Source organism: Pseudomonas sp. R-28-1W-6 (assembly GCF_009799925.1).
In the GTDB taxonomy this organism is placed as follows: Bacteria; Pseudomonadota; Gammaproteobacteria; order Pseudomonadales; family Pseudomonadaceae; genus Aquipseudomonas.
The window spans coordinates 1-184,796 of record NZ_WELK01000006.1 but is presented as its reverse complement, the minus strand read 5'-3'; the positions used below and the strand labels follow the sequence as shown (position 1 = coordinate 184,796).

General features: G+C 66.3%; 179 protein-coding genes, 3 pseudogenes and 4 riboswitches. Of the genes and pseudogenes, 72 read left to right on the top strand and 110 right to left on the bottom strand.

Annotation, left to right across the window (positions count from 1 at the left end):
* The coding region (locus tag F3I62_RS13785) for an Ig-like domain-containing protein (RefSeq protein ID WP_256667766.1) at positions 1 to 1,035 on the top strand (1,035 nt) is incomplete at its 5' end.
* A 55-nt stretch (positions 1,036 to 1,090) separates the two neighbouring features.
* Positions 1,091 to 2,578, top strand: coding sequence for a TolC family protein (locus F3I62_RS13780; RefSeq protein WP_160490211.1), 1,488 nt, complete (start codon positions 1,091 to 1,093; stop codon positions 2,576 to 2,578).
* 68 nt (positions 2,579 to 2,646) lie between these two features.
* On the opposite strand, the gene F3I62_RS13775 is transcribed toward F3I62_RS13780, so the two are convergent.
* From F3I62_RS13775 to F3I62_RS13750, 6 genes are all read right to left on the bottom strand, one after another.
* On the bottom strand, positions 2,647 to 3,147 hold the full coding sequence (locus tag F3I62_RS13775) for a hypothetical protein (RefSeq protein ID WP_160490210.1): 501 nt from the start codon (positions 3,145 to 3,147) through the stop codon (positions 2,647 to 2,649).
* 107 nt (positions 3,148 to 3,254) lie between these two features.
* Positions 3,255 to 5,033, bottom strand: a complete 1,779-nt coding sequence (locus F3I62_RS13770; RefSeq protein ID WP_160490209.1) for an ABC transporter ATP-binding protein — start codon at positions 5,031 to 5,033, stop codon at positions 3,255 to 3,257.
* The gene (locus F3I62_RS13765) at positions 5,026 to 5,625 is read right to left on the bottom strand and encodes a DsbA family protein (protein WP_372240134.1); all 600 of its coding nucleotides are present in this window, start codon (positions 5,623 to 5,625) and stop codon (positions 5,026 to 5,028) included. The genes F3I62_RS13770 and F3I62_RS13765 overlap by 8 nt, the downstream gene beginning before the upstream one ends.
* Positions 5,626 to 5,671: 46 nt before the next feature.
* The gene (locus tag F3I62_RS13760; RefSeq protein ID WP_160490208.1) at positions 5,672 to 6,607 is read right to left on the bottom strand and encodes a rhodanese-related sulfurtransferase; all 936 of its coding nucleotides are present in this window, start codon (positions 6,605 to 6,607) and stop codon (positions 5,672 to 5,674) included.
* A gap of 148 nt (positions 6,608 to 6,755) precedes the next feature.
* On the bottom strand, positions 6,756 to 7,061 hold the full coding sequence (locus F3I62_RS13755) for a BolA family transcriptional regulator (RefSeq protein WP_160490207.1): 306 nt from the start codon (positions 7,059 to 7,061) through the stop codon (positions 6,756 to 6,758).
* Between the two features lie 10 nt (positions 7,062 to 7,071).
* Complete coding sequence (locus tag F3I62_RS13750; RefSeq protein ID WP_160490206.1) at positions 7,072 to 7,575, bottom strand: DUF2059 domain-containing protein; 504 nt, start codon at positions 7,573 to 7,575, stop codon at positions 7,072 to 7,074.
* A 224-nt stretch (positions 7,576 to 7,799) separates the two neighbouring features.
* On the opposite strand from F3I62_RS13750, the gene F3I62_RS13745 reads away from it, so the two are divergent.
* The 3 genes from F3I62_RS13745 (at position 7,800) to F3I62_RS13735 (ending at position 10,887) form a co-directional block, all read left to right on the top strand.
* Entirely contained in the window at positions 7,800 to 8,801 is a 1,002-nt protein-coding gene (locus tag F3I62_RS13745; protein WP_160490205.1) for a DUF2804 domain-containing protein, read from the top strand.
* Between the two features lie 78 nt (positions 8,802 to 8,879).
* Positions 8,880 to 10,274 (top strand): class II fumarate hydratase, encoded by a 1,395-nt coding sequence (locus F3I62_RS13740; protein ID WP_160490204.1) that lies wholly within the window; start codon positions 8,880 to 8,882, stop codon positions 10,272 to 10,274.
* Complete coding sequence (locus tag F3I62_RS13735) at positions 10,267 to 10,887, top strand: NAD(P)H-dependent oxidoreductase (protein ID WP_160490203.1); 621 nt, start codon at positions 10,267 to 10,269, stop codon at positions 10,885 to 10,887. The genes F3I62_RS13740 and F3I62_RS13735 overlap by 8 nt, the downstream gene beginning before the upstream one ends.
* A 52-nt stretch (positions 10,888 to 10,939) precedes the next feature.
* Here F3I62_RS13735 and F3I62_RS13730 read toward each other — a convergent pair whose 3' ends face one another.
* Positions 10,940 to 11,902 carry a DMT family transporter gene (locus tag F3I62_RS13730; protein WP_160490202.1) on the bottom strand — a complete coding sequence of 321 codons (963 nt, stop codon included), beginning with the start codon at positions 11,900 to 11,902 and terminating at the stop codon, positions 10,940 to 10,942.
* Between the two features lie 269 nt (positions 11,903 to 12,171).
* On the opposite strand from F3I62_RS13730, the gene F3I62_RS13725 reads away from it, so the two are divergent.
* Positions 12,172 to 12,381, top strand: coding sequence for a DUF6316 family protein (locus F3I62_RS13725; protein WP_160490201.1), 210 nt, complete (start codon positions 12,172 to 12,174; stop codon positions 12,379 to 12,381).
* 49 nt (positions 12,382 to 12,430) lie between these two features.
* On the opposite strand, the gene pap is transcribed toward F3I62_RS13725, so the two are convergent.
* A complete protein-coding gene (gene pap, locus F3I62_RS13720) occupies positions 12,431 to 13,918 on the bottom strand; it encodes a polyphosphate:AMP phosphotransferase (protein WP_160490200.1) in 1,488 nt (495 codons plus the stop codon).
* A gap of 131 nt (positions 13,919 to 14,049) precedes the next feature.
* Between pap and mnmC the strand changes: the two genes are divergently transcribed.
* The 8 genes from mnmC (at position 14,050) to F3I62_RS13680 (ending at position 22,162) form a co-directional block, all read left to right on the top strand.
* Positions 14,050 to 16,011, top strand: coding sequence for a bifunctional tRNA (5-methylaminomethyl-2-thiouridine)(34)-methyltransferase MnmD/FAD-dependent 5-carboxymethylaminomethyl-2-thiouridine(34) oxidoreductase MnmC (gene mnmC / locus F3I62_RS13715; protein WP_160490199.1), 1,962 nt, complete (start codon positions 14,050 to 14,052; stop codon positions 16,009 to 16,011).
* 79 nt (positions 16,012 to 16,090) lie between these two features.
* Entirely contained in the window at positions 16,091 to 16,651 is a 561-nt protein-coding gene (locus F3I62_RS13710) for a DUF3365 domain-containing protein (RefSeq protein WP_160490198.1), read from the top strand.
* Positions 16,648 to 16,917, top strand: a complete 270-nt coding sequence (locus F3I62_RS13705) for a metal-sensing transcriptional repressor (RefSeq protein ID WP_160490197.1) — start codon at positions 16,648 to 16,650, stop codon at positions 16,915 to 16,917. Before F3I62_RS13710 ends, F3I62_RS13705 begins: the two co-directional genes overlap by 4 nt.
* Positions 16,918 to 16,936: 19 nt before the next feature.
* A complete protein-coding gene (locus F3I62_RS13700; RefSeq protein WP_160490196.1) occupies positions 16,937 to 17,482 on the top strand; it encodes a rhodanese-like domain-containing protein in 546 nt (181 codons plus the stop codon).
* Complete coding sequence (locus tag F3I62_RS13695; RefSeq protein WP_160490195.1) at positions 17,482 to 18,237, top strand: sulfite exporter TauE/SafE family protein; 756 nt, start codon at positions 17,482 to 17,484, stop codon at positions 18,235 to 18,237. Before F3I62_RS13700 ends, F3I62_RS13695 begins: the two co-directional genes overlap by 1 nt.
* Before the next feature lies 1 nt (position 18,238).
* Positions 18,239 to 18,931, top strand: a complete 693-nt coding sequence (locus F3I62_RS13690; RefSeq protein WP_160490194.1) for an MBL fold metallo-hydrolase — start codon at positions 18,239 to 18,241, stop codon at positions 18,929 to 18,931.
* 108 nt (positions 18,932 to 19,039) lie between these two features.
* Complete coding sequence (locus F3I62_RS13685) at positions 19,040 to 21,793, top strand: hybrid sensor histidine kinase/response regulator (RefSeq protein WP_160490193.1); 2,754 nt, start codon at positions 19,040 to 19,042, stop codon at positions 21,791 to 21,793.
* A 132-nt stretch (positions 21,794 to 21,925) separates the two neighbouring features.
* Complete coding sequence (locus tag F3I62_RS13680) at positions 21,926 to 22,162, top strand: YheU family protein (protein ID WP_160079186.1); 237 nt, start codon at positions 21,926 to 21,928, stop codon at positions 22,160 to 22,162.
* Positions 22,163 to 22,304: 142 nt separating this feature from the next.
* Here the strand turns inward: F3I62_RS13680 and F3I62_RS13675 are convergent, their stop codons facing one another.
* The 3 genes from F3I62_RS13675 to F3I62_RS13665 all read right to left on the bottom strand — a co-directional run bounded on the left by F3I62_RS13675 (position 22,305) and on the right by F3I62_RS13665 (position 24,516).
* Complete coding sequence (locus F3I62_RS13675) at positions 22,305 to 22,637, bottom strand: YnfA family protein (RefSeq protein WP_160490192.1); 333 nt, start codon at positions 22,635 to 22,637, stop codon at positions 22,305 to 22,307.
* A gap of 46 nt (positions 22,638 to 22,683) precedes the next feature.
* The gene (locus tag F3I62_RS13670; RefSeq protein ID WP_160490191.1) at positions 22,684 to 23,112 is read right to left on the bottom strand and encodes a hypothetical protein; all 429 of its coding nucleotides are present in this window, start codon (positions 23,110 to 23,112) and stop codon (positions 22,684 to 22,686) included.
* A 231-nt stretch (positions 23,113 to 23,343) separates the two neighbouring features.
* Positions 23,344 to 24,516 carry an MFS transporter gene (locus F3I62_RS13665; protein ID WP_160490190.1) on the bottom strand — a complete coding sequence of 391 codons (1,173 nt, stop codon included), beginning with the start codon at positions 24,514 to 24,516 and terminating at the stop codon, positions 23,344 to 23,346.
* Between the two features lie 233 nt (positions 24,517 to 24,749).
* On the opposite strand from F3I62_RS13665, the gene F3I62_RS13660 reads away from it, so the two are divergent.
* Both F3I62_RS13660 and F3I62_RS13655 read left to right on the top strand, forming a co-directional pair.
* A complete protein-coding gene (locus tag F3I62_RS13660) occupies positions 24,750 to 26,327 on the top strand; it encodes a GGDEF domain-containing protein (RefSeq protein WP_160490189.1) in 1,578 nt (525 codons plus the stop codon).
* Between the two features lie 268 nt (positions 26,328 to 26,595).
* On the top strand, positions 26,596 to 28,647 hold the full coding sequence (locus F3I62_RS13655; protein ID WP_372240132.1) for a hypothetical protein: 2,052 nt from the start codon (positions 26,596 to 26,598) through the stop codon (positions 28,645 to 28,647).
* A 75-nt stretch (positions 28,648 to 28,722) separates the two neighbouring features.
* On the opposite strand, the gene F3I62_RS13650 is transcribed toward F3I62_RS13655, so the two are convergent.
* The 21 genes from F3I62_RS13650 to F3I62_RS13550 form a co-directional block, all read right to left on the bottom strand.
* Positions 28,723 to 29,949 (bottom strand): O-antigen ligase, encoded by a 1,227-nt coding sequence (locus F3I62_RS13650; protein WP_160490187.1) that lies wholly within the window; start codon positions 29,947 to 29,949, stop codon positions 28,723 to 28,725.
* Positions 29,950 to 30,031: 82 nt separating this feature from the next.
* Positions 30,032 to 31,417, bottom strand: a complete 1,386-nt coding sequence (locus tag F3I62_RS13645; RefSeq protein WP_178122516.1) for an undecaprenyl-phosphate glucose phosphotransferase — start codon at positions 31,415 to 31,417, stop codon at positions 30,032 to 30,034.
* A 134-nt stretch (positions 31,418 to 31,551) separates the two neighbouring features.
* Positions 31,552 to 32,436, bottom strand: coding sequence for a dTDP-4-dehydrorhamnose reductase (gene rfbD, locus F3I62_RS13640; RefSeq protein WP_160490186.1), 885 nt, complete (start codon positions 32,434 to 32,436; stop codon positions 31,552 to 31,554).
* 1 nt (position 32,437) lies between these two features.
* A complete protein-coding gene (gene rfbC, locus F3I62_RS13635; RefSeq protein WP_160490185.1) occupies positions 32,438 to 32,980 on the bottom strand; it encodes a dTDP-4-dehydrorhamnose 3,5-epimerase in 543 nt (180 codons plus the stop codon).
* A complete protein-coding gene (gene rfbA / locus F3I62_RS13630) occupies positions 32,977 to 33,855 on the bottom strand; it encodes a glucose-1-phosphate thymidylyltransferase RfbA (RefSeq protein WP_160490184.1) in 879 nt (292 codons plus the stop codon). Before rfbA ends, rfbC begins: the two co-directional genes overlap by 4 nt.
* The gene (rfbB, locus tag F3I62_RS13625; RefSeq protein WP_160490183.1) at positions 33,852 to 34,943 is read right to left on the bottom strand and encodes a dTDP-glucose 4,6-dehydratase; all 1,092 of its coding nucleotides are present in this window, start codon (positions 34,941 to 34,943) and stop codon (positions 33,852 to 33,854) included. Before rfbB ends, rfbA begins: the two co-directional genes overlap by 4 nt.
* 39 nt (positions 34,944 to 34,982) lie before the next feature.
* Positions 34,983 to 36,074, bottom strand: a complete 1,092-nt coding sequence (locus F3I62_RS13620) for an acyltransferase (RefSeq protein ID WP_160490182.1) — start codon at positions 36,072 to 36,074, stop codon at positions 34,983 to 34,985.
* Positions 36,075 to 36,153: 79 nt separating this feature from the next.
* Positions 36,154 to 37,563: a mannose-1-phosphate guanylyltransferase/mannose-6-phosphate isomerase gene (locus F3I62_RS13615; RefSeq protein WP_160490181.1), complete on the bottom strand. Its 1,410-nt coding sequence runs from the start codon at positions 37,561 to 37,563 to the stop codon at positions 36,154 to 36,156.
* 203 nt (positions 37,564 to 37,766) lie between these two features.
* The gene (locus F3I62_RS13610) at positions 37,767 to 38,321 is read right to left on the bottom strand and encodes an acyltransferase (protein ID WP_160490180.1); all 555 of its coding nucleotides are present in this window, start codon (positions 38,319 to 38,321) and stop codon (positions 37,767 to 37,769) included.
* A gap of 14 nt (positions 38,322 to 38,335) precedes the next feature.
* Positions 38,336 to 39,253 (bottom strand): glycosyltransferase family 52, encoded by a 918-nt coding sequence (locus F3I62_RS13605; RefSeq protein WP_160490179.1) that lies wholly within the window; start codon positions 39,251 to 39,253, stop codon positions 38,336 to 38,338.
* A 74-nt stretch (positions 39,254 to 39,327) separates the two neighbouring features.
* Entirely contained in the window at positions 39,328 to 40,623 is a 1,296-nt protein-coding gene (locus F3I62_RS13600; protein WP_160490178.1) for a hypothetical protein, read from the bottom strand.
* Between the two features lie 161 nt (positions 40,624 to 40,784).
* The gene (locus F3I62_RS13595) at positions 40,785 to 41,963 is read right to left on the bottom strand and encodes a hypothetical protein (RefSeq protein WP_160490177.1); all 1,179 of its coding nucleotides are present in this window, start codon (positions 41,961 to 41,963) and stop codon (positions 40,785 to 40,787) included.
* A gap of 21 nt (positions 41,964 to 41,984) precedes the next feature.
* A complete protein-coding gene (locus F3I62_RS13590; protein ID WP_160490176.1) occupies positions 41,985 to 44,231 on the bottom strand; it encodes an N-acetylneuraminate synthase family protein in 2,247 nt (748 codons plus the stop codon).
* Between the two features lies 1 nt (position 44,232).
* Positions 44,233 to 44,928, bottom strand: a complete 696-nt coding sequence (locus F3I62_RS13585) for a cytidylyltransferase domain-containing protein (RefSeq protein WP_160490175.1) — start codon at positions 44,926 to 44,928, stop codon at positions 44,233 to 44,235.
* Entirely contained in the window at positions 44,925 to 45,950 is a 1,026-nt protein-coding gene (locus F3I62_RS13580) for a glycosyltransferase family 9 protein (RefSeq protein ID WP_160490174.1), read from the bottom strand. The genes F3I62_RS13585 and F3I62_RS13580 overlap by 4 nt, the downstream gene beginning before the upstream one ends.
* Positions 45,950 to 47,083 (bottom strand): NAD-dependent epimerase/dehydratase family protein, encoded by a 1,134-nt coding sequence (locus F3I62_RS13575; RefSeq protein ID WP_160490173.1) that lies wholly within the window; start codon positions 47,081 to 47,083, stop codon positions 45,950 to 45,952. Before F3I62_RS13575 ends, F3I62_RS13580 begins: the two co-directional genes overlap by 1 nt.
* 505 nt (positions 47,084 to 47,588) lie before the next feature.
* Positions 47,589 to 48,872, bottom strand: a complete 1,284-nt coding sequence (locus tag F3I62_RS13570; protein ID WP_372240131.1) for a Wzz/FepE/Etk N-terminal domain-containing protein — start codon at positions 48,870 to 48,872, stop codon at positions 47,589 to 47,591.
* A gap of 521 nt (positions 48,873 to 49,393) precedes the next feature.
* Positions 49,394 to 50,182, bottom strand: coding sequence for a hydroxypyruvate isomerase family protein (locus F3I62_RS13565; protein ID WP_160490171.1), 789 nt, complete (start codon positions 50,180 to 50,182; stop codon positions 49,394 to 49,396).
* Positions 50,179 to 51,069, bottom strand: coding sequence for an NAD(P)-dependent oxidoreductase (locus F3I62_RS13560; RefSeq protein ID WP_160490170.1), 891 nt, complete (start codon positions 51,067 to 51,069; stop codon positions 50,179 to 50,181). Before F3I62_RS13560 ends, F3I62_RS13565 begins: the two co-directional genes overlap by 4 nt.
* Before the next feature lie 221 nt (positions 51,070 to 51,290).
* Entirely contained in the window at positions 51,291 to 51,650 is a 360-nt protein-coding gene (locus F3I62_RS13555; protein ID WP_160490169.1) for a DUF5064 family protein, read from the bottom strand.
* 66 nt (positions 51,651 to 51,716) lie between these two features.
* Positions 51,717 to 52,034: a DUF2288 domain-containing protein gene (locus F3I62_RS13550; RefSeq protein ID WP_160490168.1), complete on the bottom strand. Its 318-nt coding sequence runs from the start codon at positions 52,032 to 52,034 to the stop codon at positions 51,717 to 51,719.
* A gap of 323 nt (positions 52,035 to 52,357) precedes the next feature.
* On the opposite strand from F3I62_RS13550, the gene F3I62_RS13545 reads away from it, so the two are divergent.
* The 7 genes from F3I62_RS13545 to F3I62_RS13515 all read left to right on the top strand — a co-directional run bounded on the left by F3I62_RS13545 (position 52,358) and on the right by F3I62_RS13515 (position 59,169).
* Positions 52,358 to 53,479 carry a branched-chain amino acid ABC transporter substrate-binding protein gene (locus F3I62_RS13545; protein ID WP_160490167.1) on the top strand — a complete coding sequence of 374 codons (1,122 nt, stop codon included), beginning with the start codon at positions 52,358 to 52,360 and terminating at the stop codon, positions 53,477 to 53,479.
* Positions 53,480 to 53,596: 117 nt separating this feature from the next.
* Positions 53,597 to 54,520 carry a high-affinity branched-chain amino acid ABC transporter permease LivH gene (livH, locus tag F3I62_RS13540; RefSeq protein ID WP_160490166.1) on the top strand — a complete coding sequence of 308 codons (924 nt, stop codon included), beginning with the start codon at positions 53,597 to 53,599 and terminating at the stop codon, positions 54,518 to 54,520.
* Entirely contained in the window at positions 54,517 to 55,776 is a 1,260-nt protein-coding gene (locus F3I62_RS13535) for a high-affinity branched-chain amino acid ABC transporter permease LivM (RefSeq protein WP_218572862.1), read from the top strand. Before livH ends, F3I62_RS13535 begins: the two co-directional genes overlap by 4 nt.
* Positions 55,773 to 56,540, top strand: a complete 768-nt coding sequence (gene livG / locus F3I62_RS13530; protein WP_160490165.1) for a high-affinity branched-chain amino acid ABC transporter ATP-binding protein LivG — start codon at positions 55,773 to 55,775, stop codon at positions 56,538 to 56,540. The genes F3I62_RS13535 and livG overlap by 4 nt, the downstream gene beginning before the upstream one ends.
* A 2-nt stretch (positions 56,541 to 56,542) precedes the next feature.
* Positions 56,543 to 57,244, top strand: coding sequence for an ABC transporter ATP-binding protein (locus F3I62_RS13525; RefSeq protein WP_160490164.1), 702 nt, complete (start codon positions 56,543 to 56,545; stop codon positions 57,242 to 57,244).
* Positions 57,245 to 57,595: 351 nt separating this feature from the next.
* Complete coding sequence (gene sstT / locus F3I62_RS13520; protein ID WP_160490163.1) at positions 57,596 to 58,816, top strand: serine/threonine transporter SstT; 1,221 nt, start codon at positions 57,596 to 57,598, stop codon at positions 58,814 to 58,816.
* Positions 58,817 to 59,028: 212 nt separating this feature from the next.
* The gene (locus F3I62_RS13515; protein WP_160490162.1) at positions 59,029 to 59,169 is read left to right on the top strand and encodes a hypothetical protein; all 141 of its coding nucleotides are present in this window, start codon (positions 59,029 to 59,031) and stop codon (positions 59,167 to 59,169) included.
* Positions 59,170 to 59,209: 40 nt separating this feature from the next.
* Here the strand turns inward: F3I62_RS13515 and F3I62_RS13510 are convergent, their stop codons facing one another.
* The 10 genes from F3I62_RS13510 to F3I62_RS13465 form a co-directional block, all read right to left on the bottom strand.
* Entirely contained in the window at positions 59,210 to 59,611 is a 402-nt protein-coding gene (locus F3I62_RS13510; protein WP_160490161.1) for a DUF488 domain-containing protein, read from the bottom strand.
* 16 nt (positions 59,612 to 59,627) lie between these two features.
* Positions 59,628 to 59,951, bottom strand: a complete 324-nt coding sequence (locus F3I62_RS13505) for a DUF5629 family protein (RefSeq protein WP_160490160.1) — start codon at positions 59,949 to 59,951, stop codon at positions 59,628 to 59,630.
* 148 nt (positions 59,952 to 60,099) lie between these two features.
* On the bottom strand, positions 60,100 to 61,470 hold the full coding sequence (locus F3I62_RS13500) for an ATP-binding protein (protein WP_160490159.1): 1,371 nt from the start codon (positions 61,468 to 61,470) through the stop codon (positions 60,100 to 60,102).
* Positions 61,467 to 62,129: a response regulator gene (locus tag F3I62_RS13495; protein WP_160490158.1), complete on the bottom strand. Its 663-nt coding sequence runs from the start codon at positions 62,127 to 62,129 to the stop codon at positions 61,467 to 61,469. Before F3I62_RS13495 ends, F3I62_RS13500 begins: the two co-directional genes overlap by 4 nt.
* 25 nt (positions 62,130 to 62,154) lie before the next feature.
* Entirely contained in the window at positions 62,155 to 62,799 is a 645-nt protein-coding gene (locus tag F3I62_RS13490) for a hypothetical protein (RefSeq protein WP_160490157.1), read from the bottom strand.
* Entirely contained in the window at positions 62,796 to 63,605 is an 810-nt protein-coding gene (locus tag F3I62_RS13485; protein ID WP_160490156.1) for an SDR family oxidoreductase, read from the bottom strand. The genes F3I62_RS13490 and F3I62_RS13485 overlap by 4 nt, the downstream gene beginning before the upstream one ends.
* Positions 63,592 to 64,266, bottom strand: a complete 675-nt coding sequence (locus tag F3I62_RS13480) for a TenA family transcriptional regulator (RefSeq protein ID WP_160490155.1) — start codon at positions 64,264 to 64,266, stop codon at positions 63,592 to 63,594. Before F3I62_RS13480 ends, F3I62_RS13485 begins: the two co-directional genes overlap by 14 nt.
* A gap of 10 nt (positions 64,267 to 64,276) precedes the next feature.
* Complete coding sequence (locus tag F3I62_RS13475) at positions 64,277 to 65,758, bottom strand: AMP-binding protein (protein WP_160490154.1); 1,482 nt, start codon at positions 65,756 to 65,758, stop codon at positions 64,277 to 64,279.
* Entirely contained in the window at positions 65,748 to 66,425 is a 678-nt protein-coding gene (locus tag F3I62_RS13470) for a thermostable hemolysin (RefSeq protein WP_160490153.1), read from the bottom strand. Before F3I62_RS13470 ends, F3I62_RS13475 begins: the two co-directional genes overlap by 11 nt.
* Positions 66,426 to 66,658: 233 nt before the next feature.
* Positions 66,659 to 67,321 (bottom strand): YceH family protein, encoded by a 663-nt coding sequence (locus tag F3I62_RS13465; RefSeq protein WP_160490152.1) that lies wholly within the window; start codon positions 67,319 to 67,321, stop codon positions 66,659 to 66,661.
* A gap of 130 nt (positions 67,322 to 67,451) precedes the next feature.
* On the opposite strand from F3I62_RS13465, the gene F3I62_RS13460 reads away from it, so the two are divergent.
* Both F3I62_RS13460 and gap read left to right on the top strand, forming a co-directional pair.
* Complete coding sequence (locus tag F3I62_RS13460; RefSeq protein WP_160490151.1) at positions 67,452 to 68,120, top strand: COG3650 family protein; 669 nt, start codon at positions 67,452 to 67,454, stop codon at positions 68,118 to 68,120.
* A 159-nt stretch (positions 68,121 to 68,279) separates the two neighbouring features.
* Positions 68,280 to 69,281 carry a type I glyceraldehyde-3-phosphate dehydrogenase gene (gap, locus tag F3I62_RS13455; RefSeq protein ID WP_160490150.1) on the top strand — a complete coding sequence of 334 codons (1,002 nt, stop codon included), beginning with the start codon at positions 68,280 to 68,282 and terminating at the stop codon, positions 69,279 to 69,281.
* 30 nt (positions 69,282 to 69,311) lie between these two features.
* Here the strand turns inward: gap and F3I62_RS13450 are convergent, their stop codons facing one another.
* Entirely contained in the window at positions 69,312 to 70,220 is a 909-nt protein-coding gene (locus tag F3I62_RS13450) for a DMT family transporter (protein ID WP_160490149.1), read from the bottom strand.
* A 205-nt stretch (positions 70,221 to 70,425) separates the two neighbouring features.
* On the opposite strand from F3I62_RS13450, the gene nhaA reads away from it, so the two are divergent.
* The gene (gene nhaA, locus F3I62_RS13445; RefSeq protein WP_160490148.1) at positions 70,426 to 71,601 is read left to right on the top strand and encodes a Na+/H+ antiporter NhaA; all 1,176 of its coding nucleotides are present in this window, start codon (positions 70,426 to 70,428) and stop codon (positions 71,599 to 71,601) included.
* Positions 71,602 to 71,747: 146 nt separating this feature from the next.
* On the opposite strand, the gene F3I62_RS13440 is transcribed toward nhaA, so the two are convergent.
* Positions 71,748 to 72,212: a glycine zipper 2TM domain-containing protein gene (locus tag F3I62_RS13440; RefSeq protein ID WP_160490147.1), complete on the bottom strand. Its 465-nt coding sequence runs from the start codon at positions 72,210 to 72,212 to the stop codon at positions 71,748 to 71,750.
* A gap of 164 nt (positions 72,213 to 72,376) precedes the next feature.
* Here F3I62_RS13440 and F3I62_RS13435 point away from each other — a divergent pair, with 164 nt between their 5' ends.
* A complete protein-coding gene (locus F3I62_RS13435) occupies positions 72,377 to 72,613 on the top strand; it encodes a hypothetical protein (protein WP_160490146.1) in 237 nt (78 codons plus the stop codon).
* Between the two features lie 83 nt (positions 72,614 to 72,696).
* On the opposite strand, the gene pdxH is transcribed toward F3I62_RS13435, so the two are convergent.
* From pdxH to dinG, 10 genes and pseudogenes are all read right to left on the bottom strand, one after another.
* Positions 72,697 to 73,344 carry a pyridoxamine 5'-phosphate oxidase gene (pdxH, locus tag F3I62_RS13430; protein WP_160490145.1) on the bottom strand — a complete coding sequence of 216 codons (648 nt, stop codon included), beginning with the start codon at positions 73,342 to 73,344 and terminating at the stop codon, positions 72,697 to 72,699.
* 55 nt (positions 73,345 to 73,399) lie between these two features.
* Positions 73,400 to 74,077, bottom strand: a pseudogene (locus F3I62_RS13425) (OmpA family protein); the annotation flags it as partial.
* Between the two features lie 23 nt (positions 74,078 to 74,100).
* A complete protein-coding gene (locus F3I62_RS13420) occupies positions 74,101 to 75,246 on the bottom strand; it encodes a serine hydrolase domain-containing protein (RefSeq protein ID WP_160490143.1) in 1,146 nt (381 codons plus the stop codon).
* A 103-nt stretch (positions 75,247 to 75,349) separates the two neighbouring features.
* Positions 75,350 to 77,632, bottom strand: coding sequence for a beta-agarase (locus F3I62_RS13415; protein ID WP_160490142.1), 2,283 nt, complete (start codon positions 77,630 to 77,632; stop codon positions 75,350 to 75,352).
* A gap of 81 nt (positions 77,633 to 77,713) precedes the next feature.
* Positions 77,714 to 78,832: a glycosyltransferase family 1 protein gene (locus tag F3I62_RS13410; RefSeq protein WP_160490141.1), complete on the bottom strand. Its 1,119-nt coding sequence runs from the start codon at positions 78,830 to 78,832 to the stop codon at positions 77,714 to 77,716.
* Entirely contained in the window at positions 78,832 to 79,545 is a 714-nt protein-coding gene (locus F3I62_RS13405; protein WP_160490140.1) for a hypothetical protein, read from the bottom strand. Before F3I62_RS13405 ends, F3I62_RS13410 begins: the two co-directional genes overlap by 1 nt.
* Positions 79,542 to 80,537 (bottom strand): hypothetical protein, encoded by a 996-nt coding sequence (locus F3I62_RS13400; protein WP_160490139.1) that lies wholly within the window; start codon positions 80,535 to 80,537, stop codon positions 79,542 to 79,544. Before F3I62_RS13400 ends, F3I62_RS13405 begins: the two co-directional genes overlap by 4 nt.
* A 28-nt stretch (positions 80,538 to 80,565) precedes the next feature.
* Positions 80,566 to 81,588, bottom strand: a complete 1,023-nt coding sequence (locus F3I62_RS13395; protein ID WP_160490138.1) for a glycosyltransferase family 2 protein — start codon at positions 81,586 to 81,588, stop codon at positions 80,566 to 80,568.
* Between the two features lie 105 nt (positions 81,589 to 81,693).
* Positions 81,694 to 82,530: an SDR family NAD(P)-dependent oxidoreductase gene (locus F3I62_RS13390; RefSeq protein WP_160490137.1), complete on the bottom strand. Its 837-nt coding sequence runs from the start codon at positions 82,528 to 82,530 to the stop codon at positions 81,694 to 81,696.
* A 24-nt stretch (positions 82,531 to 82,554) separates the two neighbouring features.
* Positions 82,555 to 84,699 carry an ATP-dependent DNA helicase DinG gene (gene dinG, locus F3I62_RS13385; RefSeq protein WP_160490136.1) on the bottom strand — a complete coding sequence of 715 codons (2,145 nt, stop codon included), beginning with the start codon at positions 84,697 to 84,699 and terminating at the stop codon, positions 82,555 to 82,557.
* Between the two features lie 93 nt (positions 84,700 to 84,792).
* Between dinG and F3I62_RS13380 the strand changes: the two genes are divergently transcribed.
* Entirely contained in the window at positions 84,793 to 85,257 is a 465-nt protein-coding gene (locus F3I62_RS13380; RefSeq protein ID WP_160490135.1) for a CopD family protein, read from the top strand.
* Between the two features lie 149 nt (positions 85,258 to 85,406).
* Here F3I62_RS13380 and F3I62_RS13375 read toward each other — a convergent pair whose 3' ends face one another.
* Together F3I62_RS13375 and F3I62_RS20320 are read right to left on the bottom strand one after the other, a co-directional pair.
* Entirely contained in the window at positions 85,407 to 86,141 is a 735-nt protein-coding gene (locus F3I62_RS13375) for an OmpA family protein (protein WP_160490134.1), read from the bottom strand.
* Positions 86,142 to 86,263: 122 nt separating this feature from the next.
* Positions 86,264 to 86,617 (bottom strand): annotated as a pseudogene (locus F3I62_RS20320) (OmpA family protein); the annotation flags it as partial.
* Between the two features lie 432 nt (positions 86,618 to 87,049).
* Between F3I62_RS20320 and F3I62_RS13365 the strand changes: the two are divergent.
* Together F3I62_RS13365 and F3I62_RS13360 are read left to right on the top strand one after the other, a co-directional pair.
* Positions 87,050 to 87,547 carry a DUF6231 family protein gene (locus F3I62_RS13365; RefSeq protein ID WP_160490132.1) on the top strand — a complete coding sequence of 166 codons (498 nt, stop codon included), beginning with the start codon at positions 87,050 to 87,052 and terminating at the stop codon, positions 87,545 to 87,547.
* A 4-nt stretch (positions 87,548 to 87,551) separates the two neighbouring features.
* The gene (locus F3I62_RS13360) at positions 87,552 to 88,019 is read left to right on the top strand and encodes a YchJ family protein (RefSeq protein WP_160490131.1); all 468 of its coding nucleotides are present in this window, start codon (positions 87,552 to 87,554) and stop codon (positions 88,017 to 88,019) included.
* Positions 88,020 to 88,052: 33 nt separating this feature from the next.
* Here F3I62_RS13360 and F3I62_RS13355 read toward each other — a convergent pair whose 3' ends face one another.
* Complete coding sequence (locus tag F3I62_RS13355; protein ID WP_160490130.1) at positions 88,053 to 88,601, bottom strand: hypothetical protein; 549 nt, start codon at positions 88,599 to 88,601, stop codon at positions 88,053 to 88,055.
* A gap of 112 nt (positions 88,602 to 88,713) precedes the next feature.
* On the opposite strand from F3I62_RS13355, the gene F3I62_RS13350 reads away from it, so the two are divergent.
* From F3I62_RS13350 to F3I62_RS13325, 6 genes are all read left to right on the top strand, one after another.
* On the top strand, positions 88,714 to 89,211 hold the full coding sequence (locus F3I62_RS13350) for an LEA type 2 family protein (protein ID WP_160490129.1): 498 nt from the start codon (positions 88,714 to 88,716) through the stop codon (positions 89,209 to 89,211).
* A 7-nt stretch (positions 89,212 to 89,218) separates the two neighbouring features.
* On the top strand, positions 89,219 to 89,419 hold the full coding sequence (locus F3I62_RS13345) for an SEC-C metal-binding domain-containing protein (RefSeq protein ID WP_160490128.1): 201 nt from the start codon (positions 89,219 to 89,221) through the stop codon (positions 89,417 to 89,419).
* Positions 89,420 to 89,781: 362 nt separating this feature from the next.
* Positions 89,782 to 92,319, top strand: a complete 2,538-nt coding sequence (locus F3I62_RS13340; RefSeq protein WP_160490127.1) for a penicillin acylase family protein — start codon at positions 89,782 to 89,784, stop codon at positions 92,317 to 92,319.
* Between the two features lie 410 nt (positions 92,320 to 92,729).
* Positions 92,730 to 93,407 carry a polysaccharide lyase family 7 protein gene (locus F3I62_RS13335; protein ID WP_160490126.1) on the top strand — a complete coding sequence of 226 codons (678 nt, stop codon included), beginning with the start codon at positions 92,730 to 92,732 and terminating at the stop codon, positions 93,405 to 93,407.
* A 369-nt stretch (positions 93,408 to 93,776) separates the two neighbouring features.
* A complete protein-coding gene (locus F3I62_RS13330; protein WP_160490125.1) occupies positions 93,777 to 94,256 on the top strand; it encodes a hypothetical protein in 480 nt (159 codons plus the stop codon).
* Between the two features lie 138 nt (positions 94,257 to 94,394).
* Positions 94,395 to 95,678, top strand: coding sequence for an OmpP1/FadL family transporter (locus F3I62_RS13325; protein ID WP_160490124.1), 1,284 nt, complete (start codon positions 94,395 to 94,397; stop codon positions 95,676 to 95,678).
* Between the two features lie 59 nt (positions 95,679 to 95,737).
* Here the strand turns inward: F3I62_RS13325 and F3I62_RS13320 are convergent, their stop codons facing one another.
* From F3I62_RS13320 to F3I62_RS13240, 18 genes are all read right to left on the bottom strand, one after another.
* Entirely contained in the window at positions 95,738 to 96,289 is a 552-nt protein-coding gene (locus F3I62_RS13320; protein ID WP_160490123.1) for a glutathione peroxidase, read from the bottom strand.
* 63 nt (positions 96,290 to 96,352) lie between these two features.
* Entirely contained in the window at positions 96,353 to 96,475 is a 123-nt protein-coding gene (locus tag F3I62_RS20315) for a hypothetical protein (protein ID WP_256667760.1), read from the bottom strand.
* Positions 96,472 to 97,680 (bottom strand): MFS transporter, encoded by a 1,209-nt coding sequence (locus tag F3I62_RS13315; RefSeq protein WP_160490122.1) that lies wholly within the window; start codon positions 97,678 to 97,680, stop codon positions 96,472 to 96,474. The genes F3I62_RS20315 and F3I62_RS13315 overlap by 4 nt, the downstream gene beginning before the upstream one ends.
* 240 nt (positions 97,681 to 97,920) lie before the next feature.
* The gene (locus tag F3I62_RS13310) at positions 97,921 to 98,655 is read right to left on the bottom strand and encodes an adenosylcobinamide-GDP ribazoletransferase (protein WP_160490121.1); all 735 of its coding nucleotides are present in this window, start codon (positions 98,653 to 98,655) and stop codon (positions 97,921 to 97,923) included.
* A gap of 2 nt (positions 98,656 to 98,657) precedes the next feature.
* A complete protein-coding gene (gene cobC, locus F3I62_RS13305; protein WP_160490120.1) occupies positions 98,658 to 99,230 on the bottom strand; it encodes an alpha-ribazole phosphatase family protein in 573 nt (190 codons plus the stop codon).
* Complete coding sequence (gene cobT / locus F3I62_RS13300; RefSeq protein WP_160490119.1) at positions 99,230 to 100,279, bottom strand: nicotinate-nucleotide--dimethylbenzimidazole phosphoribosyltransferase; 1,050 nt, start codon at positions 100,277 to 100,279, stop codon at positions 99,230 to 99,232. The genes cobC and cobT overlap by 1 nt, the downstream gene beginning before the upstream one ends.
* Positions 100,276 to 100,797, bottom strand: a complete 522-nt coding sequence (cobU, locus tag F3I62_RS13295) for a bifunctional adenosylcobinamide kinase/adenosylcobinamide-phosphate guanylyltransferase (protein WP_160490118.1) — start codon at positions 100,795 to 100,797, stop codon at positions 100,276 to 100,278. Before cobU ends, cobT begins: the two co-directional genes overlap by 4 nt.
* A 33-nt stretch (positions 100,798 to 100,830) precedes the next feature.
* Positions 100,831 to 102,282, bottom strand: coding sequence for a cobyric acid synthase (locus tag F3I62_RS13290; RefSeq protein WP_160490117.1), 1,452 nt, complete (start codon positions 102,280 to 102,282; stop codon positions 100,831 to 100,833).
* The gene (cobD, locus tag F3I62_RS13285; RefSeq protein WP_160490116.1) at positions 102,279 to 103,262 is read right to left on the bottom strand and encodes a threonine-phosphate decarboxylase CobD; all 984 of its coding nucleotides are present in this window, start codon (positions 103,260 to 103,262) and stop codon (positions 102,279 to 102,281) included. The genes F3I62_RS13290 and cobD overlap by 4 nt, the downstream gene beginning before the upstream one ends.
* Positions 103,255 to 104,163, bottom strand: a complete 909-nt coding sequence (gene cbiB, locus F3I62_RS13280) for an adenosylcobinamide-phosphate synthase CbiB (protein WP_160490115.1) — start codon at positions 104,161 to 104,163, stop codon at positions 103,255 to 103,257. Before cbiB ends, cobD begins: the two co-directional genes overlap by 8 nt.
* A complete protein-coding gene (bluB, locus tag F3I62_RS13275) occupies positions 104,160 to 104,810 on the bottom strand; it encodes a 5,6-dimethylbenzimidazole synthase (protein ID WP_160490114.1) in 651 nt (216 codons plus the stop codon). Before bluB ends, cbiB begins: the two co-directional genes overlap by 4 nt.
* Positions 104,807 to 106,099 carry a cobyrinate a,c-diamide synthase gene (locus tag F3I62_RS13270; protein ID WP_160490113.1) on the bottom strand — a complete coding sequence of 431 codons (1,293 nt, stop codon included), beginning with the start codon at positions 106,097 to 106,099 and terminating at the stop codon, positions 104,807 to 104,809. The genes bluB and F3I62_RS13270 overlap by 4 nt, the downstream gene beginning before the upstream one ends.
* The gene (cobO, locus tag F3I62_RS13265; RefSeq protein WP_160490112.1) at positions 106,096 to 106,707 is read right to left on the bottom strand and encodes a cob(I)yrinic acid a,c-diamide adenosyltransferase; all 612 of its coding nucleotides are present in this window, start codon (positions 106,705 to 106,707) and stop codon (positions 106,096 to 106,098) included. The genes F3I62_RS13270 and cobO overlap by 4 nt, the downstream gene beginning before the upstream one ends.
* 147 nt (positions 106,708 to 106,854) lie before the next feature.
* A riboswitch (cobalamin riboswitch) is annotated at positions 106,855 to 107,075 on the bottom strand.
* Between the two features lie 22 nt (positions 107,076 to 107,097).
* Positions 107,098 to 107,760, bottom strand: coding sequence for an O-methyltransferase (locus F3I62_RS13260; protein WP_160490111.1), 663 nt, complete (start codon positions 107,758 to 107,760; stop codon positions 107,098 to 107,100).
* Positions 107,757 to 108,278 carry a C40 family peptidase gene (locus tag F3I62_RS13255; protein ID WP_160490110.1) on the bottom strand — a complete coding sequence of 174 codons (522 nt, stop codon included), beginning with the start codon at positions 108,276 to 108,278 and terminating at the stop codon, positions 107,757 to 107,759. Before F3I62_RS13255 ends, F3I62_RS13260 begins: the two co-directional genes overlap by 4 nt.
* Positions 108,279 to 108,355: 77 nt before the next feature.
* Positions 108,356 to 108,961: a C40 family peptidase gene (locus F3I62_RS13250; RefSeq protein ID WP_160490109.1), complete on the bottom strand. Its 606-nt coding sequence runs from the start codon at positions 108,959 to 108,961 to the stop codon at positions 108,356 to 108,358.
* A 69-nt stretch (positions 108,962 to 109,030) separates the two neighbouring features.
* Complete coding sequence (locus F3I62_RS13245; protein ID WP_160490108.1) at positions 109,031 to 109,798, bottom strand: NAD-dependent deacylase; 768 nt, start codon at positions 109,796 to 109,798, stop codon at positions 109,031 to 109,033.
* Between the two features lie 97 nt (positions 109,799 to 109,895).
* On the bottom strand, positions 109,896 to 110,567 hold the full coding sequence (locus F3I62_RS13240) for a DNA-3-methyladenine glycosylase I (RefSeq protein WP_160490107.1): 672 nt from the start codon (positions 110,565 to 110,567) through the stop codon (positions 109,896 to 109,898).
* A 160-nt stretch (positions 110,568 to 110,727) separates the two neighbouring features.
* Between F3I62_RS13240 and F3I62_RS13235 the strand changes: the two genes are divergently transcribed.
* The gene (locus F3I62_RS13235; protein WP_160490106.1) at positions 110,728 to 111,069 is read left to right on the top strand and encodes a hypothetical protein; all 342 of its coding nucleotides are present in this window, start codon (positions 110,728 to 110,730) and stop codon (positions 111,067 to 111,069) included.
* A gap of 178 nt (positions 111,070 to 111,247) precedes the next feature.
* Here the strand turns inward: F3I62_RS13235 and cobM are convergent, their stop codons facing one another.
* The 4 genes from cobM to F3I62_RS13215 all read right to left on the bottom strand — a co-directional run bounded on the left by cobM (position 111,248) and on the right by F3I62_RS13215 (position 113,394).
* Positions 111,248 to 111,994 carry a precorrin-4 C(11)-methyltransferase gene (gene cobM, locus F3I62_RS13230; protein ID WP_160490105.1) on the bottom strand — a complete coding sequence of 249 codons (747 nt, stop codon included), beginning with the start codon at positions 111,992 to 111,994 and terminating at the stop codon, positions 111,248 to 111,250.
* Between the two features lie 13 nt (positions 111,995 to 112,007).
* Positions 112,008 to 112,406 (bottom strand): cobalamin biosynthesis protein, encoded by a 399-nt coding sequence (locus tag F3I62_RS13225; protein ID WP_256667759.1) that lies wholly within the window; start codon positions 112,404 to 112,406, stop codon positions 112,008 to 112,010.
* Positions 112,399 to 113,133: a CbtA family protein gene (locus F3I62_RS13220; RefSeq protein WP_160490103.1), complete on the bottom strand. Its 735-nt coding sequence runs from the start codon at positions 113,131 to 113,133 to the stop codon at positions 112,399 to 112,401. The genes F3I62_RS13225 and F3I62_RS13220 overlap by 8 nt, the downstream gene beginning before the upstream one ends.
* 75 nt (positions 113,134 to 113,208) lie before the next feature.
* Positions 113,209 to 113,394 carry a CbtB domain-containing protein gene (locus tag F3I62_RS13215; RefSeq protein WP_160490102.1) on the bottom strand — a complete coding sequence of 62 codons (186 nt, stop codon included), beginning with the start codon at positions 113,392 to 113,394 and terminating at the stop codon, positions 113,209 to 113,211.
* A gap of 98 nt (positions 113,395 to 113,492) precedes the next feature.
* Positions 113,493 to 113,712: riboswitch (cobalamin riboswitch) on the bottom strand.
* A 60-nt stretch (positions 113,713 to 113,772) separates the two neighbouring features.
* A riboswitch (cobalamin riboswitch) is annotated at positions 113,773 to 113,967 on the top strand.
* 99 nt (positions 113,968 to 114,066) lie between these two features.
* Here F3I62_RS13215 and cobW point away from each other — a divergent pair.
* Together cobW and cobN are read left to right on the top strand one after the other, a co-directional pair.
* Positions 114,067 to 115,116, top strand: a complete 1,050-nt coding sequence (gene cobW / locus F3I62_RS13210) for a cobalamin biosynthesis protein CobW (RefSeq protein ID WP_160490101.1) — start codon at positions 114,067 to 114,069, stop codon at positions 115,114 to 115,116.
* Positions 115,117 to 115,213: 97 nt separating this feature from the next.
* Complete coding sequence (gene cobN / locus F3I62_RS13205) at positions 115,214 to 118,948, top strand: cobaltochelatase subunit CobN (protein ID WP_160490100.1); 3,735 nt, start codon at positions 115,214 to 115,216, stop codon at positions 118,946 to 118,948.
* A 5-nt stretch (positions 118,949 to 118,953) separates the two neighbouring features.
* Here cobN and F3I62_RS13200 read toward each other — a convergent pair whose 3' ends face one another.
* On the bottom strand, positions 118,954 to 120,039 hold the full coding sequence (locus F3I62_RS13200; protein ID WP_160490099.1) for a 3-deoxy-7-phosphoheptulonate synthase: 1,086 nt from the start codon (positions 120,037 to 120,039) through the stop codon (positions 118,954 to 118,956).
* A gap of 321 nt (positions 120,040 to 120,360) precedes the next feature.
* Entirely contained in the window at positions 120,361 to 120,495 is a 135-nt protein-coding gene (locus tag F3I62_RS20310) for a hypothetical protein (protein WP_256667758.1), read from the bottom strand.
* 76 nt (positions 120,496 to 120,571) lie between these two features.
* Here F3I62_RS20310 and F3I62_RS13195 point away from each other — a divergent pair, with 76 nt between their 5' ends.
* The 4 genes from F3I62_RS13195 (at position 120,572) to F3I62_RS13180 (ending at position 123,969) form a co-directional block, all read left to right on the top strand.
* Entirely contained in the window at positions 120,572 to 121,582 is a 1,011-nt protein-coding gene (locus tag F3I62_RS13195) for an ATP-binding protein (protein WP_160490098.1), read from the top strand.
* 20 nt (positions 121,583 to 121,602) lie between these two features.
* Positions 121,603 to 122,274 carry a VWA domain-containing protein gene (locus tag F3I62_RS13190; RefSeq protein ID WP_160490215.1) on the top strand — a complete coding sequence of 224 codons (672 nt, stop codon included), beginning with the start codon at positions 121,603 to 121,605 and terminating at the stop codon, positions 122,272 to 122,274.
* The gene (gene cobF / locus F3I62_RS13185) at positions 122,271 to 123,038 is read left to right on the top strand and encodes a precorrin-6A synthase (deacetylating) (protein ID WP_160490097.1); all 768 of its coding nucleotides are present in this window, start codon (positions 122,271 to 122,273) and stop codon (positions 123,036 to 123,038) included. Before F3I62_RS13190 ends, cobF begins: the two co-directional genes overlap by 4 nt.
* Positions 123,039 to 123,270: 232 nt before the next feature.
* Entirely contained in the window at positions 123,271 to 123,969 is a 699-nt protein-coding gene (locus tag F3I62_RS13180) for an ion channel (protein WP_160490096.1), read from the top strand.
* Positions 123,970 to 124,309: 340 nt separating this feature from the next.
* Here the strand turns inward: F3I62_RS13180 and F3I62_RS13175 are convergent, their stop codons facing one another.
* The 5 genes from F3I62_RS13175 to cobG all read right to left on the bottom strand — a co-directional run bounded on the left by F3I62_RS13175 (position 124,310) and on the right by cobG (position 130,767).
* Positions 124,310 to 126,019 carry an amidase gene (locus tag F3I62_RS13175; RefSeq protein WP_160490095.1) on the bottom strand — a complete coding sequence of 570 codons (1,710 nt, stop codon included), beginning with the start codon at positions 126,017 to 126,019 and terminating at the stop codon, positions 124,310 to 124,312.
* Positions 126,020 to 126,295: 276 nt separating this feature from the next.
* Positions 126,296 to 127,954: a precorrin-3B C(17)-methyltransferase gene (gene cobJ / locus F3I62_RS13170; RefSeq protein WP_160490094.1), complete on the bottom strand. Its 1,659-nt coding sequence runs from the start codon at positions 127,952 to 127,954 to the stop codon at positions 126,296 to 126,298.
* Between the two features lie 94 nt (positions 127,955 to 128,048).
* On the bottom strand, positions 128,049 to 128,816 hold the full coding sequence (locus F3I62_RS13165; RefSeq protein WP_160490214.1) for a precorrin-2 C(20)-methyltransferase: 768 nt from the start codon (positions 128,814 to 128,816) through the stop codon (positions 128,049 to 128,051).
* An 8-nt stretch (positions 128,817 to 128,824) separates the two neighbouring features.
* The gene (locus F3I62_RS13160; protein WP_160490093.1) at positions 128,825 to 129,451 is read right to left on the bottom strand and encodes a precorrin-8X methylmutase; all 627 of its coding nucleotides are present in this window, start codon (positions 129,449 to 129,451) and stop codon (positions 128,825 to 128,827) included.
* On the bottom strand, positions 129,448 to 130,767 hold the full coding sequence (gene cobG, locus F3I62_RS13155) for a precorrin-3B synthase (RefSeq protein ID WP_372240130.1): 1,320 nt from the start codon (positions 130,765 to 130,767) through the stop codon (positions 129,448 to 129,450). The genes F3I62_RS13160 and cobG overlap by 4 nt, the downstream gene beginning before the upstream one ends.
* Before the next feature lie 93 nt (positions 130,768 to 130,860).
* A riboswitch (cobalamin riboswitch) is annotated at positions 130,861 to 131,056 on the bottom strand.
* Between the two features lie 62 nt (positions 131,057 to 131,118).
* Here cobG and cbiE point away from each other — a divergent pair.
* The 3 genes from cbiE to F3I62_RS13140 are packed head-to-tail and all read left to right on the top strand — an operon-like array spanning position 131,119 to position 133,768.
* A complete protein-coding gene (gene cbiE, locus F3I62_RS13150) occupies positions 131,119 to 132,321 on the top strand; it encodes a precorrin-6y C5,15-methyltransferase (decarboxylating) subunit CbiE (RefSeq protein WP_160490092.1) in 1,203 nt (400 codons plus the stop codon).
* Positions 132,318 to 133,055 (top strand): cobalt-precorrin-6A reductase, encoded by a 738-nt coding sequence (locus F3I62_RS13145; RefSeq protein ID WP_160490091.1) that lies wholly within the window; start codon positions 132,318 to 132,320, stop codon positions 133,053 to 133,055. The genes cbiE and F3I62_RS13145 overlap by 4 nt, the downstream gene beginning before the upstream one ends.
* Entirely contained in the window at positions 133,052 to 133,768 is a 717-nt protein-coding gene (locus F3I62_RS13140) for a ferredoxin (protein ID WP_160490090.1), read from the top strand. The genes F3I62_RS13145 and F3I62_RS13140 overlap by 4 nt, the downstream gene beginning before the upstream one ends.
* 74 nt (positions 133,769 to 133,842) lie before the next feature.
* On the opposite strand, the gene ttcA is transcribed toward F3I62_RS13140, so the two are convergent.
* Positions 133,843 to 134,670 carry a tRNA 2-thiocytidine(32) synthetase TtcA gene (ttcA, locus tag F3I62_RS13135; RefSeq protein WP_160490089.1) on the bottom strand — a complete coding sequence of 276 codons (828 nt, stop codon included), beginning with the start codon at positions 134,668 to 134,670 and terminating at the stop codon, positions 133,843 to 133,845.
* Between the two features lie 84 nt (positions 134,671 to 134,754).
* On the opposite strand from ttcA, the gene F3I62_RS13130 reads away from it, so the two are divergent.
* From F3I62_RS13130 to F3I62_RS13120, 3 genes are all read left to right on the top strand, one after another.
* Positions 134,755 to 135,348, top strand: coding sequence for a DNA-J related domain-containing protein (locus tag F3I62_RS13130; RefSeq protein WP_160490088.1), 594 nt, complete (start codon positions 134,755 to 134,757; stop codon positions 135,346 to 135,348).
* Positions 135,349 to 135,514: 166 nt separating this feature from the next.
* The gene (locus tag F3I62_RS13125) at positions 135,515 to 136,114 is read left to right on the top strand and encodes a Yip1 family protein (RefSeq protein ID WP_160490087.1); all 600 of its coding nucleotides are present in this window, start codon (positions 135,515 to 135,517) and stop codon (positions 136,112 to 136,114) included.
* A gap of 96 nt (positions 136,115 to 136,210) precedes the next feature.
* Positions 136,211 to 136,705, top strand: a complete 495-nt coding sequence (locus F3I62_RS13120; protein ID WP_160490086.1) for a SprT family zinc-dependent metalloprotease — start codon at positions 136,211 to 136,213, stop codon at positions 136,703 to 136,705.
* Positions 136,706 to 136,709: 4 nt separating this feature from the next.
* On the opposite strand, the gene F3I62_RS13115 is transcribed toward F3I62_RS13120, so the two are convergent.
* From F3I62_RS13115 to F3I62_RS13105, 3 genes are all read right to left on the bottom strand, one after another.
* Complete coding sequence (locus F3I62_RS13115; protein WP_160490085.1) at positions 136,710 to 137,891, bottom strand: CaiB/BaiF CoA-transferase family protein; 1,182 nt, start codon at positions 137,889 to 137,891, stop codon at positions 136,710 to 136,712.
* A gap of 42 nt (positions 137,892 to 137,933) precedes the next feature.
* Positions 137,934 to 139,574: an AMP-binding protein gene (locus tag F3I62_RS13110; RefSeq protein WP_160490084.1), complete on the bottom strand. Its 1,641-nt coding sequence runs from the start codon at positions 139,572 to 139,574 to the stop codon at positions 137,934 to 137,936.
* 434 nt (positions 139,575 to 140,008) lie between these two features.
* On the bottom strand, positions 140,009 to 140,926 hold the full coding sequence (locus F3I62_RS13105; protein WP_160490083.1) for a LysR family transcriptional regulator: 918 nt from the start codon (positions 140,924 to 140,926) through the stop codon (positions 140,009 to 140,011).
* A gap of 106 nt (positions 140,927 to 141,032) precedes the next feature.
* Here F3I62_RS13105 and F3I62_RS13100 point away from each other — a divergent pair, with 106 nt between their 5' ends.
* The 3 genes from F3I62_RS13100 (at position 141,033) to F3I62_RS13090 (ending at position 144,730) form a co-directional block, all read left to right on the top strand.
* A complete protein-coding gene (locus F3I62_RS13100; RefSeq protein ID WP_160490082.1) occupies positions 141,033 to 142,799 on the top strand; it encodes an amidohydrolase in 1,767 nt (588 codons plus the stop codon).
* A gap of 100 nt (positions 142,800 to 142,899) precedes the next feature.
* A complete protein-coding gene (locus tag F3I62_RS13095) occupies positions 142,900 to 143,646 on the top strand; it encodes a TorF family putative porin (RefSeq protein WP_160490081.1) in 747 nt (248 codons plus the stop codon).
* Positions 143,647 to 143,824: 178 nt separating this feature from the next.
* Positions 143,825 to 144,730, top strand: a complete 906-nt coding sequence (locus F3I62_RS13090) for a DMT family transporter (RefSeq protein WP_160490080.1) — start codon at positions 143,825 to 143,827, stop codon at positions 144,728 to 144,730.
* 53 nt (positions 144,731 to 144,783) lie between these two features.
* On the opposite strand, the gene cysK is transcribed toward F3I62_RS13090, so the two are convergent.
* A complete protein-coding gene (gene cysK / locus F3I62_RS13085) occupies positions 144,784 to 145,758 on the bottom strand; it encodes a cysteine synthase A (protein WP_160490079.1) in 975 nt (324 codons plus the stop codon).
* Positions 145,759 to 146,042: 284 nt separating this feature from the next.
* Here cysK and F3I62_RS13080 point away from each other — a divergent pair, with 284 nt between their 5' ends.
* Positions 146,043 to 146,888, top strand: coding sequence for a MoxR family ATPase (locus F3I62_RS13080; protein WP_160490078.1), 846 nt, complete (start codon positions 146,043 to 146,045; stop codon positions 146,886 to 146,888).
* 140 nt (positions 146,889 to 147,028) lie between these two features.
* The gene (locus F3I62_RS13075) at positions 147,029 to 148,207 is read left to right on the top strand and encodes a VWA domain-containing protein (protein ID WP_160490077.1); all 1,179 of its coding nucleotides are present in this window, start codon (positions 147,029 to 147,031) and stop codon (positions 148,205 to 148,207) included.
* A 50-nt stretch (positions 148,208 to 148,257) separates the two neighbouring features.
* Here F3I62_RS13075 and F3I62_RS13070 read toward each other — a convergent pair whose 3' ends face one another.
* The 7 genes from F3I62_RS13070 to F3I62_RS13040 all read right to left on the bottom strand — a co-directional run bounded on the left by F3I62_RS13070 (position 148,258) and on the right by F3I62_RS13040 (position 154,450).
* Positions 148,258 to 149,166, bottom strand: coding sequence for a DUF2950 domain-containing protein (locus F3I62_RS13070; protein WP_160490076.1), 909 nt, complete (start codon positions 149,164 to 149,166; stop codon positions 148,258 to 148,260).
* 13 nt (positions 149,167 to 149,179) lie between these two features.
* Positions 149,180 to 150,715, bottom strand: a complete 1,536-nt coding sequence (locus F3I62_RS13065; RefSeq protein ID WP_160490075.1) for a DUF3300 domain-containing protein — start codon at positions 150,713 to 150,715, stop codon at positions 149,180 to 149,182.
* 257 nt (positions 150,716 to 150,972) lie between these two features.
* Positions 150,973 to 152,031 carry a DUF2167 domain-containing protein gene (locus F3I62_RS13060; protein WP_160490074.1) on the bottom strand — a complete coding sequence of 353 codons (1,059 nt, stop codon included), beginning with the start codon at positions 152,029 to 152,031 and terminating at the stop codon, positions 150,973 to 150,975.
* A 110-nt stretch (positions 152,032 to 152,141) separates the two neighbouring features.
* Positions 152,142 to 152,675 (bottom strand): DUF2937 family protein, encoded by a 534-nt coding sequence (locus F3I62_RS13055; protein WP_160490073.1) that lies wholly within the window; start codon positions 152,673 to 152,675, stop codon positions 152,142 to 152,144.
* 4 nt (positions 152,676 to 152,679) lie between these two features.
* Positions 152,680 to 153,459 carry a class II glutamine amidotransferase gene (locus F3I62_RS13050; protein ID WP_160490072.1) on the bottom strand — a complete coding sequence of 260 codons (780 nt, stop codon included), beginning with the start codon at positions 153,457 to 153,459 and terminating at the stop codon, positions 152,680 to 152,682.
* Between the two features lie 3 nt (positions 153,460 to 153,462).
* Entirely contained in the window at positions 153,463 to 153,909 is a 447-nt protein-coding gene (locus tag F3I62_RS13045) for an HIT family protein (protein ID WP_160490071.1), read from the bottom strand.
* A gap of 61 nt (positions 153,910 to 153,970) precedes the next feature.
* Positions 153,971 to 154,450 (bottom strand): MFS transporter, encoded by a 480-nt coding sequence (locus tag F3I62_RS13040; protein ID WP_160490070.1) that lies wholly within the window; start codon positions 154,448 to 154,450, stop codon positions 153,971 to 153,973.
* 135 nt (positions 154,451 to 154,585) lie between these two features.
* Between F3I62_RS13040 and F3I62_RS13035 the strand changes: the two genes are divergently transcribed.
* Complete coding sequence (locus tag F3I62_RS13035; RefSeq protein ID WP_372240129.1) at positions 154,586 to 156,649, top strand: S9 family peptidase; 2,064 nt, start codon at positions 154,586 to 154,588, stop codon at positions 156,647 to 156,649.
* Between the two features lie 3 nt (positions 156,650 to 156,652).
* Here F3I62_RS13035 and F3I62_RS13030 read toward each other — a convergent pair whose 3' ends face one another.
* Entirely contained in the window at positions 156,653 to 156,943 is a 291-nt protein-coding gene (locus F3I62_RS13030; RefSeq protein WP_160490068.1) for a hypothetical protein, read from the bottom strand.
* 122 nt (positions 156,944 to 157,065) lie between these two features.
* Here F3I62_RS13030 and F3I62_RS13025 point away from each other — a divergent pair.
* A pseudogene (locus F3I62_RS13025) lies at positions 157,066 to 157,365 on the top strand (YajD family HNH nuclease); the annotation flags it as partial.
* Between the two features lie 60 nt (positions 157,366 to 157,425).
* Positions 157,426 to 157,896, top strand: a complete 471-nt coding sequence (locus F3I62_RS13020; RefSeq protein WP_160078847.1) for an RNA methyltransferase — start codon at positions 157,426 to 157,428, stop codon at positions 157,894 to 157,896.
* 108 nt (positions 157,897 to 158,004) lie between these two features.
* On the opposite strand, the gene F3I62_RS13015 is transcribed toward F3I62_RS13020, so the two are convergent.
* The 5 genes from F3I62_RS13015 to rnd all read right to left on the bottom strand — a co-directional run bounded on the left by F3I62_RS13015 (position 158,005) and on the right by rnd (position 162,155).
* Positions 158,005 to 159,228 (bottom strand): hypothetical protein, encoded by a 1,224-nt coding sequence (locus F3I62_RS13015; RefSeq protein ID WP_160490066.1) that lies wholly within the window; start codon positions 159,226 to 159,228, stop codon positions 158,005 to 158,007.
* A 58-nt stretch (positions 159,229 to 159,286) separates the two neighbouring features.
* Positions 159,287 to 159,736 (bottom strand): YcgN family cysteine cluster protein, encoded by a 450-nt coding sequence (locus F3I62_RS13010; RefSeq protein ID WP_160490065.1) that lies wholly within the window; start codon positions 159,734 to 159,736, stop codon positions 159,287 to 159,289.
* A gap of 76 nt (positions 159,737 to 159,812) precedes the next feature.
* The gene (locus F3I62_RS13005; protein ID WP_160490064.1) at positions 159,813 to 160,742 is read right to left on the bottom strand and encodes a D-2-hydroxyacid dehydrogenase; all 930 of its coding nucleotides are present in this window, start codon (positions 160,740 to 160,742) and stop codon (positions 159,813 to 159,815) included.
* A complete protein-coding gene (locus F3I62_RS13000) occupies positions 160,742 to 161,035 on the bottom strand; it encodes a YcgL domain-containing protein (RefSeq protein WP_160490063.1) in 294 nt (97 codons plus the stop codon). The genes F3I62_RS13005 and F3I62_RS13000 overlap by 1 nt, the downstream gene beginning before the upstream one ends.
* Position 161,036: 1 nt before the next feature.
* Positions 161,037 to 162,155 (bottom strand): ribonuclease D, encoded by a 1,119-nt coding sequence (rnd, locus tag F3I62_RS12995; protein ID WP_160490062.1) that lies wholly within the window; start codon positions 162,153 to 162,155, stop codon positions 161,037 to 161,039.
* A gap of 172 nt (positions 162,156 to 162,327) precedes the next feature.
* On the opposite strand from rnd, the gene F3I62_RS12990 reads away from it, so the two are divergent.
* Together F3I62_RS12990 and F3I62_RS12985 are read left to right on the top strand one after the other, a co-directional pair.
* On the top strand, positions 162,328 to 163,389 hold the full coding sequence (locus F3I62_RS12990; RefSeq protein ID WP_160490061.1) for an SMP-30/gluconolactonase/LRE family protein: 1,062 nt from the start codon (positions 162,328 to 162,330) through the stop codon (positions 163,387 to 163,389).
* Positions 163,390 to 163,464: 75 nt separating this feature from the next.
* Positions 163,465 to 164,319, top strand: coding sequence for a sulfurtransferase (locus F3I62_RS12985; RefSeq protein WP_160490060.1), 855 nt, complete (start codon positions 163,465 to 163,467; stop codon positions 164,317 to 164,319).
* 62 nt (positions 164,320 to 164,381) lie between these two features.
* Here the strand turns inward: F3I62_RS12985 and F3I62_RS12980 are convergent, their stop codons facing one another.
* Positions 164,382 to 165,131 (bottom strand): AraC family transcriptional regulator, encoded by a 750-nt coding sequence (locus F3I62_RS12980; RefSeq protein WP_160490059.1) that lies wholly within the window; start codon positions 165,129 to 165,131, stop codon positions 164,382 to 164,384.
* Here F3I62_RS12980 and F3I62_RS12975 point away from each other — a divergent pair.
* From F3I62_RS12975 to cmoB, 8 genes are all read left to right on the top strand, one after another.
* Entirely contained in the window at positions 165,130 to 166,374 is a 1,245-nt protein-coding gene (locus tag F3I62_RS12975) for a methyl-accepting chemotaxis protein (protein WP_372240128.1), read from the top strand. The genes F3I62_RS12980 and F3I62_RS12975 overlap by 2 nt on opposite strands.
* Positions 166,371 to 167,069: a hypothetical protein gene (locus tag F3I62_RS12970; RefSeq protein WP_256667757.1), complete on the top strand. Its 699-nt coding sequence runs from the start codon at positions 166,371 to 166,373 to the stop codon at positions 167,067 to 167,069. The genes F3I62_RS12975 and F3I62_RS12970 overlap by 4 nt, the downstream gene beginning before the upstream one ends.
* Positions 167,070 to 167,137: 68 nt before the next feature.
* On the top strand, positions 167,138 to 169,525 hold the full coding sequence (gene lon / locus F3I62_RS12965; protein ID WP_160490057.1) for an endopeptidase La: 2,388 nt from the start codon (positions 167,138 to 167,140) through the stop codon (positions 169,523 to 169,525).
* Between the two features lie 99 nt (positions 169,526 to 169,624).
* On the top strand, positions 169,625 to 170,026 hold the full coding sequence (locus F3I62_RS12960) for a protease inhibitor I42 family protein (protein ID WP_160490056.1): 402 nt from the start codon (positions 169,625 to 169,627) through the stop codon (positions 170,024 to 170,026).
* 113 nt (positions 170,027 to 170,139) lie between these two features.
* Positions 170,140 to 170,829, top strand: coding sequence for a lysoplasmalogenase (locus F3I62_RS12955; RefSeq protein ID WP_160490055.1), 690 nt, complete (start codon positions 170,140 to 170,142; stop codon positions 170,827 to 170,829).
* 351 nt (positions 170,830 to 171,180) lie between these two features.
* The gene (locus F3I62_RS12950) at positions 171,181 to 171,726 is read left to right on the top strand and encodes a hypothetical protein (RefSeq protein ID WP_372240127.1); all 546 of its coding nucleotides are present in this window, start codon (positions 171,181 to 171,183) and stop codon (positions 171,724 to 171,726) included.
* Between the two features lie 68 nt (positions 171,727 to 171,794).
* Positions 171,795 to 172,538 (top strand): carboxy-S-adenosyl-L-methionine synthase CmoA, encoded by a 744-nt coding sequence (cmoA, locus tag F3I62_RS12945; RefSeq protein ID WP_160490053.1) that lies wholly within the window; start codon positions 171,795 to 171,797, stop codon positions 172,536 to 172,538.
* Positions 172,535 to 173,503 carry a tRNA 5-methoxyuridine(34)/uridine 5-oxyacetic acid(34) synthase CmoB gene (gene cmoB / locus F3I62_RS12940; RefSeq protein WP_160490052.1) on the top strand — a complete coding sequence of 323 codons (969 nt, stop codon included), beginning with the start codon at positions 172,535 to 172,537 and terminating at the stop codon, positions 173,501 to 173,503. Before cmoA ends, cmoB begins: the two co-directional genes overlap by 4 nt.
* Positions 173,504 to 173,589: 86 nt before the next feature.
* On the opposite strand, the gene F3I62_RS12935 is transcribed toward cmoB, so the two are convergent.
* Complete coding sequence (locus F3I62_RS12935) at positions 173,590 to 174,426, bottom strand: S1 RNA-binding domain-containing protein (protein WP_160490051.1); 837 nt, start codon at positions 174,424 to 174,426, stop codon at positions 173,590 to 173,592.
* A 241-nt stretch (positions 174,427 to 174,667) separates the two neighbouring features.
* Between F3I62_RS12935 and F3I62_RS12930 the strand changes: the two genes are divergently transcribed.
* Positions 174,668 to 176,869 carry an LTA synthase family protein gene (locus F3I62_RS12930; RefSeq protein ID WP_160490050.1) on the top strand — a complete coding sequence of 734 codons (2,202 nt, stop codon included), beginning with the start codon at positions 174,668 to 174,670 and terminating at the stop codon, positions 176,867 to 176,869.
* 72 nt (positions 176,870 to 176,941) lie between these two features.
* Here F3I62_RS12930 and F3I62_RS12925 read toward each other — a convergent pair whose 3' ends face one another.
* On the bottom strand, positions 176,942 to 178,087 hold the full coding sequence (locus F3I62_RS12925; RefSeq protein ID WP_160490049.1) for a PQQ-dependent sugar dehydrogenase: 1,146 nt from the start codon (positions 178,085 to 178,087) through the stop codon (positions 176,942 to 176,944).
* A 101-nt stretch (positions 178,088 to 178,188) separates the two neighbouring features.
* On the opposite strand from F3I62_RS12925, the gene F3I62_RS12920 reads away from it, so the two are divergent.
* On the top strand, positions 178,189 to 178,911 hold the full coding sequence (locus F3I62_RS12920) for an rRNA pseudouridine synthase (protein ID WP_160490048.1): 723 nt from the start codon (positions 178,189 to 178,191) through the stop codon (positions 178,909 to 178,911).
* A gap of 153 nt (positions 178,912 to 179,064) precedes the next feature.
* Here the strand turns inward: F3I62_RS12920 and F3I62_RS12915 are convergent, their stop codons facing one another.
* Positions 179,065 to 179,760 carry an ABC transporter substrate-binding protein gene (locus tag F3I62_RS12915; protein WP_160490047.1) on the bottom strand — a complete coding sequence of 232 codons (696 nt, stop codon included), beginning with the start codon at positions 179,758 to 179,760 and terminating at the stop codon, positions 179,065 to 179,067.
* Positions 179,761 to 179,938: 178 nt separating this feature from the next.
* Between F3I62_RS12915 and F3I62_RS12910 the strand changes: the two genes are divergently transcribed.
* Entirely contained in the window at positions 179,939 to 180,916 is a 978-nt protein-coding gene (locus F3I62_RS12910; RefSeq protein WP_160490046.1) for a zinc-dependent alcohol dehydrogenase family protein, read from the top strand.
* A 49-nt stretch (positions 180,917 to 180,965) separates the two neighbouring features.
* Here F3I62_RS12910 and F3I62_RS12905 read toward each other — a convergent pair whose 3' ends face one another.
* Positions 180,966 to 182,303 carry a DEAD/DEAH box helicase gene (locus F3I62_RS12905; RefSeq protein ID WP_160490045.1) on the bottom strand — a complete coding sequence of 446 codons (1,338 nt, stop codon included), beginning with the start codon at positions 182,301 to 182,303 and terminating at the stop codon, positions 180,966 to 180,968.
* A gap of 246 nt (positions 182,304 to 182,549) precedes the next feature.
* Between F3I62_RS12905 and F3I62_RS12900 the strand changes: the two genes are divergently transcribed.
* Positions 182,550 to 183,203, top strand: coding sequence for a 7-cyano-7-deazaguanine/7-aminomethyl-7-deazaguanine transporter (locus tag F3I62_RS12900; protein WP_160490044.1), 654 nt, complete (start codon positions 182,550 to 182,552; stop codon positions 183,201 to 183,203).
* Positions 183,204 to 183,342: 139 nt separating this feature from the next.
* Positions 183,343 to 183,750, top strand: a complete 408-nt coding sequence (locus F3I62_RS12895) for an anti-virulence regulator CigR family protein (protein ID WP_160490043.1) — start codon at positions 183,343 to 183,345, stop codon at positions 183,748 to 183,750.
* Between the two features lie 58 nt (positions 183,751 to 183,808).
* Here F3I62_RS12895 and rarD read toward each other — a convergent pair whose 3' ends face one another.
* Positions 183,809 to 184,705: an EamA family transporter RarD gene (gene rarD, locus F3I62_RS12890; protein WP_160490042.1), complete on the bottom strand. Its 897-nt coding sequence runs from the start codon at positions 184,703 to 184,705 to the stop codon at positions 183,809 to 183,811.
* Positions 184,706 to 184,796 lie beyond the last annotated feature (91 nt).

Here is a 184,796-nt window from a genome sequence, read left to right as displayed (position 1 = left end):
TCCAACCTGAGCAGCAGCGACGGCGGCATCACCTGGACCGCCACGCTAACCCCGACGGCCGAAATCACCGACGCGACCAACCTGATCACCCTCGACAACAGTGGCCTGGCCGATTTGGCCGGCAATACCGGCACGGGCAGCACCACTTCCAGCAACTATGCCATCGACACGACCCGCCCCACGGCAACCATCGTGGTGGCCGACAGCACACTGGCTATCGGCGAGACGACCAGCGTCACCATTACCTTCAGTGAAGCGGTTTCCGGCTTCGACCTGGCCGATCTGAGCGTGACCAACGGCAGCCTGTCCAACCTGAGCAGCAGCGACGGCGGCATCACCTGGACCGCCACGCTAACCCCGAGGGCCGAAATCACCGACCCGACCAACCTGATCACCCTCGACAACAGCGGCCTGGCCGATCTGGCCGGCAATTCCGGCACGGGCAGTACCACCTCCAACAACTACGCCATCGACACGGCGCCAGTGCTGGTCATCGACAATGGCGACCCGGAGTTCCGGGCCTATCCGCCCGCGGTGGTCGTTGATGCACCAACCACGCCACTGCAACCGCTCGTTCCACCCGCGCCATTGCCGATCATCTCGCCCCTGCTGCCGCCTCCACTGTTCGAGGTGCCGACCCTGGGCAGTGGCATTCCTACGCTGGGCAACATCTTCATCAACCATGGCGCCCTGGCACCCAGCTTCATCGCCCAGGTCTTCGCCAGTAGCTCCAGCGATGTCGGCGGCGATGGTTCGGGAAGCGGCTTCCTCGGCTTTGGCGGCGGCGATGCCGGGGTGTTCGGCTCCAGCAGCCTGTCCAACGTCTTCGGCGAGGATGCCATGCAGGAGTCCGAGCAACTGGAGGTCTTCGACGGCAAGAAATGGGGCTCCGGCGGCGCTACCGGGGGTGGCCGGACTATGGGGGTGCCGACACTGGGCCAACAGTTGCATGAGCTGCATGAAAACGAACAACGTCCGCTACGTGAACTGGCCCAGGCATTGGGTCAATTCGACGCTGCTGGGTCACGAGTCTGAATACAACTACAAGTTCGAATGAAGGATTGAGCCGTGACAAGGGGGCGGCCCAAGGATGAATAAGAGCCAGAAACTGTTCGGGGTCAGCCTGCTTGCGCTGGCCATCAGCGGCTGCGCAGTCACCAGCCAACCGATCGAGCGCAGCGCCAGCGAAACCCGCGCACAACAAGACCTGCAGAGCATGTTCAAGGATCAGGAGCCGCTAAGCGGCCCGCTGACCCTGCATGACGCCATGGCCCGCGCCGTCAGGTACAACCTCGAGGGGCGCCTGAAGGTGATGGAGGAAGCCCTGGCCCAGCGCCAGGTGGACCTCGCCACGTTCGACATGCTGCCGCGCATGGCGCTGTCTGCCGGTTATGCCGGTCGTGACAACGTCAGCGCCTCCAGCAGCGAAAGCGTTAAAACCGGCACCCAGTCCCTCGAGCCGTCCACCTCCCAGGACCGCAACCGGCGTGTGGCAGACCTGACCATGGTGTGGAACGTGCTGGACTTCGGCGTCAGCTACATCAGCGCCAAGCAGCAGGGTGACCAGCGCCTGATCGTGCAGGAACGCCGGCGCAAGGTGATCCACACCATCATCCAGGACGTGCGTTCGGCCTACTGGCGCGCCGTCGCCGCCGAGCGTCTGCTCAAGCAGATCGACAGCCTGATGGCCCGCGTCGACCAGGCCCGCGGCAACAGCCAGCGCCTCAGCGAGCAGCGCATCGGCGACCCGATCCAGGCCCTCAGTTACCAGCGCGCGCTGATCGAGGCCACGCGCCAGCTGGAAGACCAGCGCCGCGCCCTGTCCCTGGCCAAGACCGAACTGGCGACCCTGATCAACCTGCCCATGGGCAGCGACCTGACCCTGGCCGCCAGCGAGGACTACCCGGTGCCGGAACTCAAGGTAGACCTGGCCCTGCTCGAACAGGAAGCCCTGGCCAATCGCCCGGAACTGCGCGAGCAGGACTATCAGGCCCGCATCAGCGCGGCAGAAACCCGCAAGGCCATGTTGCGCCTGCTGCCGGGCCTGGAGTTTGCCGCCGGCGGGCACTACGACAGCAACAGTTTCCTGGTCAACCAAGGCTGGGCCGACTATGGCGTGAAGGTCACCTGGAACCTGTTCAACGTGCTCTCCGCCCCTGCCGCCATCGATGTGGCCAAGGCCGGCGAATCCGTCGCCCAGGCCCGCCGCCAGGCGATGTCGATGGCAGTTTTGGCGCAACTCTACGTGGCCAATGCCAACTTCAACGAGGCGCAGCGCCAATTCCACACCAGCCAGGAACTGGCCGGCCTGGACAGCCAGATCGCCGAGCAATTGCGCAATCGCTACCAGGCCCAGGGAATTGGCGAACTGGAACTGATCCAGGGTGAACTCAATGCCCTGCAAGCCGATCTGCGTCGCGACCTGGCCTATGCCGAACTGCGCAACAGCTACGGTCAGCTGTTCGCCAGCGTCGGCCTGGACCCGCTGCCCGAGCAACTACCCTCCACCCAGCTCTCGGCCATCTCGGAGGCTCTGGCGAGCAGCGAGCAGCGCTGGGAACAGGGCCAGCTGCACTAAGCCCAGCGCCTAGCAGGCCGGCCCATGCCGGCCTGTGGCGCATGGGTCCGTGGCGGAGTCAGAGGCCGTCAATCCAGATCGCCATCGTCGTCATCGTCGATATGATCGACATCATCACCGATGTCATCGTCATGCTTGCTGCTCGACTCGAAGGCCCTGTCCAATCCCAGCGCTGCGGCAATGGCAGCCGGTGTAGTGGCGACCACCGACATCGCCTTGGCCAGCCCGGTGGTTTCAGTGGAACGGGCCGCCGCCGAAGTCGCCGCCCCATGCCCCTGTCCTTTCCCCTGCCCCAGACCATTGCCTGCGCCGACGCCGTGACCGTGACCGACACCCGTCGCGCCATGGCCGGCACCGATACCACCTTGCCCGCCGCCACCCGGACCCCCACCGTGGCCACCACCATGACCGCCACCGTGGCCGCCACCATGACCACCACCATTCCCGCCGCCATTGCCGCCGCCTCGCGCATAAGCCGAGTCGATCAGTGGATTGACTTGCGCCGGCATGCCCGCCGACAACAGCACGGCGCAGGCCGACAAGGCCAAGACCCGCTTAAGCTTCGTCATGATCGCCTCTCCTCGAGTTCGTTCATAACCCCCAAGCTGTCAGTGTATTAGCCGCATCGGCATGCTGCGCCACTGGCCGATGAACGCGTATCTACGGCCCTGTCCAGCTAGTGCTGCAGGTGCCCGTAAAGCTTGGCGTACAGCCCGCCCTCGGCAATCAGCTGCTGGTGATCGCCGTCTTCGGCGATCCGCCCGCCATCGAACACCAGTACGCGGTCGGCCTGTTTCACCGCGCTCAGGCGGTGGGCGATGATCAGCGTGGTGCGGCCATTGAGGAAGCTGGCCAGGGCCTGGTGCAGGGCATATTCGGTGGCCGCATCCAGGGCGGAGGTGGCTTCGTCGAGGATCACCACCTTGGGATCGGCCAGCACCATGCGCGCCACGGCCAGGCGCTGACGCTGGCCGCCGGACAGGCGTACGCCGGAACGCCCGACGATGCTATCGAGGCCATCCGGCAATGCACGGATGCTGCCTGCCAACTGGGCGATTTCCAGCGCCTGCCAGCAGGCCTGGTCCGCGCGCTCGCGGCCCATGCACAGGTTGGCCCGCACCGTGTCGTTGAACAGCGCCGGATGCTGCAGCACCACCGCCACATGCTCGCGCACCCGCTCCAGGCCGATCTCCTCCAGGCTGGCGCCGCCGTAGCGGATGCTCCCGGCCTGGGCCGAGTACAGGCCGAGCAGCAGTTGCACCAGGGTGCTCTTGCCGCCCCCGGAAGCGCCGACTATGGCCACCTTCTCGCCGGGCGCGATGGACAGGTCGAGGTCCTCCAGCACCGGCTCGTCACGGTAGGCGAACCTCAGCCCGCGCACCTCGATGCCCACCGTCTCGCGCCCCGCGAACGGATCGCTGTGGCCCGGGTACTGCGGCTCGTCGGCCCGGGCCAGCAGCTCGTTGATCCGCTGCAGCGCGCCGCCGGCGGCATAGTAGGCGTACTGCAGGCTGAGCAGCTGCTCGACCGGGCCGATCATGAACCACAGGTAGCTGAACACGGCGAGCATCTGGCCGATCGATAGGTCGGAGAACAGCACCGTCAGCATCGCCGCGGCACGGAACAGGTCGATGCCGAACTGGAACAGCAGGCCGCTGCTGCGGCTGGCCGCGTCGCTCTTCCACTGCGAGGCCACCGCGTAGTCACGTACCTCGCGGGCACGCAGGCCGAGACGACCGAGGAAGAAGCCCTGGCGATTGCCGGCACGCACTTCCTGGATGGCTTCGAGGGTCTCGGTCAGGGCCTGGGTGAAACGCGAGGTGCTGTCGTTCTCCAGCTTCTTCAGGTGCTTGACCTGCTTGCCCAGCTGCACCGTGGCGTAGATCACCAGCGGGTTGAACAGCAGGATCAGCAGCGCCAGCTGCCAGTGCATCCACAGCAGGATGGCCGAGGTGCCTGCCAGGGTCAGCAGGGCCACCAGCACCCGCGACAGGGTTTCGCCGATGAACTTGTCGAGGGTATCCAGATCGGTGACCAGATGCGCACTGACCGTGCCGCCGCCGAGGTTCTCGTACTCGCTGAGGGCGATGCGCTTGAGCCGCTCGATCAGGCGGATACGCAGGCGGTAGATCACATCCTTGGACAGCCGCGCGAACAGGCGCGCCTGCAGCACGTTGCTGGCCAGCGCGCCCAGGCGCAGCAGCAGGGTCAGCACCAGCATCAGGCCGATGTAACCGGCTGCGCCCTCCCAGGCCGCGGGCAGGAAACGGTCCATGACCCGCAGCGCGGCCGTGCCATCGCCAAGCAGCACTTCATCCACCAGCAGCGGCAGCAGCAGCGGGATCGGCACACTGCACAGGGTGGCGAAGACGGCGACCAGGTTGGCCAGCAGCAACGCCTTGCGATGACGCAAGGCCAGCTGGCGGATCTCCGCCCAGCTCAGCCGGTCAGCCACGCTGCCCCCGCGCCAGCCAGCGCTCGAGCATCGGCGCCAGTACCTCAAGGGGCTGGTAGCCGTTGGTCAGCAGGGCCAGCTGGCCGTCACGCTCGGCCAGCAGGGTGGGGAAGCCGGCGATGCCGAGGTCCTGAGCCCAGGCAGAATCGGCGGCGGTGGCCGCGTACATCTGCTCGCTGTCGAATAGCTCGGCGAACTCGATGCGCGGGATGCCGGCCTCTTCGGCCAGCGCCACCAGCACCTGGGCGCGGGTGACATCGCGGCCTGCGCCGTAGAAGGCCTGCTGGATCAGGCGGGCCAGCGGCGCCACGCTCTGCTCGTCGACGCTGCGCGCGGTGACCAGCGCCCGGCAGGCCGGCTCGGTGTTGTAGACCAGGCCGTCGGGCAGCGCGGCAGCGAAGTCGAACAATTGCCCGGTGCGCGCATTCACCGCCTGCCAGTGGGCGAGGATACGCACCCTGCCCGCCGCATCCAGCGCCGCGCGCTCCTGGCGCAAACCACCCATGACGAAATGCAGCGGCACGCCCGCCGCGCCGGCCTGCTGCGCCAACGCCTCGACCACCGGGGCGAAGCCCCAGCACCAGGAGCACATGGGGTCCATCACATAGAGCAGGCGGGGTGGGCGCACAGGCTGATCCTTACTGGTCGACGGCCTTGTAGTTGTAACCGATGGGGTGCGGCAGGTTGCGCGCCTTGGCGATCTCGATCTGCTTCTGCCGTTCGCGGGCGCTGGTGCGGGTCTTCTCCGACAGGCTATCCCAGCAGTGCGGGCAGCTGATGCCGGGAGCATAGTGCTCGGACTGGCGATCCTCGACGGAGATCGGATTGCGGCAGGCATGGCACTGGTCGTAGTCGCCTTCGCTCAAATCGTGGCGCACGGTGACCCGGTTGTCGAATACGAAGCAGTCGCCGCGCCACTTGGTCGCATCCTGCGGCACTTGCTCGAGGTATTTGAGGATGCCGCCCTTGAGGTGATAGACCTCCTCGAAGCCCTCGCCGAGCATGTAGCTGGAGGCCTTCTCGCAGCGGATGCCGCCGGTGCAGAACATCGCCACCTTCTTGTGCTTGCTCGGATCGAAGTGGGCCTTGATGTACTCGGGGAACTCGCGGAACGACTTGGTCTTGGGGTCGATGGCGCCCTCGAAGGTGCCGATGGCCACCTCGTAGTCGTTGCGGGTGTCGATCAGCAGCACCTCGGGGTCGCTGATCAGGGCATTCCAGTCCTGCGGCTCGACGTAAGTGCCGACCTTGCTGTTGGGGTCCACGCCCGGCACGCCGAGGGTGACGATTTCCTTCTTCAGCTTGACCTTGGTGCGGTAGAACGGCTGCTCATCGCAGTAGGATTCTTTATGGTCGATATCGGCCAGGCGGGCGTCCTGGCGGAACCAGGCGAGCAGGCCGTCGATGCCTTCGCGGCTGCCGGACACGGTGCCGTTGATGCCTTCTTCGGCCAACAGCAGGGTGCCTTTGATGGCGTTGTCGAGCAGGGTTTGCAGCAGGGGTTCGCGCAGCGCCTCGTAGTCCGGCAGGGACACGAACTTGTACAGCGCCGCCACGACGATCTTGGCAGTCATCAGGAACAATCTCTCCAGTGGTCGCCCGCGCAAAGGGCGGACCGGGGGTGGTTAAACGACAGCGCCGGCTGAGGCCGGCGCGGGGGCAATCTTAACGCAATGGCGGCAGGCGGCGCACCCGGGCTGGATCGACGGTGCGCGCGGCCTTTCAGTAGTCGTGCTGGCTGCCGCCCTTGCAGGTCGGCGAATCCGGCGCCCCGCCCTGCTCCGCCCACTCCTGCACGGTGTAGGTGTGCAGCGCCAGGGCATGAAACTGCGGCATCAGTTCGCCGAGGCTGGCATACACCTTCTGGTGGCGCTTGACCGCATTCAGGCCGGCAAACAGGTCGCTGACCACCACCGCCTTGTAGTGGGTTTCCTGGCCCCGGCTGTGCATGTGGCTTTCATCCAGAACATCGAGGTAATTCGGCTGCAGGGCTTCTAGGGCCTGCTGGATCTTCTCGCGCATGCTCATGTCCGGCTCCTCAGGGCTTGGCTTTGGGTTTCTGCAGTTCGGCAGACATCTCGGTGAGCAGCTTGTTCACCTCCGGTACGGCCGGCTGCAGACGCGCCTGGGAGATCTGTACCGACTGCGCCGCCAGCGTCGGCATCTTCTCCAGCACCTTGCGCCCCAGCGGGCTCTGGTAGAAGGCCATCAGCTCCTTCAGCTCGGTTTCGCTGAAGTTGCTGGTGTACAGGCGCACCATGTCGGGCTCCAGCTTGTCCCAGCCGATGGCGCGGTCGAGCGCCGCGTTGGCCTTGGCCTGGTAGCCTTCGAGCACCGCGCGCTGGCTTTGCGGCGCCTGCGCCTCGGCAAAGCGCTGGGCGAACATCTGCTGCACCTGGGCATACACCGGCATGGTGAGCTTGTCGGCACGGGTCAGTTCGAGAAAACGTTCGGCCTGGGCCGCGTGGCTGGCCGCATCGGCAAACACCGGGCCGCTGGCGACCAGCAGCAGAGCGGAACAAAGAAAGCGCAGACGGCTCATGGCAATTCCTGACCAGGTAAGGGAAAAAGTTCGCGGCGCACATTCTGCGCCCAGCACCGGCGCCGCTCAAGCCGGGGCCTGACGGAAGGACCGCTCGGCGGTTGTCAAATGGCCAGTACTTGCCCATCCTGACGGCATGCGGGCATGCTGCGCGCCATTCGAGCGGTAGCCCTCCTGTCAGTCACCGGAACAGCCCGGTAACGCTTCACACACGGACGTGTCTGATGAACAGCTTCACCTTTCCCACCCTGCAGCCATTGTGCGATGCCCGCGGTCAGCTGAACCCGCAGGCCGTTGGCTGGTCGCCGCGTCCGGCCGTGCACTGCGCCATTCCCGGGCATTTCGGCCGGCGCAAGCGCTGGAACCACTGGTGCATCACCACCCCGCAGTGGATGCTGGCCCTGACCTTCGCCGACCTCGACTACCTGAGCTACGGCGCCGCCCACTTCCTCGACCTCGACAGCGGCATATTGGCCAGCCGCAAGCACCTGCGCCCGCTCGGTCGCGGCTGCGACCTGCCCGACACCCCCCTGGAAAGCCACGAGTTCCGCCACAGCCGCCTGCACCTGCGGGCCGACGACCGCGGCTCCTCGGTGCGCCTGACCGTGGTCGCCGCGGACATCGGCGGCCAGCCGCTGCAGGTGGCCCTGGAAATCCAGCGCCCCAGCCACCTGGAGTCGGTCAACCTGGTCTGCCCCATGGGCGAGCGGACCTTTCACGCCTCCTGCCGCCAGCTCGGCCTGCCGGTGACCGGCCACCTGCAACTGGGCGAGCGCCACTACAGCTGCCTGCCGGGGCAGAGCTTCGCCTCGCTGGACTTCGCCCGCGGCGTCTGGCCCCTGAGCAGCCACTGGACCCGCGCCGCCTTCGCCGCCCCCGGCGGCATCGCCGGCAACTTCGGCAGCGGCTGGTGCGACGCCAGCGGCCTGTCGGAGAACGCCCTGTGGTTCGGTGGCGAACTGCTGCACCTCGAGGAGCCGGTGCGGATCGAGCAGAACCCCCAGGGCGCGCTGGAGCCCTGGCGCCTGAGCAGCGCCAGCGGGCAGGTCGAGCTGACCTTCAGCCCGCGCCAACAGCACCAGGCCTACCCGCAGATCGGCCCGTTCTATGCCGATACCCGCCAGTGGTTCGGCCGCTTCGATGGCCTGCTGCGCGACCCGCAGGGCAAGAAGGTGCCGGTGAACGGCGCCTACGGCTGGGTCGGCGCCACCCATGCGCGCTGGTAATAGCGCCGATAGAGACAGGCGGGAACCCCTGCGGCGCGGCGCGGCCTAAACTGCGCCAAGCCCACCAGGAGAAAACCCATGAGCCGCATCGAAACCGACAGCATCGGCGCCATCGAAGTCCCCACCGAGGCTTACTGGGGCGCCCAGACCCAGCGCTCGCTGCTCAACTTCGCCATCGGCGAGCAGCGCATGCCGCTGGCCGTGGTGCATGCCCTGGCCCTGATCAAGAAGGCCGCCGCCCGGGTCAACCAGCGCAACGGCGAGCTCGCCGCGGACATCGCCCAGCTGATCGAGCAGGCCGCCGACGAAGTGCTGGCCGGCCAGCATGACCAGCAGTTCCCCCTGGTGGTCTGGCAGACCGGCAGCGGCACGCAGAGCAACATGAACGTCAACGAAGTGCTCGCCGGGCGCGCCAACGAGCTGGCCGGCCAGGGCCGCGGCGGCAAGAGCCCGGTGCACCCCAACGACCACGTCAACCGCGCGCAGAGTTCCAACGACAGCTTCCCCACCGCCATGCACATCGCCGCCGTGCAGGCCGTGCAGCACGACCTGCTGCCGGCCATCGCCGAACTGTCCGGCGGCCTGGCCGCGCAGGCGGCGCGGCACATGGATCTGGTCAAGACCGGGCGCACCCACCTGATGGATGCCACGCCGATCACCTTCGGCCAGGAACTGTCGGCCTTCGTCGCCCAGCTCGACTACGCCGAGCGGGCCATACGCGCCTGCCTGCCGGCCGTCTGCGAGCTGGCCCAGGGCGGCACCGCGGTGGGCACCGGGCTCAACGCCCCGCACGGCTTTGCCGAGGCCATGGCCGCCGAGCTGGCCAGCCTCAGCGGCCTGCCCCTGGTCAGCGCACCGAACAAGTTCGCCGCCCTGGCCGGGCACGAGCCGCTGGTCAGCCTGTCCGGCGCCCTGAAGACCCTGGCCGTGGCGCTGATGAAGATCGCCAACGACCTGCGCCTGCTCGGCTCCGGGCCGCGCGCCGGCTTCGCCGAGGTGCGCCTGCCGGCCAACGAGCCGGGCAGCTCGATCATGCCCGGCAAGGTCAACCCGACCCAGTGCGAGGCGCTGTCGATGCTCGCCTGCCAGGTGCTGGGCAACGACGTCAGCGTCGCCTTCGCCGCCAGCCAGGGCCACCTGCAGCTCAACGTGTTCAAGCCGGTGATCATCCACAACCTGCTGCAGTCGATCCGCCTGCTGGCCGATGGCTGCCGCAACTTCAACCAGCACTGCATCGCCGGCCTGCAGCCGGACGCCGCACAGATGGCCGCGCACCTGGAACGCGGGCTGATGCTGGTCACCGCGCTGAACCCGCACATCGGCTACGACAAGGCCGCCGAGATCGCCAAGAAGGCCTACGCCGAAGGCCTCAGCCTGCGCGAAGCGGCCCTGCAGCTGGGCCATCTGAACAACGAACAATTCGACGCCTGGGTACGCCCGCAAGACATGCTGGAGTCTGGTCAACATGGTTGAAGAAGGGAAAAGCGGCGCCACCCCACTGGAAGGCGACGGCAAGCGGATCCTGCTGATCCTCGGCACGCCCAAGTCCGACAGCCTCTGCCACGCCCTGGCCGAGGCCTACAGCAGCGGCGCGCGCGGCGAAGGCCATGTGGTGCGCCAGCTCCGGCTGGGCGAACTGCAGTTCGACCCGATCCTGCGCGACGGCTACAGCCAGGGCCAGACCCTGGAGCCCGACCTGCTCGAAGCCCAGCGGCAGATCCACTGGGCCGAGCACCTGGTGTTCGTCTACCCGGTCTGGTGGGGCGGCGTGCCGGCCCTGCTCAAGGGGTTCTTCGACCGGGTGTTCCTGCCCGGCTTCGCCTTCAAGTACCGCAACCGCTCGCAGCTGTGGGACAAGCTGCTCAGCGGGCGCACCGCCGACCTGCTGGTGACCCTGGACACCCCGCCCTGGTACTTCCGCTGGATCTACGGCGCGCCGGCGCACCGGCAGATGACCCGCACCATCCTCGGCTTCAGCGGCATCAAAACCCGCCGCCTGGCCGAATTCGCCCCGGTGCGCCCCTCCTCCGAGGAACAGCGTCAGGACTGGCTGCGCCGCGCCGAACGCCTGGGCGTGCGCGCCTGAACCCGCGGGCGGTCCACTCACCCGGGTGCGCACGGCGCACCCTGCACAGACCTTAGAGTTGCGTCAGCTGGCGGGCCTTGCGCGCCCGCCAGCCGGCCAGCAGCGAAGGCCCCAGTGCGGTCAGGGCCGAGCCCAGCACCACCAGCAGCGCGCCGCCGTAGGCCAGCCAGTTGATCTGCTCCGGCTGCACGTGCGCGGGCCACAGGCTGGCCGACACGGCGACGGCGGCGAAGGTCACCAGCGGGGTGATCGACAGGGTCGCGCTGACCCGCGAAGCCTCCCAGTGCGCCAGCGCCTCGGCGAAGGCGCCGTAGGCCACCAGGGTGTTCAGGCAGCAGGCCAGCAGCAGCCAGCCCTGCACCGGGCTGAGCTGCAACGCCTGCAGCGGCCGCGCCCAAGGCGTGAGCAGCAGGGCGCAGGCCAGGTAGATCACCATCATCACCTGCAGCGAGTTCCACACGGTCAGCAACTGCTTCTGCGCCAGGCCGTAGAAGGTCCAGAGGAAGGCCGCCAGCAGCACGATCAGCACGCCGCTGGTGTAGGCCGTCAGCGAGGTCAGCAGCTCGTGCAAGCGCTGGTTGAAGAACAGGCCGAAGCCCAGCAGCAGGATGCCCAGGCCGATGCCCTGGGCCCGGCTGAACGACTCGCGGAAGACGAACAGGCTGGCGATCAGAAACAGGATCGGCGCCATCTGGATCACCAGCTGGGTGGTACCCGGGCTGAGCAGGTTGAGACCGACCAGGTAGAGCACGTAGTTGGCCACCATCCCGGCAATCGCCAGCAGCAGCAACCAGCCCCCCTTGCGCCCGAGCGCGGCAAAGCGCGGCAGGCGCCGGCTCAGCGTCAGCCAGACGAGCAGCAGCAGGCCGGCGCCGAGCAGGCGAAACCAGGTAACGGTGATCGGGTCGAGTACCCGCAGCACTTCCTTCAGCTTGATCGGCAGGATGCCCCACAGCAGCGCGGTGGTCAGGGCGAGAAGCAGGCCGTAGAGCCAACGGCCGGAGGAAACGTGCATGACAGCCTCGACAGGAACGCGGTCTCCCAGCGGGAGCGCAGCAGGGGCTCATTCTAGGCGCAGAACGGCGCTGCACACAGACACAGTTGACCGGGTGGTCAGCCCGTAACTGTGCCACCCCGGCACGTCGCCGGCGTAGACCAGGCCTGGAAAAGCGCAGGCCGGCGCGGCGTACTCGGGCGAAACTCGACCGCCTGTCGCGCAGCATGGCCCGCCGGTCTGCAAACGCTAGACTGAAAACAGCTTATCCTCTTGCAGGAGACTCCATCATGTTCGGTCAGCGCCATGTCGATCCCGCGCCTGGTACGCACTACCGCAGCGAGCGGCTCAGCGCCGTCAACGGCCAGTATTTCTTCTCCACCCGCGAAGGCACCCTGGAAGGTCCGTACTTCACCCGGGTCGATGCCGAACGCGAGATCACCCACTACATCCGCCGCATCCAGCAGGGCAGTGACGTCATCGAAAGCCGGGTGAACTGAGCGCCCTCTTCCGCCCGTGCAGCGCCAGCCGCACGGAGCATCCCCGACCTCAATCCTTGGCAAAGGCCTTTTCCAGCGCCTCGTTGATCGTGCGCAGCACCTTGACCCGGGCAAAGCGCTTGTCGTTGGCCTCGACCAGGGTCCAGGGCGCGATGGCGGTGCTGGTGCGATCGACCATGTCGCCCACCGCGTCGCAGTAGTCCTGCCACTTGTCGCGATTGCGCCAGTCTTCCTCGGTGATCTTGAAGCGCTTGAAGGCGATCTGCTCGCGCTCCTTGAAGCGCTGGAACTGGGTGTCCTGGTCGATGGCCAGCCAGAACTTGACCAGTACCACGCCGGCGTCGCTGAGCTGCTCCTCGAAGTCGTTGATCTCGCTGTAGGCGCGCAGCCAGTCGCTCGGTTCGCAGAAACCCTCGACCCGCTCCACCAGCACCCGGCCATACCAGGAGCGGTCGAACACGGTGAAATTGCCGCGCGCCGGGATATGCCGCCAGAAGCGCCAGAGGTAGGGCTGCGCGCGCTCCTCCTCGGTGGGCGCGGCCACCGGCACGATGCGGTACTGGCGCGGGTCGAGCGCCGCCGCCACGCGGCGAATGGCGCCACCCTTGCCGGCCGCATCGTTGCCCTCGAACACCGCCACCAGGGCGTGCCGGCGCATGCGCTTGTCGCGCATCAGGCCGGCCAGGCGGGCCTGCTCGGCCGCCAGCTGCTCCTGGTAGTCGTCCTTGTCCAGGCTCTGGCTCATGTCCAGGCTGTTGAGCAGGGCGAGGTTGTCCAGGCTGGCCGCCAGCGGGGCCACATGGGGCTGCGGCGGGCGCCGCTTCTTCACCTTGAGCGCCGCCTGCAGGCCGTCGAGGAGAATGCGTCCGACCATCAGGCTGCGGTAATGCTCGTCGGCCCCCTCGACCACGTACCAGGGCGCAAAGTCGCGGCTGCTGCGGCGCAGCACGCGCTCGCCGAACCGCACGAAACGGTCGTAGGTTTCCGACTGCTGCCAGTCCAGCGGGCTGATGCGCCAGCTGTGCAGCGGGTCATCCCGCAGCGTCTTGAGGCGGGTCTTCATCTGCTTCTTGGACAGGTGGAACCAGAACTTGAAGATCAGCGCACCTTCGTCGCAGAGCATCTGCTCCAGGCTCAGGGCGCTGTCGATGGCCTGGTCCAGCACGGCGGTCTTGATGCGCCCGTGCACCCGCCCCTGGAGCATCTGGCTGTACCAATTGCCGAAGAAGATGCCGATCCGCCCCTTGGGCGGCAGCTGCCGCCAGAAGCGCCAGGCCGGCGGCCGCGCCAGCTCCTCGTCGGTCTGCCGGTCGAAGGTGCTGACCTGGATCAGGCGCGGGTCCATCCACTCGTTGAGCAGCTTGACCGTCTCGCCCTTGCCCGCGCCTTCCACCCCGTTGATCAGGATGATCACCGGGAAGCGCCCCTGCTGCTTCAGCTCGTACTGCGCCTCCAGCAGCGCCTCGCGCAGTATCGGCACTTCCCTGTTGTAGGTTTCCTCGTCGATGGCATGGCCCAGCTCGGCGGATTCGAACATCTGCAGCTCCTTGGTCTGACCCGCTCAGCCTAGCGGATTCGGCAGCGCCAAGCCTACGCCGACAGCCGCGAACCTGCCTACAGTTCCGGCTACAATGCGCGCCTTGCTCCAGGCTGCCAGCACCTTTCGCCATGACCGCTATCCACCACGCCCAGCTCGACTGGACGGAACAGGGCCAGCCCCTGTCGCGCCAGTTCGACGATGTCTACTTTGCCCGCGAAGACGGCCTCGGCGAGACCCGCCACGTGTTCCTCGGCAACACCCAGCTGGCCGAGCGCTGCGCCGCCCTGCCCGCCGGTGGACGCCTGGTCATCGGCGAGACCGGCTTCGGCACCGGCACCAACTTCCTCTGCGCCTGGCAACTGTTCGAACAGTGCGCGCCGGCCGACGCCCAACTGCACTTCGTCAGCGTGGAAAAATACCCGCTGCGCCGCGCCGACCTGCAGCGCGCCCTGGCCCTGTGGCCGGAACTGGCGCCCTGGGCGGCGCAACTGCTGGAACAGTACGTGGCCATCCATGCCGGCTTCCAGCGCCTGGTCCTGGCCGGCGGCCGGGTGATCCTCACCCTGCTGATCGGCGACGCCCTGGAGCTGCTGCCGCAACTGGATGCGCGCATCGACGTGTGGTTCCTCGACGGCTTCGCCCCGGCCAAGAACCCGGAGATGTGGAGCCAGGCACTGTTCGACCAGCTCGCCCGCCTGTCCGTCCCCGGCACCCGCCTGGGCACCTTCGCCAGCACCGGCTTCGTGCGCCGCGGCCTGGCCGCCGCCGGCTTCGCCATGCGCCGCGTGCCCGGCCATGGCACCAAGTGGGAGAACCTGCGCGGCGACTATGCCGGCCCCGCTCCGGCGCCGGCCAAGCCCTGGTTCGCCCGCCCGGCAACGCCCCCCGCGCAGCGCCGGGCGCTGGTGATCGGCGCCGGCCTGGCCGGTTGCGCCACGGCAGCCAGCCTGGCCGCCCGCGGCTGGCAGGTGAGCCTGCTGGAGCGCCACGACGCGGTCGCCCAGGAAGCCTCCGGCAACCCGCAGGGCGTGCTCTACCTGAAGCTCTCGGCCCACGGCACCGCCCTGTCGCAGCTGGTGCTCAGCGGCTTCGGCCACACCCGGCGCCTGCTCGAACGCCTGCCGCGGCCACAGGACTGGGACGCCTGCGGCGTGCTGCAACTGGCCTTCGACGCCCAGGAAGGCGAGCGCCAGGCGCACCTGGCGGCGGCCTTCCCCGCCGACCTGCTGCAAGCCCTGAGCCGGGAGCAGGCCGAGGCCCGCGCCGGCATCGCCCTGCCCGCCGGCGGCCTGTTCTACCCGGACGCCGGCTGGGTACACCCGCCGGCCCTGTGCCGCCTGCTGGCCAGCCAGCCGAACATCCAGCTGCTGCTGCACAGCGAGGCGCTGCAGCTGGAGCGGGTCGACGGGTGCTGGCAGGCCCGCGACGGCGAGCGTCTGCTGGCCGAAGCGCCGGTCGCGGTGCTGGCCGGCGCCGCCGAGGTGAAGCGCTTCGCCGCCGCCAGCGCCCTGCCGCTCAAACGCATCCGCGGGCAGATCAGCCGCCTGCCGCAGACCGAGAGCAGCAGCAAACTGGCCTGCGTGGTCTGTGCCGAGGGCTATGTGGCCCCGCCGCGGGCGGGCGAGCACACCCTCGGCGCCAGCTTCGACTTCCACAGCGACGACCTGGCGCCGACCAGCGCCGAACATGCCGGCAACCTCGAACTGCTGCGGGAAATCTCCGGCGACCTGTGCCAACGCCTGCAGGTCGACCGGCTCGACCCGGCGCAGCTGCAGGGCCGCGCCGCCTTCCGCTGCACCAGCCCGGACTACCTGCCGATCGTCGGCCCGCTGGCCGACCGCCAGGCCTTCGCCAGCGCCTATGCGGTACTCGGCAAGGATGCCCGCCAGGTGCCGGATACCCCCTGCCCCTGGCTGGACGGCCTCTATGTCAACAGCGGCCACGGCTCACGCGGACTGATCAGCGCGCCGCTGTGTGGCGAGCTGCTGGCCGCCTGGCTGAACGACGAGCCGCTGCCGCTGCCGCGCAGCGTGGCCGAGGCCTGCCACCCCAACCGCTTCCAGCTGCGCCAGCTGATCCGCGGCCGATAGGGCCGATAACCGGTCCTTGCCTTCGTTCGCCTTCGCCAACATACTCCATGGGGTATACAAAACCCAGGGAGTGCCATCCATGCGCCTGTTGCTTATCTGTGCCGCCCTGCCCGCGCTGGGCTGGGCCGCCGCACCGCTCGACAGCGACCGCCTGGCCGCCGAAGCCGCCAGCCTGATCCCGCCGTTCCAGCAGCAGCTGCTGCAGACCGTGCAGCAGGCCGTCGCCAGCGGCGGCCCGACGGCGGCGGTCGAGGCCTGCCAGGCACTCGCCCCCGGCATCGCCGCGCAGCACAGCCAGAGCCCGTGGCGCATCGGCCGCACGGCCCTGCGCCTGCGCAACCCGGCCAACCAGGCGGATGCCTGGGAACGCCAGGTGCTGGAAGACTTCGCCCGGCGCAGCCAGGCCGGCGAGCCGCTGGCGCAGATGCGCCAGGCGGCCGTGGTCGCTGGCGAATTCCGCTACATGCAGGCCATCGCCACCGGCGAACCCTGCCTGGCCTGCCACGGCAGCCAGATCAAGGCGCCCGTGGCGGCACTGCTCGACCAGCGTTATCCCCAGGACCAGGCCCGCGGCTTCCAGCTGGGCGAACTGCGCGGCGCCTTCACCCTGCGCCGGCCAATCAGCGAGGTACAACCATGACCACGGAAATCCGTGCGCCCCACCAGGACGCCATGCTCAAGCGCCTGGCCCGCGTCGAAGGGCAGGTCCGCGGCATCCAGGCGATGATCCGCCGCGGCGAGGAGTGCGAGGCCATCGCCCAGCAGTTCGCCGCCGCGCGCAAGGCCCTGGATAAGGCCTATCAGGAAATGCTCGCCTGCCTGCTCGAGGAAGCCGTACTCGACCCGGCGCGCGACGATGCCGAAACCCTGGCGCGCGTGCGCGCCATCTTCACCAAATACACTTGATACCCCCCGGGAGTACCCTATGAACCAGTCTTTCTGCCTGATCGACGCCCCGCGCTTCGCCGCCGCCCAACACCAGGGCCGGGTGCGTTTTCTTATCGACGTGCGCAGCCCGGCGGAATTCCGCGCCCAGCATGTGGCCGGCGCACGCAATGTGCCGCTCGACCAGCTCAACCCCGAGCAGCTGGTGGCCCAGCTCAAGAGCGAAGGCCTGCACAGCGGCGATGAGCTCTACCTGCTGTGCCAGCGCGGCCAGCGTGCCCAACGCGCCGCCGAACAGCTGCAGCACCTGCTGCCCGGCATCCAGGTGGTCGACGGCGGCACCGACGCCTGCGTGGCCTGCAGCATGCCGCTGAACCAGGCCGCCAGCAGCGGCGTGATCAGCCTGCAGCGCCAGGTGCAGATCAGCGCCGGCAGCCTGGTGCTGCTCGGCTGCATCCTCGGCACCTGGCTGCACCCCGGCTGGTACGGCCTGGCCGCCTTCGTCGGCGCTGGACTGACCTTCGCCGGCATCAGCAACACCTGCGCCATGGCCCTGCTGCTCGCGCGCATGCCCTGGAACCGCTGATGGAGGGGCTGCTGTTCGAGACCCTCGGCATCGGTGCCGTGCTCGGCCTGCTGCTCGGCCTGACCGGGGCCGGCGGCTCGCTGGTGGCCCTGCCACTGCTGCTCAGTCTGCACCTGCCGCTGCGCGACGCCATCGGCGTGAGCCTCGGCGCCGTGGCCCTAACCGCCCTGGTCGGCGCCATTCCGCGTGCCTTCCAGGGCCTGGTGGCCTGGCGCCCGGTGCTGCTGCTGAGCCTGTGCGGCCTGCCGGGCAATGCCCTGGGCCAGTGGCTGGGGCGTTTCGTCGCCGAGGCGCCGCTGCTCATCGCCTTCTGCCTGCTGGTACTGTGGTCGGCCTGGCGCATGTGGCACGGCGCCCGCCTGCCGCGGCAGGAGCAGGCCATCACCCGCCACCTGCCGCTGGTCGGCATCGGCCTGGCGGTCGGCCTGCTCTCCGGCCTGCTGGGCGTCGGCGGCGGCTTCCTGGTGGTGCCCGCCCTGCTCTGGTTCACCCCGCTGTCCATGCTGGCCGCCACGGCCACCTCGATGGCGGTGATCGCCCTGGTCTCCGGCGGCGGTTTTGTCCTCTACCTGAGTGGCGCCAGCCCTTCGCCCCTGCTGCTCGCCAGCCTGGCCATCGGCGGTGCACTCGGCGTGCTGGGCGGCAACCTGCTGGCGCAGCGCCTCGGCGGGCCGCTGCTGCAACGTCTATTTGCCCTGATGCTGGTCGTGGTCAGCCTGTCGCTGGCCGCGCAGAAACTCCTCGGAGGAGCCTGAAATGCTGTTTCGCCAATTCTTCGATAGCCTCAGCTCGACCTACACCTACCTGCTCGCCGACCAGGGCGAAGCGGTGCTGATCGACCCGGTCAAGGACAAGCTGGACGATTACCTGCACCTGCTCGGCGAGCTGCAGCTGCGCCTGGTGCTGGCCGTGGACACCCACACCCATGCCGACCACATCACCGCCCTCGGCGGCCTGCGCGACGCCACCGGCTGCCGCAGCGGCTTCGGCGCCCAGAGTGGCAGCACCTGCGCCAGCTTCACCTTCGCCGACGGGCAGCGCCTGGCCTTCGGCCGGCGCGAGCTGATCGCCTGGCACACCCCCGGGCACACCGATGACTCCTACTGCTTCCTGCTGCCGGCCAGCGCCGGCGAGGCGGCCCAGGTGTTCACCGGCGACACCCTGCTGATCCGCGGCAGCGGGCGCACCGACTTCCAGAACGGCGACGCCCGTGCGCAATGGGCCAGCCTGCAGCGCCTGCTCGCCCTGCCAGGCGACACCGCCGTCTGGCCGGGCCACGACTACCGGGGCTGGACGCGCTCCAGCATCGCCGAGGAGGCCGCACACAATCCGCGCCTGCAGGTGGCCGACGCCGAGGCCTATGCCCGCCTGATGGCCGGGCTGAAGCTGGCCAACCCGCGCCTGATGGACGTTGCCGTACCGGCCAACCGCGCCTGCGGCCAGGGCTGAATGCCCGGCGGTGCAACAAGGCGGGCACGGCTTCGCGCCAGTGCTTGAAGCACCGCCCGCATCCGGGCAAAGTGCTGCGACAGACGTACCAAACCATGGGGTTCGCGGATGCCTCGCTTCTGTCTGGCCGTGCTCCTGCTGTGCCTCGCCAGCCCCCTCTGGGCCCTCGCCCCGGCGCCTCTGGACCGGGACCAGCTGCGCCTGTCGCTGGCGCCCTACATGGGCTACCACGAAGACCGCGACGGCAGCCTCAGCCCGGCCCAGGTGCAGCAGCTGCCGGACAGCGACTTTAAGGGCATCGACGGCGACCACGCCAACCTCGGCAAGAATGCCTCGGTGTGGTGGTTCAAGCTGCGCCTGGTCAACAGCCGCCCGCAACCGCTCTCCGGCTACCTGGAAGTCAACTACGCCCTGCTCGACCGGATCGACGTCTACCTGCAGGACGCCGACGGGCGCCTGCAACACCAGCAGAGCGGCGACCGCTTCGCCTTCGCCCAGCGCCCGGTGCAGGTCCGCCACTTCTGGTTCCCCCTGCAGCTGCCGCACGGCAGCAACACCCTGCTGCTGCGCGTGGAAAGCACCAGCACCCTGTTCGTGCCGCTGTTCTTCAGCACCTACGGCGCCAGCGCGGCGGCCCAGGAAAACCTCATGGGCATCAACGGCGCCTTCTACGGTGTGCTGTTTGCCATGTTCATCTACAACCTGTTCCTGTTCATCTCGCTGCGCGAACGCGCCTACTTCTGGTACCTGATCTACAACGTCAACGTCGGCCTGTTCGCCGCCTGCTTCGACGGCATGCTGTTCAAGCTGCTGCCCGACCATGTGGCCCTGCAGTCGGTGAGCATCTACATCCTGATGTACCTGCACTGCCTGAGCGCCACCCAGTTCAGCCGGCATTTCCTGCACACCCGCCTGCACTTCCCGCGCCTGGACCGCTACCTGCGCCTGCTCATGCTGGCGGTCTTCGCCGGCCTGCTGTCGGCGCCGCTGATCGGCCTGCAGGCCTGGAACATCCTGGCCAGCCTCAGCGTGCTGGTGGTCTCGCTGCTGCTGCTGCTCACCGGGGTGTATGCCTGGCGCCAGGGCATCCGCCATGGTTCCTACTATGTGCTGGCCTGGAGCGTGCTGCTGGTCGCCTTCATGCTGGTCACCAGCGGTTCACTGGGCGTCGAACTGTTCGGCATCTATGGCTCGGCGGTGGTCAAGATCGGGGTGACCATCGAACTGCTGACCCTGTCCATCGGCCTGGCCGACCGCATCAACCTGCTCAAGGAGGAAGGCTACCGCTCGCGCCAGGCCGCCGAGCAGGCGGCGGTCGAGAACCTGGCCAAGAGCCGCTTCCTGGCCAAGATGAGCCACGAGATCCGCACCCCGCTGAACGGCGTGCTGGGCATGCTGCAGCTGCTGCGCGACACCAGCCTGGACCGCAACCAGCGCTTCTACGTGGACACCATCAGCAGCTCCGGCAGCTCGCTGATGACGGTGATCAACGACATCCTCGACTACGCCCGCATCGAGTCCGGCAAGCTCAGCCTGGAGGAGATCGAGTTCGACCTCGAGCAGCTGGTTTCCGACACCCTCAGCCTGTTCACCGGCCAGGCCCTGGAAAAGCGCCTGCGCCTCTACGTCAGCCTGGAGCGCGGCGTGCCGCGACGGATCAAGGGCGACCCGATGCGCCTCAAGCAGGTGCTGATGAACCTGCTGAGCAACGCCCTGAAATTTACCCAGGAAGGCCATGTGGTCCTGCACATCAGCATCCGCAGCGACAGCCGGGGCCAGGCGCACCTGTTCTTCGCCATCCGCGACAGCGGCATCGGCATCCGCGCCGACAGCCTCGGCCAGCTGTTCAAGTCCTTCGTCCAGGGCGACTCCAGCACCACCCGGCGCTACGGCGGCAGCGGCCTGGGCCTGGTGATCAGCAAGGAACTGGTGGAGATGATGCACGGGCACATTGAGGTGCAGAGCACCCCGGGCCAGGGCAGCCGCTTCGCCTTCGATATCCCGCTGCAGGCGGTGCACGAGCCAGTCGACGAGCTGGCCGCCCTGCTCAACGGCCGCAGCGTCCTGCTCTGCTCGCTGGACGGCCTGGGCCTGGAGGCCCTCGGCCACCTGCTCGGGCGCTGGGGCATGCGCACCGAGCGCTGCCAGGACCCGCAGCGCCTGGCGGACTACCTGGACGACTTCAGGAGCCCGCCCCTGCTGGTGCTGATGACGCCATGGCCGGGCAGCATCGGCCACTGGCTGGACAGCATCGGCCCGCATCTGCAGCCCGGCCAGCGCGTCCTGCTGCTGCACCCGCCGCAGCAACAGCTGCAACTGCCGGACCACCACGGCCTGCGCCTGCTCAACCTGCCGCTGCCGGTGGCCCTCACCAGCCTGCGCGGCACCCTGCTGGAGCTGTACAGCGAACGGCGCAGCGCGCCGCGCCCGTTGCTCGACGAGCCGCGCGGGGCGGGCAGCGCCACGCCGTGCATCCTGGTCGCCGAGGACAATGCGGTGAACCAGCTGGTGGTCCAGGGTTTCCTCAAGAAACGCGGCTACTGCGTGCGCCTGGTCGGCAACGGCCTGGCCGCGGTGGCCGAGTACCGGCGCGACCCGGCCTCGATCCAGCTGATCCTGATGGACTGCGAGATGCCCGAGCTGGACGGCTTCGACGCCACCCGGCAGATCCGCCAGCTGGAGCACAACCGCCGCCTGCCGGCGGTGCCGATCATCGCCCTGACCGCGCACATCCTCGACGAGCACCGCGAGCACGGCGCCCGCGCCGGCATGAACGACTTCCTCGGCAAGCCGCTGGACTGCCAGCTGCTCTACAGCACCCTGGACCGCTACCTGCTCGAGCAGACGCTGCAGCAAACCTAGCCCGCGGCAAGGACTGGCCGGTGGCCGTTGTCGCCCCGACGAGACCGCCTGGCGGCAAGCCAAGCCGGCAAAATTGCGCAGCTATTTTCGCGACCGCAGACTAGGATGGCCGCCCGCCAACAAGGACCCGCCATGCTGATCCCCCACGACCTGCTCGAAGCCGAGACCCTGACCCGCCTGCTGGAAGACTTCGTCAGCCGCGAAGGCACCGACAACGGCGACGAGACGCCCCTGGCCACCCGCGTCGAGCGGGCGCGCAAGGCCCTGCTCAAGGGCCAGGCGTTGATCGTCTTCGACCCGGAAAGCCAGCAGTGCCAGCTGTTGCTCAAGGAGCAGGTACCGCGCGAGTGGCTGCAGGAACAGGACTGAGCGGTGGCTTGCGCGCTGTCTAGCGCCGCAGCCCGCGAAGATGCACAGAGGACGCCCGCCCGCAGGGTGCGCCGTGCGCATCAGGGATATTACGGGGGATTCAGGTGCGCACGGCGCACCCTACGGGGAGCTTTACTGGTTCTCAGCGCCAGCCCAGGCGCGGCCCGAGCAGGATGATCGCCGCGCCGAGCAGGCACACGCCCGCGCCCAGCCAGTCGCTGGTCAGGGGCCGAGTGCGCTCGACCGCCGCCAGCCAGAACAGCGAGGCGACGATATAGACCCCGCCATAGGCGGCGTAGGCGCGCCCGGCATAGGCGGCCTCGACGCGGGTCAGCAGCACGGCGAACAGGCACAGGCTGAGCAGCGCCGGCGCCAGCCACCAGGCGCTCTTGCCCAGGCGCAGCCACATCCAGAAGGCGTAGCAGCCGGCGATCTCGAACAGCGCGGCGAGAAAGAACCACAGGTAATTGAGCATTCAGCTGCCTCTTCAAGCCAATCGGACACCCGGGCGCCGCCACCACTCAACCGCGCAGGCAGCCCTCGCGCTCCCACACGCAGCGCATGCGCAGGTCGTCCTCCTGCGGGCTGTGGAAGCCGCTCTCGGACTCCCAGCGGAAGGTGTGCAAACCGTTCAGCTCGGTTTCCAGATGGACCACCGCGCTGGCCCAGTACAGGCGCTTGAGTAGCGCCTCGAACTCCTGCACCCACAGGCTCCACTCGTACTCGATGGCCCGGTAGCTGGCGCCGAAGTGGATCACCTGGGTCTGGTACAGGCCCTCGCCCTCGTTGCCGCAGAAGGAGAACATCTCGCGGCCGAGAAACGGCCAGGCATCGCCCTGGGGCAATTGCTCGAGCACCCGGCGGTTGGTGCTGCGCCGCAGCAGGCGCTGCTCGCGCTCCCCGGACGGCCAGTCACGGATGCAGCCATAGACGATGGATTCGGGCTCCACGCGGGTACTCCAAGAAATGCAGGCTGCCTTCTATCACAGGGCCTTGCCGCTGCAAAGGAACCAGTGCCCAAGAACCTGTTTACCATCCCTCGTAGGGTGCGCCGTGCGCACCACAAAACCACGTGCAGGCCTCTGGTGCGCGTGGCGCACCCTACGCAGAGCTGCCCGGTTCTGAAATCAGTGGGCCCAACACCTTCGTTGGTAGTGCCTGGAAAAGATCGCAAACAGGTTCTAACTCTGGCGATCCGGCGCCGCCCTCGGGCTGCGCAGGCGCCAGGCGATCAGGGTCATCAGCCCGCCGAGGGCGGTCAGGACCATGAATGGCAGCCGGTAGTCGCCGGCCAGGTCGCGCCCCAGGCCCACCAGGATCGGCGCCAGACAGGCCATGCAGTAACCGGCGCAGAGCATCATCGCGGTCCAGCGGCTGACCGCCAGCGGCGTGTGCACCTCGTACAGCGGCAGCACCAGCGACAGGGCGAACGAGCCGCTCAGCGCCAGGCCCATGAGCATGGCCCAGAGCTCCGGCAGCTGCTGCGGCAGGAAGGTGACCATGCCCAGGCTGAGGGTCATCGCCAGGCCGCAGCACACCAGCAGCGGCTGGCGAATGCCGAAGCGCTGGGCCAGCCAGGGCAGCAGCCAGGCGCTGGGCAGGCCGACCAGCATGAAGGTGCCGAACAGACCGTTGCTGTACGGCAGGCTGAAACCGGCCTCGTGGTAACGCGCCACCAGCCAGGTGGCCATGCTGTAGAACATCCCGGCCTGGATGGCGAAGAAGCCGGTGACCAGCCAGGCCCGCGGCTCGCGCCAGGGCAACCCGGCGCCATCGCTGGCGCTGGCGGTTTCCTTGCGGTTGGGCAGGCGCGCCCACAGCAGCACGGCGAGCAGCGCCGGCAGCGCCCAGGCCGCCAGCCCGGCGGTCCAGTCATCGCCCAGGGCGCGGGTCAGCGGGATGCTCAGGACCGCACCGCCGGCGCCGCCGATGGCCATGCCGAAGGAGTACCAGCCCACCACGCGGCCGATGTGCTCGACGAAATGGCGCTTGATGAAACCGGACAACAGCGGCCCGGTCAGTGCGATGCCGGTGCCCATCAGCACGGCGCTGCCGATCAGCAGCACGCCGCTCTGCCCGCCCAGGCGCAGCAGCAGGGCCAGGCAGATCAGGGCCAGGCAGGCGGTGATGGTGCGTTCCAGGCCGATGCGCGTGGCAAAGCGCGGCGCCAGGGGCGCCAGCAGGCCCATGCACAGCACCGGCAAGGCCGTGGTCAGGCTGATCAGCCCGCGGCTCAGGGACAGTTCGGCGGCGATCCGCTCGATCAGCGGTGCCAGGGAGGTGATGCCGGGGCGCAGGTTGATCGCCGCCAGCAGCAAGGCCAGCATCAGCAGGGCCCGGGAAACAGGTTTCACAGCAGATCCAAACGCACGGCAGCCACACAGGCCGGGCCGCCCACCCTACCCCGCCGGCCGTGACGCGGACAAGCCTGCCAGGCAAAAAAGTTGACCAAGCAGACAATCCAGGCGCACGACGTGCGTCCCGCCCGGGCGGAAAACCGCTAGAGTGAAAGCACAGTGCCAGCTCAGGGTCCGCCGTGTCATACCGCCCGCCTCACCTCCCGCGCCGTGCCGCCCGGCAGTCGCTCTTGCTCCTGCTGCTGATCTGCCTGGGCTGCGGCGGCGCCACGGCAGGCGACAGGCTGCGCCTGCAACTGCGCTGGCTGCACCAGTTCCAGTTTGCCGGCTACTACATGGCCCTGGAAAAAGGCTATTACCGCGACGCCGGGCTGGATGTGGAAATCCTCGAGGGCGGCCCGCAGGCCCTCAAGCCGGTGGACGCCATCCTCTCCGGACGCAGCGATTTCGCCATCAGCAACAGCGGCGTGGTGATCGAGCGCATGGCCGGCAAACCGGTGGTGGCACTGGCGGCGATCATGCAGACCTCGCCCATCGTGTGGATCGTGCGCGCCGACTCGGGCATCCGCACCCCCGCGGACCTGGCCGGCAAGCGCCTGATGCTGATGCCCGCGCCGGAAAGCGCCGAGCTGCTGATCACCCTGCGCCGCGAAGGCATCGATATAGGCCAGCTGAATATCCAGCCGACCAGCTTCGACCCGCAGGACCTGATCGATGGCCGCACCGACGCCTATGACGGCTACATCTCCAACGAGACCTACTGGCTGGCCCAGCGCGGCGTCGACTACCGCCTGATCAACCCGCGCGAATACGGGGTGAACTTCTACAACGATGTGCTGGTGACCCGCGAACAGCTGCTCAGGGACCGGCCGAAACGGGTCGCGGCGTTCGTCCAGGCCAGCCTCAAGGGCTGGCAATACGCCCTGGAGCACCAGGAAGAAAGCATCCAGCTGATTCACCGGCGCTATGCCCCCGGCAAGAGCCTGGAGCACCTGCGCTTCGAGGCCGACGCCCTGCGCAAGCTGATCATGTCCGACCTGGTGCAGCTCGGGCACATGAATCCCGGACGCTGGGACGCCATCGCCAACAGCTACGTGCAACTGGGCATGGCGCCCGGCCCGGTCAACCTGAGCGGGTTTCTCTACAGCGAACACCTCGAGCAGGACAACCGCACCCTCTACCTGGGCGGCGCCATTGCCCTGCTGGTCATCCTGCTGATGGGCACCGTGGCCCTGCGCTTCGCCGCCCTGTCGCGCGCCCTGCAGCGCGAGATCAACCGTCGCCAGGACACCGAGCAGCAGCTGCTCACCAGCAACGCGACGCTGGAGCGCCTGGCCAATACCGACCGCCTGACCGGGCTGTGGAACCGCCTGAAGTTCGAGGAAGTGGCGCAGCAGGAAGTCGGCCGCGCCGAGCGCTACGGCTATCCCCTGTCGCTGGTGTTCTTCGATATCGACCACTTCAAGGAGATCAACGACCGGCACGGCCATGAAATCGGCGATCAGGTGCTGTGCCGCCTGGCCGATCGGGTCCGCGAACACCTGCGCGACTCGGACAGCCTGTGCCGTTGGGGCGGCGAGGAATTCCTCATCCTCATGCCGCATACCGACCAGCAGCAAGCGCGCCAGCTGGCCGAGAAACTGCGCGAGCTGATCAGCGCAAGCCCGCTGCTCGAGCGGCAGCCGATCAGCGCCAGCTTCGGCATCGCCCAGCTGCAACCCGGGGAACTGCTGCGCGACCTGGTGCGCCAGGCCGACACCGCGCTGTACCGGGCCAAGCAACTTGGGCGCAATCGGGTAGAAACCTGAGCGAAAACGCCAAGAAGTTCCCCAAACCACCCTGCCGCCGGCTCGAACAATGCCCATTGGCTGTATATAGTGCAGAGCCATGCAACAAGAAGGCATTTAGCCACCAAGCCTCCCTGCAACGCCGCCCACACGCCGGATGTCGATGATGAAAACAAAAAAAGACGCAGTGTCCACCGTTTCCGAAGCGCGCCCCGTCATAGCCGAAAGCCCCGAAACCGTAGCGCCCCCGCGGACACTCCTCAGCCCCGCCGGCAATGGCGAGCAGTACATGTACTTCACCGAGCGCGACATCGAGCGCATCCTGGAAAACCTCGACGGCCTGCGCGAACGGGTCTTCCCCAAGGTGCTCAGCGACGACGGCAGCGATGTGCGCGCCAGCCAGCACTTCCCCTCGGTGTGCCTGATCGGCCTCGGCCGCTGCGGCTCCAACATCGCCCTGGACGTCGCCTCACTGGTGTACAACGCCCGCAAGTTCTACCTCAACGAATTCAGCAACCAGGAAAAGCCGGCCAACGAACAGCGCCCGACCAGCTGGATCCGCAGCAACCTGCGCCTGTCGCCCAGCCGCGCGGCCAAGCCGGTATTCCTCATCGAGCCGCTGGTGATGCTCGGCGACCTGGACAAGGATATCGAGGGGCGCATCCGCTTCTCGCGCAAGACCGAGAAGAGCGGCTTCCTCAGCGACTACAGCAAGATGAAGATCATGGACCTGTCCGAGGTGCATGCCGGCGGCGCGGGCAACGCGCCGATCCTCGGCCAGTACCTGGCCAAGATCATCCTCAACAAGGACACCCAGCGCTTCACCAATGCCGACTGGAAGTTCATCCACAGCTACCTGATCGACTCCTGCGGGATCAAGGCCAACCAGTCGCGCCTGTACTTCTACATCTTCAGCGCCGGCGGCGGCACCGGCTCGGGCATGGCCTCGGAATTCGGCCTGGCCCAGCAGTTCGCCTACATGAGCAAGACCTTCGAGACCAAGACCGAAGAGAGCAGCGACGACAACCGCGACCACTCCTTCGTCTTCGAGCCGATCTTCACCAGCGGCATCTGCATCCTGCCGAACATCTCCGACCAGCGCATCGAGATGTCCGAGGCCCTGCACATCAACGCCGGCCGCCTGCTGTGCAAGTACCTCGCCGAGGAGTGGGACTTCTCCTACAACTTCGACAACGAGGAGACCGGCGAAGAAAGCGTGATGCGCCGCATCCGTCCGTGGAACGCGATGATGCTGATCTCCAACGACATCATGCGCTACGCCGAGGAAAGCGACGGCGGCAACATCCAGAACATCGACGTGAACGCCATGGAGCGCCACGCCAACCAGTACATCTCGCAGCAGATCTTCAACATCCTCACCGCCCAGGCGGTGACCACCGACTACGACCAGAACTACTTCCGCCGCGCCGGCATCGACATCGGCGAGACCATCCGCCTGGATGCCAACGACCTGTTCATGAGCCTGGCCGGCCCGGTGGCCGTGGCCTACGCCGAATCGGTGGTGGCCGAACAGGCGCCGCCGGCGCCCACCGACAAGTTCAAGGTATTCGAGAAGGAGCAGCCCAAGCTCAACATCGACGACCTGTTCTTCCGCTCCATCGACCTGCCGCACTTCAACAAGGCGACCCAGGCCATCGAAGGCATCAGCCTGCTGCCGATCGAGTCCAAGCGCTACCGCGCGGCGCTGGAGCAGTACAAGAAGGGAGGCTTCGACGCCAGCGCGCTGAGCGACCTGCACTTCTTCAAGAACTGCTCCTCGGTGGTCTCCATCGTGTCCCTGCCGAAGGACTACAAGCTGTCCTACATGGACCTCAACCGCCTGAAGAGCCACCTCAACAGCCTGTTCCCCAACACCACCCTGAAGCGCTACGCGCTGGTCATCGGCGCCTCGGCCAACCTGTCGCTGACCACCCTGATCGTCAAGAGCCCGTGCCTGTCGGACGACTTCCTGACCCTGATCGTGGCCTTCATCAAGCGCTGCTTCGCCCGCGACCAATACCGCTACGACGACAGCCTGGACAACGCCATGCTCGACTTCATCGTCTCCGAGGAGTTCGATGAAGAACTGATCGAAACCATGCTCAACGAGTACGAAAACCCGGCGAAGATCCTCGACACCAACTGGTATGCGATCAAGCCGATGTACGAGAAGAAGTACCGCGAGCTGATCCACGACCAGGACAAGTTCGTCTCGATCAACGACATCCGCCTGTCGCGCGACAGCGTGAAGAAAACCATCAAGTACCTGCGTGAGATCTACCGCCACCGCGTCGGCAAGACCCGGGTCATCTCGCTCAACGACTACAGCGGCAAAGCCTGATCGGTTAACTGCCATGCCAACGAAAAGGGCCTGCAATTGCAGGCCCTTTTTATTCGTACTGGAACTATGCAGCGGTCATTGCCCACGGATGGTCTGAGCAGCCGAATCCGGTTTCCGTACCCCAAGCAAGATCCCCACCGGGAACCAGAAGACCACCCAGTACGGACTGGGGCGATGGAAGACCGCATACACATCGGACACCATCGCCACCATGGCAAATACCAGCAAGGCGATACCCAAGCGCGCCAGGGGTTGCTCACGGCATTGCCAGCCCTTCCACAGCAGGCTCAGGAGCAAGGCTGCAAACAGACCTATACCCACCACGCCATATTGATACCAGAACTGGAGGTAAAGGCTGTGGGCATGAATGAACTGTTTCCCTGCCAGAAAGCTGCCCGTCGGAAAAGTAAAGTGAAAATCAGCTCCCGCCCCACTACCCCATAGCCAGAATGAGCTAAAGCGCTCAATCCATGCACTCCAGATGTAGTTTCTTCCCGTCACCCCTCTCGCGCGCTCAAGCTGCATTTCAGGCCAGAACAAATAGGCTGCCACCAACAACAGGATCAACCCTAAGCCCAGCAAACCGTAGGCTTTTCGGTTGGAAAACATAATCAGCAGCAGGAGGCCAGCGGCACCTAGGGCAAACCACGCTCCCCGGGAAAAGGTGAAGGCCACATAGGCCACCAGGCCAAGCATGGCAACCGCAAGCAATAGGGCTCGGCCAACACTCATCCGCCAGTGCACGAAGAGCCAGGTCAGCAAAACGGCGAATACTCCGTAGTAAAGCCCTGCGACAATAGGGTGTTGGAGATCCGCCAAACCGTTCCAGCCCATCGTTTCTAAACGCTGTCGCCGCAAAACGGCATAGTCCAGCGAACGCTCCAACACTCCGAATTGGTAATACAGCGTGAGCCAGGCGAACAGAGCAGCCACTACAACGGCTCCCGCTAGCACCCAGCCGAAGCGCTGCGGCTGCCACGCCAGTCTGGCCACGGCGTATAGATAAAGCCCGAGGAGCGTTACAACCTTGAGCCAATGCCAAAAAGATTTCTCCGAGCCAGGGTGCACGCCTCCAACCAGTACAACCCAAACGGCCAGCACGACAAAGAAATAGACCGGCCACTGGCGCCACAAGCCAAAAGCCAGACGCTCCTTCAACAGTAACAAAAGAGCCGGCAAAAACAGTAGCAGGTATAGCTGTGTGGCATAACGGCTGTCGTCATTGTTGAAGAGAACGCCAGCCAGTTGAACGAACAAGCCTATCGACATCCAGCCCAACAGCAGCCCATCCAAACGCCCCATGAATCTAAACACCAATCCCTCCCACACATATACGGAGTAAAACAACAAATGAAACTAGAGCAATGCACAACGGTAAACCAGCTCAATATGCTGTCTTGCTTACAAATCCCTTGAGCACTGTCCAGAAAATAATTTTTATATCCAGCCATAGTGACCAGTTATCGATATACCAGAGGTCATGCTCGACACGCTTCTGCATCTTGTCCAGCGTATCAGTTTCCCCACGGTAACCATTCACCTGGGCCCAGCCGGTAATCCCTGGTTTGACTTTGTGCCGCTGCATATAGGACTCCACCAAGTCCTTGTAATATTCGTTATGCGCCAGGGCATGAGGGCGCGGCCCGACAATCGACATGCGCCCCTGTAGCACATTGAAGAACTGCGGCAGCTCATCGAGGCTGGTGCGACGAAGAAACGCCCCCACCTTGGTTACCCGCGCATCACCCTTGGTTGCCTGCGTAACCGTACCGGACGATTCGTTATGCACCACCATGGAACGAAACTTGTACACCTTGAACCGCTTGCCATTGATTCCCGTGCGGTATTGCTTGAATACCACGGGACCGCTGGAGGTTAGCTTGATTGCCACGCCGATAGCCAAGCAGACCGGTACTATCATCAAAGAAATCAGACCACCGATGACTATGTCCTCGATGCGTTTGACAACGCGTGCGGGCCCCTCCATGGGGCTGCAACTCAGATCCAGCGAATAAAGCCCGGCTATGTTGCTGACTTTGTGGTTCAGCAAGGGAATATCCCCCCACTCGGGGATAAAGCGAATCTCCACCGTGTGGTGGCGCAGCTCGTACAGCACGGCTTTGATAGCATCGCCGGCCGTCAGCGGCAAGCACAGCCACACCTCATGGGCCTTGCTCTGGCTAACCGCCTCAACAAGCGCTCCCAACCAGGCATCGCTGGTGTCGAATGGCAGGCAATGCGCCACATGGTAGCCATATTCGCGCAGCGAGCGCCCGTGGTTGAGCTGGTGCGCCGCATCACCACCTGCATCGACCAGCACCACGCTCTTCAGGTTACGACCACTCGAACGCAGCATGCGCAAGAGCTGGAACACGCTCAAACGGGTCAACGTACAGGCGATACAACCCAACCCCAGCATCACAAAGAACCATTTCCGGGAGTAGGAATCGGAGATTTTGAGAAAGAATGTCAGCGTCAGAGTAATGCCGATCGCCGCCAGCCAACCGAAGTACAAGCCACCGAGCTGATGCCAAAACGATCGCCCGCGCCAGGAGCGATACATACCGCATAACCAGAGGCTTAACATCACCAGTAAGGCGAAGAGGAATGTGGTGAGCGTATAGCGCCCATTCATTGCCAGAGTGCCAAACCGCCATAGGTAGGCCAGATAACCGCTGGCCACCACGAGGAGAAAGTCCAGGACCGCCGCCAGCATGGCCACGGGGTAACGCTCAGCAAAAGTGGGTTGGTATGGGCGATTGAACAACATGACTTCAGTACTGCTCCCTGCCACGCAGACAGATCGAAAAGAAAGGGTCATTGCATTGGGCCCGCACCATAGCAGGCGTCAACCTAAATCACGACCCGTTGAGATCAAGCCAGGCGCAGTTCTACAACAAAGCGCTAGTGGGTTTGCGTCAACTCACCAAGGAGATCAGCCAATTCAATCCGCCAATCTGGAATGGCGATGCCGAACATCGAGCTCAAACGAGAGCAATCCAGAACCGACCACTGAGGCCGCCGCGCAGGCGTCGGGTAGTCTTCGGTTCTGATGCGATGAACATTCGGAACTCGTGCAATCAGCCCCTGCTCATGGGCTTGCTGGAAGATTTCCTCGGCAAAGCCATGCCAGCTGCAGGCAGGCAAGCCACTGAAATGATAGACACCCCAAGTCAATTCACCGCGCTGCACGTATAGCTGCGTCAATTGCCAAAGCGCCACAGCGATACTGCGGGCCGAAGTAGGACCGCCATGCTGATCGGCGACCACCGACAGCTCATCGCGCTCACGCCCGAGACGCAGCATGGTCTTCACGAAGTTATTGCCGTGGACGCCGAATACCCAGCTGGTACGCAGAATCAGATGGCGCGAGCAGTGCTCAGCCAAAGCCTGCTCGCCCGCGAGCTTGCTGGCGCCATACACGCCGGTAGGGCCGGTAGAATCGCTCTCGCGGTAGGGTTCGGCAGCATCGCCAGCGAATACATAGTCCGTTGAAATATGCAGGAGCGGGATAGTCAGGCGCTCGGCCGCGCAAGCCAGGTTAGCGACCCCATCGCGATTGACCGCAAAAGCCCGCGCAGCATCGCTCTCGGCCTTGTCCACGGCGGTGTAGGCGGCGGCGTTGATGATCAACTGCGGCTGAATCCGGGCAACCACCTCGGCCACCTGGTTGGTATTGGCGATGTCCAGCTCGGCCGAACCCAAGCCGACAACCTCAAACCCTGCGGGAGCGCAACGCATCAATTCGTTGCCGACTTGGCCATGTGCCCCGGTAATGAGTACCCTCATATCAGCCCTCACGCCCCAACAGCTGGCGAAGCGTCGGATTCGCCTGATCCTTTGCGGACAACTGCGGAGTATCCAAAGGCCAGGGAATGTTCACATCCGGATCGTTCCAGAGCAAACCGCCCTCATCCGCCGGGAAATACAAGTCCGTGCACTTGTACTGGAAGTCCGCCACTTCACTCAACACACAGAAGCCATGGGCATAACCTGGCGGCACCCAGAGCTGACGATGGTTCTCATCGTTCAGCTCGACACCGACATACTGCCCGCAGGTCGGCGAGTCGGGGTTGATGTCCACAGCCACGTCATACACCGCACCGCGGCTGACGCTGACCAGCTTGCCCTGCGGCCGGGTGCGCTGGAAATGCAGGCCGCGCAGCACGCCGCGCTGCGAGCGGGAATGGTTGTCCTGGACAAACGGCAGGCCGATACCCGCCTCCCGGTAGCGTTCAACCTGAAAGGTCTCGAGGAAAAAACCACGATGATCACCGAATACTTTTGGCTCGATGATCAACACGCCAGGCAATTGCGTTTCTAACACCTTCACTGAGCAGCCTCCTGCTCCAGCAGCCGCTGCAGATATTGGCCATAGCCGGTCTTGCTCAGCGCCTTAGCCTGCACCGCCAATTGCTCGGGAGTCAGCCAGCCCTGGTGATAGGCAATTTCCTCCAGGCACGCCACCTTGAGCCCCTGCCGAGCCTCGATGGTATGCACGAAGTGGCTCGCTTCCATCAGCGAGTCATGGGTACCGGTGTCCAGCCAGGCGAACCCGCGCCCGAGCAAGCTTACATGCAACTCGCCACGCTCGAGGTAGGCATTGTTCACATCGGTGATTTCCAGCTCGCCACGCGCAGAAGGCTTGACCTGCTTGGCGATCTCGACCACCGAGTTGTCGTAGAAATACAGGCCGGTTACCGCATAGTTCGAGCGCGGGTTCTGCGGTTTCTCCTCGATGGAAACCGCCTTGCCCGCCGCATCGAACTCCACCACGCCAAAACGCTCCGGGTCGGTCACGTGATAGCCGAAAACCGTGGCGCCGCGCCCACGCCCCGCCGCCTCGCGGAGCATGGCGCTGAAGCCGTAGCCATAGAAGATGTTGTCGCCGAGGATCAGGCAGACATCGCTGCCACCGATGAATGACTCGCCAATCAAAAAGGCCTGAGCCAGGCCATCGGGAGACGGCTGCTCCGCGTAGCTCAGCTCGATACCAAAATCGCTGCCGTCCCCCAGCAGCTTGCGGAAGTTCGGCAAATCTTCCGGCGTGGAGATGATTAACACCTCGCGGATACCGGCCAGCATCAGCACCGACAAGGGGTAATAGATCATCGGCTTGTCATAGATGGGCAACAGCTGCTTGGACACGCCCCGGGTAATGGGGTGCAGACGGGTACCGGAACCGCCCGCGAGAATGATGCCTTTCATGCCTGTTCCCCCAAACGCCCCAGCCGATAATCGCCACTCAACACACGCTGCCACCAGTTGCGGTTATCCAGGTACCACTGCACGGTCTTGCGCAGCCCAGTTTCGAAGGTTTCTTCCGGCTTCCAACCCAACTCACGCTCGATCTTGCTGGCGTCAATGGCATAGCGCCGATCATGCCCAGGTCGATCCTTCACAAAGGTAATCAGCTCTCTGTAGGAGCGGTGGGGACGCCCAGTCCTTTCGTCGCGATCATCTGCTCCCGGCACCAACTCATCCAGCAGGTCGCAGATCGTCTCCACCACCTGCAGATTGCGCTTCTCGTTATGCCCACCAATGTTGTAGGTCTCGCCCACCACACCTCGGCTGACCACCTCGCACAGTGCGCGCGCGTGATCTTCCACATACAGCCAGTCGCGGATCTGCGAACCGTCGCCATACACCGGCAACGGCTTGCCCGCCAGCGCATTGAGGATCACATGCGGGATCAGCTTCTCCGGGAAATGGTACGGCCCGTAGTTGTTCGAGCAGTTCGTCACCAGCACCGGCAGGCCATAGGTGCGCTGCCAGGCACGCACCAGATGGTCCGAACTGGCCTTGGACGCCGAATAGGGTGAACTCGGCGCATAGGACGTGGTTTCGGTAAACAGATCCTCGGTGCCTTCCAGATCGCCATACACCTCATCGGTGGAGATGTGATGGAAGCGGAATGCCGCCTTGCTTTCTTCCGCAAGGCCATTCCAGTAGCGACGCACGGACTCGAGCAGGGTGTAGGTACCGACAATATTGGTCTGGATGAAGTCGGCAGGCCCGTCGATGGAGCGATCCACATGCGACTCGGCGGCCAGGTGCATCACCGCCGTTGGCTTGAACTCGGCCAACACCGCATCCAGCGCAGGCGCATCGCAAATATCGACCTGGTAGAAGCGATAGCGTGGCGAGTCGGACACCGAAGCTAAAGAATCCAAGTTGCCGGCATAGGTCAGCTTGTCGAGATTGGCGACTTCAAAATCCATGTTATTTATTAAATGTCGAACCACGGCAGAACCGATGAATCCGGCGCCGCCGGTAACTATTATTTTTCCAACCACTCAACACCTCTTTTATTACTCAACGAGAATACGAGCCAACTAGACAGCATAAGACTCTTTTCTACTCAGAGTAAAATTCCGATATTTCTTATTAACAAAATCTCGAACAGGCACCTCCATAGAGAAGTAAACCAAAACCGAGAGCAGCAAAAGTGAAACAAAATACAACCAGAATGCGACATCTCCTGAAAGACTATATTTCCTGACAAAAAAACTATTAAAAGCCAGAAAAACTGGAAGCTGTAAAATATACAAGGCATAACTAGCCTCACCAAGAGCCACAGAAACCCTATTCGCCAGCAACCACTCGAAGCCACGAGATGCCACAACCACGGAAAATATGAACAACGCAAACAATGGCGCAAGACCACCCGCGGCATTCAAAAAACGAACCCCCCAGAATACAGAAACGCGACTATTAAGCACCCAGTAAATTAGAGCCGCCGAGAAAAGAGCCACAATAAAACAACAACGCTTAAATACCACCCCATACCCCGTACAACTCTTCAAAACCAAAGCAGTCGCGATACCTACAAAGAAACTGGAGAGATGCGAAACTGGAAAATAAAAAATCAAACCATGGCTAACCTTGCCACCAGCCTTGTAGAATTCAGAATCAAAAAGATTGCCCAGCACAATCTGAGAAAAAAACCAGAGAACCAATACTGCACCTGCGAACCCAATCGCAGAAAATTTAAAATCTTTTATTAAATAAATAATGAACGGAAAAAGCGCATAAAAGAAAATCTCAACAGAGATAGACCACCCCGGAGAATTACCCCCCACAGCATACTGAGGGAACCAAGCCTTGAGCATGGACAAATCACTAAAAAACTGCCAAAAGCTCAAAGGCCTAATAATAGTCAAAGCAAATAACGCTAAAATGTAGACAGGCATTATCCTCGCAAACCTTGCAACAAGGTATTCATCAAATCTAAAATTCTCCCTTGCCAGGTACACATGTGCCATTATGAAACCGGAAAGAACGAAGAAAAAACCAACCATCTGCGGCCCTGCCGTAAAGAACCCTCTCCCGGCAATGTTAAGCAGATGTATATCTCGACCAAAATGAAAAATAACAACAATAGCTGCTGCCCAAAATCTGAGCCCAGTCAAGACATTGGTATTCAATCAACCCACCGTTGCGCCAGCGATATAAATTTTTTAATGGGCATCCAACGCCCCTCTGTACAAACATCGACCATGGCGATTAGAGCCTGCCGTATTTATCCTCAAAACGCACAATATCGTCTTCACCCAGATAGGAACCGGACTGCACTTCAATCAGCTCCAGTGGAATGACACCCGGATTTTCCAGCGCATGCACTTGGCCGATAGGGATATAAGTAGACTGGTTCTCGGTGACCAAATAAGTTTTGTCGCCGTTAGTGACCTTTGCCGTGCCACTAACCACGATCCAATGTTCGGCCCGGTGGTGGTGCATCTGCACCGAAAGTTTGGCTCCCGGCTGCACAGTGATGCGTTTGACCTGATAGCGGTGACCATTATCAATGGAATCGTACATACCCCAAGGGCGGTAGACTTCGCGATGGTTAACGTGCTCGTGACGCCCATCGGCCTTGAGCCGTTCGACGACCTGCTTGACCTCTTGCACATGATCCTTGTGCGCTACCAGTACCGCGTCCTTGGTCTCGACGATCACCAAATCCTCGACACCCACAGTAGCCACTAACCGGCTGTCTGCATGTACGTAGCTATTATGGGTTGCCAGATCAAGCACATCGCCTTTGAATACATTGCCCTTGGCGTCCTTGGTGCCGACCTCCCATAGCGCCAACCAAGAACCAATATCGCTCCAGCCGGCATCCAGCGGCACCATTATCGCATGCTCTGTCTTTTCCATAACCGCGTAGTCAATGGAGTCCGCCGGGCAGGTGGAAAAAGAAGCTGCATCTACGCGGGTAAAATGTACGTCCTGCTTCCCGGCACCAAGCGCCTGGCGGCAGGCAGTGAGAATCTCTGGCTGGAAACGCTCCAGCTCTTCCAAGTAGCGACTGGCGCGGAACATGAACATCCCACTGTTCCAGTAGTAATTGCCGCTGGCGAGGTACTCTTGAGCCGTAGTCAAACTCGGCTTCTCTACAAAACAGTTAACCGCGAAACCGCCCCCTTCGACGCTAGCCCCCTTCTCGATGTAGCCATAACCGGTCTCCGGATGGCTAGGGACGATGCCGAAGGTCACCAGTCTGCCAGCAACGGCCAGCGGCAACGCAGTACGAATGCTGGAGAGGAAAGCATCCACGTTCTGGATCAGGTGATCCGCAGCAAGAACCAGCAGCACGGGATCACCCTCCTCCTGAACAGCCTGCAATGCCGCCAGGGCGATGGCCGGAGCGGTATTGCGGCCAACCGGCTCAAGAAGAATGTTGGCTTGCTCCATACCCAGCTGACGCAACTGCTCGGCGGCCAGGAAGCGATGCTGCTCGTTACAGATCAGCCGCGGCAAACCGACATCCAACTCATCCAAACGGCGAATGGTGGCCTGCAACATGGACAGTTGGGTATCAGCCAGCGTCAGGAACTGCTTGGGATTGAGCTGACGCGAGAGCGGCCACAGGCGGGAGCCAGAACCGCCTGCCATGATTACCGGGATAAGCATATTGATATTCCTTTGCGGCTGCAGGGTCACAGTACAACACTGCTAGATATGGAATCGAAGTTGGAGCATTACGCCGCATAGCCATGCTCCAGCATTATCTCGCCAACCGGCCCGATGAGGCCCGGGAAACCAAAAGGCATTAACCAATGCGGTGACTGCATTGGTTACACATCCAAGAGTACTAACGGCTGAGCCGAGCGCGATCAGCACCGCTCCCACGCTCCGAACTCAAGATTGTAACGCTTGACCACTCGCGCAGGAGCGCCAACAAGTACCGAATGGGGGGGGAATACACCACGTACAACCGCATTGGCGCCTACGATACAGCCATCGCCAAGAATGGTACCGGCTTGTATACGCGCACCAATACCAAGAAAGCAATTTTCACCAATGCGGGTAGTGGCAACCCTGTCCGGCTGATCAAATACCGAAACACCCACTTGCTCAAAGGTATGATCTGTATCGGTAACAAAAACATCACCGGAAATCAGGCACCCACTTCCAATGTGCAGATCATTACCGGCAATCACATGAAAATTCTGACCAATGGAAACATTGTCATGAATGAAAAGCCGCCCCTGGCCATGACACTCCGCACGCAAGCCGGGAAAGATACGCACACGCCTGCCGATATTCATACGGCGAACGCCCAGCAAAAAAGCTGGACGACCAATATAACCTGGAAAGCCAAATCTGCCGAATATCGCACAATACAAAATGGCACGAATCGCCCAACATGCTTTATAAAAAATCGCCATTATTGGACTCCCACTCACCTTCCAGGCTGACCGATACTCGAGAAATCTTTGACGACCCTAACACCGAGCTCGGGAAATTTCGACAATGCGCGCTCAACTTGTCGCAACCCAAATAAACCAGGACAAAAACTTCTACTCTCACCACTTAAATTTATTATCGCCGTGGAAAAAGCGGTTGTGCAGTGCAAATACTTGACAGTACACAAATAACTCTGCGTCTTGACACCTTTGACCACCCGCACTTTCGATTGATTGAAGATCAGTGATTGCTCCCTGGGATGGGGCAAATAGTCCACCATGATGCCGGACTGATCGTAGATACTCTCGATTATCGATACATAGCGAGATGCACTCAAATATCCATCATCGACCAGTGGCTGCCCGATGAACGCGATCCGATCAAGCGCTTCTACAAAAGCAGGTTCCTGAACCGGATACCTAAGATTCTTTTGGATAAATCTATCCCTTGTAACTATCTCATCCCTTCGATGCTGCTCGGAGAGCAGCCCCTTATGATACGCACCAAAGGCCACCTTGATAAAATTTTTAGCAATGGATTTATATTTATGACCAGTACCAATGTAGTAGCCAAGCCCATCCTCCCACAACTCCACCTCTATGCCATTTTTTAAGCAGTAATCGATTATATATTTATGATACGGCTTAGCATCTGCAAAAATTATGAGATTGCCAGCCCCTGACTCAGAAATCAATCTCGACAAATTCTTATAAAGAGCCCTTGCCCTCCTAATTGAACTTATGGGATTCAAAGAAAACTGGTCAGCCTCAAAAAAAGAAAAATTCGCCCCTAAGGGCAGATTTTTTTCATACGGTGCAGAATTGCGCCTAATCAGATAGAGATCGACTTCAGGATGGTTTTCCTTTATCAACTCTATGTGATACACAGTTTCTGGCAGAGCGATAGTTCGCATATTTTGGCTTCACTAATAACTTATATTATCAAATACAATGGCACGATAAAAAATAACTCAAACCCACCCAACAGTCACCGCAAAGTCCCGGATGTATTCTTAACAACGCCTGGATCCACCCTGCTCTTTCCTGAAAAAATAGAAAACATGATTCCAAGATAAAGCCACACATACAGATAAATAATATCAGGCACCAGCATTCCAGCAATTATCCAAAAAACCAGAACCGCCCCCACGCCCTTATTCCATATTGCACTCGCAGCGAGGGCCACCATAAAAACGCCGATCCCTCCCAGAGAAACCAGCAGATTGAAAACTAGTGTGGTCGGCCTATCCGTACCAAATGCAGCCCCAAAGAATGGATTGGTGAGGAAATTAGTGATTGGCAGATAAAAACCAAACTGCAACCTTTCTGCCAGTGACGCGAGTTTTTGATCAACAAATTGCGGAGCAATCTGAACAACATAAGCCGCAACCACAACCACACTCAACCCACCGATGATGCACAATGGGATAATAAAAAATCTCTTGAGATTGTGAAGCACATAAAAAAGACACAACACCATCGCACAATAATAAAATGTTCCCGCAGTCGAAATAAGCCCAGCAATTAATGAAACCCAAACCCCAAACTTTCTGACCATACCACCAACTCTCCACTCCCGCAGAGCCAGCAATACCAACAGAGACACCCCCAAATAAAAACCGAATATGGAAGGCTCACCAAAAACCGAATTTATCCGTTTGACACCAGAAATCTCAAACCAAACCTGCCGACCAATGGCGACAGCCTCGGAGTTGTAAAATACGGTCAAATAGGCCTCATAGAAACCACCATAATATGATAGCACCTGAAAAAAACCTATTGCCGAAACCATCAAAATAGCTCGTCTTATTGCCCTTTCGACATTATCTCGTTGCTGCCTCATGTCCACGCTGGCGACAACCACAAAAGAAACCAGGCCGACTACAACGTATAGTAACTGCGTAAAATTGGTTACGGTTATTTCAGTTTTATGGGTCAACTTTTCATAAAAAACATCCCTATTCTCCGCATTTAATTCCCATGCATCTATGGGATTGAAGTCATACAAATTGACCAACAATGACAATACAAACGGACAGAAGAACAGGCATGCAAAAATGACTGGTTTCTTTTTGAGGCGGCCGCCTTTTAGAAAGAATAGAATAGCCAGCGCTGCTGCATATAGCTCCGAGGGTTTTATAAAAGACCCAGAAAACTCAACCAGCGACACGGAGTAGAATGGGGCAATATAAATAAAGTTCAAGACGGCCTTTGCGAGGCTCATTCTAAATGAGTACAAAATGAATACTATCGTGCACAACAAATGAAAGTAGTGAATAGTCAAGACTATTAATCCAGATTGAAAAATGCCTGGCGAGTCGATTCAGAAAAATTCAGCACCAGTAAACCCAGCGACTTGCAGCATGAAATTCCTTTTGAAACTTCCAACATCCCTTAAAAAATGGAAATTTGGCGATACGCCGAAAACTTAGGGGTAGATAATCTTCATTGGGTGTATTGCCTGTCGATAGCCAACAATATGGCGTATGCCAGCAGGCGCTGGCCATAGAAAAGAACGACGAAGACTTGTACCGGCAGGTAGATGGCCATGGCGGCAGCCAACAGAATCAGCATGATGTTCACCGGCAGGACCAGCCGCACAGCGGCGTACTTCACAACCATTGTCCGGACCAGCGCGTACAGCAAGGTGCTGGTCGTCAAGTAGAACACCAGCCAGGCGGGGCTTGTGCTGGAGCCGCCGTAAAGAATGCCGTTCACGTAGTCGAATGTCGCGGCGGCCCCCAAGCCGGTCAGCAAAACCAGTCCGGTTATCACAAGCAGCAAGCGTTTCACGCCAGGCGAGCCGAGTGAAAGGCCGTGGTTGCTCAGGAAGCTCAACAGGGGAGCGGATATCATCAGGGACAAGGGTGCGCAAAAGAAGTTGATGGTCAGGATCGTCTTGGCATAATCCGTGTAGTACGCAGCGTCGACCAGTTTGACCAAGGTCATATCGCCTCGCTGGATGACGCCGATCAGCAGGGCACTTGCAATGAACGGCAGCAGCGACGCCAACAACGCACCATATTCTTGTTCAGCCCCTTGCCCGCTCTCGCGCATGTCCTGTTGGGTAATGGCGTCCAGCCGTAGCCAATAGAAAAACTCAAATGCCAGCATCAGCGCGGCAATGGCTTGCAACTCGTACCCATGCAGCCATGCCGGTTGCGCCCAGATCAGCCATAGGGCCAGCAGATAAGGTGCACTGCGGAACGCCATGTAGATGAAATTTTCGCCAAAACGCAGCTTGTTGAAGACCAACTTGATCTTCAGCGCATTCAGCGCAAAGAAGTAGAGATACAAGCCCAAGATCGAGGAAGTCCACGCATCCATGCCCAGCAGGAGAAATGCAGGAATGCTGGCCAGCCCTAACAGGCAGAGCCTGCCAAGCTGCCGCATCAGTCCCGCATTCGCCGTGCTTCCCTGCACCTGCCGAACGTAGTAATCCGGGATGGCCCCGGTGAAGCCATAGGCAATTGCCTCGAAAGTGAAGACCATGAAGGTCAGACTTGCGAACAACTGGTCGTCGATGCGCGATATGGCCGGGAATACGATGATCTGCCGGACAATACTGAATACCAGTACGGACAACGCAAATATTCCCGAACCGGACAAGAACTTCTTCAGCACGCAACTTGCTCTATGCTTGGTTTATTTGAAATAGGTTTCAAGGAAGTCCAGTGCAAACCAGAACCCTTCGCCCTGGTTCTTGTGGCCTTGCCAGACCTCGGGGATGAATTGCGCACTTGGCGCATGCTGACGCAGGTCACGCGCCAGTTCCGTGAAGTCCACGTCGCCCTTGCCGATCTGCACACCCTCCCCATCAACACCAAGCGCATCCACCACGTGCATGTGTGCGGTGTTGGCACCCACCAGCCGGGTGAAATCCGTCAGCTTCCACCTGTAGTAATTGCACGCCATCATCGAGTGAGAGATGTCGTAGCAGATGCGGTAGTCGTACCGGTCACAGAACGCCTTGATTTCGTTCGGATCGACGAACAGGTTGTGATGGCTCTGACCGCCAAAGTGCCACGGGAACGGCGGCATCGTCTGGATAATGACTTCCACCCCGCTTTGATCGACTTGGGCCAGCGATTCGGCAATGCGCTGGTACATTGCTGGGCGACTTTCCTTGGGCAGGAACGAGGCAGTACTGAAGCCGCCGGCATTGATGACGATGACCGGTTTTTCAGTCTTCGGGAAAAACCGCTTCAGGTTTCGGGTAATGTCGCAGACCCGCTGCAATTCGTTGATCGAATGCGCGCGATAGGCGTCGTCCTCGCTGGCCAAGTCCATGATGTGGTCGCCAGCGAACAGCTCGGGGCTATGTATGGCAAACCCGATCGGTTGCGGACCATCGAAGAAATCGGCAGGGTCCAGCTCCATATCCTGATAGCTCAGGTGGAATTCGACGAAGTCGAAATTCGACTTGGGCACCAGTTTGGCATAATCATGATAACGAACCGGGATGCCGAATGGACGATCGAAGGCATAATCGCGCGCCTCGACCGTTTCGTCCTTCAGGTCGGATTCGTAGAAGTAATCGCCTGCCTGCAGGTCGCGCTTGGCGTGCTTGCCAACCAGTTGTTCCAGGTACATCGGCTGCAACCCTTGGCCAGGGCTTTTCACGTCCACCATGTCCAGCTCGATCACCTCGCCCCTGCCAACATTGCGGCTGGCCACCAGGCTCTTGGCAAGGGTTTCGCGATTCATGAGCTCGCCCTGGGTGATGCTGCGTTCGCCGCTATTGCCCATGGCCTCTTCGACTTCGCGGATCATCCGCACCATGTCGCGGAACTCGTCGGGCAGCAGCGACACCTTGTGGTCGTTGCCTTCCATGCCCTTGTCGATGGTGAAGTGTTTCTCGATGACGCGCGCGCCCAGCGTCACCGCCGCCACCGGAACGGAAATGCCACGCTCATGGCCGGAATAACCCACCAGGCTGCCGGTGATTTCCTGCAAGCGCTTCAGATAGGCCAGATTGACGTCCTTGAATGGGGTGGGGTACGTCGAGTTGCAATGCAGGATGACGAAGTTGGCCCCCTTGTTTTTCAGGAAAGTCACGGACTGGCGGATTTCCGCCTCGGTACTCATGCCGGTACTGCAAAACAGCGGCTTGCCGGTTGCCGCCATTGCACCAAGCAACTGATGGTTGGTGAAATCCGCGGAGGCCACCTTGTAGGCCTCCATCCCGTAGTCCTCAAGCACTTGCAAGCTCTTGAGATCCCACGGCGTGCACAGCGGCACAAGACCAAGCTGCTTGCAATAGTCAAAAACCTCAACCAATTCGGCGTTGCTTAGCTGAAACCGGCTCAACAAGTCGATGGTGTACTGCGCGCCCAAGTCGGCGCTCTGGTCCTTGCCGCTGCCCCCCTTGTACAGGGAGTCCATGTCGCGCATCTGGAATTTCACGCAATCGGCACCGGCAGCCAAGGCAAGATCAACCAATTGCTTGGCCAGCTTGATGTCACCATTGTGATTGTTGCCGATCTCGGCAATCACATAGGCTGGCGACGTTTCGGTGATGACGTGTTTGCCTATAGTGATGCCGCGCTCACCCTGGATGGCGATGGCAACCAAACGCTGGTAATCGTCCACCAGCGGGATCAACTCGATGCCACGACTAAATGCAGCTTCAATTTCATTGCGCGGTGCATTGGCCTTGCGCGAGGTGACAGTACCATGGGCGATGGGGCCGACTTCCTTTTGCAGGTCGAAGTCCGGGCTGGAGGTCAGCCAGCGCCGGAAATCCCCGTCGGAGAAGGCACCAACCAGCGTGCCGCCCTCATTGACGACAAAAACGATACGGTGCTTGTTGTTGTTGATCTTTTCCAATGCATGGAAGATCGACTCCGTTTCAAAGACGAGGAATTCGGAGATTTTCTTGCTGATCAACATGTTAACTACCTGCAATATTCTTCAAAAGGGTTTCAACTACGGCCCAGTCCACGAGCGAGTCAATCTCGTAGCTTTCCTCATCACTCATAACGAAGGCTGAAATCTTTCCACCCAAGCGATTGTTTTCCCGTACCAACAAATCACTACGGGTAATGTAGATGGAGCCGTTTTCCTTCAGCTTTATACCCTCGGGACGGATGTCCTGGCGACGCGGGCGATGCTTGTAATCATAGAGCGCCTTCGGTGCGGACTTGTCCTGCCACAGGAAGTGCCAGAACTCGCAAACAGACAGTAAGCTGTCCGCTCCTTCATCACTGAATTGCTGGATTGCACGGTCGATGGCGCCGGCGTAACGCACGGGAGACGTCGCCTGCAACAAGATGACGTTGTGTGGGCAATAACCTTCATTGGCCTCCAGCCATTGCAAGGCATGCACAAGACTGGGCTCGGTGGCGGCGGTGTCATTGGCCAGTTCTGGGGGGCGCCGGAACGGCACCTCGGCACCGTGGCGCACGGCAATCTCGGCAATCTCGTCGTCATCGGTGGAAACCACGACGCGATCCACAAACTCCGAGGCCAGCGCTTGTTCGATGCTCCAAGCGATGAGCGGCTTGCCGGCGATGTCTCGGACGTTCTTGCGTGGAATGCCTTTGGAGCCGCCGCGTGCGGGGATGATGGCAAGGTTCGATGGCTTCATATAATTGTGGCACCGGATTCATTGAAAATGCGGTCAATCCAAGCTGAGACCGAGTATTTTTCGCGCAGCGCCGGGTCGAACGGTAGCTCTTCACGGTAAAGAAGATCGCCGTCAATTAGCGGACTTTGCCTGTCCAGCACCAGCACGCCAGTAGGATTGTACAGGTCATAATTGACCACGTCGGCATTAGTGGTAATCAGCTTGCGCTGCGCACCTACCGCTTCGATGGTACGCATGGTCAGACCTAACTGGTCCGGACGGTTAACATCGATTACCGCCCGGCTCTCCGCGATACGATCGACCACTTCGGAGAGCTTCATTCCGGTGAAGTTGACGTATTTACGGCCAAAACGACGGAAGCCGGGATCGACAAAGGCGCGCAAGCGGTAAAGTTGTTTTGACGGGTAGTAGCAAAACACGAACACCTTGCACCCACGTGCCTGCAAGCTGTCAATAACCTTTTCCAGCACCTTGTAACGGTCGGTGTGGATGGTGCCAATGAAGCAGGCGTCATATACCGGCACGCCTTGCCACTGTGCAGAGCGCTCAAATTCGCGCCCATAGAACAGTGGTAGGAATTGCATCTTCGAGCTCTGCTCCACGTCGGAGCGGTCGAAGGAGAATACTTGGTTGAACTCGCCCAGCAGTTTGCGCGCATTCGGGTTGTAGTGCATTGAGTCCCATAGATACAGGCTCAATCGAGCCTTGGGTTGGGCCTGGCGCAGCAGTCGCAGCATTTGTAGTGAAATGGCCTCGCCACGCACAATCAGTATGTGGTCGTAGGTCTTGCCGCGAGTGGATTCGATGATGCTGTGGTAATAGGCGTCTGTCTTGCGCGCCAGCAAGCGCCGATCCAGGCGGATCAGCGCCTTGGTCCAGAAACTATTGTCGGGGCGATCATTGAAGTAATCAACCTGTGCGCCTTTGGCCTCCAGCTCGACTTTGATGAGCTTCTCGTAGCCGAAGAACATCGGGGCGATGAACAACACCCGCTTACCGGCCAAGTTCTGCACGTCATCCATCACTTCAACAAACCCTTGGCGCGCAATTCACTGACCGAACGCTCGTAGCCGGAATCACTGATTTCTTGGGTTTTCACCCACTGCGAAAAAGCCTTGACGCCTTCGGCGAAGGAAACCTTCGGCACAAAACCGATGTCGCGCTTGATACTCGAAAGGTCGGCAATGTTGTGGCGGATATCACCGATGCGGAAATTGCCTGACACCTTGATTTCGCCTCCAGAACCATAATTGGACTTGAGCGAATGAGCGACGGTCAGCACATCGGTAGCCTCACCAGTGCCGACATTGTAGGCCTTGCCGGTCACGTCCGAGTCTATGACGGCTATGGTGGCGGCGACCACGTCGTCGATGAAGACAAAGTCGCGACTTTCCTTGCCGTCCTCGAAAATGTTCACATCCTTGCCCTGTAGCAGCAGGGTGGAGAAGATCGAAAGGATGCCGGTGTAAGGGTTCTTCAGCGATTGGCCGGGACCGTACACATTCTGGTAGCGCAGCGCCACTGCGCCGATGCCCAAGGCCGCGCCACCGGTGAGAATCAATTGCTCCTGCACCTGCTTGGTAATGCCGTAGATTGAACTGGGATGGATGCGCGAGGACTCGTCGGTCGGCACAGGGGTGGCGATGTCACCGCTGTCAGGGTCGCGACATTCGAAGATGCCATTCTGTAAATCTTCCAATGCTCGCGCGCAGGGATAGACGAAGCCGTCGCGGCCTTGATACTTGCCTTCACCGTAAATCGCGCGCGAGGACGCGACTACCAAGCGGCGCACGGATTCGCTGCCCGCTTCCTTCTTGGCTAGCATGTCCAGCAGCAACGATGTACCACGAGCATTGACGTCCACGTAGCGGTCAATTTCGTACATGGATTGACCAGTACCTGTTTCAGCGGCCAAATGGACGACAACCTCCTGTCCGGCCAATACGCTTTCCCAAGCATCGCGATCACGAACATCCCCTTTTATTAAGCGAACCGAGGATGGTAAACGCTGAACAAGCGCAGATGTTTCAGGGCTTTCACCGTGGATTTGAGGTGAAAGATTATCCAGAACAGTAATCTCATCCCCTCTTTTCACAAGTGCAATTGCTAGCGCACTTCCTATGAAACCCGCACCGCCACTGATGAGAATCTTCATTGATAATTTTCCTTTCCTAAAAACCAAAAAAGTATCGAAATTACTATATCTACACTTTGTCAGGCGCGGCCAATCAAGCGTCCGGTTGTGCTTAACTGCTCTACGTACCTACGCGAGTTACTAGGCGCCTCAATATCCAGCGGATATCAACGGTTCGGTATTCGACGCCCTCACATTCATCCGTCAGCCCGCCAACTCCAGGCTTAGCCCATCGGTAGATACCACCTTGGAATCATGCGCCGCATAATGTTCCTTCACCGCCTGGATCAGCACCTTGCTGTCGCGCTCCTATAATTGCTCTTGCCGCTGCTGGTGAAGATACGACCGATGCCACAGGCGATACCTTCGTTGAATTCAGCGCCAAGTGGGCCACGGATGCCATAGGCTTGACGCAGGCCGGACTGCTTATGGCTCGTTACCCTCAGTTGGGGAAATCGCGACACCACCCCGTCCATTTACAGCCAGATGGGGAATTCATGATTGAGGTAATAGCGTGCAAGGGAACTCAGACTTCCTTCGTGGAGCGTTTGACCAGCATTGAGCGAATCAGTGCCACGAACAGACCAAGCATGCTACCCAGAATAAAACCAAGAGTAATTATCAATACTTTCTTTGGTTCTTTGGGTTTTAATGGCTGGACAGCAGGTTGATCCACCCGCGCGAGAGTGAGAGCCGAGAGATCCAAGTCGAGCCCCTTCAAGCGTGCTTCCTCCTCACGCAACTGGGCCAACTGCTTGAGGAACAGATCCTCATCCTTGCGGTTCTTCAACACTTCAATCTTGCGGTTCTGCTCAAGCAACTTGAGTTCCTTGGCAATTTCGGCAATGCGCGGCTCAGTGAAGTCATCCGAACTCCGTGCTTTCAGCGCATCACGCTCGGCCTGCAGGGTTTCGGCACCCATGAAATAAAGCGGGATCTGCTGGTTATTCACTTCAGTGCGGATCACACTGCCCTGCCCTTGAGCAGCGCGCCCCTCATCACCCATCGCCGCCGGCGTAGTGGGTTTGCTGATGCCGAGAGACGTGGCAATAGCGATGGCCTCATCCAGCTGGGCGATACGATTCATGCGCTTGGTTCTGAGCTGTTGGCGCAAAGCACGGAGCTCGTCCTGCAGCTCTGCCCGCTTGAGCGAGTCCGCTTCTTTGAGCTGGGCGATGCTGGAGGCTTTATCCGCCTCGTAATTTGCTCGCGCCGCCTTGATCTGCCGCTCCACCGCGCTTAAACGGTTGGCTATGACCACTTGGAAGTCGGCAGCGATACGCTCCCGTTCTGCATTTATCGCGTAGGCCACCAGCCCGTTGGTGATAGCCACCCCGTCCAGGTCTTCCGGGTAGCTAATCTGGATGCCGACATAGTCCGACAGATTGTCTGGCTTCTTGGGGTCAGGCTTTAGCAAAACGAACTGTTCACGACTGAATTCTTCAAATGCCTGCTCCAGGCTTCTATCCGGCTTTACCAGCCCTTCAAACAGGCTCTTGTTGGCCTGAAAGAAGCCCAGGCGCGTTTCGTAAGAGTCAAGCGATGCGCCCACTTTTTTCAGGGCATCCGCTGGAGTGAGGGTATAGACAGCCGTGCCATTCAGCTCATCGAGGTCCTTGATCAGTGCCGGCCTTAGCAAGCTCTGCACCTCGTAGACGGGAGTGACGAGGAACGCATAAGCGCCAGCAGCGGCAGCCACTACGGCCGCCGCCCCGGAAATCAGCCACTTCTGAGCCCAGAGAGACTGAAACAGCTCGATAAGATCGATTTCATCTGAACCAGTGAGGTTCAAGGGTTGATTCGAGTTCACAAAGACTCCCGCCATGCTTTAGCTGGCGCTAAGGAAACGCCAAGAAACGATAGTTAGGGTGCCCGATGCGACAGGCAAAGCATCGCGTAGTTCGGCACCAAACAGAAAGGCCAAGCAGCCGCAAAATGACCAATCAGTCCCACATAGACCCAAGCAAGCAGACTAGCCGTTCACCCCTGCTAGCGCATGCTGCGGAGGCGTTCGATGGCAACAGAAACGCAGGAAATTATTATTTTTATTGAGCAGGTTCCGTTCTGCGTGAAGCTCTAGACGCGGCTTACAACGCGGAGGGCACCTGAAAGCGGGGTTGGCGATTGCGGGGATGTGACAGGCTATAGGCTCCAAAAGAAAAAAACGATCATCCCTGCTGGCACAAGCAACGCCACCGCCTAGAGATGAGAATTCTGCCAAGGATTTAATTAATCTCAAGACTTGACAGGCGAATGACGTCAATTTGCCACCATGAAAAAGCTGCTCAACACTCACTCGATTGGCACCGATGCAATGCAAATGGGCGAAGATCATACGTCGTAAGCATCGTGCCAAAGGGCCATCCACCCCAGCGATTCGACCATCGGCTTAGTCGGCTTGTACTCGGCCCCCAGCCATGCGCCATACCCGCTGTTTTGCAACCCCTCGAACAACACTGAAAAATCCAACGCCCCACTCCCCGGCTCGCCTCGCCCAGGGCAATCGGCAAACTGCACATGCCCTATACGCCCGGTCAGCAAACGGATCCCTGCCTCAATATCCAACCCTTGCCGATCCATATGGTAGAGGTCAAACTGCGCCAGGCAGTTCGGGTGATCCACCGCTCGTAGCAGCTCGTCGAGATGCTCGGGGGTGTTGATCAGGAAGCCAGGCATGTCCAGCGGGTTGATCGCCTCGCTCAGCACGCGAATACCCAGCACCTGAAAAGCCTCTGCAGCCTTATGCAAATTGGCGGCCAGGGTCGCCAGCGCCTGTTCGCGGGAAACCCCGTCGGCCAACCGGCCCGGCAACACGTTGACACACATTGGCCGGGCCATGGCAGCATAAGTCAGCGCCTCCTGCAGCGCCGCATCGAATTCGGCCTGGCGTGCGGGCACCGCCGCCAGGCCGGGCCCGCCGCTCATCAAGTCTGCGGCCGGCAGGTTGATCAGCACCAGCGGCATGCCGGCGCGCTCCAGGGCTTCCTTCAGGGCGATCGCCGGCACGTCGTAGGGAAACTGGATTTCCACCCCGTCGAAACCCGCCGCCGCCGCGGCCTGGACCCGTTCGAGCAACGGCAGTTCGGTGAACAGCATGGAAATGTTCGCAGCGATCTTCATGCGTCAGCCTCGCGATAGAGCTGCACCAGCGTCGCCGGGTCATGTTCGAGATGGCCCTGGCTGCCATGCAGGCGCAGCAGTTGGGCCGCCAGGCCGCTCATGGGGGTGGCACTGCCCTGCTCGCGGGACAGCTTGGTGGCGGTGTCGAGATCTTTGAGCAGGGTGCGCACATGCCATTTGATCGGCTCGAAGCGGCTCTCGGCCATCTGCGGCGCCAGGATCTGCAGCGGCCTGGAGTCGGCGAAGCCGCCGGCCAGGGCCGGCGCGAGCAGACTGGCGTCGACGCCCGCCTGCTCGGCCAGGGCGACCACTTCGGCGATCACCAGGGCATTGCAGGCGACGATCATCTGGTTGCACACCTTGGTCACCTGCCCGGCGCCCACCTCCCCCATGCGGGTCAGCCGCTGGCCCAGGTGCACCAGGATCGGGCGGATGCGCTCGATGTCATCGACCCGCCCACCTGCCATGATCGCCAGGCTACCGGCTTCCGCACCGGGCGTGCCGCCGGATACCGGCGCATCGACCCAGCGCATGCCGGTACGGCGCTCCAGCTCCGCCGCCATCTCGCGGGTCGCGGCGGGCTCCAGGCTGGAAAAGTCGACCAGCAGCTGCCCGGCCCTGGCTCCTTCGACGATGCCGCCGGGGCCGAATACCACCTCACGCACCGCGGCCGTATCGGCCAGGCAGAGCATGACGATATCGGCCTCACTGCACAGCTGCAGCGGCGCCGATGCGGGTTGCGCGCCCAGGTCGAGCAGCCGCTGGCATTTATCCGGCGAACGGTTCCACACCCGCAGCGGGTAGCCCGCGGCGAGCAGGCGACGGGTCATGGGCAACCCCATCAGGCCGATACCGGCGAAGGCCAGGGCGGGCAGAGAAGTGGACATAGCGGGCTCCAGCACAAGATCGTGGTGCTAGTTTAACCGCACCCATCATGGGATTGGGCGGCCCGGGCCCAGCCCGTGGCCTGGCCGGCGGGCTGGTGGGCCGCTGAAAAGGCTCCGGATTGGATGTGCGTGGGAGCGGCTTTAGCCGCGATGCTTCTGCGTGGCCCGCATCGCGGCTAAAGCCGCTCCTACATAAAGCCCGATGAGGGGCTCAAGGCCAACTAGAAGCCATCCTTGGCCAGGTGGTCGAAGTTGACCGGGTCGCCGGGGTGGGCGCCGAGCTTGTCGCGGATGTCCTGATACATCCGGTCGAACTCGGCATGGCCGTGCATGATCAGGTTGTGACTGGTCGGCAGGCCGTGCTTGGCCGCCACTCGCGTCAGCACGCTGGCGAAGTTGAAGGCCGTATCGCGGTGCAGGTCGAACTCCTCGCAAAACGCCTTGCCTTCGATCTCGCCGACCATGCGAAAGTGCAGCATCGCCCCCTCCTTGGGATCCTGGCGCACCTCATAGAAGATATCGATGGCGAACAGCAGCTGACCGGGCAGATGGCTTCTGTGCAGATGGCCGGGTTCAAACATGGCAATGCTCCTTGGGGTCCGTAACCTTCAGCTCAGCTGACTGGGCACGCTTCTCGCGCCCGGCCGTCAATGCACGGTCGGGGCCGTGCTGCGCTCCTGAACCAGCACCCAGGGGGCAACGACCACCGCCCACAGTTGCGGGTCGCGGGCCAGCAGATCCTCGGCGCGGGTTTCCTCGACCTTGGCCAGCAGGCCGGCCTGCAGCCAGGCGGCCACCTTGGCCTGATCATCCTCGGCCACGGCCAGCGCCACTTCGACCAGATCCTGGGCGCCGTCGACCCACAGCAGGGCTCCGCGGGCGAAGAAAGGCTGCAGTTCCTGCCAGGTGATCGGCGCGGTTTCGCCAAGCAGCTTGGCATAGAGGGTGCTAGGTTGTTCTGTCATGACTGGCCTGTTTAAGAGCATCTGGTTGAAGGTGCGGGGCCATGATAGCGTCGGCACCTCGACAGACAAGTCAGCCGTAAAACCTAGCCGTTGAACGACGACTCTCCAGTCAGGCAAAACCACGCCGTTATTCTGTACGTTTGTTTCATTTAAGCGACACACCCCCTGTCCCCTCCAGGCTGCCCGCTTTTCAAGGCAGGAAATGGAGTTCTACACTGCCCCGGTACAGTTGCCGGGGGTGTGGCCGGGGAAACTGAACCGGTCCTGCAGCCCTGGCCGCATGGATTACAACAACGAAAAACACCAATAAAGAGTGGAGCACTATGAACAAGGCTAGCAAGCACGTATCCAAGCTGTTCGCCGCCATGGCTCTGGCTGGTATGACCAGCTATTCGATGGCAGCTGATACCATCAAAATCGCTCTGGCAGGCCCGGTTACCGGTGCCGTTGCCCAGTATGGCGAGATGCAGTTCATCGGTGCCGAAATGGCCATCGAGCAGATCAACAAGGCCGGCGGGGTTAACGGCGCAATGCTCGAAGGCATCAAGTACGACGACGCCTGCGACCCGAAACAGGCCGTGGCCGTGGCCAACAAGATCGTCAACGACGAAGTCAAGTTCGTGGTTGGCCACCTCTGCTCCAGCTCCACTCAGCCGGCGTCGGACATTTACGAAGACGAAGGCATCCTGATGATTACCGCGGCGTCCACCAGCCCGGACATCACCTCGCGCGGCTACCAGCTGGTGTTCCGCACCATCGGCCTGGACAGCCTGCAGGGCCCGACCGCCGGCAACTTCATTGCCGACCACATCAAGCCGAAAACCGTGGCCGTGATCCACGACAAGCAGCAATACGGTGAAGGCATCGCCACCGCGGTCAAGCAGACCCTGGAAGGCAAAGGCACCAAGGTCGCCATGTTCGAAGGCATCAACGCCGGCGACAAGGACTTCTCCGCCCTGATCGCCAAGCTCAAGCAAGCCGGCGTCGACTTCGTCTACTACGGCGGCTACCACCCGGAACTGGGCCTGCTGCTGCGCCAGACCAAGGAAAAAGGCCTGACCATCAAGTTCATGGGCCCGGAAGGCGTCGGCAACAAGGAAATCTCCGCCATCGCCGGCCCGGCTTCCGAAGGCCTGCTGGTGACCCTGCCGAAGTCCTTCGACCAGGATCCGAAGAACCAGGCGCTGGTCGCCGGCTTCAAGGCCAAGAACCAGGACCCGAGCGGCCCGTTCGTGTTCCCGGCCTACGCCGCCGTGCAGGTGATTGCCGAAGGCATCCAGAAAGCCGGCGACACCGACACCGCCAAGGTCGCGGCCGCGCTGCGCAGCAACAGCTTCGACACCCCCACCGGTAGCCTGGCCTTCGACGAGAAGGGCGATCTGAAGGACTTCAGCTTCGTGGTCTACGAGTGGCACCAGGACGGCACCAAAACCGAAGCGAAGTAAGCTTCCCGCCTGAACCCAGAGCCCACTGCAAACGCAGTGGGCTTTGTTTATTCGAAGAATCCCGGTCTTACGCTGCGCCACAAGCGCCGCCTTGCGTAGCGACCCAGGAGCTAGGCAATGCCTGATCTCTATCACTACCTGCAACAGCTGATCAACGGGCTCACCGTTGGCAGTACCTATGCCTTGATCGCCATCGGCTACACCATGGTCTACGGCATCATCGGCATGATCAACTTCGCCCACGGCGAGGTGTACATGATTGGCTCGTACGTAGCCTTCATCGTCATCGCCGGCCTCACTTTCATGGGCCTGGACAGCCTGCCCCTGCTGATGGTCGCGGCGTTCGCCGCCAGCATCATCGTCGCCAGTGCCTACGGCTACAGCATCGAACGGGTCGCCTACCGCCCCTTGCGCGGCAGCAACCGGCTGATCCCGCTGATCTCCGCCATCGGCATGTCGATCTTCCTGCAAAACGAGGTGCTGCTCTCCCAGGACTCCAAGGACAAGTCCATCCCCAGCCTGATCCCGGGCAACTTCGTGTTCGGCGAGAGCGCCATGCACAGCGTGACGATCTCCTACATGCAGGTGCTGATCTTCGCGGTCACCTTCGCCGTGATGTACGCCCTGACCCTGTTCATCTCCCGCTCGCGCCTCGGCCGTGCCTGCCGCGCCTGCGCGGAAGACATCAAGATGGCCAACCTGCTGGGCATCAACACCAACAACATCATCGCCCTGACCTTCGTCATCGGCGCCAGCCTGGCCGCCGTGGCCGCGGTGCTGCTGGGCATGCAGTACGGGGTGATCAACCCCAACCTGGGCTTCCTGGCCGGGATCAAGGCGTTCACCGCCGCGGTACTCGGCGGCATCGGCAGCATCCCCGGCGCCATGCTCGGCGGCCTGGTGCTCGGCGTGGCCGAGGCCTTCGGTGCCGACATCTTCGGCGACCAATACAAGGACGTGGTGGCCTTCGGCCTGCTGGTCCTGGTCCTGCTGTTCCGCCCGACCGGCATCCTCGGTCGTCCGGAGGTTGAAAAAGTATGATTGCCAAGAACCTCAAGACCGCCTTCTTCAGCGCCCTGCTGGTGCTGGCCGTGGCCTACCCGGTGCTCGGCCTGAAGCTGACCACCGTCGGCATCAAGCTGGAAGTGCACGGCGCCAGCCCGGCCATCCTCTGGACCATCGCCGGCTGCGCCATCGCCATGTTCTTCTGGCAGCTGTTCCGCGGCCAGGTCAGCGCGGCCTGGGCCCAGGTGCCTTCGCTGCCGAGCATGCCGGCACGCACCAGCAGCTTCCTCACCCTGCCCTCGACCCAGCGCTGGCTGGTGCTGGGCCTGATCGTGGTCGGCCTGGCCTGGCCGTTCTTCGGCAGCCGCGGCGCGGTGGACATCGCCACCCTGATCCTGATCTACGTGATGCTCGGCCTCGGCCTGAACATCGTGGTCGGCCTGGCCGGCCTGCTCGATCTGGGTTACGTCGGCTTCTACGCCGTGGGCGCCTACAGCTATGCGCTGCTGTCGCACTACTACGGCCTGGGCTTCTGGGTGTGCCTGCCGATCGCCGGCCTGATGGCGGCTTTCTTCGGCTTCATCCTGGGCTTCCCGGTGCTGCGCCTGAGGGGCGACTACCTGGCCATCGTCACCCTCGGTTTCGGCGAGATCATCCGCATCCTGCTGCGCAACATGACCGAGATCACCGGCGGCCCCAACGGCATCAGCAACATCGAGAAACCGAGCCTGTTCGGCCTGTCCTTCGAGCGCCGCGCCGCCGAAGGCATGCAGACCTTCCACGAGTTCTTCGGCGTGGCCTACAACGGCATCAACAAGGTGATCTTCCTCTACCTGATCGCCCTGCTGCTGGTGCTGCTGACCCTGTTCGTGATCAACCGCCTGCTGCGCATGCCGATCGGCCGGGCCTGGGAAGCCCTGCGCGAAGACGAGATCGCCTGCCGCGCCCTGGGCATGAACCCGACCATCATCAAGCTCTCGGCCTTCACCCTCGGCGCCTGCTTCGCCGGTTTCGCCGGCAGCTTCTTCGCCGCGCGCCAGGGCCTGGTCACGCCTGAATCGTTCACCTTCATCGAATCGGCGACCATCCTCGCCATCGTCGTGCTCGGTGGCATGGGCTCGCAACTGGGCATCATCCTCGCCGCGGTGGTGATGATCCTGCTGCCGGAGCTGATGCGCGAGTTCAGCGAGTACCGCATGCTGATGTTCGGCGCCCTGATGGTACTGATGATGATCTGGCGTCCGCAGGGCCTGCTGCCCATGCAACGCCCGCACCTGGAGTTGAAACCATGAGCCGCCCGATTCTCGAAGTCAGCGGGCTGACCATGCGCTTCGGCGGCCTGCTGGCCGTCAACAATGTCGCCCTCTCCGTCCAGCCCAAGCAGGTGGTGTCGATGATCGGCCCCAACGGCGCCGGCAAGACCACCGTGTTCAACTGCCTGACCGGCTTCTACCAGCCCACCAGCGGGGTGATCCTGCTGAATGACGAGCCGATCCAGCACCTGCCCGGCCACCGGATCGCCCGCAAGGGCGTGGTGCGCACCTTCCAGAACGTTCGCCTGTTCAAGGAAATGACTGCGGTGGAGAACCTGCTGGTGGCCCAGCATCGCCACCTCAACACCAACTTCCTCGCCGGCCTGCTGAAGACCCCGAGCTTCCGCCGCAGCGAAAAGGCCGCGATGGAGTACGCCGCGCACTGGCTGGAGCAGGTCAACCTCACCGAGGTGGCCAACCGCCCGGCCGGCACCCTGGCCTACGGCCAGCAGCGCCGCCTGGAAATCGCCCGCTGCATGATGACCCGCCCGCGCATCCTCATGCTCGACGAGCCGGCCGCCGGCCTCAACCCGCGCGAGACCGAAGACCTCAAGGCGCTGATCGGCATGCTGCGCCATGACCACGACGTCACCGTGCTGCTGATCGAGCACGACATGAAGCTGGTCATGAGCATTTCCGACCATATCTACGTGATCAACCAGGGCACCCCCCTGGCCAACGGCACGCCGGAGCAGATCCGCAACAACCCGGACGTGATCAAAGCCTACCTGGGGGAAGCGTAACCATGCTGAGTTTCCACAACGTCTCCACCTTCTACGGCAAGATCCAGGCCCTGCACAACGTCAGCATCGAAGTGCAGCAAGGCGAGATCGTCACCCTGATCGGCGCCAACGGTGCCGGCAAGTCGACCCTGCTGATGACCCTGTGCGGCTCGCCGCGCGCGGCCAGCGGCAGCATCCGCTACCTGGGCGAGGAACTGGTCGGCCAGGACTCCTGCGACATCATGCGCAAGAGCATCGCGGTGGTGCCGGAAGGCCGCCGCGTGTTCGCCCGCCTGACCGTGGAAGAGAACCTGGCCATGGGCGGCTTCTTCGGCAGCAAGGCCGACAACCTGGAGCAGATGGACAAGGTCCTGCACCTGTTCCCGCGCCTCAAGGAACGCTTCGAGCAGCGCGCCGGCACCATGTCCGGCGGCGAACAGCAGATGCTCGCCATCGGCCGCGCGCTGATGAGCAAGCCCAAGCTGCTGCTGCTCGACGAGCCCTCCCTGGGCCTGGCACCGATCATCATCCAGCAGATCTTCGACATCATCGAACAGCTGCGCGAGGATGGCGTGACCGTGTTCCTGGTCGAGCAGAACGCCAACCAGGCGCTCAGGCTGGCGGACCGCGCCTATGTGCTGGAGAACGGCCATATCGTCATGCAGGGTAGCGGCGCCGACCTGCTGGTCGACCCCAAGGTACGCGACGCCTACCTCGGCGGCTGACGGTCTGGCTGGAATGACAACGGCCCCTCGCGGGCCGTTTTCATTGGCAGTTGACGCTTTGTGTGGGAGCGGATTTATCCGCGATCGGGGCTGCTCGGAGTGGCCTGCTGATCGCGGATAAATCCGCTCCCACAACAACCATCCCGTACTGCCCCGGCCTGACGGAAGGCCCGCACAACCCTGTGCAAGCCTTTAGAATCGCCGCCTCGTTTTCTGCGCCCGCCGCCACCCGGCAGGCTACCGCAATCCGCTGGCTCGCCGGCGCGGGTCACCACCCGCCGCCAGTCGGGCCGGCGTCCCGCATGCCCGGCGTCCACCGGCGCGGCATGCCGAACCTCAGGAACATCGATCATGATCCACCGCCTCCCCCTGCAACTGCTCGCCCGCACCAGCCTGGTCACCCAGATCATCATCGGCCTGGTCGCCGGCATCCTGCTGGCCCTGCTGTGGCCCCAGGCCACCGCTGAGGTCGGCTTCCTCGGCAGCCTGTTCATCTCCGCCCTGAAAGCCGTGGCGCCGATCCTGGTGTTCATCCTGGTGGCCTCGGCCATCGCCAACCACAAGCCGGGCCAACCGACCCATATCCGCCCGATCCTGCTGCTGTACCTGGTCGGCACCCTGTCCGCCGCCATCGTCGCGGTGATCGCCAGCAGCCTGTGGCCGTCGACCCTGGTGCTCAGCGATGTGGCCAGCGGCAGCACGCCGCCCGGCGGCATCGCCGAAGTCCTCCGCACCCTGGCCCTGAGCGCGGTGGACAACCCGGTCAATGCCCTGCTCAAGGGCAACTTCATCGGCATCCTGGCCTGGGCCATCGGCCTGGGCATCGCCATTCGCCACGGCAGCGACACCACCCGCACGGTGTTCGGCGACCTGGCCGAGGGCGTCTCGCTGATCGTGCGCGTGGTCATCCGCTTCGCCCCGCTGGGGGTGTTCGGCCTGGTCGCCACCACCTTCGCCGATGCCGGGGTCAAGGCCCTGCTTGGCTACGCCCAGCTGCTGGTCGTGCTGGTCGGCTGCATGCTGTTCGTCGCCCTGGTGGTCAACCCGCTGATCGTCTTCAGCCAGATCCGCCGCAACCCCTACCCGCTGGTGCTGACCTGCCTGCGCGAGAGCGGCATCACCGCCTTCTTCACCCGCAGCTCGGCGGCCAACGTGCCGGTCAACCTGCAGCTGGCCGAACGCCTGGGCCTGCACGAAGACACCTACTCGGTGTCCATCCCGCTGGGCGCCACCATCAACATGGCCGGCGCCGCCATCACCATCAGCGTGCTGAGCCTGGCCGCCGTGCATACCCTGGGCATCGCCGTGGACATGCCGACCGCCATCCTGCTGTGCGTGGTCGCCGCCGTCTGCGCCTGCGGCGCCTCGGGCGTGGCCGGCGGCTCGCTGCTGCTGATCCCGCTGGCCTGCAGCCTGTTCGGCATCCCCAGCGAAACCGCCATGCAGGTAGTGGCCATCGGCTTCATCATCGGCATCCTGCAGGACAGCGCCGAGACCGCGCTGAACTCCTCCACCGACGTGCTGTTCACCGCGGCCGCCTGCCTGGCCCGGGAAGAGCGTCAGGCAAGCTGAAACCCGCGCATTGCTGCGGAAAAAACGCCCTCCGGGGCGTTTTTTTCGGCTATGTCCCAATAGCCTGTTGCAAACGCGATGAGTCGTAGGTTGGGTTGAGGAGCAGCGCGACGAAGCCCAACGATCCTGCCCGGCTGTTGGGCTTCGCTGCGCTCAACGCCAACCTACCCACCCATGCGCGCCGCGAAATGCAGGGCAAGGTGGAAATCACCATGACCGAAGACAGACAGGGCACGCTGGTCAACGGCAAGCCGGGCTATGTGCTGCAGCTGCCGCTCAAGAACGAGCGCATGCTCTGCTACGCGATCAGCGCCAGCAACGAGCTGGTGTGCAACGACACCGGGGCCTACTGAACGCCAGCTCCACCCGGACGGGCAAGCGGCCAGGCACCGCTCACGGCTGCACCAGCCCCTGGTAGCACACCGGCGAACTGGCTGGCCCGCGGCGCTCCAGCTCCTCCTCGAGAAACTCGGCCAGCACCCGGGCATTGTTGAACTGCTCGTCGCGGGCGGCGAACAGCAGGGTCAGGGTGCCCTGCTCGGCCGCCGCGAGCAGGCCTTGCCAGTGCTCGGGGTGGGCGGCCAGCTCGCCGCGGTAGAGCAGGCGAAACTCGGCGAAACGCGCCGGCTCGTGGCAGAAGGTCTTGCGCAGTTCGGCCGAGGGCGCCACTTCGCGCAGCCAGGCGCTCAGGGCCAGGGCGTCCTTGCGGCAGCCGCGCGGCCACAGGCGGTCGACCAGCACACGCTGGCCATCGCCGGCCTCGACCGCTTCATACACGCGCTTGCACTGGATCATGCGCGCCTCCTCGGTGTCAGTCGGCCGGGGTCCCGTCGTTGGCGGCGGGCTCGTCCTCGTCGTCATTGCTGGCATTGATCCCGCTGAGGATCACCAGCTCGTGCTGGCCATCGGCCCCCTCGATGTGCCAGCAATCGGTGGCGGCATCGTGGCTTGCAGCAGCCAGGGCGGCACCGGTGAAGCGCCACAGGCGACGGTCACGGCCGTCCATGCACTCGATCACCAGCTGCAGATCTTCGCTGCCGGCCTCATCGATCAGTTCGATCTGCCAGGCATGCAGGCCGTCGATCAGCAACATATCGGCATCTTGCAGTTGGGTCAGCAGGTTGGGCGTGGTCATGGCGCAGTCACCGGAAGGGAAAACGCCATGATAAGCCATGGCGCCTGTCTGCGGCCCCAGTGGCCTGTACGGTTAGTGGGTCAACGCAAGTTCGGCTGGATCGGGCCTCGGGCGCCGAAGTTGACTGAACCAACCACGCAGACCACAACTAGGCCGGCGAGTGGCGCGGCAGCTCCAGGCGTGCCTGCAGGCCGCCCTCGGGCAGGTTGCTCAGGCGGATGCTGCCACCCAGGCGCGAGGCGATCATCTGCACGATGGCCAGGCCGAGCCCGGCGCCCTGGCTGTTGTCGCGGCTGTAGAAGCGCTCGAACACCTGCTCCAGCTGGTCCTCGGCGATGCCCGGGCCCTGGTCTTCGACGCAGAGGAACAGGCTGTCGGCGTCGCCGCCGAGCAGCACCCGCAACTGGCCATGGGCCGGCGAGAAGTTCACCGCATTGGTCAGCAGGTTCTGCAGGGCGATGCCGATGGCCCCGGCGTCGGCGGCCAGCCGGTAGTCGCCTTCGGCTACCTCCAGGGACAGCTCCAGGCCCTGCTTGAGCACCCAGGGGGTCAGCTCGGCCAGGGTCTCGCGGGTCACCGCCTGCAGGTCGATGACGGGCCACTCGCCCTTGGCCAGGGTCGGTTCGACCCGGGCCATGGTCAGCAGCTGGTTGACCACCCGGGTGGCGCGGTCGATGCCGCCGATCAGGAAGCCCAGCGACTCGCTGCGCTGGGCCTCGTCGCTGGCCTGCATGGCGTTCTGCACGTGGATGCGCAGCACCGCCAGCGGCGTGCGCATCTCGTGGGCGGCGTCGGCGATGAAACGCCGCTCGCGCTCCAGTACCTGGTCGATCTGGAACAGCAGGCGGTTGAGCGCCGCCTGCATCGGCTCCAGCTCCTTGGGCAGCGGATCCAGCTGCAGCGGCTCGAGGGCATCCGGGTGGCGCGCGCGAATGACCCGCGCCATGTTCTGCAGCGGCTGCATGCCCCAGCCGATCGCCCACCAGATCAGCGCGGCGAGCACGACGATGCCGATGAAGTTGGGCATCAGGGTGTGGCGCACGATGCTGGTCACCAGCTCCTGGCGCACGTCGTCGCGCTCGCCGATCCAGATCAGCAGCCCCTGATCCTCATCCATCAGGGCAAAGCCGCGCCACTGGTGCGGGCCCAGGTCGACGTCGGCAAAACCCAGGCGCGGCGCGGCGCCCAGTTGCGGGGCGCTGGCGGTACGCACCAGCACCTCGCCGGCGCGGTTCCATACCTGGAAGGCCAGCTTGCTCTCGTACGGGTGGCCCGCCTTGCGCTGGCCGGCCTGGCCCAGGGCGCTGTTGAAGGCGGTATACAGCGCGCTGCGCTTGTCGTTCTCCAGGGGCATGCGCATCACCCCCTGCAGCAGGCGCGCGGTATGCACCAGCTGGGCGTCGTAGACCTCCTCGACCTCATGGGAGCTGTCCCAGTAGTTGAACAGCGAGATCAGCGCGGTGCCCAGCAGCATCAGGCTGAGCACCAGGAACAGGATGCGCCGGCGGATCGAGATCATGGCTGTTCTTCCACCAGGTAGCCGACCCCGCGCACGGTACGGATCAGGTTGTTGAACAGCTTCTTGCGCAAGTGGTGGATGTGCACTTCCAGGGTGTTGCTCTCGGCCTCCTCGTCCCAGCCGTAGAGCGACTGGGCCAGGCGCTCGCGGGTCAGCACCTTGCCCGGCTGCGACAGCAGCTCGTGCAGCAGCAGGTATTCCTTGGGCGTCATCGGCACCGCCTTGCCCTGGTAGGAAACCTGCTGGGTGGAGGGGTCGAGGCTGACCCCGGCGTGCTCGATGCGCAGCTCGGCACGCCCGGCGCTGCGGCGCAGCAAGGCGCGCAGGCGCGCCTTGAGCTCGTCGAGGTCGAAGGGCTTGATCAGGTAGTCGTCGGCGCCGGCGTCCAGCCCGGCGATGCGGTCCTCGGTGGCGTCGCGCGCCGTGAGGATCAGCACCGGCAGGGCCGAACCGCTCTTGCGCAGCTGCTGCAGCACCTGGATGCCGCTCAGGCGCGGCAAGCCGAGGTCGAGCACCAGCAGGTCGAAGTCTTCGCTGAGCAGGGCGTGCGCCGCGCTGACGCCATCCTGCAGCCAATCCACCGTGTAGCCCTCCTGGCGCAATGCCAGGCGCAGACCCTCGCCGAGGGCCGGTTCATCCTCGACCAACAATAACCGCATGCTGTGCCCTTAGTTCAGTTGTTCTTTATTGCAGCTCTTCTTCCACGGCCTTGAGCAGGGTGTCGATCTCGCCCTGTCGTCCCTGGTCGGCCAGCTCGCGTCCCGGACGGGCCGGCGCCTGCTTGGCCTTGAGCAGCGCCTCACGAGCTTCGGCGAATTTGTCCTGGCGGTAAAGGTAGTCGCCCCAGAAATACAGGCTGTCGATGCCGTTGGGGTTGAGCTTGAGCGCCTGCTGCAGCAGCTGCTGGGCCTTCTCCTCGTCGCCGAAACCCACCGGCCAGCCCGGTACGCGCGCATACAGGGTTCCCAGGCTGGTGTAGGCCGATCCTTGCAGGGCGGCCGGGTCGAGCTGGATGGATTTTTCCAGGGCATCGCGCGCGCTCTTGGCCTTGCCCAGCGCACCCAGGCCGCCCTGGGCGCCGGCCCAGCTGCTGGTGACGATGCCGTGCCAGACCCAGGCTTCGGCCGCCTGCGGCTGCTCGCGGGTGAAGGCGGTGGTTTGCGCGGCCAGCTGCTCGAAGGCCTTTTCCTTCTGCGCGTCCGGCGTCTGGTACTGGATCTCGGCCCAGCGTGTCTGCACCTGCTTGAGGCGCTGGCTGCCGGCCTCATCCAGGGCCCAGGCCGGCACGCTGAGGCACAGGCTCAGGCATACGAAGAGAAACTTGTTCATCGGGTGGTTTCCTTGTCTGGGGTGTGAGCACTGAAATGACGGATCAGCGGCAGCTGCTTGCGCAGCGCGCGGTCGACCAGCCCCGGCAACATGCCGTTGAGACGCACGAAGAACTTCTCCGGCCAGCCGAGATAGAGCTCGTTGAGGTTCTTCTCGATGGCGGCCATCACCGCCCCGGCCACCCGTTCGGGCGAGTCGGTGGTGGCCTTGAGCGCCTCGTTGAGCGCCATCGCCGCCGAGCTGTTCATGCTGGTGCGGGTGGCGCGCGGCGCGACGTAGAGCACGCCGACACTGGTATCGGCCAGCTCGCGGCGCAGCGCCTCGGAGAAGCCGCGCAGGGCGAACTTGCTGGCACAGTAGGTGGCGTAGCCCGGGTAGCCGATCGAGCCGTAGATGGAACCGACGTTGACCACCAGGGCATGGCGCTGCTGGCGCAGGATCGGCAGCAGCGCCCGGGTCAGCTGCAGCGTGGCGACCACGTTGAGCTCGAACATCTCGGCGATCTGCTGCTCTTCCAGCTGCTCAAGCAGGGCGAAGCGATTGGTCCCGGCGGCATTGATCAGCAGGTTGAGCCCGCCCATGGCGCGCGCCGCCTCGACCACCGCCTGGCGCCCGCTGGCGCTGGTCAGGTCCGCGGCCAGGCTGCGCACCTGCTTAGGATAGCGCTGCTGCAGGGCCTCCAGGCCCTGCACATGGCGCGACACCGCCAGCAGCTGGGCACCGCCGGCACACAGCTGCTCGGCCAGGGCCAGGCCGATGCCGCCGCTGGCCCCGGTGAGCAGCGCCCGGCACTCAGGCAGCCGCATGCTGCACCTCGTTGCTGCGCGGCAGGCCGCGGAACATTTCGGTGTACAGGCGATAGACCACCTTGCTGGCGTGGATCACCGCGGCCTGGTCTTGCTCGTTGTCCAGGCGGTCCATCAGGCCGCGGTAGGTCTGCATGTGGCCGATGTCCAGGGCGCCGTGGGAGAACAGGTAGCTGAAGGCTTCCTTGGGCAGGCCCAGGCGCTCCTGGATGGTGCCGGCCGCCTGGCTGGCCAGGGCGATGCTGGTGCCTTCGAGCACGTTGACCATGCCGAACAGCCCGACCGGGTTGCCACGGGCGATGGTGTCGTAGAGGAAGCTGACCATCAGCTCGATGGCCTGGCTCGGCTGGCCGTCACGCACGGCGTCGCGGTCGCCACCACAGGCGGCGATGTCGCTGAGGATCCACTGCTCGTGGCCGTACTCCTCCTCGATGTACTCGCACACGGCCTGGCGCAGCCACTCCAGGCGGGCCGGCAGGCGCGCGCCGCTGGCCATCAGCAGCGGCACGGTGTGGCGCACGTGGTAGTAGGCCTGGGTCAGGAAGGCGATGTAGCTGTCCAGGCTGACCTTGCCGGCCAGGGCGTCCTGAATCACCGGCACGCTGAACAGGGCTTCACGTTCGCTGGCGGTAGCGGCTTGCAGTTGGTCGAAGAAACTCATGGGGAATACCTCAGGCACTGACAGATGAAGAAAGGGATGGGCAAAGCTGTTCGCGGTAGCGGGCCAGAATGGCCTCGCGGCGCTGCCGGCCATTGGCCGTGAGCAGGCCGTTGTCCGGGGTAAAGGGTTCGGCCAGGCGCAGCCAGTGGTGCACCCGGGCGTAATCGGGCAGGCCGGCGTTGGCCTCGTCCACCGCCGCCTGCAGCAGCGCGTCGCTGCAGGCCGGGTCGCGCGGCCAGAGCAGCGCGACGTTCTGGCTCATGCCCTCGCCGTAGACGAAGGCCTGGGCGATGCCGGCGCGCTGGGTCAGTTCGGCCTCGACCCAGTCCGGGTTGACGTTGCGGCCGAAGCTGGTGACGAACTGGTGCTTCTTGCGTCCGCGCAGTTGCAGGTAGCCATCGGCATCGAACTCGCCGATATCGCCGGTCGGCCACCACTCACCGGTAAACGCCGGCTCGCCCAGGTAACCGAGCAGGGTCGTGCCCTTGACCAGCACCTCGCCGTCGTCGCCCAGGCGCACCTGGACGTGCGGCAACGGCCGGCCGACGGTGCCGGGGCGGTTGGCCTCGGGGCGATTGAGGCAGACCACCGACGCGCATTCGGACAGGCCGTAGCCCTCGAACACCGGCAGGCCGACCTTGGCCGCACGGGCCAGCAGATCCGCCGAGACCCGCGCCCCGCCAACCGCGACGAAGCGCAGGTTGGCGGCCGGGAAGGCGCCGCGCTCGACCGCCACGACCAGGCCGAGCAGCAGCTGCGGCACCAGGATCATGCTTTGCGTATTGCGCGCCGCCATCATGCCGAACAGGCGCACCCAGTCGACCCCGGTGGCGCCACTGATGCCCAGCTCGCGCTGCGACGGCACGCTGAGCGTGGCGCCGGCCAGCAGGGCGGCGTAGATGCCGAGGTTCTCCAGCAGCACCGCCAGGGGCAGCACGGCCAGGTACTGCTGGGGCGCGCTGGAGCGGCTGGCCTGCTCCAGTTCGCGCACCACCCGCAGCAATGCCTCGGCGCTCAGGCACACGCCTTTCGGTGCGCCGGTGGTGCCGGAGGTATAGGTGATCTTCGCCGTGCCGGCCGGCAGCAGCAGGCCGCGGACCGGCTGGCTGGCGCGCCAGAATTGCCGGTCACGCCGGAAACCCAGGGCCTCCAGCTCGGCACTCATGCCGGCATCGGCCAGCACCAGGCTGACGCCGCTCTGCTGCAGGCAGTGGGCGCGCTGGGCCGGGCTGAAGAACGGCGGCAGGATCACGCAGGCGATCCCGGCGAACAGCCCGGCCAGGTCCCAGAGCACGGCCTCGGGGCCGTTGTCCATGGCCAGGGCGAACACCTCGACGCCCTGCTGGCGGAGCACGGCCTGGCGCTGCTGCACCTCGGCCAGCAGGCTCTGGTAGTCGATCCGCGCACTGTCGCCCCATAGGGCGATCTGCTGCGGGCGCTCGCTGGCATGGCGGCTCAGCGCGTCGTGCAGGTATCGCATTTCAGGCTGCATGGCTGTCCTCCAGACAGGCCGCAGGAAAACCCAGACGTGCCGGCACGTCCTGTTCCTGCAGGCGCCGATAGCCATAGCGGATATTGCCGGCGAACACCTGCGGGCGATGCACGTAGTAATCGCCCCAGGCATGCCGCTCCTCGCCGAGGCGCAGCGGGTCGGCCTCGCACAGGCGCAGCGGTTCCAGGCCCAGGCGGCGGAAGCTGTTGATCAGGCCGGCGGCGCCGGTGAACACCACCCACTCCAGGCCGCGCTGGGCCAGCAGGCAGGTCATGGCGACGATGATCAGCCGCGCGCTGCCGGCGCTGCTGGCGGCCAGGTTGCCGACTTCGACGATATCGCCACGCGCCACCGGGCGCCCCTGCAGACGGCCGATCACCTGCTGCACCGGCTCCTCCAGGTACTGTTCGAGGAACAGCGGTTCCTGGGTGGCCAGGCGCGCACCAGAGACGGCGGTCAAGGCGCCGTCCTTGCTGTACAGGCCGAGCAGGTCGGGCATGAAGTGGGCGACGGCGGCGCCATGCGCCTCGCTGAAGCGCGCCTGGATAAACTGCTCCAGCGCCGCCCGCTCGGCGGCCTCGGCGCCGGCCAGGTCGAGGCTCATCTGCTGCTGCGGATCGCTGCCGAAATGCAGGGGAAAGGGGATGTTCCAGTCGGTATTGCGCATCGGGCTCCCTCCACGGGGCGAATTCATGGAGGGAAGTATCGGCAGCGAGTCTTAATGAATCCTGAAGCTGGGCTAGGGGCTGTTCCCGTTTCGTTCACGGCCGCGCCAAAGACCACACGGATGTGGACTTGGACGTCCTTTGCCTAGGGTGCGCCGTGCGCACCAGAGGCCATTGTGTGGCTTGCGGTGCGCTTGGCGCACCCTACGGGAGTCGTAAACAGGCTCTTGAGCGGTCACTGACCCAGGGCTGCTTCCAGGCGAGCCAGGCGCTCTTCCAGGGTCGCCACCCGCGTCTCCAGCTCGGCGAGGCGCCCATCATCGGCGCTGCTGCCGCGCGGAGCGCTGTCGGCCTGGCTGCGCAGGGCCAGCAGCGCCTCCAGGTCGGCCGGCTCGCCGAGCAGGTGCATGTAACGATCCTCGCGCTGCCCGCTCTGGCGCGGCAGCAGGCAGGCCAGTTCGCGCGCGGCCAGGCGCTCCAGCTGGTGCTGGACTTCGGCCACATCCTCGAACGGATGCAGGCGATTGCTGCGCGTGAGCAGTTCGCTGAGGGTCTGCGGGCCGCGCAACAGCAGCAGGCCGATCAGTGCCACCTGCGGTTTGACCAGTTCCAGGGTCTTGTCCGCGCGCTGCTCCCAGCGGTCGGCGCGCCCACCCATCACCAGCCGGCTCAGGCCGCGCCCCTCGAGGCTGCGCAGGCCCTGGCCGACCTGGCCCTCGGTGAGGTTCATCAGCGGCTCGCGGCTGGTCTTCTGGTTGCAGGCCAGCAGCACGGCGTTGAGGGTCAGGGGGTAGGTTTCCGGGGTGGTCGCCTGTTTCTCGATCAGGCAGCCGAGGATGCGCGCCTCCACGGCGCTGAGTGGGGCCTGGCCCGGGGTGCTGTGCGCTTCGCTGGACATGGGGAAATCCGTTGGCAGTGACAAAGGCACCTAGCCTGCCACGTGTCGCCGGGCCTGGGAATGTACCTAGTGTCTTGAGCTGCGCGCCGGCTGTGGGTAACGTGGCCGCACTTTGCCTGGAGAGCCCCTCATGTTGCCTGCCCGTACCCTGCTGTTCGCCCTGCTGCCGCTGTTCGCCGGCTGCCAGATGTTCGCCACGCAGCCCGAGCCGGCGGCACCGAGCCTGCGCCTGCAGGGCGAACTGAGCGCCAGCAACGGCGCCCTGCAGTTCCGCCCCTGCGGCGAGCAACGCCGCCTCAGCATCGGCAACGACGGCAACAGCGACATCATGCGCGAGGCCGCACTGCTCCTGGCCGATGGCCCCGGTCCGCTGTTCGCCGACCTGCGCGGCCAGCTGGCGGCCGGCAGCGCAGAAGGCGGCGACGGCAAGCTGCAGCTCAGCGAGGTCTACCGCATCCAGCGCGAAGGCCCCGGCTGCGACGAGCCGGGCTTCAACCGCCTGCTCCTGCGCGCCAGCGGCAACGAGCCGGACTGGAGCCTGAGCGTCACCGGCAAGGGCCTGGCCCTGTTCCGCCCCGGCCAGCCGGTGCTGGCGCTGCCGTACCTGGAAGAGGCGCTGCCGGACGGCCGCTACAGCCTCAGCAGCGAGGCCAACGGCCAGCGCCTGGAGCTGTGGGTCGCCCCGCAACGCTGCACCGACAGCATGAGCGGCACGGTGCAGCACCTCAGCGCCGAACTGCGCCTGAATGGCCAGGTCCAGCGCGGCTGCGCCTCGATCGGTGGCGCGCGCAGCCGCTGAGAACGGCCCTCGATCTCGCGTAGCAGTACCCGGGTCAAGCCTGTGGTGCGCGCGTCGCCCGCTATTGCGACTGTGTTCAGCCTCTAGAAGGCAGCACCGCGGGGCAGCCCGCCAGCCGGGCGCCTATGCTCTAGGCAAACCCGCCAGTGGGAGACTGCCATGCTGCGCATTGCCCTGAACGGATACGGGCGCATTGGTCGCGCCCTGGTTCGCGCCTTGTTTCAGCGCGGGCTGCAAAGCCAGCTGCACGTCGAGGCGATCAATGACCTCGGCGAGTTCCCCACCCTCGCCCACCTGACCCGCTTCGACTCCACCTTCGGTCGCTTCAATGGCCAGGTCGAGTTGCACGACGACATCCTGCAGGTCGACGGCCAGTCGATTCGCCTGCTCGGCGAGCGCGAGATCGGCCGGCTGCCCTGGAAGCGGCTCGGCGTCGACGTGGTCGTCGACTGCACCGGCAAGCTGAAGAAACGCGCGCTGGCCGAACAGCACCTGAGCGCCGGTGCGCCCCGGGTGCTGCTCTCGCACCCGCTGGACAGCGCCGACCTGACCGTGGTCTACGGCATCAACCACCACCTGCTGGGCAACCAGCAGATCGTCTCCAACGCCTCCTGCACCACCAACTGCCTGGCCCCGCTGGCCCAGGCGCTGCACGCCGCGGTGGGCATCCGCCAGGGCCTGATGACCACCGTACACGCCTACACCAACGATCAGAACCTGCTGGACAAGACCCACAACGATCTCTACCGCGCCCGCGCCGCGGCGCAGTCGATGATCCCCACCAGCACCGGCGCAGCCAAGACCATCGGCCTGGTCATCCCGGATCTGGCCGGGCGCCTGGATGGTCTGGCCGTGCGCGTGCCGACCGCCAACGTGTCGCTGCTCGACCTGACCTTCAGCAGCGAACGACCGACCAGCCGCGCGGCGATCAACGCCAGCCTGCAGAAAGCCGCACGGCAATTCCCGCTGGGGGTGATGGAGTGCAACGAGCTGCCGCTGGTGTCCTGCGACTTCAACGGCTACCCGGTGTCCTGCGTGGTCGACCTCAACCACACCCGCGTGCAGGGCGGCGAGCTGGTCAAGGTGCTGGCCTGGTACGACAACGAATGGGCCTTCGCCAACCGTCTGCTGGATGTGCTGCTGGCCTGGCCGAAGCCCTGAGCCGCCCCCACCCTACCGGGCGCTATCGCATCAGTCGAGAATCCCCGCCGGCGCCGGTGCGCTGCTGCGCCACTGGCTCAGCGCCACGCCGAAGAATACCAGCGCCGCGGCCAGGTATTGCGGCGGGCTCAGGCGCTCGCCCAGCAGCAGCGCGGCGAAGATCAGGGTGAATACCGGGATCAGGTTGGTGAACCCCGATGCCTGGCTGGCCGGCAGGCGACTCACGCCGTAGTTGTACAGGCCATAGGCGCCGACCGTGACCAGCAGACCGAGGTACACCACCGAACCGACGCCGAGGGGGCTGAACTCATTGGGCAACGGCTCGGTAGCCAGCGCCAGCGGCAGGAAGAACAGCGAACCGATGAAGGCCTGCATGGCGGTGAGGATGAAGGGCGAATAGCGCTCGCTGAGGAACTTCAGCAGCAGGGTGTAACCGGTGGCGCAGAGCATGGCGAGGAATTCGTAGAAGTTGCCCAGCAGCGGCGCCGGCGCGCCGCTGCTGGCCTCGCCGGCCAGGCTCAGCCAGACCGAACCGACCACCGCCAGGAGAAAGCCGGCCAGGGTGGTGCGCGCGATCCGTTCGTGCAGGAACACGTAGGCGCCCATCGCCACCAGCAGCGGCAACAGCGCGGTGATCATCCCGGCCTGGGCGGCGCTGGTGTTCTGCAACGCCAGGGCCTCGAAGATGAAGTACAGGCAGGGCTCGCAGGCGGTCAGGGCGAGCAGGTACTTCCAGTCGCCGGCGCGGTAGTCGAGCCGGCCGCGCCAGCGCCAGGCCAGCAGGAACACCAGGCTGCCCAGGGCCATGCGGCCGAAGATCACCCACATCGGCGGCAGCTCGCCGAAGGCGAACTTGAGGGCGATGAACGAGCTGCCCCACAGGGCCATGGCCAGTACCAGACACGCCATCGCCAGCCCACGCCCGTGCCCGCTGTGCATTCCCAATCCCCATAGGCAAAGCCGCAGTATAGAAGCGTTGCCGGCCGCCACACCGATACAGTCAGGCCGTCGATTGGCGGCAACTGTTGCAGCCACAGGGACAGGCTCTGCAATTTTTAATAACTAAAAAGAATATAATTTTTGTTTTATAAAACTGCTTCACGGGATAGGGTTAACTCCGAAACCCGTTCAGGAGGTCTGTATCTTGACTCTGCGTAATGCCGTTACCCGCTTCTTCCAGCTGGAATCCGCCAGCGGCCTGCTGCTGATTGCCGCCGCCGTCCTGGCCCTGATCAGCAACAACTCGCCGCTGGCCTTTCTCTACAACGGCCTGCTGGATACCCCGGTGGCCGTCCAGGTCGGCGCCCTGCAGATCGCCAAGCCCCTGTTGCTGTGGATCAACGACGGCCTGATGGCACTGTTTTTCCTCATCGTCGGCCTGGAGATCAAGCGCGAGGTACTCGAAGGCCACCTGGCCAAGCCATCCCAGCTCATCCTGCCCGGCGCGGCGGCGATCGGCGGCATGCTGGTGCCGGCGCTGGTGTTCCTGTTCTTCAATCGGGGCAATCCGGACGCGGCCAGTGGCTGGGCCATCCCCATGGCCACCGACATCGCCTTCGCCCTCGGCGTGCTCGGCCTGCTCGGCAAGCGCGTGCCGCTGTCGCTCAAGCTGTTCCTGATGACCCTGGCGATCATCGACGACCTCGGCTCGATCATCGTCATCGCCCTGTTCTACTCGGCCGAGCTGTCGACCCTGTCGCTGGTGCTCGCCGGCGCCCTGCTCGGCCTGCTGCTGGTGTTCAACCGCCTGGGCGTGACCAAGCTCGGCCCGTACCTGGTGATCGGCCTGCTGGTGTGGGTCTGCGTGCTGAAGAGCGGCGTGCATGCGACCCTGGCCGGGGTGGTGCTGGCGCTGATCATCCCGCTGCGCACCGCCGCTGGCGTGCCCTCGCCAGCCCGCGCCCTGGAACACGCCCTGCACCCCTGGGTGGCGTTCGGCATCCTGCCGCTGTTCGCCTTCGCCAACGCCGGCGTGCCGCTGGCCGGCCTGAGCCTGGACAGCTTCATCAGCCCGGTGCCGCTGGGCATCGCGGCCGGCCTGCTGCTGGGCAAGACCGTCGGCGTGTTCGGCATGACCTGGCTGGCGGTGCAGAGCCGGGCGACCCAGTTGCCGGCCGGGGCCAACTGGGGCCAGGTGCTGGGGGTCGCGGTGCTCTGCGGCATCGGTTTCACCATGAGCCTGTTCGTCGGTTCCCTGGCCTTCCCGCCCGGAGTCAGCGAGTACGCCGGCGCCGATCGCATCGGCATCCTCACCGGCTCGGTGCTTGCCGCCATCCTCGGCTATGCCATCACGGCCGCCGCCGCGCGCAAGAATGCCTGAATCCCGGGCATGAAAAAGCCGGCATCACGCCGGCTTTTTTCTGGCCCCTGGCCATCGGCCGCAGCCTCCCCCGTGCAAGCCTGGCTTCACGCCGCGAGCCGCTCCCACCGGCAACCTGCGATTGCCTGCAACGGCCCGCTGGCGCCTCAGTGGGCGACGCGGCTGGTGCCGTCGACGCTCATGATGCGCACGCGCTCGCCGACACGGAAGATTTCATTCTCCTGCACTTCCTGCACGTAGGCGCGCAGGGTGCCGTCGTCTTCGCGCACGGTGATTTCCACACCCTGGGTGCGGGTCAGGCCTTCCTCGGTCATGGAACCGAGCAGGCCACCGGCGACCGCGCCGATCACCGCCGCCACCACCGAACCGCGGCCGTCGCCGATGCCGCTGGCGGCCACACCGCCGGCCACCGCACCGGCACCGGCGCCGATCGGCGTCTTGGTGCCCTCGATCTTCACCGGACGCAGCGACTCGATGGTGCCCATGCGCACGGTCTGCACCTTACGCGCCTCGTCGCGGCTGTAGCTGTCGCCACTGAGGTTGGACACGCAACCACCCAGCGTGAGCGTCAGGGCGGCAACAGTCGCAGTCAACAGCATGGATTTACGCATTTGATTCTCTCCGTGAAAGGCAGTGAACATTAGACCCTGCCGACCGAGGGATGTCACTCGCACCTTGTTCCACTAGTTTAGCGGCTGGTCGCGACAATAGGTCCGGTTCTCGCCTGGCCCCGATTTGGCTAAGGTGGCGCCATCAGCCACGTCGAGATCGCCGCATGGATTACTTCATCATCTTCATCACCACCGCCGCCGGTCTGTACTTCCACTGGTGGCTGTACGTGCGCATCAAGCGCTGGGTCGACCGCGACCTGGCCCTGTCACTGGCCGGCGACGACGCGGCCAAACGCGCCTACATGCTCGAACGCCTCGACGCGGCCAAGGCCGCCGGGGTCAAGCGCGGCGAACTGCCGGCCTGGCTACAACGCGCCGCCGACGAGTACCGCTGCGCCTGAGGCGGGCTGCGCCGCCGCTCATGCCCGGCGGCAGCCGCCGGCCAAGCCATGCCGGGGCGTACGCACCCCGGCAGCGCCGCGGTTCAGGGCGCCAGGCGCTCGCGCAACCAGCCGGCGTCCTGCAGGCGATAGTTGAGGCGGTCATGCAGGCGGCTGGAGCGGCCCTGCCAGAACTCGATGCGCTCGGCCAGCAAGCGATAGCCGCCCCAGTGTGGCGGGCAGTGCGGCGCCTTATCGAGAAAACGCTGTTCGGCTTCGCTGAGCAGCCCTTCCAGCTCGCCGCGATCGCGGATCACCCGGCTCTGCGGCGAGGCCCAGGCGCCCAGGCGGCTGCCCAGCGGGCGCACCTGGAAATAGGCATCCGATTCCTCGGCCGTGACCCGCTCGACCCGCCCCTCGATGCGCACCTGGCGCTCCAGGGTCGGCCAGAAGAAGGTCATCGCGGCGAACGGCCGGGCAGTCAGCTGCTCGCCCTTGGCGCTGTCGTAGTTACTGAAGAAGGTGAAGCCGCGCTCGTCCAGGCCCTTGAGCAGCAGCACGCGGCAGTGCGGGCGACCGGCCTCGTCCACCGTGGCCAGGGTCATGGCGTTGGGCTCCACCGGCGGCTGCTCGGTTTTCACCGCATCGGCGAACCACTGGCGGAACAGGGAATACGGCTCGTCCGGAGCCTGGGTCTCGCAGAGACCATCGCGGGTGTAGTCGCGGCGCATATCGGCCAGGGTATGGGCCATGGTGAAGCCTCCTGAAAATGACAGCTCCAGCTTACTCGACCGCCACCTGCTTACCTTGATCTGCGACAGTTTGTGCCGGAGCCGCCGGCTGGCTGTACTTGGCCAGCAGGGCGACCAGGGTCGGCTGCGGCGTCAGCACGATTTCCACCCGGCGGTTGAGGGCGCGGCCCTCGGCGCTGTCGTTGGCCGCACGCGGCATCACCGAGCCCAGGCCTTTGAGCAGCAGGCGGTCACGCTGCAGACCGCTGAGGCGGAAGATCGAAGCCACGGCCTTGGCGCGGTCTTCGCTGAGCTTGCGGTTGGCCTCGACCTGGCCGCTGCTGTCGGCGTGGCCGAGAATCAGCACGGCGGTGCGGGGGTCCTTCTCCAGCAGCTTGGCCACCCGGGTGAAGGGACCGAGCACCGCCGGCATCAGCATGCTCGGGCGGTCCGGGTTGAACGAGCTCTGCACCGGCGCCGTCACCACCAGCACGTTCTTCTGCCGTTCCAGCTGCAGCTTGCTGCCCTTCAGCGCCTCGCGCAGGCGCGGCTCGTATTCGTCGAGCCAGGCATCGGTGAGCTGGTGATCGACCTTCGGTACGGCGGCCGGCGTCTTGGCCTTCTCCACGCTGCCGAACGACCACCAGCTGCTGGCAGCGGACTTGTCGGCGGCTTTTTCCGCGGGCTTGTCGGCAGAGCCGGCACAGGCAGCGAGAGTGAAGCAGAACAGCAGGGAAAGCGCGTGCTTAGGCATGTCGGGTATCCACGAAACGGGGTTCAAAGGCATTGGCCCAGCGCACGCGCCAGTTTCTGCGCGCGCGGGTCCATCAATACATAGGGGCCGAGGCTGTTGGTGACGAAGCCGAAGGCGACCTCGCGCTCGGGGTCGGCAAAGCCCACCGAACCGCCCGCGCCGGGATGGCCGAAGGCCTTGCGCCCGAGGCCGTAGGTGGCGTTGGCCACCTCGGCCTGGTCGAGCATGCAGCCCAGGCCCAGGCGGGTCCGGGTGAGCAGGGTCTTGTCCTCGCCGCAGGCGTGCTCGCGGGTCATCTCGTTGAGCAGTTCGGCTTCGAGCAGGCGACCATCCAGCAGGCCGGCATAGAAGCCGGCCAGCGAACGGGCATGGCCATGGCCATTGGCTGCGGGTTGCTGCATGCGCCGCCACTCGGGTTTGTTGGTACTGGTAAGGATAGACGGCGGATTGGCGAAAGCCCGTGTGCTCATCGCCGTCGGCTCGCTCATCATGCAGCGCAGCAGGCGTTGCGCGGCGGCGTCGCCCAGCTCGCCCTTCTTGCGTGCGATATGGGCGACGCGGGCGAATTCGCTGTCGGCCAGGCCGACATGGAAATCCAGGCCCAGGGGCCTGGCGATGCGCGCGGCGATGGACTCGCCGGGGCCGCGACCATCGATGCGCCGCAGCACTTCCCCGACCAGCCAGCCGTAGGTGATGGCCGCATAGCCATGGCCTTCACCGGGCGTCCACCAGGGCTGTTCGTTGGCCAGGGCCGTGGTCATCTGCGCCCAGTCGTACAGGGCTTCGGCCGGCAGCAGCTCGCGCAGGGCCGGCAGGCCGGCGGTGTGGGCCAGCAGCTGGCGCGTGGTGATGCGCGCCTTGCCGGCCGCGGCGAATTCCGGCCAGTAGTGCGCCACCGGCACGTCCAGGTCGAGCTTGCCCTCGCCGACCAGCTGCAGGGCAGCCACCGCGGCGAAGGTCTTGGTGCAGGAAAACAGGTTGAGGATGGTGTCACTGTGCCAGGCCTGCTCGCCGTCCTTGTCGGCCACACCGGCCCACAGGTCGACCACGGTGTCCCCGCCGATCTGCACGCACAGGGCGGCGCCACGTTCCTGGGGATCGTTGAACAACTCGGCGAAGGCGTCTTTCAGCGCTTCGAAACGCAGGTCGAAATGGCCCTGGATCTGCAACCTGATACTCCTCGGTCAGACTGGCCGGCATTGTTCCAGCCGCAGCCGCGCATGTGAATCCTGACGTTTCAGCCAGCGCCGTCGGTCAGACCAACGGTGCGCCTCAAAGTTGCGACGCAGTCGGTTTCGGGCTGGCCTTGAGCAGTTTCGCGGCAACCTGCAGGTTGCTCTTGCGCACCGCCTCGACGAAGCCCTGCCAGGGGCGGTCGGTGATGCCGAGCAGGCCGAGGTGGCCGTTCTCGCCATCGAGCAGGCGCCCGCTGACCGGTTGATCGAGGTATTGGAACCAGTGCACGCCGACGATGGTCGGCTCCTCCAGGGCCTTGTCGAGGAAGTGCGCATAGGCCGGGCCGCGCTCCTCTTCCTTGTACACCTCGCTGACCCCGCCCCAGAACGGGCCGCGGTCACGGGAACCGAAGTGGAACTCGCTGATCAGCAGCGGCTTGTCCAGCGCGCGCAGGGTGGCGAAGTCATAACCATGCTGCGGTTCGCGGGTGTAGAAGTTGAAACTCATGACATCGCAGTACTGGGCGCAGGCGGCAATCGCCTCGGGTGTGGTGATGGCGAAACGGCCGCCCAGCAGCAGGTGGTTGGGCGCGTGCCACTTCAGCGAATCGGCGATGGTCTTGAAGTAGGTGTCGGCGAACAGGCGCTGGAAGCTCTGCAGGTCGGCCTCGATCTGCGGGTGCTCGGCGCTCGGCAGCGGCGCCTCGAAACCCGGGTCTTCCATCAGCTCCCAGGCGCTCAGCTGGATGCCCCAGGCCTTGGACAGGCCATTCTGGTTGCGGTACTTGTCGCGCAGCAGCTTGAGGAAGGCGCGCTTGGCCGGCACGTCGGTGGTCAGGCGCAGGGTGTTGTAGGCCAGGGCATAGCGCGCCTTGGGCTCGCTGCCGGGCGAGGCCCAGGCCAGTTCGTTGTCGGCGAAGAAGCCGAGCAGCCAGGGATCGTCGCGACGGTCGCGGCTGGCGATGGCGATGGCCCGTTCGGCGGCCATGGCGAAGCGCGGGTCGAACGGGTCGGGCACCCCGCCCCACCAGTCGAGACCGGTGCTGATGGTGGCGTAGTCGCCGGAGATCGACAGCGGCACCGTGTAGGGCATGCGCTGGGCCGCGCCGAGGGTGTCGTCGCTCCAGTTGCCGAGGGTGTTGAAGCCCCAGGCCTGCAGACGGTCGAGGCTGTGCGCGGTCCAGCGCGCCGCGTCCAGGCCGGCGGGCGGGCACGCGGCAGCCTGCTGCTCGGCCGGGGCCGGCGAAGCGGCCAGCGGCGGCGCGGCCAGCGGCGGGCATGGCTGGGCGTAGCTGCGCTGCAGGTTGGCCTGGTAGAAATCGAACCAGCGCCCCTGGGCGAAGTCGCGCCCCCGGTTGGCGCCGGTGGCGCTGCGGCTGTCGCTCTTGCCGTAGTAACGGGCCAGCTCTTCGCCGTCCTTGGGCAAGGCGCTGAACATCGCTTCGCGGCCTTCGACATAGGTGCGGCTCTGCCAGGCACTGACGGCGTTGACCCCGAGGGAATAGAACGGGTGCCCCTCCGGGGTCACCAGGTACCAGCGGCCCGCCTGCTTCTCCGTGCGGAAGAAGCCTTTGGCCTCGAACTGCGGGCCTTCCAGCAGGCCGCCGAAGCGGTCCTGGTTCGGCCGTTTCTGCAGCCAGGCCTGCAACTGCGTCTGCTCGCGGCTGGCGGCCTCGCGCAGCTGCTGGTCGCTGCCGACCTTCTCCGGCCAGTGGCCGCGGCTGTATTGGCCCCAGGCATCGATGATGCCGTGGTAGGCGGCCTGCTGCGCGGCATCCGCCGCCTGCACGCCGAAGCGGCCGAGCAGCACGCTCTGCGGCGCATTCGGGCGCTCCAGGGACAGGCTGACCGAGCTGACCTGGGCCGCGTTCAGTTCGCCGCTGACGGTTTCCGCCAGCAGGATGCGCTGGCCGCCCACGCTAATCGGCATCGGCGGGCCGGCGCGCATGCCGCGGGCCAGCGGCGAGCTGGCCGCGAGCGGCACCAGCAGGGTCTGCGCCGGGCCGGCCGGCAGGGCGATGCGGCTGTGCAGAACCTTGCCGTCGCGGCTGGCGATGTGCACATCGAGGGTGATCGCCCAATCCATCGCGTTCTGGATGCGCAGGCTCATGGCCCCGCTCTGCGACCAGTCCCAGTCGCCGCTCTGCGGCGTCAGCCTGAGGGTCGGCCGCTCGCCGGCATTGAACAGCACGCGGCGCAGCACCTCGCCTTCGGCGGTGGGCTCGGCGGTCAGCTGCGGCAGGCTGGCCTGCTCGGTGCTGACTTGCACGGCATCCAGCGGACGCACGAAGTTGAACAGGGTCTGCGGTTCCGCCGGGGCGGCAACAACGGGAAGGGTCAGCAACAGGGCAAAAGCGGCAGGCAACGAGCGGCGAATCATGTGACAGCACTCCGGGACGACGCGCCAGTAGACAACAGGTCGGGCGCATGATGCCAGCCCGACTTTATTCCGAGTAGTGCTCTACCCCGCCCTTTGCGCCGCCGTGCCGGCCAAGGCCAGCAGGCAATCGACCCAGGCCTCCAGGCGCCGCCGGGCATGCTGCAGCCGCGCATCATCCGGCTCGCCCGCGCCGGCCGCGATCAGGCGCCGGCTGGCCGCCGCCAGTTGCTCGGCAAACTGCGGTGCGTCGCCCCGCCAGACCAGCACCTCGTGGCGCAACCCCAGCTCGGCGGCACGCCGGGCGTTGCTCAGCTGCTCCGGCTGATCGCTGACCAGCAGCAGGATCGGCCGCCGGTAGACCTGCGCCACCGACAAGGCGGCCATGCCCGGTGCCGAGATGATCAGCGCGCTGTGCGCCGCCGCATCGATCCAGCGCGGGTCGCGCGCCAGCCAGCCGGCCCGTTCGGCATAGCCCTCGCCCACCCTCAGGCTGGCCAGGCCGACCTGCGCCAGGCCCTGCTCCACGCCCGCGGCCAGGGCCGGGTCGCGAAAGTGCGGATTGAGGTAGACCGCCGCGCAAGACGGCGGCAAGGCCGCCGGGCGCTCGGCCAGGGCCACCGGAGTCGGCAGTTCGAAACAGGCCGGCGCGCTTTCGCGGGCCTCGGCATAGGCGAAATCATGCTGCAGCCGGGCCCGCGCACGCCCCAGCTCGAAACCGATGGCCGCCGCGAAGGCGCGCGCCAGCCAGCCGGGCAGGCGCCCGTGGAAGTTCTCCTGCAGCGCCTGGCGCAGGCTGGCGCCATACACATGGACGATCTTGCGCCGCCAGACCGGCAGGCAGCCCATCACCAGCAGCGCCGGGTGGAAGGAATCGTTGACCAGCAGATCGACGCGGGCCAGGCGCCGGCGCAGCCAGTAGATATCGCGCAGCATGCGGCGCGGGTCGAACAGGTAGCGGGCGACGGTGCGGTCGGTCGCCTCGCGCTGCATGTTCTGCTGCTCGTCGAACTGCACGGCGTAATGCCGCGACAGCACCTCGGCGGCGATACCGAACTCGGCGAGGAAGGCCACGCCCGCGTCGGAGGTGGTCAGCAGCGTCACCTCGGCGCCACGCCCACCCAGGGCCTGGGCGAGCAGCTGGGCGCGCATCAGGTGGCCGCGGGCATCGGCGGTGGCCAGGTAGAGAATCCGCGCCGCCATCAGCGGCGCCAACCGGCGCGCAGGCGCAAGGCGACGCCGACCAGGTACAGGCCCACAGCGCCGCTGACGCCCCAGGCGCGGTCCACCGCGCGAGCCTCGGCCAGCAGCTGCTGCAGGTGCGGCAGCTCATGCTCGGCCACGCTCAGGCCGAGGGTGCGCATGCACAGGCGCACATGCTTGCGTTCGTCGTTGAGCACGCGGCCGAGCAGGCCCTGCAGCGGATGTTCGGCCGGCAGCACCGCGCAGTGGCGGCTTAGTACCCTCTCGGCCATCTGCTCGGCGCACAGGCCGATGGCATAGGCCGGCACCAGCAGGCCCTGCTGGAAATGCGCGGCATGGCGGCGAGCAATGCGCTGCCAGCGGCGGATCTTGGCCTGACTCAGGCGATCGGGACGCGGCGCGCTGGGCGGCTGCATGCCGCGTTCACGCAGGGCCGCGGCGAACAGCGCGCTGTGCTCCTGCTCTTCCAGCAGGTGCTGGCGCACCTGGCGCTCCAGCCAGGCCGGCGGATTGGCCAGCAGCTCATGCTGCAGGGTCTTCTCGGTCGCCTCTTCGCCGATCAGGTAGATGCGCAGCAACAGCAGCTCGCCGGCGCGGCTGGCATGCAGCTGGCGCAGGGCGGCACGCTTGATGCGGTCGACCAGGAAGGCCTGCAGGCGCGGCCAGCCGCGCAGTTGCGGCGCGGCGAACAGGGCCAGGGGCACGACACTCATGGCGCCGCGTCGTGCTGCTGGGCGCCGAGGATCAGGCCGATGAAGCTGTCCTGGAGAAATGCCTGGGCCGCCGCGCCGGCTTGCGGATAGTCGATCCGCTGGCCGCGATAGCTCAGGTAGCCCTTGCCCTCCCGCGCGCCGAGCAGCAGCTTGTCGTACTTGGCGAAGCCCTCGGCCTGCAGGGGCTGCAGCAGCTCGACCCGCTCCAGGCCGAAGAGAAACAGGTCGCGCCGGATCACCGACAGCGGCAGGCGGCTGCGCAAGGCCTGCAGCTCCAGGGTCCAGCTGCCGCCCTGCAGGGTCTTGGCCAGGTCGGCATGGCCGCCCGGCACATGCAGGCTGGCGCGCAACGCCGGCAGTGCGGCCGGCCCCACGCCCAGGGCAATGGTGATGTCGGCATACTCGGCCCTGGCCGCCTCGACCCGGTTGTCGCGCACCTGAACGAACTGCTTGGCCAGCCGCGCCGCAGTCGAGGGCGAGGTCAGCACCTGCAGGGCGTGATCCGGCTGCAGCAGGGATTGACGCTTGCCCGCCACGTCGGCCTGCACCTGATAGAGATCGACCTGCACCTCGCTCAGATCGCCCGTCACCGGTGCATGGGCGTGCAGGCTGGTGCTCCATTCCTGGCCCTCCTTGCTGATCAGCAGATGCAGGCTGACCGGCACCGTCTGGCCATTCTGCGCCCGCGCCCGGCCATGCAGCAGCACATCGGCGATGACGGTCTCATCGGGGTAATCCTGGCCGTTGCGCAGCACCAGGGTCTTGCTGGCGCTGTCCAGCCGCGCGCGGGTGTGACCATCGTCCAGGGCGATGCGGTTGCAGTCGCTCAGCGGCGCGGCAGCGGTGGCCAGGGGGCAACCGCTGGCGCTGGCGAACGGGAACACGCCGCGGCCGCCGAACTCCTCGGCCTGGGTGATGCCGCTGCCCAGGCCCAGGGCCAGCAGCACGGCCAGATGGGAGGAAACAAGTCGAGAGGTAGACGCTGCGTTCACGGTAATCCCTTCCGTTAGCCAGGGGCGCTCAGGCCCGGTGATAGGACAGCGCCTGGGCATCGGCCACCGTGCGGCCCAGGGTGTTGATGCCGACGCCGCGTGCCAGCGCACCCGCCATGTCGACCAGGGAGAACGCCAGGATCAGGCCCCGGGCGCCCAGCCCACGCAGGCCATGCAGGGCCGGCAGGTCCTGGTGATTGAGCGCGCACTGGCTGCAGTACAGGCGCGCCAGGAGGATGCCCAGCGGCGCCAGCGGACCGCTGCGGGCCAGCCACTGCAGGCGTTGCGGCAGGTAGGCGCGCAGCAGGTAGGGGGTCAGGCCGACCGAGTCCTGGCCACGCATCCAGCGCAGCTTGAGCGCCTCGCCGCGCGTATCCGGCAGACGGTGCTCGGTATGCGCCGCCGCGGCATAGTGCAGGGCGATACCGGCGGCCTGCAGGTTGAGGCCGAGTACCTGGCAATGGGCGCGATACAAGCCGTCCAGGGCCTGATAGGCATGCTCGGCGAACACCTCGCGGCGGAACACCACGTTGTTGGCGTAGAAGTTGCGCGTGGCGCCGGCGGCCAGCGGGCTGGGGAAGTACATGAAGTCGATGGTGGTCAGCGCCGTGCCGGCCAGACTGCTGCTGTAACTGGTGCGCCCGGCCACCACCGCCGGCGGTTGCTCGGCGCACAGCGGCAGGAGCAGTTGCTCCAGCCAGTCGGCGGCCGGAATGCAGTCGGCGTCGGCGAACACCACGTGATCGCAACGCTCGCCCTGCACCGCGGCAAAACCGAGGTTCTTCGCCGCGTAGTAGCCGGTCTGCGCCTCGATCGGGACGAACTGCAGGGACAGGCCGGCGGCCCGGGCCAGTTCCTCGCACACGGCATCGGGCAGGCCGTCATGGGTCACCACCACCTGGGCCAGCTGCGTCAGTGCCAGGCTTTGCCCCTTCAGGTGCTGGAACAGGCGGCCGAGGCTGGCGGCCACCCGCTGCAGGTCGGCGCCGCCGCGCAGGTTGTTGGTTTCCAGTACCAGGGCCGTGCGCGCGGCCAGTTCATTCAGGTTCATCCTTGCTCCTGGGCTGCCAGCGCAGCCAATAGATCACTCACTTCGCGGCCAGAGTAGCAGCCCTCGGCGAGCGCCGGCTTGCAGCAGATCACGCCCGACGCAGATCTAGATGGTCGAGCGCTTCATGCGGTCGAGCCAGCGATCCGGCAGCAGGCGATTGAGTACGCGGAACAGCTTGGCCGGCACCGTCACCGGGTAGCGGATGCGCGGCACGCGGCTGTGCAAGGCCTGCAGCACCACCTCGGCCACCGCCTGGGCCGGCAGGGTGTACTTGACTGCCGCGCCCTCCCTGGCCAGGCGTTCTTCCATCTGCGCGTAGGCCGCGACATGCACGCCCTGGCTGGTATCCACATGCTTGCGCAGGGCCAGCAGGCTGTTGGCGCGAAAGCGCGCGATGATCGGGCCGGGCTCGATCAATACGGCCTCGATGGCGCTGCCGGTGAGTTCCAGGCGCAGGGTATCGACCAGGCCTTCGATGGCGAACTTGGAGGCGTTGTAGGCGCCGCGCAACGGCAAGGCGGCATAGCCCAGCACCGAGCTGTTGAACAGGATGCGGCCGTGCCCCTGGCGGCGCATCACCGGCAGCACCGCGGCGGTCAGCTCGGCCGGGCCGAACACATTGATCTCGAACTGCTCGCGCCAGGCAGCCCGCGGCAGGTCCTCGATGGCGCCGGGCTGGCCGTAGCCGCCGTTGTTGAACAGGGCATCGAGGCGGCCGTCGGTCTGCGCCAGCACCGCCGCCAGCGCGCTGTGGATGCTGGCCGGGTCGCTCAGGTCGAGCTGGACGGCATTGAAGCCCTCGGCCTGCAGGCGGGCGACATCCACGGCGTGCCGCGCCGAGGCGAAGACCCGCCAACCCGCGGCGCGGCAGGCCACGGCGGTGGCATAACCGATGCCCGTGGAGCAACCGGTGATCAGAATGGAACCGCAAAGCTCGGGCACTGAGCTTTCTCCTAGGCGATGGGGTTAGCTGATTTCCCGGCGAAAGGGCGGCAAGGCATTGAGGATCGCCTTGCCATAGCGCTGGGTGACCACGCGCCGGTCCAGCAGAGTAATGGTGCCGCGATCCTCTTCAGTGCGCAGCAGGCGGCCGCAGGCCTGCACCAGCTTGAGCGAGGCATCCGGCACGGCGATTTCCATGAACGGGTTGCCGCCGCGCGCCTCGATCCACTCGGCCAGCGCCGCCTCCACCGGGTCGTCCGGCACGGCGAAGGGAATCTTGGCGATCACCACGTGCTCGCAATAGGCACCGGGCAGGTCGACGCCTTCGGCGAAGCTGGCCAGGCCGAACAGCACGCTCTCCTCGCCGTCGTCGACCCGCGCCTTGTGCTTGTTCAGCGTTTCCTGCTTGGACAGGTTGCCCTGGATCAGCACGCGCTTGCGCCAGTCGCGGTCGAGGCCGTCGAACACGTCCTGCATCTGCTTGCGCGAGGAGAACAGCACCAGGGTGCCGCGCGAGCCGGCCACCAGGCTGGCCAGGTCGCGGATGATGGCCGCGGTATGCGCCGCCGCATCGCGCGGGTCGGCCTTGAGGTCGGGCACCTTGAGCACGCCGGCATCGGCATGCAGGAAGGGGCTGGGCACCACCGCGGTGACCGCTGCCTTGGGCAGACCGGCACGCATGCGGAAGCGGTCGAAACTGTTCAGCGCGGTCAGCGTAGCCGAGGTCACCAGGGCGCCGTAGGCGACATTCCACAGGTTGCGGCGCAGGGTCTCGGCGGCGAGGATCGGGCTGGCGTTGACCTCGATATCGAACAGCGCGCCGCTCTCGGCCAGGGTCAGCCAGCGCGCCATCGGCGGGCTGTCCTCGGGGTCCTCGACGGTAAAGGCGGTCCACAGCTCCCAGTTGCCCTGGGCGCGGGCCAGCAGGCTGCCGAACAGCGGGTACCACTCCTCGGCCTGGTGGCTGGCGATGCCAACGGCGCCTTCGCCATCCATGGCTTCCTTGAGCAGTTCGGTGAGGCGGGTGAACACGTCGGTCAGCTGCGAGAAGCCTTTCTTCAGCTCGATGCCCAGTTCGCGCAGGTGCTCGGGTACCAGGCCGCCGACGAAACGGTGACGGGGGCGCTCGCGGCCTTCCATGTCCTCGCCGGCCTTGAAGTCGGCCAGCTGCTCGCAGGCGCTGAACATAAATTGCTGCTGCGTCCTGAGCTCCCTTGCCATCTCCGGCACTTTCTCGATCAGCATACCGAGGTCGCCGGGCAGCGGATTCTGCGCCAGCAGCTTGGTCAGGTTCTTTTCCACCTGGCCGAGCCAGTCGGCGGTGCTGCGCAAGCGGGTGAAGTGGGCGAAGTGACCGATGGCCTTGTCCGGCAGGTGGTGGCCCTCGTCGAATACGTAGAGGGTTTCCCGTGGATCGGGTAGTACCGCGCCGCCGCCCAGAGCCAGGTCGGCCAGCACCATGTCGTGGTTGGTGACGATCACGTCGACCTTGGTCATGCCCTCGCGCGCCTTGTAGAAGGCGCACTGGCCGAAGTTCGGGCAATGGCGGTTGGTGCACTGGCTGTGGTCGGTGGTCAGGCGGCTCCACACCGCATCGTCGAGCTCCTCGCTCCAGCTGTCGCGATCGCCGTCCCAGCGGTTGCCGGCAAGTTTCTCGATCATCCCGGTAAACAGCTTCTGGCTGCTCTCGTCGACGTCCAGGCGGAAACCTTCTTCGGCGAACATCTGCGCGGTGGCGCCCTGGGCCTCGCCTTCCTGCAGCAGCATGTCGAGCTTGGACAGGCACAGGTAGCGGCCACGGCCCTTGGCCAGGGCGAAGCTGAAGTTGAGGCCGCTGTTGCGCAGCAGGTCCGGCAGATCCTTGTGCACGATCTGTTCCTGCAGCGCCACGGTCGCGGTGGCGATCACCAGGCGCTTGCCGGCGGCCTTGGCGATGGGAATCGAGGCCAGGGCATAGGCCACGGTCTTGCCGGTACCGGTGCCCGCCTCCACCGCCACCACGGCGGCTTCGCCATCACGCTGGCCTTCGTCGTTGTGCTGAATGGTGCCCAGCACCTTGGCGATCTCGGCGATCATCAGGCGCTGGCCATAGCGCGGCTTGAGGCTCTTGGCCTCGAGGAAACGGCTGTAAGCGCCCTGGATCTGGGACTTGAGTTCGGGACTGAGCATGGGCGCGCAATAGAGACTGGATAAATTCTCAGTAGTTTACCGGCAGGTTATGATGCCGCGCCATGCTTAACCGCCCCTGATACGGAGAACCCGATGACCGCCTTCGCCGCCGTTTACACCCTGCACCTGCTGGCCGCCCTGATCTGGGTCGGCGGCATGTTCTTCGCCTGGATGATCCTCCGCCCCGCCGCCGTCGGCGTGCTCGAGGCGCCGGCACGCCTGACTTTGTGGGCCGAGGTATTCCGCCGTTTCTTCCAGTGGGTGTGGCTCGCCGTGCTGCTGTTGCCGGTATCCGGCATGGGCCTGCTGCACCTGCGCTTCGCCGGCTTCGAGACTGCGCCGCGCTATGTGCACATCATGATCGGCCTGTATCTCGTCATGCTCGCGCTGTTTTTGCGCATCCAGTTCCTCCAGTTGCCAGTCCTGCGCCGCGCCATCGCCGCGCAGGACTGGCCGAACGGTGGCGCAGCATTGGGGCGCATCCGCAAACTGGTGGGCATCAACCTGCTGATCGGCCTGGGCCTGGTGGCAATCGCCGGTCTGCGACCGACACTCTGAAACAGAACCTGACACCGCCCGACGAGGAGCGGAGCCTATGCAGCAGGGCTGCCGAGCCCGATCGAGGGCGAATGAAAATGAAGGGGATCCCCGTGTCACCCGCAACGCAGGTGACACGGGAGCAGCGTGCTGCACACGCCTGACGCTGGCTAGGGTTGCGCCTCAACCGCGGCCTCTACCCGACGATTGATGGCTCGCCCCTCATCGGTATTGTTGTCGGCAACCGGCTGCGACTCGCCATGCCCCACGGACGACACCCGACCACTCTCCACCCCGTACTGGTTGACCAGCACATCGCGCACGGCATTGGCACGGCGTTCGGACAAGCCCTGGTTGTAGGCATCGGTACCGACAGAATCGGTGTGCCCCTCAACCACGGTGGAGGTTTGCGGGTATTGCTTCATGAAGTCGGCCAGGCTCTGGATGTCGGCGAAGCTGCCTTCCTTGACCACGGACTTGTCGAAGTCGAACTTCACGTCCAACTCGACGCGCACCGCTTCGCTCGCCTCGACAACCGGCGCAACGGGTTCCTCGCCGCTCGGATAGACCGGCAGCGGGCAGCCGTTGTGGCTAACCGGGGTATTGGCTGGGGTATCGGGGCAACGGTCACGCCGGTCGAATACGCCATCGCCGTCTGCGTCACCATCTTGGGCATAGCACACCAGGGTTCCGATGACCGCACCGGCCACCGCACCGCCTGCTGCCCAGGCTGAACTCTCGATTGCGCCAAGACCGCCGCCGGCCAGGCCGCCAATCGCCGTACAAATGGGCCAGTTCCCTTGGTTGAGCGGCGCATCTCCCGTACTGGAAGTCGTGACGCAACCAGAAAGAACACTGCTGACCAAGAGAAGGGGTACTGCAGCCCTTGAGAGTCTTGTTCTCATGGCGGTGATCTCCTGTGTCACCGGTTGATTACCGGTAACACAGGAGTAAAGACCCGTCCCCCTAAGTGTACAAGCCGGCGGTCACTGACACATCAGTGAACACAGGCAAGAGGAAGGGATCATCAGGGACGTGCTTCGACCTCGGCCTCAACGCGGCGGTTGATGGCGCGACCGTCACTGGTGGCGTTGTCGGCAACCGGGCGGCTCTCGCCATAACCGGCAGCATTGACGCGATCCGGCGACAGACCGTACTGGTTGACCAGCACGTCACGCACGGCATTGGCACGACGCTCGGACAGACCCTGGTTGTAGGCATCGGTACCCACGGAGTCAGTGTGCCCTTCAACCACGGTGGTGGTCTGCGGGTACTGGCTCATGAAGTCGGCCAGGGCCTTGATATCGCCTTGGCTTTCTTCCTTGACGGCGGCCTTGTCGAAGTCGAATTTCACGTCCAGCTCGACACGCACCGGTTCGGCAGGCTCGGCCACGGTTTCCTCGACCACGGTTTCCTCGACTACGGCTACCTGCTCTTCGGCGCCATGCACCCAGCAGTACGCCGCGGCCATGCCCGCACCAAGCACAGCACCACCGCCCGCCCAGCTAGAGCTTTCGATCGCACCCAGAGCAGCGCCACCCACACCGCCAACGGCCGCGCAGGTAGGCCAATCGGTTTTCTGCAGGCCGGAGCAACCAGTCAACAGGCCGCTTGCCAACAACAGGGGTACAGCTTTCCTTGTAATGCTCATTTTTTTGCTCTCCTGTAATAATCGGCACCAAACCGACACTCAAGTAGTAAAGACAGCTGTTTTACAATCCGCCAGCTATTAGGAAACTTCACTGACCCATGTCATTACTAGGCCATTTCCGTGCGGCAGGTTAGTCTTTACCTATAAGTTCGGAATTTGGCAATGACTGACAGACTTTCCACCCGCACGCCGCAGCAGGCGCTGGCCGCCCTGCTCGAATACCATGCCCCGCAGCGCCTGCTGCTGATTGGCGCCAGCCATCTGCCGGCACTGGAAGCCTTCCGGGCCGCCCACCCCGCGAGTGAGGTCGCCACTGCTGCAGCCGGCGCCCTGCCGGCAGAGTTAGCGGCGCGGCGCTTCGATCTGGCCCTGGTGGTCGACTGCCTGGAGCACCTGCCCAAGCGTGCCGCCCTGGAACTGCTCGGCGGCATCCGCAACCTCAATGCCAGCCGGATCGCCGTGCTGGTCGACCTGCAGGCCTGCGACTGGCAGGAAACCGACTTCTTCGCCCTGGCCCTGCAAAACAGCGAGAGCTTCCAGCGCGACGAACAGACCCTGCACCTGTTCACCTACGACCTGCGCGACTACAAGCAGGTGCCGGACTGGCTCAACGCCAAGTTCTGGGCCAACCCGGAAAACTTCGGCAAGTACTGGTGGTAAAGCCATGAGCCAGACGTGCCCGTGCGGCAGTGGCAATTCGCTTGCGCAATGCTGCGGGCGCTACCACGCCGGCACCCCGGCTCCCAGCGCGCAAAGCCTGATGCGCTCGCGCTACAGCGCCTATGTCCTGGGCCTGATCGACTACCTGATCGCCACCACCCTGCCCGCCCAGCAGGCCGGCCTGGACCGCGCCGCCATCAGCGCCTGGAGCCTCGCCAGTACCTGGCTCGGCTTGGAGGTGGAAAGCGCCGAGTCGATCGGTGGCCAACCCGAACACGCCTTCGTCACCTTCACGGCCCGCTGGCACGACGACAGTGGCGAGCATAGTCACCGCGAGCGCTCGGCCTTCGTCCAGCACGCCGGCCGCTGGTATTTCATCGACCCGACCGTGCCGCTCAAGGCCGGTCGCAACGATCCCTGCCCCTGCGCCAGCGGCGAAAAATTCAAGAAGTGCTGCGCGCCCTACCTGTGAAATCAACGGGCCCGCATGCTGCGGGCCCGTCGCTCATTGCAGCTTGAGATGCGACACATCCGGCGCTGGCGCCGCCGGGCCGGCCTTGGCCTGGCCCATGTCGCTGCCCACCGGGGCCAGGCTGAACTGCGACAGATCGACCTGCGGCGCCTGCACAGCGGGCCGGCTATCCTGCAAGTCGGCGCCGACCGGGGCGATGCCGAAATCCGGCGCCTGCACATCGGCAAAGGCCGCCATGTACTCATCCCGCGGAATCACCCGCGCACCGACGCCGACCGCTGCTGCCGGCGCCACTGCGGCGACTGGCGCGGGCGACACGGGGGCCGGGGCCAGTTCGACTTCTTCGATCGGCAGATCCAGAGCCTGCACCATGGCCACGGCTCCGGCCCGCTCTAGGGTGGCGCGGTACTTCTCCGCGCCCGCCGCATCCAGGCCACTCTTGATCACGATGCGCCGCCCGGAAAACAGCAGCTCGATGCGCTGGGCGTCGGCCTGGAACAGCCGCGCCAGGTTCTCCTTGACCTGCGGCAACTGAGCGCCCGGCACCAGTTGCCCGGCAAAGGCGATCTCGTAGAGACTCATCGTCACACTCCTGTCTATTTTGCTGCCCAGTATGGCGCAGGTTTTTTTCCTGCAACAACAGATTGCCACCAAGCAACCGCTTGTTAAACTGAGGCAACAATCGGAGATTGAAATGCTTTACCAGGCGCAAATGATAAGAATTATCAGCCTAATCCTCTGCCTCGCCCTCCCCTCGAGCATCGCCGGCTGCTCGACCTGGCTGACCGACAGCTTCGAAGACCCGCAGGTGCGCCTGGTCAAGGTCGACCTGGTCAAGGCCAAGCTCATGGAGCAGCGGTTCATCCTGCGCTTTCGCATCGACAACCCCAACGCCGCGAGCCTGCCGGTGCGCCGCCTGGACTACCGGGTCAGCCTGAATGGCGTGCTGCTGGCCGAGGGGGAGTCCAACGAATGGTTCACCGTGGCCCCGCACAGCCATCTGCAGTTCGACGTGCCGGTGCGCACCAACCTGTGGCGCCACCTCAAGGGCATCGTGCGCGCCCTGGAACGAACTGAGGAGCCGATCCACTACAGCTTCCAGGGCACGGTGAAAACCGGCCTGCTGTTCGGGCGCAGCGTGCACCTTTCGCGCAATGGCGAGATAATCCCCGGCGACTACCTTCCGGAGTGATTCACCGATGAACCAGCAACCCCATGTCCATGGCCCCGACTGCAACCACGAGCATGACCACGATCACCATGATCACGGTCACGTGCACGGCCCGCACTGCAACCACGCCCATCAGGAGCCGGTGCGCAACCCGCTAAAGGAAGTCGGCCGCAACGACCCCTGCCCCTGCGGCAGCCAGAAGAAGTTCAAGAAGTGCCACGGCGCCTGAGCCAAGAACCTGTCCACTATCTCGCGAGCCAGAGCCGGACGAGGCGCAACGACCAGCGGGAGCAACAGCCGAAGGCTGGCCCGCAGGGCGAGCGCCAGCGAGTCAAAGGGCCGAGGAAGCAAAGTTTGCGAGCTGTACTCGTTTCACTCGCCCCCCCGAGCCGCGCTAACGCGCGTTAGTGGCAAGCCGCTTTCCGCGGCGGTTTGCAACGGCGGATGCCCGACGCCCAGCAGATCGTGAACAGGCCCTGATCCCGCCCGGCAGAACCGTCGCCGGTTCTGCCGCCGCGGCCCTACCGCCGCCCCGCTGCGCCCTCTACAATCCCCGCCTTTGCAAACTCTTTTCGCGCCAGGAGCCAGTCCATGGGTTCGCGCCTCTTGCCTCGCCCGCTGCTGCTCGCCACGGCGGCCACCCTGTGCAGCAGCCTGTTCCTCGGCGGCTGCCAGTCGTTCCTCAACAGCCGCTACGCCAGCAGTGTGCCCCCGGACCAGGGCATCGTCCGCGTGCAGGGCCTGGCGCAGAGCGTGGTGGTGCGACGCAACCCGCTGGGCATGCCGCTGATCGAGACCACCACCTTCCACGATGCGCTGTTCGCCCTGGGCTACGTGCACGCCAGCGACCGCCTCAGCCAGATGGTCGGCATGCGCCTGCTGGCCGAGGGCCGCCTGGCCGAAATGAACGGCCCCGGCGTACTGGAAATCGACCGGTTCATGCGCGCGGTCAACCTGCGCAAGAGCGCCGAGGTGCTGTACAAGAACGCCTCGCCGCGGATGAAGCAGTTCTTCGAGGTCTACGCCCGCGGCGTCAACGCCTACCTGTTCCGCTACCAGGACAAGCTGCCGATGGACCTGGCCGAGTCCGGCTACCGCCCGGCCTACTGGAAGCCGGAAGACTCGGTGCTGGTGTTCTGCCTGCTCAACTTCGGCCTGGCGGTGAACCTCAAGGAAGAGATCGCCGCCCTGACCCTGACCGGCAAGGTCGGCGCCGACAAGCTGGCCTGGCTGCTGCCGACCTACCCGGACGAGCCGTTGCCCTTCGAGGAAGCCGAGAAACTGCGCGGCCTCAACCTGGGTGGACAGATCCAGGGCCTGGCCGCCATCGATCAGGCCGCCGGCCAGGTGGCCGAGCTGAACATGCTCGGCGTCGCCGCCTCGAACAACTGGGCAATCGCCCCCCAGCGCAGCAGGAGCGGCAAGAGCCTGCTGGCCAACGACACCCACCTGCCGCTGTCCATGCCCTCGGTATGGAACTACGTGCAGATCCGCTCACCGAAATTCCAGGCCGCCGGGGTCTCCATCGCCGGCGTACCGGCGGTGGTCGCCGGCTTCAACGGCAAGCTGGCCTGGGGCATGACCATGGTCATGGGCGACAACCAGGACCTGTTCCTGGAGAAGGTCAAGCGCCAGGGCAGCCGCCTGTACTACCTGGCCGACGGCCAATGGCAACCCGCCACCGAGCGCCAGGAAACCTTCTTCATCAAGGGCCAGCGGCCGATCCGCGAGACCCTCTACGAGACCCGCCACGGCCCGCTGCTCAACTCGGTGCTGGGCGAGCGCAAGCACCCCCTGCAGCCGCTGCAGTTCAACAGCGGCTATGGCCTGGCCCTGCGTACCGCGCAGTTCGAGGAAGATCATTCGATCGATGCCTTCTTCGACCTGTCCCGTGCGCAATCGGTGGAGCAAGCCTTCGAGGCCACCCGCGAAGTGCGCGCCATGGCCCTCAACCTGGTGTTCGCCGATGCCCAGCACATCGGCTGGCAGGTCACCGGCCGCTACCCCAACCGCAAGCAGGGCCTGGGTCTGCTGCCCTCGCCCGGCTGGGACGGCGCCTACGACTGGGACGGCTATGCCGACCCCATGCTGCACCCCTACGACCAGGACCCCATGCAGGGCTGGCTGGGCACCGCCAACCAGCGCACCGTGCCCCGCGGCTACGGCATGCAGCTGTCCAACTCCTGGTTCTACCCCGAGCGCGCCGAGCGCATCGCCCAGCTGGCCGGCGCCGGCAAGCACGACCAGCGCAGCATGATCGCCATGCAGTACGACCAGACCACGCCGTTCGCCGGCAAGCTGCAGGCGATGTTCGACGCGCCGGGCATGGCCCAGCCGCTGCAAAAGGCCATCACCGCCCTGCCTGCCGCCGAACGCAGCAAGGCCGAGGAAGCCTACAAGCGCCTGATGGCCTTCGACGGCCGGATGAGCGCGACCTCGGCGGATGCCGCCCTGTACGGCGCCTTCCTGCATGAAAGCGCGCGGCAGACTTTCCTCGACGAACTGGGCCCGGACGGCAATCCGGCCTGGCAGGCGCTGGTGGACACCGCCAACGACTCTTACTCGGCCCAGGCCGACCACCTGCTCGGCCGCGACGACAGCCCGTTCTGGGACGACATCCGCACCGCGCAGAGGGAAGACAAGCCGGTGATCCTCGCCCGCACCCTGGCCGCCGCCGTGGCCTTCACCGAGGCCAAGCTGGGCGCCGACCGCCAGGCCTGGCAATGGGGCAAGCTGCACCAGTACACCTGGGCCAGCAACGCGACCAAGATGGCGCCCCATCTCGGCGCCAGCGAGCGCAGCAGCATCAATGCCATCCAGGGCTACCTGGACCGCGGCCCCTATCCGGCCGGCGGCGATCACGGCACGCTCAACGTGGCGGCCTACCACTGGGGCCAGGGCTTCGACACCTGGCTGATCCCGGCCATGCGCGTGGTCGTCGACTTCGGCCGCGAAGAGCCGATGATCGGCCTCAACAGCTCCGGCCAGTCCGGCAACCCGGCCAGCCCGCACTATGCCGACGGCATCGACGCCTGGCTCAAGGGCGGCTACATGAGCTTCCCGTTCCAGAGCCGCAATATCGACAAGGTCTACGGCAACAAGCGCCTGCTGCTAATGCCGGGGAAATAGCCGACCGCTCAAGCCTGGTCCTAGGGGCGCCTTCTGGCGCCCTTTTCATGCCTGTGCGAAACGTGCGAGCCCTCACAAAACCACACAGAGACGCATCGGCCGCTGCCCATGGGCGCACGGTCAGGTTCCGTGAAAAAAATGCTTTGCCATCAGCAAATCCAGGTAGGAAGCGGAATTCCAATTCCATATAAAGCCATTTTAATGACGCCAAGAAAACGACAAACGGTGATTACCGCAGCCGCCGCCAGGCCTTATAAAGCGCCCATGTTCGCCGCACGGCCGCTGGCCAGGCGAACTGCTAGGGCTTCATTCGGCGCGTAAGTTACCGGCAGGGCAGCTGGATAGTTTCAGATTCGGGATCGATAGGCACCGCGAATGATTTAGGCATTTTCTCGGAGTCTGTAACCATCATGATCGACCTCAACACCTGGAACCTCACCATCCCCGTCGGCGAACCGGCCACCACCATCGAAACGCCGCTGCTGGTCGGCGGCTACCAGGACGACTACTTCCAGAACATCAACGGTGCGCTGTTCTTCTGGACCCCGGTCAGCGGCTCGACCACCCCCAACGCCAAATACCCGCGCAGCGAACTGCGCGAAACCTATGCCGATGGCAGCCTGCGCAACTGGAAATACAACGCGGCCGACAACTACCTGCGCGCCTCGCTGAAGGTCACCCAGGTGCCCTCCACCGGCAAGATCGTGATTGGCCAGATCCACAACCTGGAAGGCGACGACCCGCCGCTCAAGCTGTCCTACCAGTACAAGAGCGACACCAGGACCGGCAACATCGTCGCCATCTACCGCCTCAAGCCGGGCATCGACACCACCAGCGTGACGGTGTTCCGCGACGTGCCGCTGAACCAGAGTTTCTCCTACACCATCCGCCTGACCCCCAGCGGCACCCTGGTGGTCAATGTGAAGACGCCGAGCAGCACCACCAGCAAGTGGACGGCCAAGCTCGACCCCAGCTGGGCCACGCAGAACCTCTACTTCAAGGCCGGCTCCTACGTGCAGGACAACCTCGGCGATGCCAGCGAAGCCGGCGCGGTGAACTTCACCAACCTGCTGATCGAACACCTCTGAAGCCCCCGGCGCCCCCGGCCGGGGCGCCGCCCCAGGCGCAGCAGCGCCTGCGCCTCCCAGCCCAGGCCCGCCCCAGCCTCGGGCTGCTGCAACACCCGGCCCAAGCCAATGGCACTGACACCCTCTGCGCCTGCTCCAGCGCCCGAGCCAGGCATTGCCACGCCTAGCACCAAACACAGGCTGCGTAAGTGCTGGTTGATATATGCAGCCTTACCAAAATCCTTAAACAGTTTAAAAACAGCCTTTTACAACAGCTTTATCGCACTACACTTCAAAACGAGCGGCTAACCCCGCTCCCGGCGGGGGCTTTATTAAAACCAAGAACAGCTGCCAAACACGGCCCCCGCCGGCACCCTTCGCGAGGGCCTCATGGGAATTGCCGCCAGCGAGCTGTGCCAGCATGTCATCCGCCCCACCCTGCTCTACCTGGGGCGCCACTCTCCCACTGCCGAAGCCCTGCTGCTGGGCGCCGCGGCCAGCCAATCGGCACTAGGCTCAGCCCTCGACGACCCGCACGGTCACGGCCTCTATCGCATCAGCACCCGCCGCCATCAACTGCTCTGGGACCAGCACCTGGCGCGCGACCCGGACCTGGCCAGCCTGGTGCGCGGCCTGGCCAGCCAGCACGCCTTCCTCTGCGCGCCCCACCTCGAGCTGATCGTCAACCTGCGCTATGCCACCGCCATCGCCTGGATGCTGGTCGAGGCCCAGGGCAGCCGCCTGCCCGCGGCCGACGATCTGCCGGCGCTGGCGCGCATCTGGCGCCAGGTATTCCAGCCACACGGGCGCCTGCGCGACTTCCTTCAGGCCTGGCAACTGTGCGTCGACAGCCAGCCCCACGCCGCCTGAAAATACATGACCGAACAGTCAGATTAACACCGCGGATTAATCCGACGAATATCCTTGTAAATACCGTAGTAGAGCGGTTGGCAAGGGTCGACAAAATGGGTAGCTTGCCGCCCCCGTTTTGCTGTCGACGAGTTCCCGATGAAACACACCTGGTTCAAAACCACCCTCGCTCTGGCCATCGGCGCCATTTCCACTCACAGCCTGGGCAACGGAATTGCCATCAACGAACAAAGCGTCAGCGGCATGGGTACCGCCTTCGCCGGGCGCGCCTCATCGGCCCAGGATGCCACCACCCTGTTCGGCAACCCGGCCGGCCTGAGCAAGCTCAAGCGCGCCGAAGCGGTCGGCGGCCTGGGCGTGGTCAAGGCCAATGTCGACATCGACGATGCCAGCGCCGACTCCAGCGAAGGCGACATGGTGCCCACCGCTGGCGTGCCGTTCGCCTACTACGCCAGCCCGCTGAACGATGACTGGCACTACGGCATCGGCCTGTATGTGCCGTTCGCCCTGATCAGCGACTACGAGAAAGGTTTCGGCGGCCGCTACAAGGGCCAGTACAGCAAGGTGGAAGTGGTCACCCTGCAACCGACCCTGAGCTACCGGATCAACGAGCGCGTCTCCGTCGGCTTCGGCCCGACCTTCAACAAGATCAAGGGCAAGCTGGTCAGCAAGCTCAACGATGGCGCCGTCGGTGGTAACGGCGACACCGAAATCGATATCAAGGGCGACGACACCGCCCTGGGCTTCAATGCCGGTGTGCTGGTGGATATCACCGAGCAACTGGCCTGGGGCCTGACCTACCACTCCAAGGTCGACTACACCCTGGAAGGCCGTACCCGCGTCACCGGCGGCGAAGGCCCGGTCTTCGGCCGCTTCAACGGCGACTATGACGCCCAGCTGGACTTCACCACCCCGGAAATGCTCGACAGCTCGCTGACCTACCAGCTGGACGAACAGTGGACCCTCTACGGTGGCGCCACCTGGACCCGCTGGAGCCGCCTGCAGGCCATCACCGTGCACAACCAAGGCACGCCGAGCCTGCTGGGCATGCAGCCGATTGGCGAAGTCAGCGAAGAGATGAACTGGCAGGACACCTGGTCCTACGCCATCGGCGCGGCCTACCAGCTGAACCCGCAATGGCTGCTGCGCACAGGCTTCGCCCTGGACGCCTCGCCGGCCGCCAACGACAACCGTACCGTGCGCATCCCGGTGGGCAACCGCAAGGTCTTCGCCGTCGGCGCCGGCTGGTCCCCCACTGCCGACATGACCCTCGACCTGGCCTATTCCTACCTGCACGAGAGCGATGCCAAGGTCGACCAGCACGCCACCAAGATCGCCGGCGTCGACGTCGGCCCCGGCTACAGCGCCACCTACAAGAACAGCGCCCACGGCGTGGGCATGCAGCTGACCTACCGCTTCTGACGGGCCATCTGGCGCACATGAAAAAGCCGGGCATTGCCCGGCTTTTTCATGCCTTCATTTCACGGCTGGCTGGCGATGGCCTGCTCCACGGCAGCGATCAGATCTTCATCATCCGGCTTGGTCAGGCTGGAGAAACTGGCGATCACCTTGCCGTCGCGGCCGACCACGTACTTGTAGAAGTTCCAGCGCGGCGCACTGCTCTGCGCCGCCAGCTCGCGGAACAGCGGCAGCGCCGCGTCGCCGCTGACCACCTGCGGCTCGCTCATGGCGAAGGTCACGCCGTAGTTGACGAAGCACACGGTGGCCGTCTCTTCACTGTTGTCCGCTTCCTGCCTGAAGTCATTGGACGGTACGCCGAGCACTTCCAGGCCCTGGCCCTTGTAGCGCTGGTACAGCACCTCCAGCCCCTTGAACTGCGGAGCGAAGCCGCAGTGGCTGGCGGTGTTGACCACCAGCAGCGGCTTGCCGGCAAAACGCTGACACAGGTCGATGCGCTCCTTGGAGCGCAGTTGCTGCAGCTCGCCCTGCAACAGTGGCGGGCATTCGGCCGCCAGCAGCGACCCGCTAAACAGCCCGACCAGCAACGCCAGGGCACTACGCGACATGCTCATGATGACAACCTCTGCACTGAATCCTCAGGCCACGCTACGCGCCTTGATAGCCTTCGGCAACGCTCAGCACAGGCCCATGCCCAACTGCAGCGCCGCCAGGCCGACCTGCTGCCAGCCCCACCAGGCCAGCAGCAGGAGGCCGGCGCCGGCCAGCACGCCGAGCAGGGTCAGCTGGCGCCGGCTCATGCCAGGCCGTGCGCCGCCTGCAGGCGCGCCACCGGCTGCTCGCGCACCGGCCAGTTGAGCGCCGCGGCGAGCAGGCCGAGGGCAATGGCGATCTGCCAGACCAGGTCGTAGCTGCCGGTGTGGTCGTACAGGTAGCCGCCCAGCCAGCCGCCGAGGAAGGCGCCGAGCTGGTGGAAGAGGAAGACGATGCCGCCCAGCATCGACAGGTTGCGCACGCCGAACAGGGTGGCCACCGTGCCATTGGTCAGCGGCACCGTGGACAGCCACAGCAGGCCCATCGCAATGCCGAAGGCGTAGGCGCTCCACGCACTCAGCGGCGTGTAGAAGAAGGCCACGATCACCACCGTACGCGCCAGGTACAGCGCGGTCAGCAGGCGCGGCTTGGACAACCGACCGCCGAGCCAGCCGGCGATATAGGTGCCGAACACGTTGAACAGGCCGACCAATGCCAGCACCGTGGTGCCGACCGTGGCCGGCAGGTGCTGGTCGACCAGATAGGCCGGCAGGTGCACACCGATGAACACCACCTGGAAGCCGCAGACGAAGAAGCCCAGCGCCAGCAGCCAGAACCCGGAGTGCCCGCAGGCCTCGCGCAGCGCCTCGCCCAGGCTCTGCTCGGCGCCCAGCGAGGGCAGCGGCTGGTCGCGCACCAGCAGCGCCAGCGGCACGATCAGCGCCACCAGCAGGCCCAGCGCCAGCAGGGCGGCGGACCAGCCCAGCCAGCCGATCAGGCCGAGCGAGCCCGGCAGCATGGCGAACTGGCCGAAGGAGCCGGCCGCCGCGGCGATGCCCATGGCCATGCTGCGTTTTTCCACCGGCACGGCGCGGCCGACCACGCCCAGCAGTACCGAGAACGAGGTGCCGGACAGGCCGATGCCGATCAGCAGCCCGGCGCTCAGCGACAACGACGCGGCCGAGTCGGCATAACCCATCAGCAGCAGGCCGGCGGCATACAGCAATCCGCCGACGGCGATCACCCGGCGCGCGCCGAACCGGTCGGCGATGGCCCCGGTCACCGGCTGCGCCAGGCCCCAGATCAGGTTCTGCAGGGCGATGGCGAAGGCGAACACCTCACGACCCCAGCCGAACTCGCTGCTCATCGGCGTGAGGAACAGGCCGAAGCCGTGGCGGATACCCAGCGACAGCGCCAGGATCAGCGATGCGCCGAGCAACACCCAGCCACTGGTACGCCATACCGAAGTCATGCTTGATCCTTGTGGGCGGGTGATTCCCGCCGGTTCGCGAAATAGAGTGTTGGCGCCCTGCCGCCGGACGCATGCAGGCGGCAAGCTACAGGCTGTATATACCGGCAACGCGCAGCGCGCCAAACACAGCTAAGCACTAAACCGGCAGCACAGTTGTAGGGTGCGCCGTGCGCACCAATGCCCCGCGCAGGCGTTCCGCTGCGCACGGCGCACCCTAGGGCACAGGTCGAATCCAGGCACTCAAGCCAGGGCGAGCGCCAGCACCAGCAGCACCGCACACTCGGCCAGCTCCAGCAGCGCCCCGGCGGTGTCGCCGGTGGTGCCGCCCAGGCGGGTGACGAAGGCGCGGCGCAGCAGGAAGAAGCTCAGCAGCGCAGCGCCGATGGCCAGCAGCCCGGCCCAGCCGCACAGCAGCATGGCCAGGGCGTTGCCGGCCAGCACCAGCGGCAGTTGCTGGCGCGGCAGGTGCTCGCTGAGCGCCTGGCCCAGGCCGCCGGCGCGCACGTAGGGCGTGGTGAGGAACAGCAGCGGCAACAGCCAACGCCCCAGCCACGGCGCCAGCAATAGCGCACTCCATTGCCCGGCCTGCAGCAGCGCGACCAGGGCGGCGAACTTGAGCAACAGCAGCAGCACCAGCACCACCACGGCGATCGGTCCGCTGCGCGGGTCCTTCATGATCGCCAGGGTGCGTTCGCGGTCGCCGTAGCCGCCGACCCAGGCATCCGCCGTGTCGGCCAGGCCGTCCAGGTGCAGCCCGCCGCTCAGGCCGACCCACAGCGCCAGCAGCAGCGCCGCCTGCAGCAAGGCCGGCGCGCCGCTCAGCAGCAGCTGCGCCAGCCACAACAGGCCGCCGAGCAGCAGCCCGACCGCCGGGTACCACAGCAGCGAACGGCCCAGCTGCTGGGGTGCCGGCATGCCCGCCAGGCTCACCGGCAGGCGGGTGAGGAACTGCAGGGCGATCAGCAGCGGTCGCATGCTCAGGCTTCGCGCAGGCTCAGGTCGGCCGCGACCTGCAGGCGATGCAGCGCGGCATGGCCGACCTCGACCTGCAGCATCTGCTGCTGCGGCAGGCCGCGGGCCTGGGCCAGCAGCAGGCGCATCACCCCGCCGTGGGTCACCAGCAGCACGCGCTGGCCGGCCAGCTCCTGCTGCAGGCGCGCGATGGCGGCCATCACCCGGGCGGCGAAGTCGCGCACCGGCTCGGCATTCGGCGGGGTGAAGTTGAACGGATCGTTCCAGAAGCTGCCCAGCGCTTCGGTGTCCTCGAGGAGGATTTCCGCGGCGTTGCGCCCTTCCCAGTCGCCGAAGTGCAGCTCACGCAGATCGGCCTCGATGCGCAGCGGCAGGCCCTGGGTCTCCGCCAGCTGGCGGGCGAAGGCCTCGCAGCGCTGCAGCGGCGAGCTGATGATCAGCTCCCAGCCACCCTGTTCGGCCAGGGTCGCATGCATCTGCTGCCAGCCGCGCTCGCTGAGGGCGTCGTCCAGGCTGCCACGAAAACCGTTGCCGCCGGTGGTCTCACCGTGGCGCAAAAGATCCAGCTGCAAACTCATCAACCATGCTCCTGTACTGCTGCTTCAGAAAAAGTCGCCATCTGCCCGTGCAGCGCGCACGCCAGGCGCAGCAACGGCACCGCCAGCGCCGCACCACTGCCCTCGCCCAGGCGCAGGCCCAGTTGCAGCAAAGGCTCGGCCGCCAGGGCGGCCAGCACGTGGCGATGGCCCGGCTCGGCGCCGCTATGGCTGAACAGCAGCCAGTCGGCCACGCCCGGATTCAGGCGCACCGCCAGCAGGGCCGCGACGCTGCAGATGAAGCCATCGACCAGCACACTGACGCCCTGCTGCGCACAGGCCAGGTAGGCGCCGGTCAGCGCGGCGATTTCCAGGCCACCCAGGCGCTGCAGGCAATCCAGCGGCGCGCGGGCCTGATCGTGCAGGGCCAGGGCAGATTCGACGGCGCGGATCTTACGCACCATACCGGCGCTGTCCAGCCCGGTGCCGGGGCCGACCAGCTCGCTCAGCTGCTTGTCCAGCAGCGCGCAGGCCAGCGCGCTGGCCGCCGTGGTGTTGCCGATGCCCATCTCGCCGCCGATGAACAGCTGGCAGCCGGCAACCGCGGCGCGCTCGGCCACCGCACGGCCGACCTGCAGCGCCGCCAGGCACAGTTCGCCGCTCATCGCCGGCGCTTGGGTGAAATTGGCCGTGCCCGGCGCCAGTTGATGCTGGCAGACGCCGAGCATGGCCGGCGCCGGTTCGACCGTGCCGAGGTTGTGCACTTCCAGGGTCGCGCCGAGCTGGCGGGCCAGTACGCTGATCGCCGCGCCACCGCCGGCAAAGTTGCCGAGCATCTGCACGGTCACCGCCTGCGGATAGGCCGACACGCCTTCAGCGACCACCCCGTGGTCACCGGCGAAGATGCTGATCCACACCCGCTCCAGCTCGGGACGCACGCGCCCCTGCTGGGCGGCCAGGCGTACCGCCAGCGGCTCCAGTTGGCCGAGGGCACCGGCCGGCTTGGTCAGCTCGGCCTGGCGTTGCAGGGCCTGGGCAGCCACCTGCTGGTCGAGCGGTCGGCAGCTCGCCTGCCACCAGAATGCACTCACAGGCGTTCTCCTTTCAGGATCATGGGCAGCCCGGCGACGGTGAACACCACCCGCTGGCTGCGTTCGGCCAGGGCCTGGTGCAACCAGCCGGCCTCGTCGACATAACGCCGAGTCAGCTCACCCAGCGGCACCACGCCCAGGCCGGTTTCGTTGCTGACCAGAATGATCCGCCCCGGCAGCTCGGCCAGGCATTCCAGCAACGCCACACGCTCGGCCTGCAGACGTGTTTCATCGTCCAGCATCAGCAGGTTGGTCAGCCACAGGGTCAGGCAATCGACCAGCAGGCAGCATCCCTCGCCCGCCTGCTCGCGCAGCACCTTGGCAAGTTCGACGGGCTCCTCGACCAGCGCCCAGCCAGCCGGACGCCGCGCGCGGTGCTGGGCGATACGCAAACTCATCTCGCCGTCCAGCGCCTGGCTGGTGGCGATATAAGTCACCGCCAGGCCGGATTCACCAGCCAGCGTCTCGGCCAGGCGGCTCTTGCCGGAACGGGCGCCGCCGAGGATCAGTTCAAGCATGTTTGCCTCATTCAGGGGTTCTGCCAGTGCAGGCTACAGGCCACACAGCTCGCGCAATTTACCGGTATCCAGATGCGCCTCGACCAGATCGGCCAGGCGCTCGATATCGCGTTCACGCAGGGCATGGTAGTCCACCGTCTGCACCTCGCGCAGGCCGGCCCAGCGCAGCAGCGCGCCACATGCCGCAGACGATTCGAACAGGCCGTGCAGGTAGGTGCCGAGCACCTGACCATCGCCACTCATACCGCCATCCGGGCGACCGTCATTCAGCTGCACCGCGCCGTTAAGCCCGGCGCCCGTGCTGCCCCCGGCGTGGATCTCGTAGCCGCTCACCGCCGCCTGCTCCAGACACAACAAACCCTGCACATTGCGCAGCTGCTTCTCCGGTTCCAGCACGGTGACGAAGTCCAGCAGGCCAAGGCCGGCGCTGCTACCGGGCGCACCTTCCAGGCCATGGGGGTCGTCGATCTGTGTGCCGAGCATCTGCAGGCCGCCGCAGATGCCGAGCAGCTTGCCGCCGTAGCGCAGGTGGCGCTCGATGGCCGCCGGCCAGCCCTGCTCGCGGAGGAAGGCCAGGTCGGCGCGCACGCTTTTCGAGCCTGGCAGGATGATCAGGTCGGCCGGCGGAATGGCCTGGCCGGGGCCGATGAACTGCAGGTCGACCTGCGGGTGCAGGCGCAGCGGATCGAAGTCGGTGTGGTTGCTGATGCGCGGCAGCACCGGCACCAGCACCTTGAGCTGTGGCCCGGCCTGGGTCACCTGGCGCGTGGCCACCGCATCCTCGGCTTCCAGGTGGAAATCCATGAGGTACGGCAGCACGCCGAGCACCGGCTTGCCGGTGCGTTCCTCCAGCCAGTCCAGGCCCGGTTGCAGCAGGCTGAGGTCGCCGCGGAAACGGTTGATCACGAAGCCCTGCACGCGCGCCTGCTCGGATGCGCTGAGCAATTCGAGGGTGCCGACCAGGTGGGCGAACACGCCGCCCTTGTCGATATCGGCAATCAGGATCACCGGGCAGTCCACCGCCTCGGCGAAACCCATGTTGGCGATGTCGCCGGCACGCAGATTGATCTCCGCCGGCGAGCCGGCGCCCTCGACCATCACCATCGGATACTGCGCACAGAGGCGCTGGTGCGACTCCAGCACGGCGGCGCGCGCGGTCTGCTTGTAGTCGTGGTAGGCCACCGCGTGCATGTTGCCGATGGCGCGGCCGTGGATGATCACCTGGGCGCCGGTGTCGCTGTTGGGCTTGAGCAGCACCGGGTTCATATCGGTGTGCGGCGCCAAGCCGGCGGCTTGGGCCTGCACCGCCTGGGCTCGACCGATCTCGCCGCCGTCGCTGGTAACCGCGCTGTTCAGTGCCATGTTCTGCGGCTTGAACGGCACCACCGCGACGCCTTGGCGCTTGAGCCAGCGGCACAGGGCAGTCACCAGGGTGCTCTTGCCGGCATCGGAGGTGGTGCCCTGCACCATCAAGGTGGCGGTCATCGCGGCATCTCCTGCAGGGCCTGCTCCAGCCGTTGCCAGCCTGCTTCGTCGGCAGGCAGGCCGAAGCGCAGGCAGCGGGTCTCGGCGAACAGACGTACGAGGATGCCGCGACGGGCGAAGTAGCCGTGCAGGCCGACCGCCTGCTGCTGAGCGACCAGCTGGAACAGCGCGGTGCCGCCCGCCGGGGCCAGGCCATGGGCGCTGAGCAGCACGGCCAGGCGCAGGCCGTCGGCCTGCAGGCGCTCGCGCTGGGCCTGCTGGCCGGCGCCGTCCTGCAGGATGGCGGTGGCCACCGCCCGCGTCGGGCCGCTGATGGTCCAGGGGCCAAGGCGCTCAGCCAGGCGCTCCAGCAGCGTCGGCTCGGCCAGGACGAAACCCAGGCGGATGCCGGCCAGGCCGAAGAACTTGCCGAACGAGCGCAGCACGATCAGCCCCGGCAACTGGCTGAAGGCCGCCAGGCTGTGCTGCGGCGTGCAGTCGATGAACGCCTCGTCCACCACCAGCCAGCCACCGCGCTCGGCCAGGCGGGCGTGCCAGTCGAGCAGTTGCTGCGGCGCGAGCAGTCGTCCGGTCGGGTTGTTGGGGTTGATCAGCAGCAGCACATCCAGGCGTTCCAGGGCGCGACCCACCGCCCCTTCGCCGAGTTCGCTGACCTGATGCCCCGCGCGGCGCCAGGCCTCGGCATGTTCGGCATAGGCCGGCGAAACGATCCCCACCCGCCCCTGCCTGCGCAGCTGCGGCAGGGCCTGGATCGCCGCCTGGGAGCCGGCCACCGGCAGCAAGGCGGGTACGCCGTAGTAGTCGCGCGCCGCCGCCTCCAGGCCATCGTCCGACTCGGGCAGGCGACTCCAGGCCGTCGCCGGAATCGCCGGCAGCGGCCAGCCATAGGGCGCGATGCCAGTGGACAGGTCGAGCCAGTCGGCCAGGGCGATGCCATAGCGCTGCGCCGCCGCACGCAGGCGGCCACCATGTTCAAGCAAGGTAAAGACTCCCGATCAGCAACAGCGCCAGCCACAGCAGCACGCCGCCATTCACCAGATTGAGCGCGCGCTCGATATCGCGCGCCCGCGCCTGCGGCCCCGCACCCAGCACGGGGCGCACATGCAGCTCGCCATGATAGGTCGCCGCGCCGCCCAGGCTCACGCCGAGGGCGCCGGCACCGGCGGCCATCACCGGGCCGGCGTTGGGGCTGTCCCACTGCGGCGCCTGCTGGCGCCAGCAGCGGAGGGCCAGAGCGGTCTTGCCGAGCAGCGCATAGGTCAGCGCCACCAGGCGCGCGGGGAGGTAATTGAGGCCATCGTCGATCTTCGCCGCGGCCCAGCCAAAGCGTTCGAAGCGCTCGTTGCGGTAGCCCCACATGGCGTCCAGGGTGTTGCTCAGGCGATAGAGCACCACGCCCGGCGCACCGGCGACGAGGAACCAGAACAGCGCGGCAAACACCGCGTCCGAGCCGTTCTCCAGCACCGACTCGGTGCCAGCGCGGGCCACACCCTCGCTGTCCAGCTCGGCGGTCTGCCGGCTAACCATATAGCCCACCCGCTTGCGTGCCTCGGGCAGATCGCCCAGGCGCAGCGCCTGGGCCACCGGCAGCGCGTGCTCGCCGAGGCTGCGCAGGCCGAGGGCGGCGTACAGGGTCAGCACCTCCACCAGCCAGCCGAGATAGGGCAAGCGCGCCAGCAGCAGGCTGAGCAGGGTCAGCGGCAGCACCGCCAGGCACCAGCCGGTGACGCCGTGGCTGCGCCAGCCGTGGCCACCACTGTTGAGGCGTTGTTCGATGCGTTGCGCCAGGCCGCCAAAGGCCACCAGCGGGTGCCAGCGCTTGGGCTCGCCGAGCAGGCCGTCCAGGGTCACTCCAGCCAGGGTGGCCAGCAGCAGGCTCATTCGTGTTGCCCCCAGCTGTCGGTGAACAGCAGCTCCTGCAAGGGTCGCGGCGTGGCCCAGCCTTCCTGGACCAGCATCGGCTCGCGGTAGAACTCGGTGACCGGGCCCAGGCAAAGAATCGCCAGCGGCTTGCTGCCGACCGGCATATGCAGCAGCTCGGCCAGCGCCTGCGGCTCGAACAGCGAGACCCAACCGAGGCCCAGGCCTTCGGCGCGCGAGGCCAGCCAGAGGTTCTGGATGGCGCAGGCCAGGGAGGCCAGGTCCATTTCCGGCAGGGTGCGGCGGCCGAAGATGTGTTTCTCGCGCAGATCCATCAGTGCCACCACCAACAGCTCGGCGCAGTCGCGGATGCCCTCGACCTTGAGCCGCATGAACTCGTCGCTGCGCTCGCCCAGGGCCTCGGCGGTGCGCACCCGCTCGGCCTCGACCTGGGCATGGATGGCGTCGCGCAGTTGCGGGCGGGTGATGCGGATAAAGCGCCAGGGCTGCATCAGGCCGACGCTGGGCGCCTGGTGCGCGGCTTCCAGCAGGCGCGCGAGCAGCTCCGGGGCCACCGCGCCGCCGGCGAAGTGGCGCATGTCGCGACGCTCGGCAATCGCCCGGTACACCGCGGCACGTTCGGCGGGGCTGAAGGCATGCTCGCTCATGGCAACAGCAGCCCGGCGGCGGCCTGCGGGTTGGACGGCAGGTAGAAGTGGATATAGGAGGCGGTCAGCCGTCCGATGCGATAGACCGCCTCGCTGGCCGGGCGCTGGTTCGGGCTGCTGCCACGCGCCAGCGGTTCGACGGCCGAGTCGAGCTGCGAGTGATGGTAAGTGTGGCCACGCAGCAGGCCTTCCGGCAGCGCTACCTGCTGCAGGCCGAGGGCGGCCATGCGCGGCTGCATCTGCGCGTGGCCGGGCAGCAGGCCGAGCAGTTCGGCGCTGTGGCCGGCCTTGTCGGTCAGGCGGTCGAGCAGGTAGAGCATGCCGCCGCACTCGGCGAGGATCGGCTTGCCGGCGGCCTGATGGACATGGATCGCCTCGCGCATCGCCAGGTTATCGGCCAGTTGCTGCAGGTGCAGCTCCGGGTAGCCGCCGGGCAGGTAGAGGCTGTCCGCCTCCGGCAACTGGCGCTCGCGCAGCGGCGAGAAGAAGCACAGCTCGGCGCCGAGGCGGCGCAACAGGTCGAGGTTGGCCTGGTAGAGGAAGGCGAACGCGGTGTCGCGCGCCACGCCGATGCGCACGCCGGCCAGCAGTGGCTCGAGTGCTTCCTCCACCGGCGCGGCGAAACGCACCGGGTCTGGCAGGACAGCGCCGGCACTGGCCAGCAGTGCATCGGCCGCCGCATCCAGGCGCGCATCCAGGTCGGCCAATTCGTCTGCCTGGACCAGGCCCAGGTGGCGGCTGGGCAGCTCCAGCGCGGCGCTGCGCGGCAAGGCGCCGTACCAGCGGATCGCCGGCGGCAGACTGTCACGCAGGATCTCGCCATGCCGCGCGCTACCGGTACGGTTGGCCAGCACCCCGGCGAACGGCAGGTCGTGCTGGAAGTTGGCCAGGCCATAGGCCAGGGCGCCGAAGGTCTGCGCCATGGCGCTGCCGTCGATCACCCCCAGCACCGGCACCTGGAAACGCCGCGCCAGGTCGGCCGCGGACGGGCTGCCGTCGAACAGGCCCATCACCCCTTCGATGAGGATCAGGTCGGCCTCGCCCGCCGCCTCCCAGAGCAGGCGCCGGCATTCGTCCTCGCCAACCATCCACAGGTCGAGCTGGTACACCGCCTGGCCCGAGGCGCGGGCGAGGATCATCGGGTCGAGGAAGTCCGGGCCGCACTTGAACACCCGCACGCGCTTGCCGGCCCGCGTGTGCAGGCGCGCCAGGGCGGCGGTAACGGTGGTCTTGCCCTGGCCGGACGCCGGGGCGGCGATCAGCAGGGCCGGGCAGCTGCGCGGGGTCAAAACTCAATACCCTTCTGCGCTTTAACCCCGGCCTTGAAGGCATGCTTGACCAGGCTCATCTCGGTGACGGTATCCGCCGCCTCGAGCATCCCCGGCAAGGCGCCGCGGCCGGTCACCACCACGTGCTGCAGCAGCGGGCGCGCCTCGATGTCGGCGAGCACTGCGTCCAGCTCCAGGTAGCCGTGCTTGAGGGCGATATTCAGCTCGTCGAGTACCACCAGGCCGATCTGCGGGTCGCTCAGCAACTGCGCCGCCACTGCCCAGGCCGCGCGGGCCTTGTCGATGTCGCGCTGGCGGTCCTGGGTCTCCCAGGTGAAGCCCTCGCCCATCACGTGATAGCTGACTTCCTCGGGGAAGCGGCGGAAGAAGCTTTCCTCGCCGGTGCTGGCAGCGCCCTTAATGAACTGCACTACGCCGACGCGGATGCCGTGGCCGAGGGCGCGGGCGACCATGCCGAAGGCCGAGCTGCTCTTGCCCTTGCCGTTGCCGCTGTGCACCAGCAGCAGGCCGTATTCGTCCTGGGCCTGGGCGATTTTTTCATCGATCAGCGCTTTCTTGCGCTGCATGCGCGCCTTGTGGCGTTCGTCGCGCGCGGCGGACTCGCTCATCTACAACTCCTCGCGACCGGCTGTGGCGCGCCAATGCACCAGCGCCACGCCCTGCACCAGGCGCGGCAGCGAAACAGAATGGGGGCAGCAGCAGGACAACACGCGGGGAGGCCGAGCAGGCCCACCCCACCCGCAAAGCCCGCCGCAATGCCGTGGATCGCTTCAGGCCGGTCTCCGGGCTTGTGAGCGGAGCCTCTGGCTCCTCGGGCGCGCCTTCCCATGCCGAATGACACAGTGGCTGGATGCACTCGTTGACTCACCTACCGTTGCGGGGGCAGCGCCGGATTCTTCGCGAACGAATGGACCGGCTTCCCTGTTTCACCCCATGGACGCTGCGCGGCCGGGGCACCTGTAGCAAGGGGCGCAGGGTAGAAGGTTGGGGGTGGAGCGTCAACGCTTGCGGCAGAGGGTCAGGCCGTCGCCCAGCGGCAGCAGGGACAGGTCGACACGCCGGTCGCGTTTGAGCGTGCGGTTGAGCGCCTGGATCGCGCGGGTGTCGGCACTGTCCGGGTTCTGCTCGAGCACCCGGCCGCTCCACAGCACGTTGTCGAACAGGATCAGCCCGCCCTGGCGCGCCAGAACCAGGGCGTGCTCCAGGTACACCGGGTAGTTGGCCTTGTCGGCGTCGATGAAGATCAGGTCGAAGCTTTCGCCCTGTCCGCCGCGTTCCAGGGCGTTCAGGGTTTCCAGGGCCGGCGCCAGGCGCAGCTCGATACGCTCGGCCAGGCCGGCTTCGTACCAGTAGCGACGGGCGATGGCGTTGTAGTCGCCGGGCAGGTCGCAGCAGATCAGCTGGCCGTCCGCCGGCATGGCGGCGGCCATGCACAGGGCGCTGTAGCCGGTGAAAGTGCCGATTTCGAGGATGCGCTTGGCACCGCTCAGCTGCACCAACAGGGCCATGAACTGGCCCTGCTCGGGGGCGATCTGCCAGTGCGCGCTGGGCAGTTGCGCCGTCTCGTCGCGCAGGCGCTTGAGCAGCGGGGTCTCGCGCAGGGAGACATCCAGCAGGTACTGGTAGAGGCTGTCGTCGAGGTTGAGAGTGCGGTTGGTCATGGCTGGCGCGCCAGTTGCGCCGGCGCCAGCACGCGCTTGGCGCTGAGGTAGGTCTTCTGCCAGTAGGCCGTGGCGAGGTTGTCCAGGCGCACCGTGCCGCCGCTGGACGGCGCATGGACGAAACGCCCTTCGCCGACATAGATGCCGGCATGGCTGACCTGGCCGCCGCCATTGGTGGCGAAGAACAGCAGGTCGCCGCTCTGCAGGGCACTGCGACTGACCGTGGGTGCACGCAGGTTGATCATCTCGCGGGTCGAACGCGGCAGCTGGATGCCGGCCGAGTTGCGGTACACGTAGCCGATCAGGCCGCTGCAATCGAAGCCGCCGTCCGGGGTATTGCCGCCATAGCGATAGGGCGTGCCGACCAGGCCGATGGCACTCATCAGCACATCGTCGGCCGTTTCGTTGCCAACGATGGGAAAGGGGGCGACGGGGTAATCGGGAGAGGGCGGGTTGCCGGCGCAGGCGGTGAGCAGCGCGGCGAGGGCTAGCAGGGCGAAGCGAGCCGTTACATGCATGGCGGGCGATCCTGGCCGGAATGCGCCCTACTCTGCCGCGTGCCGGACACAGGCGCAAGCCCTGTGCCCAGGCAGGCTCAACGGTGAACCGAACGCGCGGCCTGCAGCTGCGGGGCCAGCGCCAGGGCGCGCTTGGCTTCCATGTAGCTGCGGTTCCAGTAGCTGTCATCCAGGCTGTCGATGCGCACGCCACCGCTGCGGCTGCTGCTGGAGTGGATGAACTGGTCATCGCCCAGGTAGATGCCGGCATGGCTGACGCGGCCACGGCCACGGTTGTTGAAGAAGATGATGTCGCCCGGCTCCAGCTCTGCGCGGGCCACCAGCGGGGCATCCAGGTTGATCATTTCGCGGGTCGAGCGCGGCAGCTGCATGCCGGCTTCTTCACGGAACAGGAAGCCGATGAAACCGCTGCAGTCGAAACCGGTCTTCACCGAAGTGCCGCCGAAACGGTACTTGGTGCCGACCAGGGACAGGCCCTGACTGAGGATGCTGTCTGCCAGCTGCGGCAGCGCATAAGGTTTGTCGTCGGTGATGTCGGCCATCATCTGCTCGTCGCTGATGAACTCGACGGGTTCCGGCTCGACCGCAACCTGCTCGACCGGCTGGTGCGAAACCTGGCCGGCACAGGCCGCCAGGAGGGTAATCAGTGCAAGAGGCACGAGGGGTGCGAAGCGCTTTAGCATGGGCACGACCGTGTTTGTCTGGTTTTTATAAGGGGGCGACTATGCCCGCTGAAGACCAGGATTGCAAATTCAATGCCGAGAAATGTGACTCAGTAGTTCAGGCAAAACATCTAAAGACCCCCGCATTATGTGGGCGTCCACCCAGCCGCTGAGGTCAGTTGTCGCAGGGTTGATTTCCGCGGTGAAACCCCCGTTCCTGCGGGCCTGTGCCAGGGGCTCGACGATGTAGGGGAAGCTCGCCGTGGTGCCCACCGCCAGCACCACCTCAAAGCCCTTGTGCAGTTCGTCGTAGAGTCTGCCGATGGCCTGCTCCGGCAGCATTTCCTCGAACAGCACCACCGGCGGGCGCAGGATGCCCCCGCATTGGGCACAGCGCGGCGGCAAGGGCCGCTGCAGGTGCGCAGCCAGTTCGGGATCTTCGGCGCCGCAGGACTGGCAGTACAACGGCGCCAGCTGGCCGTGGATCTCGATCAGGCGCTGCGCCGGCGAACCGGCCTGGCGATGATAGCCGTCGATGTTCTGCGTCAGCACCCAGCAGCCGGGTTTGCGCCGCTGCAGCTCGGCGATGGCCACATGCCCGGCATTCGGTCGGGCGCCCAGGCAGGCCTTGCCCAGTTCGGCCAGGTACTTCCAGCACAGCGCCGGGTCGCGCCGCAGCATCGGCCCGGACAGCGCCGCCTCGATCGGCAGGCCTTCCGGAGTGAGACCGTTGTACAGGCCGCCAAGGCCGCGATAGGTCGGCAGCCCCGAGTCGGCGGACAGGCCGGCGCCGGTGATGATCAGAATGCGCTCGGCCCGTTCGATGGCCTGGGCGACGCGGATGATGTCCTGCTCCATCGCACTCTCCTGATGATCCTGCCGACCCGTAGGGTGCGCCGCGCGCACCGCCAACCCTGCACGGACTGCTGGTGCGCACGGCGCACCCTACAGGCTCCTAATGATTGACCGTATGAGCCAGCATCACCGACAGCTGGCACAGCGGCCGGCCGCTCTGCGCATGCCAGTGGTTGAAGGCCGCCTGCACGGCGGCCAGTTCCTTGAGGCTGGTCGGCGCCTTGTCGATGATTTCCTGGGCCTTGAGCGCGGCGACCATATCGTCGGTGGGAATGAAGGTGTCCTTGCCGATCATGCGCAGCAGGCGCGGTGCCGACAGCCCGCCGAGCTGGCTGCCGTGCTTGGCCAGGTACTTCCACAGGCCGACGATATCGGTCACCGGCCAGTCGGCGATCAACGCACCGAAGCTGCCTTTTTCCTTCTGCACATCCAGTACGAACTGGGCGTTGCGCGGCACGCTCTTGAGCTTGCCCAGGTGGCGGATGAGGCGCGCGTCCTGCATCAGCCGCTCCAGATGCTCGGCGCTCATCAGCGCGACTTTCTCCGGGACGAAGCCGAAGAACACTTCCTCGAAGGCCGGCCACTTGGCATCCACCAGGCTGTGCTTGAGGCCGGCGCGGAACACGCGCAGGGCGATCAGCGACAGGTAGCGGTCATCGCCCAGGGCGCGCAGCTCGGCGTCAGGGCGCGGCTGCGGCAGCATGGCCTCCAGGGCCGCGGCCGAGCCGAAGCGGTTCAGGCAGTATTCGTGGAGCCATTGGTAGTCGCGCATCTGTCGTCCTTACGAAATCTTGTGTGGCCCGGTACGGAGGGCGGGCTCAACAGAGGCAACAGGGTGCCCGCCAAGCGCGGTATCAGGCAAGCCTGCCGGCTGTTAGCCCGCGCGGCGATCTGCAACACTGCCCGCCCCTTGCCCCGATGATGTGGATGCCATGAGCGCAGCGGTACCGCTCTTCCTCGACTGCTGCGCACGCGTCCTGCGCGGCGACGGCGTGCTGATCGAGCAGCTGCACGCCCAGGGCTTCGCCTGCGCGCCGGCCGAGTGGTGCTTCACCCTCCCCGCCCTGCATGGCTTCCTCGCCCCGCGACTGGCGACCGAGCCGCCGCTGACATACCGCACCTTCGTCCAGCAGCTGTTCGCCAGCTCGATCAACCAGCAGCTGCGCGAGCACGGCGCGCAGATCGCCATCGCCGACAACCGGGGCAAGGTCAGTGCGAGCCTGTATTGCCTGCGTCGCCTACCGTTCCGAGAACCTGTCGCGAACCTTCCGTAGGGTGCGCCATGCGCACCAGAAAGCCCGCAGATTGTCCCGGTGCGCGCAGCGCACCCTAAGTCAGGCGCCCAAACGAGGCTGCAACAGGGCCTGCGGGCTGGCATTGCGTAGCCCGCAAAGAGCGCAAGCAGCTTCCGAAAGCCAGATTAATGTCTCGCAAGCTAGAACCAGGCGCTAATCAGGTTCTGAACAGGTGACGGGTGTCGGCGTGGTACAGCGCCGATTCGGCGAACTCCTCGGCGCCCAGCACCCGGCCGACCAGGATCAGCGCGGTACGGCGGAAGCCCTTGGCGCGCACCTTGGCCTCGATATCGGCGAGCGTGCCGCCGACCCAGTCCTGATCCGGCCAGCTGGCGCGGTGGACCACGGCGATCGGGCAGTCGGCGCCGTAGTGCGGCAGCAGCTCGGCGACTATCTGCGCCAGGTGCTGCACGCCCAGGTGGATGGCCATGGTCGCGCGGTGGCTGGCCAGGGCCGCCAGCTCCTCCCCCGCCGGCATCGGCGAGTTGTGCCCGTAGCGGGTGAGGATCACCGTCTGCGACACCTCCGGCAGGGTCAGCTCGCTTTCCAGCAGGGCCGCGCAGGCGGCAGTGGCCGTCACTCCGGGCACGATCTCGAAGGCGATGCCCAGCGCCCGTAGATGGCGGATCTGCTCGCCGATGGCGCCGTACAGCGACGGGTCGCCGGAATGCACGCGGGCCACGTCCTGGCCACGCTCGGCGGCCGCGCGGATCAGCGCGATGATCTCGTCCAGATGCAGCTCGGCGGTGTTCACCACCTGCTCGGCGCTATGCCCCTGCAGCACCGCTGCCGGCACCAGCGAGCCGGCGTAGAGGATCACCGGGCAACTGCGGATCAGGCGCTGGCCCTTGACGGTGATCAGTTCCGGGTCGCCGGGGCCGGCGCCGATGAAATAGACGGTCATGGCGATTTCCGATTCAGGCGCGGGCGAGCGCCAGGGTAGCGCAGGCGCTGCGTTGCTTGGTGCAGAGCAGCGTGGCGGAACGACCGGCGAGGGCTTCGGCCTGGGCCAGGGCACTGGCCTCGGCCACCCCGGCGCTGCCGGTCAGCTCACGCGCCAGCGCCGAACTTTCGCTCAGGCGCGATTCGTAGGACGCCAGTTGCTCGGCCGCACAGAAGGTCAGCGGGAGATCGAGCTCGGCCGCCAGCTGCAGCAGGCCGAGCTCGTCACGCTTGCGCGCACTGCTGGCCAGGCCGCTGAGCGCCGCCAGCGGCAGTTGCAGTTGGTGCAGCGTGGCCAACAGCAGCTCAGCCAGCTCGAGCGCTGTGCAACCACGCCGGCAGCCGAGGCCGGCGATGATCACCGACTCAGGCATCCTGCCGGGCGTCACGACCATGGAACCAGGCAGCCGCCAGGCCCAGGGCCGCCCAGAACAGTGCGTTGGTCAGCAGAGAAGCGAGGATGAATGCCTCCTGCAGCTCGGCCGGCGCCAGGCTCTCGTGTACTTCCGGGTGCGGCGCGCCGATCAGGTGTGGCAGCACCAGCAGCACCAGGCCGGCCACCCGCAGCGCCCAGTGGCGGCCGAACGCCAGCAGGCCCAGGCCCGCGGCCGTCGCCACGGCAGTGCCGATCCACCAGTACTGGCGCAGCAGCAGGTCGGCGGCGGCGGTGCCCGGCAGTTCCGGCGGCAGGCCGGCGGATGGCGCCAGGGAGAAGGTGGCGAAACCGCCCAGGCCCCAGAGCAGGCCCTGCCAGGTCCGGCCCGGCGCGCGCAGGGTGAACAGGCCGGCCAGCATCAGGGCGAAACCGACCGCCACCACCAGGTTGCTCAGACCGGTGGCCAGGGTGCGTTGCCAGCCGTCTTGCGGCGCCCAGGCCTCGCCATCGTGGCTGTGACCGGCGGCCTGCGCCTGGGCATACTCATGAGCCGGTTCGGCGACGGCATGGCCGTGCTCGGCCACCACCTGTTCTGCCGGCGCGGCGCTCTCGTAGCTTTCCGCCTGCAGGATCAACGGGGTGACCCACAGGCTCTGCAGCAGGGTCAGCAGGATGGCGGCGAGCAGGCCGGCGAAACCGGCCGTCTGGGCGATACGTTTGATCATCTCGGGACTTCTCGAAACAGCGGCAAGGCGGCGACGCCGCCACACGGGGCGGTAACGCTCAGGCGAACTGGCGGTTTAGTGGCAGGGAAACGCGGCGCTGTGCCGGGTATCGTGGGCGGCGTTGTGCATCGCCTCGATGTGCGAGAAGCCGGCGACGAAGATCAGCGCGCCGCCCAGCAGGCAGCTGCCAACGGCCAGGAACAGGCGTTGCGAGAGAGGACGGGTAACGGATGCGGAAGACAACAGTGCGCTGCTGGACATGAGCTGACCTTCTGGTGATGTGAAAACGGGGCAGAAGGACGCAGCACGTGCAGGCCCATCCGGGGGCCTGAATCCGGCGCGCACCCGCCCACCGCGGGTTGCCAAACGAGGATTCAGGCCGGTCTCCGGGCTTGCGACGACTGTCGGCTTCGACAGTGACTGGGTCAGCCTTCCCATGCCAAGGCACAGTGACTACGACAACCCTACGTACGCTTACCGTTGCGGGGGCAGCGCCGGACTCGTCTCGCAAGAGACCCACCGGCTTCCCGTTTCACCTCGCACACGCCGGTGCGAGACACCTGAAACAGCTTTTCTAGAACATCACGAAGCCCGGCCCAGCGTCAACCGCCAAGGTTGACCGGCCCGCGGGCACTGCGTAGCCTTCCGCCCTTTCGAGGTTCTGCACCCGCGCGGGTGCAGCTAAGAGGGAACAGGGTCAACGCCCTGGCTGCCCCCGCAACTGTGAACGGTTCAAGCCCCTTCGATACACCACTGCCAACGGCGGGAAGGTGAAGGGGACGCGCCCAGCGCACACCGTGAGCCAGGAGACCTGCCTCGACTAACACGCTAACTGTCCGGGCGGGGTGATCCGGTGGTGCAAGGCCCACGTCCGCCCGGACGCCGGCCTGCCCCTGCCCGTCCGTCGACTTCACCGACGCTCCGGGGCCCTCCATGCAAACGCTCGCCAAACTTCCCGTCACCATCGTCACCGGCTTTCTCGGCGCCGGCAAAACCACCCTGCTGCGGCACATGCTCGGCCATGCCGACGGCCGCCGCATCGCGGTGATCGTCAACGAGTTCGGCGAGCTGGGCATCGACGGCGAAATCCTCAAGCAATGCTCGATCGGCTGCAGCGAGGAAGAAGCCAACGGCCGCATCTTCGAGCTGGCCAACGGCTGCCTGTGCTGCACCGTGCAGGAGGAGTTCTTCCCGGTGATGCGCGAGCTGGTGGCGCGCCGCGGCGAGCTCGACCACATCCTCATCGAGACCAGCGGCCTGGCCCTGCCCAAGCCGCTGGTGCAGGCCTTCAACTGGCCGGAAATCCGCACGGCCTGCACGGTGGACGCGGTGATCACCGTGGTCGACAGCCCGGCCGTGGCCGCCGGCACCTTCGCCGCCTTCCCCGAGCAGGTCGATGCGCAGCGCCAGCAGGACCCCAATCTGGACCACGAATCGCCGCTGCACGAATTGTTCGCCGACCAGCTGGCCAGCGCCGACCTGGTCATCCTCAACAAGGCCGACCTGCTCGACGCCGCCGCCCTGGCCGCGGTGCGCGCCGAGGTGGCCGAGGAGCTGCCGCCGGCGGTGAAGGTCATCGAGGCCCACGGCGGCGAGCTGCCGCTGGACGTGCTGCTGGGCCTGAACTGCGCGACCGAACTGCATATCGACCAGCGCCGCACCCACCACGACGAGGAAGACGAGGACCACGACCACGACCAGTTCGACTCCTTCGCCGTGGAACTGCCGCCAGCCGAGGAAGCACACCTGCTGCCGGCCCTGAAGGAGGCCGTGGCCAGGCACGGCATCCTGCGCATCAAGGGCTTCGCCGCCATCCCCGGCAAACCCATGCGCCTGCTGCTGCAGGGCGTCGGCCAGCGTTTCGACAAGCACTTCGACCGCGCCTGGCAGGCCGACGAAGCGCGCCTCACGCGCCTGGTGGTGATCGGCCAGGCGCTGGACCAGGCCGCCATCGCCGGCGAGCTGCAGGCGGCATTGGCCTGACCATGCCCAACCTCGTCGTGGGAGCGGCTTCAGCCGCGATAAGGGCTTCGCGGCTAAAGCCGCTCCCACACCACTCCTCCTCGGCGGACTGCTAGCCATGCACCTGCTGCGCACCCAGCCCGGCGCCCAACTGCCGGCCGACAGCATCGCCGACCTGCAGCAGACCCCGGCCGAGCTGGTGATCCTCTGCACCGGCGACTCGCACCTGTCGCTGCTGGCCGAGGTGGCGCGCAGCCTGCCGGACGATTTCCCCAGCCTGCGCCTGGCCAGCCCGGCGCAGTTGAACAACCACGCCTCGGTGGACTTCTACGTCGAGCAGGTGCTGCGCCACGCCAAGGTCATCCTGATCTCGGTGCACGGCGGGGTCAGCTACTGGCGCTACGGCATCGAGCGCCTGGTCGAACTGGCCGGGCGCGGTGCCCAGCTGATCCTGGTGCCCGGCGACGACAGCCCCGACCCGGAGCTGAGCGGCCTGGGCAATGTCGCACCGGCCGACGCCGAGCGCCTGTGGCAGTACCTGCGCCAGGGCGGGGTGGACAACGCCCGGCAGTTCTTCCACTGCCTCGCCAGCCTCTACCTAGGGCGCGACTACCCCTGGCAGGAGCCGCGCGCCCTGCCCCGCGTCGCCCTCTACCACCCGCAGCAGGCCGCGGCCAGCCTGGAGCGCTGGCGCGCCGACTGGCAGCCGGGCTGGCCGGTGGCGGCGCTGCTGTTCTACCGCACCCATGTGCAGGCGGCGAACACCGCCTTCGTCGACAGCTTCTGCGCACGCCTGCAGGCCCAGGGCCTGAATCCCTTGCCGATCGCCGTGGCCAGCCTCAAGGAAGCGGCCTGCCTGGCCCAGGTCGAGGACTGGCTGGATCAGGCCGAGGCCGGGGTGATCCTCAACACCACCGGTTTCGCCATGAGCAATCCGGAGGCGCCGGAGCTACGCCCTTTCAGGCGCGACATCCCGGTACTGCAGGCCATCTGCGCCCTGGCCAACCAGGAGCAGTGGCAGGCCAGCGCCCAGGGCCTCGGTTCGCGTGACCTGGCTATGCATATCGCCCTGCCGGAGCTGGACGGCCGCCTGATCACCCAGCCGATCAGCTTCAAGGGCCTGGCCTGGCGCAGCGAGCGCAGCCAGAGCGACGTGGTCTGCTACCACGCGCACCTGCCGGGCATGGATTTCGTCGCCGCGCTGGCACGCCGCTGGTGCGAGCTGGCGCGCCGGCCCAACGCCGACAAGCGCATCGCCCTGGTGCTGGCCAACTACCCGACCCGCGACGGCCGCATCGGCAACGGCGTCGGCCTGGACACCCCGGCCGCGGCGCTGAATATCCTGCGCGCCCTGCAGCAGCAGGGTTACCCGGTCGAGGGCCTGCCCGCTAGCGGCACCGCGCTGATCCACCAGTTGCTCGGCGGAGTGACCAACGACCTGGACAACCTGGATGCACGCCCCTGCGCGCAGAGCCTGGCGCTGGACGACTACCGGCGCTGCTTCGCCACCTTACCCGCCGCCAACCAGCAGGCGGTGCTCGAGCGCTGGGGCGAGCCGCAGCAGGACCCGATGTTCCGCGGCGGCCGCCTGATGATTGCCGGCCTGCGCTTCGGCCTGTGCTTCGTCGGCATCCAGCCGGCGCGCGGCTACCAGCTGGACGCCGCCGCGGTGTACCACGATCCGGACCTGGTGCCGCCGCATGGCTACCTGGCCTTCTATTTCTGGCTGCGCCACAGCTTCGCCGCCAACGCGGTGATCCATGTCGGCAAGCACGGCAACCTGGAATGGCTGCCGGGCAAGAGCGTCGGCCTGTCGGCGCAGTGCTGGCCCAGCGCCCTGCTCGGCCCGTTGCCGAACATCTATCCCTTTATCGTCAACGACCCCGGCGAAGGCGCCCAGGCCAAGCGGCGCACCCAGGCGGTGATCATCGACCACCTGATGCCGCCACTGACCCGCGCCGAGAGCTACGGCCCGCTGCGCGACCTGGAACGCCTGGCCGACGAGTACTACGAGGCCAGCCAGCTCGACCCGCGCCGCGCCATCGAGCTGCGTGGCGAGATCCTGCTCAAGGTGCGCGAGGCCAGCCTGGACCGCGAACTGGGCCTGCAGCTCAACGACGACGCGGACAGCTGGCTGCCGCAGCTGGACGCCTACCTGTGCGACCTCAAGGAATCGCAGATCCGCGACGGCCTGCACGTGTTCGGCGAGTCGCCGGCCGGCCCGTTGCGCCGCGACACCCTGCTGGCCCTGCTGCGCATTCCCCGCGGCGATGGCCAGGGCGGCAACGCCAGCCTGTTGCGCGCCCTGGCCCAGGACCTGGCTCTGGCCTTCGACCCGCTCGACTGCCCGATGGCCGAGCCCTGGACCGGCCCGCGCCCGGCCGTGCTGGCCGAGCTGAGCGACGAGCCCTGGCGCAGCCTGGGCGACACCCGCGAGCGCCTGGAGCTGTTGACCCTGCAGCTGATCGGCAACCCGGACCACCCGGCCGTCGGCCCGGCCAGCGCCTTGATCCTCAGCGAGCTGCGCCAGCGCATCGCCCCGCTGCTGGATGCCTGCGGCCCGGCGGAGATGGCCGGCCTGCTCGCCGCCCTGGACGGTCGCTTCGTCCCCGCCGGGCCCAGCGGCGCGCCGAGTCGCGGGCGCCTGGACGTACTGCCGACCGGGCGCAACTTCTTCTCGGTGGACGTGCGCAACCTGCCCACCCCGACTGCCTGGCGCATCGGCGTGCAGAGCGCCGAGCGCCTGCTCGAACGCCACCTGCAGGACGAAGGCGACCACCTGCGCCGGCTCGGCCTGTCGGTGTGGGGCACGGCGACCATGCGCACCGGCGGCGACGACATCGCCCAGGCCCTGGCGCTGCTCGGCGTGCGCCCGGTGTGGCAGGCCGGCAGCCAGCGCGTGGAGCGCTTCGAGGTGCTGCCGCTGGAGCAGCTCGGCCGCCCGCGGGTGGACGTCACCCTGCGCGTGTCCGGCTTCTTCCGCGATGCCTTCGCCAACCTGATTCGCCTGTTCGACGATGCCGTGCAGGCGGTGGCCGAGCTGGACGAGCCGGCGGAGCTGAACCCGCTGTCGGCGCGGGTCTGGCAGGAAGCCCTGGCGCTGCAGGACGGCGGACTGGACGAGGCCGAGGCGCGGCGCCAGGCCGGCTGGCGGATCTTCGGCGCCAAGCCCGGGGCCTATGGCGCCGGGGTACAGAACGCCATCGAGGAACGCCTGTGGCAGAGCCGCGCCGACCTGGCCGAGGTGTACCTCAACTGGGGCGGCTACGCCTATGGCAAAGACGCCGAGGGCACGCCGGCGCGGGCGCAGTTCGCCGAACGCCTGGAGCAGCTGCAGGCGGTGCTGCACAACCAGGACAACCGCGAGCACGACATCCTCGACTCCAACGACTACTACCAGTTCCAGGGCGGCATGCTGGCGGCGGTGGAAACCCTGCGCGGGGCCAGGGTGGCCAGCTACCACGGCGACAACAGCCAGCCGGAGAGCCCGCGCATCCGCAGCCTCAAGCAGGAGCTGAGCCGCGTGGTGCGCGCCCGTGCGGCCAACCCCAAGTGGATCGAGGGCATGAAGCGCCACGGCTACAAGGGCGCCTTCGAGCTGGCGGCGACCATCGACTACCTGTGCGCCTTCGACGCCACCAGCGAACTGGTCGACGACCACCAGTACGCCCTGCTCAGCGATGCCTACCTGCTCGACAAGGACACCCGCGACTTCATCCAGCAGCACAACCCCGGCGCCCTGCAGGACATCCTCGAACGCCTGCTGGAAGCCCAGCAGCGCGGCCTCTGGCAGAACCCCGGCGAGTACCGCGCGGCCCTGGAAAACCTGCTACTGGATGCGGAGGAGTCCTGATGCCTTCAGTGCCCCATACGCAGCCGCTGCGCCGCCTCGCGCAGGATCGCCGCGGTGCCGTTCCAGCCCAGGCAGCCATCGGTGATCGACACGCCGTAGCGCAACTCGGCGGCCAGCGCCTGGCAGCCGTCCTGCAGATGGCTCTCCAGCATCACCCCGCGCAGGCTGGTGTCGCCGGCCAGGCGCTGGTCGAGCACGCTGGCCAGTACCGCCGGCTGGCGCAGCGGGTCCTTGCCGCTGTTGGCGTGGCTGCAGTCGACCAGGATCCGCGCGGCGATGCCCTGCTTCTCCAGGCTCGCCCGCGCCACCGCCACGCTGGCCGCAGCGAAGTTCGGCCCGGCGTGGCCGCCGCGCAGTACCAGGTGGGTGTCCGGGTTGCCCTCGGTCTCAACCAGCGCCGGGCGGCCCAGGCCGTCCACGCCGAAGTGCCGGTGCGGGTGCGCCGCCGAGCGCATGGCGTCGCAGGCGATGGCCAGGCTGCCGTCGGTGCCGTTCTTGAAACCCACCGGCAGGTCCAGGCCGCTGACCAGCTCGCGGTGCACCTGCGACTCGCTGGTGCGCGCGCCAATCGCCGCCCAGCCCAGCAGGTCGTCGAAGTAGCCGGCCACCAGCGGCTGCAGCAGCTCGCTGGCCAGCGGCAGGCCGCGCTCGAGCATGGCCAGCATCAGCCGCCGCGACAGTTCCAGGCCTTCGGCCATGTCGCCGCTGCCGTCCAGCTGTGGGTCGTACACCAGGCCCTTCCAGCCGATGGTGGTGCGCGGCTTCTCGACGTAGGCGCGCATCACCAGCAGCAGCTGGTCGCTCACCTGCGGCGCCAGTTCGGCCAGGCGGTCGGCGTATTCCAGGGCGGAAAACGGGTCGTGCAGGGAACAGGGACCGACCACCACCAGCAGGCGTGGGTCATGGCCGTCGAGCACGGCGCGGATGGCCGCGCGCTGGGCCTGCACCTGGGCGGCGAGGCCGGCGGGCAGCGGCAGGCGCTGGCGCAGATCGAGCGGGCTCGGCAGCGGCAGTTCGCGGCGGCGGGCATTGAGGGGCGGCACGGGCTGTGCGCGTTCGGGGTGCAGCAGGGCGGTAACGGAAGAAGTCATGGCGGTTTTCCTTGCCCGGCGTGGCCTGATGCCACGCGCGGTGCGCTATCTGGGTGTTCGACTGGAGTCTCGGAGGTGCGCGGCAGCGCTGCTAAATCGCCAGGCGTAAGGGCGGTAAGAACGGTAATAGGCGGTGTATGCGGTCATGTTTCGATCCTCTGTGTTCTCGCCTGCGCTGGATGGCTGCGCGTCGGCCAGGCTGCGTTGGCGTTGGTTGTTGGCCTCGTGGGCCGGAAAAACAAAAACCCCGGTCGGGAGGCCGACCGGGGTTTCGTGAAACGCGCTGGTGGCGACCCTGTGCTCTGGGGCGCCTGTGGGGTATCAGGCGCGCCGTTGGCTAAACCAATACCCATAGAAGAAATAACCGGCCGCCGCGGCCAGCACCTGCGCGCGCACGCCTGCCACACCGACGGCGGCGCAGCGAACGAGACGGTTCAGGACGGGACGAGACGGCATGCTGCTCTCCAAAACGATGGCACCCACGCTACCCCATCGCCCCGCCCCCTTTCAACCCTTGTCACGAGGTAACGGCATGCAGCCCTCCTTTCCCCTCGCCGCCGTCGTCGCCGCCGACGACCTCAAACTGGCCCTGTGCCTGGTGGCCATCGACCCCGCCATCGGCGGCGTGCTGATCGAAGGCCCGCGTGGCATGGCCAAGTCGACCCTGGCCCGCGGCCTGGCCGAGCTGCTGCCCAGCGGCCACTTCGTCACCCTGCCGCTGGGCGCCAGCGAGGAACGCATCGTCGGCACCCTCGACCTGGACGCGGCGCTGGGCGAAGGCCGCGCGCAGTTCTGCCCCGGCCTGCTGAGCAAGGCCGACGGCGGCGTGCTGTACGTCGACGAGGTCAACCTGCTGCCCGATCACCTGGTCGACCTGCTGCTGGATGCCGCCGCCAGCGGGGTCAACCATATCGAGCGCGACGGCATCTCCCACCGCCACAGCGCGCGCTTCGTGCTGATCGGCACGATGAACGGCGAGGAAGGCGAACTGCGCCCGCAACTGCTGGATCGCTTCGGCCTCAACCTGGCCCTGGACGGCCAGCCGCAACCGGCGCAACGGGCCGAGATCATGCGCCGGCGCCTGGCCTTCGACAGCGATCCGCAGGCCTTCCTGCACAGCTGGGCCGCCGCCCAGGACCAACTGCGCAGCCGCTGCCTGAACGCCCGCGCGCGCCTGGCCGCGATTCCCCTGGACGACGCCGCGCTGGAGGCCATCGCCCAACGCTGCTTCGCCGCCGGCGTCGACGGCCTGCGCGCCGACCTGGTCTGGCTGCACGCCGCCCGCGCCCATGCGGCCTGGCGCGGGGCCGAGCGAATAGAGGCAGGCGATATCGACACGGTGGCAGACTTCGTCCTACGCCATCGCCGCCGCCCTGCGCCGCCGGCCCAGCACCCACAACCCCCGCAACAGCAGCAACCCGCGCCCAGCCCGTCCACCGCCAGCGCACCGGCCCAGGGCGAAGGCCAGTGGGGCGAACTGCCGGCCCAGGCCCAGGCCATGGGCGAACGGCGCGAACCACCACGCTGGGCAAAAAAGCCCTGAGCATCCGCCCGCGCCAGCCCCTGGGTGCGGATGCCAGAGCCAAACCGGGCAGCCTGAGTGGCGGACGCAACGGCGCCAGCCGCAGCGGCCTGCTGGGCGGCATAGACTGGCCGGCGACCCTGCTCAAGGGCCACCCGCGCAGCCGCCAGGACCTGCTGCGCCGCCCACGCAGCGCGCAACCCAGCGAACTCTGGCTGGTGATAGTGGATGCCTCGGCCTCGACCCGCCGCGGTGGCGCCCTGAGCCAGGCCAAGGGCCTGCTCGCCGAACTGTTCGACGCGGCCTACCGCCAGCGCGCACGCCTGGCCCTGCTGCACGCCACCGGCACGCAGCCGCGCTGGCTGTGGCAGGGACAGAAAAGCGCCAGCGCCCTGCGCGACTGGCTCGACCAACTCGGCGCCGGCGGCGGCACCCCGCTGATCGAGGCCCTGCAGCAGGCCGCGCAGTGGCAGGCGCGGCGCCAGAACCTGCAACCGGGCGAACAGCAGCGCCTGCTGATCCTCACCGACGGCCGCCTGCGCGACTGGCCCGCCCTGCCCGCCAGCCAGTGCCCGGCGCTGCTGGTGGATATCGAACGCACGCCCGTGCGCCTCGGCCGCGCCCGCCAGCTGGCCAGCGAGCTGGGCGCCGACTACCAGCATATCGACGAGCTGGCGCTGCGCGCCCGCTCCCCAACCTGGAACACACCATGAAAGAACTGCTGCTGGTCGGCATCGGCGCCGGCGACCCCGACTACATCACGATGCAGGCGCTCAAGGCCCTGCGCCGCGCCGACGTGATCTTCCTGCTCGACAAGGGCCCGGCCAAACACAAGCTCAACGCCCTGCGCCGGGAAATCTGCGCGCGCTTCCTCGGCGGCCACACGCCTCGTTTCGCCGAAGGCCTGCAGCCGGAACGCGAGCGCGAGGCCGCCGACTACCGCGCCAGCGTCGACGAGCTGAACCGCGACAAGCAGGCGGTGTTCGAGCAGTTGATCGACGAGCAGATGGCCGATGGCGAAGTGGCCGCCTTCATGGTCTGGGGCGACCCTTCGCTGTACGACAGCAGCATCCGCATCGTCGAGGCCATCGCCGTCGCACGCAGCGACCTGCGCTACGCGGTGATCCCCGGCATCACCAGCCTGCAGGCCCTCACCGCCCGCCACCGCGTGCCGCTCAACAGCATCGGCCGCGCCGTGGAAATCACCACCGGCCGCCTGCTCGCCGCAGGCTGGCCGCAAGGCGTGGACAGCGTGGCGGTGATGCTCGACGCCAAGGACAGCTACCTGCGCTTGGTCGGGCAGGGGCTGCAGATCTACTGGGGGGCGTATGTGGGCACGGCGGACGAGATTCTGATTGCCGGGCCGCTGGACGAGGTTGCGGAGCGGATTGCTGCCACCCGCGCGCAGGCACGGGAGAGGAATGGGTGGATTATGGATAGCTATTTGCTGAGGAAGAGCGAGTCAGCGGCGAAGTGAACAACTCGAGCAAGGCTGCTGCGACTCGAAGCTGCCGGTGATGTCCGGCAGAAATCGGCCAGGAACGCATCTACGGCGCGGCCCTATGGATCGCCCCTTGGCTGTCTGCCAGACTGGATCCCCTCTCACGCATTCGCGACTGGAGTTTCGCTGCCGACTCTTCTAGAGCCAGGTCGGATTTCACCATGCAACGTCAGGTCACGAGCGTAAGTTCGATCTCTAGGATACTGGTATGACAAATCCACAGGATAAAGCTGAATCCAACGAGGATTTAGCACAGCTGGTAATAGGCCATGGGCCCTGCACTTATCTAATGCTGCTCTTGCTGGGCTTGATCCTCCTGTTTCCCTATCTTGAGGAAGGCATATTCGCTCGCACGTTGCTCGGCATTCTGTTTTCAATCGTGCTGTTCGTCGGCGCCTTTGCCACCAGGCAGACTCGGTGGGGGTTCAGCCTCAAACTGGGCCTGGCATTGCTTGGGGTTGGCCTTCAATGGACGGCATTGTCGACTGCGAATATCGCGATTCTTGAACTTGCCGGGATAACTTATGCAACGTCTCTTGCAGTCTCGTTCAGCGGAGTGCTGCGCTATATCCTCAAGCGCGGGCCAATTACAGCCGACAAGCTGCATGGCGCACTCGCGGGCTACATCATGCTGGCCTTCGTATGGTCCTTCATCTATGCCTTGGTCGAGATATCCAGCGCTGGCTCATTCGGCCCCGGACACCTCGATTTCTCCCAGCCCGGCACTTTTTTCAAACTGATCTATTTCAGCCTGACGACGCTCACCACCACCGGCTTCGGTGATGTTCTTCCGTTGACCAATCACGCCCGCTCACTGGTGATGGTCGAAGAATTTTCAGGGGTATTTTACGTTGGGGTTGTGATCGCGCGGCTCGCCGGACTTTATCCGTCGAGTCAGACCAAGTGACGCTGAACCCGAGCGGATTTAGCCGCGATAACGGACAGCACCTTCTGGCTTGCTATCGCGGCTGAAGCCGCTCCCACGAAAAGTACGCAACGGTCAGGCAACGCCAAACGCCCCTTCAGGAGGGTGAGCGGAGCGAGTAACGCCTCCGCAGCGCAAGGCCGGATGCCGGGACAAGACCTTTTGGTTCCTTTGGGGCGACTGCCAAAAGGGACCCACACCAATGCCTCAGCCAGCGCGACAACCAGCAGCGGCACGGACAACCAAGCTGGTGGACACCGCTGCGCGGTTGTCCACCCTAGGGTCGCAGACGCAGGCCCGGCGAGTCAGGCAAAGCCCCCTATCACCCCCGCCCCAACGGCGGAGTCCGCGGCGGCACCAAGCGCTTCGAGCCCGTCGCCTCGAACGCCGCCGCCAGGCGCAGCAACGCCGAGTCGTCGTAGGCGCGCCCCGCGAAGGTCAGCCCCACCGGCATGCCGATGTCCGCCATCACGCCCATCGGCACGGTCACGGTGGGCACGCCCAGGTGGCGGATGGCCAGGTTGCCGTTGGCCACCCAGACGCCGTTGCTCCAGGCGATATCCGCCGACACCGGGTTCACGTCGGCATCCGCCGGGCCGACGTCGGCCACGGTGGGGAACAGCACCGCGTCGAGGCCGAGGCCGTCCATCCAGTCTTCCAGGTCGATCTTGCGGGTCTTTTCCAGGCCGCGCAGGCCGTCGGGCAGCGTCGCGATCTCGCTCCAGTTTTTCAGGCCGCGCTTGGCCATGTTCACGTATTCGTCCATGCCGGCGGCCAGGTCGTCTTCGCGATTCGGCAGCGTACCGGGGTCGTGCGGGAAGATCAGCGGGCCGTCGACGTCGGCGAGCTTGTTCAGCTTGGGATCGCCGTTGGCCCGCAGGAAATCGTCGAATGCCCAGCCTGACAGCTCCCACAGCTCATCATGGAGGAACTCCTTGGAAACCAGGCCGCGGTTGTACACGGTCGGGGCGCCGGGGCGATCGCCTTCGCAGTTGGACACCAGCGGGAAGTCCACTTCGATCACTTGCGCGCCAGCCGCTTCGAGGGCCTGGCGCGCCGCCTCCCACAGGGCAATCACCGAAGGCCGGGTATGGATGCGCTGGCCGGTCGGGCCGCCAATACCGGGCTTTTCGCTGGTGCCGGCCAGCTCATCCTGGTTGATGAACATGCGCGGCACGCCGAAGCGCTTGCCGGCCAGGGCGGCGGGCGGCGCGGCAAGCTGCGGGTAAGACGCGGGGCGCACCGCCGAAGCCTTGGGGATCGGCACCCAGGGCTGCAGGCGCCACAGGTCGCCACGGCTGTCGGGGTCGTCCGCCACCACCACGTCGAGCACTTCGAGCAGGTCGGCCATGGTCCGCGCATAGGGCACCACCACGTCCATGGTCGGGGTCAGCGGCCAGTTGCCGCGCACCGAGATCACCCCGCGCGACGGCGTGTAGGCACACAGGCCATTGTTCGAGGCCGGGCCGCGGCCACTCGACCAGGTTTCCTCGGCCAGGCCGAAGGCGGCATAGCTAGCCGCTGTGGCGGTGCCGGCGCCGTTGGACGAGCCCGAGGCGAAGGGCGCGGTGAGGTAGGCGGCGTTGTACGGGCTTTCCGCGCGGCCATAGACGCCGCGCTGCATGCCGCCGTTGGCCATGGGCGGCATGTTGGTCTTGCCCAGGCAGATGGCGCCGGCGGCGCGCAGGCGCTCGACGGTGAAGGCGTCGCGGTAGGCGACCAGGTCCTTGAAGGCCGGGCTGCCGGAGGCGGCGGTGAGGCCTTTGACCAGGTAACTGTCCTTGGCCGTGTAGGGGATGCCATCCAGCGGGCCGAGGGTCTCGCCACGCGCGCGGCGGGCGTCGGAGGCCTGCGCCTCGGCCAGTGCGTCGGGGTTGCGCACCACCACGGCATTCAGCGCGGTGGGCGTGGCGGGGCCGTCGTAGGCATCGATCCGGGCCAGGTAGGCCTGGACCAGCTCGACGGCGGTGGTGCGGCCGGCTTCGAGGGCGGCGCGCAGTTCGGCGATGGAAACCTCGGTGACTTCGATCATAGGCTCACCGCCGCGCGCTGGCTGACTGGATGCTCACGGCTCGTCTCAGGATGGATGCTCATAGCGGTTCTCGTTGCACGGCATTACGCGATAGGGTTTTAGCCATTCTATTTAGCACCAAGTGCGCTGCAGAAAAATCGCAACAGCGACACTCTGCACCGGCGGCTGCGACGAGCCACCCACAGTTGCCCCAGCGGCAGCCTGCACCCTGCGATGCGGCGCAGGCGGATGTCCAGCTCGCAGCAGGGGAAGTGCAACTCAACCCACTCAGCGGAGCTACAGCTGCGGATAGCTTCGCGGCGTATACACCCACTCGCCACCCTCGGCCCGCGGGAAGCGGCGGGTCTGGCTGGAGCCGATGATCACCAGGGTGCGCATGTCCACCAGCTCCGGCGTCAGTTCGCCGAGGGGCAGCACGCGCAGCGCCTCGGCCGGGCGACCGATGTCGCGGCCGAGCACCACCAGGGTCAGTGGCGTACGGTGCTGGCGGACGATGTCGAGGGCGCGGCCGAGCTGCCAGGGGCGGGCGCGGGAGATCGGGTTGTAGAAGGCCATGGCCAGGTCGGCGGCGGCGGCGTGGTCCAGGCGCTTCTCGATCATGGCCCAGGGCTTGAGGTTGTCCGACAGCGACAGCATGCAGAAGTCGTGGCCCAGCGGCGCGCCGGCCTTGGCCGCGGTGGCCAGGGCGGCGGAGATGCCCGGCAGCACCTGCAGTTCCACCGCCTGCCAGGCGGCATCGCAGGATGCCTCTAGCGCTTCCAGCACGGCGGCGGCCATGGCGAACACGCCGGGGTCGCCGGACGACACCATCACCACGCGCCGGCCCTGGGCGGCCAATGAAAAGGCATGGGCGGCGCGCTGCAGTTCCTCGCGGTTGTCGCTGGCGTGCAGCAGCTGATCGGCGCGGAACGGCCCGGCCATGCTGACGTAGGTCTCGTAGCCGAGCACGTCCTCGGCCTGGTCCAGCGCCTGGCGCACGGCCGGGGCCATCAGTTCGGCGCAACCGGGGCCGAGGCCGATCACGCTGAGGCGGCCACGCGGCCGGCCGATTTGTGCCGCAACTTCTGGAGTGGCGGCCAGATGCAGGCTAACGCCCGCCTCTGCATAGACAGCGGCGGGCAAGGCGCTTGCAGCGTCGATAAAGCGCAGCGGCACGCCCAGCTCGGCGGCTGCGGCGGCCAGTTGCGGATGGGCCATGGCGGCGGCATCGACCAGCAGCGCGGCCAGCGCCGCCTCGGCCAGGCCGGCCTGCTGCAGGGCAGCGCGCACGGCAGCGGGCAGATCGCCGTCCAGCGCGCCGCAGCGGGCCAGTACCAGGCGCGGGTGGATCAGCAGCGCGCCGCCCTGCTCCGCGCGCTGCGGGCTGATGCGGATGCAGCGGCTGGCCTGCGCATCCAGCGGCAGGTTTGCCGCTTCCAGCCAGGGCGCGGCGCCATCGATGCGCAGCGACTCGCCGCCGAGCAGGTCGCTGACCAGGCGCTTGCCCTGCTCGAGGTCGGACAGCACGTAGCCGGGCGGCGGGTTGAGCACGCAGGTGCCGAAGCGCAGTTCGCCGCTGGTGGTGATGGCCGGCGCCACGGCCAGCAGCGCGGCGATCTCGCGGGCCAGCAAATTCACCCCGCTCAGCCCGCCAAGCAGCGGCACCACGGCGCTGCCGTCCTCGGCCACGGCCAGCACCGCCGGCTCGGCACCCTTCTCCGCCAGGAGCGGCGCCAGGCTGCGAATGACGATGCCGGCGGCGCACAGGGCGATGATCGGCGTGCCGGCGCGGTACAGCCCGCGCAGGGTGGCGCCGAAGTCGTCATAGGCTTGTTCGACGCCCGCCACCCGCCCGCGCAGGCCGTGGATCGGGGCCTGCGGGTAGAGGCCCTGCAGGCGGCGGGCGGTGGCCAGGGCGGAGGGGCCGAGAATGACGATGGCCGGGGATCTGCTCATGGAGTCTTCCATTCAATCCGTGGGAGCGGCCTTGGCCGCGATGCTGTGTTGTTGACTGGAATCGCGGCTAAAGCCGCTCCCACAGGGAGCCTGCTCACCCGCGCCATTTCTCTCCCGGTACCAGAATCATCGAGAAATACGGCGAGGACATTGGCTCCACGTCGTCCAGCGGAACTATGCGCTGGCTGCCCATGGTCGCCCGCTCGACGTAGTGCGCGCGCCGGTCCAGGCCCAGCTCGCGTAGCACCTGGCGGACCTTGTCGAAGTTGCGCCCGAGCTTCATCACCACGGCGGCTTCGGCGTCCTGCAGGCGGCGCTTGAGTTCGTCCTCGGGCAGCACGCCGGAGAGCACGCTCAAGGACTGGTTGCGGTACACCAGCGGGGTGCCGAGCACCGAGGCGCAGCCGAGCATGGAGCACACGCCGGGCACCACCTCGACCTGGTAGTGCGCGGCCAGGCGGTCGTGCAGGTACATGTAGGAGCCGTAGAAGAACGGGTCACCCTCGCAGATCACCGCCACGTCGCGGCCGGCGTCCAGGTGCTGGGCGATCTGCACCGCGCAGGTGTCGTAGAAGGCGCTGATCACATCCTCGTAACTCAGCGGCGGCTCGAGCTTCTCGGTGGTCACCGGGTAGACCAGCGGCAGGCGCTGCTGGGTTTCGCCGAGGTGCTGCTCGATGATGGCGAAGGCGTTGCCGCCCTGGCCTTTATTCGCCTTGGCCTTGGCCACGAAGTAGCCGACCACCGGCGCCGATTGCAGCAGGCGCAGGGCCTTGAGGGTGATCAGCTCCGGGTCGCCGGGGCCGACACCGAGGCCGAGCAAACGTCCTTTGTCGCGGCGGCCGATGCCGGGGCGCGCCATAGCGGTCATCATTCCACCTCCGTGGCCAGGGCGTTGACCGCCGCGGCGGCCATCGCGCTGCCGCCCCGCCGGCCGCGCACTATCACATAGGGCACGCCGCGGCTGTCGGCGGCAAGCAGGTCCTTGGACTCCGCCGCGCCGATGAAACCCACCGGCATGCCGAGGATCAGCGCCGGTTTGGGCGCGCCGGCGTCGAGCATTTCCAGCAGGTAGAACAGCGCGGTCGGCGCATTGCCGATCACCACCACGCTGCCTGCCAGCTGTTCGCGCCAGCGCTCCAGGGCCACCGCCGAGCGGGTGTTGCCCAGCTCGCGGGCCAGCTCGGGCACGCCGGCATCGTGCAGGGTGCAGATCACCGGGTTGTTTGCCGGCAGGCGCGCGCGGGTGATGCCCTCGGCAACCATGCGCGCATCGCAGAGAATCGGCGCGCCGGCGGCCAGGGCGGCACGCCCGGCGGCGCCGGCGCCTGCCGAGAAGCGCAGGTCGGCCACCACGTCGACCATGCCGCAGGCGTGGATCAGGCGCACGGCGAGCTTTTCCAGGTCGGCCGGGATGGCCGACAGGTCGGCCTCGGCGCGGATGGCGGCGAACGACTGGCGGTAGATTTCCTGGCCGTCGCGGATGTAATCGATCATGCGGAAGTTCCTGACTCGTGATGCGCAGCGAACCAGGCGCCGGCTTCTTCGATGCTGAGGGAAGGCGCCAGCAGGCGGCCGAAACCGGCCACGCCCGCGGCGCGCTGATAGAGCTGATAACGCCCGCCGGGCTGGGCTAGCAGGGTGAAGGGAGCGGTATGCGCGGCGGCACAGGAGCGCGGGCAGCCGCTGAGGTGCACTGGAGGGCGCGCATTGCCGGCGCGCAGCAGCTCGGCCAAGTGCAGGGCGTCGGCCTTGGTGTCGGCCAGGCCCTTGGCGCAGGCCGCCGAGCCGCTGCAGGCGAGCAACTGGCTCAGCGGTTCGCGGGCATCCAGCAGCAGGCCGATCTCGCCTAGGGCGGCTGCCACGGCATCTTCGCGGGCGCTGGGGATATCCGGCAGCAGCACGCCCTGCCAGGGCGTCAGGCGCAGCTCGCCGCTGCCCTCGGCCTCGGCCAGATCGGCCAGGGCCCACAGCTGGACGGCCTCCAGCCGGCCCAGCGGCGCTCCGGCCAGCAGCATGACCAAGCCAGCCTGGGCCTGGGGGTGCATGCCGAGCGGTACGACAGCTGCTTCAGGGCGCGTAGGCCGCGGCACGCTGCGATCCAGGCTGAACGGCAGGCGGGCGATGAAATCCGCCACCGGCAGTTCGGCGAGCAGCTGGCGCATGCGGCTGTGTTCGCCGGCCAGTTCGAGGAACAGTCGCAAAATCGCCTCCACGAATAGAGGGGCTTGCTCCACCTCGACCACGCCCAGGGCCGGATCACGCGGGCAGCCGGCCAGGCCGAAGGCCAGCTGGGTGCCGCCGGGCAAGGCGCTGAGCCAGAGGTCGTGGGGGTGGTCGAGCATGGCCAGCGTCTCGCCGCCGTCCAGCTGCAAGGCGAACTTGGCGCAGAGGCCGTGGAATGCGGGGGTGTCCTGCAGCAACGCCAACAGCTGCTCGGCCAGCGGGCGGCTGTCGAGGCAGGCGGCCGGGTCGCGCCCGGCGGCGGGGCTGAGCAGCAGGTTGCGCACATCGTCGGCGGCGGCAACCCTTGGGCCGAGGCCGGCGGCCAGCAGGTGCTGCACCAGGGCGGCGTGCTCAGCCTCGCGCACGCCACGAATCTGCAGGTTGCTGCGGTTGGTCAGCTCCAGCACACCGCTGCCGCACAGCCGCGCGGCTCCGGCTACGGCGCGGGCCTGGGCACTGGAGAGGCGGCCGCCGGGCAGCTTGACCCGGCAGATGCCACCGTCCAGCGCCGACACGATGCGCCACAGCCCCGGGCAGGCAGACGGCCTGGGCAGGGAGGCGGCAGAAACGCAGGGATCAGGTTTCAAGCGGTCACCGACAAGCAACGACGCGGCGACCGAACCAGCGGAATCCGCAAACAGGGATTCCTTGGCATCGGTACACCCCGCCCGATGTTGGCACTCGCGACTAGCGTCGTCGGCAGGTCTCCTGGCTGGCAGGTCGGCATCGGTCGCGGCCTTCCCGGTTTCCCAGTGGCATTCGGGCGACAGACTCGCTGCTTACAGTTGCGGGGGCAGCCACGGTTGGTCCGTGTTCCCTCTTAGGCCCTTGGTGACGTCCGTGAGAACGCCGGGCACCGACGAAGGCGCTATTATGCCCGCTTTTTCCGGCGCCGGGCCAAGCCCGCGCGCCGCCCGCAAGGCATCGAGGAGACGCGCATGACAGCCTGGCTGACGGTGGTGGGCATCGGCGAGGACGGCTACGCCGGCCTGGGCAAGGCCGCGCGCCGGGCGCTGCTGGCGGCCGAGCGGATAGTCGGTGCGCCGCGCCAGCTGGAGCTGCTGCCGCCGTGCATCCGCGCGGCGCGGCAGAGCTGGCCGAGCCCGTTCAGCCTGGCACCGGTACTAGAGCAGCGCGGCACAGCGGTGTGCGTGCTGGCCAGCGGGGACCCCATGCTGTTCGGCGTCGGCGCCAGCCTGGCTCGCCAGGTCGATGAAGGCGAGATGTGCGTGCTGCCGGCGCCCTCTTCCTACTCCCTGGCCGCCGCGCGCCTGGGCTGGCCGCTGCAGGAGGTGACCCTGCTGTCGGTGGTGGCGCGGCCGCTGGCGGCGCTGCAGGCGCAGATCCATGCCGACCAGCGCCTGCTGATCCTCTGCAACGATGGCAGCAGCCCCGCCGCCATCGCCGCCCTGCTGCGCGCGCGCGGCTTCGGCCCGAGCCGGCTGACGGTGCTGGAACACCTCGGCGGCCCGCTGGAGCGGCGTATCGACGGCCTGGCCGAGAGCTGGAGCATCGACGAAGTCGCCGCCCTCAACCTGCTGGCGGTCGAATGCCTGGCCGACGCAAACGCCGTGCGCCTGCCGTTGACCTGCGGCCTGCCGGATGCGGCCTACCGCCACGATGGCCAGCTGACCAAGCGCGACGTGCGCGCCATCACCCTGGCCCGCCTGGCGCCGACTCCCGGCGAGCTGCTGTGGGACGTGGGCGCCGGCTGCGGCTCGATCGGCATCGAGTGGATGCGCGCCCACCCCAGCTGCCGGGCCATCGCCATCGAGGCCGACAGCGGCCGCCAGCAGCTGATCCAGCACAACCGCGACGCCCTCGGCGTGCCGGCCCTGCAGCTGGTGGCCGGCAGCGCACCGCAGGCGCTGGATGGATTGGAGCCACCCGAGGCGATCTTTATCGGCGGCGGCGTCACCCTAGCCGGCGTGCTGGAGCAGTGCTGGCAGGCGCTCAAGCCCGGCGGCCGGCTGCTCGCCAACGCGGTGACCCTGCAGAGCGAGGCCATGCTGGTGGCCTTCCGCGCGCAGCACGGCGGCGAGCTGACCCGCATCAGCGTGGCCCAGGCCCAGCCGCTGGGCGACTTCGACACCTGGCGCAGCGCCCTGCCGATCACCCTGCTGCAGGTGCGCAAGCCGTGAGCCCGCGCATCCTCCTGCTCGGCGGGGTCGGCGACGCCCTGGCCATCGCCCGCCGCCTCGGCCCGCCGCATGTCTACAGCCTGGCCGGGCTGGGCAAGGTGCCAAGCGATCTGGCCTGCCAGGTGCGGGTCGGCGGTTTCGGCGGCGCGGCAGGCCTGGCGCAGTTCATCGCCAGCGAAAACATCGACCTGCTGCTGGACATCACCCACCCCTATGCCGCGCAGATCAGCGCCAACGCCGCCCGCGTCGCGCAACTTGCCGGCATTCCCTGCTGGGCCCTGCGCCGCCCCGGCTGGAATCCGCAACCCGGTGACGATTGGCGCGAGGTGGCCGACTGGCCCGAGCTGCACGCCGCCCTGGCGCCATTTCGCCGGCCCTTCTTCACCCTCGGCCGCGAGCCGCTGGAACACCTCGATGCGATTCCCGCCGAACAGTTCTGGACCCTGCGCCTGCTCGACGCCCATCCGGGCAATCAACGCGCGCGAATCATCGCCAACCGCGGCCCGTTCGATCTGCAGGGCGAGCGCGAGCTGTTCGCCGCCGCGAACTTCGACGTGCTGGTCAGCAAGAACAGTGGCGGCGCGGCCACCGAGGCCAAGCTGCAGGTGGCCCGCGAACGGGGCCTGCCGGTGCTGCTGCTGGCGCGCCCCGAACTGCCGGCGGTGGAGCGCGCCTTCGCCGATCCCGAATCCCTGTGGCAAGCGCTGCAACCCCTGCTACGAGAAACGCCATGAAGACCGCCCACTACGCTCGCGTGCTGTTCGCCGGCCCCGACCTCAACCAAGGCAGCTTTGCCGAGCTGCTGCGCCGCCAGTTGGTCGAGCGCTTGGGCGCCGCCGTGCTGGACGCTCTGTGCGATACGGGCGCCGGCCACGACGAGCTGTGGGCGCGGCTGCGCAACTGCCTGGCAGCCGGTGAGCTGCCGCTGCTGCTGGTCGATCTCGACCCGCTGGGCGGCAGTCAGCAGCTGGACTGGTTGCGCGACCAGCTCAAGAGCCTGGCCGGCACCCAGGCCGAGCGGGTCTTCGTCTGCAGCGGTGACGCCGAGGATGTGCCGGCGCTGGCCGCGCTGATCCAGCAGCCCGAACGCCATCTGGACTGCCTGCAGGTGCCGCAACTGCCGGCCGCCCACGCCTGGTCGTGCATTCCGCCACACCACTACCGCGTGCTGCTGTGCAACGGCCCGCGCTGCACCCGACGCGGCGCCCTGCCACTGTGGAAGATGCTGCGCGAACAATTGAAGGCGGCGGGCAAGCTGGAGTGCGCGGGCGGCGTGCATCTCACCCGCACCCAGTGCCAGTTCCCCTGCGACCAGGGGCCGACCCTCAGCGTCTATCCATCCGGTGCCTGGTACCGGGTGAGCAGCGAGGCCGATGTGCGGCGCCTGGTGCAGGAGCAGTTCGTCGAGGGCCGCGAGGTGGCCGAGCTGATCATGCGCCAGGCGTGATCCGGCCGTAGGGTGCGCCGTGCGCACCGGGGGGATTGCAGGGGATTCAGGTGCGCATGGCGCACCCTACGGGATTAGAGGCTCATCACATCGAGAAAGCGCGGCGTGGCGCTGTCGTCGATCTTCAGGCTGTGGAAGTCGAACAGGTTGCGGTCGGCCAGCTGCGAGGGCACCACGTTCTGCAGGGCGCGGAACATGATCTCGGTACGCCCCGGCGACTTGCGCTCCCACTCCAGCAGCATCTCCTTGACCACCTGGCGCTGCAGGTTTTCCTGGGAGCCGCACAGGTTGCACGGGATGATCGGGAACGCCTTGAGCTCGGAATAGGCCTCGATGTCCTTCTCGCTGCAGTAGGCCAGCGGGCGGATCACCACGTTGCGGCCGTCGTCGGACAGCAGCTTGGGCGGCATGGCCTTGAGCGTGCCGCCGTAGAACATGTTGAGGAAGAAGGTTTCCAAGATGTCGTCGCGGTGGTGACCGAGGGCCATCTTGGTCGCACCGATCTCGTCGGCGTAGGTATAGAGGGTGCCGCGGCGCAGGCGCGAGCACAGCGAGCAGGTGGTCTTGCCTTCCGGGATCTTGTCCTTGACCACCGAGTAGGTGTCCTTCTCGATGATGTGGTACGGCACACCGATGGACTCCAGGTAGGCCGGCAGCACGTGCTCGGGGAAGCCCGGCTGCTTCTGGTCCATGTTCACCGCGACGATCTCGAACTGGATCGGCGCCACCTTCTGCAGGTACAGCAGGATGTCGAGCATTGTGTAGCTGTCCTTGCCGCCGGACAGGCAGACCATCACCTTGTCGCCATCCTCGATCATGTTGAAGTCGGTGACGGCTTCGCCGGCCAGGCGGCGCAGGCGTTTCTGCAGTTTGTTCTGGTTGACCGAAAGGCTGGTGGACATGGCGCTGAGGAATCCGGGGCAGGCGAAAAGCTGGCTATTTTACGCACAAAGGCCGGCGGCGGCAGCCCGTGTTAGGCTCAAACGATGAATAGCGAACTCAACCCCGCCCTCGACCTGGCCGACCAGCTGCACGAGCTGCTGCGCGCCGCGCCGGCCGGGATCAGCGAATTCCAGCTGATCCAGCAGCTCAAGCAACGCCATTCCACGCATATTCCGCACCTCGAGCTGACCGACAAGCTGGTGCTGTTTCGCACCCACTTCTTGCTGTTCAACGCCCTCTATCGGCTGCGCGACCGCCTGTGGCAGGCACAGAGCGCGCATCTGCAGATCAACCCGCTGTGCATGCAGTTGCTGCCCTGGCAGCCAGGCAGCAGCGAGCTGGCCGAGCATGATCGGCTGCGCGACTACTATCTCGATCTGCAGCATCTGCGCGACACCGCCGAAGCCGATGTGGAGAAGCTGCTGGCCAGCTTCTGGACGCGCATGCAGGGCGGCGACGAGAAGCGCGCGGCCCTCGAACTGTTCGAGTTAAGCAACGAGCAGACGCTCAATCTCGCCACCATCAAGCTGCGCTACCGGCAATTGGTGAGCCAGCACCACCCGGATCGCGGCGGCAGCACCAGCCGCCTGCAGTCGATCAACCTGGCAATGGAAATACTACAGCGCTATTACAGCTGAGCCACAGAGAGCAATTCGCTCTAAAGCCACGGCTCACGCGGCTTCCAGCCTCTGCCTATACTGCGACATACGGTCGCAGTGATTCGGCCTGCACCCGGCGGCGCTGCCTATGCGCCCCGGGCGCTACGCACGGGGCGATCGACAATAATAAAGCGGAGGTGACTGCATGATTAACCACGTCTGGGGGCTTTTCACCCATCCCGATCAAGAATGGCAAGAAATCCGTGGCGAAGAAGAAAGCATCAGCCACATGTACCTGACCCACGTTCTGATTCTCGCGGCCATCCCGGCGCTCTGCGCCTACTTCGGCACCACCGAGGTGGGCTGGACGATCGGCGATGGCGACCCGGTCAAGCTGACTGCGGCCAGCGCGCTGCAGATGACCATCATGTCCTACCTGGCCATGCTCGCCGGGGTCGCCGTGATGGGCGCCTTCATCCACTGGATGGCGCGCACCTACGACTCCAGCCCGAGCATGACCCAGTGCGTGGTATTTGCCGCCTACACGGCCACCCCGCTGTTCATCGGCGGAGTCGCGGCGCTCTACCCGAACCTGTGGCTGGCCATGTTCATCGGCACCGCGGCCATCTGCTACACGGTTTACCTGCTGTATGCGGGCCTGCCGACCTTCATGAATATCCCCGAGGACGAAGGCTTCATGTTCTCCAGCTCGGTCCTGGCCGTCGGCCTGGTGGTGCTGGTGGCGATGATCGCCACATCGGTGATCCTCTGGGGCTTCGGTGTGGGTCCGGTGTACACCAGCTGAGACAATAGATAGGTAACCCCCGGCCTGCCGCCGACAAAGCCGCCATCTGGCGGCTTTGTGTTTTCCGGGCTGCGGGCACACGGGCATAATCACCCCATGCCCGAACTTATCCACGCCCGCGTCGAAGCCTGCTACCGGCAGGCCGAAGACTTCTTCAAGCGCCGCTTCCCCCGCCCCGAGGTCAGCTTCAAGCTGCGCGGGCAGAAGGCCGGCGTCGCCCACCTCACGGAAAACCTGCTGCGCTTCAACCCCAAGCTGTACACGGAAAACCGCGAGCACTTCCTCCAGCAGACCGTGGCCCACGAAGTGGCGCACCTGGTCGCCCACCAGATGTTCGGCGGGCGCATCCAGCCCCACGGCGAGGAATGGCAGCTGATCATGCGCGGGGTCTACGAGCTGCCGCCGGATCGCTGCCACACCTATGCCATCAGCCGGCGCAAGAGCACCCGCTACGTTTACCAGTGCCAGTGCCCGAACGGCGAGTTCCCCTTCTCCGCCCAGCGCCACAGCCTGGTGCGCCAGGGCCGCAGCTACCTGTGCCGGCGCTGCCGGGCGACCCTGGTGTTCAGCGGCGAACAGCGGGTCGAATAAGGCCTCAGCCCAGCACCTTTTGCGCCTTCAGTTCGGCGATCTGCTCTTCGCTATAGCCCAGCTCGCGCAGCACCTCCAGGCTGTGCGCGCCGACCGCCGCGCCGGTGTGGCGCGGCGCCTCCAGCCCCGCCGAGAACTTGATCGGGCAGGCGATCTGCCGCTGCGCCGGCTGGCCCGGACGCGGCACATCGGTGAGCAGCGCGCGCGCCTGCAGCTGCGGGTGCTCGACCGCCTCGGACAGCTTCAGCACCGGCTCGACGCAGGCATCCACCGCGGCGAAGCGCTGCTGCCACTCGGCCAGGTCGTGCTTCTCGATCTCGATCTCGATCTCGCGCTTGAGCGCCTTCTGCTCCTCCGGCCTGGGCGACAGGCCGCGCCCGGCCAGCTCCGGGCGGCCGATGACCGCGCAGAACTGCTGCATGAACTGCGGCTCCAGGCTGCCCACGGACAGCCAGCGGCCATCGCGGGTGCGGTAGTAGTCGTAGAAGCTGCCGCCATTGAGCGCCTGGTTCTCCATCGCCGGTTCCACCCCGGCGCCCAGGTAACCGGCGCCGGCCATGGCGTGCAGGCTGAAGGCGCAGTCGGTCATGCTGATGTCCACGTGCTGGCCCTGCCCCGTGCTCTGCCGGGCGATGACCGCGGCGAGCAGGCCGATCACCCCGTGCAGCGAGCCGCCGGCGATGTCCGCCACCTGCACGCCCAGCGGCAGCGGGCCGGTGTCGCGGCGCCCGGTGTAGCTGGCCAGGCCGCTCAGGGCCAGGTAGTTGAGGTCGTGGCCGGCGCGGTCCTTGTACGGCCCGGTCTGGCCGTAGCCAGTGATGGAGACGTAGATCAGCCGTGGGTTGATCGCCCTCAGCGCCTCACAGCCGAGGCCGAGCTTGTCCATCACCCCGGGGCGGAACTGCTCCAGGACGATGTCGTACTCGGCCACCAGCCGATACACCACCGCCAGCGCCTCGGGGTGCTTGAGGTCGAGGGCCAGCGAGCGCTTGTTGCGGTTGAGGTAGGCATGGCTGGTGCTGCTGTCGCCATCGAAGGGCGGCAGCACGCGGACCAGATCCACCCGCGTCGGCGACTCGATGCGCAGCACCTCGGCGCCCATGTCGGCCAGCAGCAGCGAGGCGAACGGCCCCGGCAGCAGGGTGGAGAAATCGAGAACCTTGAGTGACGACAACGGGCCTTTCATCGAATTACCTCTGCAGGGCCGGGGCAAGCCGGCCGGTGACAATCAGTGCTCCCAGACCAGCGGCTGGCGCGCCGGCAGGCTGGCGATCAGCTCGGCATAGCGGCTTTCCAGAACATTGCGGCGGATCTTCATGGTCGGCGTCATGCAGCCGTTGTCCACCGTCCACGGCTCGCGCACCAGGACGAAGTGGCTGATGCGTTCGTGCGGCTCCAGGCGCCCGTTCAGCTCGGCCAGGTCGCGCTGCAGGTCGGCACCGACCTGTGCCTCGGGCTGCTGGCGCGCAGCGGGCGACAGCTCGATCAGCGCCAGCGGCTGGTCGAGGTTGCTGCCCATCAGGCAGACCTGCTCGACCCAGTTGCTCTTGGCGATCTCGCCCTCGATCGGCGCCGGCGCCACGTACTTGCCCTTGCTGGTCTTGAAGATGTCCTTGACCCGCCCGGTGATGCGCAGATAGCCGTCGGCATCCAGCTGGCCCTTGTCGCCGGTGTGCAGCCAGCCGTCCCGGAGGGTCTCGGCGGTCTTCTGCGGGTCGCGGTAGTAGCCCTGCATCAGGGTGACGCTGCGCAGGAGGATCTCGCCGCTGTCGTCGATGCGCACCTGCAGCCCCGGCATCGGCCGGCCCACCGTGCCCAGGCGCACCTGCCCCGGCCGGTTGAAGCAGCCGTAGGCGAAGTGCTCGGTCATGCCGTAGCCCTCGCAGATGTTCAGGCCCAGGCGCCGGTACCACTGCAGCAGGCCGATGGAGATGGCCGCCGCGCCGGAGACCAGAATGCGCGCCCGGTCCAGGCCCAGCCCCCGGCGGATCTTGCGCGCCAGCAGTGCGCCGAGCAGCGGGATGCGCAGCAGGCGCTCGAGGGTCGGCGCCGGCAGTTTCTCCAGCACGCCCTGCTGGAAGCGCGTCCACAGGCGCGGCACCGAGAAGAACACGGTCGGACGGATATGGCGCAGGTCGCTGGCGAAGGTTTCCAGCGACTCGACGAAGGCCACCGGGGCGCCGCTGTACAGGCTGTTGAACTCGACCAGGAAACGCTCGGCCGCATGGGACAACGGCAGGTAGGAGAAGAACTGGTCGCGCGGGCCGATGCCCAGCTCGGCAGTGGCATGGCTACCGGAAAAGGCCATGGCCAGGGCCGACAGCATCACCCCCTTGGGCAGGCCGGTGGTGCCCGAGGTGTAGAGGATCGACAGCAGCTCGTCGGGCTGCTGCGCGCGGGTGCCCTGCAGCGGTTCGTGGCGGGCCAGCAGGCTATGCCAGTCATGGGCCGCGGCCATGGTCGGATAGGGCATGGCGATGCGCGTGATGTGCGCGCCGATGCCGCCGGCCAGCTTGTCCGGATCGTCCAGCTTGCCGACCAGGATCACCTTGCAGCCGGCATGTTCCAGCACGTAGGCGATCTGCTCCGGCGCCTGCAACGGGTACAGCGGCACGCTGACCAGCCCGGCATGCTGGATGGCCAGGTCGCTGATAAACCACTCGGCGCAGTTCTTCGCCAGCAGCGCGACCCGGTCGCCGGCCACGCAGCCCAGGGCCAGCAAGGCGCTGGCCAGGCGCCGCGCCTGCTCGTCGACCTGGCGCCAGGTGAAGTCGTGCCACTGGCCATCGACCGGCTGGCGCAGCCAGACCCGCTCGGGCTGTGCGACCAGCCAGTGATTGAAGCGTTGCAGGGGCAGTTGTTCGCTCATCGGGCACTCTCTTGTTCTTGTTGGAGCCACGTATGGTCGCTCGGCACAGCAGCCATGCCGCCAGGCTTGAGCCGCGAAAGGGGCTCCGCCGTTGCCGGCTTGCGCGGCTCAAGCCGCACCCCGAAAGCGGGCTGGCCGTGCGACCGGCCATACAGACATAGCCACTTTTCCTGCTTCGAGCCAGGCATCGAGGCAGGTTAGGCAGCCCCCCGCGCGAGCTCAATGACCCAAGCGCTCGGGGCGATTGACCCAATCGGCCAGCTCCCCATCCCGGGGCCCGTTCGCTATCTGGCGATGCCACTGGAGGAAAACCCTGCGCAGTTTTCCACGGGGTGGCCTTCCACCCGGCGCGGGCTACCGAGCCCTGCAGACTGGATAGCGCCTGGCTTGACCACCAATTCGGCAGCGGCGAACGAACAGAGTGGCGATGGTTTTCAGGCGATGCCACGCTCGCGCAAGCAGTCCTGCAGGTAGTCGATGAAGGCCACCACCTTGGCCGTGGCGCGGCGGTGGCTCGGGTAGACCGCGAGGATGTGCGGGCCGAAGGCGTCCGGGTCGATCCGGTAGTCGCTCATCAGTTGCACCAGGCGGCCATCGGCCAGGTAGGGCGCGGCGCTCCACAGCGGCGTGTGCAGCACGCCCCCGCCGGCCAGGGCCGCGGCCAGCAGCAGGTCGTAGTTGTCGCTTTCCAGGCGCGGCTGGCGCGGCTGCGGCAGGCCGATGCGCTGGCCCTCGCGCTCCACCCACCAGACGCCCCGCCCCAGCGCCGGGTGCTGGTAGACCAGCCAGTCGTGCTCGTCGATGCAGTCCGGGGCCAGCGGCTGCGGCCGCCGCGCCAGGTAGGCGGGGCTGGCGCAGAGAGCGATGCGGTTCTGCCCGACCACCCGGGCGATCAACCCGGGCAGGTCGCTGCGGCCCTCGCGCAGGGCCAGGTCGTAGCCGCTCTCCAGCAGATCGACGAAGGCATCGCACAGGTCGATGCGCAGCTTGATCTGCGGGTACTGGATGAGGAAGCCGGCACAGACCTCGTCGAGGAAGGCGCGGCCGAAGGCCAGCGGCGCGGTGATGCGCAGGTTGCCATACAGGCCGTGCTGCAGCTGGCCGATCTCCTCGCCCACCTCGTGCAGGCGCTGCAACACCTGGCGCGCGGTTTCCAGGTAGACCCGCCCGGCCTCGGTTAGCACCGTGCGCCGGGTGCTGCGCTCGAACAGGCGCGCGCCGAGCTCGGTCTCCAGGTGGCTGACCGCCTTGGTCAGGGCCGAGGGCGTCTTGCCCAGCTGCTCGGCGGCGCGGCTGAAACTGCCGTACTCGGCCGTGGCAACAAACATGTTCAGGGCACCGAGCTTGTCCATCGGATCTATTCCAATCAGGCAAAAGGGTTTTGCACGGCCAGGGCGTTCTGGCCCCGCACTGCAGTCGCTAGTCTCGCCTGCAGTCCAATAAAAACAAGGGGCACACATGAAAAGGTTCATCCCGAGCCTGCTGGCAAGCGCTATCGCTTTTTCCTCCCTGGAAGCCATGGCGGCGGCCGACCTGGTTCTGTTCAATGGCAAGGTGTTCACCGCCGAGGCGGGCCAGGCGCTGGCCCAGGCCGTGGCCGTGGAAAACGGCAAGGTGCTGCAGGTCGGTTCCGACCGCGCCATCCTGGCCCTGGCCGATGCCGACACCCAGCGCGTCGACCTGGGCGGCAAGGTACTGATGCCCGGCATGATTGACACCCACAGCCACCCGATCATGGGCGCCCTGGCCAGCCTGCGCGCCAACCTGTACGACGAGGTCAAGCCGCTGGCCGAGCTGGAACAGTGGATCATCCAGCAGGATGCGGCCGGCACTGCGCGCCTGGGCGAAATCGTGGTGATTTCCGGGGTCAGCTCGGCGTACTGGCAACACAGCCGCGAGCTGGCCAAGCGCTTCAACCAGGGCCGCTGGGCCAATCAGCCGCTGGTGCTGGATGGCATCGACGGGCACACCGGCTGGGCCAACAACGCCATGCTGCAGCGCGTCGGCATCGACGCCAGGCTGGTCAAGGGCCTGGCGGCCAAGGAAGCCAGCTTCATCGAGCACGAGGCCGACCTGACGCCCACCGGTTTCCTCAGCGAAACCGGCTGGGACCGAGTACGCGGCCAACTACCGGCACCGTCCGCCGAGCTGATGCTGAAGGCCGCGCGCGAAGCGGTGCGGGTCAACCTGCAGGTCGGTGTGACCGCCTGGATGGATGCCGCGGCCAACGGCGGCGGCGAGCAGTCGCTGTTCGAGATGCGCCCCACCGAAAAAGACCTCGGCGTGCTGCCGCTGTACCGCCAACTGGCCGAGAAGGGCGAGCTGACCGTGCACGTGGCCGCCCTGCTGCTGGCCCATCCGCAGAGCAAGCCGGACGACCTCGAGGTGCAGGCCAATGTGATGCAACAGTTCCAGGGCGTGGCGAACCTGACCTTCCCCGGCATCAAGGTGTTCGCCGACGGCGTGCTCGAATTCCCGGGGCAGACCGCCGCGGTGATCGACCCCTATAACAACAGCCACCAGCAGGGCCAGTTGCTGATCGATCCACAGGGCTTCGGCAAGCTGATCGCCGCCACCGAGCAGCGCGGCTGGATCACCCACATCCACGCGGTCGGCGACCGCGCGGTGCGCGAATCGCTGAACGCCGTGCAGTACGCCCGCTCGCTCAAGCCCGCGCCCGTGCCGCACAGCATCAGCCACCTGCAGCTGGTCAACCCGAAGGAGTTCCCGCGCTTCAAGGAACTCGGCGTGATCGCCTCCATGCAGCTGCTGTGGGCCACCGCGGAAAGCTACACCGAGGAACTGGTCAAGCCCTACGTCAGCGCCTTCACCTACCGCTACCAGTACCCGGCCCGCTCGCTGCACAAGGCCGGCGCGACCATCGCCGGCGCCAGCGACTGGCCGGTGTCCAGCCCCAACCCGTGGAACGCCATCGCCCAGGCCAGCACCCGCAAGGGCCCGCTCGGCGTGCTCAACAGCGCCGAAAGCATCGACCGCGAAACCATGTTCCACGCCTACACCATCAACGCCGCCAAGGCCTTGCGCCTGGAGCAGCAGATCGGCTCGCTGGCCCCCGGCAAGCAGGCCGACCTGATCGTCCTCGACCGCGACGTGTTCAAGGTCAGCGACGCCGAGCTGTTCGACACCCAGGTGCTGACCACCTACTTCGCCGGCAAGCCGGTGTACCAGGCCTCCGCCACCCCAGACGTCGCCCAGACGCACTAACGCCCGTCCCGCGGCCTGCCCTGCGCCTGGTTTTCAGTGCGCAGCGGCCGGCTGCGGCCCTGCATCGACTGCCGAACAACAAGCACAACAGGGCTTTTTCATGCACAGACTCAACCGCCTCACACTGGCCATTACCGCGCTGACCTGCAGCCTGCAGGCCGGCGCCATCGAGCTGAACGAGCAGTTCGCTCTGGTCGTCACCCCCAGCGTACTCAGCGACTACCGCAACAGCGGCATCTCCCAGACCCTGGGCGACCCCGCCGCCCAGCTCGATGTGATGCTCAGCCACGCCAGCGGCCTGTATGCCGGGGTGTGGACCAGCAACGTCGAGTACGGCTACGACTGGGAGAACGACGATGACTACGGCACCCGCCAGGAAGTCGACTACTACGCCGGCTACTACTGGCAGATCAGCGATGCCGTCAGCCTGGACGCCTACTACAACAAGTACACCTACCCGGGCGAAGGCCAGTTCAACGGTGCCGACATCTACCTGACCCTGGAGGCCTACGGCTTCTTCATCGGCGGCAAGCACTCCCATGACACCGACGACACCGCCGTCAGCCAGTATGCTGGCTACCGCACCCAGCTGCCGCTGGAGGTCGGCCTGGAGCTGCGCTACGAGAACGTCGACTACAAGGACGATGTGTTCTTCAACAGCGACTGGAGCCAGGCCCGCCAGGACTACGACAACTGGGAGGTCAAGCTGACCCGCGACCTGCTGGGCGTGACCTGGGGCCTGAGCTACGTCGACACCGACCTGTCGGACGCCGAGTGCGCCAGCTTCAGCGGCTACGACGACCTGTGCAGCGCTGGCGTGGTGGCCAGCGCCAGCAAGGTGTTCTGATCACCCACGTGCCGTAGGGTACGCCGCGCGCACCATGGCCTCACCCGGGGCTTCTGGTGCGCACGGCCCACCCTGTGGGCCCCTCGGACAACTGTATGGTCGATTTGCAAGTCAGCTGCGCATTGCATGAGGCGTTGGCTGGCGTACCCTGAGCGGCTCTGTCCAAGCGTGCCGCGCCATGAAACCCGCCGACCTGCTCCGCCTGTTGCTGCTTGCCGCCATCTGGGGCGCCAGTTTCCTGTTCATGCGGGTGGCCGTGCCGGTGCTCGGCAGCATGCCCACCGCCTTCTTCCGCGCCACCCTGGGCGCCATTGGCCTGCTGCTGTTTCTCCTGCTGGTACGCCCGAGCTGGGATTTTCGCGGCAAGTTCAGGCAATGCCTGCTGCTCGGGGTGATCAACGCCGGGCTGCCCTCGGCCATGTACTGCCTGGCCGCGCTGATCCTGCCGGCCGGCTATTCGGCGATCTTCAACGCCACCACGCCGCTGATGGGTGTGCTGATCGGCGCGCTGTTCTTCAGCGAGGCGATGACCCCGAGCAAGGCCGCCGGTGTGGCCCTCGGCCTGTTCGGCGTGGCGGTGCTGACCCGTACCGGGCCGGTGGCCTTCGACCTGGAACTGCTGCTCGGCGCCGGTGCCTGCCTGGTGGCCACCACCTGCTACGGCTTCGCCGGCTTTCTCACGCGTCAATGGATCGGCCAGCAGGGCGGCCTGGACAATCGCCTGACCGCCTTCGCCAGCCTGTGCGGCGCCAGTCTATTCCTCCTGCCGCTGTTCGCCGGCAGCCTGGCCCTGCAGCCACCGGCCAGCTGGGGCGGCATCGAGGTGTGGCTGTCCCTGGCCGGCCTGGGCCTGCTATGCACCGCGTTCGCCTATGTCCTGTACTTCCGCCTGCTGGCAGATATCGGCCCGATCAAGGCCTCCACCACCACCTTCCTGATTCCGCCCTTCGGCGTGCTGTGGGGCGCCCTGCTGCTCGGCGAGCCGCTGAGCTGGGCCTACCTGCCGGGCTGCGGGCTGATCGCCGTGGCCCTGTGGCTGGTGGTGCGGCCGAGCGCGCCGCGCACGGCGCCGGCCAAGGCCTGAGCGCGAAAACGAAAAAGCCGCCCGAGGGCGGCTTTTTCATGCGCTGGAGCGGGTTACTGCTGGAGTTCCTGCTCGGTGAACAGGTCGCTGAACAGCATGCTCGACAGGTAGCGCTCGCCGGAGTCCGGCAGGATCACCACGATGGTCTTGCCCTGCATGTCCGCCCGCTCGGCCAGGCGCACCGCCGCCGCCATGGCCGCGCCACAGGAGATGCCGCAGAGAATGCCCTCCTCCTGCATCAGGCGCAGGGCCATGGCCTTGGACTCCTCGTCCGTGACCTGCTCGACCCGGTCGACGATGGACAGGTCGAGGTTGTTCGGCACGAAACCGGCGCCGATGCCCTGGATCTTGTGCGGCGCCGGCTTGAGCTCCTCGCCGGCCATGACCTGGCTGATCACCGGCGAGCTGACCGGCTCCACCGCCACCGAGAGGATCGGCTTGTGCCGGCTGTGCTTGATATAGCGCGACACCCCGGTGATGGTGCCGCCGGTGCCGACCCCGGCCACCAGCACGTCGATGGCGCCGTCGGTGTCGTTCCAGATTTCCGGACCGGTGGTCTTCTCGTGGATCGCCGGGTTGGCCGGGTTATCGAACTGCCCGGGCTGAAAGTACTTGGCCGGGTCGGAATTGGCGATCTCGTTGGCCTTCTCGATGGCGCCCTTCATGCCCTTGGCCGGCTCGGTCAGCACCAGCTCGGCACCCAGGGCCTTGAGCACCTTGCGCCGCTCCAGGCTCATGGACGCCGGCATGGTCAGCACCAGCTTGTAGCCACGGGCGGCGGCGACGAAGGCCAGGCCGATGCCGGTATTGCCGGAGGTCGGCTCGACGATGGTCATGCCCGGCTTGAGCACGCCGCGCGACTCGGCATCCCAGATCATGCTCGCGCCGATCCGGCATTTGACCGAATAGCCCGGGTTGCGTCCCTCGATTTTCGCCAGAATGGTCACGCCCTTGGGGCCGAGGCGATTGATCTGCACCAGCGGGGTATTGCCGATGGATTGGGCGTTGTCGGAATAGATGCGGCTCATGGCAGGGTCCTTGGACAGGCAGAGGCGAGACTCACAAGCCTATGCCGCCAACCAGAGCGAGTCCAGCGCCCGAGTACAGGCCACGCCCCGCTGCCCTGGCCGACAGCGGACCGCCACGGCGCAACGGACTCGTTCTCTGAACCGCGGATCGGCTGACTCGCCATTCAGTGACTGAATGCCGCGTCTGCGTTCACAGCCTGGCAGACAGCGCGGTATAGTCGGTTTTTCACGCTACAACAGCGCCGGTCGCAGATTCCGGGGCGTTACCGTTCGAGGATTAAACGATGAAGTTCGAAGGCACCCAGTCCTACGTCGCCACCGACGATCTCAAACTCGCGGTGAATGCCGCCATCACCCTGCAGCGCCCGCTGCTGGTCAAGGGCGAGCCGGGCACTGGCAAGACCATGCTCGCCGAGCAGCTGGCCGAGGCCTTCGGCGCCAAGCTGATCACCTGGCACATCAAGTCCACCACCAAGGCCCACCAGGGCCTCTACGAGTACGACGCGGTCAGCCGCCTGCGCGACTCGCAGCTGGACTCGGACAAGGTCCACGACGTGCGCAACTACATCAAGAAGGGCAAGCTGTGGGAGGCCTTCGAAGCCGAGGAGCGGGTGATCCTGCTGATCGACGAGATCGACAAGGCCGACATCGAGTTCCCCAACGACCTGTTGCAGGAACTCGACAAGATGGAGTTCTACGTTTACGAGACCAACGAGACGATCAAGGCCAAGCAGCGCCCGATCATCATCATCACCTCGAACAACGAGAAGGAACTGCCGGACGCCTTCCTGCGCCGCTGCTTCTTCCACTACATCGCCTTCCCGGACCGCAACACCCTGCAGAAGATCGTCGACGTGCACTACCCGAAGATCAGCGGCGAGCTGGTGGCCGAGGCGCTCGACGTGTTCTTCGACGTGCGCAAGGTGCCGGGCCTGAAGAAGAAGCCGTCCACCAGCGAACTGGTCGACTGGCTGAAGCTGCTGATGGCCGACAACATCGGCGAGGCGGTGCTGCGCGAGCGCGATCCGACCAAGGCCATCCCGCCGCTGGCCGGCGCCCTGGTGAAGAACGAGCAGGACGTGCAGCTGCTCGAGCGCCTGGCCTTCATGAGCCGTCGCGCCAGTCGCTGAGCCATACCCCAGCGAGGTGTTGCAGGCCGTAGGGTGGAAAACCGCGAAGCGTTTTCCACCTGATCCAGCACCTACGCCGTACAGGCCCGGTGGATGAGAAGAGCGTCATCCACCCTACGGGTAATCGGGAGAAATCCACCATGCTGCTCAACCTGTTCAATGAAATGCGCGCAGCCAAGGTACCGGTCTCGGTACGCGAGCTGCTCGACCTGATCAACGCGTTGAAACACAACGTGGTGTTCGCCGACATGGACGAGTTCTACTTCCTGGCGCGCACCATCCTGGTCAAGGACGAGCGTCATTTCGACAAGTTCGACCGCGCCTTCGGCGCCTACTTCAAGGGCCTGGAGAACCTCAACCAGCACATCGAGGCGCTGATCCCCGATGAATGGCTGCGCAAGGAGTTCGAGCGCCTGCTGACCGACGAGGAGCGCGCGCAGATCCAGTCCCTCGGCGGCCTGGACAAGCTGATCGAGGAATTCAAGAAGCGCCTCGAGGAGCAGAAGGAACGCCACGAAGGCGGCAACAAGTGGATCGGCACCGGCGGCACCAGCCCGTTCGGCTCCGGCGGCTACAACCCGGAAGGCATCCGCGTCGGTGACGCCGGCAAGCGCCAGGGCAAGGCCGCCAAGGTGTGGGACCAGCGCGAGTACAAGAACCTCGACGACCAGGTCGAACTGGGCACGCGCAACATCAAGGTGGCCCTGCGCCGCCTGCGCAAGTTCGCCCGCGAAGGCGCGGCGGAAGAGTTCGACCTCGGCGGCACCATCGACCACACGGCCAAGGACGGCGGCCTGCTCAACATCCAGATGCGCCCGGAACGGCGCAACACGGTGAAGCTGCTGTTGCTGTTCGACATCGGCGGCTCGATGGACGCCCACGTCAAGGTCTGCGAGGAACTGTTCTCGGCGTGCAAGACCGAGTTCAAGCACCTGGAGTACTTCTACTTCCACAACTTCATCTACGAGTCGGTGTGGAAGAACAACCTGCGCCGCACCTCCGAGCGCTATTCCACCCTCGACCTGCTGCACAAGTACGGCCCGGACTACAAGGTGATCTTCATCGGCGACGCGGCCATGGCGCCCTACGAGATCACCCAGGCCGGCGGTAGCGTCGAGCACTGGAACGAGGAAGCCGGCTATGTGTGGATGAAGCGCTTCATGGAGAAGTACAAGAAGCTCATCTGGATCAACCCCTACCCGAAGGATGCGTGGAGCTACACCGCCTCCACCAACATCGTCCGCGAGCTGATCAACGACCAGATGCACCCGCTGACCCTGCGTGGCCTGGAAGAAGGCATGCGCTTTCTCAGCAAGTAAACAGAACGGGCCCGCATGGGCCCGTTCTGTTTTAGCGCCCGTGCTCCCGCTCAGGGGGTGGCCAATGTGGCGTCCTCGGCCCCGGCCTCAACCTCGTGCCAGCTGCTGTCCGGGTCGAAACGGCTCATGCCCGCCGCCAGTTTCGCGCCGTCCGGGCCCAGATCCTTTTCGAACACCTGGCCGTCGTGACTGATCATGAAACTCATCACGCCGCTGTCGCCATACTCGGCCGGCCAGGCGATCAGGGCGAAGCCGCGGCTCATGTTGTCGCCGAGCCGGTAGTCGTAGGCGCCCCCCGGTGCCGAGGCGCCCTGGGCGCTGAGGATGCGGTAGTGGTAGCCGTGCCACTCGCCATCGGGCAGTTCGTCGCCGAATAGCGGACCGAGCGGGCTTTCCTCGATACCAGGCTCCTCGGCCCAGTACAGCCCGTCGTACTGGCCATCGCTACTGACGAATTTCTGCGCGTACTCCAGCACCCCGTCGCCGTCGCGGTCGACCTCGGCGTAGTCCATCTGCGCATCGTGGTAAGCCAGTGCCGCCTGCACGGTGGCCAGCTCGTTGCGACCGATGCGCCGCACCCGGATTTCCTCACCGCCGGCCTTGGTATCGAAGACCCAGCCCTCCTTGCCCTGGACCAGCGGCAGGGGGAAGGTCCAGGGGGTGTTGCCCACCACCAACACGGCGCGCCCGGGCGCAGCGGGCTGCAGCACGCGCTTCTGCCGATAGAGCGCGAGAAAGGCATCGACGTCCTCGCGCACGATGTCGCCGCTCGGGATATAGACCTGCCAGTCGGCGCCCAGCAAGGCCGCCAGGCGCTCGGCATCGCCCTTTTCGCTTCCCAGTGCAGCCACCAGCGCCTCGGCGGCGGCATCTGGAGTGGGGTAAGCCTGCTGCGCCTGCGCGGCCTGGGCCAGAACGCCCAGCAACAGCATCGAGATCAAACGGAATCCAGCAATCATGGTGATTCTCCTGTCAGCGCCGGCGGCCGCCGCCGCTCCGGGACGGTGCCCGGGAGGCGCGTTGCACGGTCTGGCCGCTCGCGCGGGCCGTTTGCGGCCGGCTGGCGGTGGCCCGGCTGGTCTGACCACGGCTGACTTGCGCACGCGACTGCGAGGGGCTGCGCGCGCCCGCGAAGGCGTTGTCGCGGCTCCCGCGTGCGCGGCTGCTCTGCTGGCGCACCTGCTGACGAGCCTGCGGGTTGCTTTGCGCACGCTGGCGGGCCTGCGCATCGCGGGTCGAGGCCTGGGCTCGCTCGCGAGTCTGCGCGTCGCGGGTGGCGGCCTGGGCGCGCTCGCGGGCCGGATCCCGGCTAATATCGCGGGCCCCGGCCTGAGCCCGCTCACGGGCCTGCGGATCCCGGTCGAGTTCGCGAGTCGCGCTCTGGGCCCGTTCGCGGGCCTGCTGGTTGCTGATGGCCGGCGAGTCGATGCCCCGCTGCTCCAGCGACTGGCGCGCGCGCTCGCGCTCGGCCACCCGCGCCGTATCGCGCCCGCGATAGGCATCGCGCTGCGCGCTGCCCTCCAGGCGCCGGCTGTATTGCTCGCGATTGGCGCTGTCGCGGTAGGGCACTCCGTCGCGATTGATCGAGTTGTGCTGCCAGTTGTTCTGGTTGGCATTGATCTGCCGGTTGCTGTTGATGTTGTTGTAGTGCTCGACATCGAGGTCGATGTCGTCATTGTCCCAGTCGCAATCGCCCCACAGCGAATCGATGATCGCCACCCCCGCGCCGAAGGCCAGGCCGGTAGCCAGCGCGCTGCCGAAGTAGTAGCCCGGCGGTGGCGGGTAATAGACCGGCGGGGAGGATGGGTAGGCCCAGGTGCCGTAGACCTGGTTGGGGTTATAGCTGGGCACGTAGACCGTCTGCGGCTGGGCCGGCTCGATGATGATGGTCGGTGCGGCGGCCGGCTGCTGCACGATCACGGTCGACTCGGCCGAGGCTGGAGCTGGGGCGGCGGGCTGTTCGGTCACCCGCTGCTGCTCGTTGGATTCCAGGTTGCCGGCGGCTTTCGCCTGTCGCCGCAGGCGCTGCACCGAGTCCATCACGGCATCGGGCTGGGCCAGGAAGGCATCGCCCACCCGCTGCACCCAGGCCGGATCCTGTCCCAGGGTGGCCAGTGCCGCCGGGAAGGCGACCAGCGACTGCACGCTCGGGTCCCAGGGCTGATCCGCGACCTCGCGCACCGCGCTATCGCCGCTGCTGTCCGGATGCGCCTTGGACCAGACCACGGCATCGGCGACATCGCCCGGATAGGTCGAGGCCATCAACACCTGGGCCAGCAACGCGTCCGGGTACAGGGCCAGCGGCGCCATCATCTGGTCCAGCTCCTCCGGAGTGAATACGGCATTGCTGACCGCAGCCGGTGCTGGTGCTACGGAGGGGGGGACGGCGGCGGCAACCGTTACCGGCGCCTCGGCAGCAGGAGCCTGCGCCTTGGCGGGTTCCTCATCCGGGCAGCCGGACAAGACCAGCACGGCAAGCAGGATGGTGGAGCGATGGCACACACGCATGGCGCTTCTCCATAGCGAAGAAAAGCGGGGTTGGATGCAGGGCCACATGACTGCCGCCAGCGTGACCGAGTCCTGAGGATCGAGCGCAGAGCCAGGCCGGCGCCGCGATTGTCTTCAGCCTAGTCAATCGGCCCGACTTTGCTGCATTGACCAGGCTGGTGACGCTGGCCGATCGCCCAAGCGGGGAGGCCGGCAGGCGCCGGCAGAAACGACAAGGGCCCCAGTGGGGCCCTTGTCGGTGCAACGTTCGATCAGGCTCAGGGCTTATCGCCGTCCGTCTTGTTCAGATCCAGCACAGTGCTCGCCGGCGGTTGTACGGCCTCGACAGCAGCCGGTTCGGCTACCGGTTCGACAGATGCCACCGGCGCCTCCACCTGCTTCTTGCCGAACAGGCGCTTGCCCAGCCAGCCGATGACCAGCAGCGGCACGATCCACAGCTTCTTCAGCAGGATCAGCAGGGTGGCAAACAGGCCGGCCTTGGCCGCCAGCTTGCCGGCGATCAGCGCACCGATGCCATAGGCCGCCACTTCGTCCATGTCCGGGTCGAACTCGGCGTAGCGATGGCCCTGGTTGAAGTCGGTCATGGCCAGCACGGTCGGCACGTGCTGCTGGATATCGGCCAGCTGGTCCATGTTGGCGATGAAGTTCAGCACCAGCACGCCTTTGCGGCCGAGCACGCGGATGTTGTAGTTGAGGGTGTTGCTCTCGCTGTCGCCGAACTTGAGTTCCTTGGCCCAGTGCAGCTTCTTGCCCTGGTCGTCGTAGTGCGGCTGGGAAGCCCAGCCGATCAGCTCGACCGGCTCGTAGCCGTTCTCGGTGCGCCACTGGTTGTCGGCCGCGGACTCTTCCTGCAGGTCCTTGAGCATGTCGGCGTAATCGATGTCGGCCGCGTCCTCATCGGATACGTAGCCGCTTTCCTCGTATTCGATGGTCGCCGCCCAGGACTCGGCGGCCAGCGGCGAGATGCCGGCCGGCAGCACCATGCCCAGCGGCAGCTCGGCATCCGGCGGGTTGCCCCAGGCCTCGACCAGCAGACGCTCGGCGTCGGCACCGTTGAGGAACACCAGGTTGTCCGGCAGGTTGAGGGTGGCCAGGTTGTCGCCGATCACCACTTGGCCGGTCTGGAAATTCAGGCTGGCGATGAAGGCCTCTTCGTCGAACTCCTCGACTTCGCCCTCAACGACCGCGGCGCTCTCCTCCTCCGGTGCAGCGGCTTCGGGTGCGGCGGCAGGGGCATCGGGGGCCACGACCACGGCGTGGGCGGCGGGTACGGCGGCAGCCAGCAAGGCGGCCAGGATCAATTCCTTGATCGACATAACAACTCCATGACAACGGGGGTAAATGGGAAACGCCAGCCTAGCATGCACCCCCAGGCATTTCGGCGAGCCAGCGCAATCTTTTGCAACAACCTCGGGTAACCGCTGGCTCAGCGCCAGTGGCGCTGCTCGTGGGCAATGATCTTGTGCTTGCGGCCGAAGCCCAGGGTCCAGCCGGCGCCGAGCACCAGCAGCTCCACCAGCCAGGCCAGCAACAGCCCGCCACTCAGGCCCCAGGCAATCGCCTGGGGCGCCAGCAGCACCTGATAGCTGTAGGCCGCGATGGTTTCATCGAGCAGCTCGCGGTCCGCCGCGCTGGCCAGGTGCCAGGCCTGGGCGTACCAGGGCCCCTGCATGGCCAGCCATTCGCTTTCGAGCAGCTCGGCGCGGCGCACCAGATGCTCGACACTCTGCGCGTCGCTGCGCATCACCTCGTCGTTGCTGGCCCGGTAGTGACTGACCAGGGCGTTGAGATCGCCGTTGAAGAAGCGCGCCGCGGTCTCGCGGAAGCCGCTCAGGCTTTCCTCGGATTCGGCGCGGTGCGCGGCCACGCGCTTGCCGTAGTCGTCGATGAAGCCCGGCACCTGCACGCCAACCAGCAGGCCGAGGCCGAACAGCACCAGACGCAGATAACCCCGAAACATGGCCCTACTCCCCCATCTGCCCGTGGGCGATGCGCTCACCGCGCCGCCACAGGCTCCATTCGCCCGGCTGGAACAGGGTCCAGCGTTCGTTTTCGGTCAGCGGCTCGGTGGCGATCACCGTGACCACGTCGTTCGGCGTGGTTTCCGCCTGGAAATCCACCACCACTTCGGCATCCTTCAGCCGGGCCGGGCCGAACGGCGCGCGCCGGGTGATCTGCGCCAGCTTGCTGCTGCAGAAGCAGAACAGCCAGTCGCCGTTGCTCAGCAGGCAGTTGAACACGCCATGCCGGCGGTAATGCTGGGCGGCCTGGATCAGCACCGGCAGCAGCGCCTCGACCGGCACCGGCTCGGGAAAGGCGTGGCGCACGCGGTTGAGCAGGTCGCAGAAGGCCGCTTCGCTGTCGGTGTCGCCGACCGGCCGGTAGAAGCTGGTCGAGGGCGCGAAATCGGCCAGCTGGCCGTTGTGCGCGAAGCACCAGTTGCGCCCCCACAGCTCGCGCACGAAGGGGTGGGTGTTGGCCAGCGCGACCTGGCCGACGTTGGCCTGGCGGATATGGCCGATCACCGTTTCGCTCTTGATCGGGTAACGCTGCACCAGGCGCGCGACTTCCGACTCGACGCTGGCGGCCGGGTCCTGGAACAGGCGCAGGCCGCGCCCCTCATAGAAGGCGATGCCCCAGCCGTCGCGGTGCGGGCCGGTGCCGCCGCCGCGCTGCATCAGCCCGGTGAAGCTGAACACGATGTCGGTGGGGACGTTGGCACTCATGCCGAGCAATTCACACATGACTCAAACCTCAGCTTGCAGGGCGCGGCGCAACACCTGCGCCTCCTGCTGCAGGCGCGCCTCGATGCGCTTGCGGCCCAGCGGCAAAAAGCGCGTGAGGATGCGCCAGCACAGCGCCGGCAGATCGCCCGGCCGGCGGGGCAACAGGTGCAGATGCAGGTGCGGCACGTGCTGGTTGGCCAGCGGGCCGTCGTTGATCAGGAAGTTGATTCCGGCCACACCCAGGCCGCTGCCATACAGCGCCTTGGCCACCCGCGCGGCCAGCCCCAGCAGGGCATCGCGCGACGCGCTGCTCAGATCCTGCAGCAGCGGAGCGTGCTCGCGGCTGACGATCAGCACATGGGCCGGGCGCAGCGGGAAGATGTCCAGCAGCACCAGAAAGTGCCGGTCTTCGTAGAGGGTGTGGGCCGGCTGCTGGCCGGCGGCGATCGCGCAGAAAACGCAGCTCATGGCCACTCCTTGGGTCTGCCCGCCATGCTGAACGCCTGGCATCGCGCGCGCAAGGGCGCCGTCAGAGGCGCGGCTCGATGCGCAGGCGGCGGTCGCCGTTGGCATCCAGGCGGGTATCGCCGTGCATGCCCTCGTCGCGGGCCATCATCTCGCGCAGGGTCGGCTCGTCTTCCGCCGCCTCGGCTGGCGGCGTGCCACGACGACCCTGCCACCAGCGCTCGATCGGCCAGCGCAAAGCGGCGAAGGCCAGCCACACGCCGAAGGCGATCAGCCCGTACAGGGCCAGATCTGCCACCGCGCGCCAGGCGTTGTTGCCGACCTTGAGCAGCAGGTCCATGGCGGTGATGGCGATGGCCGGGGCGAACAGCTCGCGGGCCGGATCGACGATGGTCGGCGTCAGCAACAGCACGGCCACCAGCAGGCGCAGCGGCTCGCGCAGCCAGCGCCAGATCCAGCCGGTCAGCTGGAACCAGACCAGCAGGCAGCCGAGTGCCGCAACGGCGTAAATGGCCCAGGCAAGCAGATAGTCTTGTTCAGTCATGCGGGTTAATGGCTTGGCCGGCAAAGGGGCGCTTATGATAACGGCTTTTAAGCGCCCCGGCGCCCCTGCCGTCAGAGTCCGTTCACGATCAGGCCGGCCGAAGCCGCATCGTCAGCAGACTCTCCGCCCTCTTGTATGAGAAGCCCCATGCCCAACGCCCCGATTGCCCGCCGCGAAGCCGCTGCCGACCCCTATCACTGGCTGCAGGAGCGCGACGCCGCCGAGGTACTGGACTACCTCAAGGCGGAGAACGCCTACCTGGAGGCCGAGCTGGCCGAACAGGCGCCGCTGCGCGAGGCGCTGTTCGAGGAGATCAAGGGCCGCATCCGCGAGACCGACCTGTCGCTGCCGACGCCCTGGGGCCCCTGGCTGTACTACCAGCGCACCACCGCCGGCGACGAATACGCGCGCCACTACCGCTGCCCGCTGCCGGCCGACGGCGGCCTGGCGGTGGACGAGAGCGCCGAACAGCTGCTGCTCGACCCCAACGAACTGGCCGGCGATGGCTACCTGTCGCTGGGCGCCTTCACCACCAGCCCGGACCACCACCTGCTCGGCTACAGCCTGGATACCGCGGGCGACGAGGTCTACCGGCTGTTCGTCAAGGACCTGCGCACAGGCGCCGTCACCGCCCTGCCCTTCGACGACTGCGACGGCAGCCTGACCTGGGCCAACGACAGCCAGACCCTGTTCTTCACCACCCTCGACGACACCCATCGCCCCCACCGCCTGCACCGCCACCGCCTGGGTGAACCCAGCGCCGAGTTGGTGTTCGAGGAAAGCGACGGGCGCTTCTTCCTCAGCTGCTACCGCGCCAGCTCCGAACGCCAGCTGGTGCTGCTGCTCGGCAGCAAGACCACCAGTGAAAGCTGGGTGCTGGATGCCGACACCCCGCAGGGCCAATTCGCCTGCCTGGCGCCGCGCGAGGAAGGCCACGAGTACTACGTCGACCACGGCCAGCTGGACGGTGCCTGGGCCTGGCTGATCCGCAGCAACCAGAGCGGCATCAACTTCGCCCTGTTTTTCATAAAGGAGAGCGAGGCAAGTGAACAGCAGCCGACCCGCGCGCACTGGCAGGAGCTGATCGGCCACGACCCGCAGCGCATGCTCGAAGGCGTCAGCCTGAATGCCGGTGCCTTCATCCTCAGCCTGCGCCAGGGCGGTCTGCCGGTGATCGAGGTGCACCCGCAGGACGCCGCGCCCTACCCGGTGCAACTGCCGGATGCCGCCTACAGCCTGCACGTGCAGGACAACCTGGAGTTCGCCAGCCCGGTGATCCGCCTGCGCTACGAGGCGCTCAACCGCCCGGCGCAGATACGCCAGCTGGACCTGCGCAGCGCCGAGCAGAAGGTGCTCAAGCAGACCCCGGTGGAAGGCCCGTTCGATGCCGACGCCTACGAGAGCCGCCGCCTGTGGGCCACTGCTGCCGATGGCACGCAGGTACCGGTCAGCCTGGTGGCGCGCCGCGAGGTACTCGCCGCCGGAACCGCCGCGCCGCTCTACCTGTATGGCTACGGCGCCTACGGCGAATGCCTCGACCCCTGGTTCTCCCACGCGCGCCTGTCCCTGCTGGAACGCGGCTTCGTCTTCGCCATCGCCCACGTGCGCGGCGGCGGCGAGCTGGGCGAGGCCTGGTACCGTGCCGGCAAGCTGGAGCACAAGCAGAATACCTTCGGCGACTTCATCGCCTGCGCCGAGGCGCTGATCGGCGCCGGCCTGACCTCGCCCGCGCAGCTGGCCATCAGCGGCGGCAGCGCCGGCGGCCTGCTGATCGGCGCGGTGCTCAACCAGCGCCCCGACCTGTTCGCCGCGGCCATCGCCGAAGTGCCCTTCGTCGACGTGCTCAACACCATGCAGAACCCCGACCTGCCGCTGACCGTCACCGAGTACGACGAATGGGGCGACCCACACCAGCCCGAGGTGTACGAGCGCATCAAGGGCTACGCGCCCTATGAAAACGTCAGCGCCCAGGCCTACCCGGCGCTGCTCGCCGTGGCCGGCTACAACGACAGCCGCGTGCAGTACTGGGAAGCCGCCAAGTGGGTGGCCAAGCTGCGCGCCACGCGTACCGACAACCACCTGCTGCTGCTCAAGACCGACCTCGGCGCCGGCCACGGCGGCATGAGCGGGCGCTACCAGGGTTTGAAGGACGTGGCGCTGGAATATGCCTTCCTGCTCAAGGTGCTGGGACGCGCCTGAGGCTCAGCGCTGCCCGGCCGGCTTGGCCGGCGCCGGGCTGGGCACTCGCGGCTGTTCCAGCTGCGGCAAGGGCTGGTCCTTCGGCGCCGGTCGCGGCTGACTCAACGGCCGCGGCTGGGCGGGACTGTTGAGCAGGGGTGGGTGGCGCTGGCTGCCACCCAGGGGGCGAGCCTGCGGCTGGCCATAGGGTTGCGGCGTGGCCGTGCCCGGCGAACCCGGCGGCGGCCCGGCCACGGTGAGGGTGGAAACGAGGAGCAACGGCAGGATCAGGCTCATGCAGGGAAAAAGTCGCATCGGGGGCTCCAGCTGCGCGGGCTTTGGCTTTATTCTGGCAGCATCGCAACCACCGCGTTCACCACCCGACCACAGGTCCTGCCATGAGCACCAATCCCAGCTACACCCTGTCGGCCAAGGCCGAAGCAGACTACCGGCAGAAAGCCCTGAAGATGTACCCGCACGTGTGCGGGCGCTGCGCCCGCGAGTTCAGCGGCAAGCGTCTGAGCGAGCTGACCGTGCACCACCGCGACCACAACCACGACAACAACCCGGCGGATGGCTCCAACTGGGAGCTGCTGTGCCTGTTCTGTCACGACAACGAGCACTCGCGCTACACCGACCAGCAGTACTTCGCCGAAGGCTCCACCGCCAGCCCGCAAGCGGCGAAGACCACCTACAAGGCCTTCGGCGACCTTGCCAGCCTGCTGAAAAAGGACTGACGGCGATCACAGCGCCGGACGCAGCCGTATAATCGCGTCTTTTTTTGCGCGAGCTTCCCCGTGGCCAACAAACGATACAGCTGCATCGGCCTGTTCAACCCCAAGTCACCGGAAAACGTCGGCTCGATCATGCGCGCCGCCGGCTGCTATGGCGTCAGCTCGGTGTTCTATACCGGCACCCGCTACGACCGCGCCAAGGACTTCGTCACCGACACCAAGAAGGTCCACCAGGACATTCCGCTGATCAACATCGACGACCTGCGCCGCATCGTGCCGCTGGGCTGCACGCCGGTGGCGGTGGAGCTGGTGGAAGGCGCCCGCGCCCTGCCCGACTACACCCACCCGGACCGCGCGCTGTATATCTTCGGCCCCGAAGACGGCTCGCTGGACAAGGCAATCCGCGACTGGTGCGGCGACGAGGTGGTGTACATCCCCACCAATGGCTGCATGAACCTGGCGGCCACGGTCAACGTGGTGCTCTACGACCGCCTGGCCAAGGGCAACAACACCCGCTCGGGGCCGTTGTTCTGAGGCACACGGGGCTTTGCGTAGGTGCGGCTTCAGCCGCGAACGCAGGCAACTCGCTGCCCGGCCTGCTCGCGGCTGAAGCCGCTCCCACACCGAGAGCCCACCGCGGGCTCAACGCAGCAACGGGCTGTCCAGCACATCCGACGCGCGGCCCATGACGTTTTCGCTGATTTCGATGAGGTCCTTGGTGCTGGCCTTGTCCAGGCGCATCAGGCCGCGGGTGACATCGTCCAGCGAGCGCTGGTTGTTGGTGTGCTTGCGGATTTCCCGGTCCAGCTCCTGCAGCAGCAGCACCGCGCGGGCGGTGACCGGCCCGTTGGACTCCTCGGTGCGCAGGGTCTCGACCGGCTTGCTCCAGCCGATCAGCTTCTTGCGGATCGCCTGGTAGCGGTCCTCGCTCATGCCGCCGGCGCGGCGCATCAGTTCGATGGCGTAGTACTCGGCCAGGCCTTCGCTGATCCAGTCGCTCCTGTCGGTGTCGCGGATGCGGCTGAACACGTGAACCAGCTCATGCACCAGGGAGCTGGTGCCGTTCTCGCTGATCAGCGGGCGGTCGCTGTGCATGAACAGCGAATTGGGTGCCGACAGGCCGCCGCGCCACATCGGGTCGCCGGCGCCGACGATCAGCAGCTTGGCCGGGTCGCGCGGGAACACCGCCTGGGCTTCCGGCCAGACGAAGGTCAGCAGGGTGAGGATATCCATGCGCCGCATGCCCTCGCCCACCGGCGCGGCCACGGTCACGTCGGTATCGCCGAGCCGGGCGCGGCGGCTGCCGATCTTGCCGGCGAGAACCCAGCCGGTCGGGCGGTCGAACTTGCGCGCCGGGTTGTCGATGCGAAAGCGGTTCGCGCCGATGCGCGGCCAACCGGTCTCCACGCCTTTCCAGCCTTTGGGCAGCTCGAACTGCAGGCGCGAGACCAGTTCGATCTGGTCGTCCTTGACCAGGTGCGCGCTGGGCACCAGGTCATCGCCGCGCAGCAGGGCCCAGTCCTGGGTCATCCGCGCGTCGAAACTGCCGGACTGGCGGGGATGGCTGATGCGCACCTTGTAGCTGAGCGTGCTCTTGCCTTTGCCCGGCTGCCAGGTGCCGCTTTGCGCGCTGTCCTGCTGCCAGCTGCCGTCGGCCTGGAAGTCGCTGTAGTAGCCCTTGTCGCCCAGGTCGAAGGTCAGGTTGCGCACCAGGTCGCTGTTTTCCAGGATCAGGCTGACCTCGGCCTGGTCGCTCTCGGGCAGGAAGCGCACCAGGTAGTCCAGGTCGACTTTCTTCGCCGCCCAGAGCGGCGCGCTCAGGCCCAGCAGGATGGCGGCGGACAACAGTTTGAGACGGGCGGGCATTGTGCAGGCTCCATGCGTGAATAGGTGTAGACCTGGGACCAGCCCTGGCGCGAAACGCTCAACCGGCGCGGAAAATCAGGTGCTCCTCCCAGTCGTCCTCGGCCACGCTGTTTTCGCTGAGCATGCGGCCGGACTGGGAAATGCGTTCGTGGTGCACCGCGTCGGGGTCGCCACAGACCAGATGGTGCCAGAGTGGCAGGTCCTTGCCCTCGCTGACCAGGCGGTAGGCGCAGGTCGGCGGCAGCCACTGGAACTGGTCGGCCTGCGCCGGGGTGAGCTGGATGCAGTCCGGCACCTGGGCGCGGCGATTGGCGTAGTCGGTGCAGCGGCAGGTCTTCAGGTCCAGCAGCTTGCAGGCGATGCGCGTGTAGTAGACGCTGCCGTCGTCCTCGTCCTCGAGTTTCTGCAGGCAGCACAGGCCGCAGCCGTCGCACAGCGACTCCCACTCGTCCTGGTCGAGCTGGGCGAGGGTTTTGCGTTTCCAGAAGGGTTCGACTTTGGCGGCCATGACTCGGACTGCTGGGCGGAAAAGGCCGGCAGTCTAGCCCCAAGCCCGGGAGGGGCCAAGCGCTGGCGACTGATGGTCAGTAACCGCGGGCGAAATCCACCCGACCGCGCAGCTCCTGCCCGGCCTGCCAGCGCTGCAGGTTGTCGAGGAACAGCTCGACCATGGCCGCCGGTTCGGTCGGTGCCGAACTGTGCCCGGTGAGCAGCAGGCGCGGCGCCTCCCAGAACGGATGGCCCGGCGGCAGCGGCTCCTGGCGGCACACATCGAGCACCACGCCACCGAGCAGGCCGCCGTGCAGGGCCGCCAGCAGGTCGGCGTCGACCACCGCCACGCCGCGCCCGGCATTGATGAACAGGGCCTGTGCCGGCATCCGCGCAAACAGCGCGGCGTCGTAGATATCGCGGGTCGCCGGGGTATCCGGCAGCAGGTTGACCAGCACCTCGGCCCAGGCCGCCTGCTCGCCCAGCGCGGCCAGGCCGTGCACCTCGGCGAACGGGGCGATGGCCCGCGGCGAGTGGGCGATGCCGCGCAGCTCGACGCCGAACGGCGCGAGAAAGCGCGCCACCGCACAACCGATGTCGCCGGCACCGACGATCAGCACCTTCATCCCGCGCAGGCTCGCCGGCGGCAAGGCGTCCCAGCGCTGCTCCACCTGGCTGACCAGGCGCGCCAGCAGGCGTCGGCGATGGGCCAGCAGGTAGGTCAGCACGTACTCGGCCATGACCTGGCCGAAGATGCCGACCGCGCGGGTCAGCGCGTAGTCGCGTGGCAGCTCGGCCGCCAGCAGCGGCGTGATGCCGGCCCAGGTCGACTGCAGCCACTGCGGCCGCTGGCCCTGGCGCAGCAGGGGCGCCAGGCGGTCCGGCTGGCCCAGCCAGACCGGGCAGCTGGCGGCCTGGCGAGCCAGCTCCTGCTCATCGCCACACACCAGCAGCAGCTGCGGCGCGGCGGCGTGCAGCAGCTCGGCGTAGCGCGGCGCGCCCTGTTCGGCGAGGAGAACCCGCATCAGACCGGGTCGTTGCGGCGCAGCAGCTCTTCCGGCAGGTGCTGGATGTAGTCCTCTTCCGGCGGCGGCATCTGCAGGTGATAGCCCTGGGTCTCGAGGTTCTCCAGCACCTTGTGGATATCCTCGCGGGCCAGCGGTTTGTCCGGCGACAGCACCAGGCTGAACGCCAGCTGCGGCGGGCCGAAGGCGGCCAGAAGGCCTTCCGGCACGCGTTTCAGCTCGTCGGCCTTGAGCACGTAGAGGTACATCTCGTTCTTGCGCGGGCTGCGGTAGATCGAACAGATTTTCTTCATATCAGGCTTCCAGGGCGGCCAGCAGAGCCTCGCCCATCAGTTCACGGCGCCAGCCACGCAGATTGTCCGGCAGCTGGTAGGGGCCATCCGGGTAACCGCTTTTCAGCAGGGCTTCGAGGGATTTCTTGCGCAGCATCAGTTCCGGGGCGATCTGCAGGCGCTCGGCCTCGCGCTGGCCGACCGCGCGCAGCTTTTTCAGCAGCGCCGTCGATTCCAGCGGCAGCGGCGCCGGCAGCGCCTCGGGCCATTCGGCCGGGGGCAGGCTGGCGGCCTGCTTGATCAGCTTGAGCAGGGTCTCGCCGTCCTGGCGCACGGTCTTGGGGTGCATGTCTTCGATGCGGGCCAGGTCGACCAGGTTGTCCGGCTGGGTCTTGGCCAGCGGCCACAGCGAATGCTCGCGGATGATGCGGTTGCGCGGCTGGTTGCGCGCCCGCGCCTGGCGCTCACGCCAGGCACACAGGGCACGCAGCACCGCCAGCTGCTGGGGCGACAGCTTCCAGGCCAGTTTGGCCTCGCGGTAGAGCTGGTCCGGGTCGGTTTCGCGGCGCAGGTTGGCGATCAGCTCGGCGCCGTCTTCCAGCACCCAGGCCAGCTTGTCGGCGCTCAGCTTGGGCTGCAGCACGCGGTAGACCTCGGCCAGGTGCTGGGCATCCTCGGCGGCGTAGCTGATCTGGGTCGGCGACAGCGGGCGCTGCAGCCAGTCGGAGCGGGTCTCGCCCTTGGGCAGCTCGATGCCGAGCACCTCCTGCACCAGGCGTGAATAGCCCATGGAGAAACCCAGGTTGAGGTAGCCGGCGGCCAGCTGGGTGTCGAACAGCGGGCTGGGCAGGCTGCCGGTCAGGCGCAGGAACACCTCCAGGTCTTCGCTGCAGGCATGCAGCACCTTGACCAGGGCAGGGTCTTCGAGCAACTCGGCGAAGGGCGACCAGTCGCCGATGCTCAGCGGGTCGATGAGGAAGGCGCGCTCGCCATCGCCCACCTGCAGCAGGCCGGCGATCGGGTAGAAGGTGTCGACCCGCATGAACTCGGTGTCGAGGGCAACGAACGGCAGACGCCGCCAGTCGGCGCAGTGACGGGCCAGGCTGGCGTCGTCGAGGATCCACTGAATATCGATAGCCACGCGGCACTCCTTGGGCAATGCCGGGCAGTATATATGCCCGGCACGCCGGCCGGGCATTTGCCCGCGCCTACGCCCGGGTTATGGCGCGTTATTCCGCTGCCTTGGCGTTGCCCGCTTCTGCAGCGCTTAACCAGTTACACTGCCGCCCACCTCAGCACAGGGAAGAATCACGATGAAAAAACTCCTCGGCCTGCTGGCCCTACTGATCGCTGGCGCGGCGGGCTACCTGGCGCTCACCCCGAACACCATCGAGCCGCTGGCCTGGCAACCGCCGGTGGCCCCGCTGATGACCGGCGCCCTGGAACCCAACGACACCCTGATGAAGGCCGAGCTGCTGGCCCAGGGCCAGATCCACGGCCCGGAAGACACCGCGGTGGACGCCCAGGGCCGCGTCTATGCAGGCCTGCATGACGGGCGCATCGTGCGCATCGCCGAGGACGGCAGCCTCGATGTGCTCACCGCCACCGGCGGCCGCCCGCTGGGCATGGACTTCGACGCCCAGGGCAACCTGATCGTCGCCGACGCCTACAAGGGCCTGCTGCGCATCAGCCCCGCCGGGCAGATCGAAGTGCTCAGCCGCGAAGCCGACGGCGTGCCGTTCGCCTTCACCGACGACCTCGACATCGCCAGCGACGGGCGCATCTATTTCAGCGATGCCTCCAGCAAGTTCCAGCAGCCGGACTACCTGCTCGACCTGCTCGAAGGCCGCCCCTACGGCCGTCTGCTGCGCTACGACCCGGCCACCGGCAAGAGCGAGACCCTGCTCAAGGACCTGTACTTCGCCAACGGCGTGACGCTGTCGCAGAACGAGGACTTCGTGCTGGTCAACGAGACCTACCGCTACCGCATCACCCGCTACTGGCTCAAGGGCGACAAGGCCGGCAGCCACGATGTATTCATCGACAACCTGCCGGGCATGCCGGACAACCTGCAGGGCGACCGCGCCGGCACCTTCTGGGTGGCCCTGCCGACCCCGCGCAAGGCCGACGCCGACTTCCTGCAGAACCAGCCGTGGCTCAAGGCCCAGCTGGCCAAGCTGCCGCGCTCCATGTGGCCCAAGCCGCAGGACTACGGCCTGGTCATCGCGCTCAACGAGCAGGGCCAGATCGTGCAGAGCCTGCACGACACCAGCGGCAGCCACCTGCGCATGGTCACCTCGGTCAAGCCGGTGGGCAATTTTCTCTACTTCGGCAGCCTGAACAACGACCGCATCGGCAAGCTGCAGTACCGCTGAACCCCGGAGCAGGGCGACAGCGCCTCGCCCTGTTCCTATGCTGATTACCGTCCCGCATCCGCCAACGGAGTTCCCATGCCGCTCGCGCAACTGCTCAGCCCCGCTCAACTGCAGGCCCGCCTGCACCAGCCGAACCTGGTGATCCTCGACTGCCGCTTCGCCCTCGACGACCCGGGCTATGGCGCGCGCAGCTACGCCGAGGGGCATATCCCCGGCGCGCAGTTCGCCGACCTGGAACGCGACCTGTCCGGCCCGGTGCACAAGGGCGTGACCGGGCGCCACCCGCTGCCGGACGCGACCCAACTGCTCGCGCGCCTGCGCGCCTGGGGCATCAGCCAGGACAGCGAGGTGCTGCTGTATGACGACGGCCCCGGTGCCTTCGCCGCACGCGCCTGGTGGCTGCTGGCCTGGCTGGGCAAGCGCGAGGGCGTGTACCTGCTCGATGGCGGGCTCAAGGCCTGGAAGGCCGCCGGCCTGGCGCTGGACACCGCCACCCCGGCGGTCAGCCCCGGCAGCTTCAGCGGCCAGGCCGACGCCAGCCTGCTGCGCGATGCCACGCAGCTGCAGCAGGACCTGCACAGCCCGGCCCTGACCCTGCTCGACGCCCGCGCCCTGCCGCGCTTTCGCGGCGAGGTGGAACCGCTGGACCCGGTCGCCGGGCATATCCCCGGCGCCCGCTGCGCGCTGTTCACCGACAACCTGGACAGCGACGGGCGCTTCCTGCCCGCCGCCGAGCTGCGCCAGCGTTTCGCCGCCCTGCTCGGCGAGCGCCCGGTGCAGGAACTGGTGGCCTACTGCGGCTCGGGCGTCACCGCCTGCCACAACCTGTTCGCCCTGTGCCTGGCCGGCTACCCGCTGGCGCAGCTGTATGCCGGTTCCTGGAGCGAATGGATCACCGACCCGGCCCGCCCGGTGGCGACCGGCGACTGAGTCTGCGCTAACGCTGGATGGCGCCGCGAACCCGCCTGGCGGGTTCGTCGCAGGCCCGACTCTTACTGGTTGCGCAGACGCTTGGGGGTAAGGCCGAGGTAGCGGCGCATCGCCGTGGTCAGCGCGCTCTGGCTGGAAAACCCGCACTCCTCGGCGATCCGCACCAGCGGCAGCGGGCTCTCGCGCAGCAGGCGCGCGGCGCGGTCGAGGCGGGTCTTGAGCAGGTACTGGTGCGGGGTGAGGCCGAGGCTGTCCTTGAACTGGGCGTGGAAGTGGCTCGGGCTCAGGCAGGCGACCTGGGCCAGCTCGATCACCGTGATGCGCCGCGCCAGGTGCTCGGCGATGTAGCGGTCGAGCCGCTCGACATCCAGCGCGCCGCCCCCCGGTGCGGTCTGCGCGCCGAACAGGCGCAGGTGCAGGGCGCGCAGCAGCACGCCGCCGAGGGCGCGGGCCAGGTGCGGGTCGCTGCCATAGCGCGCCAGCTCGGCCCCGGCGTAGCTCAGCAGGTTCTGGAAGTCGGCATCCAGCGCAGGGTAGCGCGGGCTCTCGAACAGCTCGGCGAGCAGGCTGAGGTCTTCCGCGGACGTATCCTGCTCGTTCAGGTCGAGAATCAGCATGCGGTTGTCGCCCATGCCGGCGAACTGGTGGTCGGCATCGCCCGGCACCAGGCAGGCACGCATGCGGCAGACCTCGCCGCCGCGGCCATTGACCTCGAATTCCGCGCGCCCGGACAGCGACATCACCAGCTGGTGATAGTCGTGGGCATGTTCGTGGGCCTGGTCGTCCAGGCGCAGCAGGCGGGCTTTGAGCATGTGCGGGCACAGGTCGGGGGGAAGCCTGCACTTTACCCAGTCGGGCCGCCCGACGACAGGGCTACCGACAGGCGGCAGGCAAATCTGCCCGGCTGGCCAGCATCTTGCTACGCCCCAGGCATTACTGCCCTGTCTGAAGTTGGATGCCCCTATGCTGGAACTCGGCGTTTACTGCCTGGAACGCTGCGGCGCTGTGCGGGCCTGGTTGCTCGCCCTGCTCGCCCTCGCCACCACCCTGCTGGCCCTGCTCGGCCAGCCCTACCCGGCCGCCGCGCTGCTGTTCCTGCTGCTCTATCTCGGCGGCGCCCAGCACCTGCTCTGGCGGCGCCTGCAGCGCGACCAGCAGCGCATCCTGCAGCAGCTCGCCGGCCTGTTCGGCGGCCAGGCCGAAGCGGCGCAGCTGCTGGTCAGCTGCAGCGGCGAGCAACGCAGTGCCGAACGCCTGCGCAGCGAGGTGCAGTTCGCCAGCGCCGCGCTGGAACGCATGGCCAGGCAGACCGAGCAACAGGGCGAGCAGCAGAGCCAGCGGGTCGACATGATCGCCGCCGCCAGCGAGCAAATCAGCCAGACCCTGCTGCACATCGAGGGCCTGGCCGAACAGGCGCTGCAGGCCTTCGCCCGGATGCACCAAATGAGTGAGGACGGCCGGCAGGACGCCCAACATGTGGGCACCACCATGCACGGCATCCAGCTCAGCCTGGGCCGCACCGCCGAAGCGGTGGGCCAGCTGCTGCAGCACACCGGCGCGGTGGAGCGCGCCGTGCAGCTGATCCAGGCGCTGGCCAAGCAGACCCAGCTACTGGCCCTGAATGCCTCGATCGAGGCGGCCCGCGCCGGCGAGCATGGCCGCGGCTTCGCCGTGGTCGCCGCGGAGGTGCGCAACCTGGCGCAATCCACCGACAGCGCGGCCAGCGAGATCACCGGCGTGGTCGGCGCGATCACCCGGGCCGTCGGCCAGGTGCACGGCGAAGTCGACGAGCACCGCGACCTGCTGGACGCCAGCAGCCGGCAGAGCAGCCAGCTGGCGGAGCAGCTGCAGGCCCAGGCCGAGTTCAGCCAGGACACCCTGCAGCGCTTCGGCGCCATGCGCCAGGCCCTGGCCGAGCACACCCAGGCCAACCAGTCGCTCAACCAGCAGCTGCATGAGATCGGCGGCGCCCTGCAACAGCACAGCGCACAGAACCACGAGCTGCACGACCTCACCCTGTACCTCACCCGCCTGACCGGAGGCACCGCGCCATGAGCCCCACTCTCCTGCTCGCCGGCGCCGCCAGTGCCGCCCTGCTGCTCGGCGCCGGCCTGTTCCGCTGGCGCAAGCGCGGCCGCACGCAGCAGCGCCGCCAGGCCCTGCAGCAAGGCCTGCTGCTGTGCCTGGAGCTGCTCCAGCGGATCCAAAAGCACCGCGGCCTCGGCGGCCAGAGCGGTGCGCCGGCCCGTCAGCAATGCCAGGCCCTGGCTGCGGAAATCGACGCGCTCTGGCGCGACGCCCCGGCCGAGCCGGCCCTGGACGGACTGCGCCGGCACTGGTTGCCGCTGCGCCAGCAGGCCGACGACTTCGACGGCCACTGCCAGCTGATCGAGCAGCTGCTGGAGCACATCCAGCTGCTCGAGCTGCAGCTGGTCGGCCTGCACGCCGAGCCCACCGGCATCGCCCGCGACTGCCGCGAGCTGGAGGAACTGGCGCGCCTGCGCGGCCTGGCCGTACGCGGCGCCGGGGCCGCGCGCTGCCCGCTGCCCTTGCAGGTGCAGCTGCGCTACCTGAGCCTGCGCCTGCAACCGCGTGCGGCCCGCCAGAGCAGCCTGGCGCGGGCCCTGGACAGCCTGCAGCGACAGCTGATCGACCCGCCGCGGGTGCTGATCGCCCCGGCCGAGTGCTTCAGCCTGCTCACCCCGCTGATCGACGAGCAGCTCGGCCAGCTGCGCCAGCGCCTGAACTGAATGGCGGATTGAAAAGCCGGCGGGCTCGCCCCATCTATCCTTGCAGAGCGAATGATCTGGAAGGTCCCATGAGCGAGCAAGACAACCACGCGGAAATCATCACGGCCCCGGGCACCCGCCTGGCCCTGCCGGGGCAGAACCTGCCGGACAAGCTGTACGTCATCCCGATCCACAATCGCCCGTTCTTCCCGGCGCAGGTGTTGCCGGTCATCGTCAGCGAAGAGCAGTGGGCCGAAACCCTCGACCTGGTAGCCAACACCGAGCACAAATGCCTGGCGCTGTTCTACGTCGACCAGCCGCTGGATGACCCGCGCCACTTCGATACCACCAGCCTGCCCGAGCACGGCACCCTGGTGCGCATCCACCACGCCAGCCGCGTCGACGGCAAGCTGCAGTTCGTCGCCCAGGGCCTGTCGCGGGTGCGCATTCGCGGCTGGCTCAAGCGCCATCGCCCACCCTACCTGGCCGAGGTGGAATACCCGCTGAACGCCGACGACCCGCGCGACGAGGTCAAGGCCTATGGCATGGCGCTGATCAATGCGATCAAGGAACTGCTGCCGCTCAATCCGCTGTACAGCGAGGAGCTGAAGAACTACCTGAACCGCTTCAGCCCCAACCAGCCCTCGCCGCTGACCGACTTCGCCGCCACCCTGACCACCGCCCCGGCCGCCGTGCTGCAGGAGGTGCTGGACACCGTGCCGATCCTCAAGCGCATGGAGAAGGTGCTGCCGCTGCTGCGCAAGGAGGTGGAAGTGGCGCGCCTGCAGAACGAGCTGTCGGCCGAGGTCAATCGCCAGATCGGCGAGCGCCAGCGCGAGTTCTTCCTCAAGGAACAGCTGAAGATCATCCAGCAGGAGCTGGGCATCACCAAGGACGACAAGAGCGCCGACGTCGACGAGTTCCGCGCCCGCCTCAACGGCAAGAGCCTGCCGCCCCAGGCGCAGAAACGCATCGACGAGGAACTGAACAAGCTGGCCATCCTCGAGACCGGCTCGCCGGAATACGCGGTGACGCGCAACTACCTGGACTGGGCGACCAGCGTGCCCTGGGGGGTGCTGGTCGAAGACCAGCTCGACCTCAAGCGCGCACGCCGGGTGCTGGATGCCCAGCATGCCGGCCTGGATGACGTGAAGGAGCGCATCCTCGAATTCCTCGCCGTCGGCGCCTTCAAGGGCGAGATCGCCGGCAGCATCGTGCTGCTGGTGGGGCCGCCGGGGGTGGGCAAGACCAGCATCGGCAAGTCCATCGCCGAGAGCCTGGGCCGGCCGTTCTACCGCTTCAGCGTGGGCGGCATGCGCGACGAGGCGGAGATCAAGGGCCACCGCCGCACCTACATCGGCGCCCTGCCGGGCAAGCTGGTGCAGGCACTGAAGGACGTCGAGGTGATGAACCCGGTGATCATGCTCGACGAGATCGACAAGATGGGCACCAGCTTCCAGGGCGATCCGGCCTCGGCGCTGCTGGAAACCCTCGACCCGGAACAGAACGTCGAATTCCTCGACCACTACCTGGACCTGCGCCTGGACCTGTCCAAGGTGCTGTTCGTCTGCACCGCCAACACCCTGGACTCGATTCCCGGCCCGCTGCTCGACCGCATGGAAGTGATCCGCCTGTCCGGCTATATCGCCGAGGAAAAACTGGCCATCGCCAAGCGCCACCTGTGGCCCAAGCAACTGGCGAAAGCCGGGGTGCGCAAGACCCAGCTGAGCATCAGCGACGCGGCGCTGAAGGCGGTGATTGACGGCTACGCCCGCGAAGCCGGGGTGCGCCAGCTGGAGAAGCAGCTCGGCAAGCTGGTGCGCAAGGCGGTGGTCCAGCTGCTGGAGCAGCCGGAGCGCAAGGTGAAGATCGGCCCCAGGGACCTGGAAAACTACCTGGGCATGCCGGTGTTCCGCAGCGAGCTGCTGCTGTCGGGGGTCGGGGTGATCACCGGCCTGGCCTGGACCAGCATGGGCGGCGCCACCCTGCCGATCGAGGCCACGCGCATCCACACCCTCAATCGCGGCTTCAAGCTCACCGGCCAGCTGGGCGAGGTGATGAAGGAGTCGGCAGAGATCGCCTACAGCTATATCAGCTCGCACCTCAAGCCATTCGGCGGCGACCCCGGCTTCTTCGACCAGGCCTTCGTCCACCTGCACGTGCCGGAAGGCGCCACGCCGAAGGACGGCCCCAGCGCCGGCATCACCATGGCCAGCGCGCTGCTCTCCCTGGCGCGCAACCAGGCGCCGAAGAAAGGCGTGGCGATGACCGGCGAGCTGACCCTCACCGGCCAGGTGCTGCCAATCGGCGGGGTACGCGAGAAGGTCATCGCCGCGCGGCGGCAGAAGATCTTCGAACTGATCCTGCCGGAAGCCAACCGCGGCGACTTCGCCGAGCTGCCGGACTACCTCAAGGCAGGGCTCAGCGTGCATTTCGCCAAGCGCTTCGCCGACGTGGCCAAGCTGCTCTTCGACTGACCGCCGCGCCCGGCATGCCGCCCCGCACAGCGGGGCCATGCCAGCGCCGGCCCATTACCGCTATGCTGTGCGGGTTTTCGTTTCGACCGGAGCCCCGCCATGAACCGCCCCCTGCGCCTGCTGCTGCCCGCCGCCCTCATCCTCCTGGCCGCCTGCGCCCAGCAGCAACCCAGTAGCGTCAGCCTGGAGGAAAAGCAGCTGGGCCAGTGCCCGATGCAGTTGCGCAGCGGCCAGACCCTGACCGTGCGCCTGCCCAGCAACCCGACCACCGGATTCCGCTGGGTGGTGGCCGATGCCGCGCCGGGCGTGCTGCGCAGCCTCGGCCCGGAGGTCTACACCACTCCGGAAGACGCCGGCCTGGTTGGCAGCGCCGGACAGTCGACCTGGCGCTACCAGGTGCAGCAGAGCGGCAGCGGGCGCCTGCTGATGTACTACCAGCGGCCCTGGGAAACCGGGGTGGCACCGGCCAAGACCCTCGACTGCCGGATCGAGGTGCGCTGAGCCGGCTGGATGCGCCGGCAGCGCGCTGACGCCATTGGCCGCTCGCCCTGGCGTGCAATGCCCTGTGCCCCCGGTGCCCAGCGGCAATAATAGGCAAAAACGAGAGCCCACCCATGCGCCTGTCTGTCTGCCTGCTCGCCCTCGGCGGCGTTGCCCTGTTCCTGCTCGGCCTGCAACTGCAACTCGAAACCCTGTGCCTGCTGAGCAAGCCCCTGCCGATGATCGCCCTGCTGCTGTGGCTGCGCACCGCGCCAGCCAGTACCTACCGGCGCTGGATCGGCAGCGGCCTGCTGCTGTCCCTGGCCGGCGACCTGCTGCTGGAGTGGCCGGCCGACCTGTTCGTCTTCGGCCTCGGCGCGTTCCTGCTCGCCCACCTGGCCTACCTGCTCGCCTACCTCGGCGCCTGCCGGCGCCCGGCCCCGGTCGCCCTGCTGCTGGCCGGCCTGGTCGCCGGCGGCATGTTCACCCTGCTGGCCAGCAGCGGCCTGGGCGAACTGCTGCTGCCGGTCGCCCTCTACAGCCTGGCCATCGGCTGCATGCTCTGGCGCGCTTTGGCCCGCCTGGGCATGGCCGGCAGCGCCCGCTCGAGCTGGCTGGCCGCAGGCGGCGCGTTGCTGTTCGTGCTGTCGGACAGCCTGATCGGCCTCAACCGCTTCGTCGCCCCCTTCGAAGGCGCCCGCTACGCCATCATCCTCAGCTACTGGCTGGGCCAGTGGGGCATCGCCGCCTCGGTACTCGCCCTGCCGCCGAACCAGCCTCGCACGGCCGACGCCGCGGCGCTGCCGGCCAGCCCGCGGCTGTAGCGAGCTGCTCGACAACCGGTGGCCAAGGGTAGCCCCGCGCCCCCGTTCGTCGGGAAAGCCTCCCCCGACAAGGACGCTGGGCAAGCTCTCGACGGCCCTGCCGAGCAAGCCACGCCAGCCGCTCGCCAGCGCTCCAGGACGAGCATCCATTGGCCGGCCTAGGCCCTTGAGGCGAGCCCCCGCCATCCGCAGCGCCGGCCCCGCGGCCCTCGCCAGCCTGAGCGCGGCGCGGGTGTAACAAGCCCTTACCCAGTGTCCAAATTTTGAGACGGCAGGCCTTCGCCAAATCGTCTATAGAGAGAGATAGGGGCTATTCAGGAGAGGATGATGCGCGGCCACACATGGGTCATCATGTTGTTCCCATTGCTGTGCGTGGCAGGTTGCAGCAGCTTGCTGCCCAGCGAGCGCGCCGAGGCGATTTCGCCGTTCAGCGACTATCTCGATGCGGAAGTCCGCTACGCCCAGGCCGTGCCCGGCAAGACCACGCGCACGGAGCTGTTCTCCCTGGGCTTCGACCCACTGGCCCAGGGCAACGGCAAGATGCTCTCGTTCATCGACCTGCGCCTGATGTTCGTGCAGCCCAACGTGCCCATCGACTACCTGCCGGCCAGCCTGATCCAGTGCCTGGAGGCCAAGGACCGTTGCATCGGCTACGCCTTCGAGTTCCACAAGACCGACACCCAGCGGGTCGGCAGCTTCTGGGCCGACGTGCTGAACTTCCGCAAGCAACGCGAGCTGCAGGGCTGGACCTTCCGCGCGGTGTTCGTGCTGGTCGACGACATGCTGGTGCACAAGGTCAGCAACGGCGAACCGAACATCCGTCGCTACGAGGTCAAGCGAAACCCGCTGGGCCCGCTGCAGGGCGCCGGCGAGTTCTTTTCCGACCAGTTGAAGTGATGGTGGTTGGGCCGGGGCCGGCACTTGGCTAAAATGCCGGCCTTTTCGCCCCAACGCCCGGAATTGCCGTGACCACCCAGCCCGACCGCCTCTTCGCCCAGCCCCATGCCGAATTGCAGGATTTCACCTTCAACGAGGACGTGGTGCGGGTGTTCCCGGACATGATCAAGCGTTCGGTGCCCGGCTACCCGACCATTGTCGAGAACATCGGCGTGCTAGCCGCGCAGTTCGCCCAACCCAACTCGGCACTGTACGACCTGGGCAGCTCGCTGGGCGCGGTGACCCAGGCCCTGCGCCGGCATGTACGCACGGAAGGCTGCCGGGTGATCGCGGTGGACAACTCGCACTCCATGGTCGAGCGCTGCCGCGAGTACCTGCACGCCCAGGACTCGATGTTCCAGGAGCTGCTGCCGGTGGAGGTGCAGGAAGGCGACATCCTCGCCCTGGAATTTCAGCCGGCGTCCCTGGTGGCGCTCAACTTCACCCTGCAGTTCATCGCCCCCGAGCAGCGCCTGGCGCTGCTCACGCGCATCCGCCAGGCCCTGCTGCCGGGCGGCGCCCTGATCCTCTCGGAGAAGCTGCGTTTCGAGGACCAGCAGCAGAACGCCCTGCTCACCGACCTGCACATCGCCTTCAAGCGCGCCAACGGCTACAGCGAGCTGGAAATCGCCCAGAAGCGCAGCGCCCTGGAAAACGTGATGAAGCCGGACAGCCTGGAACAGCACCGCGAACGCCTGCTCGCCGCCGGCTTCAGCCAGGTGGTGCCGTGGTTCCAGTGCCTCAACTTCGCCTCGCTGGTGGCCCTGCCGTGATCGCCGCCCTCGACCTCGACGCCCTGCAACAGAGCCTGGCCGGCAGCCCGCTGCAGGACTGGGCGGCCGACCTGCCGGCGCAGATCGACGCCAAACTGGCCGTCGGCCACGGCGACCTGCAGCGCTGGTACGCCGCCGTGCAGAGCCTGCCGGCGCTGCAGGCCGAACACCAGGAACTGCGCGAGCAGCTGCGGCTTGACGGCCCCTGCGATGAAGCCACCCGTGCCCAGCTGCTCGGTGCCCTGCAGGGCCTGATCCCCTGGCGCAAGGGGCCGTTCGAGCTGTTCGGCGTGCACATCGACACCGAATGGCGCTCGGACTGGAAATGGGCGCGGGTCGCCCCGCACCTGGACCTGAAGAACAAGCGCGTGCTGGATGTCGGCTGCGGCAACGGCTATTACCTGTGGCGCATGCTCGGCGCCGGCGCCGCCAGCGTGGTGGGCATCGACCCCAACTGGCTGTTCCTCAACCAGTTCCTCGCGGTGAAACGCTACCTGCCGGATCTGCCGGCCTGGCACCTGCCGCTGGCCCTGGAAGAGCTGCCGGCCAGACTGGAAGGCTTCGACACGGTGTTTTCCATGGGCGTGCTGTACCACCGCCGCTCGCCCATCGACCACCTGCTGGAGCTCAAGGACTGCCTGCGCAAGGGCGGCGAACTGGTGCTGGAAACCCTGGTGGTGGAAGGCGACGCCCAGCAGGTGCTGGTGCCCGAGGACCGCTACGCGATGATGCGCAACGTCTGGTTCCTGCCCTCGGTGCCGGCGCTGGAGCTGTGGCTGCGGCGCGCCGGCTTCGTCGACGTGCAGTGCGTGGACGTGTCGGTGACCAGCGTCGAGGAACAGCGCGCCACCGACTGGATGCGCTTCCAGTCGCTGCCGGACTTCCTCGACCCGGCCGACCACGGCCGCACCGTCGAAGGCCTGCCGGCACCGACCCGCGCCGTGCTGGTGGCGCGCAAACCCTGAGCAGGGGTTAGGGAAGGCTCAAGGGCTTCGGTAACACCCGCGCAAGGCCTCTGGCGCGCGCGGCGCCCCCCACAAGAAGCCCGAACTCAGACCAGCTCAATGCGGTCGTCGTGAATGACGATCAGCCCCTGCTTGAACAGGCCGCCGATGGCCTTCTTGAAGTTGCCCTTGCTCACCCCGAACGCCTGGCTGATGGCCGCAGGCTCGCTCTTGTCGCTCAACGCCAGGCTGCCGCCCTGCTCGCGCAGGCGGGCCAGGATCTGCTCGCTGAGGCTGCTGGCGGCGGCCTGGCCGACCGGCTGCAGGCTCAGGCTGATCTTGCCGTCGGCACGCAGTTCCTTGATGAAGCCCTTCTCCTGCATGCCGCTGCGCAGGAACTTGAATGCCTCGTTCTTGTGGATCAGGCCCCAATGCTGGTTGTTGATGATGGCCTTGAAGCCCATGTCGGTCTGCTCCACCACCAGCAGATCCACGGCTTCGCCGACCTTGTAGCGCGGCGCCGTGTTATCCAGGTAGCGGTCCAGGCGCGCGGTGGCGGTGATGCGCTTGGTGCGCTTGTCCAGGTAGACATGCACCACGCAGTAGTCGCCGACCTGCAGCGGACGCTTCTCCTCCGAATGCGGCAGGAGCAGATCCTTGGGCAGGCCCCAGTCGAGGAACAGGCCGACCCGGTTGATCTCCACCACCTTGAGGCTGGCGAAGCCGCCCACCTGGACCTTGGGCCGTTCGGTGGTGGCGATGATGCGGTCTTCGCTGTCCAGGTAGACGAACACGTTGAGCCAGTCGCCGACTTCGCTCGGCTCGCCCTTGGGCACGTAACGGTTGGGCAGGAGGATTTCACCGTCGGCGCCGCCGTCGAGATAGAGGCCGAAATCGGCCTGCTTGACCACCTGCAATGAGTTGTAGCGCCCGATCAGAGCCATGTTCACCACCTTGTCTGCAAGGCCGGCATTCTACCCGTTGCCACTGCCGCGCGCTGCCCCGGCGGGCGAATGGCCGGCGTCCCTTCATCGCCTGGCATGCCCGCTCCTCGCCTGCGGCCGGTTTGCATTCGCCACTGGCGCATAGCACGGTCATGTTTCAGAATCATGGCAGGCAGCAACTTCGGCTCGCCGAACTGGTCATAGCTACACGGATTCTCGCTGTCCGATCTCAGGAGCCCCTGTGCGTCCTTTCAGCCGCTGGCTGCCGTACCCTGCCGTGTCGCTCTGCGCCCTCGGCCTGCTGTTCATCATCCTGCCAGTCGCCAGCCGCTATTGGCTGGGCTGGTCGAGCCTGGCCGGCTACCTGTCCGACCTCGGCATCGGCAGCCTGCTGCTGCTGCTCAGCTACCGCCGCCCGCTGCTCGCGGTGCCGCTGATACTGGCCTGGGGCCTGATGCTGCTGGGCAACGCCGAGCTGGTCACGGCCGTGGGCCGCATGCCCGAGCCGGGCGACCTGAAATACCTGAGTGACCCGCAGTTCGTCGGCCGCTCCACCCAGGGCGCCGGGATCACTTATCCGGGGCTGGCCGTCGCCCTGATCGGCGTCGCCCTGGCCTGCCTGTTCAGCGGGCGCCAGCGCTGGCCGGCCCTGCCGCGCTACAGCCTGGCCGTGCCGCTGGCCCTGCTGCTGGGGCACGCCGCCGACCAGCGCTTCAACCCCAGCGAAGCCGACCAGTGGCAGCAGTTCAACCTGCCGCACAAGCTCCTGGCGGAAAGCCTCAACCGCGCCCAGCACGGCCTCGAGGACTGGCTCGACGGCGACGACGCCAACAGCCCGCCGGATATCGCCGGTCTGGCCAGGCTGGACCTCAGCGGGACGCCGCTGCTGGCCGGCGCCGGCAAGGCGCGCAACGTGCTGATCGTCACCCTGGAAGGCATTCCCGGCGCCTATATCGCCGCCAACCGCGCGGCGATCGGCAGCAGCTACAGCGAAGACCTGATGCCGCGCCTGAGCCAGTGGGCCGAGCGCAGCATGACCACCCCCGATTACGTGCTGCACAGCCACCAGACCATCCGCGGCCTGTACGCCATGCTCTGCGGCGACTACAGCAAGCTCGACTCGGGCACGCCCAAGGGCGTCGAGCTGCTCAACAACCCGGCGCGCAGCGAGCAGTGCCTGCCGGCGCAGATGCGTTCCCAGGGCTTCAGCACCCACTTCCTGCAGGGCGCCGGGCTGCGCTTCATGGCCAAGGACCAGATCATGCCGCAAATGGGTTTCCAGCAGACCCACGGCCGCGAGTGGTTCCGCAACAAGCCCTACCTGGAATTCCCCTGGGGCATGGACGACAAGGCCTATTTCGAGGGTGCGCTGAAATACGTCAAGCAACTGCGCCAGCACAAGCAGCCGTGGATGCTCACCCTGCTCACCGTCGGCACCCACCAGCCCTATTCCGCGCCCAAGGAATACCTGGAGCGCTACCCCACCGCCAAGCAGGCCGCCATCGGCTACCTGGACGACGCGGTGGCCGACTTCCTCGCCGGGCTGGAAAAACAGGGCGTGCTCAAGGACACCCTGGTGATCGTCACCTCCGACGAGTCCCACGGCCTGGAAAACGTGCGCCTGGCCTCGGCCTGGGGCTTCAACCTGGTGCTGGCGCCCGACCAGGCCGCGCTGCCCAAGGTCAAGCCCGGCGTCTATGGCCACGTCGACCTGACCGCCTCGGTGCTCGACTACTTCGCCCTGCCGGTGCCGGACAACATCGCCGGGCGCTCGCTGTTTCGCGACTACACCACCAGCCGCGAAATCATGTCCTACACCAACGGCATGCTGCGCCAGCACGATGGCGCCGTGTTCACCGAGTGCAACTTCCAGCAGGTCTGCCGGCGCTATGCCAGCAAGGGCTTCATAGCCGAGCAGGCCGAGTACCTCGGGCGCATCAGCGGCAAGCAGGCGCGCCTGGTCAGCCAGCGCGCGGCCCTGCTCGACCAGTCCATCAGCGGTGGCCAGGTCGGCCAGCGCTACCAGTTCGCCAACCGCGAGCGCATCGACCTGAAAACCGAGGCGCGCGATGACTGGGCGGACAACCTGATCGGCGCGCAATACCTGGAAATGCCCGAAGGCACGCGCACCCGCGTGACCCTGAAGATCGAGGCCGTGCGCCTCGACCGCCACGGTGCCAGCCTGCGCCTGAAGACCAAGGAGTTCGACCGCGACGTGCAACTGAGCATCCCCGAACTGCCGGCCCTGCAGCGCGGCAAGACGGTGACGCTGAGCTTCGACTTCGACAACCCCAAGACGCGCAAGGCGTTCTCCTTCCACCTGCTCGGCGAAGGCCGCGGCGCCATCCGCATCAGCGACTTCAGCGTGGTCACCGAGCCGCTGCCGCCGGAACTGATCGCCGTGCAGGCCCCGGAAGACACGCTGGAAACCCTGGCGCACTAAGCGCCAGGCGCCGCCGCCCCGTAGGGTGCGCCGTGCGCACCACAAGCCAGACCCTGCTGCGCACGGCGCACCCTAGGGCTGTCGCAGCCCCAGGCGCAGCAGTTTGCCGTCGGCCTCGTCGGTCAGCAGGTAGAGATAGCCGTCGGGCCCCTGGCGCACATCGCGGATGCGCCAGCCGCGCTCGGCCAGCAGGCGTTCCTCGTGCGCCACCTCGTCGCCGTCCAGTTGCAGGCGGATCAGTGCCTGCCCGGCCAGGGCACCGATGAACAGGCTGTGCCGCCAGGCCGGAAAGCGCTCGGCCGAGTAGAACGCCATGCCACTGAGCGCCGGCGACTTTTCCCACACATGGTGGGGCGGCTCGGTGCCAGCCAGCCGCTCGCCCTCGGCCTCGGGGATCGGCAGGAAGCTGTAGTCGATGCCGTGGGTCGCCAGCGGCCAGCCGTAGTTCCTGCCGGCCTGGGGAATATTGATTTCATCGCCGCCGCGCGGACCGTGCTCATGCAGCCACAACTGGCCGCTCCAGGGATTGAGCGCCGCGCCCTGAGCATTGCGATGGCCGTAGGACCAGATTTCGCCGCGCACCCCGGCCCGGCCGACGAAGGGGTTGTCCGCCGGGATGCGGCCATCGGCATGCAGGCGCACCAGCTTGCCCTGCAGTTTGTCCAGCTGCTGGGCCGCGGTGCGCTGGCCGTTCTCGCCCAGGGTGATGAACAGCAGCCCCTGACGATCGAACACCAGGCGCGAGCCGAAGTGAATGCCAGTGGACAGCTTGGGCTGCTGACGGAAGATCACCGTAAAACCCTCCAGGCTGCGCCCGTCGTCACTCAGCCGGCCGCGGCCGACCGCCGTGCCGGCCCGCTCGCCGCTGGCATCCGCCTCGGCATAGCTCAGGTAGACCAGGCGATCGCGAGTAAAATCCGGCGACAGCGCCACATCCAGCAGCCCGCCCTGGCCCTGGGCAAACACCGCCGGCACGCCGTGCAGCGGCGCCGACAGGCGGCCCTGGCCATCCAGCCGGCGCAGGCGTCCGGGCCGCTCGCTGATCAGGCTGCCCTGGCCATCGGGCAGGAACGCCAGGCCCCAGGGGTGCTCCAGGCCGCCCACCAGCACCTCCAGGGTCAGTTCGCCCAGTTCGCTGTTCTCCGGTGCCGCCGAGGCCGGCAGCGGCAGGCCCAGCAGCAGGCAGCACAGGCCCGCAGGCAACAGGTGCTTGAGCATGGGTTTTCCTCCTCAATGGCAGCATTGTTGTCGCACAGTCCCGGCGGCAGGCCCAGGCCGGTTACAATCACGGTTCATTTCCTTTTGTGACTGTAGCCACCATGAGCGAACCCGAGCGTCTGTCCAAACGCCTGACCCAACAGCTGCCCTGCTCGCGCCGCGAGGCGGAGCTGTATATCGAGAACGGCTGGGTCACCGTCGACGGCCGCGTGGTGGAAGAGCCGCAGTTCAAGGTGCGCGACGAGCAGATCGCCCTGCTGCCGGGGGCCGTGGCGGAAACCCTGCCGCCGGTTACCCTCATCCTGCACAAGCCGGCCGGCATGGGCTGCGGCCTGGGCGCCAACTCGGTGCAACAGCTGCTGACCCGGGCCAACCAGATGGAGAACGATGCCAGCGGCATTCGTCCGCTGCAGCGCCACTTCACCCGCCTGGACATGCTCACCCCGCTGGAAACCGATGCCAGCGGCCTGCTGGTGTTCAGCCAGAACCGCTCGGTGATCCGCCTGCTCAAGGACGATGCCGACCAGCTGGAACACGAATACGTGGTCGAGGTCGGCGGCGAGATGATCGGCAACGGCCTCAAGCGCCTGGCCTTCGGCCTCAGCTACAAGGGCGTGACGCTGGCGCCGTGCAAGGTCAGCTGGCAGAGCGAGAACCGCCTGCGCTTCGCCATCAAGGCGGTGCAACCAGGGCAGATCCGCTTCATGTGCGAAAGCGTCGGCCTGCAGGTCGTGGGCATCCGCCGCCTGCGGATCGGCCGCACCGGCCTGGCCAAGCTGCCGGTCGGGCAGTGGCGCTACCTGGGGCCGAACGAGAAGTTCTGAGAACCTGTTTAAAGTCTGCTGCGCGTCGGCCATGCTGCGTTGAAATCGGGCTCAGAATGCTCATTTACAACTCGTAAACTGCGCTTCTTCGCCCGATTTCGCCTTGCCTGGCTCTAGCTCGCGAGACTTTGAACAGGTTCTGAGGCCCCGTCGTCAGTAATCGGCGTAGCGCTGCTCGATCCGCAGGTACTCGCCACTGGCGCGAATCGCCGCCAGGCCGCGGTCGAAACGCGCGCGCTGCTTATCCAGGCGAAAGCCGACGCTGTAGGGCGTGGCCGGCAGCACCTGGTACCAGGTCAGCGCCTGGTGGGTGTCCACCTGCCCCGCCACCTCGCGATTGAAGTAAGCCAGGATGCGCGGATCGCCCACCACCACCTCGACCCGCCCGCTGTACAGCAGGCGGTTGCGATTGATCTGCTGCGCCTCCTCGCGGTAGCGCGGATTGGCGGCGGCCATGGCCTGGAACTGCGGGCCGAGCAGGTAACGCGCGCGCTGGAAGGTGCTCACCGAATAGCCGGCCAGATCGTCGATGCTGCTGATCCGGTAGCCGCGCGAACTCAGGGCCACGGCCGCGTTGTGGTAATGGATATAGGTCGCCGAGTAGTGCGCCGGTATGCCGCTGCGCGGGTTGGTGGTGGCGATACCGTCCAGATCGCCGCGGCGCAGCGCCAGGTGCAGGCGCTCCATCGGCGCGTAATGCGCGTGCAGGGTAAAACCGGCCTCCCGCGCCGCGGCCGCCACCAGGTCGTACTCCAGGCCCCGCGCCTCGCCCTCGAACACATAGGGCGGCTTGTGCGTACCGAAACCGATATGCAGCGGCTCGGCCGCCGCAGCGCCCGTCAACACCATCAACCCCGCCAGCCAGCCACAACAACGCATGCCCACCCCCCGATCCACGGCCAAGAATAGGCTGCCTGGCCGACAACATGCCATCAGCCATACGTATGCCAGGCGATTCATCCGCAGGCGGTCGCCAGGGGCTAGACTCAGAGGTCTTAACTGCCTTGTGTCCCCTTGGAGAATCCCCATGCTCAAAGCCGAATACCAGCACCGCGGCAAGGTGCCCCAGGACGTCATCGAAGCGGTCGAACTGACCCTGCCGCCGCTGCCGGCCGGGCAGGCGCTGGTCAAGGTGCTGGCGGCACCGATCAACCCCTCCGACGTGCTCACCCTCACCGGCGAATACGGCATGCTGCCGCCGCTGCCGGCGATCGGCGGCAACGAGGGCGTCGGCCGGATCGAACAGCTGGGTGATGGGGTGAAGCACCTCAAGGTCGGCCAGACCGTGCTGCTGCCGGTCGGTTGCGGCACCTGGGTGACCCACCTGCACGCCCCGGCCGACAAGCTGATCCCGCTGCCGGACGCCGACCCGCAGCAACTGGCGATGATGACCATCAACCCGCCGACCGCCTCCCTGCTGCTCAGCCAGTTCGTCGACCTGCAGCCGGGCGACTGGGTGATCCAGAACGCCGCCAACTCCGGGGTCGGCGGCTACCTGATCCAGCTGGCCAAGCTGCGCGGCTTCAAGACCATCAACGTGGTGCGCCGCGAGTCGGCGATTGCCGGGGTGCAGGCCGAAGGCGGCGACGTGGTGCTGGTCGACGGCCCCGACCTGTTCAAGCGCGTGCGCGAAGCCACCGGCGGCGCGCCGGTGCGCCTGGGCATTGATGCCATCGGCGGCGAGGCCACCGACCACCTGGCCGCGTCCCTCTGCGAGGGCGGCGTGCTGGTCAACTACGGCCTGATGAGCGGCCAGCCGTGCCAGGTCTCGGCCGCCTCGTTCGTCTTCCGCGACGTGACCCTGCGCGGCTTCTGGCTGGCCAAGTGGTTCCAGAAGGCCACCCCGGCCGAGCAGTTCAAGGTGTTCGGCGAACTGACCCAGCTGATCGCCGCCGGCAAGTTGAAGGCACGCGTCGCCGCCACCTTCAATATCAGCCAGATCAAGCAGGCCATCGCCGCAGCGGCCAGCGGCGAGCGCGACGGCAAGATCCTGATCGTGCCCTGATCGCGCCACGCAGAAACACAGAGGGGGCCTTCGGGCCCCCTCTTTGGTTTCACTCCGCCGCCGGCTTCTTGCGCTTGAGCGGCGCCAGGCCGTCCTGGCTGACCACCGCCGACGGTGCGTTGTTCGGTCGCGCAGTCGGCTTGCGCTTCGGTGCGGCGGCCTTGGCGCCGGTCTTCTTGGCGTCCTTCTTGTCGACCTTTTTCTTCTTCGGCCCGACAGGCTTGCCGGAGGCCTTGAGGTTCTTCGGCCCCTGGTAGATGCCCTTCAGCTCCTTGATGTTGCGCCGCTCGAACCGCTGCTTGAGGTAGCGCTCGATGCTCGACATCAGGCTCCAGTCGCTGTGGGTGATCAGCGAGATGGCCAGGCCCTCGCCACCGGCACGCCCGGTGCGGCCGATGCGGTGCACGTAGTCGTCGCCGGAGCGCGGCATGTCGAAGTTGATCACCAGGTCCATGCCGTCGACATCCAGGCCACGGGCGGCCACGTCGGTGGCGACCAGCACCTTGGCGCCGCCCTGCTTGATGCGGTCGATGGCCAGCTTGCGGTCCTTCTGGTCCTTCTCGCCGTGCAGGACGAACACCTTGTGCTCGGCCGCCACCAGCTTGCCCCACAGGCGATCGGCCTGGACCCGGGTGTTGGTGAAGATGATCGCCTTCTGGTAGGTCTCGTTGGCCAGCAGCCACTCGACCAGCTGTTCCTTGTGGTAGTTGTGGTCGGCGGTGATGATCTGCTGGCGGGTGCCCTCGTTCAGCTCGCTGACGCTGTTGAGCTTGAGGTGCACCGGCTCGCGCAGCACGCTGGCGACCATCTCGCGCAGGCCATTGCCGCCACTGGTGGCGGAGAACAGCATGGTCTGCTGGCGGTTCGCGCACTCCTTGGCCAGGCGCTGCACGTCTTCGGCGAAGCCCATGTCGAGCATGCGGTCGGCTTCGTCGAGGATCAGCACTTCCACGTCGTTGAGCTTGAGGGTGCCGGCGTTGAGGTGCTCGAGCAGGCGCCCCGGGGTGCCGATGAGGATGTCCGGCACCTTGCGCAGCATGGCGGCCTGGACCTTGAAGTCCTCGCCGCCGGTGATCATCCCCGACTTGATGAAGGTGAACTGGGAGAAGCGCTCGACTTCCTTGAGCGTCTGCTGCGCCAGTTCGCGGGTCGGCAGCAGGATCAGCGCACGGATGGTCACCCGCGGCAGGGCATCGCCCATCAGGCGGTTGAGCAGCGGCAGGACGAAGGCCGCGGTCTTGCCGCTGCCGGTCTGCGCCGTCACCCGCAGGTCGCGTCCTTCCAGTGCCGGCGGAATCGCCGCTTGCTGTACCGGCGTCGGCTCGGTGAAGTTGAGCTCGGCGACGGCCTTGAGCAGGCGTTCATGCAGGGCGAATTGGGCGAACACGGGGCATACCTCGACAAAAAATCAGCAAAACAGCCGCATAGATTACCGGTTGTCAGGGTAAATGACCGCCTCTGTTATGCAAAAAGCCACCCAGCACCGGCCGAACGGCAGTTTGCCGGTAGGCCAGGCCACGCCGGAGACTGTCTGTTTTTTGTACAAAGCTGAACAAGCGGATAGAATGCGCGCCGCCTGCCAATCCCGGCGGGCATGGGTTCCCTAACCCCATTGACTAAAAAGGTCTGCCCCATGTCCCTGCTTCCCGAGCAGCGTCGGCGCTCCGCGCTGGCGGTGCTGATCGCCTTCCACATCCTCATCATCATCGCCAGCAACTACCTGGTGCAGCTGCCGATCACCCTGCTGGGCTGGCACACCACCTGGGGCGCCTTCAGCTTCCCGTTCATCTTCCTGGCCACCGACCTGACCGTGCGCCTGCTCGGCAAGGGCCCGGCGCGCCAGGTGATCGCCCGGGTCATGCTGCCGGCGCTGCTGGCTTCGTATGTGGTCTCGGTGCTGTTCCAGGAAGGCGCCTTCCATGGCCTGGCAGCACTGGGCCAGTTCAACGAGTTCGTCCTGCGCATTTCCGTGGCCAGCTTCCTCGCCTATGTGCTCGGCCAGGTGCTCGACATCCAGGTGTTCGACCGCCTGCGCCGCCTGCCGCAGTGGTGGATCGCCCCCACCCTGTCCACCATGGTCGGCAACCTGCTGGATACCTTCGCCTTCTTCTCCGTGGCGTTCTGGCGCAGCAGCAACGCCTTCATGGCCGAGCACTGGGTGGAAATCGCCACGGTGGACTATGGCGTCAAGCTGGCCGTCAGCCTGATGCTGTTCGTGCCGCTCTACGGCCTGCTGCTCAACGCCATCCTGCGCCTGCTGGCAGGGCGGGCTCGCGTGGCCGCCTGAGCAGGCCGGCAGCCCGTTCGTGAACCAGCGCCAAAAGCCGTTATCGCCGGCGTCGCAGCGCAGCGGGTTTTCAGCCACACTGCAGGGGCGCAGCCTCTGCGCGCCACCACTCGCCCCTGCTTCTTTGCGGAGTAATTCCATGTCCCGTTCCTTGCTTTTCGCAGTCACCGGCCTGGCCCTGGCCATCGGCCTGAACAGCGCACTGGCCGCCCCCAAAAACGACAAGCAGGACAAGCACGGCGGCGGCAATGACGAAGTGCAGGTCGACCTGCACGGACCGAGCATCGATATCGGCCAGGTGCGCATCACCCTCGGCAACAACCGCGAGCTGATCGGCCCGACCCAGGCCCTGCCGCCGGGCATCCGCAAGAACCTGGCGCGCGGCAAGCCGCTGCCACCGGGGATCGCCAAGCGCTTCGACAGCCGCCTGCAGAGCCAGCTGCCGCACTACGACGGCTACGAATGGCAGCAGGCCGGCACCGATGTGGTGCTGGTCGCCATCGCCACCGGCCTGATCTACGAAGTGCTGCAGAACGTGCTGGACTGAGTCGCGGGAACCGCGCCGCTTGTCCAGCGGCGCTCGCCACCACTCCTGCAATAGCCGCTCAGAAGCCCTGGCGCGCCTGCCTGCGCAGCAGGCGTGCACTGTCCCAGCCGGTCAACAGCACCGCCAGCCAGATCGGCGCGTAGGTCCACAGCTGCCGGGGATCGAAGGTCTCGCCGAGAAACAGCACCGCCAGGGCGAACAGCAGCACCGGCTCGACGTAGCTGAGAATGCCGAACAACCCCAGCGGCAGCAGGCGGCTGGCCGCCATCATCGCGCCGAAGGCCAGGGCACTGAGCAGGCCCAGCCCCGGCAGCAGCCACCACAGCTGCGGCGCCTGGCCGAACACGCCGAGCGGGCCATGGGCATGGATCAGCCAGATCGCCAACGGCGCCAGCACCAGCATCTCCAGGACAAAGCCGGACAGTGCATCCAGGCGCATCCAGCGGCGCAGCATGAAGTACGGCGGATAGCCCAGGGCGGCGACCAGGGTCACCCAGGAAAACGCCTGGGTCAGCCACAGCTCGTGGACCACGCCGAGCAGCGCACAGGCCACGGCCAGACGCTGCAGCGGGCGCAGGCGCTCGCCGTAGAACAGCCGGCCGACCAGGACCATGGCCAGCGGCAGGAGGAAGTAGCCGAGCGAGACTTCGAGCATGCGCCCGGCCAGCGGCGCCCAGACGAACAGCAGCCACTGCACGCCCATCAGCGCCGCCGCCAGCAACAGCGCCGGCAGCAGCAGCGGCTCGCGCCGCAGGCGCAGCAGCGCCGCCCCCAGCACCGCCCACTGGCGCGCCAGGGCGACCAGCAGCAGGACCGCGGGAATCGACCAGAGAATGCGCTGGGCGAACACCTGCAGCCCATCCAGCGGCGCCAGCTCGCGCACGTAGCCCGGAATCAGCACGAACAGCACCGACGCCGCCACCGACAACGCCACACCACGACCAGACAAATGCACTGGAGCCTCCGGGCCCAGGATTGAGTGGCGACCATAGAATTAAATCCGGATTTTTGGCCGAGCAGAGCCGGGCCCAGTGCGCTGCTCCGGG

Bases quoted from the DNA above. Each gene is read 5' to 3' on its own strand.
- F3I62_RS13460 (WP_160490151.1), top strand. From the start codon at position 67,452: ATGTTGCCTGCCCGTACCCTGCTGTTCGCCCTGCTGCCGCTGTTCGCC.
- F3I62_RS13225 (WP_256667759.1), bottom strand. From the start codon at position 112,406: ATGCCTGAGTCGGTGATCATCGCCGGCCTCGGCTGCCGGCGTGGTTGC.
- F3I62_RS13100 (WP_160490082.1), top strand. From the start codon at position 141,033: ATGAAAAGGTTCATCCCGAGCCTGCTGGCAAGCGCTATCGCTTTTTCC.
- livG (WP_160490165.1), top strand. From the start codon at position 55,773: ATGAGCCGCCCGATTCTCGAAGTCAGCGGGCTGACCATGCGCTTCGGC.
- F3I62_RS13095 (WP_160490081.1), top strand. From the start codon at position 142,900: ATGCACAGACTCAACCGCCTCACACTGGCCATTACCGCGCTGACCTGC.
- F3I62_RS13545 (WP_160490167.1), top strand. From the start codon at position 52,358: ATGAACAAGGCTAGCAAGCACGTATCCAAGCTGTTCGCCGCCATGGCT.
- F3I62_RS13680 (WP_160079186.1), top strand. From the start codon at position 21,926: ATGCTGATCCCCCACGACCTGCTCGAAGCCGAGACCCTGACCCGCCTG.
- ttcA (WP_160490089.1), bottom strand. From the start codon at position 134,670: ATGTCCACCAGCCTTTCGGTCAACCAGAACAAACTGCAGAAACGCCTG.
- F3I62_RS13195 (WP_160490098.1), top strand. From the start codon at position 120,572: ATGCAGCCCTCCTTTCCCCTCGCCGCCGTCGTCGCCGCCGACGACCTC.
- F3I62_RS13065 (WP_160490075.1), bottom strand. From the start codon at position 150,715: ATGCGTGTGTGCCATCGCTCCACCATCCTGCTTGCCGTGCTGGTCTTG.
- F3I62_RS13070 (WP_160490076.1), bottom strand. From the start codon at position 149,166: ATGATTGCTGGATTCCGTTTGATCTCGATGCTGTTGCTGGGCGTTCTG.
- F3I62_RS12925 (WP_160490049.1), bottom strand. From the start codon at position 178,087: ATGCTCAAGCACCTGTTGCCTGCGGGCCTGTGCTGCCTGCTGCTGGGC.
- rfbA (WP_160490184.1), bottom strand. From the start codon at position 33,855: ATGAAAGGCATCATTCTCGCGGGCGGTTCCGGTACCCGTCTGCACCCC.
- F3I62_RS13750 (WP_160490206.1), bottom strand. From the start codon at position 7,575: ATGAGCCGTCTGCGCTTTCTTTGTTCCGCTCTGCTGCTGGTCGCCAGC.
- cobO (WP_160490112.1), bottom strand. From the start codon at position 106,707: ATGAGCGAGTCCGCCGCGCGCGACGAACGCCACAAGGCGCGCATGCAG.
- F3I62_RS13120 (WP_160490086.1), top strand. From the start codon at position 136,211: ATGCCCGAACTTATCCACGCCCGCGTCGAAGCCTGCTACCGGCAGGCC.
- F3I62_RS13200 (WP_160490099.1), bottom strand. From the start codon at position 120,039: ATGACTTCTTCCGTTACCGCCCTGCTGCACCCCGAACGCGCACAGCCC.
- cobU (WP_160490118.1), bottom strand. From the start codon at position 100,797: ATGCTTGAACTGATCCTCGGCGGCGCCCGTTCCGGCAAGAGCCGCCTG.
- F3I62_RS13685 (WP_160490193.1), top strand. From the start codon at position 19,040: ATGCCTCGCTTCTGTCTGGCCGTGCTCCTGCTGTGCCTCGCCAGCCCC.
- F3I62_RS13335 (WP_160490126.1), top strand. From the start codon at position 92,730: ATGATCGACCTCAACACCTGGAACCTCACCATCCCCGTCGGCGAACCG.
- F3I62_RS12915 (WP_160490047.1), bottom strand. From the start codon at position 179,760: ATGGTGTTGACGGGCGCTGCGGCGGCCGAGCCGCTGCATATCGGTTTC.
- F3I62_RS13760 (WP_160490208.1), bottom strand. From the start codon at position 6,607: ATGACTGCCAAGATCGTCGTGGCGGCGCTGTACAAGTTCGTGTCCCTG.
- F3I62_RS12990 (WP_160490061.1), top strand. From the start codon at position 162,328: ATGAAAAAACTCCTCGGCCTGCTGGCCCTACTGATCGCTGGCGCGGCG.
- F3I62_RS13735 (WP_160490203.1), top strand. From the start codon at position 10,267: ATGGTTGAAGAAGGGAAAAGCGGCGCCACCCCACTGGAAGGCGACGGC.
- F3I62_RS13320 (WP_160490123.1), bottom strand. From the start codon at position 96,289: ATGAGCATGTCGCGTAGTGCCCTGGCGTTGCTGGTCGGGCTGTTTAGC.
- F3I62_RS13055 (WP_160490073.1), bottom strand. From the start codon at position 152,675: ATGTTTCGGGGTTATCTGCGTCTGGTGCTGTTCGGCCTCGGCCTGCTG.
- bluB (WP_160490114.1), bottom strand. From the start codon at position 104,810: ATGAGCGAGCATGCCTTCAGCCCCGCCGAACGTGCCGCGGTGTACCGG.
- sstT (WP_160490163.1), top strand. From the start codon at position 57,596: ATGATCCACCGCCTCCCCCTGCAACTGCTCGCCCGCACCAGCCTGGTC.
- F3I62_RS13090 (WP_160490080.1), top strand. From the start codon at position 143,825: ATGAAACCCGCCGACCTGCTCCGCCTGTTGCTGCTTGCCGCCATCTGG.
- F3I62_RS13490 (WP_160490157.1), bottom strand. From the start codon at position 62,799: ATGAACAAGTTTCTCTTCGTATGCCTGAGCCTGTGCCTCAGCGTGCCG.
- F3I62_RS13465 (WP_160490152.1), bottom strand. From the start codon at position 67,321: ATGTCCAGCGAAGCGCACAGCACCCCGGGCCAGGCCCCACTCAGCGCC.
- F3I62_RS12935 (WP_160490051.1), bottom strand. From the start codon at position 174,426: ATGGCTCTGATCGGGCGCTACAACTCATTGCAGGTGGTCAAGCAGGCC.
- cobM (WP_160490105.1), bottom strand. From the start codon at position 111,994: ATGACCGTCTATTTCATCGGCGCCGGCCCCGGCGACCCGGAACTGATC.
- F3I62_RS12955 (WP_160490055.1), top strand. From the start codon at position 170,140: ATGCGCCTGTCTGTCTGCCTGCTCGCCCTCGGCGGCGTTGCCCTGTTC.
- F3I62_RS13075 (WP_160490077.1), top strand. From the start codon at position 147,029: ATGCTGCTCAACCTGTTCAATGAAATGCGCGCAGCCAAGGTACCGGTC.
- F3I62_RS13675 (WP_160490192.1), bottom strand. From the start codon at position 22,637: ATGCTCAATTACCTGTGGTTCTTTCTCGCCGCGCTGTTCGAGATCGCC.
- F3I62_RS13240 (WP_160490107.1), bottom strand. From the start codon at position 110,567: ATGCGCGACTACCAATGGCTCCACGAATACTGCCTGAACCGCTTCGGC.
- F3I62_RS13410 (WP_160490141.1), bottom strand. From the start codon at position 78,832: ATGGCGGCGCGGATTCTCTACCTGGCCACCGCCGATGCCCGCGGCCAC.
- F3I62_RS13550 (WP_160490168.1), bottom strand. From the start codon at position 52,034: ATGACAGAACAACCTAGCACCCTCTATGCCAAGCTGCTTGGCGAAACC.
- F3I62_RS13180 (WP_160490096.1), top strand. From the start codon at position 123,271: ATGACAAATCCACAGGATAAAGCTGAATCCAACGAGGATTTAGCACAG.
- F3I62_RS13035 (WP_372240129.1), top strand. From the start codon at position 154,586: ATGAGAAGCCCCATGCCCAACGCCCCGATTGCCCGCCGCGAAGCCGCT.
- F3I62_RS13260 (WP_160490111.1), bottom strand. From the start codon at position 107,760: ATGACCAACCGCACTCTCAACCTCGACGACAGCCTCTACCAGTACCTG.
- F3I62_RS13030 (WP_160490068.1), bottom strand. From the start codon at position 156,943: ATGCGACTTTTTCCCTGCATGAGCCTGATCCTGCCGTTGCTCCTCGTT.
- pdxH (WP_160490145.1), bottom strand. From the start codon at position 73,344: ATGGCCCATACCCTGGCCGATATGCGCCGCGACTACACCCGCGATGGT.
- F3I62_RS12960 (WP_160490056.1), top strand. From the start codon at position 169,625: ATGAACCGCCCCCTGCGCCTGCTGCTGCCCGCCGCCCTCATCCTCCTG.
- F3I62_RS13725 (WP_160490201.1), top strand. From the start codon at position 12,172: ATGTTCGGTCAGCGCCATGTCGATCCCGCGCCTGGTACGCACTACCGC.
- cobC (WP_160490120.1), bottom strand. From the start codon at position 99,230: ATGAGTTTGCAGCTGGATCTTTTGCGCCACGGTGAGACCACCGGCGGC.
- F3I62_RS13450 (WP_160490149.1), bottom strand. From the start codon at position 70,220: ATGCACAGCGGGCACGGGCGTGGGCTGGCGATGGCGTGTCTGGTACTG.
- F3I62_RS12975 (WP_372240128.1), top strand. From the start codon at position 165,130: ATGTGCGGGCACAGGTCGGGGGGAAGCCTGCACTTTACCCAGTCGGGC.
- F3I62_RS13755 (WP_160490207.1), bottom strand. From the start codon at position 7,061: ATGAGCATGCGCGAGAAGATCCAGCAGGCCCTAGAAGCCCTGCAGCCG.
- F3I62_RS13130 (WP_160490088.1), top strand. From the start codon at position 134,755: ATGAATAGCGAACTCAACCCCGCCCTCGACCTGGCCGACCAGCTGCAC.
- F3I62_RS13215 (WP_160490102.1), bottom strand. From the start codon at position 113,394: ATGTCCAGCAGCGCACTGTTGTCTTCCGCATCCGTTACCCGTCCTCTC.
- F3I62_RS13110 (WP_160490084.1), bottom strand. From the start codon at position 139,574: ATGAGCGAACAACTGCCCCTGCAACGCTTCAATCACTGGCTGGTCGCA.
- F3I62_RS13000 (WP_160490063.1), bottom strand. From the start codon at position 161,035: ATGAAGAAAATCTGTTCGATCTACCGCAGCCCGCGCAAGAACGAGATG.
- F3I62_RS13440 (WP_160490147.1), bottom strand. From the start codon at position 72,212: ATGCGTAAATCCATGCTGTTGACTGCGACTGTTGCCGCCCTGACGCTC.
- F3I62_RS13615 (WP_160490181.1), bottom strand. From the start codon at position 37,563: ATGCTTATCCCGGTAATCATGGCAGGCGGTTCTGGCTCCCGCCTGTGG.
- F3I62_RS13705 (WP_160490197.1), top strand. From the start codon at position 16,648: ATGACCACGGAAATCCGTGCGCCCCACCAGGACGCCATGCTCAAGCGC.
- F3I62_RS13495 (WP_160490158.1), bottom strand. From the start codon at position 62,129: ATGCGGTTATTGTTGGTCGAGGATGAACCGGCCCTCGGCGAGGGTCTG.
- F3I62_RS13500 (WP_160490159.1), bottom strand. From the start codon at position 61,470: ATGATCTCGATCCGCCGGCGCATCCTGTTCCTGGTGCTCAGCCTGATG.
- F3I62_RS12950 (WP_372240127.1), top strand. From the start codon at position 171,181: ATGTTGTTCCCATTGCTGTGCGTGGCAGGTTGCAGCAGCTTGCTGCCC.
- F3I62_RS20315 (WP_256667760.1), bottom strand. From the start codon at position 96,475: ATGAGCCGGCGCCAGCTGACCCTGCTCGGCGTGCTGGCCGGCGCCGGC.
- F3I62_RS13060 (WP_160490074.1), bottom strand. From the start codon at position 152,031: ATGTCGATCAAGGAATTGATCCTGGCCGCCTTGCTGGCTGCCGCCGTA.
- cobJ (WP_160490094.1), bottom strand. From the start codon at position 127,954: ATGAGCAGATCCCCGGCCATCGTCATTCTCGGCCCCTCCGCCCTGGCC.
- cbiB (WP_160490115.1), bottom strand. From the start codon at position 104,163: ATGAGCCTGCTGCTGGCCACCCTGGCTGGAGTGACCCTGGACGGCCTG.
- F3I62_RS13250 (WP_160490109.1), bottom strand. From the start codon at position 108,961: ATGCTAAAGCGCTTCGCACCCCTCGTGCCTCTTGCACTGATTACCCTC.
- cysK (WP_160490079.1), bottom strand. From the start codon at position 145,758: ATGAGCCGCATCTATTCCGACAACGCCCAATCCATCGGCAATACCCCG.
- F3I62_RS13360 (WP_160490131.1), top strand. From the start codon at position 87,552: ATGAGCCAGACGTGCCCGTGCGGCAGTGGCAATTCGCTTGCGCAATGC.
- cobW (WP_160490101.1), top strand. From the start codon at position 114,067: ATGCAAACGCTCGCCAAACTTCCCGTCACCATCGTCACCGGCTTTCTC.
- F3I62_RS13505 (WP_160490160.1), bottom strand. From the start codon at position 59,951: ATGACCACGCCCAACCTGCTGACCCAACTGCAAGATGCCGATATGTTG.
- pap (WP_160490200.1), bottom strand. From the start codon at position 13,918: ATGTTCGAATCCGCCGAGCTGGGCCATGCCATCGACGAGGAAACCTAC.
- F3I62_RS13525 (WP_160490164.1), top strand. From the start codon at position 56,543: ATGCTGAGTTTCCACAACGTCTCCACCTTCTACGGCAAGATCCAGGCC.
- F3I62_RS13005 (WP_160490064.1), bottom strand. From the start codon at position 160,742: ATGCGGGTTCTCCTCGCCGAACAGGGCGCGCCGCGCTACGCCGAGCTG.
- F3I62_RS13405 (WP_160490140.1), bottom strand. From the start codon at position 79,545: ATGAGTGTCGTGCCCCTGGCCCTGTTCGCCGCGCCGCAACTGCGCGGC.
- F3I62_RS13730 (WP_160490202.1), bottom strand. From the start codon at position 11,902: ATGCACGTTTCCTCCGGCCGTTGGCTCTACGGCCTGCTTCTCGCCCTG.
- F3I62_RS13485 (WP_160490156.1), bottom strand. From the start codon at position 63,605: ATGCGGCTGCCTGAGTGCCGGGCGCTGCTCACCGGGGCCAGCGGCGGC.
- F3I62_RS13515 (WP_160490162.1), top strand. From the start codon at position 59,029: ATGACCGAAGACAGACAGGGCACGCTGGTCAACGGCAAGCCGGGCTAT.
- F3I62_RS13565 (WP_160490171.1), bottom strand. From the start codon at position 50,182: ATGAAGATCGCTGCGAACATTTCCATGCTGTTCACCGAACTGCCGTTG.
- F3I62_RS13775 (WP_160490210.1), bottom strand. From the start codon at position 3,147: ATGACGAAGCTTAAGCGGGTCTTGGCCTTGTCGGCCTGCGCCGTGCTG.
- F3I62_RS12900 (WP_160490044.1), top strand. From the start codon at position 182,550: ATGTCCCTGCTTCCCGAGCAGCGTCGGCGCTCCGCGCTGGCGGTGCTG.
- F3I62_RS13315 (WP_160490122.1), bottom strand. From the start codon at position 97,680: ATGACTTCGGTATGGCGTACCAGTGGCTGGGTGTTGCTCGGCGCATCG.
- F3I62_RS12920 (WP_160490048.1), top strand. From the start codon at position 178,189: ATGAGCGAACCCGAGCGTCTGTCCAAACGCCTGACCCAACAGCTGCCC.
- mnmC (WP_160490199.1), top strand. From the start codon at position 14,050: ATGACCGCTATCCACCACGCCCAGCTCGACTGGACGGAACAGGGCCAG.
- F3I62_RS12910 (WP_160490046.1), top strand. From the start codon at position 179,939: ATGCTCAAAGCCGAATACCAGCACCGCGGCAAGGTGCCCCAGGACGTC.
- F3I62_RS13745 (WP_160490205.1), top strand. From the start codon at position 7,800: ATGAACAGCTTCACCTTTCCCACCCTGCAGCCATTGTGCGATGCCCGC.
- F3I62_RS13045 (WP_160490071.1), bottom strand. From the start codon at position 153,909: ATGAGCTGCGTTTTCTGCGCGATCGCCGCCGGCCAGCAGCCGGCCCAC.
- F3I62_RS13220 (WP_160490103.1), bottom strand. From the start codon at position 113,133: ATGATCAAACGTATCGCCCAGACGGCCGGTTTCGCCGGCCTGCTCGCC.
- F3I62_RS13380 (WP_160490135.1), top strand. From the start codon at position 84,793: ATGACCGCCTTCGCCGCCGTTTACACCCTGCACCTGCTGGCCGCCCTG.
- F3I62_RS13140 (WP_160490090.1), top strand. From the start codon at position 133,052: ATGAAGACCGCCCACTACGCTCGCGTGCTGTTCGCCGGCCCCGACCTC.
- F3I62_RS13695 (WP_160490195.1), top strand. From the start codon at position 17,482: ATGGAGGGGCTGCTGTTCGAGACCCTCGGCATCGGTGCCGTGCTCGGC.
- F3I62_RS13395 (WP_160490138.1), bottom strand. From the start codon at position 81,588: ATGAACCTGAATGAACTGGCCGCGCGCACGGCCCTGGTACTGGAAACC.
- F3I62_RS13650 (WP_160490187.1), bottom strand. From the start codon at position 29,949: ATGGGGCGTTTGGATGGGCTGCTGTTGGGCTGGATGTCGATAGGCTTG.
- F3I62_RS13605 (WP_160490179.1), bottom strand. From the start codon at position 39,253: ATGCGAACTATCGCTCTGCCAGAAACTGTGTATCACATAGAGTTGATA.
- F3I62_RS13690 (WP_160490194.1), top strand. From the start codon at position 18,239: ATGCTGTTTCGCCAATTCTTCGATAGCCTCAGCTCGACCTACACCTAC.
- lon (WP_160490057.1), top strand. From the start codon at position 167,138: ATGAGCGAGCAAGACAACCACGCGGAAATCATCACGGCCCCGGGCACC.
- gap (WP_160490150.1), top strand. From the start codon at position 68,280: ATGCTGCGCATTGCCCTGAACGGATACGGGCGCATTGGTCGCGCCCTG.
- F3I62_RS13050 (WP_160490072.1), bottom strand. From the start codon at position 153,459: ATGTGTGAATTGCTCGGCATGAGTGCCAACGTCCCCACCGACATCGTG.
- F3I62_RS12895 (WP_160490043.1), top strand. From the start codon at position 183,343: ATGTCCCGTTCCTTGCTTTTCGCAGTCACCGGCCTGGCCCTGGCCATC.
- cobF (WP_160490097.1), top strand. From the start codon at position 122,271: ATGAAAGAACTGCTGCTGGTCGGCATCGGCGCCGGCGACCCCGACTAC.
- F3I62_RS13710 (WP_160490198.1), top strand. From the start codon at position 16,091: ATGCGCCTGTTGCTTATCTGTGCCGCCCTGCCCGCGCTGGGCTGGGCC.
- F3I62_RS13235 (WP_160490106.1), top strand. From the start codon at position 110,728: ATGAGCGCAGCGGTACCGCTCTTCCTCGACTGCTGCGCACGCGTCCTG.
- rfbD (WP_160490186.1), bottom strand. From the start codon at position 32,436: ATGAGGGTACTCATTACCGGGGCACATGGCCAAGTCGGCAACGAATTG.
- F3I62_RS13585 (WP_160490175.1), bottom strand. From the start codon at position 44,928: ATGAAGCCATCGAACCTTGCCATCATCCCCGCACGCGGCGGCTCCAAA.
- F3I62_RS13255 (WP_160490110.1), bottom strand. From the start codon at position 108,278: ATGCATGTAACGGCTCGCTTCGCCCTGCTAGCCCTCGCCGCGCTGCTC.
- F3I62_RS20310 (WP_256667758.1), bottom strand. From the start codon at position 120,495: ATGCCGTCTCGTCCCGTCCTGAACCGTCTCGTTCGCTGCGCCGCCGTC.
- F3I62_RS13415 (WP_160490142.1), bottom strand. From the start codon at position 77,632: ATGATTCGCCGCTCGTTGCCTGCCGCTTTTGCCCTGTTGCTGACCCTT.
- F3I62_RS13765 (WP_372240134.1), bottom strand. From the start codon at position 5,625: ATGTGCTCCTGGTGCTGGGGCTTCGCCCCGGTGGTCGAGGCGTTGGCG.
- F3I62_RS13470 (WP_160490153.1), bottom strand. From the start codon at position 66,425: ATGCGCAATACCGACTGGAACATCCCCTTTCCCCTGCATTTCGGCAGC.
- F3I62_RS13010 (WP_160490065.1), bottom strand. From the start codon at position 159,736: ATGGCCGCCAAAGTCGAACCCTTCTGGAAACGCAAAACCCTCGCCCAG.
- F3I62_RS13290 (WP_160490117.1), bottom strand. From the start codon at position 102,282: ATGACCGCCACCTTGATGGTGCAGGGCACCACCTCCGATGCCGGCAAG.
- F3I62_RS12985 (WP_160490060.1), top strand. From the start codon at position 163,465: ATGCCGCTCGCGCAACTGCTCAGCCCCGCTCAACTGCAGGCCCGCCTG.
- F3I62_RS13780 (WP_160490211.1), top strand. From the start codon at position 1,091: ATGAATAAGAGCCAGAAACTGTTCGGGGTCAGCCTGCTTGCGCTGGCC.
- F3I62_RS13080 (WP_160490078.1), top strand. From the start codon at position 146,043: ATGAAGTTCGAAGGCACCCAGTCCTACGTCGCCACCGACGATCTCAAA.
- livH (WP_160490166.1), top strand. From the start codon at position 53,597: ATGCCTGATCTCTATCACTACCTGCAACAGCTGATCAACGGGCTCACC.
- F3I62_RS13590 (WP_160490176.1), bottom strand. From the start codon at position 44,231: ATGTTGATCAGCAAGAAAATCTCCGAATTCCTCGTCTTTGAAACGGAG.
- F3I62_RS13345 (WP_160490128.1), top strand. From the start codon at position 89,219: ATGAACCAGCAACCCCATGTCCATGGCCCCGACTGCAACCACGAGCAT.
- F3I62_RS13105 (WP_160490083.1), bottom strand. From the start codon at position 140,926: ATGGACAAGCTCGGTGCCCTGAACATGTTTGTTGCCACGGCCGAGTAC.
- F3I62_RS13575 (WP_160490173.1), bottom strand. From the start codon at position 47,083: ATGAAGATTCTCATCAGTGGCGGTGCGGGTTTCATAGGAAGTGCGCTA.
- cbiE (WP_160490092.1), top strand. From the start codon at position 131,119: ATGACAGCCTGGCTGACGGTGGTGGGCATCGGCGAGGACGGCTACGCC.
- F3I62_RS13560 (WP_160490170.1), bottom strand. From the start codon at position 51,069: ATGTCCACTTCTCTGCCCGCCCTGGCCTTCGCCGGTATCGGCCTGATG.
- F3I62_RS13555 (WP_160490169.1), bottom strand. From the start codon at position 51,650: ATGTTTGAACCCGGCCATCTGCACAGAAGCCATCTGCCCGGTCAGCTG.
- F3I62_RS13435 (WP_160490146.1), top strand. From the start codon at position 72,377: ATGGATTACTTCATCATCTTCATCACCACCGCCGCCGGTCTGTACTTC.
- F3I62_RS13510 (WP_160490161.1), bottom strand. From the start codon at position 59,611: ATGATCCAGTGCAAGCGCGTGTATGAAGCGGTCGAGGCCGGCGATGGC.
- F3I62_RS13040 (WP_160490070.1), bottom strand. From the start codon at position 154,450: ATGACTGAACAAGACTATCTGCTTGCCTGGGCCATTTACGCCGTTGCG.
- F3I62_RS13245 (WP_160490108.1), bottom strand. From the start codon at position 109,798: ATGGAGCAGGACATCATCCGCGTCGCCCAGGCCATCGAACGGGCCGAG.
- F3I62_RS13015 (WP_160490066.1), bottom strand. From the start codon at position 159,228: ATGCCCGCCCGTCTCAAACTGTTGTCCGCCGCCATCCTGCTGGGCCTG.
- cobN (WP_160490100.1), top strand. From the start codon at position 115,214: ATGCACCTGCTGCGCACCCAGCCCGGCGCCCAACTGCCGGCCGACAGC.
- F3I62_RS13340 (WP_160490127.1), top strand. From the start codon at position 89,782: ATGGGTTCGCGCCTCTTGCCTCGCCCGCTGCTGCTCGCCACGGCGGCC.
- F3I62_RS13740 (WP_160490204.1), top strand. From the start codon at position 8,880: ATGAGCCGCATCGAAACCGACAGCATCGGCGCCATCGAAGTCCCCACC.
- F3I62_RS13475 (WP_160490154.1), bottom strand. From the start codon at position 65,758: ATGCAGCCTGAAATGCGATACCTGCACGACGCGCTGAGCCGCCATGCC.
- F3I62_RS13160 (WP_160490093.1), bottom strand. From the start codon at position 129,451: ATGATCGATTACATCCGCGACGGCCAGGAAATCTACCGCCAGTCGTTC.
- F3I62_RS13480 (WP_160490155.1), bottom strand. From the start codon at position 64,266: ATGAGTTTCTTCGACCAACTGCAAGCCGCTACCGCCAGCGAACGTGAA.
- F3I62_RS13645 (WP_178122516.1), bottom strand. From the start codon at position 31,417: ATGTTGTTCAATCGCCCATACCAACCCACTTTTGCTGAGCGTTACCCC.
- F3I62_RS13165 (WP_160490214.1), bottom strand. From the start codon at position 128,816: ATGGCGCGCCCCGGCATCGGCCGCCGCGACAAAGGACGTTTGCTCGGC.
- F3I62_RS13325 (WP_160490124.1), top strand. From the start codon at position 94,395: ATGAAACACACCTGGTTCAAAACCACCCTCGCTCTGGCCATCGGCGCC.
- F3I62_RS13655 (WP_372240132.1), top strand. From the start codon at position 26,596: ATGTACTTCACCGAGCGCGACATCGAGCGCATCCTGGAAAACCTCGAC.
- F3I62_RS12980 (WP_160490059.1), bottom strand. From the start codon at position 165,131: ATGCTCAAAGCCCGCCTGCTGCGCCTGGACGACCAGGCCCACGAACAT.
- F3I62_RS13580 (WP_160490174.1), bottom strand. From the start codon at position 45,950: ATGGATGACGTGCAGAACTTGGCCGGTAAGCGGGTGTTGTTCATCGCC.
- F3I62_RS13700 (WP_160490196.1), top strand. From the start codon at position 16,937: ATGAACCAGTCTTTCTGCCTGATCGACGCCCCGCGCTTCGCCGCCGCC.
- F3I62_RS12970 (WP_256667757.1), top strand. From the start codon at position 166,371: ATGAGCCCCACTCTCCTGCTCGCCGGCGCCGCCAGTGCCGCCCTGCTG.
- F3I62_RS13115 (WP_160490085.1), bottom strand. From the start codon at position 137,891: ATGAAAGGCCCGTTGTCGTCACTCAAGGTTCTCGATTTCTCCACCCTG.
- F3I62_RS13310 (WP_160490121.1), bottom strand. From the start codon at position 98,655: ATGCGACCGCTGCTGATCGCCCTGCAGTTCCTCACCCGCCTGCCGGTG.
- F3I62_RS13375 (WP_160490134.1), bottom strand. From the start codon at position 86,141: ATGAGAACAAGACTCTCAAGGGCTGCAGTACCCCTTCTCTTGGTCAGC.
- F3I62_RS13330 (WP_160490125.1), top strand. From the start codon at position 93,777: ATGGGAATTGCCGCCAGCGAGCTGTGCCAGCATGTCATCCGCCCCACC.
- F3I62_RS13610 (WP_160490180.1), bottom strand. From the start codon at position 38,321: ATGGCGATTTTTTATAAAGCATGTTGGGCGATTCGTGCCATTTTGTAT.
- F3I62_RS13350 (WP_160490129.1), top strand. From the start codon at position 88,714: ATGCTTTACCAGGCGCAAATGATAAGAATTATCAGCCTAATCCTCTGC.
- F3I62_RS13535 (WP_218572862.1), top strand. From the start codon at position 54,517: ATGATTGCCAAGAACCTCAAGACCGCCTTCTTCAGCGCCCTGCTGGTG.
- F3I62_RS13125 (WP_160490087.1), top strand. From the start codon at position 135,515: ATGATTAACCACGTCTGGGGGCTTTTCACCCATCCCGATCAAGAATGG.
- F3I62_RS13175 (WP_160490095.1), bottom strand. From the start codon at position 126,019: ATGATCGAAGTCACCGAGGTTTCCATCGCCGAACTGCGCGCCGCCCTC.
- dinG (WP_160490136.1), bottom strand. From the start codon at position 84,699: ATGCTCAGTCCCGAACTCAAGTCCCAGATCCAGGGCGCTTACAGCCGT.
- F3I62_RS13365 (WP_160490132.1), top strand. From the start codon at position 87,050: ATGACTGACAGACTTTCCACCCGCACGCCGCAGCAGGCGCTGGCCGCC.
- F3I62_RS13355 (WP_160490130.1), bottom strand. From the start codon at position 88,601: ATGAGTCTCTACGAGATCGCCTTTGCCGGGCAACTGGTGCCGGGCGCT.